The organism is Paenibacillus tritici (assembly GCF_018207515.1).
Taxonomy (GTDB): domain Bacteria; phylum Bacillota; class Bacilli; order Paenibacillales; family Paenibacillaceae; genus Paenibacillus_AQ; species Paenibacillus_AQ tritici.
Genome location: NZ_CP073365.1, coordinates 2,882,903 through 3,113,588 on the forward strand (window position 1 = coordinate 2,882,903; position 230,686 = coordinate 3,113,588).

The 230,686-nt window shown below is 53.2% G+C and carries 186 protein-coding genes and 1 other annotated feature (1 of these 187 only partly in view); of the genes, 136 read left to right on the forward strand and 50 right to left on the reverse strand.

Annotation, left to right across the window (positions count from 1 at the left end; translation table 11 throughout):
- Nucleotides 1-129: 129 nt before the first annotated feature.
- The 6 genes from KDC22_RS12035 (at nucleotide 130) to KDC22_RS12060 (ending at nucleotide 9,155) form a co-directional block, all read left to right on the forward strand.
- Nucleotides 130-1,662 carry a response regulator transcription factor gene (locus tag KDC22_RS12035; protein ID WP_211723185.1) on the forward strand — a complete coding sequence of 511 codons (1,533 nt, stop codon included), beginning with the start codon at nucleotides 130-132 and terminating at the stop codon, nucleotides 1,660-1,662.
- Nucleotides 1,663-1,684: 22 nt separating this feature from the next.
- On the forward strand, nucleotides 1,685-3,493 hold the full coding sequence (locus KDC22_RS12040; protein ID WP_211723186.1) for a sensor histidine kinase: 1,809 nt from the start codon (nucleotides 1,685-1,687) through the stop codon (nucleotides 3,491-3,493).
- Nucleotides 3,486-5,006: a response regulator gene (locus KDC22_RS12045; RefSeq protein WP_211723187.1), complete on the forward strand. Its 1,521-nt coding sequence runs from the start codon at nucleotides 3,486-3,488 to the stop codon at nucleotides 5,004-5,006. The genes KDC22_RS12040 and KDC22_RS12045 overlap by 8 nt, the downstream gene beginning before the upstream one ends.
- A gap of 116 nt (nucleotides 5,007-5,122) precedes the next feature.
- The gene (locus KDC22_RS12050; protein ID WP_211723188.1) at nucleotides 5,123-6,142 is read left to right on the forward strand and encodes an endo-1,4-beta-xylanase; all 1,020 of its coding nucleotides are present in this window, start codon (nucleotides 5,123-5,125) and stop codon (nucleotides 6,140-6,142) included.
- Between the two features lie 44 nt (nucleotides 6,143-6,186).
- Nucleotides 6,187-7,617, forward strand: coding sequence for a glycoside hydrolase family 43 protein (locus tag KDC22_RS12055; RefSeq protein ID WP_211723189.1), 1,431 nt, complete (start codon nucleotides 6,187-6,189; stop codon nucleotides 7,615-7,617).
- A gap of 23 nt (nucleotides 7,618-7,640) precedes the next feature.
- On the forward strand, nucleotides 7,641-9,155 hold the full coding sequence (locus tag KDC22_RS12060) for a glycoside hydrolase family 43 protein (protein ID WP_211723190.1): 1,515 nt from the start codon (nucleotides 7,641-7,643) through the stop codon (nucleotides 9,153-9,155).
- On the opposite strand, the gene KDC22_RS12065 is transcribed toward KDC22_RS12060, so the two are convergent.
- A complete protein-coding gene (locus KDC22_RS12065) occupies nucleotides 9,152-10,042 on the reverse strand; it encodes an AraC family transcriptional regulator (RefSeq protein ID WP_211723191.1) in 891 nt (296 codons plus the stop codon). The two genes, KDC22_RS12060 and KDC22_RS12065, sit on opposite strands and share 4 nt — an antisense overlap.
- 125 nt (nucleotides 10,043-10,167) lie before the next feature.
- On the opposite strand from KDC22_RS12065, the gene KDC22_RS12070 reads away from it, so the two are divergent.
- Nucleotides 10,168-12,150 (forward strand): glycoside hydrolase family 31 protein, encoded by a 1,983-nt coding sequence (locus KDC22_RS12070; protein ID WP_211723192.1) that lies wholly within the window; start codon nucleotides 10,168-10,170, stop codon nucleotides 12,148-12,150.
- Nucleotides 12,151-13,235: 1,085 nt separating this feature from the next.
- Here the strand turns inward: KDC22_RS12070 and KDC22_RS12075 are convergent.
- Entirely contained in the window at nucleotides 13,236-14,027 is a 792-nt protein-coding gene (locus tag KDC22_RS12075) for a helix-turn-helix transcriptional regulator (RefSeq protein WP_211723193.1), read from the reverse strand.
- 172 nt (nucleotides 14,028-14,199) lie between these two features.
- Here KDC22_RS12075 and KDC22_RS12080 point away from each other — a divergent pair, with 172 nt between their 5' ends.
- The 4 genes from KDC22_RS12080 to KDC22_RS12095 all read left to right on the forward strand — a co-directional run bounded on the left by KDC22_RS12080 (nucleotide 14,200) and on the right by KDC22_RS12095 (nucleotide 20,231).
- Complete coding sequence (locus tag KDC22_RS12080; RefSeq protein WP_211723194.1) at nucleotides 14,200-16,014, forward strand: family 43 glycosylhydrolase; 1,815 nt, start codon at nucleotides 14,200-14,202, stop codon at nucleotides 16,012-16,014.
- A gap of 194 nt (nucleotides 16,015-16,208) precedes the next feature.
- Nucleotides 16,209-18,233, forward strand: coding sequence for a right-handed parallel beta-helix repeat-containing protein (locus KDC22_RS12085; RefSeq protein WP_211723195.1), 2,025 nt, complete (start codon nucleotides 16,209-16,211; stop codon nucleotides 18,231-18,233).
- 163 nt (nucleotides 18,234-18,396) lie between these two features.
- Nucleotides 18,397-19,287, forward strand: a complete 891-nt coding sequence (locus KDC22_RS12090) for a GNAT family N-acetyltransferase (RefSeq protein WP_211723196.1) — start codon at nucleotides 18,397-18,399, stop codon at nucleotides 19,285-19,287.
- 182 nt (nucleotides 19,288-19,469) lie between these two features.
- Nucleotides 19,470-20,231 (forward strand): alpha/beta hydrolase, encoded by a 762-nt coding sequence (locus KDC22_RS12095; protein ID WP_343221981.1) that lies wholly within the window; start codon nucleotides 19,470-19,472, stop codon nucleotides 20,229-20,231.
- 582 nt (nucleotides 20,232-20,813) lie between these two features.
- Here the strand turns inward: KDC22_RS12095 and KDC22_RS12100 are convergent.
- The 4 genes from KDC22_RS12100 to KDC22_RS12115 form a co-directional block, all read right to left on the reverse strand.
- The gene (locus tag KDC22_RS12100) at nucleotides 20,814-22,610 is read right to left on the reverse strand and encodes a type 2 periplasmic-binding domain-containing protein (protein ID WP_211723197.1); all 1,797 of its coding nucleotides are present in this window, start codon (nucleotides 22,608-22,610) and stop codon (nucleotides 20,814-20,816) included.
- Nucleotides 22,611-22,655: 45 nt separating this feature from the next.
- Nucleotides 22,656-23,621, reverse strand: coding sequence for a carbohydrate ABC transporter permease (locus KDC22_RS12105; protein WP_211723198.1), 966 nt, complete (start codon nucleotides 23,619-23,621; stop codon nucleotides 22,656-22,658).
- Nucleotides 23,618-24,472 carry an ABC transporter permease subunit gene (locus tag KDC22_RS12110; protein ID WP_246553506.1) on the reverse strand — a complete coding sequence of 285 codons (855 nt, stop codon included), beginning with the start codon at nucleotides 24,470-24,472 and terminating at the stop codon, nucleotides 23,618-23,620. Before KDC22_RS12110 ends, KDC22_RS12105 begins: the two co-directional genes overlap by 4 nt.
- 264 nt (nucleotides 24,473-24,736) lie before the next feature.
- Complete coding sequence (locus KDC22_RS12115; protein WP_246553509.1) at nucleotides 24,737-25,513, reverse strand: helix-turn-helix transcriptional regulator; 777 nt, start codon at nucleotides 25,511-25,513, stop codon at nucleotides 24,737-24,739.
- A gap of 256 nt (nucleotides 25,514-25,769) precedes the next feature.
- Here KDC22_RS12115 and KDC22_RS12120 point away from each other — a divergent pair, with 256 nt between their 5' ends.
- The 16 genes from KDC22_RS12120 (at nucleotide 25,770) to KDC22_RS12195 (ending at nucleotide 49,035) form a co-directional block, all read left to right on the forward strand.
- Nucleotides 25,770-27,161, forward strand: a complete 1,392-nt coding sequence (locus KDC22_RS12120) for an ABC transporter substrate-binding protein (protein WP_211723199.1) — start codon at nucleotides 25,770-25,772, stop codon at nucleotides 27,159-27,161.
- Between the two features lie 96 nt (nucleotides 27,162-27,257).
- The gene (locus KDC22_RS12125; protein ID WP_211723200.1) at nucleotides 27,258-30,152 is read left to right on the forward strand and encodes an extracellular solute-binding protein; all 2,895 of its coding nucleotides are present in this window, start codon (nucleotides 27,258-27,260) and stop codon (nucleotides 30,150-30,152) included.
- A gap of 18 nt (nucleotides 30,153-30,170) precedes the next feature.
- Nucleotides 30,171-31,136 (forward strand): carbohydrate ABC transporter permease, encoded by a 966-nt coding sequence (locus KDC22_RS12130; protein WP_211723201.1) that lies wholly within the window; start codon nucleotides 30,171-30,173, stop codon nucleotides 31,134-31,136.
- On the forward strand, nucleotides 31,133-32,014 hold the full coding sequence (locus KDC22_RS12135) for a carbohydrate ABC transporter permease (protein ID WP_211723202.1): 882 nt from the start codon (nucleotides 31,133-31,135) through the stop codon (nucleotides 32,012-32,014). Before KDC22_RS12130 ends, KDC22_RS12135 begins: the two co-directional genes overlap by 4 nt.
- An 18-nt stretch (nucleotides 32,015-32,032) precedes the next feature.
- Nucleotides 32,033-33,493 carry a hypothetical protein gene (locus KDC22_RS12140; protein ID WP_211723203.1) on the forward strand — a complete coding sequence of 487 codons (1,461 nt, stop codon included), beginning with the start codon at nucleotides 32,033-32,035 and terminating at the stop codon, nucleotides 33,491-33,493.
- Nucleotides 33,490-34,116, forward strand: a complete 627-nt coding sequence (locus KDC22_RS12145) for a YIP1 family protein (protein ID WP_173137528.1) — start codon at nucleotides 33,490-33,492, stop codon at nucleotides 34,114-34,116. The genes KDC22_RS12140 and KDC22_RS12145 overlap by 4 nt, the downstream gene beginning before the upstream one ends.
- A gap of 14 nt (nucleotides 34,117-34,130) precedes the next feature.
- Nucleotides 34,131-36,692, forward strand: coding sequence for a DUF5696 domain-containing protein (locus tag KDC22_RS12150; protein ID WP_211723204.1), 2,562 nt, complete (start codon nucleotides 34,131-34,133; stop codon nucleotides 36,690-36,692).
- A complete protein-coding gene (locus tag KDC22_RS12155) occupies nucleotides 36,689-37,594 on the forward strand; it encodes a carbohydrate ABC transporter permease (protein WP_246553511.1) in 906 nt (301 codons plus the stop codon). Before KDC22_RS12150 ends, KDC22_RS12155 begins: the two co-directional genes overlap by 4 nt.
- A 7-nt stretch (nucleotides 37,595-37,601) precedes the next feature.
- Nucleotides 37,602-38,558 (forward strand): carbohydrate ABC transporter permease, encoded by a 957-nt coding sequence (locus KDC22_RS12160; RefSeq protein ID WP_425517030.1) that lies wholly within the window; start codon nucleotides 37,602-37,604, stop codon nucleotides 38,556-38,558.
- A 24-nt stretch (nucleotides 38,559-38,582) separates the two neighbouring features.
- Nucleotides 38,583-39,860, forward strand: coding sequence for a glycoside hydrolase family 10 protein (locus tag KDC22_RS12165; RefSeq protein ID WP_211723205.1), 1,278 nt, complete (start codon nucleotides 38,583-38,585; stop codon nucleotides 39,858-39,860).
- Between the two features lie 138 nt (nucleotides 39,861-39,998).
- Nucleotides 39,999-41,672 carry an extracellular solute-binding protein gene (locus tag KDC22_RS12170; protein WP_246553513.1) on the forward strand — a complete coding sequence of 558 codons (1,674 nt, stop codon included), beginning with the start codon at nucleotides 39,999-40,001 and terminating at the stop codon, nucleotides 41,670-41,672.
- A gap of 33 nt (nucleotides 41,673-41,705) precedes the next feature.
- On the forward strand, nucleotides 41,706-43,463 hold the full coding sequence (locus KDC22_RS12175) for a sensor histidine kinase (protein ID WP_211723206.1): 1,758 nt from the start codon (nucleotides 41,706-41,708) through the stop codon (nucleotides 43,461-43,463).
- Nucleotides 43,441-45,075: a response regulator gene (locus KDC22_RS12180; protein ID WP_211723207.1), complete on the forward strand. Its 1,635-nt coding sequence runs from the start codon at nucleotides 43,441-43,443 to the stop codon at nucleotides 45,073-45,075. The genes KDC22_RS12175 and KDC22_RS12180 overlap by 23 nt, the downstream gene beginning before the upstream one ends.
- A 127-nt stretch (nucleotides 45,076-45,202) precedes the next feature.
- Entirely contained in the window at nucleotides 45,203-46,909 is a 1,707-nt protein-coding gene (locus KDC22_RS12185; protein ID WP_246553515.1) for an RICIN domain-containing protein, read from the forward strand.
- A gap of 731 nt (nucleotides 46,910-47,640) precedes the next feature.
- Nucleotides 47,641-48,819, forward strand: a complete 1,179-nt coding sequence (locus KDC22_RS12190) for a glycoside hydrolase family 27 protein (RefSeq protein WP_211723208.1) — start codon at nucleotides 47,641-47,643, stop codon at nucleotides 48,817-48,819.
- Between the two features lie 18 nt (nucleotides 48,820-48,837).
- Entirely contained in the window at nucleotides 48,838-49,035 is a 198-nt protein-coding gene (locus KDC22_RS12195) for a hypothetical protein (protein ID WP_042135931.1), read from the forward strand.
- A 335-nt stretch (nucleotides 49,036-49,370) separates the two neighbouring features.
- Here the strand turns inward: KDC22_RS12195 and KDC22_RS12200 are convergent, their stop codons facing one another.
- The 3 genes from KDC22_RS12200 to KDC22_RS12210 all read right to left on the reverse strand — a co-directional run bounded on the left by KDC22_RS12200 (nucleotide 49,371) and on the right by KDC22_RS12210 (nucleotide 57,006).
- On the reverse strand, nucleotides 49,371-50,426 hold the full coding sequence (locus KDC22_RS12200) for an aldo/keto reductase (protein WP_211723209.1): 1,056 nt from the start codon (nucleotides 50,424-50,426) through the stop codon (nucleotides 49,371-49,373).
- Between the two features lie 111 nt (nucleotides 50,427-50,537).
- Complete coding sequence (locus tag KDC22_RS12205) at nucleotides 50,538-51,473, reverse strand: AraC family transcriptional regulator (RefSeq protein WP_211723210.1); 936 nt, start codon at nucleotides 51,471-51,473, stop codon at nucleotides 50,538-50,540.
- A gap of 346 nt (nucleotides 51,474-51,819) precedes the next feature.
- The gene (locus tag KDC22_RS12210) at nucleotides 51,820-57,006 is read right to left on the reverse strand and encodes an S-layer homology domain-containing protein (protein ID WP_211723211.1); all 5,187 of its coding nucleotides are present in this window, start codon (nucleotides 57,004-57,006) and stop codon (nucleotides 51,820-51,822) included.
- Between the two features lie 390 nt (nucleotides 57,007-57,396).
- On the opposite strand from KDC22_RS12210, the gene KDC22_RS12215 reads away from it, so the two are divergent.
- The 8 genes from KDC22_RS12215 to KDC22_RS12250 all read left to right on the forward strand — a co-directional run bounded on the left by KDC22_RS12215 (nucleotide 57,397) and on the right by KDC22_RS12250 (nucleotide 67,681).
- On the forward strand, nucleotides 57,397-59,211 hold the full coding sequence (locus KDC22_RS12215; protein WP_246553517.1) for a sensor histidine kinase: 1,815 nt from the start codon (nucleotides 57,397-57,399) through the stop codon (nucleotides 59,209-59,211).
- Between the two features lie 2 nt (nucleotides 59,212-59,213).
- On the forward strand, nucleotides 59,214-60,800 hold the full coding sequence (locus KDC22_RS12220; protein ID WP_211723212.1) for a response regulator: 1,587 nt from the start codon (nucleotides 59,214-59,216) through the stop codon (nucleotides 60,798-60,800).
- A 199-nt stretch (nucleotides 60,801-60,999) separates the two neighbouring features.
- A complete protein-coding gene (locus KDC22_RS12225) occupies nucleotides 61,000-62,310 on the forward strand; it encodes an ABC transporter substrate-binding protein (protein ID WP_211723213.1) in 1,311 nt (436 codons plus the stop codon).
- Between the two features lie 63 nt (nucleotides 62,311-62,373).
- Nucleotides 62,374-63,285 (forward strand): carbohydrate ABC transporter permease, encoded by a 912-nt coding sequence (locus KDC22_RS12230; RefSeq protein ID WP_173137504.1) that lies wholly within the window; start codon nucleotides 62,374-62,376, stop codon nucleotides 63,283-63,285.
- A gap of 12 nt (nucleotides 63,286-63,297) precedes the next feature.
- Nucleotides 63,298-64,128 carry a carbohydrate ABC transporter permease gene (locus KDC22_RS12235; protein ID WP_211723214.1) on the forward strand — a complete coding sequence of 277 codons (831 nt, stop codon included), beginning with the start codon at nucleotides 63,298-63,300 and terminating at the stop codon, nucleotides 64,126-64,128.
- 69 nt (nucleotides 64,129-64,197) lie between these two features.
- On the forward strand, nucleotides 64,198-65,505 hold the full coding sequence (locus tag KDC22_RS12240; protein ID WP_211723215.1) for an ABC transporter substrate-binding protein: 1,308 nt from the start codon (nucleotides 64,198-64,200) through the stop codon (nucleotides 65,503-65,505).
- A 79-nt stretch (nucleotides 65,506-65,584) separates the two neighbouring features.
- The gene (locus KDC22_RS12245; protein ID WP_211723216.1) at nucleotides 65,585-66,703 is read left to right on the forward strand and encodes a GNAT family N-acetyltransferase; all 1,119 of its coding nucleotides are present in this window, start codon (nucleotides 65,585-65,587) and stop codon (nucleotides 66,701-66,703) included.
- Between the two features lie 63 nt (nucleotides 66,704-66,766).
- On the forward strand, nucleotides 66,767-67,681 hold the full coding sequence (locus tag KDC22_RS12250) for a phosphotransferase (protein WP_211723217.1): 915 nt from the start codon (nucleotides 66,767-66,769) through the stop codon (nucleotides 67,679-67,681).
- Between the two features lie 809 nt (nucleotides 67,682-68,490).
- Here KDC22_RS12250 and KDC22_RS12255 read toward each other — a convergent pair.
- Nucleotides 68,491-70,098: a response regulator transcription factor gene (locus KDC22_RS12255; protein ID WP_211723218.1), complete on the reverse strand. Its 1,608-nt coding sequence runs from the start codon at nucleotides 70,096-70,098 to the stop codon at nucleotides 68,491-68,493.
- Entirely contained in the window at nucleotides 70,088-71,887 is a 1,800-nt protein-coding gene (locus tag KDC22_RS12260) for a sensor histidine kinase (protein WP_211723219.1), read from the reverse strand. The genes KDC22_RS12255 and KDC22_RS12260 overlap by 11 nt, the downstream gene beginning before the upstream one ends.
- A 192-nt stretch (nucleotides 71,888-72,079) precedes the next feature.
- On the opposite strand from KDC22_RS12260, the gene KDC22_RS12265 reads away from it, so the two are divergent.
- The 5 genes from KDC22_RS12265 (at nucleotide 72,080) to ltrA (ending at nucleotide 78,989) form a co-directional block, all read left to right on the forward strand.
- The gene (locus tag KDC22_RS12265; protein WP_246553518.1) at nucleotides 72,080-73,024 is read left to right on the forward strand and encodes a carbohydrate ABC transporter permease; all 945 of its coding nucleotides are present in this window, start codon (nucleotides 72,080-72,082) and stop codon (nucleotides 73,022-73,024) included.
- An 11-nt stretch (nucleotides 73,025-73,035) separates the two neighbouring features.
- Entirely contained in the window at nucleotides 73,036-73,866 is an 831-nt protein-coding gene (locus tag KDC22_RS12270; protein ID WP_211723220.1) for a carbohydrate ABC transporter permease, read from the forward strand.
- A gap of 27 nt (nucleotides 73,867-73,893) precedes the next feature.
- The gene (locus tag KDC22_RS12275; RefSeq protein ID WP_173137487.1) at nucleotides 73,894-75,237 is read left to right on the forward strand and encodes an ABC transporter substrate-binding protein; all 1,344 of its coding nucleotides are present in this window, start codon (nucleotides 73,894-73,896) and stop codon (nucleotides 75,235-75,237) included.
- Nucleotides 75,238-75,282: 45 nt separating this feature from the next.
- Entirely contained in the window at nucleotides 75,283-77,079 is a 1,797-nt protein-coding gene (uidA, locus tag KDC22_RS12280) for a beta-glucuronidase (protein WP_211723221.1), read from the forward strand.
- 617 nt (nucleotides 77,080-77,696) lie between these two features.
- Nucleotides 77,697-78,989, forward strand: a complete 1,293-nt coding sequence (gene ltrA / locus KDC22_RS12285) for a group II intron reverse transcriptase/maturase (RefSeq protein ID WP_211720874.1) — start codon at nucleotides 77,697-77,699, stop codon at nucleotides 78,987-78,989.
- Nucleotides 78,990-79,557: 568 nt separating this feature from the next.
- Here the strand turns inward: ltrA and KDC22_RS12290 are convergent.
- Nucleotides 79,558-80,400, reverse strand: a complete 843-nt coding sequence (locus KDC22_RS12290; RefSeq protein WP_211723222.1) for an AraC family transcriptional regulator — start codon at nucleotides 80,398-80,400, stop codon at nucleotides 79,558-79,560.
- A 145-nt stretch (nucleotides 80,401-80,545) separates the two neighbouring features.
- On the opposite strand from KDC22_RS12290, the gene KDC22_RS12295 reads away from it, so the two are divergent.
- Nucleotides 80,546-82,534, forward strand: coding sequence for a hypothetical protein (locus KDC22_RS12295; protein WP_246553520.1), 1,989 nt, complete (start codon nucleotides 80,546-80,548; stop codon nucleotides 82,532-82,534).
- 558 nt (nucleotides 82,535-83,092) lie between these two features.
- The gene (locus tag KDC22_RS12300) at nucleotides 83,093-84,496 is read left to right on the forward strand and encodes a DHA2 family efflux MFS transporter permease subunit (RefSeq protein ID WP_211724015.1); all 1,404 of its coding nucleotides are present in this window, start codon (nucleotides 83,093-83,095) and stop codon (nucleotides 84,494-84,496) included.
- A gap of 138 nt (nucleotides 84,497-84,634) precedes the next feature.
- Here KDC22_RS12300 and KDC22_RS12305 read toward each other — a convergent pair whose 3' ends face one another.
- Entirely contained in the window at nucleotides 84,635-85,492 is an 858-nt protein-coding gene (locus tag KDC22_RS12305; RefSeq protein ID WP_211723223.1) for an AraC family transcriptional regulator, read from the reverse strand.
- A 249-nt stretch (nucleotides 85,493-85,741) separates the two neighbouring features.
- On the opposite strand from KDC22_RS12305, the gene xynC reads away from it, so the two are divergent.
- From xynC to KDC22_RS12325, 4 genes are all read left to right on the forward strand, one after another.
- Nucleotides 85,742-87,100, forward strand: a complete 1,359-nt coding sequence (gene xynC, locus KDC22_RS12310) for a glucuronoarabinoxylan endo-1,4-beta-xylanase XynC (RefSeq protein ID WP_211723224.1) — start codon at nucleotides 85,742-85,744, stop codon at nucleotides 87,098-87,100.
- A 619-nt stretch (nucleotides 87,101-87,719) separates the two neighbouring features.
- Nucleotides 87,720-95,813 carry an endo-1,4-beta-xylanase gene (locus KDC22_RS12315; protein ID WP_211723225.1) on the forward strand — a complete coding sequence of 2,698 codons (8,094 nt, stop codon included), beginning with the start codon at nucleotides 87,720-87,722 and terminating at the stop codon, nucleotides 95,811-95,813.
- 387 nt (nucleotides 95,814-96,200) lie between these two features.
- A complete protein-coding gene (locus KDC22_RS12320) occupies nucleotides 96,201-96,566 on the forward strand; it encodes a hypothetical protein (RefSeq protein WP_211723226.1) in 366 nt (121 codons plus the stop codon).
- Nucleotides 96,563-97,537, forward strand: coding sequence for a hypothetical protein (locus KDC22_RS12325; RefSeq protein WP_211723227.1), 975 nt, complete (start codon nucleotides 96,563-96,565; stop codon nucleotides 97,535-97,537). The genes KDC22_RS12320 and KDC22_RS12325 overlap by 4 nt, the downstream gene beginning before the upstream one ends.
- Nucleotides 97,538-97,570: 33 nt before the next feature.
- On the opposite strand, the gene KDC22_RS12330 is transcribed toward KDC22_RS12325, so the two are convergent.
- The 3 genes from KDC22_RS12330 to KDC22_RS12340 are packed head-to-tail and all read right to left on the reverse strand — an operon-like array spanning nucleotide 97,571 to nucleotide 101,944.
- A complete protein-coding gene (locus tag KDC22_RS12330; RefSeq protein ID WP_211723228.1) occupies nucleotides 97,571-98,533 on the reverse strand; it encodes a sugar ABC transporter substrate-binding protein in 963 nt (320 codons plus the stop codon).
- The gene (locus tag KDC22_RS12335) at nucleotides 98,530-100,134 is read right to left on the reverse strand and encodes a response regulator (protein ID WP_211723229.1); all 1,605 of its coding nucleotides are present in this window, start codon (nucleotides 100,132-100,134) and stop codon (nucleotides 98,530-98,532) included. Before KDC22_RS12335 ends, KDC22_RS12330 begins: the two co-directional genes overlap by 4 nt.
- Entirely contained in the window at nucleotides 100,109-101,944 is a 1,836-nt protein-coding gene (locus KDC22_RS12340; RefSeq protein ID WP_246553521.1) for a cache domain-containing sensor histidine kinase, read from the reverse strand. The genes KDC22_RS12335 and KDC22_RS12340 overlap by 26 nt, the downstream gene beginning before the upstream one ends.
- Nucleotides 101,945-102,212: 268 nt before the next feature.
- Here KDC22_RS12340 and KDC22_RS12345 point away from each other — a divergent pair, with 268 nt between their 5' ends.
- From KDC22_RS12345 to KDC22_RS12380, 8 genes are all read left to right on the forward strand, one after another.
- Nucleotides 102,213-103,232, forward strand: coding sequence for an ABC transporter substrate-binding protein (locus KDC22_RS12345; RefSeq protein WP_211723230.1), 1,020 nt, complete (start codon nucleotides 102,213-102,215; stop codon nucleotides 103,230-103,232).
- Nucleotides 103,233-103,315: 83 nt separating this feature from the next.
- Complete coding sequence (locus tag KDC22_RS12350) at nucleotides 103,316-104,827, forward strand: sugar ABC transporter ATP-binding protein (RefSeq protein ID WP_211723231.1); 1,512 nt, start codon at nucleotides 103,316-103,318, stop codon at nucleotides 104,825-104,827.
- Nucleotides 104,828-104,833: 6 nt separating this feature from the next.
- Nucleotides 104,834-105,874, forward strand: coding sequence for an ABC transporter permease (locus KDC22_RS12355; protein ID WP_246553523.1), 1,041 nt, complete (start codon nucleotides 104,834-104,836; stop codon nucleotides 105,872-105,874).
- A complete protein-coding gene (yjfF, locus tag KDC22_RS12360; RefSeq protein WP_211723232.1) occupies nucleotides 105,864-106,832 on the forward strand; it encodes a galactofuranose ABC transporter, permease protein YjfF in 969 nt (322 codons plus the stop codon). The genes KDC22_RS12355 and yjfF overlap by 11 nt, the downstream gene beginning before the upstream one ends.
- Before the next feature lie 89 nt (nucleotides 106,833-106,921).
- Nucleotides 106,922-107,971 (forward strand): ABC transporter substrate-binding protein, encoded by a 1,050-nt coding sequence (locus tag KDC22_RS12365; protein WP_246553525.1) that lies wholly within the window; start codon nucleotides 106,922-106,924, stop codon nucleotides 107,969-107,971.
- A 427-nt stretch (nucleotides 107,972-108,398) separates the two neighbouring features.
- A complete protein-coding gene (locus KDC22_RS12370) occupies nucleotides 108,399-110,318 on the forward strand; it encodes a carbohydrate-binding protein (RefSeq protein ID WP_211723234.1) in 1,920 nt (639 codons plus the stop codon).
- A 29-nt stretch (nucleotides 110,319-110,347) separates the two neighbouring features.
- Nucleotides 110,348-112,393, forward strand: coding sequence for a beta-xylosidase family glycoside hydrolase (locus KDC22_RS12375; protein WP_211723235.1), 2,046 nt, complete (start codon nucleotides 110,348-110,350; stop codon nucleotides 112,391-112,393).
- Nucleotides 112,394-112,432: 39 nt separating this feature from the next.
- Nucleotides 112,433-113,515, forward strand: coding sequence for an endo-1,4-beta-xylanase (locus KDC22_RS12380; RefSeq protein WP_246553527.1), 1,083 nt, complete (start codon nucleotides 112,433-112,435; stop codon nucleotides 113,513-113,515).
- Between the two features lie 254 nt (nucleotides 113,516-113,769).
- Here KDC22_RS12380 and KDC22_RS12385 read toward each other — a convergent pair whose 3' ends face one another.
- Nucleotides 113,770-114,612, reverse strand: a complete 843-nt coding sequence (locus tag KDC22_RS12385; RefSeq protein WP_211723236.1) for a helix-turn-helix domain-containing protein — start codon at nucleotides 114,610-114,612, stop codon at nucleotides 113,770-113,772.
- A gap of 212 nt (nucleotides 114,613-114,824) precedes the next feature.
- Here KDC22_RS12385 and KDC22_RS12390 point away from each other — a divergent pair, with 212 nt between their 5' ends.
- From KDC22_RS12390 to KDC22_RS12440, 11 genes are all read left to right on the forward strand, one after another.
- Nucleotides 114,825-115,808 (forward strand): ABC transporter permease, encoded by a 984-nt coding sequence (locus KDC22_RS12390; RefSeq protein ID WP_173140123.1) that lies wholly within the window; start codon nucleotides 114,825-114,827, stop codon nucleotides 115,806-115,808.
- Between the two features lie 17 nt (nucleotides 115,809-115,825).
- The gene (locus tag KDC22_RS12395; protein WP_173140121.1) at nucleotides 115,826-116,707 is read left to right on the forward strand and encodes a carbohydrate ABC transporter permease; all 882 of its coding nucleotides are present in this window, start codon (nucleotides 115,826-115,828) and stop codon (nucleotides 116,705-116,707) included.
- A gap of 32 nt (nucleotides 116,708-116,739) precedes the next feature.
- Entirely contained in the window at nucleotides 116,740-118,311 is a 1,572-nt protein-coding gene (locus KDC22_RS12400) for an extracellular solute-binding protein (RefSeq protein WP_246553529.1), read from the forward strand.
- A gap of 97 nt (nucleotides 118,312-118,408) precedes the next feature.
- Nucleotides 118,409-120,175, forward strand: a complete 1,767-nt coding sequence (locus KDC22_RS12405) for a sensor histidine kinase (RefSeq protein ID WP_211723237.1) — start codon at nucleotides 118,409-118,411, stop codon at nucleotides 120,173-120,175.
- Nucleotides 120,150-120,857: a response regulator transcription factor gene (locus tag KDC22_RS12410; RefSeq protein WP_173140117.1), complete on the forward strand. Its 708-nt coding sequence runs from the start codon at nucleotides 120,150-120,152 to the stop codon at nucleotides 120,855-120,857. The genes KDC22_RS12405 and KDC22_RS12410 overlap by 26 nt, the downstream gene beginning before the upstream one ends.
- Nucleotides 120,858-120,974: 117 nt before the next feature.
- Nucleotides 120,975-121,283: a PadR family transcriptional regulator gene (locus KDC22_RS12415; RefSeq protein WP_281425115.1), complete on the forward strand. Its 309-nt coding sequence runs from the start codon at nucleotides 120,975-120,977 to the stop codon at nucleotides 121,281-121,283.
- Nucleotides 121,280-121,627 carry a DUF1048 domain-containing protein gene (locus KDC22_RS12420; RefSeq protein ID WP_173140113.1) on the forward strand — a complete coding sequence of 116 codons (348 nt, stop codon included), beginning with the start codon at nucleotides 121,280-121,282 and terminating at the stop codon, nucleotides 121,625-121,627. The genes KDC22_RS12415 and KDC22_RS12420 overlap by 4 nt, the downstream gene beginning before the upstream one ends.
- 12 nt (nucleotides 121,628-121,639) lie before the next feature.
- Entirely contained in the window at nucleotides 121,640-121,990 is a 351-nt protein-coding gene (locus tag KDC22_RS12425) for a DUF1048 domain-containing protein (protein WP_173140111.1), read from the forward strand.
- Nucleotides 121,991-122,004: 14 nt separating this feature from the next.
- Nucleotides 122,005-122,763, forward strand: a complete 759-nt coding sequence (locus KDC22_RS12430) for an ABC transporter ATP-binding protein (protein WP_173140109.1) — start codon at nucleotides 122,005-122,007, stop codon at nucleotides 122,761-122,763.
- A complete protein-coding gene (locus KDC22_RS12435; RefSeq protein WP_211723238.1) occupies nucleotides 122,764-123,534 on the forward strand; it encodes an ABC transporter permease in 771 nt (256 codons plus the stop codon).
- Nucleotides 123,535-123,955: 421 nt separating this feature from the next.
- The gene (locus tag KDC22_RS12440; RefSeq protein ID WP_211723239.1) at nucleotides 123,956-125,200 is read left to right on the forward strand and encodes an MFS transporter; all 1,245 of its coding nucleotides are present in this window, start codon (nucleotides 123,956-123,958) and stop codon (nucleotides 125,198-125,200) included.
- A gap of 386 nt (nucleotides 125,201-125,586) precedes the next feature.
- Here the strand turns inward: KDC22_RS12440 and KDC22_RS12445 are convergent, their stop codons facing one another.
- Together KDC22_RS12445 and KDC22_RS12450 are read right to left on the reverse strand one after the other, a co-directional pair.
- Complete coding sequence (locus KDC22_RS12445) at nucleotides 125,587-126,717, reverse strand: alpha/beta hydrolase (protein ID WP_211723240.1); 1,131 nt, start codon at nucleotides 126,715-126,717, stop codon at nucleotides 125,587-125,589.
- A 27-nt stretch (nucleotides 126,718-126,744) separates the two neighbouring features.
- The gene (locus KDC22_RS12450; RefSeq protein WP_173140101.1) at nucleotides 126,745-127,404 is read right to left on the reverse strand and encodes a TetR/AcrR family transcriptional regulator; all 660 of its coding nucleotides are present in this window, start codon (nucleotides 127,402-127,404) and stop codon (nucleotides 126,745-126,747) included.
- Nucleotides 127,405-127,624: 220 nt separating this feature from the next.
- Between KDC22_RS12450 and KDC22_RS12455 the strand changes: the two genes are divergently transcribed.
- Genes KDC22_RS12455 through KDC22_RS12465 form a run of 3 tightly spaced genes read left to right on the forward strand, consistent with a single transcriptional unit; the run spans nucleotide 127,625 to nucleotide 130,120 of the window.
- Entirely contained in the window at nucleotides 127,625-128,368 is a 744-nt protein-coding gene (locus KDC22_RS12455) for a metal ABC transporter ATP-binding protein (protein WP_211724021.1), read from the forward strand.
- Nucleotides 128,361-129,203 (forward strand): metal ABC transporter permease, encoded by an 843-nt coding sequence (locus tag KDC22_RS12460; RefSeq protein ID WP_173140097.1) that lies wholly within the window; start codon nucleotides 128,361-128,363, stop codon nucleotides 129,201-129,203. Before KDC22_RS12455 ends, KDC22_RS12460 begins: the two co-directional genes overlap by 8 nt.
- Nucleotides 129,200-130,120, forward strand: a complete 921-nt coding sequence (locus tag KDC22_RS12465; RefSeq protein WP_211723241.1) for a metal ABC transporter substrate-binding protein — start codon at nucleotides 129,200-129,202, stop codon at nucleotides 130,118-130,120. The genes KDC22_RS12460 and KDC22_RS12465 overlap by 4 nt, the downstream gene beginning before the upstream one ends.
- 84 nt (nucleotides 130,121-130,204) lie before the next feature.
- On the opposite strand, the gene KDC22_RS12470 is transcribed toward KDC22_RS12465, so the two are convergent.
- Nucleotides 130,205-130,876 carry an O-methyltransferase gene (locus KDC22_RS12470; RefSeq protein ID WP_211723242.1) on the reverse strand — a complete coding sequence of 224 codons (672 nt, stop codon included), beginning with the start codon at nucleotides 130,874-130,876 and terminating at the stop codon, nucleotides 130,205-130,207.
- A gap of 125 nt (nucleotides 130,877-131,001) precedes the next feature.
- On the opposite strand from KDC22_RS12470, the gene KDC22_RS12475 reads away from it, so the two are divergent.
- The 5 genes from KDC22_RS12475 (at nucleotide 131,002) to KDC22_RS12495 (ending at nucleotide 133,720) form a co-directional block, all read left to right on the forward strand.
- Nucleotides 131,002-131,898: a LysR family transcriptional regulator gene (locus tag KDC22_RS12475; RefSeq protein WP_211723243.1), complete on the forward strand. Its 897-nt coding sequence runs from the start codon at nucleotides 131,002-131,004 to the stop codon at nucleotides 131,896-131,898.
- 34 nt (nucleotides 131,899-131,932) lie between these two features.
- Complete coding sequence (locus KDC22_RS12480) at nucleotides 131,933-132,091, forward strand: type 2 periplasmic-binding domain-containing protein (protein WP_211723244.1); 159 nt, start codon at nucleotides 131,933-131,935, stop codon at nucleotides 132,089-132,091.
- 87 nt (nucleotides 132,092-132,178) lie between these two features.
- Nucleotides 132,179-132,667: a DUF2975 domain-containing protein gene (locus tag KDC22_RS12485; RefSeq protein ID WP_211723245.1), complete on the forward strand. Its 489-nt coding sequence runs from the start codon at nucleotides 132,179-132,181 to the stop codon at nucleotides 132,665-132,667.
- A 10-nt stretch (nucleotides 132,668-132,677) separates the two neighbouring features.
- Complete coding sequence (locus tag KDC22_RS12490; protein ID WP_173140086.1) at nucleotides 132,678-132,893, forward strand: helix-turn-helix domain-containing protein; 216 nt, start codon at nucleotides 132,678-132,680, stop codon at nucleotides 132,891-132,893.
- 29 nt (nucleotides 132,894-132,922) lie between these two features.
- Nucleotides 132,923-133,720 (forward strand): DUF817 domain-containing protein, encoded by a 798-nt coding sequence (locus tag KDC22_RS12495; protein ID WP_211724022.1) that lies wholly within the window; start codon nucleotides 132,923-132,925, stop codon nucleotides 133,718-133,720.
- On the opposite strand, the gene KDC22_RS12500 is transcribed toward KDC22_RS12495, so the two are convergent.
- On the reverse strand, nucleotides 133,668-134,795 hold the full coding sequence (locus KDC22_RS12500; RefSeq protein WP_246553532.1) for a saccharopine dehydrogenase family protein: 1,128 nt from the start codon (nucleotides 134,793-134,795) through the stop codon (nucleotides 133,668-133,670). The genes KDC22_RS12495 and KDC22_RS12500 overlap by 53 nt on opposite strands.
- 125 nt (nucleotides 134,796-134,920) lie before the next feature.
- Between KDC22_RS12500 and KDC22_RS12505 the strand changes: the two genes are divergently transcribed.
- Nucleotides 134,921-135,982, forward strand: coding sequence for a helix-turn-helix transcriptional regulator (locus KDC22_RS12505; protein WP_211723246.1), 1,062 nt, complete (start codon nucleotides 134,921-134,923; stop codon nucleotides 135,980-135,982).
- Between the two features lie 143 nt (nucleotides 135,983-136,125).
- Here the strand turns inward: KDC22_RS12505 and KDC22_RS12510 are convergent, their stop codons facing one another.
- Nucleotides 136,126-136,668: an NADPH-dependent FMN reductase gene (locus KDC22_RS12510; protein ID WP_211723247.1), complete on the reverse strand. Its 543-nt coding sequence runs from the start codon at nucleotides 136,666-136,668 to the stop codon at nucleotides 136,126-136,128.
- Nucleotides 136,669-137,035: 367 nt separating this feature from the next.
- Here KDC22_RS12510 and KDC22_RS12515 point away from each other — a divergent pair, with 367 nt between their 5' ends.
- Nucleotides 137,036-138,082 (forward strand): aromatic ring-hydroxylating oxygenase subunit alpha, encoded by a 1,047-nt coding sequence (locus KDC22_RS12515; protein WP_211723248.1) that lies wholly within the window; start codon nucleotides 137,036-137,038, stop codon nucleotides 138,080-138,082.
- A gap of 53 nt (nucleotides 138,083-138,135) precedes the next feature.
- On the opposite strand, the gene KDC22_RS12520 is transcribed toward KDC22_RS12515, so the two are convergent.
- Together KDC22_RS12520 and KDC22_RS12525 are read right to left on the reverse strand one after the other, a co-directional pair.
- The gene (locus KDC22_RS12520; RefSeq protein WP_211723249.1) at nucleotides 138,136-138,741 is read right to left on the reverse strand and encodes a histidine phosphatase family protein; all 606 of its coding nucleotides are present in this window, start codon (nucleotides 138,739-138,741) and stop codon (nucleotides 138,136-138,138) included.
- A 167-nt stretch (nucleotides 138,742-138,908) separates the two neighbouring features.
- The gene (locus tag KDC22_RS12525) at nucleotides 138,909-139,877 is read right to left on the reverse strand and encodes a quinone oxidoreductase family protein (protein WP_211723250.1); all 969 of its coding nucleotides are present in this window, start codon (nucleotides 139,875-139,877) and stop codon (nucleotides 138,909-138,911) included.
- A 164-nt stretch (nucleotides 139,878-140,041) separates the two neighbouring features.
- Between KDC22_RS12525 and KDC22_RS12530 the strand changes: the two genes are divergently transcribed.
- From KDC22_RS12530 to KDC22_RS12560, 7 genes are all read left to right on the forward strand, one after another.
- Entirely contained in the window at nucleotides 140,042-140,497 is a 456-nt protein-coding gene (locus KDC22_RS12530; protein ID WP_211723251.1) for a MarR family winged helix-turn-helix transcriptional regulator, read from the forward strand.
- An 853-nt stretch (nucleotides 140,498-141,350) separates the two neighbouring features.
- A complete protein-coding gene (locus KDC22_RS12535) occupies nucleotides 141,351-142,016 on the forward strand; it encodes a TetR/AcrR family transcriptional regulator (protein ID WP_211723252.1) in 666 nt (221 codons plus the stop codon).
- Nucleotides 142,009-143,307 carry an MFS transporter gene (locus KDC22_RS12540; protein WP_211723253.1) on the forward strand — a complete coding sequence of 433 codons (1,299 nt, stop codon included), beginning with the start codon at nucleotides 142,009-142,011 and terminating at the stop codon, nucleotides 143,305-143,307. The genes KDC22_RS12535 and KDC22_RS12540 overlap by 8 nt, the downstream gene beginning before the upstream one ends.
- Nucleotides 143,292-145,610, forward strand: coding sequence for an ABC transporter permease (locus KDC22_RS12545; RefSeq protein ID WP_211723254.1), 2,319 nt, complete (start codon nucleotides 143,292-143,294; stop codon nucleotides 145,608-145,610). Before KDC22_RS12540 ends, KDC22_RS12545 begins: the two co-directional genes overlap by 16 nt.
- 9 nt (nucleotides 145,611-145,619) lie before the next feature.
- On the forward strand, nucleotides 145,620-146,378 hold the full coding sequence (locus KDC22_RS12550) for an ABC transporter ATP-binding protein (RefSeq protein WP_211723255.1): 759 nt from the start codon (nucleotides 145,620-145,622) through the stop codon (nucleotides 146,376-146,378).
- Nucleotides 146,379-146,450: 72 nt separating this feature from the next.
- Complete coding sequence (locus KDC22_RS12555) at nucleotides 146,451-147,164, forward strand: ABC transporter ATP-binding protein (protein ID WP_211723256.1); 714 nt, start codon at nucleotides 146,451-146,453, stop codon at nucleotides 147,162-147,164.
- The gene (locus KDC22_RS12560) at nucleotides 147,157-148,755 is read left to right on the forward strand and encodes a hypothetical protein (protein ID WP_211723257.1); all 1,599 of its coding nucleotides are present in this window, start codon (nucleotides 147,157-147,159) and stop codon (nucleotides 148,753-148,755) included. The genes KDC22_RS12555 and KDC22_RS12560 overlap by 8 nt, the downstream gene beginning before the upstream one ends.
- 34 nt (nucleotides 148,756-148,789) lie before the next feature.
- Here KDC22_RS12560 and KDC22_RS12565 read toward each other — a convergent pair whose 3' ends face one another.
- Complete coding sequence (locus KDC22_RS12565) at nucleotides 148,790-149,791, reverse strand: tryptophan--tRNA ligase (protein WP_211723258.1); 1,002 nt, start codon at nucleotides 149,789-149,791, stop codon at nucleotides 148,790-148,792.
- 44 nt (nucleotides 149,792-149,835) lie between these two features.
- Nucleotides 149,836-150,091 (reverse strand) — a binding site (T-box leader).
- A gap of 142 nt (nucleotides 150,092-150,233) precedes the next feature.
- On the opposite strand from KDC22_RS12565, the gene KDC22_RS12570 reads away from it, so the two are divergent.
- From KDC22_RS12570 to KDC22_RS12580, 3 genes are all read left to right on the forward strand, one after another.
- Nucleotides 150,234-151,112, forward strand: a complete 879-nt coding sequence (locus tag KDC22_RS12570) for a MerR family transcriptional regulator (protein WP_211723259.1) — start codon at nucleotides 150,234-150,236, stop codon at nucleotides 151,110-151,112.
- 133 nt (nucleotides 151,113-151,245) lie between these two features.
- Nucleotides 151,246-151,731, forward strand: coding sequence for a GNAT family N-acetyltransferase (locus KDC22_RS12575; protein ID WP_211723260.1), 486 nt, complete (start codon nucleotides 151,246-151,248; stop codon nucleotides 151,729-151,731).
- A gap of 17 nt (nucleotides 151,732-151,748) precedes the next feature.
- Nucleotides 151,749-152,231 (forward strand): GNAT family N-acetyltransferase, encoded by a 483-nt coding sequence (locus tag KDC22_RS12580; RefSeq protein ID WP_211723261.1) that lies wholly within the window; start codon nucleotides 151,749-151,751, stop codon nucleotides 152,229-152,231.
- A 208-nt stretch (nucleotides 152,232-152,439) separates the two neighbouring features.
- Here KDC22_RS12580 and KDC22_RS12585 read toward each other — a convergent pair whose 3' ends face one another.
- From KDC22_RS12585 to KDC22_RS12595, 3 genes are all read right to left on the reverse strand, one after another.
- Complete coding sequence (locus KDC22_RS12585; RefSeq protein WP_211723262.1) at nucleotides 152,440-153,114, reverse strand: HAD family hydrolase; 675 nt, start codon at nucleotides 153,112-153,114, stop codon at nucleotides 152,440-152,442.
- A gap of 229 nt (nucleotides 153,115-153,343) precedes the next feature.
- On the reverse strand, nucleotides 153,344-153,808 hold the full coding sequence (locus KDC22_RS12590) for a hypothetical protein (protein WP_211723263.1): 465 nt from the start codon (nucleotides 153,806-153,808) through the stop codon (nucleotides 153,344-153,346).
- A gap of 4 nt (nucleotides 153,809-153,812) precedes the next feature.
- On the reverse strand, nucleotides 153,813-154,241 hold the full coding sequence (locus KDC22_RS12595) for a peptidase M56 BlaR1 (RefSeq protein ID WP_211723264.1): 429 nt from the start codon (nucleotides 154,239-154,241) through the stop codon (nucleotides 153,813-153,815).
- Between the two features lie 228 nt (nucleotides 154,242-154,469).
- Here KDC22_RS12595 and KDC22_RS12600 point away from each other — a divergent pair, with 228 nt between their 5' ends.
- From KDC22_RS12600 to KDC22_RS12610, 3 genes are all read left to right on the forward strand, one after another.
- Nucleotides 154,470-155,066 carry a flavin reductase family protein gene (locus KDC22_RS12600; RefSeq protein ID WP_211723265.1) on the forward strand — a complete coding sequence of 199 codons (597 nt, stop codon included), beginning with the start codon at nucleotides 154,470-154,472 and terminating at the stop codon, nucleotides 155,064-155,066.
- Between the two features lie 235 nt (nucleotides 155,067-155,301).
- Nucleotides 155,302-157,728, forward strand: coding sequence for an RNA polymerase recycling motor HelD (gene helD / locus KDC22_RS12605; RefSeq protein ID WP_211723266.1), 2,427 nt, complete (start codon nucleotides 155,302-155,304; stop codon nucleotides 157,726-157,728).
- Nucleotides 157,729-157,907: 179 nt separating this feature from the next.
- Nucleotides 157,908-158,897 (forward strand): aldo/keto reductase family protein, encoded by a 990-nt coding sequence (locus KDC22_RS12610; RefSeq protein WP_211723267.1) that lies wholly within the window; start codon nucleotides 157,908-157,910, stop codon nucleotides 158,895-158,897.
- A gap of 20 nt (nucleotides 158,898-158,917) precedes the next feature.
- Here KDC22_RS12610 and KDC22_RS12615 read toward each other — a convergent pair whose 3' ends face one another.
- Nucleotides 158,918-159,802: a LysR substrate-binding domain-containing protein gene (locus KDC22_RS12615; RefSeq protein ID WP_211723268.1), complete on the reverse strand. Its 885-nt coding sequence runs from the start codon at nucleotides 159,800-159,802 to the stop codon at nucleotides 158,918-158,920.
- A gap of 254 nt (nucleotides 159,803-160,056) precedes the next feature.
- Here KDC22_RS12615 and KDC22_RS12620 point away from each other — a divergent pair, with 254 nt between their 5' ends.
- From KDC22_RS12620 to KDC22_RS12630, 3 genes are read left to right on the forward strand one after another with little or no spacing between them, the layout of a single operon-like run.
- A complete protein-coding gene (locus KDC22_RS12620) occupies nucleotides 160,057-160,476 on the forward strand; it encodes a MerR family transcriptional regulator (RefSeq protein WP_211723269.1) in 420 nt (139 codons plus the stop codon).
- Nucleotides 160,473-161,003 (forward strand): hypothetical protein, encoded by a 531-nt coding sequence (locus tag KDC22_RS12625; RefSeq protein WP_211723270.1) that lies wholly within the window; start codon nucleotides 160,473-160,475, stop codon nucleotides 161,001-161,003. Before KDC22_RS12620 ends, KDC22_RS12625 begins: the two co-directional genes overlap by 4 nt.
- A gap of 50 nt (nucleotides 161,004-161,053) precedes the next feature.
- Complete coding sequence (locus KDC22_RS12630; RefSeq protein WP_246553534.1) at nucleotides 161,054-161,638, forward strand: P-loop nucleotide/nucleoside kinase family protein; 585 nt, start codon at nucleotides 161,054-161,056, stop codon at nucleotides 161,636-161,638.
- A gap of 713 nt (nucleotides 161,639-162,351) precedes the next feature.
- Here KDC22_RS12630 and KDC22_RS12635 read toward each other — a convergent pair.
- From KDC22_RS12635 to KDC22_RS12670, 8 genes are all read right to left on the reverse strand, one after another.
- The gene (locus KDC22_RS12635) at nucleotides 162,352-163,269 is read right to left on the reverse strand and encodes a hypothetical protein (protein WP_246553535.1); all 918 of its coding nucleotides are present in this window, start codon (nucleotides 163,267-163,269) and stop codon (nucleotides 162,352-162,354) included.
- Between the two features lie 44 nt (nucleotides 163,270-163,313).
- Nucleotides 163,314-163,808 (reverse strand): RNA polymerase sigma factor, encoded by a 495-nt coding sequence (locus tag KDC22_RS12640; protein WP_173140031.1) that lies wholly within the window; start codon nucleotides 163,806-163,808, stop codon nucleotides 163,314-163,316.
- 208 nt (nucleotides 163,809-164,016) lie between these two features.
- Nucleotides 164,017-166,668 (reverse strand): family 16 glycosylhydrolase, encoded by a 2,652-nt coding sequence (locus tag KDC22_RS12645; protein WP_211723272.1) that lies wholly within the window; start codon nucleotides 166,666-166,668, stop codon nucleotides 164,017-164,019.
- Between the two features lie 636 nt (nucleotides 166,669-167,304).
- A complete protein-coding gene (locus KDC22_RS12650; protein WP_211723273.1) occupies nucleotides 167,305-168,894 on the reverse strand; it encodes a response regulator in 1,590 nt (529 codons plus the stop codon).
- 2 nt (nucleotides 168,895-168,896) lie between these two features.
- Nucleotides 168,897-170,735 (reverse strand): sensor histidine kinase, encoded by a 1,839-nt coding sequence (locus KDC22_RS12655; RefSeq protein ID WP_211723274.1) that lies wholly within the window; start codon nucleotides 170,733-170,735, stop codon nucleotides 168,897-168,899.
- A gap of 159 nt (nucleotides 170,736-170,894) precedes the next feature.
- The gene (locus tag KDC22_RS12660) at nucleotides 170,895-172,565 is read right to left on the reverse strand and encodes an extracellular solute-binding protein (protein WP_211723275.1); all 1,671 of its coding nucleotides are present in this window, start codon (nucleotides 172,563-172,565) and stop codon (nucleotides 170,895-170,897) included.
- 44 nt (nucleotides 172,566-172,609) lie between these two features.
- Complete coding sequence (locus KDC22_RS12665; protein ID WP_211723276.1) at nucleotides 172,610-173,494, reverse strand: carbohydrate ABC transporter permease; 885 nt, start codon at nucleotides 173,492-173,494, stop codon at nucleotides 172,610-172,612.
- Nucleotides 173,495-173,551: 57 nt separating this feature from the next.
- A complete protein-coding gene (locus KDC22_RS12670) occupies nucleotides 173,552-174,472 on the reverse strand; it encodes an ABC transporter permease (protein ID WP_211723277.1) in 921 nt (306 codons plus the stop codon).
- Between the two features lie 149 nt (nucleotides 174,473-174,621).
- Between KDC22_RS12670 and KDC22_RS12675 the strand changes: the two genes are divergently transcribed.
- On the forward strand, nucleotides 174,622-175,368 hold the full coding sequence (locus KDC22_RS12675; protein ID WP_211723278.1) for a glycoside hydrolase family 16 protein: 747 nt from the start codon (nucleotides 174,622-174,624) through the stop codon (nucleotides 175,366-175,368).
- Nucleotides 175,369-175,374: 6 nt separating this feature from the next.
- On the opposite strand, the gene KDC22_RS12680 is transcribed toward KDC22_RS12675, so the two are convergent.
- Nucleotides 175,375-176,349 carry a phosphotransferase gene (locus KDC22_RS12680; RefSeq protein ID WP_211723279.1) on the reverse strand — a complete coding sequence of 325 codons (975 nt, stop codon included), beginning with the start codon at nucleotides 176,347-176,349 and terminating at the stop codon, nucleotides 175,375-175,377.
- Between the two features lie 518 nt (nucleotides 176,350-176,867).
- Entirely contained in the window at nucleotides 176,868-179,981 is a 3,114-nt protein-coding gene (gene lacZ, locus KDC22_RS12685) for a beta-galactosidase, LacZ type (protein WP_211723280.1), read from the reverse strand.
- A 159-nt stretch (nucleotides 179,982-180,140) separates the two neighbouring features.
- On the opposite strand from lacZ, the gene KDC22_RS12690 reads away from it, so the two are divergent.
- Together KDC22_RS12690 and KDC22_RS12695 are read left to right on the forward strand one after the other, a co-directional pair.
- Nucleotides 180,141-180,935 (forward strand): AraC family transcriptional regulator, encoded by a 795-nt coding sequence (locus KDC22_RS12690; protein WP_246553537.1) that lies wholly within the window; start codon nucleotides 180,141-180,143, stop codon nucleotides 180,933-180,935.
- 95 nt (nucleotides 180,936-181,030) lie between these two features.
- The gene (locus KDC22_RS12695) at nucleotides 181,031-181,936 is read left to right on the forward strand and encodes a hypothetical protein (protein ID WP_173140008.1); all 906 of its coding nucleotides are present in this window, start codon (nucleotides 181,031-181,033) and stop codon (nucleotides 181,934-181,936) included.
- 102 nt (nucleotides 181,937-182,038) lie between these two features.
- Here KDC22_RS12695 and thiD read toward each other — a convergent pair whose 3' ends face one another.
- Complete coding sequence (gene thiD / locus KDC22_RS12700) at nucleotides 182,039-182,851, reverse strand: bifunctional hydroxymethylpyrimidine kinase/phosphomethylpyrimidine kinase (protein WP_211723282.1); 813 nt, start codon at nucleotides 182,849-182,851, stop codon at nucleotides 182,039-182,041.
- Between the two features lie 183 nt (nucleotides 182,852-183,034).
- On the opposite strand from thiD, the gene KDC22_RS12705 reads away from it, so the two are divergent.
- Nucleotides 183,035-184,123 carry a glycosyltransferase gene (locus KDC22_RS12705; RefSeq protein WP_211723283.1) on the forward strand — a complete coding sequence of 363 codons (1,089 nt, stop codon included), beginning with the start codon at nucleotides 183,035-183,037 and terminating at the stop codon, nucleotides 184,121-184,123.
- Nucleotides 184,124-184,190: 67 nt separating this feature from the next.
- Here KDC22_RS12705 and KDC22_RS12710 read toward each other — a convergent pair whose 3' ends face one another.
- The gene (locus KDC22_RS12710; RefSeq protein ID WP_211723284.1) at nucleotides 184,191-184,955 is read right to left on the reverse strand and encodes an SGNH/GDSL hydrolase family protein; all 765 of its coding nucleotides are present in this window, start codon (nucleotides 184,953-184,955) and stop codon (nucleotides 184,191-184,193) included.
- Between the two features lie 182 nt (nucleotides 184,956-185,137).
- On the opposite strand from KDC22_RS12710, the gene KDC22_RS12715 reads away from it, so the two are divergent.
- The 4 genes from KDC22_RS12715 (at nucleotide 185,138) to KDC22_RS12730 (ending at nucleotide 187,687) form a co-directional block, all read left to right on the forward strand.
- Complete coding sequence (locus tag KDC22_RS12715; RefSeq protein ID WP_211723285.1) at nucleotides 185,138-185,542, forward strand: hypothetical protein; 405 nt, start codon at nucleotides 185,138-185,140, stop codon at nucleotides 185,540-185,542.
- Entirely contained in the window at nucleotides 185,543-185,947 is a 405-nt protein-coding gene (locus KDC22_RS12720; protein WP_211723286.1) for a hypothetical protein, read from the forward strand.
- A 119-nt stretch (nucleotides 185,948-186,066) separates the two neighbouring features.
- Nucleotides 186,067-186,438 carry a hypothetical protein gene (locus KDC22_RS12725; RefSeq protein WP_211723287.1) on the forward strand — a complete coding sequence of 124 codons (372 nt, stop codon included), beginning with the start codon at nucleotides 186,067-186,069 and terminating at the stop codon, nucleotides 186,436-186,438.
- 16 nt (nucleotides 186,439-186,454) lie between these two features.
- The gene (locus KDC22_RS12730; RefSeq protein ID WP_211723288.1) at nucleotides 186,455-187,687 is read left to right on the forward strand and encodes a beta propeller repeat protein; all 1,233 of its coding nucleotides are present in this window, start codon (nucleotides 186,455-186,457) and stop codon (nucleotides 187,685-187,687) included.
- Between the two features lie 95 nt (nucleotides 187,688-187,782).
- Here the strand turns inward: KDC22_RS12730 and KDC22_RS12735 are convergent, their stop codons facing one another.
- On the reverse strand, nucleotides 187,783-188,886 hold the full coding sequence (locus tag KDC22_RS12735) for a glycosyltransferase family 4 protein (RefSeq protein ID WP_211723289.1): 1,104 nt from the start codon (nucleotides 188,884-188,886) through the stop codon (nucleotides 187,783-187,785).
- A gap of 118 nt (nucleotides 188,887-189,004) precedes the next feature.
- Nucleotides 189,005-189,847: a sugar phosphate isomerase/epimerase family protein gene (locus tag KDC22_RS12740; protein ID WP_211723290.1), complete on the reverse strand. Its 843-nt coding sequence runs from the start codon at nucleotides 189,845-189,847 to the stop codon at nucleotides 189,005-189,007.
- Nucleotides 189,848-189,943: 96 nt separating this feature from the next.
- Here KDC22_RS12740 and KDC22_RS12745 point away from each other — a divergent pair, with 96 nt between their 5' ends.
- Together KDC22_RS12745 and KDC22_RS12750 are read left to right on the forward strand one after the other, a co-directional pair.
- Entirely contained in the window at nucleotides 189,944-190,909 is a 966-nt protein-coding gene (locus KDC22_RS12745) for an acetylxylan esterase (RefSeq protein ID WP_211723291.1), read from the forward strand.
- A 108-nt stretch (nucleotides 190,910-191,017) separates the two neighbouring features.
- Nucleotides 191,018-191,389: a YkvA family protein gene (locus tag KDC22_RS12750; protein ID WP_211723292.1), complete on the forward strand. Its 372-nt coding sequence runs from the start codon at nucleotides 191,018-191,020 to the stop codon at nucleotides 191,387-191,389.
- A gap of 62 nt (nucleotides 191,390-191,451) precedes the next feature.
- Here KDC22_RS12750 and KDC22_RS12755 read toward each other — a convergent pair whose 3' ends face one another.
- Nucleotides 191,452-191,838, reverse strand: coding sequence for a winged helix-turn-helix transcriptional regulator (locus KDC22_RS12755; protein WP_211724025.1), 387 nt, complete (start codon nucleotides 191,836-191,838; stop codon nucleotides 191,452-191,454).
- A 152-nt stretch (nucleotides 191,839-191,990) separates the two neighbouring features.
- Between KDC22_RS12755 and KDC22_RS12760 the strand changes: the two genes are divergently transcribed.
- From KDC22_RS12760 to KDC22_RS12770, 3 genes are all read left to right on the forward strand, one after another.
- Entirely contained in the window at nucleotides 191,991-192,677 is a 687-nt protein-coding gene (locus tag KDC22_RS12760) for an NAD(P)H-dependent oxidoreductase (protein ID WP_211723293.1), read from the forward strand.
- Between the two features lie 247 nt (nucleotides 192,678-192,924).
- Nucleotides 192,925-193,341: a CidA/LrgA family protein gene (locus KDC22_RS12765; protein ID WP_173139983.1), complete on the forward strand. Its 417-nt coding sequence runs from the start codon at nucleotides 192,925-192,927 to the stop codon at nucleotides 193,339-193,341.
- Nucleotides 193,338-194,027 (forward strand): LrgB family protein, encoded by a 690-nt coding sequence (locus tag KDC22_RS12770; protein ID WP_173139982.1) that lies wholly within the window; start codon nucleotides 193,338-193,340, stop codon nucleotides 194,025-194,027. Before KDC22_RS12765 ends, KDC22_RS12770 begins: the two co-directional genes overlap by 4 nt.
- Before the next feature lie 12 nt (nucleotides 194,028-194,039).
- Here KDC22_RS12770 and arfA read toward each other — a convergent pair whose 3' ends face one another.
- A complete protein-coding gene (gene arfA, locus KDC22_RS12775; RefSeq protein WP_211723294.1) occupies nucleotides 194,040-195,548 on the reverse strand; it encodes an arabinosylfuranosidase ArfA in 1,509 nt (502 codons plus the stop codon).
- 150 nt (nucleotides 195,549-195,698) lie between these two features.
- On the opposite strand from arfA, the gene KDC22_RS12780 reads away from it, so the two are divergent.
- From KDC22_RS12780 to KDC22_RS12805, 6 genes are all read left to right on the forward strand, one after another.
- Nucleotides 195,699-196,601: an ArsR/SmtB family transcription factor gene (locus KDC22_RS12780; RefSeq protein WP_173139978.1), complete on the forward strand. Its 903-nt coding sequence runs from the start codon at nucleotides 195,699-195,701 to the stop codon at nucleotides 196,599-196,601.
- A gap of 98 nt (nucleotides 196,602-196,699) precedes the next feature.
- Entirely contained in the window at nucleotides 196,700-196,873 is a 174-nt protein-coding gene (locus KDC22_RS12785) for a hypothetical protein (protein WP_173139976.1), read from the forward strand.
- Nucleotides 196,874-197,394: 521 nt separating this feature from the next.
- The gene (locus KDC22_RS12790; RefSeq protein WP_211723295.1) at nucleotides 197,395-197,979 is read left to right on the forward strand and encodes a putative ABC transporter permease; all 585 of its coding nucleotides are present in this window, start codon (nucleotides 197,395-197,397) and stop codon (nucleotides 197,977-197,979) included.
- Nucleotides 197,980-198,438: 459 nt separating this feature from the next.
- Nucleotides 198,439-198,921: an NUDIX domain-containing protein gene (locus tag KDC22_RS12795; protein WP_211723296.1), complete on the forward strand. Its 483-nt coding sequence runs from the start codon at nucleotides 198,439-198,441 to the stop codon at nucleotides 198,919-198,921.
- A gap of 23 nt (nucleotides 198,922-198,944) precedes the next feature.
- Nucleotides 198,945-199,349, forward strand: a complete 405-nt coding sequence (locus KDC22_RS12800) for a ribosomal maturation YjgA family protein (protein ID WP_246553541.1) — start codon at nucleotides 198,945-198,947, stop codon at nucleotides 199,347-199,349.
- A gap of 17 nt (nucleotides 199,350-199,366) precedes the next feature.
- Nucleotides 199,367-200,158, forward strand: a complete 792-nt coding sequence (locus tag KDC22_RS12805; RefSeq protein WP_211723297.1) for a lipid II flippase Amj family protein — start codon at nucleotides 199,367-199,369, stop codon at nucleotides 200,156-200,158.
- A gap of 13 nt (nucleotides 200,159-200,171) precedes the next feature.
- On the opposite strand, the gene KDC22_RS12810 is transcribed toward KDC22_RS12805, so the two are convergent.
- Nucleotides 200,172-200,912 (reverse strand): hypothetical protein, encoded by a 741-nt coding sequence (locus KDC22_RS12810; RefSeq protein WP_211723298.1) that lies wholly within the window; start codon nucleotides 200,910-200,912, stop codon nucleotides 200,172-200,174.
- 400 nt (nucleotides 200,913-201,312) lie between these two features.
- Between KDC22_RS12810 and KDC22_RS12815 the strand changes: the two genes are divergently transcribed.
- The 9 genes from KDC22_RS12815 to lepB all read left to right on the forward strand — a co-directional run bounded on the left by KDC22_RS12815 (nucleotide 201,313) and on the right by lepB (nucleotide 209,716).
- Nucleotides 201,313-202,314: a beta-ketoacyl-ACP synthase III gene (locus KDC22_RS12815; RefSeq protein ID WP_211723299.1), complete on the forward strand. Its 1,002-nt coding sequence runs from the start codon at nucleotides 201,313-201,315 to the stop codon at nucleotides 202,312-202,314.
- Complete coding sequence (locus KDC22_RS12820) at nucleotides 202,304-203,515, forward strand: ATP-grasp domain-containing protein (protein WP_211723300.1); 1,212 nt, start codon at nucleotides 202,304-202,306, stop codon at nucleotides 203,513-203,515. Before KDC22_RS12815 ends, KDC22_RS12820 begins: the two co-directional genes overlap by 11 nt.
- Nucleotides 203,512-204,501, forward strand: a complete 990-nt coding sequence (locus KDC22_RS12825) for an NAD-dependent epimerase/dehydratase family protein (RefSeq protein WP_211723301.1) — start codon at nucleotides 203,512-203,514, stop codon at nucleotides 204,499-204,501. Before KDC22_RS12820 ends, KDC22_RS12825 begins: the two co-directional genes overlap by 4 nt.
- Nucleotides 204,498-205,352, forward strand: coding sequence for an MBL fold metallo-hydrolase (locus tag KDC22_RS12830; protein ID WP_211723302.1), 855 nt, complete (start codon nucleotides 204,498-204,500; stop codon nucleotides 205,350-205,352). The genes KDC22_RS12825 and KDC22_RS12830 overlap by 4 nt, the downstream gene beginning before the upstream one ends.
- Before the next feature lie 5 nt (nucleotides 205,353-205,357).
- Nucleotides 205,358-206,665: a F390 synthetase-related protein gene (locus KDC22_RS12835; RefSeq protein WP_246553708.1), complete on the forward strand. Its 1,308-nt coding sequence runs from the start codon at nucleotides 205,358-205,360 to the stop codon at nucleotides 206,663-206,665.
- Between the two features lie 8 nt (nucleotides 206,666-206,673).
- On the forward strand, nucleotides 206,674-207,807 hold the full coding sequence (locus tag KDC22_RS12840; protein ID WP_246553543.1) for a GNAT family N-acetyltransferase: 1,134 nt from the start codon (nucleotides 206,674-206,676) through the stop codon (nucleotides 207,805-207,807).
- A gap of 35 nt (nucleotides 207,808-207,842) precedes the next feature.
- On the forward strand, nucleotides 207,843-208,715 hold the full coding sequence (locus tag KDC22_RS12845; RefSeq protein ID WP_173125896.1) for an SDR family oxidoreductase: 873 nt from the start codon (nucleotides 207,843-207,845) through the stop codon (nucleotides 208,713-208,715).
- Between the two features lie 75 nt (nucleotides 208,716-208,790).
- The gene (locus tag KDC22_RS12850) at nucleotides 208,791-209,192 is read left to right on the forward strand and encodes a DUF4265 domain-containing protein (protein ID WP_211723304.1); all 402 of its coding nucleotides are present in this window, start codon (nucleotides 208,791-208,793) and stop codon (nucleotides 209,190-209,192) included.
- 26 nt (nucleotides 209,193-209,218) lie between these two features.
- Nucleotides 209,219-209,716 (forward strand): signal peptidase I, encoded by a 498-nt coding sequence (gene lepB, locus KDC22_RS12855; RefSeq protein ID WP_211723305.1) that lies wholly within the window; start codon nucleotides 209,219-209,221, stop codon nucleotides 209,714-209,716.
- 16 nt (nucleotides 209,717-209,732) lie between these two features.
- On the opposite strand, the gene KDC22_RS12860 is transcribed toward lepB, so the two are convergent.
- Entirely contained in the window at nucleotides 209,733-210,038 is a 306-nt protein-coding gene (locus tag KDC22_RS12860; RefSeq protein WP_216857082.1) for a Dabb family protein, read from the reverse strand.
- Between the two features lie 298 nt (nucleotides 210,039-210,336).
- Between KDC22_RS12860 and KDC22_RS12865 the strand changes: the two genes are divergently transcribed.
- The 5 genes from KDC22_RS12865 to KDC22_RS12885 all read left to right on the forward strand — a co-directional run bounded on the left by KDC22_RS12865 (nucleotide 210,337) and on the right by KDC22_RS12885 (nucleotide 215,904).
- The gene (locus tag KDC22_RS12865; RefSeq protein WP_173125905.1) at nucleotides 210,337-211,371 is read left to right on the forward strand and encodes an HD-GYP domain-containing protein; all 1,035 of its coding nucleotides are present in this window, start codon (nucleotides 210,337-210,339) and stop codon (nucleotides 211,369-211,371) included.
- A gap of 219 nt (nucleotides 211,372-211,590) precedes the next feature.
- Entirely contained in the window at nucleotides 211,591-212,343 is a 753-nt protein-coding gene (locus KDC22_RS12870) for a GTP pyrophosphokinase (RefSeq protein WP_211723306.1), read from the forward strand.
- The gene (locus tag KDC22_RS12875) at nucleotides 212,340-213,965 is read left to right on the forward strand and encodes a glycoside hydrolase family 9 protein (protein ID WP_211723307.1); all 1,626 of its coding nucleotides are present in this window, start codon (nucleotides 212,340-212,342) and stop codon (nucleotides 213,963-213,965) included. The genes KDC22_RS12870 and KDC22_RS12875 overlap by 4 nt, the downstream gene beginning before the upstream one ends.
- A 55-nt stretch (nucleotides 213,966-214,020) precedes the next feature.
- Complete coding sequence (locus tag KDC22_RS12880) at nucleotides 214,021-214,572, forward strand: YfiT family bacillithiol transferase (protein WP_211723308.1); 552 nt, start codon at nucleotides 214,021-214,023, stop codon at nucleotides 214,570-214,572.
- A gap of 546 nt (nucleotides 214,573-215,118) precedes the next feature.
- Nucleotides 215,119-215,904 carry a cupin domain-containing protein gene (locus KDC22_RS12885; protein ID WP_246553545.1) on the forward strand — a complete coding sequence of 262 codons (786 nt, stop codon included), beginning with the start codon at nucleotides 215,119-215,121 and terminating at the stop codon, nucleotides 215,902-215,904.
- A 123-nt stretch (nucleotides 215,905-216,027) separates the two neighbouring features.
- On the opposite strand, the gene KDC22_RS12890 is transcribed toward KDC22_RS12885, so the two are convergent.
- The 3 genes from KDC22_RS12890 to KDC22_RS12900 all read right to left on the reverse strand — a co-directional run bounded on the left by KDC22_RS12890 (nucleotide 216,028) and on the right by KDC22_RS12900 (nucleotide 219,095).
- Nucleotides 216,028-216,426, reverse strand: a complete 399-nt coding sequence (locus KDC22_RS12890; RefSeq protein WP_211723310.1) for a MerR family transcriptional regulator — start codon at nucleotides 216,424-216,426, stop codon at nucleotides 216,028-216,030.
- 36 nt (nucleotides 216,427-216,462) lie between these two features.
- Entirely contained in the window at nucleotides 216,463-217,917 is a 1,455-nt protein-coding gene (locus KDC22_RS12895; RefSeq protein WP_211723311.1) for an alpha/beta hydrolase family protein, read from the reverse strand.
- A 185-nt stretch (nucleotides 217,918-218,102) separates the two neighbouring features.
- Entirely contained in the window at nucleotides 218,103-219,095 is a 993-nt protein-coding gene (locus KDC22_RS12900; RefSeq protein ID WP_211723312.1) for an acrylyl-CoA reductase family protein, read from the reverse strand.
- A 132-nt stretch (nucleotides 219,096-219,227) separates the two neighbouring features.
- Here KDC22_RS12900 and KDC22_RS12905 point away from each other — a divergent pair, with 132 nt between their 5' ends.
- From KDC22_RS12905 to KDC22_RS12960, 12 genes are all read left to right on the forward strand, one after another.
- A complete protein-coding gene (locus KDC22_RS12905) occupies nucleotides 219,228-219,707 on the forward strand; it encodes a hypothetical protein (protein WP_211723313.1) in 480 nt (159 codons plus the stop codon).
- Between the two features lie 79 nt (nucleotides 219,708-219,786).
- Nucleotides 219,787-221,193: an NAD-dependent malic enzyme gene (locus tag KDC22_RS12910; RefSeq protein WP_211723314.1), complete on the forward strand. Its 1,407-nt coding sequence runs from the start codon at nucleotides 219,787-219,789 to the stop codon at nucleotides 221,191-221,193.
- 440 nt (nucleotides 221,194-221,633) lie between these two features.
- The gene (locus KDC22_RS12915) at nucleotides 221,634-222,167 is read left to right on the forward strand and encodes an AAA family ATPase (RefSeq protein ID WP_211723315.1); all 534 of its coding nucleotides are present in this window, start codon (nucleotides 221,634-221,636) and stop codon (nucleotides 222,165-222,167) included.
- 35 nt (nucleotides 222,168-222,202) lie between these two features.
- Nucleotides 222,203-222,640, forward strand: a complete 438-nt coding sequence (locus tag KDC22_RS12920) for a hypothetical protein (protein ID WP_211723316.1) — start codon at nucleotides 222,203-222,205, stop codon at nucleotides 222,638-222,640.
- A gap of 54 nt (nucleotides 222,641-222,694) precedes the next feature.
- A complete protein-coding gene (locus KDC22_RS12925; protein WP_211723317.1) occupies nucleotides 222,695-223,138 on the forward strand; it encodes a GNAT family N-acetyltransferase in 444 nt (147 codons plus the stop codon).
- Nucleotides 223,139-223,280: 142 nt separating this feature from the next.
- Entirely contained in the window at nucleotides 223,281-224,855 is a 1,575-nt protein-coding gene (locus KDC22_RS12930; RefSeq protein ID WP_211723318.1) for a response regulator transcription factor, read from the forward strand.
- 5 nt (nucleotides 224,856-224,860) lie between these two features.
- Nucleotides 224,861-226,642 carry a cache domain-containing sensor histidine kinase gene (locus KDC22_RS12935; RefSeq protein WP_211723319.1) on the forward strand — a complete coding sequence of 594 codons (1,782 nt, stop codon included), beginning with the start codon at nucleotides 224,861-224,863 and terminating at the stop codon, nucleotides 226,640-226,642.
- A 184-nt stretch (nucleotides 226,643-226,826) separates the two neighbouring features.
- Nucleotides 226,827-228,161 carry an ABC transporter substrate-binding protein gene (locus KDC22_RS12940; RefSeq protein WP_211723320.1) on the forward strand — a complete coding sequence of 445 codons (1,335 nt, stop codon included), beginning with the start codon at nucleotides 226,827-226,829 and terminating at the stop codon, nucleotides 228,159-228,161.
- A 111-nt stretch (nucleotides 228,162-228,272) separates the two neighbouring features.
- On the forward strand, nucleotides 228,273-229,169 hold the full coding sequence (locus KDC22_RS12945; RefSeq protein ID WP_173125945.1) for a carbohydrate ABC transporter permease: 897 nt from the start codon (nucleotides 228,273-228,275) through the stop codon (nucleotides 229,167-229,169).
- Nucleotides 229,162-229,986 carry a carbohydrate ABC transporter permease gene (locus KDC22_RS12950; protein ID WP_173125948.1) on the forward strand — a complete coding sequence of 275 codons (825 nt, stop codon included), beginning with the start codon at nucleotides 229,162-229,164 and terminating at the stop codon, nucleotides 229,984-229,986. Before KDC22_RS12945 ends, KDC22_RS12950 begins: the two co-directional genes overlap by 8 nt.
- A gap of 108 nt (nucleotides 229,987-230,094) precedes the next feature.
- A complete protein-coding gene (locus tag KDC22_RS12955; RefSeq protein WP_211723321.1) occupies nucleotides 230,095-230,322 on the forward strand; it encodes a hypothetical protein in 228 nt (75 codons plus the stop codon).
- A gap of 112 nt (nucleotides 230,323-230,434) precedes the next feature.
- Nucleotides 230,435-230,686: the 5' end (the start) of a copper amine oxidase N-terminal domain-containing protein gene (locus KDC22_RS12960; protein ID WP_211723322.1), read on the forward strand. 585 nt of this gene lie beyond the right edge of the window; 252 of the gene's 837 nt are visible here — the first part of the coding sequence; it begins with the start codon at nucleotides 230,435-230,437; its stop codon lies beyond the right edge, outside the window.

Consider the following 230,686-nt stretch of genomic DNA (forward strand, 5'->3'; position numbering starts at 1 on the left):
TGTCATATAGAATTATATAAGGTAAATATGGATACTATAACCGTTTCGGGTGCAGCCGAAGCGGTTTCTCCTGTTCCATACTGGTGGGCGTTGCAGAACTCAAAATACTTAAACTAAGAGGGTGATCCAATGCTTAAGGTACTGTTTGCCGATGATGAGCCGCTTATGCTGGAAGGGCTGCGCTTCCTGGTAGACTGGGAGAAATTAAACTTTGAGGTGTGCGGGGAAGCTCTGGACGGGGAGGATGCGCTGGAGCTGATTCACAGCACCCGTCCTGATCTGGTGATAACCGATGTGCGTATGCCAGTCATCGACGGCCTTGAACTGATCAGGAGAGCTTCTGAAAGCGATTACCGGCCCAAGTTTATTATTTTCAGTGGCTATGCCGACTTTGAATATGCCAAGCGGGCGCTTAAATACGGAGTATCCAACTATTTGACCAAACCGCTGGATGAGCAGGAGCTGACGGAGGCGCTGCAGATGGTAACGGGCCAGATCCATATGGAGCGCAAGGTGTCTTCGCGGCGCGAAGCGCTGTCGGCGCTGATGCAGGCGGATCTCGTATCCCGGCTCCTGATGCGGGAGAACACGGATGAGGAGCGGGAGGAGGGGCTGAAGAGTCTTGGAATCTCCCCCGTCTCGCGGATATCCTGTATACTGGTCCATGGAGCAGCGCCGGACAGCCTTCACCTGCGTGAGCAGGTTACCGCCATGCACGGGAAGGAGCCGCTGCGCGGCCTGATGGTCTATCCGTTCACGGCTGGAAGCGGGAAGCATGGCTATTTGCTCGTATCCCCGCAGGCAGGACCGGCGCTTGACCCGGATATGCTCGCAAGCTGGATGGATGAGATACGGCCGTTGTACAGCACTCCCGTCTGCTTCACGGTAAGCCGTCAGCATCAAGGACCGGAAGCGCTGAACACGGCTTACCAGGAAGCGCTGGCTGCTGAATTATGCAGGCCGGAGACTTCCGGCGGCGAGACAACCGATGTCTCCGGGAGACAGGACAAGACTCAGCTGGCGCTGCTTCCGGCAGAGCTGAGAAGATCGCTGCTGCAATCCGTCACTGAAGGGAAGCTTGAGCACCTGAGTGAGCAGCTTGGCGGTGTGTTCAGGATTTTCTCGGCAGAGGCTGCTTCAAGCTCCTGGATTGATGCCTTTCTGGCCAATATCAAAGCAGAGCTGCTTCGTGAAATTACCGCCAGAGGGGGAGACTATGGCGAGTGGGTGAAGAAATGGTTCCCGTCCCGGTATACAGCGAGCTGTCTGCCCCTGCTGGAGCGGCAGACGGAGGAGGAGCTGAGCGAGGCTGCGCAGTGGTTCGCTGCTGCGGCTGAAGGCAGGCAGGAGGATCAGATGGTGTCCGCTGCGATAGAGTATGTCCGCGGACATTATCAGGAGAAGCTGAAGCTGCAGGATATTGCGAAGCATCTGCATGTGAATTCCGCTTACCTGGGACAACGGTTCAAGAAGCACTACGGCAGCTCTTTTAACGACTATCTCCATGAATTCCGCATTGAAGAAGCCAAGAAGCTGCTGCGCCGGACCGATATGGGGATTACCGATATTTCAAGCAGAGTGGGCTATTCGGACGCGGATGTGTTCGCTGCCAAGTTCAAGGCGCTTAACGGCGTTACGCCTTCCGTATACAAGAAGAGCTAAATCAGGGGAGGAGGGGACTTGCATGAAGCATACACGGAAGCCGTCTGCCTTCATCAATGATATTCCGCTCAAATACAAGTTTTTGTTTATCTACTTACTGTGTGTTCTCGTCCCCATACTTAGTATCAACGCCCTTTTTTATGTACAGATCAGCCGCAACGTGGAAGTACGGGAGCGGGAGAATCTGGGGATTTCGGTAGACCGGGTGGTCTATGATCTGATGCAGATCGTGAATGAATGTGTGGCGATCAGCAATACGGTGGCCGCCGACCGCCCCTATATGGAGATGATGGATTACGCCTACCCGGATAATGAGGCGTATTATGATGCCTATAACGATTTTCTCAAGGACAAGCTGCTGCAGTACAGCAATCTGCACTCCTATATTCACTGGATGGGCGTCTATACGTCCAATCCGACGATCCAGAATGGCAGCAGCTATTTCATTCTGTCGGATAAGGATAAGCAGAGTGAATGGTACCGCCGGATCGCCGGCAGCGCAGACAAGGTACTGCTGACCTCTTATCAGGGAACCAATCCGCTGAATCCGCCGCAGCAGGAGGTGTTCGTCAGCCTGATCCGCAAGCTGGATAACTTTACGGGCCAGCCCTATGATAAGTATTTGCGGATTGATCTGCGGCTGAACAGTGTGCAGGAGCTGTTCCAGAAGGAGCGTGATTATCTGGACTTCAAGCTGCTGGATGAGAAGAACCGGATCGTGCTGGCCTCGGGTCGTTCCTTCTACTCAATGGATGCCAATGCCCTGCTGAATGCTGACATGAGTCTGGATCAGCCATCCAAGCAGATTGTCCGTACGCTCAGCAGTGCAGCCTATACCAAGGGCTGGCGGCTGGTCGGCACGCCGGAAGGCCGTGAGCCCAATTCCGAGATGAGCCGGGCACTCCGGCTGTCGCTCATTCTTGCCCTTTTGACCATCATCCTCCCTACCCTGCTCATGATTGTAATTATAAGGTCCTATAATCTGCGGGTCAGACTGCTGTACAAGCACATGAAGCTGGTCAAATACGAACAGTTCGAGAGCATTGATATGTATGAGGGTAAGGATGAGATCGGCGGACTGATTCGCAGCTTCAATCTCATGACCGGGAAAATCCGCAATCTGATCAATGATGTCTATAAGCTGGAGATTCAGAAGAAGGATCTGGAGCTTGAACGGGTACGGGCGGAGCTGAAATATCTGGAGAGCCAGGTAGACCCTCATTTCCTCTTCAATACGCTGAATGCCATATTGGTCATTTGCAAGAAATATAAGTATGAGCAAGTGACGGATGTCATCCGCAATCTGGCGCTGATTATGCGCAGGCTGCTAAGCTGGAAGGATGACCTTATTACTGTCGAGGAAGAAGTCTCTTTTATCGAGATGTATCTGCAGATTGAGAAGTTCCGCTTCCAGAACAGGTTCTCTTATGTGCTGGATATTGAGCCGGAGGTGCTGAACTGCCGGATTCCCAAGATGAGTATACAGGCACTGGTGGAGAATTCCTGCAAGCATGGCCTGCAGTCGGTCAAATGGGCAAGGGAAATTCATGTGTCCGCTGCGAGGGATGATGCAGGTCTCGTGATCGTAGTGACGGACAATGGCAAGGGAATCGAGAAGGAGAAGCTGGAATGGATCAGGTCCCATCTGGAGACGGAGCAGGATTCCGGGCACAATGTCGGGCTTCGCAATGTGTATAAACGTTTGATGCTGTACTTTGACGGCAGAGCCGTGTTCAACATTGAGAGCACCGAATATGAACAGACGGTCATTACCATCCGGATTCCTGAGGACTTGAGCCTGGTTCCAATAGGGGAGGGATCTCATGTATAAAGTGGTGCTTGCCGATGATGAAACCATTGCATTAGAAGGATTACGGACGCAGACGGATTGGGAGGAGCTGGGCTTCGAAATCTGCGGAGCCTGTGAGAATGGGGAAGAAGCGCTGGCTGCGATTATTCACAACTCGCCGGATCTGGTTATTACGGATATCCGTATGCCCGAGATTGACGGGCTGGAGCTGATAGGGCGCGTGCGCAGCCTGCAGATGGAGCAGCCGATCTTCATCGTGCTCAGCGGCTACGGTGAATTTGAATATGCCAGAACGGCCATTCGTTACGGGGTAAGGCACTATCTGCTGAAGCCGGTCGTTGAGGCTGAGTGGGACAAAATACTTACAGACATTACGGATGAGCTGGAGCTGCGCGTTAAGCAGAGGATGCAGCAGAGTATGCTGGAGAGCCGGCTGCTGCCGCTGGCGATTGCGCGCATGCTTGAGGGTCACTGGGCCGAGCCTGAAGAGGAGGCGGCCGAGCAGATGGACCGTCTGGATGAGACCGTCACGGGCTGGACGTATCTGCATGTGGAGGGCCATAGCAGCACTATCGCAGAGCTGTGCCGGGAGCTGGCCGGACCGGCAGGTGCCCTGTTCATTGACCTGCCCGGCGACCAGGCCGGACTGGTGGTGGAGAGCTCGGCCGGGGCGGCCGGGCTGGCGGAGCAGCTATATGCCGGGCTGACCACCAGCGGTGTGAAGGGCTCCGTCAGCATCGGGCCAAGTGTGCGGTCCCTGCGCGAGCTGCCTGTCTCCTACAGGGAAGCGGCAGGAGCTGCGGCCCGCCATTATTTCTATTCGGGCGGCTACGGTCCGCTGGATGCGGCAATTGAAGGCGAGGGTCAGGTGAATTACAATCTCCCGGCCACGGAGTTGATTGAGGAAATGATCAGCGCTGTGGAACGGCTGAATGAGCAGAAGGTTCTGGAGAAGCTGAACGAGATGTTCAGCATGTTCAAGGAGAACCGGACAGATCCGGGAGTCGTGCAGATGACGAGCATGGATATCATGCTGAGAAGCATGGAGCTGCTGAAGGAATTCGGCGGAGCGGATGATCCGTGGATCGGCTCGCTGGATTTTTTTCGAACGGAGCCCAAATCGCTGGAAGCCCTGCAGGCCACCCTGCAGAGCGCACTTATAACCTGTATGAATTCTATCCGGCAGCACAAGGAACGTAATTCCGAGCATCCGCTTATCCGCGTAGAATGCTTCTTGAGGGATCATTATTCCAGGCATTTGACTGTCAAAGAGGTTGCCGAGCATTTCTATATCAATCCGGTGTACCTGGGTCAGGCCTTCATCAAAAAGCACGGGATCAGCATTCTGGAGTACATTCACAATCTGCGTATTGAAGCAGCCAAGAAGCGTTTAATTGAAACTCACGACACCGTCAGAAGTATTGTGGAGAGTGTGGGGTATGTGCACTATCATCATTTCCTGAGAGAGTTCGAGAAGCGGACGGCACTTAAGCCGGTGGCATTCCGGGAACAGGCCCAATCTGAACAAGGCTAGGGTATCCATTTATTTATTAGGGTCCAAGTCTTTACTATGGTGATGGTAAACGCATTCAAATACGTTATGATAGAGATAGCTGTCCAAAAATAGCTATTCAATGGAGGTTAGAAAAGATGAAGCAAGCCAGCAGCGAAATTCCTGCATTACATGAAATGTTCCGGGATGCCTTCAAGATAGGGGCTGCCGTCAGTACTGGCATTATATCTGCTCAGGGTTCATTCATTGCCAAGCATTACAACAGCATTACTGCCGAGAATGAAATGAAGCCGGTAGAGGTTCAGCCGGAGGAAGGGAGCTATACCTTCGATGCTGCGGACCGTATCTTTGAATTCGCAGAGGCACATGGAATCGGCGTCCGGGGACATACACTTCTATGGCATAATCAGACAGGGGACTGGATGTTCCGGAATGCAGAGGGCGGCCCTTGCAGCCGGGAGGAATTACTGGCCCGCCTGCAGACTCACATCAATACGGTAGTGGGACGTTACCGGGGACGGGCCTACGCCTGGGATGTGGTGAATGAAGCGATTGAGGATAAATCCGATCAATATCTGCGGGAGACCCGCTGGCTGGAGATGATCGGCGAGGATTATCTCCACCAGGCTTTTGAGATGGCACATCAGGCGGACCCTGACGCGCTTCTGTTCTACAACGACTATAATGAGACCGATCCTGTCAAAAGTGTCAAAATCCACAAGCTGGTCCGCAGCCTGCTCGATCAGAATACGCCGATTCACGGGATTGGAATGCAGGGACATTGGAATATCTACGGCCCTTCCATTGAGGAAATCCGCAATGCGCTTAAGCTGTATGCATCGCTCGGGCTGAAGATTCACATTACCGAGCTGGATCTCTCCGTGTTCCGTCATGACGACAAACGCACGGATTTGAAAGCGCCAACAGCTGAGATGCTGAAGCTCCAGGAGGAGCGTTATGCGGAGATCTTCGCCCTTCTGCTGGAATTCAAAGATTCTATTGATTCGGTGACCTTCTGGGGTGTGGCCGATGATTATACCTGGCTGGACGGCTTCCCGGTCCGCGGACGCAAGAACTGGCCGTTCCTGTTCGACGAGCAGAAGCAGCCCAAGGCTTCATTCACACGGCTGGCCGGTCTGACGGCAACGCAATCCTAATATTATTGTAAGCTGGACACCTTATTATATCTGGAGGGAATCAAATGACAACTCAATTGAAGCAGGCTACAGGCAAGGTACCGCCAAGCGGCAATCCGCTGGTAGCACACAGATACGGAGCCGACCCTTATGCCCTGGTCTTCGGGGACAGAGTCTACCTGTATATGACCAACGACGCGCTGGAGTATGATGAGAGCGGCGTGGTGAAAGAGAATTCTTACAGCAGCATCAATACTATTACCGTCATCTCCTCCGCCGACCTGGTCAACTGGACCGATCATGGCGCGATTGCCGTGGCTGGACCGGAAGGCGCCGCGAAGTGGGCTACCCAGTCCTGGGCACCGGCAGCGGTTCATAAGGTGATTGGCGGCAAGGACCAGTTCTTCCTGTACTTCGCCAATAATGCCAGCGGGATTGGGGTTCTCTCCAGTGACAGTCCGGTGGGGCCATGGGTTGACCCTATCGGGGAAGCGCTGATTCTGCGCTCCACGCCTGGGGTGGAGGATGTGACCTGGCTGTTCGACCCGGCCGTTCTGGTCGATGACGACGGCAAGGGCTATATTTACTTCGGAGGCGGTGTCCCGGAAGGGCAGTTCGCAGAGCCGGGCACCGCCCGGGTGATGAGGCTGGGTGAGGATATGACCAGCGTAGTGGGTACTGCTGAAGTAATTCCAGCCCCGTTCATGTTCGAGGATGCCGGGATTCATAAGTGGAACGGTGTCTACTACTATACCTACTGCTCGAACTTCTATGACGGGGAACGCCCGGAGGGCAGCCCTCCGGCGGGAGAGATCGCCTATATGACGAGCGACAGTCCCATGGGTCCCTGGACTTATCAGTGGACGATCCTGAAGAATCCGGGGCATTTCTTCGGAGTCTCCGGGAACAACCACCATGCGGTGTTTGAATTTCATGACAGCTGGTATATTGCTTACCACGCCCAGACCTTGTCCAAGGCCCAAGGGATTGCCAACGGCTACCGCTCCACGCATCTTAACCGGCTGACTCATCATGAGGACGGTTCCATTCAGGAGATTCACGCGGACTATGAGGGCGTGCAGCAGCTTGGCACACTGAACCCGTATGAACGTATTCCGGCGGCAACGATGGGCTGGAGCGCAGGGGTGAAGTCCACATTCCTCACTGCCGGAGGAGAGCAGATCGTAACGGATATAGAGAATGGCGGCTGGATCGGATTATCCGGAGTGGACTTCGGAAGCCGGGGAGCAGAGACGTTCCAGGCTTCGGTTCTGGGACTTGAAGCCGGCGGTGTACTGGAGCTGCATCTCGATGACCCGGCTGGCCCGCTTGCCGGCAAGCTGTCCGTGCCTGCCGCGAACGGGGCAGAATGGACAGAATTGAAGACGGAGGTTCATGGAGCCGTAGGAGTGCATACACTCTATCTGGTATTCACGGGCGCGGACGGCAAGGGCTTGTTCAAGCTGGCAGCTTGGCAATTCACAGCAGAAGCATAACCAACCTCAAGGAGGCCAAGGCATTGAATACCGCTATCATTACCAATCCTGTGATGTGGGCAGATGTCCCGGATGTGGATGTCATCCGGGTCGGCCCTGTGTTCTATATGGTCAGCACCAGCATGCATTCCATGCCGGGCTGTCCGATTATGAAGTCGGAGAATCTGTACGACTGGGAAATCGTGAATTATGTCTATGACACCTTCGAGGATCATGAGGCCCACCGGCTGGAAGACGGCCGGGGGATATACGGCAGCGGCTCCTGGGCGGCTTCGCTCCGCTATAAGGATGGAGTCTACTATGTATGCTTCTCCTCCAATGATATGGACCAGTTCTATATCTACCGGACCGGAGATATTGAGCATGGGCCATGGGAGCGTTCGGTTATTCCGGGACTCCACCATGACCCGGCTCTGCTGCTGGACGAAGATAACCGCAATTATGTGATCTATGGCAACGGGGACATCCGGATTAAGGAGCTGACAGCGGATCTGACGGCTGTGAAGCCCGGCGGAACGGATCAGCTGCTGCTGGAAGGCGAACGGGAAGACATCGGTCTGCGGATTGAAGGCTGTCATGCGCACAAGCGGAACGGCTATTATTATCTGTTCTTCATTGAATGGCCGAGAACCGGCAACCAGCGCAGACGCCAGCTATGCTACCGTTCCCGGGAGCTGCTGGGTCCTTACGAGTGGAAGGTGGTTCTGGATGATGATCTGGGCTACCAGAATAACGGAGTCGCGCAAGGCGGCATTGTTGATACACCGGACGGCGACTGGTACGCGGTGCTGTTCCAGGATCATGGGGCTGTCGGACGGATTCCCTGCGTTCTTCCCGTAAGCTGGGAGCAGGATTGGCCGGTAATCGGGGAGAACGGTGCAGCGCCTAAAAGGTTCCAGACGAAGCTTCCTGCGGGAGAGCCGAAGCCGCTGGTAATCAGCGATGAGTTCGATTCTCCCAGCGGCCGGCTGGCGCTGAACTGGCAGTGGAACCATAATCCCGACAACGGGCTATGGTCGCTCACCGAGCGGCCGGGTTATCTGCGGCTGCGCACCGGACGCACAGCAGACAGTATCCTGCGGGCGCGCAATACGCTGACCCAGCGGACGGAGGGTCCGGCGTGCAGCGCGGAGACCCTGCTGGATCTCTCAGGGATGCAGACCGGCGACAGGGCAGGGATGGTTGCCCTGCAGAACGGATATGGGACGGTCGAGGCTGCCGCTTTGGAACAGGGAGGGTTCAACCTGAGCATGTGCGTCAACAGCGGTGACGGCTGCCCGCAGACGGTGGAGAGTATTCCGTTCACTGGCAACAGGCTGTATCTCAGAATCGACTTCAATTTCGAGGATAGCGTGGACCAGGCCCATTTCTTCTATTCGGCAGACGGGGCGGTCTGGAAGCCTATTGGCGGGACGCTGCATATGAAATATACGCTGGATCATTTCATGGGCTACCGGATTGGCTTGTTCAATTATGCAACCGTCTCCTCCGGCGGTTATGCCGATTTCGATTATTTCCATTACCGCAGGCAGGGCTAAGCCCGGGTCTTGAACCGGGTAGCATACACGCTTGGAGTCATGGACGTATTCTGTTTGAATATTCGTCCGAAATACGTCAGGTTGGAGAATCCGACCCGGAAGGCCACCTCCTGTATCGGATACTGGCGAAGCTGAAGCAGCCGGCAGGCTTCGTGCACCCGCAGCATGTTCACATATTCAATCAGGGTTTTTCCGGTGTTTTTCTTGAATAGGTGACAGAAATAGTTGGGGGTCACGCAGCAGATCCGGGCGGCTTCCTCCACCGTCAGCGGTTCATGGAAATGGTTGCTGAGATGAATCAGCAAGGGCTGGATACCTGTCTCCTGACGGTCTTTTTTGGAAGGCGGTGCTTTGAACTCTGCCAGGGGATAAGCAAGACCCAGGGAAGAGAACAACCCGCCTTTGATACATAATTCATAACCGGGGCTTTTGTTCTGATAGCTGTACACGATCTGTTCTATACAGGCTCTGATCCGCCGGGTAACCGGCTGGTCCGCACCATAGAAGGCGGGCAGCCGGATCTCGCCGGAGAGCAGCGGCCGGATGTGCTGAAGCTCGGTAAGATCTCTCATCCCGTTCAGCAGAGCTTCGTTATAGACGACCGCATACAGCTCACTGCCCTCTTCTGTAGGATAGGCCGCATGGATCTGGGGCCGGCTGACGAAGGCCAGCTCCCCCTCCATCAGTTCTCTGGAGCTAGGGCCGACCTGCACCCGGAAGCTGCCCTTGGTGATGAGAATCCATTCGAGATGGTCATGCCAATGAGGCGGAATAATGCTGCGGTCCGGGAAGCAGATATGAAATACATTGATGGGAAACAGGCCCTCGGGAATCTCCGTGTGCTCTTTTTGCCATGGATAAGGCTTGTCCTCGAAAGCTCCACTCATCCTAATCCCTCCACAAAAACGTAATATCGTATGATAGATGCGTACTTTCATGCGTAGTATCGCGGGTTCGCACTCTTTATACTGTGGTTGCAACCTTATTATAGAACTGTTGGAGGGATCGCGCTATGTTTCGTGAAGAGAATGGCAGACTGATCAGAGAATATGACCATGAGAGAGTCTGGATAGAGCCTTGGGGAGAGCATTCGCTGCGTATCCGGGCCTCCTATTCAGAGATCACCGATGAGCAGTGGGCGCTTCTGCCGGCAGAGCAGACCTCAAGCAAGATCACCATTACCAAGGAACGTTCGACTATCGTGAACGGAAATATCCGGGCGGAGATGACAGGCAAGGGCCAGATCTTCTTCTACAACCAGCATGGCAAGCTGTTGCTTAACGAAACGGAAGATACGTACCAGTTAAAATATGGAGGCAGAGAGCTTGCGGCCGTTCCCGGCAGCAGCGATTTCTCGGTGAAGCTCCGGCTAGAAGCGGACCCGTCAGAGAAGCTGTACGGCATGGGCCAATACCAGCATTCCTTCTTGAATCTGAAGGGCTGCTCGCTGGAGCTGACTCACCGCAACAGCCAGATCAGTATTCCGTTTGTGCTGTCAAGTGCCGGTTACGGGTTCCTATGGCATAATCCGGCCATCGGGCAGGCGCATTTCAGTCTGAATGTTACAGAATGGACAGCCCCGTCGTCCAAACAACTGGATTATTGGATCACTGCCGGTGATACGCCTGCCGAGATCGAGGAGGCTTACGCCAAGGCAACAGGAAAAGTTCCGATGATGCCGGATTACGGCATGGGCTTCTGGCAATGCAAGCTCCGCTACCGCACACAGGAGGAATTGCTGGAGGTAGCCAGAGAGCATAAACGGCGGAATCTGCCGATTGACGTTATCGTCATTGATTTCTTCCACTGGACGAATCAGGGGGACTGGAGATTCGATCCCGACTATTGGCCTGATCCCGAGGCGATGGTGCAGGAGCTGCAGGAGATGGGCATTGAGCTGATGGTCTCGGTATGGCCGACAGTGCAGACCGAGAGCGAGAATTATCAGGAGATGCTGGAGAAAGGGTATTTGCTCCGTTCGGACCGCGGGGTACGGACGCAATTTCAGTTTTTGGGCCAGAATGCCATCTTTGATGCGACCCATCCGGAAGCCCGCCAATTCCTGTGGGGACTGATCAAGCAGAATTATTATGACAAAGGCATCAAGGTCTTCTGGCTGGATGAGGCGGAGCCGGAGCTGACTGTCTATGACCATGATATTTACCGTTATCATATCGGCTCCAGCAAGCAGATCGGCAATCTCTATCCGGTCAAATACAGCCAGACCTTCTATGACGGAATGGCCGCTGAGGGACAGGAGAATATCATCAATCTGGTGCGTACCGCCTGGGCAGGCAGCCAGCGCTACGGCGCGCTCGTATGGTCGGGAGATATCCACTCCAGCTTCAAGGTTCTGGCGATTCAGGTGAGGGCCGGTCTGAACATGGCCGTGGCCGGCATTCCCTGGTGGACCACGGACATCGGCGGCTTCCACGGCGGCAATCCGGCAGATGCTTCGTTCCGTGAGCTGATGGTCCGCTGGTTCCAGTATGGCGCGTTCTCTCCGGTCTTCCGGCTGCATGGGGACCGTCAGCCTTTTGTTCCGCCAACCGGAACGCGGGGCGGAGGCGTGTGCGGCAGCGGCTCGGATAATGAAGTATGGAGCTACGGGGAAGAGGCCTATGCCATCTTCAAGGAATTCATGCAGATGAGAGAGCGGCTGAAGCCTTATATCCGGGGGCTCATGGAAGCAGCCCATGAGAAGGGGACGCCGCCTATGCGTCCATTGTTCTATGATTTCCCTCAGGACCCGGCAGCCTGGGATGTCGAAGACCAGTATATGTTCGGTCCTGATCTGCTGGTTGCCCCGGTGCTGAGCGAGGGTGAACGAGCGCGCAAGGTGTACCTGCCGTCCGGCGCAAGCTGGACCCATGTCTACAGCGGGGAGACCTTTGCCGGGGGACAGGCCGTCATGACCGATGCGCCGCTGGAGCAGATTCCGCTGTTTGTGCGTGATGATGCAGCGCTGCCGGTGCTGGGTGCGGCTGGAGAGTAAGTAACTCTTCACAGGCTCAAACTGTATAATTTAAACAGAACAGCGATTCTCCTGGTATAGGAGGGTCGCTGCTCTGTTATGTGGGCTAAATGTAATCGAAAAACCGAACACAATTGGGCTGTGAGCGCCTCGTAGGCCGAATGTAATCGAAAAACCGAACACATTGGACGTTGCGAGTGCGTGTGGGCCGAATGTAGGCGAAAAACCGAACATATTGGGCGGCGCTAGAGTTTGTGGGCTGAATGTATGCGAAAAACTGAACACATTGGGCGGCGCGAGTGTGCGTGGGCCGGATGTAAGCGAAAAACCGAACACATTGGGCGTTGCGAGTGCGTGTGGGCCGGATGTAAGCGAAAAACCGAACACATTGGACGTTGCGAGTGCCGCGTAGGCCGTGCGTTTATCGCATTGCCGGACGTATTTCCACAGAAAACTGAACACAATCGCAATGGGCTGGTGCGAAGTAGAGAGTTATTTACCCGCAGGGTGATTTTGTTATGGAATAGGACACTATTGCGGCTAAAGAAGCAGGGTATAGCCTTGACATGGGTTTTGCCTGCGCCTTTGACGGAAATAGTTGGAAATTCTCCACTTGCTGAGGAACGGAGGAGCCTTTGCCGGATAGCAGATGGATAAACAGCACTTAATTTGCTATAAATCTGCCGGAGTTGAGAAATGCGTGAAATTAAATGACATTTATCCAATTAATTCCTCCAAATGCTGCGGAACATCCAAATTAGGATACGTTTATCCAATTAATAATGCTGGGTGGATACTCCCCAGGATGCTCCCCAGGATGTTCCCCGTGGATAGTCTGACAGCTAATGTATTCCGGGAACGGTGAACTAACCCAACTAACCCAATCTAATTATGGTATGAATTCGTCTAGAGTTAGAGTAACTTATGAATTTGCGTACAGTTGGAGTAACGGTCTGTCTGCTCAGCCTCCACCCATCTAGGGAGCAGCCTAGTTCTCCTCCCGGGCGAAACCCATTTCCCTCCCATGGAGCAACGCAGTTCTCCTGCGGTGGAGCAACCTAGATCCCTTCCCATGGAGCAACGCAGATCTCCTGCAGTGAAGAAACCTAGTCCTCCTCCCGGCTCAGCGGCTCTTTGGAAGCCAGCTTCTCGCGGTAGGCCCGGGGGGAGAAGCCGGTAAGCTGCCGGAACTGGCGGCAGAAGTGCTCGACATTCGCATAGCCGCAGAGTGCGGCGATCTCGGCGATTTTGTGCTGGCCATAGCCGAGCCGCTCCTTGGCAAGCCGAATCCGGCAATGAATGACATCCTCCATGCAGGAGATCCCGAAGGTGGATTTGTAGATGGTCTGCAGGTAGCCGGTGCTGATATGCAGATGCGCAGCCATAGAGGACACTGTCCAAGGGTGGCCGGGGTTGCTGTAGAGCGTCTTGCGCAGCTCCAGAAGATTATAGTATTGCGGAGTCAGCTTGTCCTGGGACGCCTCGGACAGCTTATTGAACAAGAGCCGGAACAGGTAGTCAATGGATAGCTCACGGTAATCGTTCTGGAAGGAGTTCTCCAGCGTCAGCAGTTGAAACAGCTGGTGGCAATAGCCGGGGTCCGGCAGCGAGAATGGAGTACCGATCGGTAAGACGGTCTCTGTAATATAAGATTCATCCGCATCGAAACGCACCCAGTCATTCACATAATTCCGGGAGCAGGCGCGGTAATAGATGTTGTGCTTAGGCGGGTACAGAACAGCAGAGTGAGCAGGATACTCCTTAAGTTCTCCATTCACTTCGAACAGCGCCGGAGTCTGTGTCAGGAGAAGAAGCCAGGCATCCAGCCCTTCCGGTATGCTGTACACGAAATCATGCTGATGTGCAGCGTCGTATTCAACGTAGTGTATAGAGGGCATTGGCCTCCCCTTTCTTCGGATAGATCAATTAATGGACAGTAAATATCATTGTTAGAATCCCGGAGAATCTCTATAATTTATAGTGTATATTACGGGTGTAACTGAATTAAGACGGTCAGTATTACATTTCTGGTTATTAGAAATTATCAATATGAAGGAAGGTTATTGATTAATGATACCACAACCAAACGAAGATCGGAAACAGATCCTTTGCTATACAAGGCTGCCGCAGGAGGATATAGTCTACTCCACGAAGCTTGCCTACAGTATGCACTTGGCCTACAGCGAGGATGGGCTGCATTATCAGGCATTGAATCATAATTCGGGTGTTCTGTTCGCCAAGGCAACAGAGAATGAAGATGGCACACTCCGGGCCAAAAGCCTGAAGAATCCGTATCTATTCCATTTGGCTGACGGGAATTACGGCGTAATTGCTGTTCGTACGGAGGCAGACGGCGAAGCCGACGAACAGAGCAAGGGGAAGGTGCTGCTATTTTCCTCTGCGGATCTGCTGCAATACAGCGAGGTTGGACTGCTTGAGCTTAAGTCGGATACCGTTGTAAGCGATGTCTCCTGCACCTATGACCCGCAGCGAAGCGGTTACCTGATCCAATGGATAGATGAACAGGGTAAGGGGTATGAGAATTTCATCGCTGATGTGATGAGTCTCCGGAATGTCTCGGCACCGCAGGAAGCAGAGCCGTTCACTCTGGATACCGTGGATGCTGATATCGAAGGGATGCTGCCGCGCAATGTGATCTCTGTCTCCGCAGAGACCGGCCGCAGACTATTCTGCAAGCTTATGGTACCGGTGAACATAGCTATCGTAGTACCAGACCGTGTGAATGCGGCATCGGTGGAGGAAGTGGAGGCAGTCCGGGCAACAGCCTTATACAGTGATGGTACGCAGGCTACCAAAAGAGTTCATTGGAATACGGATGCCATCAACTGGGACGAGGCCGGAACCTACAGCATCTCCGGGAAGATTCATCAGGATCACTTTCCATTCCCGATTGCACTTAACCGTGCGGACCCCTGCATTGTAGGGTGGAAGGGAAGATATTATTTCATTGCGACCAATGATGCGGATAAGGAACATACGTTGTATATGAGGGAAGCCGATACAATTCCCGGGCTGGTGACAGCCGAGGAAGCCCTGATCCTCGATTCCTCCACGTATGAAGAGATTGGCGGCCTGCTGTGGGCGCCCGAATTCCATATCATTGAAGACGAGTTGTATATTTTCCATGCCGCAACACCCGGCGAGTTCTTCCATGAGGAATCGCATGTGATGAAGCTGAGCCCGGGCGGGAATCCCATGAGTGCTGAGGACTGGTCCAAGCCCTGCCGGGTAGTGAAGAAGGACGGCAGTTATCTGTGCGAGGCGGGCAAAACGATTTCTCTGGATATGACGGTCATCCGCTGGAACGGCCAGCTCTATGCCGCATGGTCGGAGCGTCAATTCCTGCCGGTCGATCTGGGAGCCTGGGTCTATATTGCCACGATTGACCCGCAGGAGCCGTGGAAGCTGACCAGTGATCCGGTGCTGCTGACCCGGCCGGATTACGGCTGGGCCAATAACCATACGTTCGTGGATGAAGGTCCCTTCGCACTGTACACCGATGACAAGCTGTATGTAACTTTTGCCAGCGCGGCGGTGGATGCCACCTATGTAGTCGGTCTGCTGACTGCAGATAAGGGGGCGGATCTGCTGGATATCAAGAGCTGGACCAAAGGCAATTATCCGCTGCTGACCTCCAGAAGTGTACCGGGGGAATACGGGCCGGGCCATAATTCCTACGTGACGGACGAGGATGGAGTCATCTGGAATGCCTATCATGCCAGACCGGAAATCGACGGACCGCGAAGCTCCGGCCTGCGCCGGGTGCATTTTGACATTGATGGCGCTCCGGTTCTGGATCTCACAGAGGATAAGGACCTGAATCCTGAACTGAAGCAGGTATCCATGGAAGTAATCGTAGGCTAGACTGCAGGTCTGGCTAACCGTACAAACGTCTCCCTGTAACCCAGGAACCCTTGACTCTTCGCATAGGCCGGGGTTCCTTTGTTTCGGAGTTGCCGTTAACACGGAGCAGACAACGCTATCAATCTACTAAAGCCATTCCTATAAATGGTATAATGATTTGCAGATGACTTGTAGGGAAGAGGAGGATTTATGTAATGGAATATCATGTTGCTATTCAAGGGAGCGATCAGGCGCCGGGTACGGCAGAACAACCTTTCCGCTCCATTTCCCGCGCTGCGGCGCTTGCATTGCCGGGAGATATCATTACAGTACATGCGGGGATCTACAGGGAATGGGTCAGCCCCGCCAATGGAGGCACGGAGGAACAGCGGATTGTGTACCAATCGGCCGGAGACGGGGAAGTAGTGATTACCGGTGCTGAGCCGGTGGCCGACTGGCAAGATGAAGGAGAGGGTGTCTGGAGCACGAAGGTGCCTAATACCCTCTTTACTGTCCGCAACCCTTATAAGGTTAAATTATATGGAGACTGGCTGTTTGAAGGTGCGTTCGAGCCGCATTTGGGAGATGTATACCTTGACGGCAAATCCCTGTATGAATGTGATGGCGTGGACAAGCTGCGTAATCCCGAGGTATGGCCGCAGGCCAAATATGCGGAGGATTCTTTGCTGCAGTGGTATGCGGAAGCTGATGCTGCCTTCACCCGAATCTGGGCGAATTTCGGCGGCAGAGATCCCCGCAATGAGAACGTGGAAATTAATGTCCGCCCCTATTGCTTCTGGCCTGAGAAGACCGGCCGCAGCTACATAACGGTCAGGGGCTTTACGCTCCGGCAGGCCTCGCCGCAGTGGGCACCGCCAACGGCGTTGCAGGAAGGGCTTATAGGTCCTCATTGGAGCAAGGGCTGGATTATTGAAGATAACCATATCAGTGAGTCCAAATGCACAGGGATCAGTCTTGGCAAAGAAATATCGACCGGACATAACGAATGGTCGGATCGCCGCAGCAAAGGCGGAACGCAACGCGAGCAGGAGGTTATTTTCCGGGCGCTGCGTCAGGATTGGCATAAGGACAACATTGGAAGTCATATCGTCCGCAACAATGTCATTCACGATTGTGAGCAGGCTGGAATCGTTGGACATTTAGGCGCCGCTTTTAGCCGGATCTATCAGAACCGCATTTATAACATCCACCACAAACGTATATTCCACGGCGCAGAGGTGGGGGGAATCAAGCTTCATGCCGCGCTGGACACACAGATCTGTGAGAACGCCATTTATAGCTGCTACCGCGCGTTATGGCTGGATTGGCAGGCGCAAGGCACCCGTATCAGCCGGAATATTTTTTATGATAGTCTGTCCGAGGATTTCTTCATGGAGGTCTGCCATGGCCCTTATATGGTCGATCACAACCTGTTCCTGTCGCCGATGAACTTCCGTAATATGGCCCAAGGCGGGGCGTTTGTTCACAATTTGTTCGCCGGCAAGTTTGTGGTGCGTTCTGAGCTTACCCGCTATACTCCGTACCATATGCCCCATGAGACGGCGGTGGCCGGGTACAGTAACTTCACAGGCGGCGACGACAAGTATTACAACAATATCTTCCTGCGCGATGACGATCCGGGCAACGAGCCGCTGCCGATGACGTTCTTCGAGCATCTTCCGCTTGCCTCAAGAAAGAGCCTTAACGATAACGGTGAACGGGTGATGGACGGTATCCCGGATAATTCCCGCTGTTATCTCCATCCTGTCGGGCTGGGCGGGTACAACGATTATCCGGGTTCCCTGGACAAGCAGTGGTGGGAATACACCAAGGAAGAGATTAAGGCGATGGTTGAAGCCGGGAAGCCGTTCCATCCCGAACAGATGGCGCTGCCTGTAGCGATCCAGGGCAATCTGTATTTGAAAGATGCGGTACCGAGTACGCATGAGCCGAATGCCATGGTCTATGCCGATAAGGGACTTGAGATCGAGGTTGATCCGGCTTCGGGCAAGGTGCAGGTGCACATTGTGAATCCTGAGTTGCTGTGTGCAGCAGCGCCTACAGTAGTCACCACGAATCTGCTGGGCAGAACCCACCATGCCGAGATGTATTATGAGGAACCGGATGGCTCCCCTTACCGTTTCGACCGTGACTTCTTCGGTAAGCAGCGCCCGGATACCCGTGTGACTCCCGGACCGTTTGAATTATTGGATAATAGTCCGGTGAAGATTGTGCTGTAACAGAGATTACTGCAAGCTTGTCCCTGGGGACAGGCTTTTTGCTGTGTCCTATGCAGAATGCAATAGAACAAATTGTTATAACAAATCTATACCTATAAAAAGGAATTGCATCATATATAATAGAAACGAAGTAAAATTATGAGAGATGAATGGAGAAGAAGGAATGAATGAAAAGTATAGTGACACCACGGAAAGTTTCAACAATGTCCGTACCTTTTTAAGAAAAATGGTAACCTTGACAGGTAAGCTTCAAACTTGGGAATTTGTCAGATTTGAGTTCTGGAATCGGTACGAAGCTCCCAAAAGTGCAGACCCTAATTTCATGGAGCATAATGCACACCTATGGAAGAATGAATCCGGTGAGATAACAGGTCTGTTCATTTCCGAATCCGGGGGCAGTTTCTTTAGTTTAATCGTTCATCCGGATTACCCGCATCTGGCGGGTGAGATGGTTGCATGGACCCGGAATGTATGGGGCAAGGAGAAAAAGAAGCTCAACACCGATTGTTATCCCTATGGTCTGGAGGTTCAGGCATTATTAGACCATGGTTTTGTGCAGGATTCCCATATCGGGAATACAAGAAGATACGATCTTATGCATTCTGAGTACACATTGAACCTGGAAGAAGGATTCTACATCCGGTGCATGGCGGAGGGTGCAGACGAAGAATCAAAGGGCGATTTAATTGAACAGATATTCTCTCCGTCTGATTCCAGCCCAGTTAAAGTAGAGTATTGGAGAAAAAATCTACCGTCCTATCTTGCGGAGCTTGATTTCTCTGTGGTTGATGATATGGGCCGTCATATTGCCTTCTGTTTCGGGTTCGTGGATCATTCTAACCGGATCGCGATCATTGAGACCATTGGGACCCACCCCGATTACCGGCAACGTGGATTCGGCAAGGCGGTTGTTACTGCCTGCTTCTTGCGGCTGAAGGAGCAAGGTGTGACAACTGCTTTTATTACGGGTTTTTCTGCTGAGGCTAATGCTCTATATCAATCCCTGCAGCCGGTGGAGGCTACTCCTATTCATTCATATGTATACGAAGGTTAAATACAGTCGGAACTGTCCAACGTAGAAGGCCGTTTATCCTACATATATATTTCTCTTATATTTCTCTGCAACAGGTTCCTCAGCAGGATTCCACACTTTGTTTATCGAATAAACAAAGTGTGGGATATACATACATTCACAGAGAGGAATGAGGGCCATTGAACGGGAATAATCTGAAGTATTTGACACAAAAGCCAGGCTATGATCAGGAGAGGGAAGGAATCAAGCGTGGCGAGATCACGATGATAGAATATCCCTCTGCCACAGTAGGCAACACCCGGAAGGCCCGGGTATATACACCGCCCGGATATTCCAGCGCAGACAAATACAGCGTCCTATATCTGCTGCATGGGATCGGCGGGGATGAGGACGAATGGTATACTCACGGCAAACCGCAGATTATCCTGGACAATCTGTATGCCGATCAGCTGCTGAAGCCCATGATTGTTGTGCTGCCTAACGGCCGCGCGATGCTGAATGACCGGCCGGAAGGCGATATTTTTGCTCCTGACAAGGTGGCGGCCTTTGCAACATTTGAGTCCGATCTGCTGAACGATCTTATCCCTTATATAGAAGCGAATTATTCAGTCCTGACAGACCGGATGCATCGTGCCCTGGCCGGATTATCTATGGGTGGCGGGCAATCGCTCAACATGGGATTGAACAACCTGGACCGGTTCGCCTGGGTGGGAGCTTTCTCCCCGGCTCCCAATACGAAGGAGCCGGAGCTGCTGGTGCCCGATCCGCAGAAGGTGTCCGCAGCGCTTAGCCTGCTCTGGTTATCCTGCGGAGATCGGGACAGCCTCAAGTATGTCAGCGACCGCACCCATGCCTATTTCGCTGAGCATAACGTACCGCATATCTGGGTGGAAGAGCAGGGCGACCACGACTGGCCGGTCTGGAAGAACGGCCTGTATCAGTTCTCGCAGCTTATTTTCTCCTAATCCACTCACCTACGTCCACCGATCGCACAAGACTGCACGGTACGCGATCATGAGGACATTGTGAGGAAATAGCAGTTGGATTTTCTCCACTTGCTGGTGGACAAACTTGCCTTCCGGGAACAGTAGTTGGAAAAACAACACTTAATCCATCACAATTCAACCAAATTAGGAAAAACAATGAAATTAGATGCTGTTTTTCCACTTGCTTATCTGCAAACGACGGAAACCGCTAATTTAAGCTACCTTTTTCCACTTGCTTGCCGACGAGGGGGCTTAATTGGCCGGAGAAGGGTAGGCAGGTTGGTGGTGAGGGGGCGATTGGCTGGTTAGGAGCAGACAGTTTGCCGAAGAGGGCTTAATTGGCAGGATAGAAGCAGACAGCTTGCAACGAGGGAACTTAATTGCTTGGAGAAGGGTAGACAAGTTGCCGACGAGGAACTCAGTCGGCCGGAATTGGGCGGCACTAGCCGGAGAAGCTGCTTTACATACTTAAGCGCGAAAAAGGCAGACCCAAGCCATGTAGATGGCTCTGGGGCTGCCTCTTCTTTTACTTTTACAGCTTACGCAGTAACGCTCATTTGCTTACTTATTGGCAATGGCATCGGCACGCATTTTGACGATTTTGTCTGCTCTTTCTTTGTCTACCGCGAAGACATCGTTCCAGCCGAGGCCTTCGACGTCGCTCTTGAGCTTCGTCCAGAGCTGGTCGAATTCGGCCTGATCCTTGGCGAAGATCATTTTCCACGAGGTGTTCTTGACATAATCGGAGATCTGGCTGCGTTTGTTCTTGACCTCTGAAGAATCGGAGCCGAGACTTGTGTTGATGTTAGGTACGATATCAATCATGTTGTTCTTCTGATAGTATTCGGTCGGAGTGGCCGCGTCATAGGTCTTCTGCCAGTCTGTAGTCAGCGCTGTTTTGTTGGCTTCGATGGTGGAAGCCCAGTAGGTGCTGTTGTAGAATTCCTTGGTATCAGGATCGACTACGAAATCACTCATAATCATCGAGTTCACCTTGCTCTGGCCGTCCTGATAACCGCCGCCGCCGTACTCATCCGGGACAGGGGTATTTTCCTGGAATGCTGTTTGGCCGACTTCGGTCAGCTTGAATTTGCCGTCAGGTGTTTTTTCATAGTTGAAGCCTTCGAAGCCGTTGGTGTAGTAGCGCAGACCTTCAGGAGAAGACATCCAGTCCATCAGTTCCATGATTCTTTCCGGTTCTTTCGCTTTGGCGCCGATGGCGAACACTCTGCCGTTCCCGAAGTAAGCATCACTGTTCTGAATCAGGTGGGTGTCCGCAATTGGAACGGCTACGTTGCCGTCACCCTGGTTGCCGCGTTCAATCGTGTTGTAGAAACCTCTCTGCCAGGAGTACCACAGGAGCATTACCTGCTTGTTGGTCAGCTTCTCAGATACCTTGTTCCAGTCCTGGGAAGGAGAGTCCGGGTCGACGAGGCCCATCTTGTTGGCATCATAGTAGAATTGCAGAATTTTCTTGTACATACTGTTGTCGTCCACAATCGGAACGATATCGCCTTTGGCATTCAGTTGAATGGTTGTCGTTCCATTCGGCTGCTCGAAGCCATACCAGTTGCTCAGCCAGCGGACATTCTCCATACTCCCCCCGTCCCAGTCCTTCCACAGGGTAATCGGAACAATCGGCTTGCCGTCCGGGGTCTTCGGATATTTGGCCTGCATGTCCTTCAGGGCGGTCATCAGATCGTTCAGATTGTTCAGCTTAGGCGCGCCGATTCCCTTGTAATAGTCCCAAGGCAGAATCGGGCTGGAGTAGGGCAGCTCTTCTGAGAAGGTCGTTGGCGAAGTATCGGCGGTGAAGGCCGGCAGGGCATAGATTTTACCATCGGGATTCTGCTTCTCGAAGGCCACATTGAACGGCTTGAAGTGATTGTCTACATACTTGGACAGATGCTCCGTATTCTTGATCAGGTCCGTAAGATCCATAATCATCCCCGCCGGAATCAATTCCTCAAGCTGGCTGTTCTCAATAATCAGCAGGTCTCCGAGGTCTCCCGAGGCCGAACGGGTCTTGTACAACTGATCGCCGGCTACCTGTGGAGCCAGAATGTTCAGTGTGATATTGAACTTGTCTTTGAGCAGCTTGCCGTACCACCCGGTCTGTTCACCCTGATAGTTCGCTGCGTTGTCGAATACCGTAATGGTTAGTGGTTTGCTGTGATCAATGCCTGTACTTGTGCCCGGATCGGATGACTGCGCAGGTGTCCCTGGTTCGGCCGTCCCGGCAGCAGGTCCTGCATTGTTGGAATTCCCGCTACAGCCGCTTAGTGCCGTTGTTACCAGCAGGATGGTCGTCCCGAGCAACAGCGCGGACTTTCTTCCCAGCTTAAGGTGTGTTCTCATGAGTAGCCCCCCGAATGATTAATGTATCATAATGGCGCAGGCGTATCAGCCTTTGACTGCACCAATTATAATTCCTTTGACGAAAAATCTCTGGAAGATCGGATAGATCAGCAGAATGGGTGCGACTACGATAATGGTAACCGTCATGCGGATGGAGGTAGAGGTCTGCTTGGTCGCCAGTGTAGCCATCGCCGTAGATCCGGCATTCTGCAGATTGACCATGGTGGACAAGGAGCTCGCCTGATTGATGTAGTTATACAGAATGAACTGCAGGCTGTATAACTTGCTGTCTGTCACCAGGAGCAGCGTGTCCTGGAAGGAGTTCCACTGGTTGACCGCCGAGAAGATGGCAACGGTTGCAAGGATCGGCTTGCTGATCGGCAGAATGACCTTGTAGAATATTGTGAAAATCCCGGCACCGTCAATGCTGGCCGCCTGCTGGAGCTCCTTCGGTGTAGCTTCCACGAAGGTTTTGACCAGGATAATGAAGAAAGGAGCAACAACGGACGGAAGAATGTAAGCCAGGAAGTTGTCCGTCAGATGCAATGATCTCATGGTCAGATACCACGGGATGATCCCGGCATTGAAGAACATCGTGATGATGGTGAAGCGGTACCAGAATTTCTTGCCCCACATGTCCTCCTGGGCGAACATGAATCCGAGAAAGGCCGAAGCGCCGACCGTCAGCAGCGTACCGATCACCGTTCTTCCGAGGGAGATCATAAACGCATTGCCCAGACCCGGGATTTTGAAGACATCGACATAGTTCTGGAAATGAATCCCCTTCGGCCAGAAGATAATCTCACCCTTGGCACTGAGGTCGTTCGCGCTGATGGTATTGATAATGATCGAATAGAACGGATAAACGCAGATGAAGGCGAACAGTGAGAACAGGATATAGATAATAGTAGAGATGATTTTATCGGTAGCGCTGACTTGCATTTTGACCGTTTTTTTGGTGATGTCGATCTCCCGGGTGTTTGGCGTAAGACTGGTCTGGTTGTCACTCATACAATGCCCTCTCCTCTCAGCATTTTGGACAGCCCGTTCACCGAAAAGAGAAGCACCACGCTAATCACACTCTTCAGCATACTGATCGCAACGGAGACGGAATAGCTGCCGCCGCCCATGGCGAGGTTATACACATATAGATCAAGAACCTGAATAGTGTCCTTGTTAAACGCATTCTGGAACACGAAATATTGCTCCAGTCCATTGTTCAGGAAGCTGGCAATCTGGAGCATCAGCAGGACGAAGTAGGTTGGCATCATACTTGGCAATACGACATGCCGGATTACCTGCATCCGGGTGGCACCATCCACATAAGCCGCTTCATACAGCGACTCGTCAATGCCCATGATGGCGGCTATGTACAGGATTGCTGACCAGCCGAGTGTCTTCCAGGTCGCCCAGAACCACATGGTAAGCCAGACATGATCCGAGCTCTGCAGGAATAGCACAGGCTTATCCGACAGCCCCGTCATGTGTAGGAAGCCGTTGACCATACCTTCACTGGAGAACATGGAGAAGGCCAGGGAGTAGACGAGTACCCAACTGATGAAGTTAGGCAGCGTGGTTACGGTCTGAATGAATTTACGGAAGCGGACGGCCTTGATCTCGGTCAGGAAGATGGCGAAGATCATAGGCAGCCAGGAGAAAAGAATACCCAGTCCGCTGATGCCGAAGGTGTTCCAGATGACCTGCATCAGCTGATCAATCTTGACCTGATTCTCAACCAGAGAGTGAAACCATTTGAAGCCGACAAACGGTGATTGGGACAACGGAATAGGCGGGGTGTAGTCGAAGAAGGCGTATACCCATCCATAGAGCGGGTAATACGCAAATACTGCAAGTAGAATCATAAAGGGCGAAATGTAAAGAAATTTCCGGAAAGAATTGCTTCTTATGCTCTGACTGCGCATAGCATCGCTCCTTATCGAATTCTCTTTGTTCCTTGCCTTATTGGTAACGCTTTCATTATATGAGACCTATAATAAATTATCGTCAACCTTCTAACAATGACCGATCCTCACCATTTATTGATCTATTGTCAGGTAAAAGCTGGATACAGGGGGATAAGAGGAGCCGTGCCTGCTTGAAGTCAGCAGACACGGCTCCGGCCCGGGTCAGGCGGTGATGAAGCATTGCTTGCGGTATTCGTTGGCGCTTGCTCCGGTGTAGGCTCTGAATTTTTTGTAAAACCAGTCGATTTCGGTATATCCTACAGCGTCTGCAATCTCATAGATCTTCATGTCAGTCGTCTCCAGCAGCAGCTTCGCCTTCTCCATCCGCTGCCGCAGCAGATATTCGTTGAAGGACATATTCTCCTGCTGTTTGAATTTCTGTCCGAGATACGCGCAGTTGAAGTTCAGGGAGTCGGAGATCCGCTTGAGTGTAATATTATGATGGAGCTGCTCCTCCACGTACTGCTTGATCGTACTGACGATCGGACACGGAGAGGGCGGCTCTTTTTCATTTTGAATGGCGGGCTCCGCATAATCCCGCTGCGCAGCAGCCGGTCTGTCCGCCGGAGCAAAGCCCCGTCTAACCGTCTCCAGACTTCTGCCCAGCTCCGCCGGATCCACCGGGTCGGTCAGGTAATCGCTTACATTATAGAGCAGCGCCTGACGCGCCAGTTCGAAATCCCCGCTGCCCCCGAGAAGGATAATCGGAACGGAGGTGCCCTGCCTGATCTGTTCACAGAGTCTCATGCCCGGTGTATGGGTGCCCCGGATATTCAGAAGAACCAGTGAAATCCCCTCGCTGCGGATCAGCCGGAGAATATCGGAAGAATAATCAGCATGCGCATGTATGATGAAATTCTTAAGCCTGCTCCCTGCCATATAAGAAGCGATCTCCCGCACATGACGGTTACGCTCTACACACAAGATTCTGTACAACATGAAGACCCCGCTTTCTTAAGAGAAGTTAAGGCTGCCTCCATTCATTATGTGCAACAGAGCGAAGGGCTACAATGTGCAATTCTTGCACCAGGCTCCATTTGTTTACCTGATCGGAACTGCGTTGCCCGGTGTGTAAGGGCTTGCCGGCCGGACCTATAATTTGACAGGTGAACACCTGAAGTTAGACAGGTTGTTGCCTGAAAATGTAAGCGCTAAACTTTCGAGGTAAGTCATTCATATTTGGGGGGGGCACATCATGCGGACCAAAAAGGTAATGTCAGTACTCATTAGTATGTTGTTAGTGGCTGCAACGACGGCATGCGGCGGAGGATCAGGGAACGGCGGGAATGCCGGGGGCGGGGCGTCAGCGAAGCCGGCAGCTTCGGCGAATGCGCCGGCGGCAGAGGCAACGCCTGAAGCTTCAGCAACCGCAGAGCCGACCACTGCCACACCGGAGATGGATTTCGATATGGGCGGCAGAACGATCAAGATCGTCTCCTGGTGGGATATGACGATCCCGGAGGACAACCCGGACAATATCCAGCGCTCGAAGAATCTGAAGGAGCTCCAGAAGAAGCATAATTTCAAGGTTGAATATGTGGCGCTGGACTTCGGCGAATACCAGAAGAAGGTTGTAGCTTCACTGGTGGCCGGGGAACCGCTTGGAGATATTGTCCGGATGGGCAAGGCCTATATGATTCCGGCGCTGACCAAGCAGGATCTGTTCTGGCCGGTTGACGAGTATACGAAGAATGAGAATGCCTTCAACCAGCAAATGACGACGGAATTCTCACAATACAACGGCAAGGGCTATGGATTCTCGGAGAATGCGGGCAATCTGATCAGCGGTGTATTCTATAACCGGACCTTGATGAAGAAGCTGGGCATGAAGCCGCTGCAGGAATATGTTAACGAGGATAACTGGAACTGGGAGACCTTTACCCAAGTGGCCAAAGAGGCCAATAAAGATACGGATAACAACGGTAAACTTGATGTCTGGGGACTGGCCTCAGGCGGGTTCCTGGAAATGGCCCTGGCCTCCAACGAGACCGATCTGACGATAGACGACAAGCAGAATCTCGATGATCCCAAGGCGCTGGAGGTCTTCAAGTTCATCTCGAAGCTGGGTGCCGAGAAGGTAGCCAGACCGACAGAAGGCGGCGACTGGCAGGAACCGGCGCAGTTCTTCCGCCAGGGGAACACGCTGATGTACGCGGGGGCGGATTATGAGGCGAGCGGCTTCAAGACGGATATGAAGGATTATGATATCGGCTTTGTTCCTTTTCCCAAAGGCCCGAATGCGACCGAATATCACAGTGTAGAGTCCAATGTCCAGTTCCTGACGATCCCGAAGAAGGTCGAGAATCCGGAATGGCTGCTGTATATCTGGGAGAAGATCAACGACATCGAGTCCATCTACGATTATCCTAAGCAGGCTTCCCTGGAGAGTACCTATGACAACGAAGATGATATCAATAATGCCAAGATGGTAGAGGGCGGGATGCTGTTAACGAACCATAATACCTTCTCGACCATGCCGTACTATGAGCTGCTTGACGAACTGAAGAAGGGAACTTCAGCCTCCACGGTTATCCAGAAGTACAAGGCCAAGGTCCAGGCTTCTGTGGACGCCGTATACAAAAAATAACCGGATACCCGGATGGAACAACAGTCCCCGGCGGACTGTTGTTCCCATTTTCGCTGACATTAGACTTATGATCCAGCGCTTAAGGGGAGGAGAACGTTGAATATTCGAAATAGGAGCACAGCGATAATATTGGTTGTTGTCCTGCTGGCCGGGACGATCTGGATATTGAATTCCTCGGGGCAGCCTGTTCATTCCGATTCTCCGGCTGCGGGCAAGTTCACTGCCGTCCTGCAGGAAGCGGAGGAAGGCAGCTATGAAGCTTATCTGAAGCAATACGGGAACGCTGCACGGCCAGAGCGGGAGCTCCGCATTGAGGGGGAGGACTATTCCCGCAATCAGGGTGACCTCTATGAAGTCAAAACGCAATACGAGGGGCTTGACGGCACGGCGGTCATTACCCCGGAAGAGGGAACAATCTCCTGGGAGGTGCCGGTTCCAGAAGCCGGGCTGTATAACATCCGGGTTCATTATTACCCGGTGGAAGGCAAAAGCTCCTCCATTGAGCGTTCCTTCTCCATTAATCAGCAGATCCCGTTCAAGGGTGCGGATACATTATTGTTCGACCGGGTCTGGGGGAACCGTGAGGAGGTCATCAAGCAGGATGACCGCGGCAATGATCTCCGCCCCAGACAGGTGGAGCAGCCGGTGTGGCAGTCGACGGTGATTGCCGACAGTGAGGGCTTCTATGAGGAGCCGTATTCCTTCTATCTGGAGCAGGGGAAGCAGACCTTGTCGCTGAGCGCACTCCGCGAGCCGATGGCTATAGATTACATTGAGCTGTTCCAGGACCGGGAAGTAAGGTCTTATGCGGAGGCCAAACAGGAGTATGAGGCGCAAGGGTTGAAGCCGGTAACCGAGCCTGATATCGAGGTTCAGGCCGAAGCGGCGTCCGCCAAATCCTCGCCTACCTTATACCCGTTAACCGACCGCTCCAGTCCGGCGGTTGTACCTTATGATGTCTCCAATCTAAGGATCAATACGATTGGAGGGGTGAACTGGAAGCTGCCGGGACAATGGATTGAGTGGCAGATTGATGTCCCCGAAGACGGGCTGTACCGGATAGCGCTTAAGGAGAAGCAGAATCAGCTCCGGGGCGTCTACGCCAACCGCAGCTTGACGATTGACGGTGAATACCCGTTCACCGAGATGAAGCAAATCCGGTTCAATTACAGTCCCGGCTGGCAAATGAACGTACTCGGCGGGGAGGAGCCTTACCTGTTCCATCTTACCAAAGGAACACACCGGCTAAGGATGACCGTAACGCTGGGCGATATCGCGCCTCTGGTCCGTACCATTCAGTCCAGTGTCCTGACCCTGAATGAAATGTACCGCAATGTTCTGGCGATTACCTCTAATAATCCGGACAAATTCCGCGATTATCAGCTGGAGAAGCGGATACCGAATATGACCAAGGTATTCAAGGAGCAGGCTGCGATCATCCGCAGTGTCGGTGAATATCTGGAGCAGGCGACCGGAGAGCGCAGCGACAAAGTATCGGTCCTGTACTCGATGGTGACCCAGCTGGAGGATATGGCAGAGCATCCGGATACGGTAGCCAAACGGCTGGTCTCCTTCAAAACAAATGTCGGCGGACTGGGTACCTGGATACTTAGCGTACGGGAGCAGCCGCTGACGCTGGATTCCCTGGTGATCTCGGCACCCGGCAAGCCGCTGCCCCGTGCACAGGCTACCTTCTTCCAGAAGCTGAAGCATGAGCTTAGAGCGTATGGCGCGTCCTATACCGCTGATTATGACAGCATCGGTAACGTGGCGAAGAACCAGAAGTCGATCACGGTATGGATTTCGACCGGCCGGGATCAGGCTCAGGTAATGAAGAGCATGATTGACGACACGTTCACCCCGGATACGGGCATCTCCGTTGCGCTGAGACTGGTGCCTCCGAACATTCTGCTGCCCGCCACCCTGGCAGGGGAAGGGCCGGATGTAGCCATGCAGATCGGCGAGGACCTTCCGGTTAACTATGCCATGCGTAAGGCATCTGCGGATTTATCCCAATTCGCGGACTTCAAGGAGGTGGCCTCCCGATTCCGGGACAGCGCCCTCACGCCTTACCAGTATAACGGAAGCGTCTACGGGCTTCCCGAGCAGCAGATCTTCCCGATGCTGTTCTACCGGAAGGATATTCTGAAGGAGCTTGGCCTGGAGCCGCCAACCACCTGGGAGGAGGTCTACAACGTAGTTTCCGTGCTGCAGCGGCATAACCTGGAGTTCTATCTGCCGCTGGAGGATACGCTGAACAATGCTACACTGGTGCCGAATGCGGCCTTCACCATGCTGCTCTATCAGAACGGGGGGCAATTGTATACGGACGACCAGAAGCGAAGCGCATTGAACTCGGAGACCTCCATGAGTGAATTCAACAAATGGACCCAGTTCTATACCAATTACAAGTTCCCGGTGAAGGTGGACTTTCCGAACCGCTTCCGGACCGGGGAGATCCCGATCGGGATTGCCGATTATACCATTTATAACAGCCTGACCGTGATGGCGCCGGAGATCCGTAACCTGTGGGAATTCGCGGTGGTGCCCGGAACGGAGCAGGCGGACGGTACGGTGGACCATAGCGTAGCCAGTCATACGACCGGCGTAATGCTGCTGGAGAATGCCAAGGACAAGGATTCGTCCTGGGAGTTCATGAAGTGGTGGACGGATAAGGACACCCAGGTCCAGTACGGCCGGGAAATGGAAGGGCTGATGGGGGCGGCGGCACGTTATCCGACCGCCAATATCGAGGCGCTGGAGGAATTGCCGTGGCCGGTGAAGGATTATACCCAGCTGGAGAACCAGTGGCAATGGGTGAAGGGCAATCCGCAGGTTCCGGGCGGATACTTCACAGGCAGACATCTGGATAATGCGTTCCGCAAGGTGGTCAACGGGAACGTGAACCCGCGCGAAGCGCTGTCGGATTATCTGATCTATATTAACGATGAAATTCAGATCAAACGGAAGGAATTCAAACTTCCGTATTAGTTTGGAGGCTGTGAGCCGATGGTACAAATACACAATACCACTGAACCAGCCTTACATGGGCTGGCCGGCGGTCCCGTTAAGGTGTCCCGCCGGGCGCAATTATGGAAAGATATCAAGAAGAGCAAGCATTATTATTTCATGATGAGTCCCTATATGATCATCTTCTTCCTGTTCACAGTGATTCCGGTGGTCGTCTCCTTCGGGCTAAGCTTCTTCTACTTCAATATGCTGGAGACGCCGCGGTTCGTCGGATGGGAGAACTATTCAAGACTGCTTCTGGGCGACGATGTATTCATGATTGCGCTGAAGAACACCTTCCTGTTCGCAGTCATTACGGGTCCGTTAAGCTATATCGCCTGCTTCCTCTTCGCCTGGCTGATTAATGAATTATCGCCCTTCGTCCGGGCGCTGATGACGCTGGTATTCTATGCGCCATCCATCTCGGGCAATGTGTTCTTTATCTGGCTGATCGTTTTCTCGGGGGACAGCTACGGGTATCTCAACGGCTTCCTGATGAAGATCGGGGTGCTGCTGGAGCCGATCCAATGGCTGCAGAATGAGAAGTATATCCTCGCGATTGTCATTATCGTTCAGCTCTGGCTAAGCCTGGGCACCAGCTTCCTGGCATTCATCGCCGGTCTGCAGACCGTGGACCAAACGCTGTTCGAGGCGGGGGCCATGGACGGGATCAGGAACCGCTGGCAGGAGCTGTGGTTCATCACACTGCCGTCCATGCGGCCGCAGCTAATGTTCGGCGCGGTCATGCAGATTACCGCCTCCTTCGCGGTGGCCGAGGTCTCCATCGCGCTTGCGGGATTCCCGAGCGTCAACTATGCGGGACATACAGTGGTAACCCATCTAATGGATTACGGGACGCTCCGCTTTGAGATGGGCTATGCATCTGCCATCGCCACCATTCTCTTCGGCATTATGCTCGGAACCAATATGATGACCCAGAAACTGCTCAGAAAGGTGGGTGAATGACCCTGTATTCGAGAGTTATAGGGGCGTTTCGCCCTCAAAAAAGACTGAACCGGTCCTTTACTGTCAGCTTGATGCTGTTCGGCCTGCTGCTCGCCTTCGGCTCGTTCATGGTTCTCCCGCTGATCTATACCGTGAACAATGCCTTCAAGCCGCTGGATGAGCTGTTTATCTTCCCGCCGAGATTCCTGGTACGGAACCCGACGCTGGAGAACTTCACCGATCTGGTGGTGATCATGGGGAATTCCTGGGTGCCGTTCACCAGATATGTAGCGAATACCCTGCTGATTACACTGGTAGGAACCGCAGGCCATATCCTGCTCGCTTCGGCTGCGGCCTACCCTTTGGCCAAATTCAAGTTCCCCGGCTCCAATATGCTGTTCAGGATTGTCGTGCTGTCCCTGATGTTCTCGCCTCATGTGACGGCAATTCCCAATTACCTGGTTATGTCACAGCTCGGGTGGATTAATACACAGGCGGCGATTATCGTTCCTTCACTGGCCTTCTCGCTGGGGCTGTTCCTGATGAAGCAGTTCATGCAGCAGATCCCGGATGCGCTGATCGAAGCGGCCAAAATTGACGGTGCGAATGAATACCGCGTGTTCTGGCAGATCGTGATGCCCAATGTGAAGCCGGCCTGGCTGACGCTGATGATCCTGCAATTTCCGGCCCTGTGGGGCACGGATGGAGGCAGCTTCATCTACAGCGAGAACCTTAAGACGCTTCACTATGCGCTCAGCCAGGTGATCCAGGGCGGGATTGCCCGTGCCGGAGTTGGGGCGGCGGTGGCTCTGCTGCTGATGACCGTGCCGATCCTGTTGTTCATTATTTCACAGAGCAGTGTCATCCAGACGATGGCCACATCCGGTATGAAAGAGTAGAGAGGAGGAACGGTGACAATGGTCGCAAGGATAAAGAAACTGAGAACCGGCCTGCTGGCCTTGTGCTGCCTGGTCAGCCTGGGGCTTGGCGGAGAGCTTGCCTCGGCGGAGAGCGCAGCCCCTTCCTACAATTATTCATACTGGGGGTATAATGTGGCGGCTCCGTCCGCCTATCAGGCAAGCACATTAATCACGGGTGCAGGCTCCGGTGCGGGTGAGTTCAAGAATCCGCAGGATCTTCAGGTAACGGCCGACAAACAGATCTATGTGCTGGACAGCGGCAATAACCGGTTTGTGATTCTGGATCAGAACTACAAATCCATAAAGACGGTAGACGCCTTCCAGTTCAAAGGGAAGGCGGAGAAGTTCAATAATCCCCAGGGGATTTATGTGACGCAGCAGAAGGAGATCTATGTTGCGGATACAGGCAATAAGCGGATTGTTCATCTCGATAACGCCTTCAACGCGGTGGGTATTATTGAATCACCGAAGTCTGAATTGCTGCCGGCAAGCTTTGACTTTCAGCCTGTCCGTGTAGCTGTAGACAAGGCGGACCGGATCTATGTGATGTCAGCCGGCGTATTCGACGGGTTCATGGAATTCGGTGCAGACGGAGCCTTCAAGTCCTTCACTGGCGCGAACCGGGTACGTGTCGATGCTGTGGATTACTTCTGGAAATCCATATCGACCAAGGCGCAGCGTGAGCAGATGGTGATGTATACGCCAACCGAATTCACCAATCTGGATATCAATGATGAAGGCTTCCTCTACGCAACCAACGGGGATGAGTTCGGTGACCCGATCAAGAAGCTGAACGCGCAGGGGGCAGACATTCTGCGCAGAGAGGGCTATTACAAGCCGAGCGGCGATCTGCTCTACTCCACGCGCTCGGGCGGCGCTCCGCGCCTCGTGGATATTGATGTGAGCGACAGTGAGATCTATTCCGTGCTGGATGCTACCCGGGGCCGGGTGTTCACCTACAACGGGGACGGATATCTGATGCACATTATCGGCGGAATCGGGAACCGCCTGGGCGAATTCAACACCCCGGTTGCCATTGAGCACAGCGGTGACGATATCCTTGTGCTGGATCAGGCGCTGGGGGAGATTACGGTATTTCAGACTACAGAGTACGGAAGAATGCTGAACAGCGCAGTCAGAAGCTACTACAGCGGTGACGAGGAGATGGCCTATCAGCAGTTCAGCCAGGTTGTGAACCTGAATGCGAATATGGAATATGCTTATGCGGGCATAGGCAAGGCTTACCTGCGCAAGGGCGAGTACAAGGAGGCGACGGAGTATTTCAAGCGCAGCATGGACCGTCCCAACTATTCCAAAGCATTCCTGCTCTACCGCAAGGAAGTGCTCCGCGGACAATTCTCCACGATCATGACTGTTCTGATCACGCTGGCAGCCCTGTGGCTGGGCCTGAGAGTGTACCGGAAAATGAAGGCCAGAAAGAAGGTGGAGCTACATTGAACAGAGAAGCGCTGCAACATCCGCTGTACGTTATCGTTCATCCGTTCAACGGATACTGGGATCTCAAATATGAACGCAGTCAAAAAACGAGCCTGATGCTGTCCTTCGGCATTCTGTTTATGCTGATTCTGACCAATGTATTGGGCAGTCAATATAGCGGATTTCTGGTGAATCATAGTGATCCGAAGTATCTGAACAGTCTGATGGAAGCAGTTTATGTGCTGGTCCCCGTACTCTTCTGGTGTGTGGCGAACTGGTCGCTGACCACGCTGATGGACGGGGAAGGGAAGTTCGTGGAGATTTTTATTACCACCTGCTTCTCCCTGCTGCCGATGGTGCTGATTAACTTCCCGTGGATCTGGATCAGCAATTACATCTCGGCGCAGGAAAGCTCTTTTTATTATTTTTTCAAAAACTTTGCCGTCATCTGGTCGGGCCTGCTGCTGTTCGTGGGCATTATGACCGTGCATCAGTTCTCCCCGTCCAAAACGGTCGGAACGATTCTGCTCACGGTGCTCGCCATGGCGTTCATGGCATTCCTGACCCTGCTGTTCTTCAGTCTGGTTCAGCAGATGATTGTGTTTATCTCAACCATATACCAAGAGATTGTCTTGAGAGGATAGGAGGAGGACCGGGAATGAGGAAGCCGTTAATCATGCTGCTCTCGATTCTCTTCAGTATGAGTGTGCTGGCAGGCTGTACATCGTCAAGCTCAGGCAGTCAGGCCGGCGGGCATGAACCGAATCTTGAAATGTCCTTTGAAGGGGGCGGTCTGAAGTCCGCCTTTGGCGATACAGCTGTGAATGGCATGAAGGGCGTTCTGGAGAATAAGCAGCTCCGGCTGTTTATGGATGAAGCTACCGGGAGTATCGCCGTCAAGAACCAGGCAGACGGAAGCATCTGGTATAGCAATCCGCCTGATCGTGAAGCCGATGCCAAGGCCAGCGGAGACAATAAAGACCTGTTATCCGCGCAGCTCAAGCTGGATTTCTACAATAATCTGGGCCAGGTCAGCTCTGTCAATTCGTATACGGACAGCGTGGCCCACAAGCAAATGAAGCTGGAACAGACGCCGGAAGGCGTCAAGGTCTTCTACCAGTTCGGCACGACCGCCAAGACGGCGGAGGATCTGCCCATGATGGTGGGCAAGGAGCGGTTCGAGGAGAAGATTGTGAGCAAGATGGATAAGACCGGGCAGCGGACGATGAAGATCGCCTACACCTTCGATGAGGAGAAGGGCGTGTATAAGCGTAACGATGAAGCGCTGAAGGGGCTGCAGCTGGATCGTACCCTGAAGGGCTTCGAGGAAGCTGGGTACACCGAGGAGGATCTGCAGCAGGATATCACCGAGAACAACCTGAGCCAGACTAAGCCGGTGCCGCGTATCTTCCAGCTCGCGATTGAATACTCCCTTGACGGGGATCAATTGGTAGTCAAGGTTCCGGCAGCGGACATAAGGTATCCCGCCGATTATCCGGTGAATGATATCTCCGTCCTCAGCTTCCTGGGAGCCGGCGGGAGTAAGGACTCCGGTTCCATCCTGGTGCCGGACGGCTCCGGGGCGCTGATTCATTTCAACAACGGCAAAACCCGGTACCCCGCGTACAAGCAAGCTGTATACGGCAAGGACGGGTCCATGGAGCTCACGGACGCTTATGCTCAGCAGCAGGAGGTGAAGCTGCCGGTGTTCGGCTTGATCCGCGAGCAAGGCGCGATGCTGGGCATTATTGAGCAGGGCGCATCGCTGGCCACGATTAACGCCGATACCAGCGGCAGATTGAACGGCTACAACTACGTGTATCCGAGCTTCACTCTGATCGCCAAGGGGGAGGTCACCCTGACATCAGCCGAACAGAACCGTACCCTGCCAAGATTTCAGCAGGAGCCGCCCAAGACGGATTACGTCATCCGGTATGCGTTCCTGAGCGGAGACGAGGCGTCTTATCCCGGCATGGCGCAGTATTACCAGAACTATCTGACCCGGCACGGCGGACTGCCTGAGGCGCAGGCGGCGGGAACGCCGGAATCCCCTGTGAGTACGCCCTTTTATCTTGAACTGGTGGGCGGAATTACCAAGACGAAGCATGTGCTGGGCATTCCTTATCAATCGCTGGAGCCGTTGACCACCTTCGATGAGGCAGAGACTATTCTGAAGCAGATGCAGCAGCGCGGCATTGACAATATCCGGCTGAAATATGCCGGCTGGTTCAACCGGGGCCTCGATCACAAGGTGCCGGACCGGCTGTCCGTGGACAAGGCGCTCGGCGGCAGCAAGGGGCTGAACCAGCTGACAGCGTTCGCCAAGGAGCAAGGTATTCAGCTATTCCCTGACGTTGCGCTGCTCAGAGCGAACCAGACCTCCGGCTTCAGAGTGAACCAGAAGGCTTCCCGGATGCTCAGTGAAATTCCGGCAGCCGTCTATCCGTACAATATGGCCTTGAACCGGCGGGACCGGACCGTCAGCCCGGCCTATATTATATCACCGGCCAAGGTCGGCGGATATGTCGATGCCACGCTGAAGGGGATCGGGCCGTTTGATACCGGCGGCATCTCCCTGAGAGACATGGCCGATCAATTGAACAGCGATTTCCGCAAGAATCAGGAGATCGACCGGGCAGCGTCCGAGCAGATATCGGTCCAGTCGCTGGACCGGATCACCGGACAGTCGCTCCGTATTCTCGCGGACGGCGGGAATGCTTATGCGCTGCCGTATCTGACCGATATTACCAATGCACCGGTGTCCAGCAGCCAGTTCAAGCTGGAGGATGAGGAGATCCCGTTCTATCCGATGGTGGTGCGGGGGTATGTGAACTACACAGGCAAGCCGTATAATCTGTCCACCTTCACCAGCCCGAGACAATATGTGCTGAGAAGCCTGGAGTATGGGTCCGGCCTCTATTACGAGTGGATTCATGCGCCTAATTACAAGGTGAAGGATACAGACTTCGGCAACCTGTACGCGGTCAATTATGAACAATGGATCAATCAGGCCGCCGATATGTATCTGGAAGTCAACGCGGTGATGAAAAACGTGCAGAATCAGCGGCTCACCGGTCATGAGAAGCTGGCAGACGGTGTCTATAAAAGTACCTATGAGAACGGTCTGTCCGTCATCGTCAACTATAACCGGACGGCAGTCCTTGCCGAAGGACGCACGGTGGAAGCCGAAAGCTATATTACGGGTGGTGAGCAATCTTGAAATCCATACTGAGACTGAACCGCAGAACCTATAACGATCAAAAGGCATTAATGGGCTTCTTCTATGTGCTGCCCTGGCTGCTCGGCTTCATCTTCTTCTTCCTGATTCCGTTGTTGTCTTCGCTGCGCTACAGTCTAAGCTCGGTGCAGGCCAACTCCGACGGACTGATTATTCATTTCAGCGGCTTGCAGAATTATGTGGAGGCGCTGACGGTGAATACCGAATTCAACCGTTCGCTGGCCGATGCCATCCTGAATATGGTCATTAATGTGCCGCTCATCGTCATCTTCAGCCTGTTTCTGGCGGTGCTGCTGAATCAGAAGTTTATCGGCAGATCGCTGGCCCGGTCTATCTTCTTCCTGCCGGTTATTCTGGCCTCCGGGGTGATTCTGAGCCTGGAGAGCACCAGCCTGATTCAGGCCGTCAACGATCAGAATGCCGGGGCCGGTGCGATTCAGGGCCTGGGTACGTTCGAGCTGGAAGGAATGATGCTGGATGCGGGCTTAAGCGAATGGGTGGTTGATTATCTGACCAGCGCCGTGGGCCGAATATATGATATTGTCAGCCAGTCCGGTGTACAGATTCTGATCTTCCTGGCCGGCATCCAGACGATCTCGCCGCAGCTATACGAGGCTTCCAAGATGGAAGGGGCAACTGGATATGAAGCTTTTTGGAAAATCACCTTCCCCATGGTCAGCCCGCTTATTCTGGTGAATGCCATTTATACAATTATCGACTCCTTCTCCAATAACGCCATGACCGATTTGATCCGGGAGACCGGCTTCACCCAGTTCAACTTCGGACTAAGCTCGGCGATGGCCTGGCTGTATTTCGCAGCCGTTGCCTTGATCCTGGCTGTCAGCAGCTACCTGATTTCGAGGAAGGTCTTCTATTATGATTAAAAGGAGGATGGGAACATTGCATGCGAACCGTTTGCTGTCGCTGGAACGCTGGAAGAAATGGATATGGTCCTTCGTGCGGCTGACGCTCATTGCAGGCCTGGCGTTCGTGATCCTCTATCCGGTGCTTCAGAAGATTTCCACGGCCTTCAAGGATAAAAGTGATCTGTATTCGCCAATCGTCGTCTGGCTTCCCGAGCATTATACGCTCGACAATTTCATTAAGGCGATCGGCATCATGGATTACTGGCAGGCCCTGCTGAATACCTTCACCCTGTCGGCGCTGACTACGCTTCTGACCGCCATATCCTGCGCTCTTGCAGGGTACGGCTTCGCCCGGCTGAAGTTCAAGGGAAGCCAGCTTCTGTTCGCCGGGGTCATCCTGACGATCCTGGTTCCGCCGATTACGATTCTGATTCCGGTCTATCTGAATTTGAAGGATTTCAGCCTGATGGGGCTGATTCCGCTGCTGACCGGCAAATCGGTCAATCTGCTTAACACTTACTGGCCGTTTATCTTAACGTCAGCAACCGCGAACTCCTTGAAGGCGGGGCTGTACATTTTCATCTTCCGGCAGTTCTTCAGGGGGATTCCCAAAGAGGTCGAGGAAGCGGCTTATATCGACGGGGCAGGCGTGGGCAAGACCTTCTACAGAATTATGCTGCCCAACGCCATACCTTCCATTGTTACGGTGCTGCTCTTCTCGTTCGTGTGGCAGTGGAACGACAGCTTCTTCACTACGACCTATCTGACGTCCAGCAAGGTGATGGCTACCCAGCTCGGCTCGCTGCCTTATAATCTGGCGATTCTGCTGGAGGACGGGGCCAATTCCAAGGCAGACCCTTTCTATCTGAGCATGGTTCAGGATACCGGGATTCTGCTGGCGATTCTGCCGCTGATTATCATCTACCTGTTCGTGCAGCGGTATTTCGTGGAGAGTATTGAACGTACAGGAATTGTCGGTTAAACCGTGAATGACGAGAGGGAGAGGATGACTGTGACCAAAAACGGCAGACAGAAGCTCCCGGCCAGACTGGCCCGGAGCCTGGTCTTCGCCGCAGCGATCCTGTGGCTGTCCGGCTGCTCCGGCCCGGGCGGCAATGCCGCTCCGGCAACCTTGCCGCCGGAGCAGCAGGAGAGCGGAGGGGTATCCGCGACTGCGGCCCCGTCTCCGGCAGCGGCTTCCACTGCAGCCCCGGCCGCTACAGCTTCGCCCGAAACTGCAGCGGAGCCTGCGGTGCAGGCGGAGGTTCCCCAGCTTGCGGCGGCGTACGCCGATTACTTCCGCATAGGGGCTGCGGTTGAACCGGACCAGCTGGAGGGACCGGCAGCCGAACTGCTGAAGCGGCATGTGAACTGGCTCGTGGCCGAGAATGCCATGAAGCCGGATGCGATGGAGCCCGCAGAGGGCAGCTTCACCTGGGAACGGGCGGACCGCATTGTGGATTTCGCCAAGGAGAACGGCATGGAGCTGCGCTTCCATACGCTGGTCTGGCACAGCCAGACGCCGGATTGGTTCTTCCGGGATGAGGCGGGCGGAGCCATGGTGGATGAGACCGATCCATCGAGACGCGAAGCGAACAAGAAGCTGCTGCTGAAGCGGCTGGACAGCTTTGTCACCACGGTGGTCAGCAGGTATAAGCAGGATATTACCTCCTGGGACGTCGTGAATGAAGTCATCGAGCCGGGAGACCCGGACGGTATGCGGGCCAGCAACTGGTACAAGATTACCGGCACCGGATTCATCGAGACGGCCTTCCGGGCGGCCCGCAAGGCCGGGGGACCGGACATCAAGCTGTATATCAATGACTACAATACAGAGGATCCGGTGAAGCGGGACATATTGTACGGGCTGGTGAAGGACATGCTGGAGAAGGGGGTACCGATTGACGGGGTGGGACACCAGACCCATATTAATCTGGAATACCCCGCTACTGAGCGCATTATAGAATCGCTGGAGCTGTTCCACACTCTGGGACTCGACAATCAGATTACCGAGCTGGATATGAGCCTGTACGTCTATAACGATCTCAGCGATGTCGGCCCGGAGGTTCCGGGGGACATCCTGCAGCGGCAGGCTGAGCGGTACGGTGAACTATTCGCTGCGCTGAGGGCGCGCAAGGAGCTGCTAAGCGGAGTCATGTTCTGGGGAATCGCGGATGATCATACCTGGCTTAGCACCTTCCCGGTAGCCCGGACCGAGGCGCCGCTGCTGTTCGACAGGCAGCATCAGCCCAAACCGGCGTTCCAGGCGGTCACCGGCTTCTAAGTAGTAAAGATATGGTAAGCCGTGCAAGAATTGCACCTTACAATTCCTTTTGCTTTGCTTGGATAATATAATATTCCGGTATATATATATTCTTGCAAAGTGAGGTTGCAACTGGTGCCCAAAACAATCAGGAACAGAATGATCTGGACTGTCGCAGCATGTATGGCCGTAGGGATGTTGACCGCTTGTGAGAGGAACCATAGTCTTCCGGAGCGTTCTCCGGTCCCTCAGGGACAGACGGGGGGCGCTCCGCTATATCAGGAGCCGGGTCTAAGCAGGTATGATCCGCCCGTTGAGCTGTCTTTCGTGCGCGAGAACAACGATGCGCTTGAAGAGATCCTGAAGGAATTGCCGGGGGAGACGCTGGAGCATAACCGCTGGACCGATCTGTATGAAGAGGTGCTGGGCATTAAGGTCACCTATGACTGGACCGAGTGGAGCTCCATCTACTCCCGCAAGCTGGGGGTATCCCTGGCCTCCGGGGATATTCCCGATATTGTGCGGGTGAATGCCTCGCAGTTAAGAGTGCTCAGCAATGCGGGGCTGATCCAGGATCTGACGGAGGTCTACAGCAAGTATGCCACGCCGCTGACCCGGCAGGTGCTGAGCGAGGAAGGCTCCGGACCCTTCGATACCGCCACCATTGACGGCAGGCTTATGGCGATCCCGGAGACCAATTCGTCTATTGAGGGCGCAATGTTCCTGTGGATTCGCACGGACTGGCTGGAAGACCTGGGCCTGGAGCCGCCGCAGACGATGGAGGATGTGCTGGCAATCTCGAAAGCGTTTACCGAGCGGGACCCCGACCGGAACGGCAGGCAGGATACCTACGGGCTGGCAACGACCAAATACCTGTGGGACCCGGTAATGGGACTTACCGGGTTTATGGCCGGTTATGGCGCGTATCCTCGGATATGGACGCAGGACAAGACCGGCAAACTGGTCTATGGAGGCATCCAGCCGGAGGTCAAGAAGGCCCTGCTGGTGCTTCAGGACATGTACCGGACGGGGCAGATCGACAGGGAATTCGCCTTCAAGGACGGGGTCAAGGCCAGCGAATGGATCGAGAATGAACAGATCGGAATGCTGTACGGCGAGCAGTGGGGATCATTCCTGGTTCAGCTCAGCCGTACACATAATCCGCAGGCCCAGTGGCAAGCCTTCCCGCTTGTATCGGAATCCGGGGCCCCGCCGAAGGTTCCGCTTCCGTTCAGCACCAGCCATTTCCTGGCGGTCAGACAAGGGATAGCGCATCCTGAAGCGCTCATCAAGCTGATCAACCTGCATCTGGAGAAGAACTGGGGAGCGACCAGCGAGGTAGAGCGGTTCTATAACGCTCCGCAGGCGGTATGGAAGCTGTCGCCCGTGACGCCGTTTCCGGTCCGGAAGAATCTGGAGGCCTTCCGGCAATTGGAGACCTTCCGGCGGGACGGCGATGCCTCGGTGCTTAAGGATGAAGCGAAGACGATCCAGAAGCGGATTGCCGCCTATGAGGCCGGAGGCCCGGATAGCGAGACAGGCTGGGGCTGGGAGAAGACGTACGGGGTTTCGGGTGCTTTTTCCATCCTGGACAGGTATGAACGTAAATCTCAGCTGCTCTATGAGAGCTTCGTCGGTGCACCTACAGAGACGATGATCGAGAAGCAGAATATTCTATACAATCTTCAGATTGACTCCTTTCTGGATATCATTCAGGGAAGACCGATCAGCCAGTTCGATGATTTCGTGGCCCAGTGGAACAAGCTTGGCGGCGAGCAGATCACGGCTGAGGTCAATGAATGGTACGCGGAGAAGGGCGGGAACAGGAAATGATCTGGCCTGAAATAAGCATCGGAGGCGGTACACTTGCTTAAATTTCCTGCGGTGTCCATGCGCCACACTATTTTTATCCGGATGGTCGTTACTTATCTCGCTATTATTCTGCCGATTCTGCTGCTTGGCCTCTATCTGTACAACTGGAGTTACCGCAATGCAAGCCAGGATCTGTCCAGAGCCACGCTGTCGCAATTGACCTATTACCTGGAGGACCTGAACCGCGAGGTGGAATGGATGGAGATCCAGCAGTATGATCTTGCCCAGGATACCGAACTCAACAAGATTGCCGTAACCTGGAGCTACATGGACGATGTGGAGAAAAGAGAAAGCCTGAACTACGTTACGCAGCGGCTCACCTCCCTGAAGAACAGCAGCGCCTACATCGGGGATGTGTTCGTTCATATCCGTACGATCAACAAAACGCTGTCCGCGATGAACGGCATTGATGAGCTGGACAGCGGCAAGTTCAATTTCTTCCGGTCCGTTGATCTGAGAAAAGAAGGCCGGCTGATCAACTGGAACAACGCCCTGGAGCTGAGCGTGACCCAGTCCAGCGGCAGAATGGGCGAGCCGCCGCTGTTCATCGTGCAGATTGAGCTGGACAATATGAAGCTGAAGGATTCGCTGCGCGCCATTAACACTTATGAAGAGAGCGGCTCTCTGCTGGTCTCGAGGCAGACGGATTATGCGCTCGGAACCGAGAACAGCTCCCCGGAGCTGATTGAGAGCTATCACCAGGCCATTGATGAAGGGAACCTGTACAACTGGGAGCTGAACGGAACACGGTATCATATCGACAGCTTCACCTCCGACAAGCTGGGGATGGCTGTAGCCACCTATTTGCCGGAGCAGGCGGTCAAGCGGCCGCTGACCAAATTCGTGGTCTGGGCCTGGCTGTTCGCGGCGGCGTCCTTCCTGGCGGTGCTGATCTATTCCTATGCCACCTATAAGTTCGTACAGAAGCCGCTGCTTGTACTGATCCGCAGCTTCAAGCGGATGGAGAGCGGCTCGCTTGACATTCAGATTGACCATGCCCGCAAGGATGAATTCGGGTATCTGTATCTGCGCTTCAACCAGATGCTCAGCAGGCTGCGGATGCTGATTGATCAGGATTACACCCAGAAGCTGATGATGCAGCGGGCGGAGCTGAAGCAGCTTCAGTCGCAGATCAACCCGCATTTTCTGTACAACAGCTTCTTCATTCTCAGCTCGCTGGCCAAGCAGGGGGACAGTGCCCGGATCGAGGACTTCTCCGGTATGCTGGGTGAGTATTTCAGATTCATCACCCGTAACGGGGAGGATAATGTCCGGCTCGCGGAGGAGACAAGGCATTCCCGGATGTATACCGAGATCCAGAAGATGCGGTTCTCCAGACGCATTCAGGTCCGGTTCGACGAGCTGCCGGAAGCCATGGAGGAGCTGCGGGTTCCGCGCCTGATTCTTCAGCCCATTATCGAGAATGCCTATGAGCATTGTCTGGAGAAGCAGGCGGAGGAGGGGGAGCTGCGGGTTGCTTTTGAGCAGGGGGAGGAAGAGATCCGGATTATTGTCGAGGACAACGGAAGCGGACTGACGGATGAGGCCATCGAAGCCTTACGGCAGCGGTTGAATCAGAATGACGGAACGCAAGAAATCACCGGCATGGGCAATATTCACCGGCGCATCCAGCTCATCTACGGGGAAGGCAGCGGCTTGTTCCTGCATAGAAGCACGCTGAACGGCCTCAGGGTCGAGATCCGAATCAGACTGACAGGAGGTGAAGGGCTTGTACAGACTTTTGATCGTTGACGATGAAGAGATTATCACGGACGGCTTATACGAGGCCTTCAATCAGCTTATTCCCGATAAGCTCGATGTCTACAAGGTCTATTCAGCCAAAGCGGCACTGGAGTGGCTCTCCCGCACCCGGATCGATATTGTGCTGACAGATATTCGGATGCCCGGGATGAGCGGACTCGAAATGTCTGAGCAAATCCGTGAATTCTGGCCGCGGTCGAGGATTGTATTCCTGACCGGCTACAGCGAGTTCGACTATGCCTACAGGGCGCTGCAAATTCCCGGTGCCCGTTACCTGCTGAAGACGGAAGGCTTCGACAAGATTATTGAGACGGTGCAGGAGGTGCTGCTGGAGATTGAGCAGGGCAACCAGCTGAGCGAGCTTCTGGAGCAGTCCAGGGAGCAGCGTGATTCGATGGAAATAGCGGCGCAGGGCGATTATCTCCGTCATCTGCTTCAGGACAGCCAAGTCTTGTGTGCGGAGGTGCAGACGTTAAGCACGGATTTCCGCAAGCTGGGCATCAGCCTGGAGCCGGGGTCCCCGGTGATGCTGATTCTTGGGCGGCTCACGTACCCGGAGGGCACCTCCTACATGGACCGGAGCGAGATTCTGACCTCTTCCCGGCTGATCTGGAATTCCCATCTGGCGGAGATGACCCGGCATACCTGGCTGGTGGACAGACACGGGGATCTCTTGTGGCTGCTCCAGCCTCTGCATCATGCCGAGGCCGTATTTGGCGGGCATCTGTCGCGGTATCTGGAAGGGACGCTGGAGCTGATCCAGGATTCCTTCCGGCAGACACTTGGCCTGCCTGTTGCTTTTACGGTCAGCGGCTCGGCCTGCGCCTGGACGGAGATCAGCCGTCATTACGAACGGCTCCACCGGCTGCAGCAGGTGAAGATCGGCGACGGCATCTCCATGGTGCAGATTGACCGGAGCGGCCCGCCGGAGCCGGACGGAATCAGGGAGGCGGGAGTCCGGCTCCAGCAGCGGGTGGAGAATCTTGCGGCACATCTGGATGCCGGCCGGCGGGAGCGGTTCGCAGAGACACTTGAAGAGATCACGGAAGGCATCCATTCCAGCGTCTCTGTAGAAGAAGCTGCGGAGCTGTATTATACCGTTGCTGTTGTCCTGCTGTCCCATTTGAACCGTTCGGAGCACTATAGCCTTGTCCATGAATATGGCAAGCTGATGAGGCTTGATGAGCATTCGTCCCTGAAGGAGGGCTTCCATTATCTGGAGAAGCTGGCCTCCGATCTCTTTGAGCTTAGAAGCACGGCCGAGAAGGAACGCTCCTCAGAGGTGATTGAACGGATCTGCGAGTATATCCATAGCCATCTGGGCGAGGACCTGTCCCTGGTGCGGCTGGCGGAGCTGCACTATTTCAACCCGTCGTATCTGTCCCGGTTCTTCAAGCAGGAGCAGGGCATCAATCTGTCGGAGTACATTGACCATTGCCGGGCGGTGAAGGCGAAGGAGCTGCTGGGGAACGAGGCGCTCAAAATACGCGATGTGGCGCTGTATGTCGGCTATGAGGCCCCCCATTCCTTCACCCGGTTCTTCAAAAAAATGACGGGGATGACTCCCCAGGAATTCAGGGAGTCTCTGCCTGTAAATCTATAATCTGTCAGTCTATTAACTATAATCAGACAGGTTTCCCCCCATCTTCCTGGAGAGTACAATTCAATTGTATTCGCTTTCATTAGTACGGCATAAGCCGATTCCTGAAACAAGAAGGAGATGGGTATCTGTGAGAAAAAGGAAGTTGAACTGGTCCATCAAGCTGCTGGTTATGATGGCGTTGCTGCTGGTTCCTATGCAGACCGGCGGCGGTACCGCAAGTGCCTGGGAGGGAACTCCCGTGTCCAAGCTCCATGTCAGCGGCAACCAGCTGGTGAACGGCAGCGGACAGCCTGTACTCCTCAGCGGCTGGCATCAGCCTACAGGAGCCTACTGGACGTATCAGAACAGCAATTATTATCTGAACCGCAACGCAGGGAACCGCCATGCGGCCACCCTGGAGTACCTTAAGGAAATTACGGACACCTTCACCAGCACCTCTGGCAAATACGGCAACAGCCATGGCTGGTACTCGAACCAGGTCCGCTTGTTCATCGACCGGGAGGATATGGGGGATGTGGCGGCAGGGACCTATAACTTCGCAGGTCTTCAGGCTGCCACCCAGAATGTGATTATCCCTTATGTCCAATATGCCAAGACGAAAGGGCTGTATGTCACGCTGGGGCTTGATTTCACCCTGCTGGATAACAAGGCGACCACCCAGGCCAATCTGGACAAGTTCAATCAGATCTGGGGTTACCTGGCCTCCCAGCCGGCCCTCAAAAGCGCGGATAATGTCATGTTCGAGCTGGTTAACGAGCCAGTGCTGAGCGATGTGAACGGACAATGGGGCGGAAATCCCTCCCAGCCTAACTTCGCGGCCTTCTGGAATTCACTGAAGAACTTCCAGAACTCCATGATCTCCACGATCCGCAGCAAGGGCGCGGATAATGTGATCTGGGCTGCGGGACTCGGATGGGACCAGCATTATCAGCTGACCGCATCGAATCCGCTTACGGACCCTCTGAACAACTACGGCTATGCCGTACACTGGTATCCGGGCTACGGCGCGTATGACAATTTCAATTCGCTTCAGCAGATCTGGGATAGCAGCATCAAGCCAGCTGCCGATAAGTACCCGATCAATATTACCGAGACCACCTGGTTCAAGAGACAGCCGGGAGACTCCGACTATTGGGATCTGTTCAACGGTACGAACGCAGGCTTCGGCAAGAACACCAAAGCGATCTTCACCGCAGCCGGTAATGTCAGCATTGCCGTCCATATGAACGGCTTCCTGCTGGACCCCGGCCCCAAAAGCTCCTTCGCAGACCCGGACGGCGGACTGATGTATGACGGCAATGCCACCCGGGACGGAATGGCGCGGTTTATCTTCGAATGGTATTATGAGCGGGCGCAGTTCAATCCCTGGAACGGCGTATGGAACGGGGTAACCAACAATGCGAAGTATAAGCTGATCAACCGGGCGTCAGGCAAAGCCATTGACGTTCCGAACGGGCAGAATACGAACTCCCTTCAGCTTCAGCAATGGCCGGAGAACACTGCGGCTGCCCAGCAATGGACAGCTACCGATATGGGTACGTACAATAACGTGTACCGGCTGCGCAGTGTGAACTCTTCGGACAACAAAGTAATGGATGTGCGAAACGGAACGAAGAATAACGGCGAAGCCATCCAGCTTATGCAGGATTTGAACAACACGGCCCAGCAGTTCAGACTGATTAAGCTGAGTAACGGGTACTGGAGCATTCTGAACGTGAACAGCAACAGAGCTGTTGAAGTCACAGGAGCCTCCACAGCTGACGGTGCGAAGCTGCAGCAGAACCTGTACCGCGGCGATCTGCACCAGCAATGGAAGCTGGTTCAGGTGAATTAAAGGGTAAGCGCAAAACGCAGAGCTTCCTTCTCCTGCGGGGTCCGGGATCGTACCGGACTCCGCAGGGGGACGGGAGTTTTTTGCGGTGGTGCGGGGGGAAGAGGGCGGGCGTGGGAGCAATGTGTGCGAAAGGATGTAATGCGAATAGATGTGATGCGAAGGGATGTCATGCGAAGAGATGTAGTGCGAAGAGATGTAAAGAGATTAGGCGGATGCCGCAGTAGAATAGTTCGGGGTTCGGCTCTAATGGGGAGCACCCTCCCTGTGAAAGAAGTGGAAAAAGGACACTTAATATTCTCGAATTATTCAATCTAAGATCAGTAGGTGGAAAAAGTACAACTAAATAAGCGAATATCCTTATTTTTTGGATAAATAGGGTTATTAAGTGCTGTTTTTCCACTTGCTAAAGGGATGTAGAGTTACTTCATATAATTAGTTGTACAATTTCCACTTACGTCCCATGTTTTGTCACGAATCAGAAGCACTTATCGCCCCCCTGCTACTTAGAAGAACATACCTTACCGGGTACTGCCACAGACTCATATCAAGCGGCTCATTCCCCGGTCTGCCTGTTCTGCCATTCGTTGAGGTCCACGCAAAGCAACATACGTCGATATGAAAGCAACGTGAAGCTATAGATTACAAGGATTATATGTGTTTAAATACATAAATAATACAGCATTTGCTCTGGAACCTACATTTGGAGTGATGCGAAAGGATGAATACTGATCATGGACAAACAACTGGTGGACAAACAACAACAGCTCGGCTTAACGCCTCCGATGGGCTGGAACTCATGGAACACCTTCACCTGGGATATTAACGAGCAGTTGATCCGGGAAGCCGCCGACACCATGGTGGCAGACGGCTACAAGGCTGCGGGATATGATTACATTGTCATTGACGATTGCTGGAGCCTGAAAGAACGGGACAAGGACGGCAAGCTGGTCGCTGATCCGGTCAAATTCCCGAGCGGAATGAAGGCGCTTGCAGATTATATTCACTCCAAGGGACTGAAGTTCGGCATGTACTCTTGTGTAGGCACACATACCTGCGCCGGGTACCCGGGAAGCTTCGAGCATGAATTCCAGGATGCGGAATCCCTGGCGGAGTGGGGTGTGGATTTTCTTAAGTATGACTATTGCTTCAAGCCCAGACATATGTCGGGAGAGCTGCTGTACAAGCGCATGAGTCTCGCACTGAAGAACTGCGGCAGAGACATTCTGTTCTCCGCGTGTAACTGGGGCGAGGACAACGTCTATCAGTGGATTCGTGAATCCGGCGCGCATATGTACCGCTCTACCGGAGATATCCAGGACAGCTGGGAATCCATCAAGACCCTGGCTCTGTCGCAGCTGGATAAAGCCGCCTACACCGGAGCCTACTGCCATAACGATCTGGATATGCTGGTTGTCGGCATGTACGGAGGCAGCAACAGCGACTTCATCGGCAGTCAGATAGGCGGCTGCACGGATGTCGAGTACAAGACCCACTTCTCACTGTGGAGCCTGCTGGGTTCTCCACTGATGATCGGCAGCGATATCCGCAAGGCCAATGAGGCGACCAAGAATATTCTGCTGAACCCGGATCTGATTGCGATCAATCAGGATGTGGAGAGCCGCGGGGCTTACCGCATCAAGCCGGAACCCCAGTGGTTCCATGCAGACGATGTGTTCATGCTGGTCAAAGTATTGTCAGACGGAGACCTGGCGATCGGCTTCTTCAACCTGAGCGATGGACAAAGAGAAATGTCGCTGCAATTCTGGGATTTCGGACTCCCGTATGCCTCCGGCAAATCGCTGTCCCTTTACGACTGCTGGGAGCATAAAGAGCTTGGCGTATTCAGAGAAAGATACGCTCCTATCGTTGCAGCCCATGATTGTCTGATTGTGCGGGCTAAACTGGTGTAGAGAAGAGAGAGCGTGAACATGAATAGAACATGCAGACAATGCGGTGTTCCTCTGATGACGGATGATGTGGCGATTTACCTGAAGCTGGTCACGCGCAATGCCCAGGATTTCCTGTGTATTGACTGTCTTGGCGAGCAGCTCAAATGCGGGCGCGAGCCGATAGAGCGGCTGATCAAGTACTTCAGGGAGTCGGGGAAATGTGTGCTTTTCCGTTAATCGTACTACTGGCATTCCCCCTATTGGCAGGCGCCGGAAGACAGCAGCGGACAGGATGCTGCGGACGGCGGGCTTGCTGGTAGGGGTTTTTTCGCATATAGATCAGAATGACTGACCGCAGGAATATCGGGTTTAACAGCCCCCACAACAGTCTTTGACCGCCTAGGTAAGCGCCATGCGTGGTGCACCACAAAGAAGCTTGATTTCTCAAGCTTCAGCGGATTCTTGTATGGCGTACCCTATTTTATTTAATAGAACTCATCCGGTGAACCAACAGCGCGAGCTGCAGCTGCTTGTGTCTGCGTGCCAATCTGCATCTTATTTGTCCTCTCAAATCACTTAGAAGCAATAGGGACCGCAATGTTGTTTCCGACGGTTGCTGCCATTTTGACAATCGCTTCCGGATCGGAGTTTTTAACATTCACATCAATACGAGGGGTGTAAGCTTTCTCCAACCGGTCAACTTCTGAGTCTGTCAACTTGATTTCGAGCGCTTTAATTGCAGCATCAATGTGGCTGGTTTTGGTCGCTCCCACAATGGGTGCAGCCACAACCGGATTACGATACAACCAAGCAAGAGAGATTTCCGCACGGCTGACCCTACGTTCCTCTGCCACTTTACCGACCGCTTCCACAATATTCTGATCGGCTGCCGCAGTTGCCTCGAAGAATTTGGCAGCCCCGGATTCGGCTTCAGTGCGCACCGTGTTTGCGCCCCAAGGGCGAGCCAGGAGCCCGCGCTCAAGTGGGCTGTAGACAAGGGTTTGAATACCCTCGTCGGCGCAGAGTGGAATCATTTCGTTTTCTTCCTCACGGGCAACCAAATTGTAATTGTGTTGTATAGATATAAAACGTGTCCAACCATTCGCTTTCTGAATGTGAAGAGCTTTAGCGAACTGCCAAGTCCTCATCGTTGAGGCTCCCAAATAGCGCACTTTGCCCATCTTTACTAGATCATGAAGTGCTTCCAGAGTCTCTTCCCATGGAGTAAAGGGGTCAGCGCGATGAATTTGGTAAAGATCAATGTAATCCGTCCCAAGACGACGCAAGCTGTAATCAATTTCAGTCATAATTGATTTCCGCGAGAGACCGAACGAGTTAGGTCCAGAGCGCATGGGAGCACCAAGTTTTGTAGCTATGACGATATTTTCGCGTGTAGTGAAATCCTTGAGCGCCCTGCCGATGATCTCCTCGCTTGTCCCTTGAGAATACATATTAGCAGTATCAAAGAAGCTGATCCCGGCCTCAACGGCATATTTAATTACAGAGCGGCTCTCTTCCTCTCTGATTGACCAGGAAGGGTAGCCGACTGACGGGTCTCCAAAGCCCATGCAACCGATACAGATGGGTGAAACCTCAAGACCAGATTTACCAAGTTTAATATTTTGCATAATTACCTCCGGGAATAGTTTTAATTACTATCCAAATTATAAATTCATTGCTATAGCAGCCGGTAACGCAATCAAATCAAAAAACTGCCTAATCCTATCAATATTTGAAATTTATATATCTAATCCATGCTCATCCGCTTTTTTTAGGCGACGCATATCTTTTTTTGGAGAAATGCCAAACATCCGCGAATATTCACGGATGAATTGCGTTGGACTTTCGTAACCAACTTGGAATGCTGTATCTGCGATACTCAATGACTCCTCCATGATTAAAAGCTGCCGGGCCTCTTGAAGCCTCAGCTGCTTCTGAAACTGAATCGGACTCATCGCGGTAATTTGCTTAAAATGCCGGTGAAACGACGGCACACTCATCTTGGCGATATCCGCCAGGTCTTCAACTTGAAAAGACTCTTGAAAATGATTCAAAAGGTGTTGGATTGCGTTTTGTATATGAATAGCAGGAGTACCATCCGTGACAATTTGTCTAAGTGAGCTACCGTGCTCGCCGTGCAGCACTCTATATAGAATTTCTTTTGTAAACAACGGGGCAAGCACCGGGATGTCCGCCGGTTTATCCAGCAGACCAACCAGTCTCACGACAGCATCCAGCACAGATACATCTAATTCTGCCACGTTCAAACTGCGGCTTGACTTCCCCCTGTGACTTACCGTTAGCGCGTCATGGCTTAACAGCTCTAAAATGTTGCTACGTGTAAATTCAATTTTACAGGACAAATTAGGGAATTCAGCGGAAGCTTCAAGTACCTCGGCGATTATCGGTAAATCCATTGAGGCAACAAGGTAATTCGGAGGACCATACCTAAAACGCTCTTCACCAAATATGACATCCTTTACTCCTTGAACAATAATATAAATCGAAGGCTTGTCGATCTTGTAAGGAGGCTCTATTCGGTTGGAACGATAAGGAATAGAATGTCTGGAAAATACAAGATTAGAGATTTCGGTATAAAGATCCCCATCTCTGACGGTATAACGATCTACGAGCGCTGCAAGCTCTTTTTGCAAAGTCTTTAATTTATATGACATAAGATCCTCTCAAAATTAGTATTTTCTAAAATTGCATTATTGATTTTTCAGAATCACAGCATAAGGTATAATTTCACTACAGAAACAATCGGCTTGCTGCAAATATTTTATCACTTTAGTTGTCGAAAAACTTGCTTTAAAACGTATGCCAGAACAAGTATTGTATTTCACAAAAAACCTAGCCGCATTTAACCCGAAACAGCAGAGCAGCGATTCTCCAGGTAACGGAAGAATCGCTGCTCTTTATAATCTATAGGATGTTGGGCATGGACATCGTCTGTCCCAACTTGCCGGAGCTATAACTGTGGATCAGCCCCGGCAGGGGGGGGGATGATGCCGCATGTTTTTAATTCATTAATTCGGCTTGCATCAGCAATCGGAGAATGACGGTTGCCGCTTCCGCACGGGTAGCGGATTGCCCGGGCTGGAATTGACCGGCCGGTGTTCCGGTGATCAGGCCAGCCTGAACTGCCTTGGCTACATCCTGCTGCGCCCAGCCCGCAATCTTGCCTGCATCCTTGAAGGCTGCCGGCTGAAGCTCTGAAGCTGGGAGCGGCGAGCCTGCAAGGGCCATCGCCTTAACCAGAATAACGGTCATCTCCTGACGGGTAATGATGTCGTTCGGCCGGAAATTATTGTCCGTTCCGCCCCGCACCAGACCCAGCTCAGCGGCTGTTCCGACGCTTCCGGTATACCACGCGCCGGAGGGGATATCCTTGAACGAAACGTCTGCCGAACCGGAGGAGGAGTAGCCCAGTGCACGAACCATCATCGCAGCGAATTCTGCACGCGTTGTGGTAGCGTTCGGTGCAAACTTGCTGTCCGTTAAGCCGGTGAGGATGAGCTTTGAGGCCAGCTTTTCGACGGATGCCTGTGCCCAGTGCCCCTTGATATCCTCGAATGTCTTGTTGCTTGAAATTACCGCAAACGTGCCGTTGCTTGGACTGTAAAAGGTTACACCGGTGCCGTTGATGACAGCCGGAACGAAGGTGAAGCTTCCGTCCTTCTCAATCCGCACCACGGTGGTATTACGGCTGTCCGCCGGAGCATCGAGCTGCAAGGTGTGCCGGGAATAGCTGTCCTTGAACCCCGGGATCTCCACCGTACGTCCATTGGCTTCAGCCGTTACCTTGTATTCAATGGCAGGGCTGATTACTTTGCCCTTGGCTGCCAGGACAGCCTGAAGGATCTCTTGCTGCCGCTGTTCCGGCAGGACCGTTATACTGACCTTAAGCTTCCAGTCCTCGGTTCCCAATTGCTGTCCCCAAGCAGCGGTATCAACCGCTTTTACAGGGAAGTGGAAGGTGCCGAGCGGAGACGAGACGGTGATCTGTTCCGCCGCTTTTACCTTCTGGGCATCCAATGTGGCTGTTGCAGTAGCTCCTGTAACCTCTGCTTCGACGGTCACATGGCCGCTGCCGCTTGGTGCTTCCGGCTGAACCGGGGTGACCGAACCTACGGTAGTCCCACCGCCGTTGCCGCTATTGCCGCCGCCAGGATCACCGCCGCCGTTGTTGCCGCCGCCAGGATCGCCGCCGCTATTGCCGCCGCCAGGATCACCGCCGCCGTTGTTGCCGCCGCCAGGATCGCCGCCGCCGTTGTTGCCGCCGCCAGGATCGCCGCCGCCGTTGTTACCGCCGCCAGGATCACCGCCGCCGTTGTTGCCGCCGCCAGGATCGCCACCGCCGTTGTTGCCGCCGCCAGGATCGCCGCCGCCGTCAGTCACAAGCGTATGCCGCGGATAAATATCGAACCGGTCGAACGCAGGTGCGTATTGGTACGGGACCGCTGTGTAAGGAGTGAAGCCTTGTGCGCCGGTTCCTCCATAAGGATTGGAGCCGCCGTCATACGTATTGTTATTGGAGAAGCGGATGCTGTTGGTGCCGGCCTTCAGCTCAACATCAAAGGTCTGAGTGGCGAACTGCTGCCATGAGATAGTATTCTTGAAAAAGACGGTCTGCGGCTCGCCGCCGTTGACGCTTACTTGCGCATACCGTTCAACAACGTCATTGTTGTAGGCGTGCGTCCCGGCGCTTTCACCGTTTGCGTAGGTGACGACCAGCTTGTAAGTGCCTGCTTTGGACACGGTGATGTCCTTCAGCTCCAGATACCGCTCTGCTCCGTCGTAGGAGGTAATGCCGTTCACATATTTGCCGCCTGAGGCGTATTTGGCAAAGCCATCCTCCCGAACCAAGGGCAGCTCGGAGCCGGCCGGAGTACCTACGACCGTTGCTGCCTCTGCCTCAACGGAATATACAGAAGTCTGGCTGACGAAGGCTGCGTTAATATAATCCAGGCTAAGTGCAGCGCTGGAACGCACATCAACCAGGTTAATACCTGTGCGTAAGAAGGTTGGTACTGTAGCGGTCTTCCATTGTCCGCCGGTATCCGTAACAGGCAGATCCACGAGCGGCTTGCGGTCATGTTGAATTTGCATTTTGCCTGCGCCCGATGCTGCATAGCGGATCTGCAGATCATACATGCCGTCTTGCAGCACACTTACCACAAACCGGGTATTGGCGTCCTGGCTGCTGCCGTAACCGGTCACATATCCGGCGCCCTCGAACCCTTCAAGGCTGCTCTCTCTAGACAACCCCAGCGCAGGGTCGTAGTCGGCGAATTCCGCCTGTACACGGTAATTGGGGTGTGCGCCCGGTAAGCCGCTATACGTTAGTTCGATCGCATCAAGGGTGGATTCGCCCTGGCCTGCTTCTCCCGTATCCGGGTTGTATTTGCTGATGCTGATGGAATGCGTCCCTTGCGTCAGATCGGCAAAAATCGTATTGCCTCCCAGCAGCTGCATGTTGTAATCCGCACGCAGAACCACCTTCGTTGCCGGCTGATCGTCAATCTTGATGAACCATTCGGAATTGATGCGCTGATTCGCATCTCCGGTATTGGATTGATTGCGCAGGGTGGAGGTTGCGCCGCTGCCGCCAATCAGATCCAGACGGTAGCTCCCGTCTGCCGGAACTGTAACCTCGGTCCACTTCACCAGGCTGTCCGCAGCCTTGATGCCTTGGACGTACTGGCCGTTCGAGGCAGAGCGCCCGGTGCTCTTGCGCGGATAGTGATCCGTCAGGGTCACATTGGTCCGCACCTCTGCATTCTCAGCCTCGAAGCGCTGATAGAAAGTCTCCTTCGGGGCATGATCTACCGCCGGAGTAATGACTGCATAATACGCCGAGGTGTAATCGTTCAGGTTGACATCCAGAGTGACCGAGCCGTTCTTGACGGGATAATCGCGGTCCAGAATCTGGGTAGGCTCTACGAGAAAACCGGTCAAGCCTGTATATCCAGCGTGCCATACGGTGATATGCACGGCTTCTGCGTCTGTGAGGAAGGAGGGGCTGTTCCCGTTGCCGGTCACGTTGTTGAACACGATCTGGCCGTCTCCTTGTGTGCCTCCGAACGCGATACCGACCTGTTTTTTGTTGTCCTGAATGGAGCTTAGCCCGTACAAGCCGGGGCCGAAGGCGTCATTCTCATGTCTGGTGTTGATGACCTCAATCTTGGCCATGTCGCCGCCCATCATATCGGCATACCATTTGTAGAGCCACCATGCGCCGTTAGGCTCGTTCTGCCCGGCGAGCAGGGACCCGTAGGAGTTGGCCGTATTCCAATATGGCAGCATGCTGTTCATTTTCAACTCATCATAACGTGCGATGTAATGAATCAGCGAGCCGCCTACGGCAATCTCTGAGGTTGCGGCATACTCATTGATGTCTACCTTGATCGGGAAGGGAACCGTCCGGTCCGGGTACAGCTCTTTATAGCGCTGCACAGACCCCGCTTCCACCGTCCGGAAGGTGGCTACGTTCGAGGGAGCCTGGTTGAAGGCTTTGTCCCACAGCATATGCCAGCTGATAATGTCCGGCAGACAGTCGTTCTCTACACAGTAGGGAATGAAATCCTCGAATACCTTGGCTCCGTATTGGGTCAGATTCACTCCCGAAATGACTGCGCCGGGGTCAATCTCTTTGATCTTCTTCGTTACCGCCAGCCAGTCGCTGTTGAATACGGCTCTTGAATTCTTGCCCGTCTGGTTATCTGACAGGAGCTGGGGATAACGGGTATTGTTCTGCTCAGGCTCATTGAACGGGATATAGATGAATCTGGCATCCGCATCCCGCCCCGGATTCGCGGCCTCCCATTGCTCTTTATACGCTTTGACGGCCGTTGTAATCGGAATGACGGCTTCCTGAATATATTCATTAGCCGTTCTGGACGGATAGTACCAATGCTGATAATAATCCTGCATGACTATATTTACAGCTTCCCCGCCGGCCTCGAAGAAATAGTCCGACACCCGGAGCGCGTCGCCGGTCGGATGCTGAATACCATTCGGCGGTTTTTGGGAGATATGCGAGGGCTTGATCGGAATCAGTGTATTGATATCCGGCACATTCGGCTCGCTGATCGCATACAGTGCGCCGGAAGAGCCATGGAATACAGGTCCGAGCGAGCGGTCTGCCAGATCGACCGAGATTTTGGCCGGCTTGGCTGAAGTGTTCTCTTCATGCTTCGTCGCCGCATAGAGTGCGCTTACCTGATTGGCATCTAACTGGACATTGTAGACCCGCAGATCGTCGAATTTCCCCTTGATATCTCCATCCGAGGTATAGAGCGATCTGCCGAAATCATTGAATTTCAAGGCGTTCAGATAATCACGCGAGAAGAAATGCTCCAGAACAGAGGACATGGTTGCTCCGGATGAGCTTTTGCCCGGATCGAGACCTTTGATGCCGACGGGAACACCGTCCAGGTATACTTCGTAGGCCCCGCTGCTAGTCATCGTAATGACGACTTGCTGCCACTTGCCTCTGGCGGGATTACGGTTCCAGACGATATCACCCTTGTAGCTGGCAACTGCATTTGGATTGGTCCCGGTATATATACGGTTGCTGAACGTACCGTCCCCGGCAATCACAATGAACTCGGAATCCTGCCATCCGCTGACTCCCGCGTTTGTCAGTCCCTTCCCGGCAATAGTCGAGGAGAGCAGACGCGAATAGGCGCCTGAGGACGAGTCGATATTTGCCCAAAAGGCGATGGACAGCTCATCTTCGATTCCGCTGTAGAGCTGATCCGGCAGCTTCAGCCAGCCGGTGCCATTCCCGCCGCCAGGCAGGGAGAGGACCTCTCCGCGCTGGTCGTCGTATACAATCGACGCAACCCCTTTAAGCTCGGCACGTTCCGCACCGGCAGCAGGATAGACGCTGTTCACCACTGAGACACGGTCCACGACCTGCCCGGGGTGGAAGCTCCATTGGTACAGCGGAGCCGCCTCAGCGTTAACTTCCTTCTGTTGCACTTGATCTTGTTGCAACTGTTCCTGGTGCGGCTGCTCCAGCAGTATTTGTTCAGGAGCAGACTCCGGGACCGGCAGCGGATCAGACAACTGATCCGTGGAAGCGCTTGCTAATGTGGAGGGCAGAATAGTCAGGAATACCAGCATGGATATCAGTGAACGTTTAAGATGCAGCCTCAATAGAATCTCACCTCTTATGTTTTTATGGATACCTCTTGTCATTCTGATGCAGTAACAATCTGTAGTATGAATCGCACTGTCCATTCCGGGCTATTTCCGCATAGGCACCGCAACCTCCCTGTTCATTGCCGTATCTCTTCACCGAGAATGTTAAGGGAATGGACAGCACTATAAAATCAAGCTTTTTTACTGTTTTTGTTCCTTTCTTTACGATCTGGGTTATGGCGGGAAATCCGCAGCATACGATGCTGCGCGGGGGGATAGTGGAATCCTGCCAGCCGGATAGTCCTCCAGGCCCCCAGAGGTAAAAAAGAGAGCAAAAAGAGTAAAAAAAAGACATGCAGCGCAGGGTAGAAAGAAAGCCCCCGGGAGTCTATCATTAGAGGTATTCTATCAGTTACACCATCATCGCTGCCACTTGGAGGTTATCATTTGAAATATAACTTGGCCCAGACCCGCCGCTTTGTGAGTGTGAAGAACAAAATGATGTTCTTTTTTCTGCTGGCCATTCTGATCCCGGTCATTATCATGTCTGTGAACTCCTACATCTCTTCCCAGCAGATGCTGGAGCGCAAATATACGGATCTGCTGGCCGATATTACGAGGCAGTCGAACATCCGTATTGAAGAGTTCCTGGAGGATACGAAGCAGATTTCCCTCATCTCCAGCTACGGGATTAACAGCTATATTTCCGCCGTCTCGCAGGAGAATTACCCGGTCCAGAATTATCTGCATGACAGCTCCGTCCCCAACGAACTGCAAGCCACGCAATTGCTGATGAATTACATTACGATGAAGGACCGCGCGATCTCCATTTATGTATACAATTTGAATAAGGGCAGCGACCTCTATATCGCTCCGAACAAGCCTATTGATTACACCTATCATCCCAGGAATGAGGCATGGTTCAATGATTTCCTACGCTCCGACGATATTACGCGTGATTTGCCGACAAGGCTGGATATGCAGACCAAGGGAGACGACAACTGGGCCATTTATAATTTGCGCAAAATATTCGATATGGAGAATGGCAAGCTGCTCGGTGTCATGGCCGTGAGCGTGGATATTGACTTCATCAACCGGCTGAACAAACGGATGCAGGCCGGGAACCGCTCCGCCTTCACGGTCGCAGACGACAACGGCAGGATTATATTCAATAACAATTACAGCCTGATCGGACAGCCGTTCGGGTCACTGTTTCCGGTGCGTGAAGGGGTGCTTACCGCAGGCCTTGACCGGCAGATCGTCCGTGTATCGGGCAAGGATTATATTCTCATCCAGGCACCGTTCGAGGAGCATGATTGGAAGACATATATGTATATGCCGGTGGAGGAGCTGGCTGTCGAGAGCGATATCCTGAAGCGGAACCTGTGGACGATCATCGTTGTGCTTCTGTTATTCGCCCTGGTCAGCTCTGTGTATATGTCGAACCTGATTACCCGGCCGATCAAGCAGTTAATCCGCAATATGACGCTTGTGGAGCAGGGCAAATTCGACAACCTGCCTGTGGTCCGGTCCAATGACGAGATTGGGGTGATGGCCAGCCGCTTCGAGCAGATGTCAGCCGAATTGAAGCAGCTGGTGGAACGGATCTACGTGGAGCAGGAGCAGAAGGTCGAGGCTGAGATCCGGGCCTTGCAGGCGCAGATCAGCCCCCATTTTCTCTACAATACCTTGAATTCGGTCAAATGGATCGCCACCATGCAGCATTCGGACAAAATTGTAGAGATGACTGAGGCGCTGATTGCCATGCTCCGCTATACTGCCAAAACGGATAACAGGCTGGTTCCCATCCGTGAAGAGCTGGAACATATTGATCATTACATCGTGATCCAGAAGGTGCGCTATTTCAACCGTATCGAGTTCCACAGTGAAATCGAACCGGCGCTTGCGGAGCAGGAGATTCCCAAGCTCAGCATTCAGCCGCTGGTGGAGAACGCGATCTTTCACGGGATTGCCGATCAGGAGGACGGTCTGCTGTCCATCGAGGTCAGATACGCCGGGAATTCCGAGCTTGCCATTACGGTAAAAGACAACGGCGCGGGTATGAGCGGAGCGGCGGCGGACCAGCTCCAATCCAGGCTTGACGGCTCAGAAGGCAGCGGCGGCATCGGCATTATCAACGTACATCAGCGTATCCGCCGCGTATATGGCGAGCCTTACGGGGTATCCTTTCAGAGCAGTCCGGGGCAAGGCGCGGTATTCGTGATCAGAATTCCTATAAGGAGCAGGAAGGAGGCAGGATGAATATGCTGGGTGTTCTTATCGTGGATGATGAGTTGCTAATGCGTATTGGCCTGAAGTCGATTATTCAATGGGAAGAGGAAGGCTTTACGATTCTCGGTGAAGCGGCGAACGGCCGGGAGGCGCTGGAGCTGGCCGGGACGCACAAGCCCGACCTGATTATTACAGACATCAAGATGCCCGTGATGGATGGCCTTGAACTGATCCGCGAGGCGCGGCGGCTGGACCTGGACGGACAGTTCGTGATCCTAAGCTGCCTGGAGGAATTCCAATATGCGCAGGAGGCGCTCCGGCTTGGAGCAACAGACTATCTGATTAAAAGTGATATGAAGCCGTCGCAGCTGCTGCGTGTGCTTGATATTGTCAGGAAGCGGTCGGCCCGCATCCCCCGCGCAGGCTCCGGCGAAATGCCGCCAGGCTCCTATAAGGAGAGTATCGGGTATTTGAAGGAGACGCTCTTCAAGGAGCTGATCAGCGGCTTCAAGGCCGCCGGAGATGTGCAGGCTAACCGCGAATCCCTGCGTATCCGCCTGGCGGATGAGCCAATGGTGCTCCTGAAGCTGCGGATTAACCATTTCGAGCAGCATAGACGCAAGTATGTGGAGCAGGATGAGAAGCTGCTGCGTTATTCTGTCACCAATATTCTTGAAGAGATTCTTCCGCGTAAGCGGGCGAAGGAGATCATTGTGATGAACTCCGCGGAATATGTACTGCTGCTGGACCTCGGGCCGGAAGGGCGGATTGTCCGCGCCGAGATCGAACGCGCGGCCGCTAAGATTCAGGCGGCCATGAAGGATTTCCTGAAGCTGACGCTGTCCATCGGCGTCAGCGGCCCCGCGCCCGGCTTTGGCGGCTTGAAGAGGGCCTATCAGGAGGCGGATATGGCTCTGGACGAGCTGTTCTTCGCGGGCGGGAGCGGCCTGTCCTTCTATGATAAAGCCAGGAGCCGACAGAGAAGCGGGGAGCGGCTGTTCATCGACAGGTCTTCCATGCGGAAGTTCAGGCAGGATACCGAGAGCGGAAGTGAAGGGGCGCTTGCCTTCCTGAACAGCCTGAAGGATACCCTGCTGCTGGAGGGCTGCACGAAGCAGGCGGCGCGTTCGACCTACATCCGGATGCTTGGGGCGATTCTGTCCTGCTTTCCGGCGCTTCCCGAGCCGAACGAAGCCGGGCTTACGGTGTACGAGAGCATCCTCCATGAAGAGAGCCTGGAGGGGCTGCACCAGACCGTCGCCGGTTATCTGGAGCAGTGCAGGGCGCAGATGTCGGAAGGCGAATCCTCCCGGAGTTATGCGGAGCAGGCGAGTGAGCTGATCATGCAGCTGTATGCGGAGGAGATCTCCCTGCAATCCGTGGCGGACCGGATCAACGTGAACGCCTCGTATCTCAGCCGGGTATTCAAGCAGGAGACGGGCGAGAACTTCGTCAGCTTCCTGACCCGGCTGCGCATGGAGAAGGCTAAGCACATGCTTAAGGACAAGAATGTGAAGGTATATGAGGTGGCAGAACGCGTAGGATATCCGAATACCGCATACTTCAGCAAGCTGTTTAAGAAGCTGAGCGGGATGAGTCCCGAGGAATACCGGGGCTAGAACGGCAATTGTCAAAAAAAGAACAGACACTGTAAAAGAAGTGCATCCGCTGCGGATGCGCTTCTCTGTGCAGCTGACGAATGGTCAAAAAAAGGAAATGTTCCGTAAAAAACAGCCATTTCGATACCGGCCGCCTTCACCTACTATTGGAGATGCAGCAGATGCAGCACATCCTAAATGGAAGTTGGGGGTCATTCAATTGAAGAAAAAAAGCTTAGCGACGGTGTTGTCCATCTTACTTGCGGCGGTCACCTTGACGGCTTGCGGCAATGGTAATGGCAACGGCAATACATCAGCGTCACCATCGGCAGCGCCAACGGATGCCGCGGCAGCCACCCAGGCGGCAGGCGGCGAGAAGGCTGAGCTGACCTATGCGATCTGGGATTCCAACCAGGAGAAGGGAATCCGCACCATTGCCGATGAATTCGAGAGCCAGAACCCGGACATCAAGGTCAATATTGAGGTGACCGGCTGGTCCGATTATTGGACGATGCTGGAAGCGGGAGCCACCGGCGGCTCGCTGCCGGATGTATTCTGGATGCATTCCAATGAGATCTACCGCTACGCGAACAATGGCATGCTGCTTGATCTGACAGACCGCATCGGTAAGAGCGAAGACGTCAAGCTGGAGAATTACCCGGAAGGCCTGAACCAGATCTATAATCTGGGGGGCAAGCAATATGCGGTTCCGAAGGATTTCGATACCATCGGGCTGTGGTACAACAAGACACTGTTTGACCAGGCGGGCGTGAAATACCCGGATGAGAGCTGGACCTGGGATGATCTTCACAGCGCCGCCAAAGCGCTCACGAAGGACGGGGTGTACGGCTTCCTCGCACCGATGCACAACCAGGAAGGGTATTACAACTTCGTCTATCAGAACGGCGGCACCATTATTACAGCGGATAAGAAGTCAGGCTATGACGATCCGAAGACGATCGAGGCCCTTGATTACTACGTAAGCTTCGTACGTGACGGACTGTCCCCTGAGGTGTACGGGGATGCCGAGCGTGCCGATCTGCTGAAGAACGGCAAGGCGGCGATGGGCCTCTTCGGCTCGTGGAACCTGAGCGGGTTCACAGAGAATGAGTTCATGGCGAAGAATTTCGATGTAGCCGTGCTGCCCAAGAAGGCTGCGCAGGCCTCCATCTATAACGGCCTTGGCAATGCGGTTGACGCCAAGACGAAGCATCCCGAGGAAGCGTGGAAGTTCGTGGAATACTTAAGCTCCAAGACAGGCCAGGAGCGCCAGGCGGAGCTGGGCGTTGCCATCTCGGCGTACAAAGGTGCGGCTGACAAGTGGGTTGACTCGAACAAGACCTTCAATATCAAGGCATTCGTTGACATGGTCAGCTATGGGGTAATCCGTCCGTATTCCAATACAACGGCTGTCTGGGAAGATAAGGCGTATGAAGCGCTGAAGCCGGCGTTCTCCGGCAAAGTGTCCGTGGAGGAAACAGCCCGCAATGCAGCCAAGGTCATGAATGAGAGTCTGGCGGAAGAGAAATAAGCATGAGCCATATGCCTGCGGCAGCCTGGGGGCTGCCGCAAGTTTGATAGGAGAGGGAAGCAGATGAATCATACCGTCAAGAGGAAAATCGGTGCCAAAACCTGGAATGAATGGTCCTGGGGCTGGTTCCTGATCGCACCAACGATGATCGGCCTTATCGTCCTCAACTTCATCCCGATTATACAGACCGCCTACCTTAGCTTCTTCAAGAGCGGAGATTTCGGCAGAGGCAATATCTACATTGGATGGGAGAACTACCGCAAGCTGATTCATGATCCTCAGGTATGGCACGCTGTCGGCAATACACTGCTCTATACGCTGCTGGTCGTGCCTGTCAGCATTGCCATCGCCATGCTGGTGGCCGTCCTGCTGAACGGCAAGCTCGCGGGCCGCTCGCTGTACCGCACGATCTATTTCATCCCGATGGTCGCCGCTCCTGCGGCAGTGACCATGGTATGGCGCTGGATGTACAACCAGCACTACGGCCTCATTAATCACGGGCTATCCAAGCTGGGCCTTCCGGCCGTCAACTGGACGACGGACCCGCAGGTTGCGATGTTGTCCATCGCGGTGATCGGCATCTGGAGTGTCATCGGCTATAATATGGTGCTGCTGCTCGCCGGTCTTCAGGAGATTCCGAAGGACTTCTATGAAGCCTCGGATATCGACGGGGCCAGCCGGGTGCGCCAATTCTTCGTCATCACCCTGCCGCTTGTTTCGCCCACCCTGTTTTTTGTGGTGGTGACCACGATTATTCAGGCCATGCAGGTGTTCGATGTCATCTATATGATGATTGATGTGAGCAACCCGGCCTATGACCATACCGTATCGCTAGTCTATCTATTCTATAATAACTCGTTCAAGTACTCGAATAAGGGCTATGGCTCAGCGGTTGTAATGGTATTGCTCGCGCTGATCATGATCATCACCTTCTTCCAGATGCGGGCGCAAAAAAAATGGGTCAACTACATGTAGGAGGCGGCACTATTGGCCAAACATAAATACTTTAACCGGATCTTAGCCCACCTTGTGCTGCTCCTGGGAGCGGCCGCCATGATTCTTCCGTTCGTCTGGATGGTGCTGACCTCGTTCAAGTCGGTTACGGAGTCCACCTCGATGAACCCTTTTATCTTTTTCCCCAAGATCTGGCGGGCGGAGAACTATCTGGAGGTGTGGCGGCAGAATAACTTTCTGGTCCTGTACTGGAACACCTTTGCGATGATGGCGCTTCGGGTGCTGTGTGCCGTAATGTTCAGTGCGATGGCTGCTTATGCTTTTGCCAGGCTGAGGTTCCCGGGGCGCAATTTCTTCTTCAGTCTCGTATTGTTTCAGATGATGGTGCCGACGCAGATCTTCATCATCCCGCAATATCTGATGGTCGATGCGTTGGGGATGCGCAATACGATATTTGCCTTGCTGTTCCCGGGTCTGGTCAGCGCCTTCGGCACCTTCTTATTGAGACAATTCTTCATGGGACTGCCGAAGGAGCTGGAGGAGGCGGCCAAAATTGACGGCTGCAATATCGGGCAGACCTTTGCCAGAATCATGCTCCCGCTGGTCCGCTCCGGTCTGGTGGCCCTCGGGATATTCACGGCCCTGTTCTCCTTCAAGGACCTGATGTGGCCGATGATCGTCAACACAAGCTCGGACGCGGCAACTCTCTCCTCGGCTCTGGCGAAGATTCAAAGCGCCTTCGCCGTGGATTACCCGGAGCTGATGGCGGCTTCCGTGCTGGCGATCTGGCCGATGCTGCTCATCTACATCCTGTTCCAGAGACAATTCATCGAAGGGATTGCAACTTCGGGGGGCAAGCTCTGATTGTCCGTTGACGGAGGACGGCTGTACGCTCAGAATAGAAGAATGGAGAATGGGAAGGAGGGGGACGTCATGATTACGAGAACAATCGGGATTTGGGGCAGAGCTATGCTGCTGCTGCTCATGATTGCCGGGTGTGATGCCCGCAGCCGTACGGACGCCTCCCTTTTGTCCGGGTCCGGTGAAGCGCCGGGCGGGCGTGAACCCGTCACGCTGCGTTACTCCAGCTACCTGCTGGATACGGCGCAGGCGGGCAAGGTGTATTTCGATGCCATTGCTGAATTTGAGAAGCTTCATCCCCATATCCAGATCGAAGCAGACTTCATTCAGAATAATAATTATACGGCAGGGATCAAGATCCGGCTGCTGGGCGGCGAGCCGATGGATGTATTCGATACCTGGTCGCCCAGCCTGTTCGAGGAATTCCGTGCCTTGCGGAGCGATATGTATCTGGACTTAACCGGGGCCGAATTCCTTAAGGAATTCTATCCGAACTCGCTGCTGCCGGTTACGGTCGGCGGCCGGGTGTACGGTGCGCCGGAGGTCATGCACAGTGACGGGCTGCTCTACAACAAAACCTTGTTCGACTCTCTCGGGCTGGAGGTTCCGCGCACCTGGGACGAGTTCCTGGCGCTCTGCGTGAAGCTGAAGGGGGAAGGGCTTATTCCGGTGGCAATGGATGCTGAATGGTCGACGGCCCAGTTCTTCTGGGGGTCGATCATGTCAGATAACGGGGCCGATGCCGCCTGGACGAAGAAGCTGGAGAGCGGGGAGATCCGGACGCATGACCCGGTATTCGTGGATGCGATCCAGAAGCACCGGTCCATTATTGACCGGGGGTTCGTACCGCCGAACTGGAAGAGCCTGAAGCACGAGCAGGCCAAGGATCTGGTCGGCACAGGCCGGGCAGCCATGATTATTACCGGAACCTGGGACATCCCCAGCATCAAGGAGCGCAACCCTGCACAGGATATCCGGTTCATGATGGTGCCGGGCAGCGTGAAGACGGTGCCTAATATCAATGTCGGCACTTACCGGGTGATCAGCTCCCGGACAGAGCACCCGGAGGAGGCCAAGCAGTTCGTGGCGTTCATGAACGGCAGAACCACACAGGAGAAGCTCGCCGCAGGCGCGCTGGCCGTGCCTTCCGTCATCTCGGCGCCGACAGACCGGACCGATTCCGTATCCTCCATTGCAGCGGCGGTCACGCGGGAGGACGCCACGCTCTACTGGCCGCACACGGTATCCACCGAATCGCTACAGGTGAAGATTCAGGAGGGCGTGAACCAATATCTGGCCGGGCAGCCCCTGGAGGCAGCCCTGGCCGATATCCAGCAAGCGATAGATCAGGCCGCGGCAAGGCGGCGGGAATCAGAGTAGACTGCGGCAGGAGATGGCGGATGCCTCTAGAATATAGTCAGAGAGGCAGTTAAATATGCAGTCTGAAGGAGTCTAACCAATGGTTAACTACAGAACGGCAGCTCCGCACGAACGCGAGGAATACATAGACTTGGCCAACCATGCTTTCCACTTTGATTTTGAGGTCCTGATGCCCAAGGCTTATGACACGAGTATAGATTCTTCCGCCATGCATAAGGTGGCTGTGGATGAGCAGGGCAGGCTGCGCGCACTGGTGGCTGTGTTCCCTGAGGTTTTACGGGTAGGAGAGGATACGCTGCGGACCGGCTATCTGGGGACCGTATCGGTCCATCCGCGTGCGCGCGGTGAAGGGCATATGAAAGCGCTTATGCACCTGTGGCTTGAAGAGCTGCGGGGCACCTGTGATATGGTTGTATTATATGGACAACGGCAGAGATATGAGTATTTCGGCTTCACGCTTGGCGGTATCAAGCTCAAGTATACCGTGGCAGAGGCCAATGTGCGCCATGGCTTAAGAGGGGTGGATGACACCGGAATCTCCTTCAGCCCGCTGTTTGAGCTGGAAGGAGGAGCGGAATTTGCGCACAATCTGAACACCTCGCAGCTTGCTTATGTGGAGCGTAACTTAGAGCAATTACCGCTGATTTTCAGCACCCTCTGTCAAAAGACACTTGGCGTTCTGGATCAGGGCAAGCTGATCGGCTATCTGGTGGTCAACGAAGCGGGCGATGATATTGCTGAATTCGCAGTGGAGAATCCGGGCGATATACTGCGGACGCTTAAGGCATATATGGCCTACAGCAGAGCCGGGCGACTAACGATGTACGCGCCGGAATATGACATCCCGCTGAATAAGTCTCTTGGCAGCATAGCCGAAGACTTTGTGACCGAGAACTCAGATATGTATCATATTCTGGATTTCGCCAATGTGCTGAAGGCTTATCTGACGCTGAAGCTCAAGACCACAGGCATCGTCCCGGGAGAATTCTCCGCAGTGATGGACGGACAGCCGGTGACGGCGCGGGTGGACGAAGAGGGCGTGAGCGTTGAGCGGTCTGCCAAGCCGGGAGCTGTGGTCCTGGACAGGCTGGAAGCTCAGACGCTTCTGCTTACCCGGCATGGCCGTTATATGGCGGTGGATGCGCCCGCAGATTGGTTCCCGCTGCCGCTGTTCTGGTACAAGATTGATAAGTTCTGAGTAATTCTGTTCCGCGATAATCGAAAATAGGGCAATGAACAAGCGGGAGGAGGCAGACAATTCATGGGAGGAACGAATGTATGGGATGCGGAGTGGGAGGTTAACGAAGAGCAGGCGCGGACGCTGATCGGCAGACAATTCCCTCAGCTGTCATCGAAGCAAGTGAAGCGATTGGGCTGGGGCTGGGACAATACGGTTTTTCTCATCGGTGACGAGTACGTGTTCCGGTTTCCAAGAAGAACGTTTGCAGTTGGCGCGATTCGTATGGAAGGGAAGCTGCTGCCGAAGCTTGAGGCATATTTGACCATCCCCTATCCGAAACCGTTGTTTTATGGCGAAGCAAGTGACGAATACCCGGCACCATTTCTTGGCTATGCCCACGTGCCAGGAGATTTCCCCATCGGTTTGACGGAAGAACGCCGGGCACTATCGGCAGAGACGCTGGCGGAATTTTTGCGGAGATTGCATGAGTTTCCGGTGCAGGCGGCGCTGGAGTGCGGAGTTCAGCAAGATCATCGAAACTTGACGGACATAGCATCGCGCAAAGTGAAATTGGAGGGCTTTCTATCGAAGGTGGTTGAATACTTGTCGCCGGAGGAGTCCGGTGTGATCGAAGCGTATATTAGCAGGCTGCAAAAGGACCGTGTCGAGGCGGTGAATGCACTGCTACATGGCGATCTTCATTTCAAAAATATGCTTGTGAATGAGAACGGGATCGTTTCCGGCATCATTGATTGGGGCGATCTGAGCGTAGGCCATCCGGCTTGCGATTTGAGCGTTGCTTATAGCTTTTTACCACCTTACGCCCGCGGCGTGTTTTTCGAAACATACGGAGGAGCGGACGAGGAGACGAAGCTGCTGGCGCGGCTGATCGCGGTATACATCCCCATGCTGATCTTAATGCAAGCGGTCGATGACGGGAATGAAGCGATTGCGGCAGAGGCGAAATCCAACATCATGCGGGCACTGTCGGATTAGGCTCATTACTTCGTTGCCGCTATGGGGATATGGTGATCGGCACCATTTTGTCGTTTAAAGGCCGCGATAAGGTACGATCCGCCTTCTCTGATGCCGCTTTATGTTGAGGAACATTAGAATTTAACATAGCCAATGAAATAAACAAAAAGCAAAAGAAGCGGAGGGGGAAATTTGGAACTGTAGAAGCGGCAGCCACCGCCTGAAAGCTGTCCGCAGGAAAGCTAGCTTCGGAAGCATCAGCCGTCACCGGATTTGGGCCGCGAACAGCGGAATAATTGAAGAAATCTGTTGACGAACAGCGGCCGGAAGTCCAAATGTTCACCGCAGTGACGACGAAGCTTCAGGTTAAACTTAAGGGCGTCTTACAGCAGTTGGATTTTCTCCACTTGCTGAGGAACAAATGCCCCCTGTTAGAACAGCAGTTGGATAAATGACACTTAAATAATCGCATTTCACCCAAAGTAGCTGAAACCACCCGTAGTAGTTGGAGTTTTTCCACTTGCTTGCCCGTAATCTCCTGAAATTCACAAACTAAGATACGTTTATCCACTTGCTTGTTGCAGCAGTGTAGTCGGCGTTCCCGTCGTCCCCAGCGTCCTCGTCGTCCCCCAACGTCCCCAGCGTCCCCAGCGTCCTCGTCGTCCCCCAACGTCCCCAGCGTCCCCAGCGTCCTCGTCGTCCCCCAACGTCCCCAGCGTCCCCAGCGTCCCCAACATCCCCAACGTCCCCAGCGTTCCCCGTTTGGCCCTCATTCCATTCAGCTCATATATTTCCCGCAGTGACAGCTTCACCATCCTCATTCCCCCAGCCTAGAGGGATTTGCGGAACTCCGCCGGGGTCATCCCGGAGAAGTTACGGAAGAGCTTGATGAAATAGCTGACATTGTCATAGCCTAGCTGCTCCGCGATCTCCACTACAGTGAGGTTCGTCTGATTGAGCAGATCCCTGGCCCGTTCCATCTTCATCTTGGTCACATACTCAATGAAGGTCAGTCCGGTCTCGATGCGGAATAACCGGCTGAAATGGGTGGGATTCAGGCCCAGACGCCGGGCCATCTCATCCATACTGACCTTCTCGTGGGTATGATTCATGACATACCGCTTGGCTTCCGCCACCTCTTTTCGGACATTCTGCTTCCACATGGACCGCAGCATCAGAATTTTATCCTTCAGGAAGTCTTCCAGCCACTCCATCAGCTGATCGAGGGTCTCGAACTCCTGGATGGAGCGCTGATGCCGTTCACTGTTGAAGTTATTGACGAAGTTCTGCATCACCACATATTTCAGTTCCAGCTCCATCACCATTTTGAGCAGCCAGCTTTTTACACTTTCCACCGGGTATTGGTGGTCCCCGATCACCTTCTTGATCTCCGCAACCGTAGCGGTAACCTGTGAACCATCCTCATGCTGGATACAATCCCGTAATTGCTGCAGAATCTCCGAGTAGTGCACGAACAGGTCTTCGCCGGAAGTCTTCACAGGCGCAAGCTTCATAATCGCCCCCTCCGCCGTATAGAAACGCAGCGCCTGGGCATCGAGCAACGCCTGAAGCTGCTTCTTCAGTTCGATCAGGCTGGGCGTCACCTCGCCGTAAAAGAATGAAATCCCCATCCGCAGGTGCAGCTTCGACATCTTCTGCACGTACAGGAATTTGTTCCGGTACTCCTCATAGAGATTGCGGATCAGCATACGCGGAAAAGGGATGAACAAGATGAACTGCCGTTCGCTTAAGGCGAACTGAATGATTCCTTCGATCTCCAGAAATTCCTGCAGCACATTATCCATGACAAACTGCAGGTTCACGATTCCGCCGAACCGCCGTTCCAGCTCATAGGAGCGTTCCGGGACCGCCAGCACCGGCAGGTAAGGAAGCCCTGGCTGGAGCTGAATGCCCATCCCCTCGGCTTGTCCGAACCATTCTGCTTCATCCCAGACCGGCTGCTCGACGAACCGGCGGATGAACCTCGTGCGGATCGCGGAGTGATTCTGGCTGACGAGCTTCTGCATCTGGAGGTAGCTGTTGCGGGATTGCAGCTTCACTTCAAGACGGGAGACCGCCTCGGTCAATACAGCAATCACCTGATCAATCTGCATGCTCTCCTTCAATATATATTCGGCCACATTCAGCTTCACCGCCTTCTGCGCATATTCGAATTCCCCGTGGCAGGACAAGATAATCGTCTGAAGCTGGGGGTTCACCTCGCGTGCCTTCTGGATTAACTCCAGGCCATTCATCGCGGGCATCCCGATATCCGTCAGCAGAATATCGGGCTGATGCAATTGGCAGGCTTCCCAGGCCTGTTTGCCGTCCGAGCACGCAGCGGACAACTCAAGTCCAAGGGTGTCCCAGGGAATAGCGGCGCTTAAATACTCCAGTACCGGATAATGATCATCGGCCAAGACTACTTTATAGTTCATGTCCATCTGCTCCAATCCGCTTGAGCGGCAGCACTAACCTTACGGTTGTACGTTCCCCTTGAAGGCTCTCAATCTCCATCTCGAAGCGCTCCCCGTAGATGAGCTTAAGCCGCTGATAGACGTTGATCAATCCGATGCCGTGAGAGAGCTGGACTTCAGGGGGACCGGCCATGTTCAAGCGATCTAATTCTATATCCTTCTGTGTAATCTGCTTCAATAATAAGGCCAGCGTAGGCTCATCCATTCCGGTGCCGTTATCCTCGACGCTGATGTGAAGCCTGGACTTCAGGTTCTCAATGGAGATCGTAATCCGTCCCCCGCCTTGAATGAACCCGTGCTTATAAGCATTCTCAATAATGGGCTGCAGAATGAACCTTGGCAATGTTTCCAGCAGCAGCTCCTTGTTCACCCGGACTTCAGAGTCTGTGGGATACCTCATGGTGAATCTCATCAGCTCCATATACTGCTTCGCGGAATCCAGCTCATAGGCAACGGAGACGAATTCATCCTGGTTGGACAAGGTGGCCCGGAGCATGGAGGATAAGGAGCCTACGATAAAAGCGTTCTCCTCATCCTGCTTCATAAGCAGCTTCAGCCGGATCGAGCTTAACACGTTGAAGAGGAAGTGCGGATTAATCTGGGCCTGCAGCATGGCAATCTCCGCCTGGCGCTTCAGTTCCTGCTCCGTCTCCACCTGTCTGAGCATCAGCTGTACCCGGTCAAGCATGTTATCGAAGGACAGCCCCAGGCTGCCGATCTCGTCGGCTCCCCGAATGCCCGAGCGCACCGCCAGATCCCCGTCCTCCACTCTGCGGGCCACCTTGCCCAGCACCAGCACGGGCTTGGTGAACCTCCGCAGCAGATAGGTTAAGGCGAACAGGAAGCTGACCGCAAAAACAGCCTGGAACAACAGTCCTGTCCGGTTGATCCCGTTCAATCTTTCCGTGAGCTGCTCATAAGGAGCTACGCTGATTAACCTCCATTTGGCGTACTTGAGCGGCAGGGAGAGGAGGAGCTGATTCTCCTGCTTGAATTCTACGATTTCCGGGAAGACCAGCTCATCTATGGGCAGCAGTGTATTGAAATTGGAGCCGATGAGGGACGGATTCCGGTTGGAGAGAATCGTCTCCTTGTCGCTTAGCAGATAGACATCCTCTTCCAGTGAAGCAAACCGCTCACGGATGGAAGCCTCGCTGCGACTGACAATAAGGTAAGCATAGGGGGAAGACGCTGTTCCTTCTCTTAAGGCACGCGCGGTCATGAAGACGAACGGCTGCCCGGCCGCAAGAGACGTCAGGTAATTGTCCTCCGCGCCCATAAATAAAGTGTCATACGGCGGGAGCTGCTCCAGGGTGGAGAACCAGCGCTGCTTCAGGAATTGCCGCGGATCATAGTCGTAGAAGGAATAATCGGAATAGGCATGTCCTTCCTTATCCACCAGCGTAATCCGCAGATCAAGGGTCTCGCCGGCCACCTGCTCCAGACGGCTTGTCAGGGATCTCGCAGCCACCGGATTGGTCTTGGCATCCTCCAACAGGGTTTTGATCTCCGGGTCGAAATGGACGAAGTTCGAGACCGACACCATCTCTTCGAAGATCACATCAATCTGCGACTGGACAATGGTCAGGGACTGCGTAGCTTTTTCCAGGGAATGCTCCCGGATAATGAGCTTGGAGTAGACAATGGTGATATACAGCATCCCGATAGCCGGTATAACCAGGCAGGCGATAGAGGTAAGGATAAGCTTTTGCCGGAAGGATAACGGACTGAGCCTGTGTTTATCTTTCATTAGAGTTCCCCTCCAGTACTGGACCTTCACAAGCTTATGGTACTTGATTATGCCGTTCAGCTCATCCAACAATTTTTTCATTTTAGAAAAAATAATGCTATACAAACTTTTCATCATAGATAAATTCGTTGCATGTGCATGCAAAACAGCTCTTCTATAATGAAGCTACAAACATAAAACGAGGTGGAAACAGTGGAGGTTATTCCTGAAGAGGGGACAATTAAGCGGTACGGTAAGCCGGGAACAGGCAGAATGCGCAAGCAATCCTTTTACGACAATATTGCGGGGTATCTATTTATTTCACCCATGCTCATTCTTACCACTACGTTAGTGATTATTCCGATTCTCTTATCCGGCGTGATCAGCTTCTCGAACTGGAATTTTGTGTCCGGGCTGGAGGGGTTTCAACTGGTCGGGCTGGACAATTACACACGGCTGATGCAGGATGAATCCTTCCATCGCTCGCTGATCAACAACCTGATCATGATTGCCGTAGTTCCGGTAGCGATGTTCCTGGCTCTGGTGCTGGCAGCGTTAATCAACAAAGCAACGTATTTCAAAACCTTTTTCAAAGTGATCTATTTCATGCCCTTTATCTCAAGCTTCGTGGCCATCGCCTTATTGTGGAGAGTCCTGTATCACCCCAACAATGGTCCGATCAACGGATTCCTCAGATCTATAGGGGTCGAGAATCCGCCCCTGTGGCTGGCTGATCCCAAGTTTGCCCTGATCTCGGTCATGATTATTATGGTGTGGACCTCGCTCGGCTTCAATATGGTGATCTATCTGGCGGGCCTGCAGAATATTTCACGGGACTTGTATGAAGCCGCCGATGTGGACGGTGCATCACCGCTCAGACAATTCTTCAGAATTACCCTGCCTCTGTTATCTCCTACCTCGTTCTTCCTGCTGATTACCGGGATTGTCGGATCATTCAAGGTCTTCGATCTGATAATGGTCCTCACAGGCGGCGGCCCGGCAGGTTCAACCTCAGTCATTGTGTTCTATCTGTATGAGGTTGCGTTCATTAATCTGGAGTCGGGATATGCTTCCGCGATGGGGATTATTCTGCTGATGCTCATCCTGCTGGTGACCTTGATTCAATGGGTCGGACAAAAGAAATGGGTCAATTACTAGGAGGTTTACACATGCGTTCAATCAAGCTTAGCCGCGTTATCGTAACCCTCTTCATGGGGGTTGCCGGGATACTGTTTATTATGCCGTTCCTGTGGATGCTGTCCGCCTCCTTCAAGCCGGAGCTGGATGTTATGAAGTATCCGATTCAGTGGATTCCGGCGAAATGGAATATGGTAGAGAACTATAAGCAGGTATGGGCGGGCGCCGTGCCGTTCACCCTCTATTACTGGAACAGCACCAAGGTCACCCTGATGTCGACAGCGCTGTCCCTGACGATCTCTGCCATGGCAGCCTACGGGTTCTCCAAAATTGTCTTCAAAGGACGGGATTCGCTCTTCATCGTTGTCCTGGCCACCTTCATGATTCCGACCCAGGCCATCCTGGTTCCGCAGTTCATCATGTACCGCTGGCTTGGACTGTTCGACAGTCATATGGGACTGGTGCTGCTTGCGGCGTCAGGCGTGCTGGGAACCTTCCTGCTCCGGCAGTTCTTCCTGGGCATTCATGATGAGATTATTGAATCCGCAAGGATTGATGCGGCGGGCCACTGGACGATATTCAGCCGGATTGCCCTGCCGCTGGTGCAGCCAGCCCTTGCTACCTATATGATTCTCCGCTTTATCTGGACCTGGAATGATTACCAGAATCCGCTGATTTTCCTCCGGTCCGATTCCTTGTTCACCTTGCAGCTGGGCATCCGCAAATTCGCTGATTTCAGCGGCGAGTTCTACTCCTTAATGATGGCAGGTGCCGTATCAGCCATTCTACCTCTCTTGATCATCTTCATCATCGGCCAGAAGCAGGTGATTGAGGGAGTTGCTATGGGAAGCGTCAAAGGCTAGACTAATTACACTACAGGGGGTTATATCATGTTTAGAGCGAAACGGAAATTATTCATCATTGTACCGCTGTTAGCCTTGCTCGTATCCGGGTGCGGAGGGGCCAATTCGAAGGAGGATGCGGCTTCCGCTCCCGCTAAGGATGGGGATAAAGCTGTAACCATCAAGCTGAGCAACTGGTATGCCAAAAAAATGGACAACTGGGATGTCGTCATTGCCGAATTCGAGAAGCAGCATCCGAACATCAAGGTGGAGTTCGCCTCCGCTGAGGATAACAACTCCAATGAATTCTACAAGAAGCTCGATCTGGCCGTTGCCGGCGGCGATGATCTGGATATTATCATGTTCAGCAACATGACGTTTCTCTCCCAACGGGCGGGGCTGGGCATGATCGAGCCGCTGGATGATTATCTGGCTAAGGACGGAATTAAGTTCGCGGATGAATATACGGCGGATACGTCCATTGACGGCAAGGTCTACGGGCTGCCCGGCAAGTCCTCCCAGGGTCTCGTTATTATCAATGAGAACCATCTGAAGGAAGCCGGACTTGAGCTGCCCAAGGACTGGACCTGGGATCAGTATATGGAATACGCGAAGGCTATGACGAAAAAAGAAGGCGATAAAACCCGCTATGGTACCTATTTCCACAGCTGGATTCAATACGGATACCTGGTGCAGAATTTCGGCCAGCCGGTCAACGCGAACCTGACCACCGATGACGGTAAGAAGGCTAATATTGATAATCCATTCATGCGTAAGTCGCTGGAGCTGCGTCTTCAGGGCGAAGCAGAAGGCTCTGCCACACCGTATTCCGAGGTGGTCAGCCAGAAGCTGAATTACAGACCGCAATATTTCAACCAGGATACAAGCATGATTCTCACAGGCTCCTTCCTGATCCCGGAAACCGGGGGAACCGAGACCATTCCGGCCAGCTTCAAGACGGTGTTCGCTCCGACTCCCAAGCTGAAGGCGGAAGATCCGATTGCTGCGAATGTCAGCGGGGATGTACTGAGCATATACAGCAAATCCAAGCACAAAGACGAGGCGTACACCTTCATCCGCTGGTTCTCCACCGAAGGCATTGTGCTGCAAGGGAAGAATATCCCGTCCTGGAAAAAAGCCGATCTGAACGATGTGGTAGACCGCATCATCGCCGGCAGCAAGAATCCGGAGATGATAGATAAAGCGTCTCTGCTCTATGTACTGGAGAATACCAAATCCACTACTGCAGCTACGGCAGTCCCGTATCACGCTGAGCTGGAGAAGGTGCTCCTGGAGGAATTCGATAAAATGATGCTGTCGGGTCAAAGTATTGAGGATACCATTCAGCATGCACAAACCAAGATCCAGAAGATCATTGATTCCAAATCCTGAATCCTGAATACAAGAGAATAGAGAGCAGATAGGAGTGTGTTGTTCATGCTGTATCCAATAATGACGGAAACCCGCGGCCTGTATGATCTGGGCGGGGTATGGAATTTCAAGCTGGATCACGGCCCCGGATGGGACGAGAAATGGTATGCGTCCAGGCTGACAGATACGCTCCCGATGGCGGTACCCTCTGCCTATAATGATCTGGGTGTAAACCCGGAGATCCGGGGTCATGTCGGCTGGGTATGGTATGAGCGGGAGCTGTCCCTTCCGCGTAACGTCATGAATGAGCGTCTTGTCCTGAGGTTCGGGTCGGCGACACATAAGGCTAAGGTGTTCATCAATGGAGTGCTTGTGATGGAGCATTCCGGCGGATTCCTGCCTTTTGAAGCGGTGGTGAATGACTATATTCAAGCTGGCACGAACCGGTTGACGGTTGCCGTGAATAATGTGGTGGATTACACGACACTGCCTGTGGGGCTGTACAGTGAGACTGAGGGCCCGGACGGGAAGACCAGGGTGAAGAATCAGCCGAACTTCGATTTCTTCAATTTTGCAGGACTCCAGCGGCCGGTCAAAATCTACTCCACCCCGCACACCTTCGTTCAGGACGTTACTGTAGTAACCGATTATCAGGGTGAGCAGGGGATCGTCCGCTATAGTGTGGATGTTAGCGGAGAAGCGGATGTCCGGGTTACGGTGCTGGATGAAGAGGGGAATGCGGTCTGTTCAGGTACAGGGCGGTCCGGTGTGCTGGATATTCCTTCTGTCAGGCTATGGCAGCCGTTGAATGCCTATCTGTATACCCTGAAGATTGAGCTTCTGGAAGTGGAGCAGGTGGTTGATGTCTACGAGCTGCCGTTCGGTGTGCGGACGGTTGAAGTCAGAGCCGGACAGTTCCTGATCAACAACCAGCCGTTCTACTTCAAGGGCTATGGCAGACATGAGGATACCCCGTTTCATGGCCGGGGTCTGGATGAAGCGGCGAATATTCTGGATTTCAATCTGATGAAATGGTCGGGGGCGAACTCCTTCCGTACCGCGCATTATCCCTATGCCGAAGAAGTGATGCGGCTTGCCGACCGTGAAGGCTTCGTCGTCATTGACGAGACTCCGGCGGTAGGGCTGGATCTTAATTTCCTGGTCATGTTCTCAGGGGGAACGAAGAAGGAGACCTGGCAAGAGGTGCAGACCTTCGGGCATCACCAGCAGGTAATCCGGGAGCTGATTCAGCGGGATAAGAACCATGCCTGTGTAGTGATGTGGAATGTGGCTAATGAACCGGCTTCCTATGAGGAGGGCGCTTACGAATACTTCAAGCCGCTGATTGAACAGATGCGGGATGAAGATCCGCAGCATCGTCCGGTTACGCTGGTGACGCATATTGAAGCCTCCCCAGCGAATGATAGAATCTCCGAGCTGATTGATGTGCTGGCCTTCAACCGTTATTACGGCTGGTATGTGGACGGGGGCGACCTGGAATCGGCCAAGGACAAGCTGCGGCTGGAGCTGGAAGCCTGGACCCGGCGCTGCCCGGGCAAGCCGATGATGATGACCGAATACGGAACAGATACCGTAGCCGGGCTGCATGATGTGGAGCCGATAATGTTCACGGAGGAATATCAGGTGGCGTTCTACCGGGCCAACCATGAGGTGTTCGACGAGTTCACCGAATTCGTGGGCGAGCAGGTATGGAATTTCGCCGACTTCGCTACGAGCCAGGGAATCATCCGGGTCCAGGGCAACAAGAAGGGCATCTTCACCCGGGAACGCAAGCCCAAAGCCGCAGCCCACGAGCTGCGCCGGAGATGGACCGCGATACCGGATTTTGGTTATAAGAAGTGAAATGAGCTTATGGTGTAAGCGTAAGCTTGCAAGTCTGCTAGCTTCCCAACCTTCAAGCCTCCCATAACGGGAGGCCTTTTTTGATACGCGTGCCCAGAGGCACGCATTATCTAGTTGGTGAAAGTCCAACCAAAGGAGGGACCAAGCTACCTTTGTAGCTAGGATGCTTGCACATGGCGAAATCTGTGTGTAAAAGCGCATCGACAAAAGTACTGGTCAGAGACCGGGCGAGCAACAATTCAGGCCGCAACATCAAGTGAATCCTGCCGCGTCGTCAAAAAGGCCCTGCAAAGGGGAACAGAGGGAGCCGAGTCCCGCTATTATGGACGAAGGCCAAGGAAGCTGTGCAGAACTTGGAACAACAGTGAAGAACCCTCCGGCGTATAGGGAACGGCATGGATTGAAAGATAATGCAGTGAACTGGGGAGACCCTCCCCCACACGGAATTTTTTTTTAGGAACCCGTAAAGAGGCGCTCTATAAGTCCAGAAGACGAAGTGAACCGTCTGTGGGAAGGGAGTCCGAGGGGCTCGTAGTACCGAAGAACCTAAGGACAACATAACCTTAGGGAGGGAAGGAGCCCTGCTTTGTTTACGCTTTTGGAGGAGGTACGAGTGAGTGAATGCCAAACGGCTAACGACACCCAAGGAAAAAGTTCAAGAACTCCAAGAAAAGCTAGGTCATGCGGCCAAGGAGAACAACAAGCGTAAATTCCATGCCTTGTACGACAAAGTCTACCGGTGGGATGTGCTATGCGAAGCCTGGAAACGGGTGAAAGCGAATAAGGGAGCTGCGGGAGTGGATGCCGTAACGCTCGCTGAAATCGAGAAACAAGGAGTGACGAGATTTCTCAAAAGCTGTGAGCAAGAATTGAAAGAAGGCAGCTACCATCCGCAGCCGGTTCGGCGGCACTATATCCCGAAGAAAGATGGGAAGCCAAGACCGCTAGGCATCCCTACCGTACGGGACCGTGTCTTACAAATGGCAACCAAACTGGTGATTGAACCCATCTTTGAAGCCGATTTTAAAGAAGTCTCCTTCGGATTTCGTCCAAAACGAAGTGCCAAAGGAGCGCTGGAGCGAATCCGGAAAGCCTGCAACCGCAAAGGAAATTGGGTAGTCGACGTCGATATCCAAGGTTACTTCGACCATATCAATCAAGAGAAACTCATGAAATTGGTACAGATGCGTATCAATGACAGACGGATTCTGAAGCTCATACGGAAGTGGCTTCATGCGGGAATAATGGAAGAAGGAAAGGTACGGCGCTCCGATCTAGGGACACCCCAAGGTGGTGTCATCTCGCCACTGCTGGCGAATATCTATTTGAACTACTTTGACCGGTTATGGGAAAAACACGGAAGTGGACTGGGAGAACTGACGAGGTATGCAGACGACTTCGTCGTGGTCTGTAAAACCAAAAAGGATGCAGAACATGCGTATGAACTCATCCGCACCATTATGGAACGTCTAGAACTCACGCTGCATCCGACCAAAACCCGCATTGTAGGTCTGTGGACAGGAGACGAAGGCTTCGACTTCTTAGGAATGCACCACCGAAAAACGAAAGCAGAAACTTCTCAAGGGAAGGTGTACTATACCACCCAGCAGTGGCTAACGAAGAAGGCAGAGGAACGTATCCGAGGCGTGGTCAAAGACCGATTAGCACCGCCCGGCATGCGCTGGAAATCGTTCGTGGAACACGTGGAATGGCTCAATCCAAAGATACAGGGATGGAGAAATTATTACTACACGAACTACAGCCAAAAGAGATTAGCCAAGCTGGATTGGTATATCCTGCAGCGATTTACGCGGTGGTATGCGAAGAAGAGACAACGGAGGAGATGGATGAGTTCATTCCCGGAGGTCAAGTATATGGTCAATAAGTGTGGACTAAAAACGCTATTGTAATCTGCATGCCCATGAATGACAAACATCGGAAAGCCGTATGAGGGAAAACCTCACGTACGGTTTGATGAGGAGGGGCTGGGTTGTACCAGCCCTTTACTCTAGAACAACCCCCGGCTCGGCTGGGGGGCCTTATGCAATCGGTAGCGGGAGAGGAGGGGGACGTAGTTGGAAAAAAGGCACTTAATTTTGCCGTAATCGAGCGTTGGGGGCAAGCAGTTGGAAAAAGTACACTTAATTCCTGGAATCTGATGGATTTAGCAGAAGTCGGGCTGAGTAAGCTACGTTTTTCCAACTAATTAGTTTACGTACCGCTTTACCGCCAAATTAGATGTACAATTTCCACTTGCTTAAGTCCGCGCCGCTATAAATCCGCAGATGTAAGCCTGCTGCCAGGAGTCAGACGCTGTAAGTCCGCCGCCATGAGTTAAACGCTGTAAGCCCGCCGCGCCCTCAACTGTATGCAACACTCCTCGCAATCTGTAAATTCCCAGCCCTAATCATCCAGTCCCGCCTTCCGCATACACCGCGCCTTCCCGCTCCACTTCCCGCGAGACATTCTACAGTCTGCTTATTCCTGCCTGGCGTACCTTCCAGGGGATACTCCGGCGATCTTGGTGAAGCTGCGGATGAAGTTGGCGTAATCGCTGAAGCCGGATTGATAGCAGGCCTCGGTAAGGCTAAGCCCTTCGCGGAGGTAAGCCTTGGCTAACGAAATCCGGCGGTCCAATATATACGAACGGAGAGTTAAGCCCGTGTGTTGTTTGAATTGGCGGCTGATGTATGTGCTGTTCAAATGAAAGAGGCCGGCAAGCTGCTCCAGCGTGATGGTCTGCTCCAGATGGGCGTCAATGTACTCCATAGTCTTGCGGACCAGCTCCGGCATGATATCGGCAGGAACGATGTCTGTCTTATGAAACGCCGTGTTGGTCAGCACCAATAATTGTGCGAGCGTACTGTTGGCGATAATATCTGCTCCATAGTCCTCTGACGAGAGCGTCTTCTCCAGATCGCCGGTCAGGCGGAGAAACTGCTGCAGCCGGGCTTCCTCCAGATGGACGATGTTGCCCTTACCCTTGGGCCGATAGTCGAAGCACCAAGATAGAGGGGTTGCCGGTGTAGACAGGCGGTGCAAATATGACTTCTGGAGGTTAAGGGTAATACGTTCATATTCTGATTCATCCTGGCTGAAGGAACGGTGCATCTCTTCGGGATTGATCACAAGCAGATCGCCGCGTTCCAGATGATAACAGCTATTCTCGATATAGAAGTTGACATTGCCGCGCAGGAACAAGTACAGCTCGTAGGCTTCATGCCGGTGATAGAAGGTCCCCATATTATAGGTAGTCGTTCTGTGCAGGTAGAGATAATCTTGATGGATGGGATCATACCGCAGCTCAAAAGGGTCGTTCATCGGTAACCTCCAGGTCATTTGGCGCAATACATCGCACGGAATTCGCAAGGATTCTTCTCTGAAACTACTATAAAATGTCCTTATCCTAGCATGTCATTATATGATTTGCAAGCGTTGTATTGTACACCACAGAATGGAGGACCGGATGATGGAACTGATTGTAACGGCAAGAAGCAAGCACCAGGCAGATACCGGATATACCGGGTTGGACAGACATGGATTACAAGCATCCATCGGGATCACAGGCGGAGCAGGCAGTGCCATGCAGCCGTATCAGGCATGTGTAACGATTACGAATCTAAACCGTACGCCGTGGTCGGGAGTTATTCATGTGGAGCTGCCGTTTGCCAAGACTGCCCCGCGTTTTTTTCTGCCCGCTTTTATGTATGGACGCAACCGGGGGGAGGCTCCGCAGAATGTTCCGAACGAATTCCCGAGACTAAGAGAAGGCAATCCCGCGCGTCCTTCTTCTCCCTGGTGGATGGTCCGAAGCGACCGGCTATCGCATCCGGCGGCGCTTGTCTATGACAACGGCAAGGTATGGGGGCTGTGTGCCAGTCCTTATTTTGTAAGCCAAGCTGGAGTGAAGTCCCAATGGAAGCCCGGGGTCGAGGGAGAGTTCTGCCAGTATGGCGGCTTCACCTGCTCGCTTGCCAAGGGAACGGTCGGATATACGCTGGGGTATGAGAATGCTCCGCTTCTGTTCATCAAATCGCGCCTTGTCAAGGAGCGGGCTCCTCTGGAGGAGAACTGCTTTGAGCTGGCGGGCTCAGAGTCTGTAGCATTCACGCTGGATTTGTACGAGTACACGGCTGAATCTGAGCTGGGCATCAATCCTGCGCTGGAAGACATCTATTCCCGCTATCATCAGCCTCCAAGACCCGGCAGTGAGATCCGGCGTGCTGCGGCTGACCTGTCAGAGGCGATCTACCAATATGCGTGGCTGCCTGAAGACCGGAGCTACACAACCTTTGTGTATGAGGACAAGGAGACTGGCGGGTACCGTTATAATAAAATCATCTCCATCAGCTGGACAGACGGTCTGACTGTAGCCACCCCCATGCTGATGGCTGCGCTGCGGCTGGGAGATGAGCCGATGCGCGGGCAGGCGCTCTCCTGCATTGAGAATATCATCGGGAACTGCATGAACCCGGCTTCCGGTCTTCCTTATGAGGCCTATCAGGACGGGAAATGGAGTATTCACGGCTGGTGGTTCGATGGAATGCGCACTCCGGGACATTCCGCTTATCTATGCGGACAGGCCTTATTTTATATTATGAAGGCTTATGAATATGAGAAACGGCTCAAGCATGTTATCCACGAGGAGTGGGTGGACTTCGTGCGGAGGATTCTTCCTGTACTGGAACGAAGCCGGAATGCGGACGATGAATACCCTACGATTCTCTCTGAGAGAACCGGTGCGGGGCTTGAATATGATTCCTTCAGCGGAACCTGGATCCTGGCTGCAATCGCCTACTATAGCTGGCTAACCGGAAACCGGTCGCATCTGGACAGCCTGAAGCGCAGCGAGCGGCATTATTATGAGACCTATGTGAAGCGGATGGAATGTTATGGAGCGCCGCTTGATGCGGATAAGGCGGTAGACTCTGAAGGGATTCTGGCATACATCCGAGCGGTCAGATATCTGCACGCCCTTACAGGGGATGAGCTGTATCTGGATCATATGAGAGATGCGCTAGCTTACGAGTTCACCTTCAAATTTGCTTACAATTCACCCGTTAAGGTGCCGCCACTGAGCGTGGTCGGCTGGTCCAGCTGCGGGGGAAGTGTGACCTCAGTCGCCAATCCGCATATTCATCCGATGTCGGGCAGTGTAGTGGATGAGCTGTATTACTACGTGCAGCAGCGCGATGATCCCTACGTCCGGCAGCGGATGCTGGATACGATCGGCTGGGGCTGCCAGACCTACAACCGGTATGACCGGGAATTTGGCCACGGCCTGACAGGCTGGATGTCCGAACGGTTCTGCCATTCGGAAGGTCTGGTAACGGAGACTTACAGCGATGGTTCACCGGCCAGCACCTGGTTCTGTCTGATGCCTTGGGCCAGCGCCAGTATTATTGAAGGCCTGGTGGGTGATTACTGGGAGGCAGAGGCTAAGAATAGTCGCTAGCGCCCCATCTGATAACCTTGATCCACTGCGGCCCATTCTTTCACTTTGTGGTGCACATGCGGAGAAAAATTGTCCTGAAGCAACTTTGCGCAGGAAACGGCACCTGCTTTTTTAAATAGTCGATCTCCGCTCGCAAGCCAGCCGTTTCTTCTTCCATACTGGAAAACTTCGTTTCAGGTATTATTTTGAATATCCAAGCGTTTCGCGACTTCACGTATGCTCATATGTCTTCGTGACCAGCCGGGCCGCCTTCAATCTTAATCCTGAGAGTACCGCTATCGCGAGAGTCAACCCCCTTTTTTGTGAATCTAAAAAAAAGGGGGTTGACTTTCTCTTTGGTTCAGGGGGGGCCTTGACAGGCGTATGTTAAGATCAAAAAGTTGAAAGTTCTCCTACGGATTTTGAACGAGAATTAAATAACTTTTCAAAGGAGGTATTTTGTTCTACTTAATTTCTAACATGAATCAAAAATTAGAAAGACACTGAGGAGTGAGGGGTTTGCAATCAGGTACTATTTCTGAAAATCAAAAAGTTTCAAATGTTAAGGTTTTCCCAATTATGTTTGCATTGATGCTTGCAGGTATGATAGGTACTTTTAATGAAACGGCAATTAATATTGCTGTAAGTGATATAATTAATCAGTTTGCGATTACGGAAGCTACAGTTCAATGGTTAACAAGTGGTTATTTACTTACCCTGGGAGTTTTAGTTCCTCTTTCAGGACTATTGATACAATGGTTTTCAACACGTCAGCTTTTCCTGACATCAGTCAGTATGTCTATAATAGGATCTGCAATTGGTGCTATGGCGGGAAGTTTCGATATCTTGCTATTAGGAAGGATACTTCAAGCAGCTGGAGCAGGGTTATTATTCCCATTGATGCTTAATACGGCTCTTATTATATTCCCAGCCGAGAAACGCGGAAAAGCGATGGGACTAGTCAGTCTTGTGTTCACAGCAGGACCTGCTTTAGGCCCAGCCATCTCAGGTCTTTTAATTGATTATCTAAGCTGGCATTGGATATTCTGGGTATCGCTGATGACTCTGGTGCTTGCTTTGTTGGCAGGCGTAGCGTTTATGAAAAATGTAGCACCTATAACCAAACCACGTATCGATATATACTCTCTAGTCTTGTCGACAATTGGTTTTGGTGGACTTGTTTATGGTATTAGTAGTGCAGGAGAGGGAGATCATGGTTGGAGTAACCCTGTTGTTATTGTGCCCCTGGTTGCCGGGGTTATCGCATTAATCTTATTTGTCATTCGTCAACTGAACATGAAAGAACCTCTTATGAACTTAAGAACTCTAAAGAACCCTATGTTTGCTATGGGTACTTTGCTGGTATTCATATGTATGATGGTTTATCTATCCGCCATGTTCATTCTTCCCATGTTTATGATTCGTGTTCTTGAATTTAGCGCACTGACGACTGGATTTATTCTTCTGCCAGGCAGTGTGATTTCAGCTGTATTTTCTCCTGTTATAGGGGCACTATTTGACAAATTCGGACCTAAGTTTTTGGTCGTACCTGGACTTATCATAGTTTCAGCCACTCTATGGTTCTGTTCTAATATTACAGTTGCTTCGTCCATTGCTTTGATTGTGGTCTTGCACACCTGTCTGATTGTCGGAATTCTTTTGGTATGGATGCCTGCTCAGACAAATGGTCTGAATCAGCTACCTCCTGATATGTACCCCGATGGTGCGGCTATATTGAATACACTTCAACAAATCGCAGGAGCTATAGGTATTGCAATGGCAGTAAGTATCATGACAACCGGAACCGCAGACTTTATTAAGAGTGTGGCTGATCCTACAGAGCCGGCAAATGCAACATTGGCCTTAATGGCTGGTATGCAGAACGCATTATTCTTCACGATGTTTGTAGCCCTTGCCGGACTTGTTCTAGGTGTATTTGTAAGACGAGTGAAAGTCCAAAAGTGGTCTGGAGACTCGGAATGATCATAATCTAGTGCCCCATCAGACAACCTTGATCTTATTTTGCTCGCGTAGAATTATAGCCTTCGTATCCCTAATATGTTCGACTGAGATATGATAAATCCGGCTGAGTTAAGTCACGAACAAAAATAGTCATTCCGCTCAGGGCTGTTCACTGGCTTTGTATTTGCCGGGGGGCATGCCCACTATTTTTTTGAAGCTTCTGATGAAGTTGGCATAGTCGCTGAAGCCTGACAGCTCGCAGGCTTCGGCGACGCTTTTCCCGGCGGTAAGATGGCTCATGGACAGGGAGATGCGCTTGCCCACAATGTAGGAGCGGATGGTAAGTCCAGTGTGCTCCCTGAATAGCTGGCTTATATATTTGCCGCTGTAATGAAACTCCTGCTCTAGCTGTGCGGACGAGATAGACTCTAGCAGATGCTCCTCAATGTACGTCATGGTCTGCCTGACCAGCTCCGGCATGAGGTTGTCCGAGGGGGACGTAGAAGACTGATAGAGGGTGTTAATGAACACAAGCAGCCGGGTGGCGTAAGCCTCTGCCAGCAGATCCTGTCCATAAGCCTCAGAGTGGAGGGAAGCGATCAATTGGTCGGCCAGTCTGGAGTAGAAGGCACATTGGTCCCGGGAGAGCCGGGTCAGATTGTCCTGCCCGAAGGGATGCCCGTCGAAGCAGGATAGCAGATTAGAACGCGGGCTGGAGAGCCTTTGCAAGGTAGACCGCTTGATGTTCAGCCCGATCCGTTCGTACATTTGATTGTCGGTACAGACACACCGGTGCATTTCGCTGGGGCTGATGATGAACATGTCGCCGGGGGCCAGCTTGTAGCACGACTGCTCCAGATACATGTAGGCATTGCCTCTCAGGAACAGGTAGATTTCGTAGGCATCGTGGTGGTGATACGGCATGGCCGGGTTAAGAAGCTCGGTTGTGGTGGTTCTGTGGAAGCAGATCATTTCTTCCGGGATAGGGGTGAAAATATAGTTAGTGTTCTCATCCATAACAATCATTCCTTTTATTACACAATTTGGGATTATCGGTATCCGCGCAATATATGTTCGTGGATCTGCAAGGATTAACCAGTAAATATTTATTATAATACAGGAAAAGGAAGCGCTTGCAAGTGCTTCAAGAAGCATGGACAAGCAGGGTGCAAGATACCGCTGCCGCTTCAACCAGACAGGAGGTGACCGGAGCAGGGTTTCGCAGAACTGATCCGAGCAGAAATTATACGATGAGGAGATGAGTCCATGATATCCAAGTTTAAAAAATCACTATGTACTGTATTGGCATCTGTAACCCTACTATCGGCAATGTTGGTACCCGCACCGCCCAAAGTTGCAGCTGCCAGCGATGTGACTGTTAATCTGTCCGCCCAGAAGCAGGTCATTCGCGGGTTCGGAGGTATCAACCACCCGGTCTGGATCGGCGATCTGACGGCCGCGCAGCGGGAGACCGCCTTCGGCAACGGAGCGAACCAGCTGGGCTTATCCATTCTGAGAATCTCTGTGGACGATAACAAGAATAACTGGTCTAAGGAGCTGGACACGGCCAAGGCGGCCGTTGCCAAGGGAGCCATCGTCTTCGCTTCACCCTGGAATCCTCCTGCAAGTATGACAGAGACCTTCAACCACAACGGGAATACCTCAGCCAAGCGGCTCAGATATGACAAGTACGGCGCGTACGCCCAGCATCTGAATGATTTCGTGACATACATGAAGAATAATGGGGTTAACCTGTATGCGATCTCGATACAGAATGAACCGGACTATGCCGAGACCTGGACCTGGTGGACACCTGCCGAAGTCCTGAACTTTATGAAGAATTATGCCGGTTCCATCAATTGCCGGGTCATTGCTCCCGAGTCTTTTCAATATCTGAAAAATATGTCCGACCCGATTCTGAATGATTCCCAGGCGCTGGCCAATATGGACATTCTGGGGGCACATTTGTATGGAACCCAGGTGAACAACTTTGCCTATCCGCTCTTCAAGCAGAAGGGCGCAGGCAAAGAGCTGTGGATGACCGAGGTCTATTACCCGAACAGCAATAACAACTCGGCCAATCTGTGGCCGGAAGCGCTGGAAGTAGCGTACCATATGCACAATGCGCTGGTGGAAGGGGATTTCCAGGCTTATGTATGGTGGTATATCCGCCGTCAATACAGCCCGATGAATGAAGACGGCAGTATCAGCAAGCGCGGGGACAGCATGGCCCAGTTCTCCAAGTTCGTCCGCCCGGGTTATGTAAGAGTGGACGCAACGAAGAACCCGAATACCAATGTCTATGTCTCGGCTTACAAGGGCAGTAACAAGGCAGTGATTGTTGCTATTAATAAAAGCAATTCGGCGGTCAGCCAGAAGTTTGTCCTGCAGAATGGCGCAGCCTCCAGCTTTGCTTCGTGGATTACCGACGCCAACCGGAAGGTAGCCGCCGGCTCTAACATTAATGTGTCGAACGGTGCTTTCACCGCCCAACTGCCTGCGCTTAGTGTAACTACCTTCGTAGCTACACTCGGAAGCAGCAAGGCTACGGTAACGGATACTACTTATGAGGCCGACGCCGAAGTTGAAGCTGAAGCCGACACCACCCTGATCGTTGCAGAATAGAAGCCATTCACTCCAGTTTCCGTAAGTAATCTTATCCTGGCCTGTAAACAGCAGCTTGTATAGTGCGTTTACGGGCCGGGATTTTTTAGCGAATAAGGAGGGTTATCATGTTCAAAGTGTTGGAGGGCCTTGCAGCCGTCTGCACCTCGGTACAGCCCGGAGGCTGTGAGTGAGCGGAATTAGTTGGATTTTCTACACTTGCTGATGGGCGATGACCGCCTATGGTAACAGCAGTTGTATAAACAGCACTTAAATCTCCTGATTTTATCCCAAGTAGCGAAATTGGCTCATAATAGATGCTGTTTATCCACTTGCTTCCGTACTTCTCTTCGTAATGGACAAATTAAGATACGTTTATCCATCTGCTTGTTCCAGTAACGGGTATCCACTCATGATCCCCTTCAGCCAGCCCCCGGCATTCCCTCAGAACACAACGTTAAGCAGCGGCTTGCCTGGTACACCTTCCGCGTGAAGTTCCCGTTTCGTTAAAAATCAAAGGTTTTTAGTTTTATTTTAAAATGAATCGTGCATCAGTCTCATACAAATTTTAATTTTGAATTGTTAAGCTATAACCATGTAATTGGATGTAAGCGTATACAAAAAAGGAGGAACACGCGGAATGAGCAAAAAGATCTGGAGAAAGACACTTGCAGCAGCAATAAGCGGTACTCTGGTGTTGAGCATGATTACCCCGGGGCCGTTCTCCGCCCCGGTTCAGGCTGCTCCTGCAATTGCTGTCCCGGCGCAGGTAACCGCTGACTGGTACAAAACCTACCAGACGATGGATGGCGTAGGGGCCGCTTATGCTTATACAGATTCCGTCCATATGCTGCAGCTGGCTTCGGCCGGTCATCAAGATACCGTCAGGCATCTGCTGGATCTGACCTTCAGTGAATCCAAGGGTACAGGCCACGACATTGTCCGGGTCATCATCGGCGATAACGGCGGCCTGACCACTGCCAATGCCACCGCCGCCAGCCCGGGCTTCAATCCGCTGACCGGTCTGCTGGCAGATGTCAGCAAGCCCGGCTTCGATATCGAAGGCAATGCCATTCCCCTGCGCGGAACGGGCGGGCAATATGGATACAAAATAGAAGCGGAGAACCGCTATTACGATGGCAATACCGACAGTATCTGGCCTGTTGAACCGGAACACGCTCCAGGCACGCTGGTGCCCGTACAGGATTTCGTATGGGATTATCCTTCCTGGGATCAGCCGGCCGGCAATGACGATGGAGGCCCGACCAACCTCCTGAGCGCACCGGGGGAGCATCCTGTGGTGATTAAGAACTCGCCGCGTACCCGCAAAGAGCTGTTCGATGTGGATCAGGTCTGGACGATGCGCCAGGCGATGCAATACGGCGTCAAGCAGTTTTACGCTTGTACATGGACGGTGCCTTACTGGATGAGCCAGTCCTCGACAGGCTCCCCTAACAAGATTGTCCGCAGTGATACAGCCACGATTAATGGTAAAGTGGTGAAAATTTATTATCAGGCCTATGCGGATTATCTCGTGAATTATATCCGCGGAATGTGGGAGCAATATGGGATTCCGATCACCCACATTAACCCCTTCAATGAGGTTGACCTCGCGGGCGGGTCAGCCGCGTACGTCACCGAGCTGATTAACGGTTACATCGGTCCTGCCTTGAAGAAGTCGATGCAGCCGGGCGGTGACCTCTATGATATCCAGAATCCGGACGGCAAGCTCATTGACTTCATTCCTCAGCTTGCCGCCGTGGACGGCACCAATCTGAACGCTTCCTTAAGCAGAGGCGGTGAGGTGTTCAGTCAGACCGACCCTGACAATGCCCTGGACAAAAACCCGTACCTCGACGTATTTACCACCCATCTGTATGGTACGGTCGGGATCGGCACGGATGAGAATAAGCTGTACCATACCGGCGACTTTTCCCAGAATCCGCTGGATTACTCCAAGGATGGGAGCAAGTATCCCGAATACCTGACCAAATATAAGCTCTGGCAGGCCGAATTCATGAATCAGGATACCGGTGACGGTTCGGCCGGTGCCTATACTCAGCGGTACGGCAATCAGAACATCAATGACGCTGTGCGCTGGTCCAATCTGCTGACCAATATGTTCAGCAGCAACCCCGGATTTAACGGCTTTGTCTGGTGGAGTATGTGGGACAGCAACGGTGCGGACGGCTCCGACCTGATCCGCTTCGTTACGACCAACTCCCAGCAGGAGCCGGGACGGATCAGCACGCTGACGGGTGAATACCGGTTGTTCAAGCGTTTTTACGGCTATGGGCATTTCTCCCGGTTCATGAATCCGGGCGATGTCCGGTTTGATGTCACGCGGGTACCTGCGGCCGATATCAACGTGGTCGCCTTCAAGAACCCGAATACCAATGATTATTCAATCACGGCATCGAATGCCAAGAATGATGACAGTGTTCAGCCGCTTGAATTCAATCTGAAGGACTTCCCGGCAGGCACAACCAGTGTTACCGTGTTCCGTACTTCAGGCAGCGAGAACCAGAAGAAGCTTGGCACGATTCCGGTAACGGACGGGAAGTTCGTTGTTGACGTTCCGTCGGCCAGCATCGTAACGGTGGTTCCGTCCCAAGGCAAATTTGCCACCTACCAGGGGCTTGACGGAGAACGCGATATTTTCTCAACGCTGGAAGCAGAGGGCAATGACAATAGTATACCTGGCGACAGTGCAGGTAGTGCAGGACGCGCTGAAGAGGCCGTGACACTCGGTGTCGGCAAGTACCTCGCCTACAGAAATTTGAATTTTGCAGATGGCTCCGCGAACGGCGGTGTTGTGCGCAGACACTTGCTGTACCTGACTGCCCAGAGTAAATCAGCTCAAGGAGGCAAGCTTGCCGCTTATGTGCTTCCGGTGGGAAGCGCTGTGGGCAGCAGCGACGATATCCTGTCCCAAGGCACGCGTGTAGCAGAAATACCGGTACCGGCCAATGAGGTCTACGGTAAATTCCAGGACATGGTTGATACAGGCGATCTTAGCGCTTACGGCCATAAGGATCTGTATATTGTGGCCGAACCGAACGGACCTGCGGGTACCATCACCGTTGACCGCTTCCTGTTCGGAGCAGGCGATTCCGATTGGAGTACTGCCGCGAATAACTCTACAGTATCCATTCCGGGCAACCTGCTGCTCAATGGGGATTTTGATACGGCAACCGCATCCAATACAGACAACTGGTCTGCTGGCCGTTACAACAAGGGAACCTTTGAGCCTGTTGCCTCAGGACCCGTGTTAACAGCAGATACCATACAGAGCTATTCGGGTCTGTCACGTTACCTGAAGAACAGCTCCACCTCGAAGGTTGCCGGTTCCGGCAAGCTTGCTGGCCGCATCGACGCTGCGGAGCAGTATGACGGAATGTGGCAGGATGTTACCGGTAAGCTGAGCAAGGGAGAGAGCTATAACTTCAAGGGTTATTTCCTCTCCATGATGAGCCGGCCGGAGAGCTATGATCTCGCTGCGGAGCATCCGGGTGATGTGGAAGTCGCGCTGGTATACTACGACCAGAACGGGACCCAGCTCGGCGTGACGCCGATCAATGGCCGCGATATGCCGGAACCCTATGCAGCCCGGGAGGCGGGTGATCCAGCATACTGGACTGGCGGCAAATTTGTCGGACGTATCCTGGAGGGCGGGCCGCTCAGCTTAAGCTCCTTCCAGCCTGTAGATGTGAAGGTGGCGGACTGGCATGAGACGCCTAATGCTTCGTTTACCTATGATGAGCCGTCAGGTACGGCCAAGGTGGTGTTGGCGGTGTATGCGAAGGATGCCAACATCCTCTACGCCGATCAGCTGTCACTGACGCCGGAGGCCGTGGCTTCGCGCAATATTTTCGTGGATGGCGTTCAGCCGTCTAACTTCGATGTCTCCAATTACGAGTATAAGTATACGGTTTCGGGGAACGCCATACCGAAGGTAACGGCGGTAACGAGCGACCCGGCTGAAATCGTAAGCATCTCGCAAGCGGACAGTGCGCAAGGAACGGCAGTGGTCCGGTTCGTCAAAGGCGAACAGATCAGGACTTATAAAATCTTTTTCAGTACGAACGAAATTATCGGCTTTGCGGCTGGCCTTCCGGCGGGCTGGGAGGTTGTGAATCCGGCTGATCCGCAGACCGCACTTAGCTATAGTGCTGAGGGTGCGGCCATCCAGACCTTGAAGAGCGGCACGGAATATCCGGGCAGCCATAATATGCTGCAGATGCCTGGTTCGGCCGAAGGCAACTGGACGCTTACAGCGAAGCTTACGGTAGACAAACCGCTGAATGATTCGACTATGGGTGAGAATTCCCAAGCAGGACTTGGCATCAGCCGCACTTCAAGCGGGGAGTTCTACAGAATCAATGCCAGGAAGGTAAGCAACAATATCAAAGTGAATAATTCAGGGTTGATAGGTACTCAGCCTTTCACGAACAATACGAATCAGACTAATCTGAGCGGCACGAACTATTATCTGCGGATTGTAAAGGAAGGCAATGTGGTTCAAGGGTATTTCTCCACGAATAGCGGCTCTTCCTGGCTGGCGATGGGGAATCCTTCAACGTATACCCCGGACTTCTTCAAGGATGCAAAGGTGCAGTTGTACGGAACCAATACCAGCGCAGTAACGGATTTCAAAGTAACCTTTTCCAATGTGACTCTAGTCAAGACCCTGGGGGAGACGGGTGAACTGGGCCCGGATCAGCAGGCTGTGGAGGAAGCAGCGGCGCTTATCGGCAACCGGCTTACCGTTCCGAATGCAGTGGCTGGTGAAGATCACGCTAAGCTGATATCCAAAGCACAGGCCGTCCTGAATGAGAATGAGGAGCTGAGTCTGCTGGGAGTGACTACAGCCATTACCTTCCAGAACGGCGGATTTACGCTAAGGATTACGAAGGGAAGCGTCAGCGTATCGGTTAATCCTTTTACCCTTGTGGCTGGGATTCAACCGATAAGAGATTTCGAGGATCAGACGGTTCAGGGCTTCAAGCCGAAGGGCGGTGCAGGCGTAACGGTTGCACCTACCCAGGAAGCCAACCATACCCCGGGCGGAGCTTATGCCCTGAAGGTTACAGGCAGAGCAGCCAATTCGGATGGACCGTCCGTGAATGTGAAGGACCTTGTCACGATTGGCAATGAGTACAAAACAACAGTATGGGTGAAGCTGATCAGCCCGGCCAGCGCACAGCTGAAGCTGACTGCCCAGGTCAATGATACTACGCCGTATTATGTCAGTCTGTCCACCCAGACGGTCAATGCAGGCGGAGACTGGGTGAAGCTGGAGGGGACGTACCGTTATCTGCACGAGGATGTCACTTTGTATGTAGAGAGCCCGAACAGTGCTGTTGCAGCCTACTATATTGATGACTTCAGCTTCGAGGATACGGGGCTGCAGACGATTGCTTCGCTTAAGGATGCCTATAAGAACGACTTCCTGCTGGGCAATGTGCCGGGCAATAATGACATTAACCCGGGCAACGGACAGAATGCGTTCTTCAATTATCATTTCAACAGCCTGACCTTCGAAAATGAGATGAAGCCGGATGCACTGCAGAAGACCAAGGGGACCTACACATTCACAAGGTCTGACGACATGATTACCAAATCCCTGGCGATGGGAATGGAAGTGCACGGTCATGTACTGGTATGGCATAGCCAGACCCCGGCGTGGTTCACCCAGCAAGTGGACGCTTCGGGCAATGCACTGAAGGATCAGGCGGGTAATCCGCTCTATCTCAGCCGCAGTGAGGCGCTTGCGAATATGCGCACCCACATCAAGACCGTAATGGAACACTACGGGAATAAGGTGAGCTCATGGGATGTTGTCAATGAGGCCATGCAGGACGGACCTCCGGCAGTATCCGACTGGAAGGATGCGCTGCGGAAGTCGCCTTGGTATTATTCCGTAGGTCCAGACTTCGTCGAGCAGGCCTTCCTGGCCGCACGGGAAGTGGTGGACAGCAACCCGGATTTGAAAGGGATCAAGCTGTATTACAATGATTTCAATGATGAATTCCCGGAGAAGCGGGACGCTATCCACGACATGGTCAAAGAGATGAATGACCGTTATGCCGAGGCCCATCCGGGCAAGCTGCTGGTTGAGGGCATTGGGCTGCAGTCCCACTATGATATGAGAACCAAGCCCGCTAATGTAGAAGCGGCCATTGAGAAGTATGCTTCCCTGGGCGTGGAAATCTCTATCAGCGAACTGGATGTGCTGGCGGGAATGAATTCTTCCCTCTCCCCGGAGTGGGCGGAGAAGCAGGCTAGCCTGTATGCCCAATTGTTCCAGATCTATAAGAAGCATGCCGATAAAATCGCGCGTGTCACCCTCTGGGGTTACACGGACAGCTCAAGCTGGAGATCCAGCCAGAATCCGCTGCCATTCCTTAGTTCTCTGGCACCGAAGCCTGCCTATTACGCAATTATCGACCCGGAGAAGTATCTGGCAGAGCATCCGCTCTATATTACGCCCGAAACCAAGAGCTCTACGGCGCTCTACGGGACACCGGATATTGACGGAAGCATGGACGACATCTGGAAGAATGCACCTGAAATTCATATCGACAACCATCTGATGGCCACAGCAGAAACAGCCGGTACAGCCCGGACGCTGTGGGACGAGGAGAATCTGTATGTGCTGTTCCAGGTGAAGGATAAGCAGCTAAGCAAAAACAATACAGATAAGACAAAGCAGGATTCAGTAGAAGCCTACGTGGATGAAGACCGCGTCAACGCCTGGCCGTACCGTGAGGATGATGGACAATACCGGGTCAACTATGCCGGAGAACAGTCCTTCAAGTTCCTCAGTAATTCGACTCCGGCGACCTCCCCTGGCTTCGAATCAGCAGCGGTAACGGCCGGAACGGATTATATGGTGGAAATGAAGATTCCGTTCCGCACCATCACACCGGAGAATGGGACACAGATCCGGTTCGATGCGCAGGTGAATAACGCAAACGGAGCCAATCTGATCGGCGTAGCCACCTGGAACGATCTGATCGGCAGAGCGTCGAAATCGACAGAGGTATTCGGCAGCCTGACCCTCAGCGGCAAGGGAGATCAGACTCCGCCAACCTGGGCGGAGGGAAGCAAGCTTGAAGCCACGGATATCACCAGCACCGGAGTTACCTTATCGTGGCCGGCGGCAGCGGATAGTCTTGGAGTCACCAGCTACCGGCTCTACAACGGAGTGGATGCTGAACCGGTGATCATCACCGGCATTGAACCGGAAGAGACTGTAAGCGGAGCGGTATATCGCCATCAGGTGACCGGACTTATGCCCAATACGCAGTATACCTTCAAGGTGGAAGCCGGAGATGCTGCCGGGAACTGGAGCAAGGACGGACCTTCCGTCCCGGTAACTACACTACCGACTTCAGATACTACCCCACCGGTATGGGCAGAAGGAAGTAAGCTTGAAGCCTCTGGCATTACAAGCAAGGGATTGACTCTGACATGGTCGGCTACGGCATCGGACGAGAGCGGCATCGCCGGTTACCGGATTACGAATGGAACCGGTGACAAGCCGGTTACGGTTACGGATGCCGTGTATACGGAGACGGTGACCGGGGCTGTATACAGCCATCAGGTAACAGGACTGATGCCGGATACGCAGTATACGTTCACAGTGGAGGCAGTAGATACCGGCGGCAATTGGAGTGCCGGTGGACCTTCGGTTTCCGCGGCAACACTGCCCGCTGCGGATACGGCACCTCCGGCTTGGACAGCGGGAAGCAAGCTTGAAGCCTCACGGATCACGGCAACCGGCCTTACGTTAATCTGGACGGACGCTGCCGACGATACGGGAGTGACGGGCTACACGCTCTATAGAGGATCAGAGAAAATCGCGGAGTTGCCTGGAACAACGCACCGTTATGAGGTAACCGGACTCACGCCGGGCACAGGATATAACTTCTCGGTGCAGGCCGTGGATGCGGCAGGGAACTGGAGTACGGACGGTCCCGCTATCTCGGTAACTACGCTAAGCAATAACGGCGCAGAACCAACGCCGGTACCAACACCTGTGCCAACGCCAGTACCGACGCCGGTACCGACATCACTATCAACATCTGTGCCGGTATCGACGCCGACACCAACACGGACGCCGGGAACAACAGCAACACCGGCTCCGTCGCAGGCACCAGCGACAACGACACCAGTGCCAGCCAGCCCGTTCACAGATGTAGGTGCCAAATATAGCTGGGCTTCGGAGGCGGTTGATACGCTCCACAGTCTGGGCATTATCCAAGGAACCTCCGCGACCACCTTCAGCCCGGAGAAAAACATTACGAGAGCAGACTTTGTGCTGCTGGTAATAAGAGCATTGGGCCTCGAAGCAGAATCCGGTTCCAGCTTCGCAGATGTAAGCCCGGGAGCCTACTATGCTGAAGCCCTCAGCATGGCGAAGAAGCTGGGAATTATCAATGGAACGGATGGCAACCACTTCAATCCGAAGGGCGAAATCTCGCGGCAGGATATGATGGTGATTGCAGCCAGAGCCTTGAAGGCAGCGAACAAATTATCTGCCGACGGCACTGCCGGTGACCTGAGCGGCTACACAGATCGAATGAAGGTAGCGAAGTATGCTATCGAAAGTGTAGCGGCACTGGTCAAAGAGGGAATTGTCCGGGGAGACGGCAAATCCCTCCATCCCACCGGAACCGCTACGCGGGCGGAAGCCGCTGTCATGATCTTCCGGATGCTGGAGAAATAAGCATCCGCAAACGCAGGTACGAAGTAACAAAGTAACAGTGTGACAAATTGACAAAATGAAAAAATGACAGAGTAAAATTCCTCTTGGCAGTCAACGTCTATAGACATCGGAAGATGGCATAGACGTTGACCGCTGGAGGTTTTTTATTTATGTGGATAAGGCTGCATGTGAAGGGTAAAGGGATAAAACCCTCTAAATGCGCCAAAGCGGGCAGCGAGTGTAAATGAGGTGTAAAAGTGCGGCCGGCTCTGGGTCTTCCCGCCCAGCCGCTTCACTACATGTTAACCTTACAAATTACACCTGAAGAACTAATAATCACCGTTTATCTTCTTTTTTGCAAAAAAATAGTTTATCATTACTTCATTCCAAATGTTAGGAGGATTTATCATGCGGGGATTAGCAAGTAAAGTAGGCCGGTTGTGCGCAGGTCTTATACTGGTAGGTGTGGTAGGTTATGCGGGGGAACAGCAGGTGCTGGCTATGCCTGTCGGGAACGGGCAGATGGCCGCTGCGGCTCCGGATGTCAGCTTATCCGTAACGGTGCTGGGGAGCCCGTTCAAGAAAGCGCCTTATGCGCGCAACGTCTGGGATATGCAGCTTTTTGACGGGAAAATCTATCTGGGTCACGGCAACAGCAGCAATAATGCACCTTCGTCCAATGCAGGACCGGTTCCGATCTATTACTGGGACCTTGCCCAAACAAGTTTTCTGTTCAGGATGTTACGTATACCAACCCGTCCACGGGTAAGGTGACCACTAATGTCTATGTTATGGACGAGCAGATCGACACCTTTAAGGTGCTGAACGGAGAACTGTATATTCCCGGGCATGACTCCAGAGTTCCTGGCTGGGCCTATGGGAATTTTTATCGCCTGAACGGGGATCACTGGGACCAATATATGAACATTCCCGGCGGCATCCATGTCTATGATTTAGCCTACTATAAAGGCAAGCTGTACGCAGCACTCGGGGCTAACGAAGGCCCCCTGATCTATGTATCTTCTAATAATGGAAGTACCTGGACCCGATTTGGTGCCGTCTCCCAATATGGTATAATGCGTGCCTACAATCTGTTCGAGCTGGGCGATACCCTGTATGCGTCCTCAGCCACAGCAGGCAAAACACAGGGGATTCCCAATGAGAAAGGATACATGGCATCCATCAAGCAGAATAGCAGCGGGGCGATTCAGACCTCCAAGCTGACCTTTACCAGCAGCCAGTTATTCCCCGGACTCAGCTTTGTCGTGAAGCCGGGTGAAGTGAACGTTCCCGGTGTCAGCGGACAGCCCTGGCTGAAGCTCTTGCGCACGACGCAGGTTAACGGCCGGCTGCTCTATATTCCTGGCGTTATCTATAATGACCATCAGTCCATTCCACAAGGATTGTTCTCGGCCGGGGCCAATTTCCAGAATGTGCGCAAGGAGCAGCTGCCTAATTCTGCTGTAGTGCCTATTGATATTCTGGAGCGCGGCGAGACGGTGTATGTGCTGGGTTATATCAAAGAAGCCTCGGGCCAATATACAAATTACGTCTACCGCAAAAATACTGCTGGCTTCGCGGCCGGTGGGGAAGGCTGGAGTGAAGTCTTCCGCTTCGGCCGGGATACGTTCGCCCGTTCCTTCGAGGAGCAGAACGGTGATTTCTATTTTGGACTTGGCAGCTATACGGACATAATCCCGGCATCCACCGGCACGATTCTAAAGCTGAGCGCAGGAGCTTATTGAAGGTTATATTGGCAAACTCAGCGCTGCAAAAGCCTATTCCCCGATGATCGTAATTTCCGTGTTGATCCATTCCGCTGCATCCAGGCCCTGGGCTCTTAACAGCAGGGCGTTGATGATATCCTCGCCCCAGTTCTGCTCGTTCTGTGAAATGACCCGGGTAATCTGTCCGTTATCCACCGCCTGCTTCAAGGCCGGTGTGAGGCCCAGGGCGATGTTGTACCGCTTCAGCCCCTTGGCCTTCCAGACCAGGACAGAGCTTGAACTGGAGACGAAATCCAGGTTGACCAGCGCGCTGAAATGGGGATGGTCCGAGATCATCTGCTCCAGCTGCAAGGCAGCGAGCTCCTCGCTGCCGTCATTGTGGCGGATGTCCAGCACATCAATCTCCGTATGCTGAGTCAAGTATGCCTCCAGACCAAGCAGGCGTTCCCGGGTACTCTGCATACGCGACATCCCGGACTCCACCAGAATCATTCCTTTGCCGTCCAGCAGACGTTCAACTGTCTGTCCAATCACTGCGCCGGTCGCTCTATTATCAGCCCCGATATAAGCTTCTCGCTTGCTGCCGGGTGAATCTGACTCGAAGCACACCACGGGAATCCCCTGGGACACCGCTTTGTTAATCACACCGGCGAGCGCCTGTGAATCCACCGGAGCAATGGCGATTCCGTCTACCCCCCGCTTGATCATCATCTCCATAATCCGGATCTGCTGCTCCAGATTGGCCTCATCGGGCGCTTGAACCAGCAGTGATACGTTATGCTTGCTCGCGGCAGCTTCCGCTTTGGCGGTGATCATCTCGTAAGTGGCATTCACCATAGGGTAGATGATGCCGAAGGTCAGAGCGGGTTCCCCGCCCGGACTTGACGGGGAATCTCCGACTGCCCGTTGAGCGGAGTCCGCAGCTCCGGAGGATTGGAAGCAGCCGCTAAGCATCAAGCCTGCCGCCAGCAGCAGGAGGAAGATCATCCGCTCCCGAACCCTGGATACCGTCACATCTTCTCCGCCCCTCTGCGGATGGCTTGCAGCTGATCCTCCGAATTTCCCTGCTTGCGGAATTCCATAGGCGTCATCCCCGTTACTTTTTTGAACAGATTAGAGAAGTAATGCTGATCGTTGTAGCCGACCAGATAGGCAATCTCAAACGTTTTGTGTCCCGTTGATTTCAGCAGCTCTTTGGCTCTGTCCATTCGTGTGGCGGTCAGGAATTCCGTAATCGTCTGTCCGGTAGCTTGGCTGAAGGTTTTGCTTAGATGGCTGGGACTGACCCGGACCACTTTGGAGATATCGTTCAGGGAGAGCTGCTCTTTGTCATATTGCTCACGGATATACTGCTTCACTTTGTCAATCAGCTCCCGGTGTTTGTCCGCCCCTTCGGATCGCCACTCCCATAACCGCTCGTATAACCGTTTCAAATATTGCAGGCCTTCGTCTGTACTGGAAATGGGCTTCAGCCGGGTCTGCAATTCTTTGAGGATCTCCGCATGGTTGGCGGCTGCACGGAACCCATTCTTGGCTGTCTGTACCAGCTCCAGCGTGATGTCGTTCATCAGGTAGCAGGCGTACCCCGAATCCCAGTTCATCCCTTCCAGCGCAGCGGAGAGCTCAAGCAGAAATTCGGGCATCTGCGTGTGATCCCCCAGCTTCAGGAACTGGATCATCCGGCTCCGGTCGAGCAGAATACCCTGGGCAGACGGGTCAAAATAAGCATCCAGCATAGCTGCGGAATGCACCCTTGCCATTCTTTTGAACATCCGGTCATTCTCAGCTTCCAGATAGGAGAGATGAATGCCCTGAAGACGCTCGCAGACCTTGCCCCGGCTGACCGACAGCTCCAGGCCGCAGGCGGCTCTCAGCCGCTGCTTTGCACTCGCGCATAGCTCATCCAGGACACGGTTCATTTGGGCCGGGTCGCTGCCTTTGTAGATCAGAACTGTCTCAGTGCGGCTCCTCTTGTAGATGAAGCTATCGGCTACCTCCTTCAGGAGGCCCGCTAACAGCTCCTCTGAATTCTGCGTTGGATGAAGAGGTTCCGTGGATTCGGATTCCTCATGATCCTGGGGATTCAGAGTGAAGATAGCGGTGGCATAGTAAGGAGCCGTTAACAGCAGATCAAGCTGTGCCGCCGCCTCGATCGCCGCAGCGGTATGAATCAGGCCCCCGCACAGATCCGCGAACAGATTCTCGGGCGTATAGGCATACTTGTGTCTGATGCGCAGTTCTTCGTCAATTCTGGTGCTGACACTGCGGAGAAGCTGCAGCAGGTCGGCAGAGCTGAACGGCTTCAGGCAATAATCCTCCACGCCAAGCCGCAGCGCCTTCTGGGCATACTGGAAGTCATCGTGGCCGCTCAGAATGATGATTTTGATCTGCGGGAATTTTTGGCGGACGACCGAGGTTAACTCCAGCCCGTTCATGAAAGGCATCTTGATATCTGTAATCAGAATATCGGGAAGCTGCTCTTCGATAATGGGGAGCGCCAGCTCCCCGTCGGGGGCGTCTCCGCAATAGAGGAAACCTTCCTTCTCCCAATCCACGCATTCCCGGATATTCTCCCGGATCAGGATCTCATCATCTACCAGCATAATCTTCTTCATCCCTTAGACCCCCCCTGTTCTTGGGTATGCGAACCGTAATCTGAGTACCATAGCCTTCCGAGCTGTCCAGGCGGATGCCATATTGAGCGCCAAAATACAGCTGAAGCCGCTGATGCACATTTTGCAGGCCGAATCCGCCCTGGCTGGTGTCGTCTGTATCCTCTGACTGGATGGGACGCTCGATAGATTCCCTCAGGAACGCCAGCCGTTCCCCGGGAATGCCAATCCCGTTGTCCGATACCGTGAGCATAATGGCATTGGCATCCGTATAGCCGCCGATGCGGATAAGCCCTTTGCCTCTTTTGTTCTTGATTCCGTGATACAGGGCATTCTCTACGAGCGGCTGCAGCGTCATATTCAGAATCGGATACTCCTGCAGCTCCTCAGCCACCTCAACCTTGAACTCCAGAATGTCATGGTAGCGCATCTGCTGGATGATCAGGTAGCTCTGCACATGGGCAAGCTCGGAGCGGATCTGTATCCAGTCGCGCCCTTTGTTCAGACTAAGCCGGAAGAATCCGGATAACGCTTTCACCAGCCGGATCACGCCGTCGTGATTGCCCGCTTCCGCCATCCATACAATCGAATCGAGGGTGTTGTACAGAAAATGCGGGTTAATCTGCGCCTGCAGCGTCCGCAGCTCCGCCTTCTGCAGCTGCTGCTGCTTGCGGATACTCTGCTCCAGCAGCTCCTTGATCTGCTCGACCATGATATTGAAGCTGATTCCGAGATCGGCAATCTCATCGTTGCCGTCCGGCTTCACTTTGGCTTCCAGATAGCCACTTGCGGTCAGGCGCATCTTGTGCTGCAGCAGCTGGATCGGCCGGGTTAGCCGCCGGGTCAGCAGATAATGGAGCGTGATCGCAAAAATAATGCTTAACCCTACGCTGATGATAATCAGCTGCCTGATCCGGTTAGCCTCGGCAACGATCTCCTGCAGCGGGGCTATGCCGATAATCGTCCAGCCTGTCGACAGGCTGGAGGTGTGGACGATGAACCGGGGCGGGCCGGTGGTCTGAAGCACGAAGCTGCCGCTCCACTTCCGTTCCTGCTCGGGTATTTCAGTATCCTGAACCAGAGCCAGATCGCTCGCCTGGACGGGCGGCACATAGATGGGATTGTGCTGCTCGTCCAGCAGGTAGAAGAAGCCTGTGGTGCCTATGGTCACCTTGTCGCAGAACTCTTTAATGAAGGAATCGCTCAGATCCACAATGATAAATCCGATCACTTCATGGGTAATCCGCTGCTTGACCGCTGTCATGATCGAGATGACGCCCTGATCCCCGTAGGTGAACCCGTCCACCCGGTCAGTCCCGCTAATGAGCGGCGGGGGAATCCGGAGAATCAGCCCGGGATTCTGGGACAAGGTCTGGAAATGCGGATTACGCAGCGGATTGCTGCCCGATTGGAAGATGCCCCGGCGCTCGCTGATGCCTTTGCCGTACAGGTTAATCAGGCTGATATTCAGTACATTCTCGTATTTATAAGTGTCCCGGTAGAGAGTGAAGGTCTGCAGGATCTCCTTGGCCTCCTGATAGGTTTCCGACTGTGAGAAAAGAAAGTGAATCACCTGCGGGTTATTGCTAAGCTCCAGCAGCCGTTCGGTATCCTTGAACAGGTTATCCATGTTCGTGCCCAGCATATCGGCCTGAAGCATGCTTGAAGCTTTGCTGTGAGTGGAGATGGACTGATAGGATTTCTGGTATGAAATGAGGCCGACAGCAATCAGCGGTATCGTGGACAGCACTATGAACAAAGCCAGCAGTTTGGCTCTAAGACTGGAGGAGATCCAGCGTGTGATCCGCATCATCGGGTGTTCCCTTTCATAGATAGAGTAGATGTCGTTTCAATCTCTAGTTTATAACAAATACTGGAATGTCGAAACAAAAAAGAAAGCGCAAACAAAATCCGTACCTTTTGAATAAAAAATTACACCAAAACAATCCGCCCGGGGCGATAAACCCAAAATTAGAAAGCAAACGCGAAAGGCTGCCCGTATAATGCCATTTCCTTTGCGTTCTATAATGGGCACAACACCGGAACACAAGGTGATCACCAAGGGGGAGGAAAAACTACGTATGAAAACGTTCGGAAAAATGGGGGCTGTGCTTGCACTCACCCTGTCCATGGTCATGCTTGGAGCATGCGGCAACAGTAATGGCGGGAACACGGCGGCTACGAAAGCACCGGCGGAGAATGGCGGAACCAAGACGGAGGCCAAGGAGATTACGCTGGGATTCTCGCAGGTAGGTGCCGAGAGCGGCTGGCGCAGCGCGAATACGAAGTCCATTCAGGATTCGGCCAAGGAAGCGGGCTACACGCTGAAATTCTCGGATGCGCAGCAGAAGCAAGAGAATCAGATCAAGGCACTCCGTTCTTTTATCCAGCAAAAGGTTGATGTGATCTCCTTCTCTCCGGTGGTGGAATCGGGGTGGGATACGGTACTGAAAGAAGCGAAGGCTGCAGGCATCCCGGTCGTTCTGACGGACCGTGCCGTGGATTCGAAGGATACCTCGCTGTATGTCACCTTCCTGGGCTCCGACTTCGTGGAGGAAGGCCGCAAGGCGGGCGAGTGGCTGTCCGAGCAGTACAAAGACGCGTCGGAGGACGTTAACATTGTGGAGCTGCAGGGAACTACAGGCTCTGCTCCGGCTAATGACCGGATGTCAGGCTTCGCCGAAGTGATCAAGGGCAATCCGCATCTCAAGGTCATTGCTTCCCAGACCGGTGACTTCACCCGGGCCAAAGGCAAGGAAGTGATGCAGGCATTCCTGAAGGCCAATAAGGATATTGATGTGCTGTACGCCCATAACGACGATATGGCGCTGGGGGCGATTCAGGCGATTGAAGCAGCGGGTCTGAAGCCGGGCGAGGATATCAAGATTATCTCTGTCGATGCGGTGAAGGACGGAATGCAGGCGGCCAGTGAAGGCAAAATCAACTTCATCGTCGAGTGCAATCCGCTGCTTGGACCTCAGCTGATGCAGGTGGTACAGGATGTGGTAGACGGCAAGCCGGTTGAGGCGCGGATCGTGACTGAGGAATCAACGTTCACTTCCGAGCAGGCCAAGGAAGCTTTGCCTAGCCGCCAGTATTAATCAGCAAGCTTGTAGCATAGCTGCTCTGGTGGTGTTACAGCCGCCGGAGTAGTTGTCTATGGAGATAAGGAGTGGATGCAACCATGAGCACACAGATGCCCATACTGCAAATGACCGGGATTCATAAACGGTTTCCGGGTGTGAAAGCGTTGACGGATGTGAATCTCCGCCTGTATCCCGGCGAGGTCCATGCCCTGATGGGAGAGAATGGCGCCGGTAAGTCCACACTGATCAAAGTGTTGACCGGCGTCTATTCCATTGATGAAGGACTCGTGGAGATGGACGGTACGCCGGTCTCCATACGCAGCCCGCAGGATTCGCAGGCTGCGGGGATCAGCACCGTGTATCAGGAGGTGAATCTGTGCCCCAATCTGAGCGTGGCGGAGAATATCTTTATTGGAAGAGAGCCGCGGCGGTTCGGATGTATCCAGTGGAAGGAGATGAACCTGCGGGCCGCGGAGCTGCTTACGGAACGGATGAATCTGCATATTGACGTCACTCTTCCGCTGCATAGTTACTCTGTAGCGGTTCAGCAGCTGGTCGCCATTGCCAGGGCGCTGAATATATCGGCCAAGGTGCTGATTCTGGATGAACCGACCTCAAGTCTGGATCAGAATGAGGTGGATCAGCTGTTCCGCATTATGAGGAAGCTCCAGCAGGAGGGGCTGTCGATCCTGTTCGTCACGCATTTTCTGGACCAGATGTATGAAATCTCCGACCGGGTAACGATACTGCGAGGCGGTGAGCGGGTCGGTGAATACATGGCGAAGGAGTTAAGCCGTCTGGATCTGGTACTCAAAATGATCGGCAAGGAGCTTCATCTGCTGGAGGAGCTGCCGGTTCTGGCGGCAGAGGATCAGCACAGCTTGGGCGATGAACTGATCAGAGCCGAAGGGCTGGGCCGCAAAGGCGGAATCGAGCCGTTCGATCTGTCGATCCGCAAGGGAGAGGTCGTCGGGCTGGCGGGGCTGCTGGGTTCAGGGCGGACGGAGGCGGCCCGGCTGTTCTTCGGTGCCGACAAGCCGGACTTCGGACAAGTGACGCTGCCGGCATCCGGCGGCGGGGTCCATTCGCCCCGGGAAGCCATTGGACGGCGGATCGCCTTCTGCTCGGAGAACCGCAAGACAGAGGGGATTATTGGCGATCTGACAGTCAGAGAGAACATTATTCTGGCGCTCCAGGCCAAAGACGGGATGTTCAGGACGATCTCGCGCAAGCGGCAGGAGGAGCTGGCCGGGGAATATATCCGTATGCTGAATATCAACCCGCCAAGCCCGGACCAGCTCATCAAGAATTTGAGCGGCGGCAATCAGCAGAAGGTGCTGCTGGCACGCTGGCTGCTGACGGAGCCTCAGCTATTCATCCTGGATGAGCCGACGCGGGGCATCGACATTGGGGCGAAGGCAGAGATTCAGAAGCTGGTGCTGACGCTCTCCCGGCAGGGGATGTCGTTCCTGTTCATCTCCTCGGAGCTGGAGGAAGTGCTGCGGGTCAGCGACCGGATCGCTATTCTGCGGGACCGCCGCAAGGTGAAGGAAATTTCGGAGAAGGATATGAGCCAGCAGCAGATTATGCAGGCCATTGCGGGAGGCTGAACAATCATGAGCCCATTCATGAAACATCATTTATTCTGGCCGCTGTGTGTGCTGGCTGCACTGCTGCTGTTCAACCTGTGTTATTCGCCGGATTTCTTCTCCATTACCATCCATGACGGACACTTGTACGGAAGTCTGATTGATATTCTTAACTTCGGGGCACCGCTTATCCTGGTGGCTATCGGGATGACGCTGGTAGTGGCTACCAAGGGGATTGACCTGTCTGTGGGTTCCATTGTAGCGATCTCAGGAGCGATTGCCTGTCTGAGAATCAGCAGTGGAGCCGATCAGAACAGCATGGGGCTGATTCTGAGCTCCGTGCTGCTGGCTGTATTGCTGTCGCTTGTGCTGGGAGCCTGGAACGGACTGCTGGTCTCCGGGGCTGGGATTCAGCCGATTATCGCCACGCTGATCCTGATGGTTGCAGGAAGGGGAATTGCCCAGCTGATTACCGGCGGACAGATTATTACGGTAACCAGCAGCAACTATGCCTATATCGGGTCCGGTTCATTTGCCGCGCTGCCCTTTTCCATCTTCGTCGTAGCTCTGGTTCTGATTATCGCCTTGCTGCTTACCCGGCGAACCGCGCTCGGCCTGTTCATTGAATCGGTGGGCTGCAATCCGGCAGCCAGCTTGATGTCCGGTATCCGCGCTCACTGGGTCATCCTGTCGGTCTATGTATTCTGCGGCGTGTGCGCCGGCATCGCCGGGCTGCTGCTCAGCTCGAATGTCTCCAGCGCCGATGGCAATAATGCCGGTCTCTGGTATGAGCTGGATGCTATTCTGGCTGTAGTCATCGGAGGAACGTCGCTGAACGGCGGCCGCTTCTATCTGACCGGTACCGTGATCGGGGCGCTGATCATCCAGACGCTGACCACTACCATCTACATGATCGGTGTTCCGCCGGAAATCACACTGGTCGTCAAAGCTTTTGTCGTGCTGGCCGTCTGCCTGATCCAGTCGGATACCTTCCGGGCTGCTATTGCCGCCCGCTGGAAGTCGCGGCATTATCCCGCAGAGAAGGAGATGGGCCGTCATGTCTCTTAACCGTAAGTATATTCCGATTGTGGTCACGATTCTGTTGTTCATAGTCATGTTCACCGCCGGCTCCTTCCGGTATACCGGATTCTTCTCGCTTCAGGTGCTGATGAATCTGCTGATCGACAATGCTTTTCTGCTGATTACGGCGGTAGGCATGTCCTTTGTCATCCTGTCAGGCGGGATTGATCTGTCGGTCGGCTCGGTCATTGCCTTATCGACCATGGTCTCCGCGGGTCTGGTGCAGCAGCAGGGCTGGCCGCCCGCCGTGGTCATTCCGCTGGTGCTCCTGATGGGTGCCGTGTTCGGCACGCTCATGGGCGCGATGATTCATTATTTCGCCATCCAGCCGTTCATTGTCACCCTGGCCGGAATGTTCCTGGCCCGGGGCTTATGCTATGTCATCAGCATTGATACCATTACCATCGACCATCCCTTCTATACGGCGATGGCCCAGACGAGAATCCCGCTGCCGGGCGGCAGCTTTCTCTCCATCAGTGCCGTTATCGCTTTGCTGGCTGTAGCTGCCGCCATCTTCACCGCCCACTATACCCGGTTCGGGCGCAATGTGTACGCACTGGGAGGCAATGAACAATCATCGCTGCTGATGGGGCTGCCGGTGGCGAGAACCAAGGTACTGGTCTATACGCTTAGCGGATTTTGCTCGGCGCTTGCGGGTGTGGTCTTCACCTTTTATATGCTGTCGGGATACGGGCTTCATGCCGTCGGCTTCGAGCTGGATACCATCGCGGCTGTCGTCATAGGCGGCACACTGCTGACCGGAGGGGTCGGTTATGTGCTGGGCACCTTCTTCGGCGTCCTTATCCAAGGCGTGATTCAGACGATTATCAGCTTCGAGGGCACACTCAGCTCCTGGTGGACCAAAATTGTCATCGGCCTGCTGCTGTTCATCTTCATCCTGCTGCAGCGGGTGTTAAGCTCCAGGCGACTGACAGTAAAAGAATAAATCATAGGAACGGGGAGACAGATTATACTTGTCTCTCCATTTTTTTGCTATATAATTGTAATCGCTATCATATGAAGGAGGGATTCCGCTTGCGAACGGTAAAATGGTGCCTGATCCTGCTGCTCTTCTTCCTGCCGCTGCTGGGCGGCTGCTCCGGCAGCGGAGACCCCGGCGGGCAGCAGGCGTTGCCCGAGCCTCACACTTCTCCTGCGGCCAAGCCCGGCTTGCTGCCTTCCGCAGACATTGCCGCAGTCGAGCAGTTAGTGCTGGGGTTCTCCCAGCTTGGGTCGGAGAGCACCTGGCGGGAGGCCAATACCGCTTCGATCCGGGAAGCCGCCGGGGAGGCGGGGATTACGCTGCTGCTGAAGAATGCCGAGCAGGATCAGCAGCAGCAGTTCGATGCTATCCGCTCTTTTATCCGCAGCAATGTCGATGTTATAGCGATTGCCCCGGTGGTACAGACCGGCTGGGAGCCGATTCTCCTGGAGATCAAGCAGGCAGGGATTCCTGTGATTATTCTGGACCGCTCCGTTAATGTACAGGATAGTTCACTCTACGTTACCTTTATCGGTTCCGACTTCTATGAAGAAGGGGTGAAGGCGGCCAAATATGTGGTGGATAAGATGCGCCATCACAGTGAAGTGATCCGTATTGCTGAATTGCAGGGAACCGTTGGCTCCACGCCCTCCATCGACCGTGGACGCGGGTTCCGCAAGCTGATCGGGGACAAGCCGAACCTGCGGATTACTATGACCGCCCCGGCGGATTTCACCCAAAGCGGCGGTCATGCGGTGATGAAGACGTTTTTGCAGCAGCCGAAGGAGCAGTGGCCCCGGGTCCTCTATTCCCACAATGACGATATGGCCATCGGTGCGGTGGAGGCCATTAAGGAGGCGGGTCTGGTGCCGGGCGAAGATATTATTATAGTGTCGGTGGATGGTACGCGGCGGGCGTTCGAGCAGATGGTTGCGGGCAGCATCAATGCGGTGGTCGAATGTAATCCGCTGCTCGGGCCGCTGCTGATGCAGGCTGTGAAGGAGATCCTGGCAGGCCGGACCCTGCCCAAGCGGATGGTGACGCCGGAGGATATCTATACCCAAGAGCTGGCCGCTATGGAGATTGATAACCGCAAATATTAGATGAAGGGATCTTGTCCGGCGCTTTAGCTCCGGACTTTTTTTGTGCCATCCCCTGGAATGAAGAGCACTACTGCACCTCATTGGCCCGAGTGGGCCGTAATCCGGCGAATGGAGTGCACTACTGCACCTCCTTAGCCCGAGTGGGCCGTAATCCGGCGAATGAAGTGCACTACTGCACCTCCAACCATCCTCCTCCCGCATCTTTCTACACCCAGCGCTGATTTCGAGCAAAAAACAAAAAAATTTCAACTTTTCAAACAAAAATCTACATTGTTCATGGGTGCTAAGTATATTAAGATGAACTCGAATAACAAATATTAGTAGATTCATTCAAAGAATACAATAGGAGGGGAGGTTTGAGAGTTAACGGCATAAGTAACGCATCCGATTGAAAGGGTTTACAAATTTGGGATAGAGGAGAATGTCGATGTTCAAAAAGATCTCTGTGCTTGCCATGACCTTTGTTCTGCTGCTGGGCTGTCTGCCTATGCTGTCTGCACATGCGGCTAATAATGCCACGGCCAAACAGCCGGGGAATTCCAATCCGCTGATGGATCACAAGCTGGGTGCCGATCCCTTCGCACTGACGTACAACGGAAGAGTCTATATCTATATGTCGAGCGATGCCTACGTCTACAACAGCAACGGAACCGTGAAGGACAATGATTTCAGCGCGCTTAACAAAATCAACGTGATCTCCTCGGCGGATATGGTGAACTGGACGGATCACGGCGCAATCCCGGTGGCTGGAGCCAATAATGTGAACGGCAGCGCCGGTATTGCCAAGTGGGCCTCTCTCTCCTGGGCGCCTTCGGCCGCAGTCAAAAAAATCAACGGACAGGATAAATTCTTCCTGTACTTTGCCAATGGGGCTTCCGGGATCGGGGTATTAACGGCTAACTCACCGATTGGTCCCTGGTCGGACCCGCTGGGCAAAGCGCTGGTGACAGGCGGCACACCGGGAATGTCCGGCGTAACCTGGCTGTTCGACCCGGCTGTGCTGGTGGACGATGACGGCAGCGGATACCTGTATGCCGGAGGGGGAATCCCCAATACTTCCGACCCGGCGTCTATTGCTAATCCCCGGACAGCCCGTGTGCTGAGGCTGGGTGCGGATATGACGAGTATTGTTGGAAGCGCATCCACAATTGACGCTCCGTATATGTTCGAGGATTCGGGGATTCACAAATACGGCGGCAAATATTATTACTCGTATTGCTTCAATTTCTCCGGCACACACCCGGCTGCCTATCCGGCAGGTGAAATCGGGTATATGGTCAGCAATAGTCCGATGGGACCGTTTACGTATACCGGACATTTTCTGAAGAATCCTTATACCTTCTTCGGTGTAGGCGGCAACAACCACCATGCGGTATTTAACTTCAATAATCAGTGGTATGTAGTGTATCACGCCCAGACCGTGGCGAAGGCTGTACTCGGGGACGGCAAAGGCTACCGCTCTCCGCATATCAACAAGCTGGTCCATAATGCGAACGGAACCATTCAGGAGGTCCAAGGAAATCTGGCGGGCATTGCCCAGACGGCCAACCTCAATCCGTTCACCAGAGTCGAAGCCGAGACTATCGGCTGGAATGCAGGCATTGCCACGGAACGTACTCAGGCAGCGGGCGGTCCAGTAAGCAACATGAATGTGACCAACATTAACAATGGAGACTGGGTTGCCGTCGGCAATGCCGATTTCGGTTCCGGTGCTGCCAGCTTCAAGGCCAACGTAGCTTCTACCACCACAGGCGGCAAAATCGAACTCCGGCTCGACAGCGCAACTGGCCCATTGGTGGGTACGCTTAATGTCCCTTCTACAGGAGGAGCGCAAGCCTGGCAGGAGGTTACGACCACTGTCACCAATGCGACAGGCGTTCACAGACTCTATCTGGTATTCACCGGATCAGGCTCCGGCAACCTGTTCAATCTGGATTACTGGCAGTTCTCAACGGGTGGCGATGGCGGCACGACCCCTCCTCCGGTGAGCAAGGTGGAAGCGGAGGACATGACGCTCAGCGGGACCTATGCGGGCAAGATCACTTCCCCTTTTAACGGAGTGGTGCTTTACGGAAATGATGACGCGGCTGCGTTCAATCAGTATTATGCCTACGGCACGCATAACTTCTCCGTCCGGGGGGCTTCCAGCAATTCAGCTACGGCCAAAGTGGATCTGCTAATCGGCGGTGTGAACGTTGGCTCCTTCAATTTCAGCGGCACAACGCCCTCGGTACAGACGTTGACCAATGTGGCCCACGCCACCGGCAATCAGGAGGTCAAGCTGGTCGTAACCACGGACAATGGAACCTGGGATGTCCTTGTGGACTATATTGAATGGAGCCAATGACCGTACAAGCAGGCAGGAGGCCAAGTACTATGCTGACAAAAGCCGGGCTGTATTTAATGGCAATTCCGTTGCTCATCGGCCTGCTGTTCAATCCTTCAGCGGTGGCCGCATCGACTTTTACCAATCCGTTCATTTATGCCGATGCCCCGGACAATGATGTAATCAGGGTAGGCAATGTGTATTACATGACCAGCACCACCATGCACATGACCCCCGGCGTTCCCATCATGAAGTCCTATGATCTGGTGAACTGGGAGATTGTGAACTACGTCTACGACACATATGCTAACGGGGATGCTCAGAATCTGAATAACGGCCAGAGTGAGTACGGCAAGGGCTCCTGGGCCAGCAGCCTCAGATACCATAACGGTATCTACTATGTGTCCTTCGGGTCCAATTCTACCGGCAGAACCTATATCTATCAGACGGCGGATATTGAAAATGGTCCATGGACCTCATCTGTCCTCGGCAGCTATTATCATGACGCTTCGCTGCTGTTCGATAACGGCCGGGTGTTCCTGGTATACGGTGTCGATAACATCAGCATGATCGAGCTGACAGCGGACGCCAAAGCCATCAAGTCAGGAGGGATTAATCAGGTCATTATCCCCGGCTCCAGCAATATCGCCGGTTCAAGCTTCATTGTTAAGGCGGAAGGTGCGCATATCCAGAAGATCAACGGCTATTATTATGTCTTTCTGATCTGCTGGCCTTCGGGAAGCGGACGCACCCAATTGACCTACCGCTCCACCAGCTTAACCGGTGGCTATACCGGCCAGGTGTCCCTTAACGATTCAGGCATTGCCCAGGGCGGGATCGTGGACACGCCATCGGGCTCCTGGTATGCCATGCTCTTCAGGGACAGCGGAGCGGTTGGACGGATGCCATATCTGGTTCCGGTATCCTGGTCCGGCAACTGGCCGGTGTTCGGAAGCGGAGGCAAAGCGCCGCGGACACTGAATATGCCTGCTGAAGGTCATCCCGTGAAAAAGGTGTACGCATCTGACGAGTTCTCAGCGGCTTCCGCTTCTGCGGAGCTTATTGTGAACGGCGGTTTTGAAGAGGCAGGCATCAGCCCGTGGATGAATAATAATACGGCAGCGGTGGCCGTTACTTCTGCGGAACGTTATAGCGGTTCGAGCAGCGTGCTGGTCAGCGGAAGACAGCAGACGGGTGCAGGACTGAAGCAGGATCTCACCGGGAAGGTGAGCGCAGGCACAGTCTATACGTTCTTGGCCAAGGTTAAATACACCACAGGCCCGGCTACCAAGTCCTTTAACCTGGATATCCAGAACGGGCCAAGCTATACCGGTATTACGATTCTGGGGTCTGCCACCCTGACCCGGGGAGAGTGGGGCACCATTCAGGGAACCTATACACTTCCTGCCGGTGCCGATCTGTCCCAGAGCTTCATTTTTGTTGAAACCCCTTACAATGCTGCGCCGGATGCCGCCAACGACCTGATGAACTTTTATGTGGACGATGTGTCGTTCGCAGGCACAGCTTCGTCAGGAGGGGGGCTGGCCAAGGTATGGCAGTGGAACCACAATCCCGACAACACCAAGTGGTCCCTGGCCCAGCGTCCCGGCTTCATGCGGCTGACCACCGGTAAGGTAAGCACAAGTATTCTGGATGCCCGGAACACGCTGACCCAGCGGACGTTCGGACCGAAGAGCACAGGCGTGACAGCCCTGGAGACGGGCGGGATGAAGGACGGGGATTACGCCGGTCTCGCTGCATTCCAGGCCAAATACGGCTTCGTCGGCGTCAAAAAATCCGGCAATTCCAAGTCCATTGTGATGGTCAATGCCGGGTCCGGGTCCATGACGGAAGTGGCAAATGTGCCGCTCAGCCAGAACAGAGTCTATCTGAAGGTGGTCTGTGATTTCACCAACCAGACCGATAAAGCTTATTTCTACTACAGCCTTGACGGCAGCAGCTGGACGGCGGCAGGCAATACGCTGCAGATGTCTTATACGCTGCCTCACTTCATGGGTTACCGGTTTGCACTGTTCAATTATGCAACGAAGGCTGCGGGCGGTTATGCGGATTTTGATTATTTACGTCTGGAATAGCTGCATTTGAATCTAATAATCCAAAGGAGATGTATTCAATTGAAGAACAGCATCAAAAAGCTTGTAGGCGGGCTGGCTTTAGCCAGTGTCCTGCTCACCTCTGTCATGGCAGGCAATGCCAGCGCAGCAATTACCAATGGATCGAAGTTCCTGGGGAATATCATTGCAGGCAGTGCTCCCGGCAACTTCACCACCTATTGGAATCAGGTCACCCCTGAGAACGGCACCAAATGGGGATCGATTGAAGGCAACCGCAACCAGATGAACTGGGGCAATGCGGATATGATCTATAACTATGCGATTAGCAAGAACATCCCGTTCAAGTTCCATACCCTAGTGTGGGGAAGCCAGGAGCCTAACTGGGTTGCCGGCTTATCGGCAGCGGAGCAGAAGGCGGAGATCAGCTCATTCATTACTCAGGCAGGCCAGCGTTATTCCGCAAAATCAGCCTTCGTGGATGTCGTCAATGAACCGCTGCATGCCAAGCCTTCGTACCGCAATGCCATCGGCGGTGACGGAAGCACCGGCTGGGATTGGGTCATCTGGTCCTTCCAGCAAGCACGAGCAGCGTTCCCGAATTCCAAGCTGCTCATCAATGAATATGGCATTATCGGTGACCCCAGCTTGACGGATAAGTATGTGACCATTATCAATCACCTGAAGTCCAGAGGACTGATCGACGGGATCGGCATTCAGTGCCATCACTTCAATATGGATAATGTCAGTGTGAACACTATGAATACGGTGCTGAACAAGCTGGCGGCGACTGGTCTGCCAATCTATGTCTCTGAGCTGGACATCACCGGTGACGACAACACACAGCTTGCCAGATACCAAGCAAAATTCCCTGTTCTCTGGAACCATCCTTCGGTCAAAGGCGTAACCCTCTGGGGTTACATCCAGAATCAGACCTGGGCAGCGAACACCCATCTGGTGAATTCCAACGGCACAGAGCGCCCTGCATTGAGATGGCTGAAGCAATACCTGGGCGGCTCTTCAGCCCTTATGGAAACCACCGCCAGTCAGGATATCACGGATAGTGTGATCCAGCCGGACAGTGTGGCCGAGCCACAGCTTCAACTGGATCTCCAGCCAGTGCTGGAACCCGTTCCGGCTGAGTAAGCTGAAGCAGGCCTCCAGCATAAGGGCTGCTGCCAAAGTGTGAACAAGGCTGTTTCTGATGCGTGAACAAGGCTGTTTCTGATGCGTGAACAAGGCTGCTCCCCATGCGCGGTAAGGCGCGCCGGGAGCAGCCTTTTTTTGTGAGGTGGGCAGTGCGGAGGCGTGTGGGCCAAATGTATGCGAAAAATTGAGCACCCGCACCAACATCGCGCACCCGCACAGGTAAGTTATCCCCGCGCCCACCAAGGCATCCGTCAATCTCGCCCCCCACCCCCATCCGCCGGAGGAAGGGGTACATTTCCCTCCCTATACACCTTCCTGTACTGTGACGGCGTGTAAGAAGTAACCTTCTTGAAGATCTTAGAGAAATACAGCGGGTCGTGGTAGCCGACCGAATAAGCCAAGGATTTCACAGATAACCGGGACTCGACCAGCAGCTCGCAGGCCCGCCGAATCCGAAAGGCGGTGAGATAGCCTGAGATGGAGGTGCCCGTCTCTTTCTTGAACAGCCGGAACAAGTAGCTGCGCTCGATTTTGACATCATCTACAACATCCAGAACCGACAAGCCAGATTTCCAATAGTTCCTCTCCACATATGCCTTGGCTGAACCTACATAGTCCTTCTTGAGAGAAGCCTGTCCGCTTGGATAATACTCCATATAATAGCTTAGCAGCAGACGAAGTCCGGCATCCGACCGCTCCCGTTCATACGGCTCCAGTGCATTCGCCTCGACTCTGTCGAACAGAGGCTTGAGGTCCTGCGGAGCAGCCGCTGCAACAGGGTGATCCGGTGAAATATGAATCATGTCCAGTAACCGCAAGGCCTCCGCACCGCCACATTCAATCCAGCAATACGCCCACGGGTCCTGCGGATCAGGATAATAATACACCTCCGTATGCGGGAAAATGATGAAGCTGTCTCCGGCCCCCAGAGGATAAACCGCCTGGTTTGTCTTCAAATACCCCCTGCCGCTTACGATATAATGCAGGGCATAGACATCACGGACACCCGGTCCCCATCTGTGCAGATTGGGCGGTTTATACCCGTTCCCCTTCACCAGCGGTCCCTCGCTGAGCCCGTATTCTTTAGCGTTCATAGTCAGCACCCGTATCCTTTAACAGTATGATACTACTAGGGTATAGCAATCTGAGGAATAAAGATAGATCGCTTGAACAGGTACCGCAATTCAAATCGACAACCGTACCTTTTCCGTAACCGCATGTAAAAATGACAACGCTTTCTTAAGAATGTTGGCTTACGCCGTCCCCGGGCTTGAAGGTAAACTGAAGGTACGAGGGAGGAGCGAATATGGAATTGCAAACACAGGTTAGGAGTCCCGGAACCGGCGGAAGCCGGCAGTCATCTTTATGGAAGCGTTTCAAAAAACAGAAGATCCTGCATTTGTTCGTCGGGCTGGGCATGATCTATCTGCTGATCTTCGCGTATACGCCAATGTTTGGTATTCTGATGGCCTTCAAGGATTACAGCATCTCCGGCGGGATCAAAGGGATCTTCACCAGCGATTGGGTCGGGTTGAGGTATTTCGATGAATTCGTCCATGACTATCAATTCGGCAAGCTGGTCCGCAACACGCTGGTCCTTAGTCTGCTGAAGGTCATCTTCGCCTTCCCGGCGCCGATTCTGCTGGCGATTATGCTGAATGAAGTGAAGCACATGGCCTTCAAGCGGTTGGTGCAGACGATCAGCTATCTGCCGCATTTTATCTCCTGGGTAGTCGTGGTTGGTGTATCCTATGCCTTCCTGTCCGCTGATGTCGGTGTGGTCAATAAGGCGCTGATGGCGATGGGCTTCACGGATGAGCCGCTGGCCTTCCTGACCAGTCCGAATTACTTTTGGGGGCTGGCGGTAGGGAGTGCGGTGTGGAAGGAGATGGGCTGGTGGACGATTATTTTTCTGGCGGCGATATCGGGGATCAGTCCTTCCCTCTATGAGGCTGCTGAGATTGACGGTGCCGGAAGGCTGGCGCGTATCCGTTACATCACCCTGCCGGGGATGAAGGGAACCATCGTTGTTGTACTGGTACTGACCATCGGAAGTATCCTCGGCGGCGGACTGGTGGGCTCCAACTTCGAGCAGGCCTACCTGCTCGGCAACAGTATCAATAATCCAACCTCTGAGATTGTCCAGACCTACGCATTCAGGGTGGGGTTAAGCGACGGGCGGTTTTCCTATGCAGCGGCAATAGATTTAATACAATCGGTGATTTCGGTAGCGCTGATATTCTCCAGTAACTATATTGCCAAACGCGTGTCAGGCTCGAGTCTATTTTAGAGAGAGGAGGAAAGGCTGTGCTGAAGAGTCAGCGGCAGAAGGATTTTGTTTTTGACAGCGTGATCTATGTGGTATTGTTCATTATTATGCTCACGATGCTGTATCCGTTCTATTATGTGTTAATTGCTTCCTTCAATAAAGGCTCGGACTCGCTGCTGGGCGGTGTGTATCTGTGGCCGCGGAACTTTACCCTGGAGAATTACCGGGTGTTCATGGATGATCCCAAGTGGGTGAAGGCGTTCCTGGTCTCCGTACTGCGGACGGTTTCCGGCACCTTGCTCGGATTGCTGCTCACCAGCATCGTTGCTTACGGCCTGTCCCATCGTGATCTGTTATTCAGCAAGGTCTATTTCACAGTGATCGTATTCGCCATGTACTTCTCCGGCGGACTGATCCCTTATTATGTAGTCCTGCGTTCACTAGGCTTGCTGAATTCCTTTGCGGTGTACATTGTCCCGTCCATGCTCAGTACGTTCTTCCTGCTCATTGCGATCTCGTTCTTCCGCGAGATTCCTGCTGAGCTAAAAGAGTCTGCGCATATAGACGGTGCCGGTGAGCTTACGATATTCTTCCGCATCATCCTGCCGGTCTCAACGCCGGTGCTGGCGACCATGGCCTTGTTCATGGGGGTCGGGCAATGGAATTCCTGGCTGGATTCGGCTTATTTCGTCCAGTCCGAGGAGCTGCGTACGCTGGCCTTCCGCATGATGGAGGTCATCAACAAGAGCAACTCTCCGATGGATTCGCTGGCGGTAGCCAATAGTGTCTCGGCGGGTGTCACCAGCTTCTCCTTACAGGTCACTTCAATGGTGGTGTCCATTGTTCCCATTATCTGTGTGTACCCGTTCCTGCAGAAGTATTTCGTACATGGCATCATGCTGGGGTCGGTAAAAGGTTAGACCATTATTAATACAATCATGGAGGGATTAGCTTGAACAAAAGCAGAAGCTTCAAAATGGTTGCAGCCGCACTCTCAATTGCCGTATTATCCGCCTGCGGCAGCGGAGGAAATGCCGCCCAGGTCACTCCGTCCGCCAGTCCGGACGCCGCAGCAGGCGGGAATTCTCCGGCCAAACCTGCGGAAGTAAAGGAATTAAGCCTGTTCATTGATGCGTCGTGGTACCCGGTTACGGAATGGAAGGGCCCGGTCGCCGACATGATTACCGAGAAGACGGGAGTGAAGCTCAAGGTTACGGTCGCTACCGATGATAAGCAGCTTCCGCTGATGATTGCCTCCGGTGACCTGCCGGACCTGGTGTTCACCTCTTCCAATATAGACCGGTTATCCGACTCGAAGCTGTCCTATTCCTGGAATGAGCTGATTGAGAAATATGCGCCGGACTTCAAGATTGACAAGACCCGGATCGCCATCCATACCATGGATGACGGCAAGTTCTATACCGTGCGGAATTCCTTTGCGACCCAGGAGGAGATGAAGAATAGTAAATATTCGTTAGGCAGCGACGGCAACCCGGGCATCGCGGTACGGGAGGATATTCTGAAGGAACTGGGGAATCCGCCGATCAAGACCCTGGATGATTTCGTCAAGGTGCTGGGCATGGTCAAGGAGAAATATCCCGAGATGGTCCCGCTGATCATGGACAAGGACTGGATCGAACAGTATTTCCTGGCCCAGTTCGGTACGGAGACCCTGCTCGACGGCTGGTATGAGAAGGACGGCAAGGTAGAATATGCGATCAGACAGCCCAAGATGCTGGACTTCTTCAAGTTCATGAATAGCCTGTACCGTAATGGCTATATCCTGGCTGAGAATTTCGCACTGGCCAACGACCAGATTGATGATCAATATGCTACGGGCGGCAAAGCCTTCGCCCATAGCCATACCGTATCTACCGCAGATACCGATAACATCAAGATCAAGAGCAATCAGGGGAACTTCTCCTTCAAGATGCTCCCAAGCGTATTGTCGAAGGATGCCAAGGTAGTCAGCTCCGGACTCGGCTTCTCCGGAACCTTCATCACCAAGAAGAATAAGGACCCGGAGGCCTCCATCAAATTCATCCAGTATCTGGCCAGCGACGAGGGCAAGAAGCTGACGATGTTCGGAGTCGAAGGGGTACACTGGACCTGGAATGAAGAGGGTCACCCCGACTTCAAATATAATCCGTCCGATGCCGATTTCATTAACAGTAACGGAATTAAATGGTGGTACCTCTACAATGACGGGGTGACCGAAGGCATGTTGTCATACGTTCCTGAGCTGCAGAAGACGCAGGCTTTGATGGATCTGAAGTCCGTCAGAGTCTATAAGCCGGAGATCGGCCTGATCCAGACCCAGCCGGATTCACAGGAGAAGACCATCAAGACGAAGATTGACGAGATGGTCAAGAATGAGAAGGTCAAGATCTATCTGGCAGAATCGGAGGAGGCGGCAGTGGCAGCCTATGAGAATATGCTGAAGAATGCAGAGAATATAGGCCTGCAAAAGCTGACGGATTGGGCAAATGCTACGTATCAGAAGAAAAAGGACTTATTCAAGTAAGCGGCTTCCTACCGGTAGAGACCTGTCTCTACCGGGTTTTACACATTCATGGTAGGATAAGAAAAAAAGAAATCGGGCACCGGGGGGACAGGCTGCCGTGAGCATTGTACGCAAAATGATATTAGGATATATCCTGCTGATTTTTATACCGGTCGTTACCTTCGGCTATTATTATTACAGCAAGCTCTATGATAGTGTAAGCAGACAGTTTGTGGAGAGCCGTCAGAAGATACTGGAGCAGGCCTATTCCAATATGAAGGCGGATCTGGCCCGGATCGATTCCACCCAGCGGATGCTCCAGTACAACCCGTATGTCACTGACTATCTGGACGGCAGCTATGAGACAGACTCAGAGAGCATATATGCCTATAACCGTTATATCAATCCGGTGATTCTGCAATCGCTTAATATCAGTCCGGAGATCGACACGTTCAGAATCTATATCACCAAGCAGGGCGTGCTGCCCATTACTGACCGGCTGCTCGAACTATCGGCGCTGGATGAACAGGGTGCGGAGGCTACCCGTATGCTGCGGCCGGGACAGGGCAAATGGATACTCCCCGACTCCAAGCTGGAAGCTCCTCCGCTGGTGTTCTATCAAAATATATATAATCATGACTTCACCGAGATCGTCGGACTGCTGGAGCTGCGGGTCGGCAGTGAGCTGATCCGCAAATTCTACCGGGCGACGGGCGGAGGGGATTGGACCGCGCTGCTTCTGCCGCCGGAGGGGGAGCTGCCGGAGAGGGAAGGCATCCTCTCGGCGGTGGCTCCTTCAACCTGGGCAAGAATGGTATCGGGAGAGTCGCAGACGTATTTCATCAACCGTGAGGTTATCGTCAACCAGCTGTTCATTCAGGAGCTGGGTGTCCGGGTTGCCGTGATCGGCAAGGTATCTGAGGTATTCCGTTCGATCCGAAGCCAGGAGATCGTGATGATTACCACCTTCGCCGTTCTGCTGGCGTTATTGTCTTTTGCGTATTACACCCTGGCCTCGACGATTACCAAGCGCGTACTCCGGCTGGCCCGGCATATGCGTAACTTGAATGATGATAACCTGAAGCAGTCCATCAGCAAGGAAGATAAGCCGGGCCGTAAGGATGAGATCAGTTTCCTGACTGAAACGTATAATTCCATGCTCCTGCGTATGGATGAGCTGATCAACAATGTCCACCGGGCGGAGCTGCGCAATAAGGAAGCCGCCTACAAAGTCCTTCAGGCCCAGATCAAACCGCATTTCCTCTATAATACGCTGGAGACCATCCGGATGCTGGCGGAATCCAACAATGACAAGGAAGTGGCTGAAATCTCGTACTGGTTCGGCAAGCTGATGCGGTACAGCCTGTCCGCCCAAGAGGATCATACGGTCCTCTCCCAAGAGATCGAGACGGTGGTCTTCTACCTCAATATTCATAAAATGCGGCTGCAAAAGAGACTGACCTATGAGGTCGATATCGCTGTGGCTGCCGAGCAGATGAGCTGTCCAAGGTTCATCCTTCAGCCGCTGGTCGAGAATAGCATCATCCACGGAGCCTCCGTGACACTCCGGCCTGTCCATATCCGGATTCAGGCTGCCGAGACGGAGGACGAGATCAGGATCAGTGTATCGGACAGCGGCATAGGGATTCCTGAAGACCGGCTGCAGCAGATCCATGACCGGTTATCCCGGGGAGATGAGGTCAAGCCTCAGGAAGAGGAGGAAGGAGGCGTGGGGCTGTATAATGTCAGCGAGCGGATTAAATCGTTCTATGGCGGGGCTTCAAGGCTGGTTCTGGAGAGTGAGGAAGGCAAGGGGACCTGCTTGACCATTATCATAGAGAAAGGGGCGGCAAGCGATCATGCGAATCTTAATAGTAGACGATGAGCCGATCATCCTTGGAGGGCTGGTCAAGGTGATTGGCGCAGCCGCGCCGGTCGGAAGCGAAATCCGGGAGGCCGGCGATGCCTTCGAGGCTCTTGGGATCATGAAGGAATATATGCCGGATGTAACGGTCACCGATCTGCATATGCCGGAGAAAAACGGGTTTGAAATGATGGAGGAGGCCAAGGAGAACGGTTTATGTGAGCGCTTCATTATTCTTACGGGATATGATGATTTCGAATACGCCCGCCGGGCGCTCCGTTACGGTGTGGTAGACTACCTGCTGAAGCCGGTGGACAAGGAGGAGGTGTCCCGTCTGCTGAGTCAAGTGAACCGGGATCTTCCTTCCATGGACAGCACGGACTGTCCTCCCCATGCCAAGCGGATTCTTGCCTATACCCGGATGAATTATATGAACGATCTTTCCCTCGATCATCTGGCCGACCTGATGAAGCTTCATCCCAACTACATCAGCAACCTCTTCAAGAAGGTGACCGGCGATACCTTTGTGAATTATCTGAATGCCACCCGGATCAAAGAGGCGCAAAAGCTGCTTAGTGCCCACCGTGATCTGCCAGTGGGCGAGATCGGGCGCCGGGTCGGGTATGAGAATAAGCATTACTTCAATAAAGTATTCAAGAAATATACAGGCAGCACACCAGGGGCGTACCGGGAAGAACATTAATCCGGCGCCCCCCTTGACAATACACTACTACGTGTTACAATGTAGTGGTAGTAAGTAATACTGAATACCAGTCATACAGAGTAGTGAGGAGGAATTGTGCTGGATAATCTGACGGAAATGCTGAAGGGCGTGCTTGAAGGCTGTGTCCTTGAAATAATAAGCCGCCGGGAAACCTACGGTTACGAAATTACAAGGCAGCTGAATGCCCTCGGCTTCAGTGATGTGGTAGAGGGAACGGTGTACACCATTCTGATCCGGCTTGAGAAGAGCAAGCTGGTAGATACCTCTAAGAAACCCTCCGATATGGGCCCGCCGCGCAAGTTCTTTGCGCTTAATGATGCGGGGCGTGAGGAGCTGCAGAAGTTCTGGGGCAAGTGGGAGTTCGTATCCTCCAAAATGAACGAGTTAAAGGAGAGAAAACAATGAACTTTTGGGAAAAAATCACCGGCAGCGACATAACCAAAGAATTCAAAAGCTTCGAGCTGCGGGTCTCCAAGCTCCCGGCTGATTATCAGGCCGCCTGGAAACAAATTAAAGACGCGCTCTGGCCGCACTCCGATCTCACCGGCCGTAACCTGATGCCCATTCTTGACGGGGTGCTTGGCCTGCTGGAAGAAACGGCGGCAGACGGCCAGAGTGCAAGGGAAGTGCTGGGTGATGATATCAAAGGCTTCTGCTCCGCACTGGCCGGCGAAGAAGGGGCCAAGACTTACCGCGACAAGTGGCGCCGGGAGCTGAACGATACCATCGCCAGAAAATTAGGGAAATAGGAGGAGGAGACCATGAGAATACAGGACATTATTGAGGGCAGAAAAGAGTGGCGGGCGCATGTTGCGCGGGTCAAAGCACTCCCGCAGGATTACCAGATTGTCTACAAAGAGCTACAAAAGTATCTTTTCAAGGTTGGTCCGGTGGAGCTCACAGAGGGGACGGAGCTGCTCTCCGGAATTGTGGAGCTGTTTGAAGAGGGCGCTGCCCTGGGAAAAGGAGTGCTTGAAGTCACAGGCCGTGACGTAGCCGCTTTCTGCGACGATCTCATCAAAGATTCCAAAACCTACGCTGATCTCTATCAGGAGCCTGTGGACAAAGAAGTGGCTAAGGCAATGAAAAAGGCTATGGATAAAACCAAGTGAAAGGGGGTAGCACGATGGGAAATGCCATTGAAGTGAAGGGTCTGCGAAAGTCCTACAAGAATACAGCCGTGCTAAAGGGCGTTGATTTTGAAGTCAAGCAGGGTGATATCTTCGCTCTGCTCGGCGCAAACGGCGCGGGCAAGACGACGATTGTAAGAACACTCGCCACGCTGCTTAAGCTGGAGGAAGGTACCGCTATTGTAAACGGAGTGGATGTCGCGTCCCAGCCCGGCCATGTACGCCAGTCGATCAGCCTGACCGGACAGTTCGCTGCTGTGGATGAGATATTGACCGGGCGGGAGAACCTGATCATGATCGCCAGACTCCGTCACCTGGACCAGCCGGTTCAGGCCGCAGATGAATTATTAAGGCGATTCGGCCTGACCGAGGCCGGAAGCCGCAAGGTAGCAACTTATTCAGGCGGGATGCGCCGGAGGCTCGATATTGCTATGAGCCTTGTAGGGAACCCTAAGCTTATCTTCCTCGACGAACCGACGACCGGCCTTGACCCTGAAGGGCGGGGCGAGGTGTGGAAGACCGTCAAGGCGCTTGCTGCCCATGGCACCACGGTATTCCTGACCACGCAGTATCTGGAGGAAGCTGAACAGCTTGCCAACCAAATCGCTATCCTGCATGAAGGCCGGATTATCGCGCACGGCACCCTCTCCGAGCTGAAGAAGCTGTTTCCGCCTGACAAGGTGGAGTATGTGGAGAAGCAGCCCTCATTAGAAGAGATATTCCTGGCCATCACCGCTAAAAGGGAGGGAAAGTAAATGGAAATGACAGCGAAACACTTCATCAGTGATATGGGCGTCATGCTAGGACGATCCATGCGCCACATTATCCGCAGCCTGGATACCATCATCACAGTCACCATCACTCCGATCGCCATGCTGCTCCTGTTCGTGTATGTGCTCGGCGGAGCCATTCAGACCGGTACCGATAACTATGTGAATTACCTGCTGCCCGGCATCCTGCTGATCGCCATTGCGAGCGGGATCTCCTATACAGCTTACCGGCTGTTCGTGGATATGCAGAGCGGCATCTTCGAACGGTTCCACTCGATGCCGATTGCCCGTTCGGCGGCGCTATGGGGGCATGTGCTGACCTCACTTCTGTCCAATGCGATTTCGGTTGCCGTCATCATCCTTGTTGGACTCCTTATGGGCTTCCGCTCTCCGGCTGGAGTATTGGCATGGCTTGCCGTGGCCGGTATCCTGGCGCTGTTCACCCTGGCCCTGACCTGGATCGCGGTGATTGCCGGCCTGTCTGCCAAATCGGTAGACGGCGCAGGGGCCTTCTCCTACCCGCTGATCTTTCTTCCCTTCATCAGCTCTGCGTTTGTGCCGACTGAAACGATGCCGCGTGCTGTCCGCATGTTTGCCGAGAACCAGCCGGTAACTTCAATAGTGGAAGCCGTCCGCTCCCTGCTGGCGGGCCAGCCCGCCGGGAGTGATATCTGGACTGCCCTGGCCTGGTGCCTGGGGATCATGATAGTGGCCTATCTGTTTGCGATGCGCATCTATAAACGGAAGGCGGCGTGAGAGCTGCAAGGTTTCTGATATCAAAAGCATGGCGCCTTCCCGGACCTTCCGGGACAGGCGCCATTTCTGCGTGCGGCTCAGGTATTGTACCGGCATAGAATCCTGCACATAATACAACAATCCCCTTCTCCTATCGCAACAAATTCGGAATTGTTGTATGATTTGCAGGATTGTACCTTTTTCAAGATGGCTTAGCCGAATTATTCCTGCATATTATGCAACAATCCATCTGAACGCCTGCTATCAATGATTCCTAAGCTGCAAAAGGTGCAACTTTTTTCGACCTATCCTTTGGCAATTCAGGTTATAATGACCATGTACATCCCTATGAACGGAATTCTGCGATTTTACGCCCCCTTAACATGCTTCATATGTTCGCGTGATATAACTGAACCAATCGGTTATTGGAGGAGAAGATTAGATGAAGCTGAGTAAAGAGGAGAAATCATGGATTCTGTATGACTGCGGTAATTCTGCCTACTCAATGGCGGTGACTACGGCGCTTTTGCCCATTATCTTCGGCATGTTCACGACTGTGGGCAGCAGTATGGATTTGGGCTATTTCAATTCCATCGCCAGTATTCTGGTCGCCGTCCTCAGTCCGATCTTGGGGACAATTGCCGATTACAAGGACCGGAAGAAGCGCTTCTTCATCTTCTTCGCTGCGGTTGGCATACTTGCTACCGCCTCGCTGGCCTTCGTATCCCCGGACAGCGGGCAATGGCAGCTGCTGATTGCTTTTTACATTCTGTCAGCGATTGGGTTCGCCGGGGCCAATATCTTCTATGATTCCTTCCTGGTCGATATTACAGAGGATGAGCGGATGGATAAGGTATCGACCAGAGGGTTCGCCTTCGGTTATATCTTCAGCTGTATTCCGTTCGGCATCAGCCTGCTGCTGATCTTCATGCTGGGGATGGACAAGGCTATCGGCTACCAGATCGGATTCATCCTTACGGCGCTCTGGTGGGGGCTGCTCACGGTACCGATGATCCGGGATGTGAAGCAGAGATATTATATCGAGCCTGAACCGAAGCCTGTAGCCCAGAGCTTCAAGCGGTTGGCCGCCACCTTCAGGAATATCCGCCAGCACAGAATCGTCTTCATTTTCCTGGCTGCTTATTTCTTCTATATTGACGGGGTAGATACCATTATCAAAATGGTGGTGCCGTACGCGACCTCGGTGCTGGGCGGGGATTCCCTGGACACCTTCACCCTGCTGGGCATTCTGCTTATCATCCAGATCATTGCCTTTCCGTGTGCGATTCTCTACGGTAATCTGGCCAAAACCCACTCTGCCCGCAAGCTGATTATCTTCGGGATATTTACTTATATCATTTCCTGTATTGCCGCCTTCTTCATCACCTCGGTGTGGCATATCTTCATTCTCGGTGCGCTGATCGGCTCGGCACAGGGCGGCATCCAGGCGCTCAGCCGGTCCTATTTCGCCAAAATCATTCCGAAGGAGAATTCGAATGAATTCTTCGGCTTCTACAATATCTTCGGCAAGTTCGCGGCCATTCTCGGCCCGGCGCTGATGTCATTGACTACGACGCTAACGGGCGATGCCCGCTTTAGTATTTTAGCGATTATCCCGCTGTTTCTGATCGGCTTCTTCATCTTCATCACATTGCCTAAACAAACATCTGATCGTCATATCCTATGATGCGAAGGGGCTGTCCCAAAAACCATGAAATGGCTTGGGTTTTAAGTAGGATCACCGTGAGCGCCTCGGTGAACGCTGCGCGAACGGACCGTTGTTCCAATCGCTGTGGTCTCCAGATTTTTTTCATTCCCCTTAGCGGTGAAAATCCGGAGACCAAGGCGACCGCTGTCGCTTTTCCGCGGGTCGTTCCGTCCTCTCCGCTGTTTAAGCGGGAAAAGGTTCTTCAAATCTTTCTAAAATCACAAAAAGAAACCGTCCTTTAGAAAAATGGAGTTACCACACAACCATCGGCTACCTATTGGCCGTGCGCCGAAGCAGCAATGGACCAAAAACAGAAAGCAGCGATTCTCCAATAACGGGAATCACTGCTTTTTTCTGAGGTTATGTCACTTGCTCTGCGTCTTCCTGATTAGGTCCACGCCATCGTAAGTCAAACCTTCCACACTTGCAGCCTTCTGCAGGATATAATGATCACAAAAGTTCGCCGTATAGTCTGTAATAAGATTTCGCATCTCCATAGCATCCCGTTCGCCTCGGAGCTTCTCGTTCACGCTGGTAAACACGATGTCGCAGTAATCTAAATGCCCTACACGGTCAATGGAGAAATAATAGGTCTCCCTGCTATTGTTAGCGCCAATGATCGCATTCATATTATAGTTAGGTTCATTATACAGCAGCAGGAAGGGGGTCTTAAGGTCGCTGTCCTGAAGGCCGAAGGCCCCGCTATCCAAGCCAACCCCGCAGGCGAACCGCTCGTCGTCCCGGCATACCATCGCCGTCGTAAGCCCTCCATAAGAATGTCCGGCGATGCCCATGCCAATGTCAAGCAGCAATCTGTCCTTGAAGATAGAATTAATCTCTCCAGAGTCCAGTTGGTAGAGATAATCTGCGACATACCGTACATCTTCTGCCTGTAATTCACTATACTCTGTTAACTTGGCAAGTACCGGCAGCGCAAGTACGTTACGGCACATGGCAATGGCCGTCTCGTCGTCAGGACGCATCTCCATCTTACCCGCCAACGCCAGCATGTCCGGATCTTGAGAGAACTCTATAAGGACATCCGAAAACTCCTTGGATACATTAAAGAGGCACCCGTCTTTACGCTTATACATCGTGCTATTCGGATGGCCGATGCTTACCACGACATATCCCTTGCTTGCCAAATCTGTACACAGCACTGTACCCCATTCCGGAGAACCGCCCCCGCCGCACACATAGAATAACACTGGATAGCGCTTGTCCTTCCCCGAGAGAGCAAGGTTGTCGTAACACCGGGTCTTGAAGTCTATAGTGAAAATATCCTCAGTGACAAGCGGCTGATCCTTAAGCAGCCCGTAGACTTCTGGAAACATGTACGCTGAGGTAGTCTTACCTTCGCTGCTGTCAGCAGGATAGTATACGAACGCCGTCAGTTCTCTTGTGGAGTGATCGGATGCCGTGTACTCCAAATCCATCTGAGTCCGGCCGACAGTATATTCGCCTACAGGTTCTGGAAAAACGTCATAAGTTCTCATGTGCTTGTTCCCTCCAGTGAATGATTTCTACTCCTTGGCTGGCTTGAGCTTGCTGAGCATTTCAGCATATTGTTGATCTTCAAGCAGCCCATGACCCATGAAGTCAGCAAAGTACTTGTTAATCTTATGTTGCAGCGCAGCGTCCTTAATGGCGAATTCCCTATGAAACATAACTAAATTAAACTGCATCGACTCGAACATAAAAGCAATCAGGTCGTCGTCAATATCAGGCCGGAGGTATCCGTCAACCCTCATCCGGCGTAACATGTCCTTGATTAAGGGGAACGACTCGCCCTTCAGCACCTCCAGATATACTTTAAGCAAAATGTTCTCGGGAATGGTTAAAAAAGTTTCAGTGAGTCTGATTTCCAGCTCATTCAGCGGCTCGGTCAGGGTGCTATTCACGTTACCAAATAAGCCCGAAAGGAAAAACGGAAAAAGAGAATCTTCCGTATGGTTCTTAAAATACGCAGCTCTTTTCCGGGTCAAATTACGTATTAACTGACAATACAGGTCATCTTTGTCTTCAAAATACCGGTAAAAGGTTCCGGGGTGCATGGACAAACGATCCAGAACCATCTTCATCGTGATATCCTCGTAAAGATGATCAACAAAAAGCTGCATAGCACTATTAGATATCTCCTCGCGCCTGGCTTCATCTAAACGAAAGAAAGTATTTTTGGGCATAGCTTCCTCCTTTAATTGAAGTGTGAACTGATTCACACTATAACGGAAATTCATTCACATTTCAAGTTATGCTCCATTAAAATTTGAAATACCGTTGACAATTTGCCTATGCTCAAATATATTAGTAACAAGAATAAAAGTTTCCCACGGGAAACATATATGTAGAAGAGAAACATTAGGCGCATAAATAAGCCTGACGAGAAACGGGTGGTTAAATATGATTCAGATTAAGGGATTAAACGTTGATTATTTCGGCAATTCAGCGCTGGAGGGAGTAACCCTGGATATTCCCTTCGGGCACTCTGTAGGCATTATCGGACCCAATGGAGCCGGGAAATCCACCTTCATTAAGGCGCTGCTGGATGTGATTAAGAAGAGAAGCGGAACGGTTAAGGCCGACGGGAAGGACATCTCCCACTACAGACGCAAGATCGCCTACGTGCCGCAGAAGAACGACATTGACCTGACTTTTCCTATTACGGTCAAGGATACGGTGCTGACGGGAACCTATCCTAACCTGAAGCTGTTCCGGCGGCCGGGCAAGAAGGAGAGAGCGGTTGCGGAGCGCTGCATGGCGATGGTCGAGATCAGTGATCTTGCCGGTAAGCAGATCAGTAATTTGTCCGGCGGGCAGCTTCAGCGCGTATTTATTGCCCGGGCGCTTGCGCAGGAGGCCAGCGTATTTTTCCTGGATGAGCCGTTCGTCGGCATTGATATGGTCAGTGAGAGAATCATCGTTAACCTGTTCAAGCAGCTCCGCGGGGAAGGGAAGACCATCCTGGTGGTGCACCATGATCTGCATGAGGTCGAAGAATATTTCGACAAAATCATTCTGCTCAACAAACAGCTGATCGCCTTCGGAGATGTGCAGGATACGTTCACTACGGAGAATATCCGCAAAGCGTATGGTAATTCCTTGGGCAATGTAATGATTCAGGGCGCAGGAGGTGCCGGTCATGATTGATGCGATTTCAGATCTGCTGAACATCCCGGTCTATGCGATTAACGCCGGATTATCTGCCATCATCCTCGGGATCGTCTCGGGGGCGCTTGGAAGCTTCATTGTGCTGCGCAAGATGTCGCTGATGGGAGATGCCTTGTCTCACGCTGTACTTCCGGGTGTGGCCTTATCTTATATCCTCGGGATCAACATTCTGCTGGGAGCTTCATTGTTCGGCCTGTTAGCAGCCATTCTTATTCAGTTTATTACCAGCCGCAGCAATATTAAGAGCGATACCTCCATCGGCATCATTCTCAGCTCCTTCTTTGCCCTTGGTATTGTCCTGATTACCTTTGCCCGGAGCGGGCTGGATCTCACTCATATTCTGTTCGGCAATATCCTGGCCGTTCCGCAATCCGAGCTGCTGCAATCCTTCATCATTATGCTGGTTGTTATTGCAATCATAGCGCTGCTGTACAAAGAGCTGCTAATTAGCTCGTTCGATCCGGTGGTGGCGAAGGCCTACGGGCTTAAGACGGGTTTCTATCATTATCTGCTCATGATGCTGCTGTCTGTGGTGACCGTCTCGTCCTTGTCCCAGGTCGGGATTGTGCTGGTCATCGCCATGCTCGTTATTCCGGCAGCCACCTCGTATCTGTGGTCCAATTCCTTGCTGCACATGATCCTGTTAGCCTCTGCGGTCGGAGCGGTCTCGGGCATCATCGGCGTGTATGTGAGCTTCCGCTTCAATCTGCCGACAAGTGCCACAATTGTGCTGGTAGGAGTCACCATGTTCAGCATTTCATTCATCGTATCGCCCAAGAATAATTTTCTGCGGAAAGGATTGAAGCAAGCATGAAACTAGTCAAAATGCTGTCTGTATCCCTGGTAATTCTGCTACTCGCTGCCTGTTCCAATACCAGTAAAGGGGAGGCGGATAACGGCAAGCTGCAGATCGTGGCCACCTATTCCATCATCGCGGACATGACCAGGAATATTACCGGAGACAAGGCGGAGGTCTACAGCATGGTTCCCATCGGCACAGACCCGCATATGTATGACCCGCTGCCCGCAGATACAGGCAAGGTCTCGGGTGCAGATCTTATTCTCTATAACGGCTTGAATCTGGAGACGGGGAAGGGCTGGTTCCAGGATCTGCTCCAGGTGACGAAGAAGACAGAGGCCGCCTTTGCCGTCTCCGAAGAGGTAACACCGATGTACCTAACCGAGAAGGGGAAGGAATCCCAGGTTGACCCTCATGCCTGGCTGGACCTGCAGAATGCGATCAAGTATGTGGATGTGATCACTGCCCGTGTAGTCGAACAGGACCCGGAGAACAAGCAGTATTATCTCGATAACCAGACCGCCTACGTGAAAGAGCTGACGGAGCTGGATCAATATGCCAAGGAAGCCGTGAACAAGATACCGCAGGAGAAGCGGGTCCTTGTGACCAGTGAGGGAGCATTTAAATATTTCTCCAAGGCCTATGGCTTCGAGTCCGCCTTCATCTGGGAGATCAATACCGACAGCCAGGGGACGCCGGAGCAGATGAACCGGATTATCGGCATCATCAAGGATAAGCAGATTCCAGCATTATTCCTGGAGACGAGTGTGAATCCCAAGACGATGGAGACCATATCGCGCGAGACCGGAGTGCCGGTCCACTCCAAGATTTTCACCGATTCATTGGCCAAAGAAGGGGAAGACGGAGATACGTACCTTAAGATGATGAAGTGGAATATTGATAAGGTGATTGAGGGCCTGTCGAAGGGATAGGCGGATGCCTGTGCAAAAAAACCTGAAACCACAAATAACCCGCAGAGCAGGATAAGCATTGCTATCCTTGCCTGCGGGTTATTGTCATGCGGTGACAATGCCAAGGACGAATCCGTCATAGCCCTTGCTGCCTACCGTCTGAATTGCAGTGGCTTCTATCCGCGGCTCCGCAGCGAGCAGATCTATGAATTGACGGACGCCTTGGACACGGTCATCTGTACTGTCCGCCTGAATGACCTCGCCATCCCGTACGACGTTATCGGCTACAATCACCGCTCCCGGGCGGGCCAGCTTGAGCGCCCACTTCAGGTAATGAGGATTGTTCGGCTTGTCGGCATCAATGAAGATGAAGTCAAAAGGCTCATATCCCCGAGATTCCAGGGCCGCCAGCGAATCCAGTGCCGGGCCTTCAATCACTTCGGTCTTGTCTGTCAGTCCCGCCATTCTCAGGTTATCCTCAGCCACGACAACATGGTCGTGCTCGAATTCGAGGGAAACCAGGCGTCCAGTCTCCGGCAATGCCCTGGCCAGCCAGATTGTACTATAGCCCCCAAGCGTGCCGATCTCCAGGATACGGGCGGCTCTGCTCATCCTGGCCAGCAGATACAGCAGCTTCCCCTGATTCGGAGCGACATCAATCGCCGGCAGTCCGGCACCTGCATTCGCATCCAGCACGGCGTCCAGCACCGGATCTGCTGCCAGCAGCCTGTCATTGAAATACCCATCAACCTTGCTCCATTTGTTCTGTTCTTCCATGTGAATCCCTCCGTTTGTATATGAGTTGTATTGGAACTGCTTTAAATATAAAATATAATGATCCATAACACTAATATATGTTTTTGTAGTTTACATACATTTATATTATGAATGGAGGGACATTTATGAATATACATGCGCTGAGGCTGTTTTATTATGTGGCAGAGACAGGAAGCGTAACGAAGGCGGCCGCCCGGCTCAACATCAGCCAGCCGGCGGTTACCAGCCAGGTTAAGAGGCTGGAGAAGGACCTCGGCCTGCCGTTGTTCCATCCCAGCGGCCGGGGCATTTCGCTTACTCCCTTCGGGACGGAGCTGGCGAAGCAGGCGGGGAATTTGTTCACTTATGAAGCGCAGATTGAAGAATATGTAGAGGATTACCGCCAGGGGCGCAAGGGCAGGCTGCGGATCGCTGCTACGTATCTGCCGGCCAATTTCCTGATTCCCGGCTGGGCTGCCAGGTTCAAGGCCGGGCATCCCGGGATCGAGATTGAGATAACAACCACCAATTCCCAGCAGGCATTCGAGCAATTGCAACGGCATGAAGCTGACGTTGCCTTCTATGGGGGCAGAGCCAAGGAGAAGCCGGAGGATGTGGACTGGCTGGAGCTTTTGGAGGATGAGCTGTGGTTCGTGGTTGCTCCTTCCCATCCTTACGCGGGCCGTACGGTGTCCCTGACGGAGATGATGCGGGAGCCGTTCATCATGCGCGAAGAAGGAAGCTCCACACGGGAGCGTCTGGTCGCGTTATGTACGACCTATGGCCTGAAGCCGCCGCAGGTCACCCTGCAGTTCAGCGGGCTGGGCGAAGCCATCCGTTCGGTCATGGCAGGGTATGGGGCGAACTTTATCTCCTCGCTCGCCGTGCGGGAATATGTGGAGTGGAAGCAGCTGTCCCGCGTATATGTGGAAGGGATTCAGCTAAGCAACAAGATTGCAGTCTGCACGCGCAGGAACGAGACCCTTCCGGCGGCGCTTCAGCAGTTCATTGAGCTATGCCGCCAGTCCCTAAACAACAATTAAATATTATTATTCAATCTTTATCTCCTCGCTCGCCGTGCGGGAATATGTGGAGTGGAAGCAGCTGTCCCGCGTATATGTGGAAGGGATTCAGCTAAGCAACAAGATTGCAGTCTGCACGCGCAGGAACGAGACCCTTCCGGCGGCGCTTCAGCAGTTCATTGAGCTATGCCGCCAGTCCCTAAACAACAATTAAATATTATTATTCAATCTAAATATATTGATTAACGATAAATATTATGTTAAATTGAACTCACCATTAATGAGTGAGGTGCTTTTCTTGATGACACGTAAACCAGCTTCAACCACTTTTTTGAAGGCCGTGATCCTTCTGCTGGCTCTGGGTGCGCTGGCCTTGTGCATCTTTGTGGTCCCGGCAATCGCCGGCTTTGCCGCTGAGCTGTATCCCGGGCAGGCTTATCTGAAGGTGCTGGTCATGATTGATTTATATGGGGCGGCTGTACCTTTTTACATTGCGCTCTATCAGACCTTCAAGCTGTTAGGGTACATTGACCAGAATATGGCCTTCTCGGATGCTTCTGTGCGGGTGCTGAAGAATATCAAGCACTGTGCAGTCGCCATCAGCGGAATGTTCGCTCTGGGTATGCCGCTGTTCTATCTTATGGCAGAGAAGGATGATGCCCCGGGGATTATCGTCATTGGAATGATTTTTATTTTTGCCTCGATGGTAATCGCCGTATTCGCGGCTGTACTCCAGAAGCTTTTGAAGGATGCTATTGATTTGAAATCTGAGAATGATCTGACAGTCTGAGGTGATGACCATGGCGATAATAATTAATATTGATGTGATGCTGGCGAAACGGAAAATGAGCGTGACCGAGCTTACGGAGCGGGTGGGAATCACGATGGCGAACCTGTCCATCCTCAAGAACGGCAAGGCGAAGGCGATCCGCTTCTCAACGCTGGAGGCGATTTGCCGGGCGCTGGATTGCCAGCCGGGAGATATCTTGGAATACACACCGGATTCTGTTGAATAATGGGGGCCGGGAGCAGGAGGAGAAGCATGTTGACATCCCTTACACGGCTGCTGCACTTCGGGTATCATCAGGCGATGAGCTGCATTTTTCCTGTGGCGATCTTTGGAACGTTAACGCTGACCCGCACCATCGAACTGCCGTTCATCCACCGCTATGACCTGATTCTGCTGATCCTGCTTACTGCGCAGTACCTGATGTACCGGAGCGGGCTTGAGACTCTCGATGAGATTAAGGTCATCTGTGTGTTTCATGTGATCGGCCTGGTGCTTGAGATTTATAAAATAAGAATGGGCTCATGGGCCTACCCTGAACCCGGGTATACGAAGCTGCTGGGCGTTCCGCTGTACAGCGGATTCATGTACGCAAGCGTGGCAAGCTATATGTGCCAGATCTGGCGCAGACTGAAGATGGACATGACCGGCTGGCCGGGGCTTGCCGCTGCGGGACTGCTGGGCGGAGCGATCTACCTGAACTTCTTCACCCACCACTTCATTCCCGACTTCCGCTGGTGGCTGACGGCACTGGTAGTGGTTGTGTTCTGGCGGACCTGGATTATCTACCGGGTGCAGGGCAAGACGTACCGGATGCCGCTGATCCTGGCCTTTGCCATTGTAGGATTCTTCATCTGGCTGGCCGAGAATATCGCCACCTTCCTGGGGGCCTGGAAATATCCCGACCAGCATGAGGCTTGGAAGCTGGTCGGCTTCGGCAAGATCAGCTCCTGGTTCCTGCTGGTAATTATCAGCGTCATCATTGTAGCCCAGCTTAAGCATGTTAAGGCCGGGTTGACCGGGTCCAGTAAGCCGTCCCGTCCAGTGCGTAAGTGAACGGGGGCCCGCTGCCGTTAGCGTCTGCCTGAAGCAGCGATAAGGCTTCCCCTCCGGTGTGGAGAGTGAATAGCTGCTCGATATGATAGACCCCGGGCTCGGGAGCGGCCTCGTAGAGTCTTAGAACAACTCCGGCTGCTGTTGCAGCGGTAATGGTTGCTTCATGTACACCTGTAATCCCGTATTCAATGGCCGCAGGTTTGCCGTCTTTCGTTCCATGAACATCCACTTTGACAGCGAAGCGGTCTGAGCCGAACCGGAAGCGGCCGAAGGCCCGGACCGCGAGACTACGGAGTGTTCGGTTGCGCAGTAGAGTGGACAGACCGGAGCGGCGCAGCAGGGCTGCGGCTGTGGTGATGCTGCGGGAATCGAAGCAGAGACGGGTGGAGACCGAGGGGACGCCCAGTGTCAGAGGCAACGTCATCTGATCCGGGAATGGAAAGCGGTAAGCGGTATGCGTCCGCAGATCAAAGCCGAAATCAGCGGCTTTGCCGTCCGTGAAGCTCGAGACTCTGCGTGGTCTGCCTTGTTCGGTAACCTCAAAGGCTGCACCCAGATGGTCCACCGTCCATTCCAGCGCGGCTTGGCCGTGGCTGTCGCCGAGACCCAGCATGATGGAGATGTCGATCCTCTCGGTGTGGTCCAGCTCCTGTGCAGCCTTGGCGGCAAGCAGATTGGTTAAGCCGGGAGCCAGGCCGACACTCAGCAGGGCTGCGGCCTTGAAGCCATGCTTCACAGGGTCCAGCTTCTGCAGGCTGGTCAGGAACCCGCCGCCAGCCGAGACATCTACATAGTGAGTCCCGCTCTGCAGGCAGGCTTCCGCCAGCCGGGTGTCCTGCTGGTCCAGACACATTACGACCAGCTTCATATGCTCCAGCAGCTCCGGGTCCAGCGGCCCGTCTGCCGACAGCCGCAGCGGCTTCACCTGCCCGCCGGTACTGCGGGAGAATTCCCCGGCCCGGCTCAGATTCCGGCCAGCCGCATAGACCTTTCCGGGATACTTCGCTCCAAGAATCCGGCAAATTTGTGATCCGACATGCCCGTAACCGCCGATAACTACAATATCTGTTTTCATGATAGAATCCCGTCCTTACTGGTTGATTGCAGAAGCTGCGATTTCCTTAGAATTACGTATCATTATCCGGGTTATGCCTGCGATAGACTATCCCACATTTGTGGGATTATCGGAGAGGACAGAAGATGAACAAGATGATGAGAAGCATTCAGCAGCTTGATCCTGCACGGGGCGGACCGGTCCTGAATTCAGAGCAGTACCGGGAAGCGGTGATTGCAGCGCTCCGTTTCAGTATTCCGTTTGCCGCGGCTTGTTGCACCACTGTAGACCCGCATACGCTTTTGAGCACGGGGGCGGTAACGGAGCAGGGACTTGAAGCGGTTCATTCGGTGCTGTTTGAATATGAGTATCTGCATGAGGATTATATGAAATATGAGACATTGGCTGCGGCGGATATGCCGGTAGCCTCCTTAAGCCTGATTACCGGCGGACAGCCGGAGAAGAGTGAGCGTTACCGCAAGGTGCTGCAGCCTGCCGGATTCGGAGATGAACTGCGTGCCGCGCTGCGGGCAGGCGGGGTCTGCTGGGGATTCCTGACCTTATTCCGTCCGCTGGACCACCCTCCATTCCAGGAGCAGGAATGCGTCGTGATCGCTTCTGTCGTTCCGCTGATCGCTGAACGCCTGCGCGGATATGCGTCTGTCTTCCCGATGTCTGAAGCGGACAGGGGAGAGCCGGAGGATAACGGGATTCTCGTACTGAGTGACCGCCTGGTTCCCCAGAGTGCCAATGCAGCAGCTCATTATTGGCTGAAGCATATCTGGGGCCTGGAGCATCTGGAAGAGCGCACACTTCCAGGACCGGTGCGTGCCGTCTGCCTGCGGGTGCTCGCGGAGAGCCATCCTTCCGGGACTGCTCCCTCCGCGGCGCGGATATGCCTTCAGACCGGAGACGGGGCTTATCTGACCCTTACCGCCAGCCTGCTTGGCGGCCCGCAGAGGCTGCTGGCCGTTTCACTGGTGAGTGCCCGGTCTGCCGATGTATTCCGGCTGCTGGCAGACGCCTTCGCCTTAACCGCGCGGGAGAAGCAGCTTGCCGGGATGCTGGCGCTGGGGTTATCGACCAAGGAGCTGGCGGAATCGCTGTATATCTCTGCTTATACGGTACAGGATCACCTGAAATCTATCTTTGTCAAAACCGGTGTCTCCAGCCGCAGAGAACTGATCAGCAGGCTGTTGTCGCGATAGAGGAGAGGGGGGCCGTTCGCGCAGTGTCCACCCAAGTGTAAGTTGATCCTGCTACAAAACAAAGGGCTGACCCCAATGGGTCAGCCCTTATTTCTTACGTCAGCTTAAGATGAATGGCAGCTGGTAGTACTCTGCCGGGTTAATTACGAGCGCAACGTCTTCAGAGCGCCGCTCCAGGCCAGAACCTGATCGAGCATGGCGTTGACATTGGCAGTATGCAGGTCAGCCGGTTTGAAGACGGAACCGTTCTCGAAATCAGTGAACAGCGAGAGCAGCGGATGAACACGGACATCGGCGACCGACAGCTCGCCGAGAATGCCGCGCAGGTGTTCAGCGGCACGGACACCGCCGCCTGAACCATAACTTACGATGCCGGCTGCTTTGTTATGCCATTCATCGCGCGCTGAGTCCAGAGCGTTCTTAAGGACTCCGGTAAGACTGTGATTATATTCTTGTACGATGAAGACGAATCCGTCCAGGGTCGCCAGCTTGGCAGCCCAAGCCTGGGCTTCAGCATAGCTGTCACTTTCTCCGAAGAACGGCAGCTTGTAGTCGGCAATATCCACGATTTCATAATTAGCATCTCCGCGCGCTTCTGCAATACCCTTCACCCATTCGCCTACCTGCGGACTAACGCGGCCTTGACGTGTGCTTCCCAGAATAATTCCGATATTAAGAGTTGACATTATAATTCCTCCTCGTATTTGGTGTTCAGTGTTTTGCAATCAGTTATTATGTTTTTATTATAGCTTATAACTTTAATAAAGCAAGTGAATTTTAGATACTATTTATTTTGCGTGCTTCATATCCGTGTGATCAGCATAGATCAGTATAGATACAACCTAGGATGCTTCATCATAAGGTTTTAACTTATATGTCACTATGCATAACATTTATCGGCTGATTTCAGGATGAATTACAAAATAATCAGTTTTTGAATTGATTTTATATGGAGTATAAGCTTAAAATACATTCAACAAGTGAGTTTATCTAACATATAATTAGATTATCTACATCTTATGTACTTATAGCTAACAGAGAGGTGGGGCAGCCATGATTGAGGAAAAGAAACGGCAGGCAGAACTGGAGCTCCCGCGTCATTGCACCTTCTCGCCTGAAGACTGGCGGATTCTGGCCGGATATTGGTATCCGGTGGCGGCTGCGGATGAAATAAAGGATCAGCCGGTAGCGGTGAAGCTGCTGGATATGAAGCTTGTATGCTACCGTAGCGGAGATAAGGTGGTTATTGCCCGTGATCTGTGCTTTCACCGGGGAGCCCCGTTAAGCAAAGGCTGGGTGGAGAACGGGGAGATTGTCTGCCCGTATCACGGCTTCCGTTATAGCTGTGAGGGGAAATGTACCGCTGTCCCGGCGCATCCAAGCGCCAAAATCTCACCCAAATTGAAATTGATTGTCTATCCGGCGGTTGAACGTTATGGCCTGATCTGGACCTGTCTGGGAGGTGCGCCGGAGCAGATTCCATCCTTCCCCGCCTGGGAGGACCCGGACTATATCAACATTCTGATTCCGAGCTTTGATATTGCCGGTTCCTCCGGGCGGCAGATGGAGGGCTTCCTGGATGTGTCCCATTTCGCGTACGTGCATACGGCAACCTTCGGAGACCGTAATAATACAGAGGTTCCCCAGTACAAGGTATGGCGTGAAGGGGAGACGGAGCTGGTGGCTGAATATTGGAGTACGGTCAGCAATTACGGCAAGGGGCAGGACAATCCGGCACCGGAAGGCTTCCAGTGGCTGCGTGAGTTCCGGGTATTTGCGCCGTTTGCCGCATCGCTGACCGTCTATTTTCCGGATGAAGGCAGGCTGAAGATTCTGAATTGTGCTTCTCCGGTATCTGCCCGCTATACAAGGCTGTTCTGCCCGATCTCGCGTAACTTTGACAAAAGCGCTCCTGTAGAGGATACGATCAAGTTCAATCTTCAGGTGTTCCAGGAGGACGCGGAGATGGTAGAGTCGCAGACGCCGGAGGATCTGCCGCTGGACCTCCAGGCGGAAGCTCATATTCCGGCAGACCGGACGTCGATTGCTTATAGACAGCTGCTGAGCAGCCTGGGGCTGGGCCAGAATTATACCTCTTAATTCACATCACTTACGCAACTTATGATTCCGGGCGGCAAAATATGTTACTACAGCTACACTGTATAGTTCTCCAGTGTGAGCATCCACTTCCCGTTCTGAAGCTCGACTCTGTGCAGGCTGGTATAGGAAGCCGGGAATTTACTGCCGCGGTTGTTCCATTCTAATTCTCTGATCATGTGATAAATAATATTAATGACTCCGCCATGCGTAACAATGACCAGGTTATCTTCGGGAGAGCTGCCCGCTTCTTCTGCGCAGATCCGGGTGAATGCTTCCTGAATCCGGTTGAAGAATTCCAGCGGGCTCTCTCCGCCCGGGTAACGCTCGTCCATCCGCAAGCCTGAGAAATATAAGCCGGGATACCGTTCATTTACAATTTCGTTCGGCATACCGGCGATCACGCCGTTGTTCATTTCTCTCCAGTCCATACTGCGCTGCAGGGGTAACTCCAGTTCTCTTGCCAGCTCACCGGCTGTGTCCAGAGCCCGCTGCAGATCGCTGGTGATTATACGCTTTATGTTGAATAAGGGCTGGTTCTCTTTCAGATAACGGCCCAGCTTCTCGGCTTGTCTGTAACCCTGGGTCATTAGCCCCCGCTGACTCCATCCGCCGCGATATCCTTCGTCATCTTTGCCGTGTCTTACCAAATAGATCGCCAATTGCTCTTCGGCCTCCTGTCCTGTGAAACGTTAGTATGATTCCTTAAGCGGGATGCCCTGCTAAGTTTATCATTCGCTTTCCAGATTTAACAAGAAGAGAAGTTACAATCATGATGGCAAAGCTTGACAATAGCCGGACATAGCTTGCTTGGAGGAGTCCTCGGGGTTTACTTATTATGCGGCACGAAGACGATACGCTGCTGACTGTCGGCCGGAGTCTTCCATACTTCTTCAATCCGGGATAGCGGATAAACGACAGGGTTCGCAGTTAGCTGACCGTCTGCAACCGCCTGGATCAACGCCGGGAATTCTGCCAGATAACCGGCCGGAGTGACAGACCCCTGACCGCTGCCGATAATCTGGAAGTTGGCAGAGCGGAGGGCGGCGGAAGGAATTGGGGCGTCCGCACCGGCAACGGAACCGATCTGAATCCAGGTTAACAGCCGGCTGCGGTCGGACCGGCGGGTCAATATCGGGAGCATGGCGTGTGCGGCAGGTTCTCCCCACAGATAATCGAGCACAATATCGGCGTCGGCTGCAGCTTCTCCAAGGTTCCGGGCAACGGCTGCGGGATCTCCTGCAAGCGATAAGGTTACATCAGCACCAAGCTGGGGAAGTGAACGAAGGCGTTCCGGGTTCCGTCCGGCGGCGATAATCTGACTGGCTCCCATAAGCTTGGCGATCTGGACAGCCATCTGTCCGGAATTGCCGGTCGCTCCCAGAATAAGTACCTTGAACCCCGGCTTAGCCTGAACCCTGCGGCGCAGAGTCACCCAGGCTGACATGGCCGGATTCATCGCGGCGGCGATAAGCACAGGATCGGCATGTGCAGGCAGAGGTACAGCGCGGCGAAGATCAACGATAGTCTGGTCTGCAAACGTCCCTAGAGCCGTATCTGTTGCGACAAAATAGACCAGCTTGCCGTCCGGGAGCCGTCCCACTCCGTCAATACCGGGGATGAGCGGCAGTTCATCGGTACTGGTGTAGTGGGAGCCGTTGGCTTGTGCCCGTACCCGGAGATGTAACCCGGCAGCAAGCACATCCACCAGAGCTTCATGTTCTCCCGAGGGCACTGGGGATTCAACTTCTTCGTATTTCGGACCTGAATCGAATGATCGAACAACAGCAGCGTACATAAATAGGCCTCCAATTTGCCCGATTGGGCATTTTTTGTTTGTGGAACAAACTAAAAAGTTTGTAATACAAACAATATAGTTTGTTCCACGTACAAAGTCAATGGCTGCTGTGGTACAATAGTTGCAAACAGGTCTGAACTACAATAAAGTCCGGAGTGAAGCCAATGAGCAATTACGATGATTCTTTTGATAAACTGGAGGAACTGTCGATGGTCGACAGCCTTGTACAGCTTTCTTTTGTTATTCAGAACATCCTTGCCAGAATAGGAACGCAGCATGATCTGTCGATCATTCAAATCCGTCTGCTAGGGATACTGCGCGACCGCGAGCCGGGTATGCTGCAGCTGGCCAAGCATCTGGGCCTCGACAAATCCAGTATTACGGGACTCGTGGACCGGGCGCAGCGCCGCGGGCTGGTTGAACGTACCGTTTCACAGAGTGACCGGCGGGGGTTCAATGTGAGGGCGACCCCGGCAGGCTGGAAGATCATCCATGAGGTCGGCGAGCAGATTGAGCGTCAGATAACGCTGGTAACCGAAGGTCTTACCGGGGAGGAACGGGCGCAGCTTATTGCTCTTGCCAGCAAAATTCTGGTCACCGCCCCAGGGGTGAGCCGTTGATTGTATGGGGTGAATAGGGAGTGACCGTTTAATAGGGAACGAGCGTTAATCAACGGGACAGTTACAACAGTGAATGGAATTGATATTCCTTTATGCTGTTCATATGCTGCTACCAGGGAAAACGCATACGCAGTAACTTTAGAAGGTGGGCGCAGCGTGGCTACAGGTTGCTGCATCTGTGGCCGCACTGGCGAACTGCCCGCAGTGGCTGCTACTAGCTGCAAAGCTAGCACTGGCTTTACTGGCTGCACTAGCCGAACTGGCTGCGCATGTTGCATTGGTTGCACTAGCTGCAATGCTCGCACTGGCTGCACCTGTAGCCGGAAATAGTTGGATTTTCAGCACTTGTTTATGAGCAAAAGAGAGATTGAAAGGAAGCAGTTGGAAAAACAACACTTAATAAGCTGTAAAATAATCAGAGTAGTGGAAATGCAGGAAATTAAATGACGTTTATCCAACTAATCACCTCAGACGCTCAAAAACGTCCCCAATAAGATACGTTTATCCAACTGCTGATTGCGGAGTCAGAGCCCACTGCCGGTTCGCCCGCATTCCAGAAATAACAAGACAATTCCACACGATCATGATATGCTATTATCACTTACCGACAGACAGTCGGTCGGTAAATAAGTGCTTGATACAGGCGGAGTACTGCAGAACACCACAGATTGCACCAACGCACTACGTTCCGGCGCCAACGCCCTACGTTCCGGCGCCAACGCACTACGTCCCGGCACCAACGCACTAACGTTTCATCAACACACTCACTATGTTCCAGCAACGACTAACTACGTTTCAACACACACCAACTACGTTTCGACTAATTACAGCTACACTACAAGGAGAATGGACGATGAGAATTGTAAAAGAAGCGGAAGCCCGCAGAAATGAAATTCTGGATGCAGCTGAGGAGCTTTTCGGCCAGAAGGGCTTCGACGGGACCAGCACGGGCGATATTCTGGGCAAGGTGGGCATAGCCCGAGGAACGCTGTATTATCACTTCAAATCGAAGGAGGATATTATGGATGCGCTGATCGAACGGACGAATGTCAATATTCTCGGGGCGGCGCAGCATATCGCTAATGATCAGAGCATCCCCGTAATCGACAGGATTCTCCGGGTGGTCATGGCGCTGAATATAAACAGTGGAAGCGGCGGCGGCACGGAAATAATGGAGCATATTCACAAGCCGCAGAATGCGCTTATGCATCAGAAGATTCAAAAGGCGATCATCAGCGGCGTTCCGCCGATTCTGGCTCCTATCATCAGCGAGGGCATCCGGCAGGGATTGTTCAATACACAGTATCCGTATGAATGTATGGAGATGGTGGTGATTTATGCGAACACCATTTTTGACAATGATATGTTTGAGTTGACGGATGACCAGCGAATGTCGCGCATCCTGGCATTTATCGCCAACCTGGAAAGACTGCTCGGGGCCGAGAGCGGAAGTCTGATGAGTGTGATGCAGATATTCGGCAGCGCGGAGGGAGCGGAAGGGGGTTCAGGCGATGCGTAGAGCAGATACAGGATTCGGCAGATTTCTGTTTCTGTGGTCAGGTCAGCTAATCTCAGCGGTTGGCAGCGGGCTTACCTCGTTCGGGCTGGGCATTTATATCCTGCAGCAGACCGGGCAGGCATCGGCGATGGCTCTGGTTACGCTGCTGGCGTTCATGCCCTCGCTGCTGCTGAGTCCGGTCGCGGGCGTGCTAGCGGACCGCTATGACCGCAGGCTGCTGATGGTGCTGGGCGACAGTCTCTCTGCCACAGGACTGATCTATATTCTGGTCTGCCTGCTTAGCGGGGAAGCACAGCTCTGGCAGGTCTGCGTGGGAGTGACCGTTAGCTCGGTATTCTCCTCGCTGCTTGATCCGGCCTACAAGGCTACCGTTACTGATCTGCTCACCGAGGAGCAGTACACGAAGGCAAGCGGTTTCGTTCAGATCGCCGGGTCGGCCAAATATCTGATCTCACCCGTCATTGCCGGGCTGCTGCTCGCCGTGTCGGATGTGAAGCTGTTGCTGATCATCGACATCTGCACCTTTGCCATTACGGTTCCGACAACGCTTGCTGTACGCAGCGGACTGGCTTCCAAGAAGGCGGAGCAGGCGCAGGCTTTTATCCGTGAATTCAAAGAAGGCTGGAGAGCCGTTTCCGGTAAGCGGGGAGTGCTTGTCCTTGTGATTATGACCTCAGTCATGACCTTCTTCATCGGGTTCATTGAGACATTGTCGATGCCGATGATTCTGGCGTTCTCCAGCAGTACTGTCTTGGGGACGCTGGAGACCGTTATGGCTTCGGGGATGCTTGTGTCGAGTGTGATTATAGGGATGCTGCGGCTACAGAAGAATTTTGTCACCATGCTGTCGGTGTCGCTGTTTGCCTCAGGACTCAGTATTGCGGCGTTCGGACTGCGTGAGAATATTGTGCTGATTGGAGTTGCCGGATTCCTGTTCTTCGCCATGCTGCCCTTCACGAACACGGCCCTCGATTATCTGGTCCGCACCAATATTGACAATTCCGTGCAGGGCAGAGCCTGGTCACTGATTGGACTGCTCTCCCAGCTTGGATTTGTTGTGGCCTATATGCTGGCGGGAGTGCTGGCAGATTACGTATTTACGCCACTCCTGGTGACAGGCGGGTTGCTTGCGGACAGTGTCGGCAGAATAATCGGCACCGGCAGCGGCCGGGGAATGGGATTCCTCATTATCATCGCCGGGCTGCTGTTAAGCGCCGCTTCCGTAATAATCTATCAGCTTAAGTCTATAAGAAGCCTGGAGAGCAGAGGTGAAGTATGTACTACCGAATAATCCGGAACGATATCCGCAAAAGCAAAGCAACCACATTAACTACGATGTTATTCGTCGCTGCCGCAGCAATGCTTGTCTCGCTGTCGGCTATCCTGATCGTTAATCTGACGGGGGCAATTGATAATCTCATGACACAGGCCAAGACGCCGCATTTCCTGCAGATGCATTCAGGGCAGCTGGATAAGACGCGATTGTCAGCATTTGCGGAGCAGAACCGCAAGGTTGAAGAATTTCAGGTACTCGATTTCCTCAATGTGGAAAATGCGCAGATTGTTATCGACGGCCAATCGCTGGCAGACAGCGTTCAGGATAATGGCTTCAGCACGCAAAGCGGGGCCTTTGATTATCTGCTGGATCTGGACGGGAAGGTGATTACGGTACAGGACGGCGAGATTTATGTTCCGGTCACCTACATGAAGGATGGCTCCGCGAAGGCCGGAAGTTCCGTGAGGGTTGGGGACAAAAGCTTCAGCGTAGCGGGGTTCCTGCGGGATTCCCAGATGAATTCGCTGCTCGCCTCGTCGAAGAGATTCCTCATCAGCCCGGGGGATTATGCGGAGATTCAGCATTCCGGCAGCACAGAGTATCTGATTGAATTCAGACTCAAGGATTTATCCACGCTTGGAGCCTTCGAGACAGAATATACCGCAGCGGGGCTTGAAGGCAACGGCCCGGTGATCACCTATCCCTTGTTCAGGGTGCTGAATGCGATCTCTGACGGGCTGATGATTGCCGTTATCCTGATGGCGAGCGTGCTTGTCGTTATTATCGCCTTCCTGTGTATCCGGTTTACCCTTCTGGCGACCATGGAGAGCGATTACCGCGAGATTGGTGTCATGAAGGCGATCGGCTTACGTGTCTCTGATCTCAAAAGGTTATATCTGGCGAAATACGCAGCCGTTGCCGCTCTGGGAAGTATTCTCGGATTGGCGTTGTCGTTCGTCTTCAAGGGCCTGCTGCTTGACAATATCAGGCTATACATGGGCGAAAGCGGGAATCCAGCACTTGCCTTGGCCTGTGGAATCCTTGGCGTACTGCTCGTATTCCTTACGATTGTTGCTTATGTGAACCGGGTGCTGAAGCGTTTCCACTGGATCTCTGCGGTAGAGGCCATCCGCTTCGGCACAGCGCAGGAGAAGCCTGCGGGCTCCGGGAGGCTGACCCTGAGCGGCAACCGGCTGCTGAACACGAATGTCTATCTTGGCCTGAAGGACGTCTTATCCAGGAAGGGTCTATACGCAACGATGCTTGCTGTTCTCGTAATCTCTTCCTTCATTATGATTGTTCCCCAGAATCTCTACACTACGATATCCTCCCCGAGCTTCATTACCTATATGGGCATCGGAGACAGTGATCTGCGCCTGGATATCCAGCAGACCGGCAATATTGAGGAGAAGACGACAGCTATTGCGCGGGTGATGGAGAGCGATGTGATGATCTTCCGCCATGCGGTGCTTACCACCCGGGCGCTTAAGGTGAAGCTGGACGATGGAACCGAGGAGCGGCTGAAGGTGGAGTTCGGCGATCATTCTATTTTCCCGGTAGCCTATTCGGAAGGGCGGAGACCGGAAGCAGCGAATGAAATCGCGCTCTCCGCCGTGAATGCCAAGGAGCTGCGAACCAAGCCCGGTGACTCGCTTACACTTCTGGTTGACGGAGAACCCAGAGCGCTTGCCGTAAGCGGAATCTATTCGGATGTGACCAATGGCGGAAAAACGGCCAAGGCCGTATTCCCCGTGAATTCAGCGGAGGTGATGTGGTCCGTTATCTATGCCGAGCTGGCAGATTCATCGCTGGTCAGCAGCAAAGTAACCGAATATGCCGAACTGTTCAATTATGCCAAAGTATCAGGAATTGATGAATATGTGACGCAGACCTTCGGCTCTACCATAAGTTCAGTAGGCAAGGCTGCATGGGCGTCCATGGCGCTGATGCTGCTGATCAATGTGCTGATTACGCTGCTGTTTATGCGTATGCTGGTGGCCAAGGACCGGTATTCCATTGCCGTCATGAAATCCCTTGGCTTCCGGAATTCGGAGCTGACGGCGCAGTATTACGCGCGTTCGGTAGTCGTGCTCATCATCGGGGTTGTTCTGGGCACCCTGCTGGCGAATACCCTGGGGCAGCTTCTGGCAGGAGCAGTTATCTCTTCGTTCGGCGCTTCGTCGTTCAAGTTCGTGGTGGACCCGCTCTCAGCATATGTGCTGTGTCCGCTGATCATGACAGGCTCCGTATTCATTGCCACGATTATCGGCACATCGGGAATCGGACGAATCCAAATATCCGGGAACATTAAGGAGTAGATCATGCAGATGAAGAAGATCATTTCGGGTGAAAATATTATCAAACAATACGGCACCGGCGGGGAGCAGCGCAAGGTGCTGGACGGGGTATCCGTCGATATTCACGAAGGCGAATTCGTGTCGGTGATGGGACCTTCAGGCTCAGGGAAGTCCACACTGATGTTCGCCCTAAGCGGTATGGACCGGATAGATGAGGGCCTTGTTACTTTTGAGGGCAAGGATTTGGCATCACTGGAGGACGATGAGCTTGCCGATCTCCGCCGGACGGGAATGGGCTTCGTATTTCAGCAGCCGACGCTGATGAAGAATCTGAACATCCTGGATAATATCATTCTGCCGTCTATGCGCGGCAACCGGCGTAAGGCCGCAGAGATTACCGGGCAAGCCAGACAGCTTATGCAGAAGGTGGGGATCGCGGAGCTGGCGAATCGGGATATCACGCAGGCTTCGGGCGGGCAGCTTCAGCGGGCCGGTATCTGCCGGGCGCTGATGAGCAGCCCGCGGATTATTTTTGGGGATGAGCCGACCGGCGCACTGAACCTGAAGGCTGCCCAGGAGATCATGGAGCTGCTGGCTGAAATCAATGAAGAAGGTACAGCGGTCATGCTGGTCACCCATGATGCCGTCATTGCGGCGAAGACGGAGCGGATTATGTTCATGTGTGACGGCAGAATTGTCGATGAACTGCGTCTTCCGAGATTTAGCGGCCAAGACATAGAGGAGCGGATGAACAGAGTCATTGCAAAAATGCGGGAGATTGGGATTTAATTACAATGAACGATTGGCACGTGCTATTCGTAATATAGTTATTTGCTAACACCAAGGAAGAGGTGAGAGGGAATGCTAAGAATTCAACATTTTACGAAGAGCTATAAGGGCGGCCGCAAGGCAGTGGATGACCTCAGTCTGGTAGTCGAGCCGGGCGACATCTATGGCTTCATCGGGCATAACGGAGCGGGGAAAACCACGACCATCCGCGCTGTGGTAGGCGTACTCGATTTTGAAGAAGGGGAGATTGAAATTGACGGCATCTCTGTGAAGGCAGATCCGCTGGCTTGCAAGGCGAAGCTTGCTTATATTCCGGATAACCCCGATCTGTACGATCATCTTACGGGTATTCAATACCTGAATTTCATCGGTGATCTCTTTCACGTCTCCAAGGCGGACCGGGAGCGGCTCATCGGCAAATACAGTGATGATTTTCAGATTACGGCTAATCTGGGCGATATGATCTCCTCATATTCCCACGGCATGAAGCAGAAGCTCGCTATCATCTCTGCGCTCATTCATGAGCCGAAGCTTTTGGTGCTGGACGAACCCTTCGTGGGCCTTGATCCCAAAGCAGCACATACGCTGAAGACGCTCATGACGGACTTGTGCAGCAAGGGCAGCGCCATCTTCTTCTCCACGCATGTGCTGGATACCGCAGAGAAGCTCTGCAACAAGATCGCTATCATTAAGGACGGACGGCTGATTACCCACGGCAAAACCGAAGTGGTACGGGGCGAGCACAGCCTGGAGGACGTATTCATGGAGCTGATCGACAATGATTAATATCTGGAGGTTAACAAAGCTGCAGCTATTGTCCTCCTTCGGCCTCAATAAAGCGCTGCATACGAAAGACCCTGCGGAGAGACGGAAGGCGCTGCTGCTCAGTATCGCGATGATCGCCGGTATACTCATGATAGGATTCGTGTCTTACGGCTACAGCCGCATGATGGCGAAGACGTTTGAACAGCTCGGGCGGCTGGATCTGCTGCTGGCGGTGATGATGACGGTCACTTCGCTGGTCGGATTCTTCACTACGGTCTATAAGGCAAGCGGGGTATTGTTCAGCTATAAGGACTACGATATGATCATGTCGCTTCCCGTGAAGACCAGCCATGTGGTGGCGAGCCGTGTGCTTCAGCTCTATGTGATGAACCTGTTCTTCACGCTGCTGGTCATGCTTCCGGCGGGGGCTGTATATGCGCAGCTTGTGAAGCCGGGTGTACTGTTTTATCTGTTTTTTCTAATGACACTCTTATTCATCAGCTTACTGCCGATTATAGCGGCTACGATTGTGGGCTCCTTGATCAGCTGGGTCTCTTCCCGGTTCAGGGCGAGCCGGATGCTCAGCATCATCTTCACGTTTATCTTCATTATTGCCCTCATGCTGGGCTCATTTATGCTTAACGGAGAGGAGCAGCAGCTTACGGATGTTGGAGAGGGCTTGGGTAAAATGATCTTCAAGCTGTATCCGCTGGCGTCCGTCTATGTTGATGCAGTCTGTTCGTACCGGGTTCCTGCATTAATTCTCTTCATCGCTGTCTCTGTACTGGCCTTTGTACTCTTCTCCACCGTGCTGGCAACCCGGTACAAAGCCATTCATACGGGACTGATGACCAGCCGTGCAGGCCGCAAGTACACCATGAAGCCCTTGCAGGAGAGCTCTGTGTTCAAGGCCTTGTATCTCAAAGAGCTGCGCCGCTACTTCAGCTCCGCCAATTATGTGCTGAACACAGGCGTTGGTATGGTTCTGCTCTTATTAATGTCGGTTTCATTATTGTTCGTCAGCTCAGAGAAGCTCGGGACGATCCTTGCCATTCCGCAGTTGTCAGAATATTTGAATACGTTCAGCCCGCTTGTGGTGTCCTTGTTCGTCATACTGAGCTGCACCACATCAAGCTCAATTTCGCTGGAAGGGAATCATCTGTGGATATTGACAAGCTCCCCCGTCTCCAAGCAGGCGATCATCCTCAGCAAGGTTGCCGTGAATCTCACCATTACCTTGCCGGTGATAGCCGTAAGCTCGGTGCTGTTTGTTGTTACGCTGGAGACCGGATGGACCGAAAGTCTGCTCCTGCTTGTGATCCCTGTAATCTATGCCTGTTATTCAGCCATGCTGGGCGTGATTGTGAACCTGAAGCTGCCCAAGCTGGAATGGACCAGTGAAGTTGCAGTCATCAAGCAGAGCGCAGCGGTGCTGGTCTCCATGGTTATCGGAGTCCTCACGCTGGCCGTTCCCGTCATGCTATTCATGCTTATTGAACATCTGAACGGCGATCTTCTTATGCTGATATACGGTGTTATTATAGCAGCGGTATGCGCCGGCATGTACAGATATATACAGACCCGAGGGGAGCGGTTATTTGCGCGGCTGTAATCCTAACAGCCACTACTAGAGATAGAAGTCTGATCTATTTGTAACGTCCGATCTTTAATTTTACCTTCTTAAGCAAAGGTGCAGCTATGGCTCTTGCCTTCCGGGCACCCTCATTTAGGATGTCATCAATTTGCTCTGGCGCAACCATCAATTTATTATATTTTTTACGCGGCTCCTCCAGGTAAGCATTTACCACCTGGAACAGTTCTTGTTTGGCATCTCCCCAACTGATACCGTTTAAATATCTGTTCCTGAAATCCTGTACTTGGGCAGGAGTCGCAAACTCTTTGTACAGTAAGTAAATATTTGAGGTATCCGGGTTTTTTGGTGCTTGTGGAGGCGTTGAGTCTGTTTTAATTTTGTTAATGAGCTTCTTCAAGTGTTCTGCTGGTTCAAACAGCGGAATCGTATTATTATAGCTTTTGCTCATTTTTCTTCCGTCCAGACCCGGAATAACTGCTGTTTTCTCATCGACAATATAGTCAGGCAGCTTGAAGGTATCTCCATAAATCCGGTTAAAGCCTTCGGCGATATCTCTGGCGATCTCCACATGCTGTATCTGGTCTTTACCGACAGGGACCTTGTCTGATTGAAACAGAAGAATATCCGCAGCCATCAGAATCGGATAGGTGTAGAGGCCCATATTGACCCCGGTATCTGAATCCAAGCCTAATTGTTCATTTTTGTCATGAATGGATTTGTAGGCATGGGCGCGGTTCATTAGGCCTTTGGAGGTTAGGCATGACAAGATCCAGCTAAGCTCGAAGATTTCCGGCACATCGGATTGTCTATAAAAAATTACCCGGTCCGGGTCGAGTCCTAAAGCCAACCATGTAGCTGCAATGCTGTAAGACAAAGTATTGAACTCATCTCTATCCTGAATGAAGGTTAATCCATGGTAGTCTGCGATGAAGTAAAGAGAGGTGCAATCACTGGTCCCGGCAATTTGCAGCGCGGGTTTGATCGCTCCGATGTAGTTCCCCAGATGGACTTTGCCTGTAGGCTTAATTCCTGTTAACACAATTTCATTACTCATTTTATCCCTCCGTCTATGTAATCAAAAAGGGGTCCTCTCATCCTGAAAAGGACGAGAGAACCCCGTGGTACCACCTTAATTAGCCCGAAATTAAATCGGACCCGCTTAAACGTATCGAAATATCACTGGATATCTGAATACGCGTCTCTTGTAACGACGAGACTTTCGCCAAAGCCTACTTCCTAAGGTTCGGTTTGGATGCTCAGAAGTCCACTTCGGCATAGTCCCTACACTGATTCGCACCATCCATCAGCTCTCTGAAGTATTCGTTATGCGTACTCTCTTCGTCATTGCAAAGTTGTATAATATTGTATTACTGTATTTTTACAACACATTCGTGCGAAAGTCAATTTTATATTATATAGGTTTATGAGATTACCCCTTGAACTTGACGCGGCGTCAAGTGGTACGATAGCTATGAGATCGAAGAGAGGAGGTAGAAATGAACAGGACTGTTGTTACCATACAGCAATTGTCAGAGCAAATGGGGCTGACGAGCCGCACCTTGCGGCACTGGGAAGCAGAAGGACTATTTCATAGCGGCAGAGATTCATCGTCGGGTTGGCGCACATACGAGGAGGATGCGCTTCAATGTATCAGGATCACGGCTCTGCTGCGGAGAATGGATATTCCGATCAAAGAAATACAGCCTGTCGTGGAGAGAAAATCAGTATTTGAACTCATACGGGTCATTGAGAACAGGATAGCGGCTCTACAGGTGCACCAAAAAGGCTTGAAACGGGTTGAACAGCAATTACTTCAGACCCTTGAATACCTGAACATTACCAATAAGAGGACCTCTGTCCTGGAGGAACTGCTTAACGAAATGGAGAATGTATTTATGAGTAATGTAACCGAGCGGTCAACATTCAAAGTGATTACACTGCCTGCGATGAGGGTTGCCTATCATATCGTGGTAGACGTTTCTCCTGAAGACAAAGCGATGGGACCTTTAATGGACTGGCTGAAGTCTGCGACTCTCTTGGGTACGGCGCGGTTGTTCGGCGGGAATATGAAGCCCATGCCAAGTAGTACAGGTAAGCCCTATGGTTATGGAATGTGTGCGACAATTCCTGAGGGGGTCGTTGTACCGGAGCCATTCCAGGAGATGCTGCTGCCCGGCGGACTCTATGCCAAGCTTGACAGCGATGAAGACATTGGCGGCTCTTGGAACAACCTGATGAATCAATTATCACACAGTAAGAAATACACTTCGGACCCTACCCGGCTTTGCCTGGAAGAGCATATCCGCAATGATCATCCAGAGAACAGCGGCAATCTGTATGATTTGAACCTGCTGGAGCCAGTGAAGGCGAAATAAGTGGACAGGCGGGCTTCTGAGTTAGTGAAGTACCGCCTTTTTGCGTCCAAAACTTACATGCAATATGTCATGGTGGAATTGTGTGATTAAATATAATATTTGTAAGTGAAATCAAAGAAGATATGGAGGGCGCATGGATATTGAATTTAAGAAAGTAAGTAGCTTAGAGCGGGGAATACTGGTTGAGCTATTGAAAGATGCCTATTCCTTTGATACCAGGTATGAGCATAGCTGCATTACGGATTGGCAGGCGTTTGACAGCTTTTTCTTTGAGCATCTGCAAATTGCGGATAAGTATGGCTTTATAACAACGCTTAACGGTAAGGCCATTGGCTTTGTTTCGTGGGACCCGAGGAATATGCCCCGATATGTGGAAATTGGTCACAATTGCATTGCTTCAGCATACAAGGGCAAAGGTTACAGTACGATGCAGCTTCAAGAAGCGGTCAATAGAATCCTCGAGAATGATGTGCAGCAAATTATTGTTACCACGAATGATGATCTGATCCCTGCCCGACGGATGTATGAGAGCATCGGATTTACTCTATCGCATAGAAGACAGAATAATCATATTGCAGGACTTGCTGGTGAACACTTGGATTATGTATATTTTCGATGAATTTGGAGGTGCATACAATGGGGATTTCAACGGTTACGTTAAGTAAAGCGACAGTGGAGGATGCGGCGGTTATTCATGCCATGCAGCTTCAGGCCTTCCTGCCGCTCTTGGAGAAATATCAGGATTATGAAACAAGCCCGGCCAATGAGACTGTGGAGAGGGTGGTGGAACGGATCAATCAGCCTACTGTAGATTATTACATCATCCGGTATGCCGGTATCGCAGCAGGTAGTATTAGAGTCAAAAAGAAAGAAGAGCATGAATATTGGCTCGGGCAAATATTTATCCTGCCAGAACATCAAGGCCAAGGTATCGCCCAGCAGGTGTTCGCTCAGATTGAGCAAATCTATGCTGATGCTACAGTCTGGGGGCTGGCTACTATCATGCAAGAAGAGAGGAACTGCTACTTGTATGAGAAGCTGGGCTACAGGAGAACGGGTGAGATGCAAGTGATCAACGACAGGCTGACCTTGTGCTATTACGAGAAAAAGGTTATTTAAAGTTAACGCTGTAGATTATAGCAACGAAATACTGCATAAATTGCAACTCTGGTTCGGAGACACAGGCGTATTCAGGAGGATTGTTGTATGAAAAGCAGGATTTATCCTGCTCAGTGGCTTGGTGAAGGCGGAAAGCTGACTTTTGTACAACAATTGTTGATCTTGGACGTTACAATGAGGAGAATGTTGCAATATGTGCAGGATTGTTTCAGTCCCCGGCCGAAAATAGCTTCACCACGTTCACTAATTCCCCTAAATCATCAATTACAGCATCAGCTTCAGTAATAGCTTCCCGTGGATCATTTCGTTTCCAAATCGCCTTCATCCCAACGTTACGGCTTGCCCGTATATCGTTATCAGGATGATCTCCTACAAAGAGAGCATTCTCAGCAGAGACTCCAAGTTTAGTTAATGCACGCATGAAAATCGCGGGGTCAGGCTTCCGCAGCCCTTCCCATTCTGATATCAGCACCTCATCGAATAGATGCGCGATATGTAATGCCTTGAAATTATCATATTGAAATTGCCCGTAACCGTTGGAGACTAGTGCCAGCTTAATATCTTGTTTCTTCAAAGTGGTAAGCATATTCAGCAAATTCGGAAAACCTGTACAATGCTTGTGGAAATTGCTTATGTAATCCTCTAAAAGCGCCGTCCAGTCCAAATTTTGAATGGAGAACTCATGGATGAGCTGTTGATATACTTGATCCTTCCATACGGAACCATGATTATCGAGCTCAATGAACCGTTCAATAAACGCTTCTTCATTAACAATCTGCAACGGGGAGTAGCGATGGTATTGCTCTCTGGCAAACATTAATAGTGACGAGTCACGGTCTAGCAGTGTTCCATCCAGATCAAAAAGAACCGCTTGGATTATCATTTGAATCACTCCTCTTGAACTGAACCTTCGTCATACATAAACAGTATTCCTGCAAGGCAGGGGGCACAATATGCGTGGGGAGTAAATTGATTAGCATAATGAGCATAAAAAATCGACGAATGTGCCATCCCTTGTCCTAGGGGGAAAATGGCTTGTTCGTCGATAGAACTTCGTTCATTTCCCTCTACGGCCAGCAACGCGCTGAATTTTTACATCATCTGGTTCTAACTTAAAAGCCACCAGCCATGGCTGGAGTTTGATTGGTTATAAGAGAAGAATATCCATTTCCAGTATATGCATATACAATTCCTTTAGCTGAATAATTACCATATCCATAAGTATTAATTTCAGTTGCTACGTGTGCGTAGGTTGGGAAATCATTATAACTTGCAGTAGAACTGGCTACTAAAGCTCCATCTTTGTATAAAGCCGTTTGTGCACCAATATAACCTGCTGGAACTGCTTCCCATTCAACTTGGTTGTTGATGTACGTTTGACTTTTCATATTATTTGCGGCTGTTCTATCAATCTCACTCCAGGCAGTGTATCGGTAGTATTGCCCGTTTATCAGGTAGGGCCCTATAATTTTAGGAGGACTTACTAAAGGGACCGCCGATGCTATAGTAGCTGTAGAGCCAATCAGAAATCCCGCCATTAACACACCTGTAACTTGCTTGATTTTTTTCGAGAACATAGGATTATTCCTCCTTAGTATCTACGGGTTTAGTTTCGCCTGCCATAAAAGTTCCGATCACCGTTTTGCCGTCTTTTTCGTATAAGGGGATTTGCCTCGGGCCGTTCACTTGTTGCTTGTTCATCAATGCGGTTGCTTCTTCAGGTGTTTTTGGCATGTCGCCATCCAGATCTTTTTTACGGATATAACCTGTAACATCGTCTTCGCCGATCGCCTCAATTAAATCCGGTTTCTCTTCATTTGTACTTGCATGGAATGCCGAACCGTAGGTATCGCCGTTCTCATTTTTCGGATAGACAGTCACAGCTTTGGAGGACTTCTCGGTCAGAGCAATGGTTGATTCTGCTGCAATCGTTCCCAAGAGAATCCCCGCTGTCAAGATACCGCCGGCGATCAGAATCCGTCCTACGAGAATCGGAAAAGCCAGCTTCATTATTCCACCCCTTTCAAGTTAGATTGGCCGTAAATGAATAGCGGACTCGCGAACAACAAAATACATAAAAAGGATTTAATTACAAGTAAAATTTTACCATAAATATTGACAAAAACAAGAACAAATTTTATGGATCTCCACGATGATCAGGAGCAGCTTGAATGGCAGGCGTTTGTGCATGATAATGGGGATGGGATGACGCTTATCCAGAAAAGAGGAGGCACAATTATGATTTCGATTGACCCACAGCACAATACCGAGCGGGACAATTATAAGCTGCTGGTCGGGAGCATTATTCCGCGGCCGATTGCTTTTGTCACCACGCTGGGGGATGAGGAGGTATTGAATGGTGCGCCGTTCAGCTACTTCAATATCGTATCCTCCAACCCGCCGATGATCTCTGTCTCCATCCAACATGCAGCTTCGGGCCAGTCCAAGGATACAGCGCGGAATATTAAGCATACGAAGGAATTCGTGGTTCATATTGTGGATCAGCAGAATGTCGGACAGGTGAATATGACTGCTGCGCCGTTGCCGCCGGATCAGAGTGAGGTTTCTCTAGCCGGACTGACGCCTGTGGATAGCCTGCACATTGGCGTACCGGGGATTAAGGAAGCGAAGGTGCGGATGGAATGTGTGTTGGAGCATTGCCTGGAGCTGCCTAATAATGATCTGATTATCGGCAGGATCGTGCAGTTTCATATTGATGAAAAGATCTACGAACAGGGAAGAATTGATCCGGTACAATTAGGGGCGGTAAGCAGATTGGCCGGGAATCATTATGCGGGGATCGGGGAGATTTTTGAGATCGAGAGACCGGTATAATAGGACAGGTTATCATCTGAACAACAAAGCCCTGGCGCAAGCGCCAGGGCTAATTATGTACAAAAAATTATTGCATACAAAGAAATAATATGCTAATGTTAGAAGACTGTTGACTATTTTAACAAATTAGATCGGATGTAACGCATCTTATTTATATCTTAATTATAGCAAAGGGACATCCGGTTTGTCAACCCGCCTGTTTGGGACTATTTCAAGAAAGAGGAGTGATCCGGTGATGGAGAAGGTAAGCAGCTGGGAGCAGGAGTTGGAGTGGCTGGAGCAGGTCAAAGAGAAGCTGAAATCGGGGATCGAAAGCCTGGAGCCGGAGGTTGGCCAGCTGAAGGACCAGGCCACGGACATCCGCCGCAGATTCTGGGAAGAGGTTACGGTCAATACGAGTACGGAGGAGGATTTCGAAGAGAGCTTCTTCACGATTACCCAGCAGGACGCCGTCCTGTCTGAACGGGAACGCAGTCATGCGCGGAAGCTGCGGCAATGGAAGAATATGCAGCAGCTGCTGCCGTCGCCTTATTTTGGCCGGATTGATTTTCACGAGGAGGGTCAGAAGGCGGTGGAACAGGTCTATATCGGAGTGTCTTCCTTCATCGAAGAGGATGGTCTGAGCTTCGTGGTCTATGACTGGCGGACCCCCATTGCGAGCCTGTACTACGACTATCCGCCGGGAAAAGCAGCCTTCGACACACCGGGAGGACGGATTAGCGGAACGATGGAACTGAAGCGGCAGTACCAGATCCGTGACGGTCAGCTCCAGCATTTGTTTGATTCGAGCGTTACAATCGGAGATGAACTACTCCAGCAGGTGCTTGGCAAAGGCGCAGATTCACAAATGAAGAGCATTGTAGCTACGATTCAGGCGGAGCAGAACGCGATTATCCGTAACGATACCAGCCGGATGCTTATTGTGCAGGGGGCGGCGGGCAGCGGCAAAACCTCGGCAGCGCTCCAGCGCGTAGCCTATCTGCTGTACAAACACCGGGAGCGGCTTACGGCGGATCAGATTGTATTATTTTCCCCTAACCCGATGTTCAACAGCTATGTGTCTACCGTCCTTCCGGAGCTGGGTGAAGAGAATATGCAGCAGACGACCTTTCAGGAATATCTGGAAACGTGGCTGGGTCAGGATTACCGGATAGAGGATTCGTTCGATCAGATGGAATACGTGCTTACCGCGCAGCAGGAAGAGGGTTATGAAGCCCGTCTCAAGGGGGTCGAATATAAGGCGTCGGAAGCCTTCCTCCGGGCACTTCAGGGTTATGCGCAGTGGCTGAAGCTGGAGGGGATGCTGTTCAAGGACATCTGCTTCCGGGACCGCGTGTTAATCCCGGGGGAGCAGATCAAGAGCAAGCTATACAGCTATGATCGTTCGATTCGTCTGCCTAACCGGATTACGCTGGTGCAGAAATGGCTGCTCGAAGAGCTGACCAGACTGCAAAAGCAGGAGCAGGGAGCCGCCTGGGTAGAGGAAGAGATGAATTACCTTGACAATGACCAATACGCTGAAGTGCACGGTAAGCTCCACAGAGAGAAGGGCGTGTTCGACTTCGCGGAGAAATACCTTCGCCTACAGGAGCTGCTGGTGCATAAGCGGGAGCAGGATGAAGGGGACTTCGATTACGCCGAGCGGGAGGAGGCGCTGCTGGGAGAGATGATCGTGAAGGAGCAGTTCAAACCGCTGAGACGGGGGATCAGGAAGTTCACCTTTATCGACATGGCCGGGCTCTACCGTCAATTGTTCAGTGATGAAACGGCCTACAGGGAAATGACAGGTGAAGCGGAGGTGCCGGAGCTATGGCCGGAGATCTGCGGGCAGACGAAGGATAAGCTGAGCGGGCAGGAACTTTTTTATGAAGATGCGACCCCGTATTTGTATTTAAAAGAATTGATCGAGGGTGTGCGGACGAACACGCAGGTGCGGCATATTTTTGTGGACGAAGGCCAGGATTATTCCATGTTCCAGTATGAGTTCCTCAAAAAGCTGTTTCCGCGTGCCCGCATGACGGTGCTGGGAGACTTCGGCCAGGCGATCTTCACGCAGGCGACGAATCTGTATGGAAGCAGCTCACCGCTGCTACAGCTCTATGGAGAAGAAGAGACTAGCCAGTTCCTGCTGGTCCGCAGCTACCGCTCGACCTACGAGATTGTGGAGTTTACGAAGCGGCTGCTGCCCGGCGGTGAGGCAATTGTGGCTTTTGAGCGGAGGGGCCGGAAGCCGGTGTTGGCTAAGCTGGGCCATCATGAGTTGAAGGCGGGGCGCATCGTGAAAGATCTCGCGGAGCTTCAGGCTGAAGGTTACAGCTCCATCGCTGTGATTACAAAGACGGCTGAGGAGGGTAGAGAAGCTTATGAGATTTTGACTGCCGGAGGGGCTGCCGGGTTGCTTCATATTACCAAGGATACTCCTGCCTTTAAAAAGGGTGTACAGGTGATTCCAGCCTATCTCGCCAAAGGTGTCGAATTCGACGCCGTGTTGATCTACGACGCCTCCCCGCAGACGTACCACAGGGAGAGTGAGCGTAAGCTCTTTTATACGGCTTGTACACGGGCTATGCACCGGCTACAGCTGTATACGGCAGGGGAATGGACGCCGTTTGTGAATGGGGTAGACGGGGAGTTGTATGAGCAGACAGTAGCTACGCTATAGATCTAAGAAGGCCACTCCAATTTAATGGAGGGGTCTTTGCATGTTGAGCCTGGTTCAACTATGAGAACACAGTGAATGCTCTGTGATATTTTTTTCATATCAAAATACTCTTTAAAAGATATTTCACCTATTAATAGTGATTTGTTACGCTTAAATGGCTATTAAAAGGAGGTAAGAAAATGGAATATCGGAAATTGGGAGCAAGCGGCTTATCGGTTAGTGAGATTGCTTTTGGAAACTGGATTACGCATGGTGCGCAAGTGGATAATGACACCGCCAAAGCTTGTGTCCATGCTGCATTGGATGCGGGAATTACTACATTTGACACCGCAGATGTATATTCGGATACGAAGGCGGAGACGGTGCTGGGGCAAGTCTTAGCAGGAGTGCGGCGGGAAAGCATCGAGTTATGTACCAAGGTCTATCAGCCTACAGGAACAGGCCCCAATGACCGGGGGTTATCCCGGAAGCATATCATAGAAGGGTGTAACTCCTCGTTGAAAAGGTTGCAGACGGATTATATAGATGTTTATTATGCCCATAGATTTGACAAGAAGGTATCGCTGGAGGAGACCTTCCTGGCATTCTCAGATCTGGTGCGTCAAGGGAAGGTTCTGTATGTGGGGATCAGCGAATGGACGGCGGAACAGATCACACAAGCTGCGGTTTTGGCCCGGGAGCTGAAGGTACCCCTGGTCGCTAGCCAGCCGCAATATTCGATGTTATGGCGGGTGATCGAAGCGGAGGTTATTACGGCTTCCGAGCGGGAAGGGATCGGGCAGGTCGTCTGGTCACCGCTGGCCCAAGGCATTCTTTCCGGGAAATATCTGCCGAATCAACCTGTTCCGCAGGGGTCCCGTGCTTCGACTTCGGCGGGTTCTCCGTTTTTTGAACGATTGGCTGGGCAGTGGCTGCATACAGAGGTTCTTACGGCGGTATCCCGGCTGTCCTCACTTGCACACGAAGCGGGGCTGACGCTGCCGCAATTGGCCATCGCCTGGGTGCTGCAGAATCCGCAGGTGTCATCTGCAATCATTGGGGCATCCAGACCAGAGCAAGTACAAGAGAATGTTAAGGCTTCAGGGGTGCGTCTTGGACCTGATTTGCTGGGTGAGATCGACAGCGTACTGGAGGGACTGGTTGAACGTGATCCTGCGAAGACCGGCTGAATTACTCTGTTCGCGCACCTTCACCTGAAATTATGTTCTTGTAAAATATCTACAAATGCCGAGATGACGGCCTGATTCGTATCCGTTCTCCAAGCAGCATAGAAGGGGACAGGCGGCACCTTGTCTTCAAACGGTCTGAATACGACTCCGCTGCGCTGGAACACGGAAACCGAAGAAGGGACAATGGAAACCCCTAGGTTCGCTGCTACAAGGTTTACAATGGTATACATTTGTACGGCTTCCTGTACAATTTGAGGGTAAACATCATGCTCTGCGCAAAAGCCCATAATAAGATCATGAAAAGGAAGCCCGTGCTTACGTGGAAAGAAGATAAAAGGCTCGGCACGCAATGCGGAGACGGGCAATGCCGGCAATTCAGCCAATGGATGTTGATCAGGCAATACGGCAACCAGAGTTTCGTTGATCAAGCTGCAATGGTTAATATTCTTGGCCGGCTCAATGAAGCGCATGAATCCAATATGGATGGTACCATCGTGCAACGCCTGCCATTGCTGGGCAGAAGTCATCTCCAGCAGGTTCAGCTGTATTTGAGGGAACCGTTGCCGGAAGATTTTGAGCACATCGACCATGATTCCGCCCTCTGCTGAACCGATGAAAGCAATGTTCAAATGTCCAATGATGCCTTGGCTTGCCAGTCGTACAGTTTGAATAGACCGCTCCAGTTGAGCTAAGATCCGGGTGGCTTCCTCCCAAAAAACAGATCCCGCCGGTGTGAGGCGGACTTGACGTTTGTTCCGTTCAAATAACTTCACACCCAGCTCTTGTTCCAGAGCTTGAATCTGCTGGGTCAACGGTGGCTGTGTCATATTTAATTTCTCTGCGGCACGATGGAAATGAAGCTCTTCCGCAACCGCAATAAAGTATTGTAATTTTCGTATATCCATAGTTGTGGTCCTCATTCCCGGCGAATAAAGATTTGACGACTCGTGAAAGCTGCTGTTACATGAATTTTTATAAGCAGTTCCCCTATTCCTCTTGGCATTATAACATATAAAGGAGAGCTTGGAGGGCAGCAGCCGGGGAGCAGAAATCCCATAAAAATGTGAGCGGTGTCTTATTGACATTGCCATTAAGTTACACTAAACTGTAACCAATACAGTATAGTGTAACTTTTGTTTTTATAAGAAAGGTGAGTACTATGAATACGTACACGGCGAAGCAATTGGCTGAGATGCTGCAGAATGAAGATCCGCAGATGAATCTGCGGACGGTCAGGTATTATACGCAGATTGGAATACTTCCCCCTCTGGAGCTGGCCGGTAACAAGCGGGTCTACACGGATAATCATCTGCATGTTGTGCGCGCCATACTTGTTTTGTCCAAGAGTGGTGAGACGCTGGCCTCAGCGCAAGAGAAGTTGGCGGGCCTGCCGATGGAGGAAGTGGTTAAAATTGGGGAGAATCTGCGGATGTACCATTCGGATCAGCTGCTGCGGAACGAAACGCATGTTGTCAGTGAGGATGTGATTCTCTCGGTTAGTCCGCGCATCTCACCGGTGCTGAAAGAAAAGATGATTGAGACCGTCACCCGGTTACTTCAAGAGGAGGGACACATATGATCCAGGTCCGCTATGCCAAATCTGCCATGGAGAACGAAGAAGGGATGAATCATCTCTGGATTCAGATGGCTCCGCCGGGTCCTGTGCAGAATGCCCGCTTGCAACTCCTTCTTCCGCCAGGACTTCACCGGTCGCGTAATCTGAGTGGTGTAGATGAAGACAGCAGCGGGGTTATAAGCATGGGTAACACGCTGACTGTAACAGATGTATTCATTGAGATCTTCACGCTGGAGCCGGTCCCTTGCGGAGAGCATATCATTCTGGTTGAGCTGTCATACACAGATGCCGATGGAACGGTAACCCGTGTGAAGCAGGAAACCATGTTTAAGGTCGTATCCGAGGAAGAGTCGGCGGAGATTCGTACGGATGATGAAGTGGTGCGCAGAATCAAAGCGCTGCAAGGGGTATGCGGCAGCAGTGAGCAGAGACAGTACAACGAGTACACCCCCGCCAAGCTGATCAGGCTGGACTCCAGCCAGGTGTCGGAATGGGAGAAGAAATACCGCGTCGAAGGGGCCACCCGATAAGGCAAATGTTTCGTTCAAGCCATATTATTGATCCGCGGGCAGGGGAACCTATGAATTATGAGAACGCCGGGGATGTTTTGCCGGAGCGGGAGAGGATGATGGAAATGAAATTGCCATTGTTTATTATCACGGGAGCCAGCGGCGTAGGCAAGACAACGGTTATGCACGAGCTGAGGAAGCTACTGCCTGAATTTGTGCTGTTCAGCACGGATGATGATCATTTCGGAACGACAGGGAAGAAGCTGGAGTATCAGGACCGCTACAATCTGCTGCTGCATGCTGCCCATGCTGTTGCTTTGTCTGGACGAGGGACGGTGATCTGCGGGACTATGATGCCATGGGATGCGGAGAAATGTGATGTTTACGATGCGTTTAGCGAAGTTCACTTTATTAACCTGCATTGTGACGATGCCACCCGAAATGCCCGCCTGCGGGGCCGGGAGGATGCAGCGACCTGGACAGAGGATATGCTCAGGCAGCACGAGGAATTCGCGCAGTGGCTACTTGATCATGCGGAGACGGATTATGATCCGCCGATGCCTACCTTCGACTCGGCTTTTACGCCGCCAGCCCAGTTAGCGGAGCAACTCAAGGAGTACATTACGTTGAAATGGCAGGAGAGTGTCGGGAAGTAGCAGAAGGGTACGGTTGTATGAACGTGAAGCTGGAGAAATGAAGAGCAAGCGGATGAAGAGCTTACGGTTAATGAAGAGCCAACGGGCAAATGAAGAGCAAAGGGTAAATGAAGAGCAAACGGACTAATGAAGAGCAAACGGAAAAATGAAGAGCAAACGGGAAATGAAGAGCCAGCGGAAAAATGAAGAGCCAACGGACAAATACCCGTTGGCTCTTAAAGTAACCGCACCTTATCGCCCCCGATCGCCCCCGAACCTGATATCACACCTCGATGCGGTACCCCAGCCCGCCTTGCCAGTAGGAAATAAGATGATTGGAGTAATTGGATACGCTCAGGAGGAGGGGGAGCTGAATTAGCAGTTGGATTTCCTCCACTTGCTGATGGCCGATTAGGTAGCTGCTACAACAACAGTTGGAAAAATGGCACTTAAATCTGCCCAGTTCACCCACAGTAGCGAAAACTAACTTTATTAGATGCTGTTTTTCCACTTGCTTCCGTATATTCCGGAGAAAGGGGCAAATTAAGATACCTTTTTCCATTTGCTTGTTGCCGGGGTGGGGATGGGGACATGGTGGGGCAGGGAGAGCTGCTCGGGTTCTTCCCGGGTTCTCCCTGCCTGTAATTTGTGTCACCCGATTGGACCGTCACGGGGACCAAGAGATGTCAGTTTTCTGCTCTTAATCCTTCCACTGTTCGCTATCCGGCAGCCGCTTAAGGCTTCATGCTGTTCCACAGCGCCTGGAACGCGCCGGACTCAACCTCGAAGAATACGGGAGCCGTACCGTAACGCACGAGCCCCTGGCCGAATAAGGTCAGCTCCACCCGGGCCTTGTTATCGAGCTCCAAGTAGATAATCTTGCGGTCTTCGCTGTCATAGATGCCTTGCTCTGTCAGCGGTTCTGCTGCCAGCGGCTTCGCAGTCATGAGCGCTGCAAGGAAGCCGTCCCGTGCTGCCCCTTCCGGCAGCGCCAGATATTGCTGCTGGCCGTTATTCCAGCTGCTGAAGCTCTCCCACTTGGCAGAGGCGATGTGGCCTTCGAGATTCAGCTTGCCGAACAGATCGGCGCCGCTGTGAATCGTAATGCCATTCGTGTGTTCGTACAGCTCCGCGAACACCTGGCCGTCAGCCTCCGTATAGGACATTACCATGAACCCGGAATCATAACCCTTGACGGCATAGATATCTGTTTCACCGATGTTCGAGGCCAGCTCGGTATACGCATCCTTACCGCTCCATTCGTCGATTCCGCTGGTCGTCCGGCCCAGCTTCTCGCCGCGAAGTGCGGCGGCATCGGCCGCTTCGATACGGGTCGCGGCTTGCGTATAGATATTGCCTTTGTATACGACAAGGCCGACCATATCTACTGCAACGCCGGTACTCTTATCCGGCAGCTCGATCTTGGGAATGACTATCCCTGCGGAATTGCCCGCAGCAGGCGTGCCTGGATCTACCTGGGCCACCTGACCCGGGGCAGACGTTCCATTCAGCTTCTTCATAATGTCCGGGCCGGCCAGGCCGATTCCGGCAGCAACCAGCAAGCTTGCTGCGAGATAGGCCATTCTACGCGGACGGCGTTTCTGTTCCATTTTATTGACCAGTCCTTGCTTCATCGTTTCATTTGATTTCATAGTATCCACCGCTTTCTTGTATGTTGTCCGAAATTGTTCTTCCTTCACTCCGGTTCCGCTCCTTCCAGCTCCAGTTTTAACAGCTGCCGCCCACGCTGTAGTCTCATCTTCACGGCAGACTCGCTGATTTGCAGAATCCTGCTGATCTCCTGGATGGGGTAATCCTCGTAATAATACAGATGAATCACAGCCTTATACTTCACCGGCAGTGCCAGCACGAGCTGCAGAATAGCCAATTCCTCGGGGTTATCGGACGTTACCGGCTCCACGCCTTCGAGCTTGACCTCGCGCTTGCGCCAGCCTCTGCCCAGCAGATTCTTACAATGGTTGGTAATGACACGGATCAGCCATGCTTTCTGATGTTCGTCATCCTTGAATACTGGAGCTTTCTCCATCAGCTTGATGAAGGTATCCTGAGTAGCTTCTTCGGCATCCTGGCGGCTGCCCAGATGAACCAGGGCAATCCTGTACAGCATTTCAGCATAGACTTCGTAACTTTGTATCACATGATTGCCCGGCCGGGTCATGGGTTGCTGCATGAGGTTATGCCCTCCTTTATCTATAACACCCTTTAGGACGGCATTCGGTCACATTTTGTTTCCGGTAAATTGTAATTGCTGGATTCCTGTTGCCCGGTGCACAAAAAACAAGGGAGGAAGAAGTCCTGAGACTTCCTCCTCCCCTGTGACAGAGGTCATATGAAGCGACTGCACATCCGGTCACTTATCTGTTCAGGCCGTGCTGCGGTTATTCGGGGGTTCCCTGGGTCACCCCATGCACATAAGTCTTCCAAGGGGAATCCAGCGCCCCTTGCCCCGGATTATAGGTGAAGGAGTACTCCACGGTATCGCCTTGCTGTAGGTTATTTACCGCATAGGTATAATTACCGTTACCCGCAGAGGTCATAGCCACGTTCTGCTGACCGCCGTTGTTGATTTTGTAATGCAGGTCGGCGAAGGTAGCGCCGTTCACGTAGAAAAGCAGGTTATTTCCAGTTTTTTTGAGGCCGCGCACCTGATCGCCGATCACAATGACCGCCGGAGACGGTGCGGTCACGGTAATGGTGCTGCTGGCTGTTTTGTTACCGTCTGCTGTTGTAGCCGTTACGGTTGTTGTCCCTGCGGCCAGCCCGGTGACGAGACCGCTCTGGCTTACAGAGGCGGTATTACTGTTCGCAACGCTCCAGGTAACCTGCTTGTTGGTCGCACCGGACGGCGCCACATTGGCAGTCAGTTGGACGTTCTGTCCGGTCTGCACCTGGGCAGTAGCAGGAGTGACGGAGACGCCGCTGACGGAGACGTTGCCCGGATTACCCGGATTGCCGGGATTCCCGCCGCCGCTGCCTTCCTTGTACACCCGTACATAATCTACCAGCATCGTTGCCGGTATATCGGCTGGAGCAGGGGAGAGCCCGCCGTCGAAATGTCCGCCGACCGCCAGATTCATAATCAGGTAGAAAGGCTGGTCGAACGGGGCGTTCGGATTGTTCGGTGCAGCAACGGAATACCACTGCGCTCTGTTGACCTTGAAGAAGAATTTGCCGTCCACATACCACTTGACGTTGTCTGCTTCCCAGACCATGGAATACACATGATAGTCATTGGCAAAAGTCTGGCCCTGCGGGAAATGATATTCACCGGCAATATACTTATTCACAGGCCATTGTCCGCCGAAGTGTACGGCGCCGCTGGTCGTGCCGGGAAGCCGTCCCTTGGCTTCCATAATATCAATTTCACCGGAAGCCGCCCATGCCCCGTAAGCGGCATCTTTCGGCAGCATCCAGAGTGCGGGCCAGATCCCGTTGCCTGTCGGCAGCTTGGCACGGATATCTACTCTGCCGTACTGGAAGGACAGATGATCCTTGGTGTTGATTTTGCCGGAGGAATATTGTGCATACCGGCTGGGGTCCTGCGGGAAGGACTTCGGATCATTCTTGGCTCTAATGTTCAGTTGTCCGTTCTGGACAAATACATTCTCGGTACTATTCGTATAATGCTGCAACTCGTTATTCCCCCAGCCCCAGCTGTTAGGGTCATTCGTAATATAGTAGCCTTGTTCATAATTCCATTTGCCGGTATCGAGCGTGGTCCCGCTGAACTCATCCTGCCAGAGGAGGTTCATGCCGGCGACAGCCGGGTCTGACGGGGTTCCCAGCGTAATATCTTCCTGGTCGCTCTCATCCGGTCGAGGAGCATTCGGATTGCCGGTGAAGGTGTAATAGACATAATTGCTGCCGACATTTCCTCCTTGCTGCCCGTTCAGCGGATAGCCGATGCGGATCTCCATATTTACCTGGATCGGCTGGAACCACAGTCCGTAGACATGATCGGCCCAGTAGCCCCACTGGTTGGCGGCGGACATATTGTTGTAGCCGTTACCGGCGTAGACGAATCCGCTCTGGCCGGAGTTGCTCAGATCCACCCACTGGCCGCCGGTTTTGATCTGATAGACGAATTTGCCAAGCTCGGTGCCAATGGGTGCGCCCCCGTCAATCTTAGGCAGGGGGAAGCCGATGGAGCCGCTGTTATCTGCGGTGTAAGCCGTGCTGTCATAGGCTGTCAGGACATATGAATTACGGACCGGCTGATTGAAGGTGATGGTATAGACGAGACTGGCGGAGGAGGTCTTCGAGGCCAGCTTGACGTTGATGGATTCGGTAACAGTGAACCAGTACCCGCCGCCCCCGTCGGTGAACTGGCCGAAGTTGCTGTCATAGATCCAGCCGCTCGCTGCATTGTTGTCAATGTCAATCCAGGTGCTGCTGCCCACCGGTTTCACGAATACTTTGAGATCATCTGCCACGGCTTCATAAGTTAAGGCCGGATCATTGTTGAAGGTGGGGTAGGTGAAGCCTGCACCGCCCGTAAAGCCTGCTGTAATCTGCGGCCCTTGGGTAGGTGCCATTGCGGAGATCGTGGTTGTGTTCAAATTCTGAAAAGCAAGGGTGTAGTTCAGCGTAACTGCACTATTCGCTTTGGAGTAGAGCTGGATTTCGGTTGTCGCCGAGAGGGTGAACCAGTAGCCGTTCTTCCCGCCGTCGCTCCAGTGCCCCCAGTTCTGGTTGTAGACGTAACCGCCTGCGCTGTCGATGTCTACCCAGTTGCCATTTACTTTCACTTTGACGCCCACATCATCCGACACATCACTCCAGGTGGCCGAGCCACCGTTGAACACAGGCATAACGAAGCCATAGCTCGCTTGCCCGACGCCGGATTTGGAGATTACAGGACCGTCTGCCGCTGAGAAATACGCCATGGAGCTGACCGTTACACCTGCTGCTTCCGCCTTCTGAATTCTCGATGCAGGCAACAGGCCGGTGCCGGCCAGCATCACCATAACCAGGAACACACTGAGTACCTTCTGCATGAATCCGTGATCCCTAAGCTGAAGTCGTTTCATACTTGCCCTCCTTTAATTAAATGGTAGTGAAGGTAACCGCTTACATATGAGAGAACATCTTTATTCTATCGAATCTTATATACCGCTAAAAGGGACAATCCTTTTTGTTATGACCCAATTTTTTGTGTTCTACCGTTTGCTCTGCTGAAAACCCTAGCCTGCCAAGCAAGGAACATCTCTTCGCAATAGGCTGGTGCAAGGCGGATGGGCCGAAGGTATGCGAAAACAAACATGTCTTTCAAGGCACAACTCCAGCATGAAAATGAGCAGCGCGCCTAAAAACAGAACGTCTTCTGTTTATCTATTTAACAAATTTTAGCAGAAAACTGAACACAATTGGACTGGCAGCGCCACGTAGGCCGAATGTAATCGGAAAACCGAACACAATTGGACTGGGAGCGCCACGTAGGCTGAATGTAATCGAAAAACCGAACACAATTGGACTGTGAGCGCCATGTAGGCCGAATGTAATCGGAAAACCGAACACAATTGGACTGGACACGCCACGTAGGCTGAATGTAATCGAAAAACCGAACATAAGTGGCCAGCGCGAGGCGTATGGGCCGAATGTGCGCTCATGTTTTTGGAGAATGAACTGGGGATTCTGCTTAAACAGCGGAGCGTCCACCCAAGTGCTCACGTTGATCTTACCTCAAAATCGTGGTTGTCCCGGTAATCTTCTTCCCGTTCCAGCTTCCGGCGGGTCAGCAGACGGTATTCGGTGGGCTGCATATTCATGGCTTCGCGGAAGGCCCGGGTGAAGCTTTTGTAACTCTCATACCCGACCATGGAGGCAATCTCAAGAATTCTCTGGTCGGTCTCGGCCAGCAGGCGCCGGGCTTTGTCCAGCCGCACATCACGCAGGTATTCGGCGAACCCCTTGCCGATATTCTTCTTGAACTGGTTGGAGAAATAAGCATAATTCAGCGAGACATGGTTGGAGACCATCGCCAGATCCAGCGGCTTGTGGTAATTCTCGTGGATGAACCGGATGGCCTCGTTCAAGTCCTGGGAGCTGCGGTAGCTGCACTTGTAATCGTAGTAGAACTGGTTCAGCCGCAGGAGCTGCTGCTGCAACGCCTGAATGTAATCGCGGATGCCGGGATAATCGAACAGGTTGCGCAGGCACTGGAGATCGAGCGCTTCTTCGCCCATATATGGACGGATGACACGCTCATACTCCTCCATCATCTGAACGACGGCACGGCACAGCTGCTGGGTGTAGCGGATATGGTAACGCTGCAGCACATCCTTGTGGAAGAGACCGGAGATCCCCTGGGCAATGCTGCCGCTGTTCTTGGTGCCGGTCAACTGGAACAGGGCATACAGCTCCTCATAAGGAAGCTCCCATTGCTGCTCCAGCCGCTCAATATGCCGGGGGAGCAGGCAGCGCTTCTCCGGAAAAAGGAAGCTGTGGCGGTATAGCTCAACTCCCTGCGTATAGCTGCCCGGCAGGCTTCTTAATCCCTGCTGCGGGCCGGTCATGGCGGTAATAACTTCAACCTGCTCAGCGGCGAGCGCAGCCGGGAAAACATCAGGATCAACGGCTGCATCCACCGCCAGAATGAGATAAGGACGGTGCTGGAGACAGATACAGCCCTGTCTGCCATATACACGATAGGCAATGGATTCTATGCTATGGCTGCTGCTGGCCCCCGGCTGGTTAATCCACAGCTCCTCGCGCAGCAGGCAGAGGCGGTAGCTGCGCCACAGCTCCGTGTTCTGCTGCTCGGTCTCCGCAATCCAGGTCTCATCTCCCGCCGCACCCTGCATATACATGCGCAGCTCCTTGCGGTCCGCCTCCCGGGCCAGACGGGAGAGCTGTTCGAGGCTGCTGGAGAGCGACCTTCGCGTCTCTATCTCCTGCCAGACATGCTCTACCGAGGCTTGCAGATCCTCGCGCTTCACGGGCTTAAGCAGATAACCTTTGGCCCCCAGCCCGATGGCCTTCTGGGCATAGGCGAAATCGCTGTAGCCGCTAATAATCAGGTAATCCACTGTCAGTCGTTCCTGACTGGTCTGCGCCATAAGCTCCAGGCCATCCATGTCCGGCATACGGATATCGGTAATTACGAGCTGGATGTCGTGCTGGCGCAGCAGCTCCAGTGCTTCGATTCCATTGGCAGCGCTGTAGATATGGCCGGGCTGCAGCGGGAATTGGCGCAGCATCGCCTGCAGCCCGTCGCGAATATGCTTTTGATCGTCCACAATCAGAATGTTGATCATGTCTACCAACCTCCAAGATTCACATTTTCCCAGGGCAGCCGGATGGTTACAGAGGTATAGGCTCCTTGTATGCTGTCGATCCAAAGACCAGAGTCGCTGCCGTAGTGCAATTGCAGGCGCTTATGTACATTCTCCAGCCCTAGGCCGCTATTGCTGCTGATAATCGGTGTGTCCGAATGGCCGAGTAGTACAGACTGCAGACTGTCCAGCATCAGCGGATCTACTCCGGCACCGTTATCACGGATCTCGATCAGCAGCAGGCTGTCCTTCTCTACACGTACCGAAATGCCGATATGAACACTGCCGCCCGAGGGGGCCGCATGGTGTACGGCGTTCTCGACGATGGGCTGCATGCACATTTTGGGAATATTATAGCGCTGCACCTCAGGGGGAAGATCCGCCGCGAGTTCAATGTTTCCGCCCTCCATGAAGTTGATGAACCGGATGTAGCTCTGAATGTTGGCCAGCTCTTCGCCGAGGGTAACGGTGTCGCTGCGCCACATCATGCTGTAACGCAGCAGCGAACCCAGCGACACAAGGGCACCGGCAATCGCAGGCTGCCGCTCAACCTCCGCGCGCATTCTGATAGACTCCAGCGCGTTGTACAGGAAATGGGAATTGATCTGTGAGTGCAGGGAGTGGAGCTGGGCGTTCTTGGCGATTAGCTGCTTATCCACCACCTGCGTCATCAGGCGCTGGATTTCGTCCAGCATATTATTGTAGCTGACCGCCACGTAGTCGATCTCGTCACCGGTTTCGTTCTCCCGGAGTCCCGTATCAATCTTGGCATCGAGCTGGCCCCTGCGCACCTTGCGCATGGAGACCAGCACCTTCTCCAGCCGGCGGAAGATCCGCCGGGTCATCCGGGAGACGAGCAGCAGCATCAGCAGCAATACACAGGAGGTGACGGTGATCACGATCAGATACCAGTTCCGCGGGCCCTGCATCATCACCTGGCGGGAGGCGATATCGACCACATAGGCGTTCAGCGGAGCAATGTAACGGTACAGCGCATAGTAGGTCTGATCCCCGGAATGAATCTTAATCGGGGTCTTCTGCTCCAGCACCTCCAGTTGCTCATGAACCCCTGTCAGGATGTCGTCCAGCTTCTCCCCGGCCTTCTGCGGGAACTCATGCCCCGGGAGGTATACATTGCGGGAAGCATCCGAGCCGTCCATGATCACCGTGAAGAAATCCCGCCCGCTGTCCTCCAGCAGATCGCTGAAAAAAACACTATGCCTGGCGCGGATCTCCATAATGGTCGGGAGCTTCTGCTGCTGGCCCTGAAGCCGCACCAGCCTGTAGTAAGACAGCGTATCACTGCCATCCCTGAAGGAGAAAAGCCTGAAGGCAGCGCCGCCTTCATCGCGGAGCGTCATCCAGTAATCCTGCGGCCGGAACTTGGAATAATGATAGATTTCCGGCCAGATCTCATACACCTCGGGGTTATCGACATAGAAGCTCAGCGAGCTGACCATCTCATGGCTTTGAATAATATTGTGCATTTGCTCATACTGGTTCTGCTTGAATTTCACGAGCCGCAGACCCTCTCCGCGCATATTGGAGTGAATGAAATCCACAAATGCCTTTTGGGTCAGGGCAGTCGCGGAAGCGTTCTCAAGAATGTCCATCCGGCTGCGCAGCCGTTCGTTCAGCCGGGCGACATGATTGCTGCCTTCCGCCATGGCTTCCTTGTAGAGCTGGCTCTCCTGGGTGCGGATGAACAGGAAGGAGACCACAATGGCAGGGATAGCAATCATCAAGCTGAAGGCCAGGAAGAGCTTTTGCGAGATGCGGGAATTGCGGTATAGCCGCCTTGCGGTTGTCAGCGTAGCCTTCATCTGGAATCCCTCCCATCCCAGTAATATAGCACAGATTACCAATAGGCTGGTAGACCATAAGGCATTGCAGTCTGAGGCGGATTCCTCTCTAAGCAGGGAATACCGGCAGCCCTTCCGGCCGCCGGTACACAGTAGGTTATAGGGGGTATTCCTTTTTGCTTATTCCGCCATTTTGGCCTTGCGGGCATCCAGCTCCGTCTGGCGGAACTCCATGACCTGCGCGAAGCCGTAGCTGTCGCGGCGGGAGAGGAAGCTCTCGAAGATTTTGTCAAAAGCCGCTTCGTCCTTGGCCGTAATCAGCTCAGGCAGCACTTCCTCCCAGTTCTGGGAGATGCGTGACCAGGCAACCGCCACCTCGGAATCGCCCAGCGGGTCGAGCCCCTTGTAGATCCCGCTGTCGATATCGGCCTGTGCATTGGCGAAATCCTCCATCTGCTTGATCACAGGCGCTTTCTCCGGTCTCCACTGGTTGACGATGACCGGATTGCGCATCATCCAGTAGGTGTCCAGAATGCCGTATTCCTTCTCCAGCTTCTCGATATTGCTACCCAGCATGTCTGCGAATTCGGCCTTAAGCTGCGGCTTGCCGTCCACGTTATCCCAGGTTTCGCCTTCCTTGCCGAGGAACAGGTCACGCTGGCCTTCTTCACTGGCGAGGTAGGTCAGGAAGCGGATCGCCCGCTCCGGGTTCTCAGTGGACTTGCTGATCATCGTCACCATCCAGCCGTCCATGTTGCCGGGGAACAGCTTGGCGCTGTCGCCCTTACTGTTCTGAGGCCCGTCAACGGCGATGTAGTTAGAGTCCGGGTTAGCCCCCGCAGCCAGCATCGGATTGACCGCCGTCATGCCGGTCCATTCGCGGATCATCATGAAGTAGCGGGCGTTGTTTGTTTTCTCTTCCACCTGGGTATCGGAATCGACCAGGAAGTCCACGTTAATCAATCCGCGCTCGTAAGCGGTGCGGAAGGTCTTGAGCCAGGCGATATAATCGGGATCGGTCAGGCGGTCATAGACGCTGCCGTCCTTCTCATGCGGAACGGCCAGCAGATTCTGGAGATATTCCGTCATCCCGTAAGGGACATTCCCCTGGGCGAAAAAGGGGCTGATCGGCTGACCCTTATACTCGGCATATTTATCCTTCAGTAATTGCAGCGCCCCCAGGAAGCCGTCCGGAGTACTGAGATCCGGTCTGCCCATCTCCTCATACAGATCCTTTCGAACGAGAAAGGTCTGGTTGGCTGCGGTCATACCGGTCTCATGCATCAGATTGGGGCTGTAGGAATCATTCGGAACCCCGTAGGTGTTGCCGTTCTCCTGCCGGTACCACTTCAGCGTACCGTCACCGGCGACCTTGAAGAAGTAGGGATCGTACTGATCGGCCAGTTCGTTGAGGGCATAGACATGATCGCCTTCCCACAGCTTTTTGACGGCGGTCTCCCAGGAACCCATGGTGATGAGGTCCGGCAGCTTGCCCGAGGTCATCATCAGCGTGATTTGCTCATTCGCTTCACCGGAGGGAACCTCCAGCTTGACGTTGACGCCTGTTTTCTCCGTGACATATTTGGAGGCGAGGCTCTCGCCCCAGGTGTGGGCATACCAGTTCGCGCCAACGAACCAGGTTAGATCTACCGGGCTGGTATCGAGCTTCCAGGCAGGCTCATCACCGTTCAGCTTGGCTTCGGCCGACGGCGACGGCGAGGCTTCAGCCTGCGGTGCAGCCGTTGGCGTATTCTCCTTGCTTGCGGAATTGCTGTTACACGCAGCCAGCGTTAACGTGAGGGTTACGGCCAGCAGAGTGGCTAAGACGGGTCTTACAGGTTTGCTTTTCACGTAAGAATCATCCTTTCGGTATGGTGTAGAATGCTTCATTGCCGCTACCCCTTAATCGCGCCGATCATCACGCCCTTGACCAGATAACGCTGAATGAAGGGGTAAAAGATAAGGATCGGCAGCGTGGCTACCATCATCGAGGCGAATTTGATCGAATTGCCGGGCAGACGGGCACCGAATTGGGCCATTGCCTGCTGCTGCATGAAGGACATGGAGTTCTCGGCGATGATTTTGTACAGCATCGTCTGCAGCGGGAGCAGCTCCTGAGAATGAATGTAGATGACGCCCTGATAATAATCATTCCAGTGATAGACCGCAGAGAAGAGGGCGATGGTGGCAATGACCGCCATGCTGTTAGGCAGTACAATCCGGAACAGCACGCCGTAATCCGAGGCACCGTCGACCTTGGCGGATTCCTCCAGGCTGTCCGGAATAGTGCGGAAGAAGCTCATAAATATAACCATATTGAAGAAAGTATACATGGACGGGATGATGAACACCCAGAAGCTATCATACAGGCCCAGCTTCGTCATGAGAATGAAGGAGGGAATCAGCCCGCCTGAGAACAGCATCGTAATCAATGAGATTTTGAGATACAGCTTGCGGCCCATAAGACTCGATTTGCTCATTCCGTAAGCAATGATTGCAGTGAACAGCACATGCACTACCGTTCCGATTACCGTACGCAGGGTTGTGATGTAGAAGCCGTTCATCAAGGTTCTGTCGTTAAAGGCGACACTGTAGCTGGCGAGTGACAGCTCTTGGGGAAACCAGTTGACGGTACCCAGCGAAGCCTGCGCCGGTGAATTCAGCGAGTTGACGAGCACGAACCACATCGGGTACAGCGTCAGGAAGCAGACTGCCAGCATCAGCAGGGTGTTGATAAGCTCAAAAGCGCCAATCCGCCGCAAACCTCCGCGTCTTGCCATGAATCTGTTGTCTCCTTTCCAGGGGGAGTCGGCTTCGCCGCTCATAATCCGTTTCTTCTAAAAAATACTGTCCCCCGTCAGCTTCTTGGACGTCTGATTGGCTAACAGGAGCAGTCCCAGCGCGACAATCGAGCGGGCAAACAGGACGGCGGTGGAGAAGGAGTGACGCCCGGAGACCAGCCCCATGTTATAGATGTAGAGGTCCAGACTCTCCGCCATCTTCATGTTCATATTGTTCTTCAGCATGAAGATCTGCTCAAAGTTGCTGCCGAGTATTCCGCTGACGGCGAGGATGAACAGAATCGCAATCGTGGGGCGGATGCTCTGACCCGTGATATGCCACATCCGTTGCCAGCGGTTCGCTCCATCGAGTTCGGCTGCCTCATACAGCCCCGGATCAATGCCGGCTATGGCTGCTATGTAGATGATGGCACTCCAGCCGGTCTCCTTCAGTGTATCGGTGAAAAAGGTAATCCACCAGAAGTACTTAGGGTCGCTGTTAAACAGGATCTCCCGGTCCTGAAGCCCCAGAGCCATCATCAGCTGGTTGATTACACCGCCCTCGCCCAGCCAATTGAGTGCAATGCCGCCGAAGATCGTCCAGGCAATGAAATGGGGCAGGTAAGAGATGGTCTGCACCGTGCGCTTGAACCGGAGACTGCGGATCTCATTGAGCAGCAAAGCGAAGAAAATAGGGATGGGAAAACCCAGCACGAGCTTGATTGTACTCATCCCGAGGGTATTGCGGATCGAACGCCAAAACCGGTCATCTGTGACGAAATCCTGAAAATGCTTCAGACCGACAAATGGAGACTCCAGCATGGGCTTCGCGATGCTGAAGTCCATAAAGGCAATGATCAGCCACAGCATAGGGACGTAACAGAAGATGAACATCCAGAGGATGCCCGGGATCACCATGCTTTGCAGCTGCCATTGCCTGAGAAGCGCTTTCATTTGTTCCGTTCTCGTGTGGAACATATCTTGTGCCCCCTTCCTCTATCATCGTATGAGAAAAGGGCAGAGGAAAAAAGGCCATGATTATTGACCCTATCCCAATTTTTTGGATTCCGCCCACGGGGGGCCGGAAATTCATTATGCTGTGATTAAACGAAAGGAGTGTGCAGTGGATGAACAAGCTTGTATGGGAGCAGGATTTCACAAGTGAAGCGGCGGATTTGAAGCTCTGGAACATTCGCCTGGGTAACGACCTGCTGGACAATGACGGGAATCCCGTATTTCCGGGCTGGGGCAACGGGGAGCAACAATTCTATACAGGGCATCGGGGGAATCTATCTATCGGAGAGGAAGGATTGCAGCTATGTGCGCGCCGCGAAGTGACGGAGCAGGAGGGGCGGAGCTTCGCGTATACCTCGGCACGGCTGGATACGAAGGACCATTTCGCTTATTGCTACGGCAGGCTGGTCGTACGCGCCAAGCTGCCGGTAGGGCAGGGGCTCTGGCCTGCCATCTGGCTGCTTCCGCAGGATCAGGCTTACGGCCCTTGGCCTGCCTCCGGTGAGATCGACATCCTGGAGGCGAAGGGCCGCCTGCCCAGGCACATAGCGGGAACGCTGCACTATGGGCCGGATCTGGAGCATAAGGTCGTCGAAGAATTCACCCATGAGCTGGAGCGCGGAACGATTGATGAATTCCGGGAGTATGGGCTGGAATGGGACGAAGGCTCCATAAGATGGCTGGTAGACGGCCACTGCTTCGCGGAGCGGCGGCTGGAACCGGGTGTTATGCCGTTTGATCAGCCGTTCTATCTGCTGCTTAATCTTGCTGTTGGCGGGTGGTACGATCATGTGGAAGTGGACTTAGCGGTTTTTCCGGCCGTAATGACTGTGTCAAGTATCCGGCTGTACCAGAATTGAGCCCGCTCAAATTCCGGCGAGAAGATCCTCCAGGCGGTCCCAGTTGGCGGCGACCCAATGATTTTCGTGGCGGAACCTTATGAGCGGCGTGAATTCATCCGGCTCAGGAACCGCGATCCATTCAGCTTCTCTCCACCAGGTTAATTTAATGGAGCGGATCAATTTGCTGAGCGGTAAGGGACTATATTGGCGGTAGCCTGTCACAAAGGCCTGAACGCGGTCCAGCCGGAGCTGATTGTCTGACAAGGCGCAGGAGAGAAGGGGCCGGGAGATATCGAATTCAGGATAGATGAAATGCAGCCTGTCGAAGTCAATGAGGGCCGCTACCTCATCTGCATGGAATAGAATATTATCCACGAACAGATCCCGGTGTCCCCAGCCCCGCTCGCAGTCTGCGAAGATTCCGGTATCCATTCCATCAATGATCCGCCGCTGAAGCTCAAGTGCTGCAACCGTTTCTCCATTATGGAGGGCGGCGGCGTGAAGGTATCTTTTCTCCCAGTTGCTCACCATAGCTTCTTGGGTCCGTATATTCCAGTGGAGCGGCAATGGAGTCAGATCTGTGTTCAGCACCTTATGCATCCGGCCGACGACGCTCCCCAGTGTATACATTTGCTGCACCGTTGCCGAGCCGGGCGCAATACTGTGTCCGTCACATAGTTTCATCAGCACATACCGTTCCTGTGAAGGCGTTCTCAACACATAGTTGCCCTGATGGGAGAATAACTTCGGAACCGGGAGTCCTTGCAGGTGCAGCCGATCCTGATGGGTCAAGGAGACCTCAAGTCCGCGGGTAAGGTGCTCCGGGTAACGGACCTTGCTGTACTGCTTCACGAACAAAGGCCCGTGGTCGCTTGCGAGCTTCCATTTCAGATTCAGGAACCCCTGATCAATCTGCACAGCTTCAGTGACATGTACCCCGAAAAATTCAGTAATGGAGCCCAGGATTTCATCCCGGATTCTTGCGGCGGTGTCTGACATACCATATCTCCTCACCAGGGTAATATAGGGGCTGGATAAGCGAAGTGTTCACACTAGTGTAAGCTTTGTATTCTTGCGATATGACTTTATTTTCGCCGGAGTGAGGAGATAATTCAAGATAAATATTGGGCGGAAAACGATGGGGGGACGCGGCCGTTTCCGTCCGGTTAATCTATGTTCATAGATGAGTGAATGCAGCAAGCGGGTTCTTAAGATTCAGCCTGCATAAGCTCAAATGTTGTACTTATTGCAGCTTGGTTTCCTGGATAAATAGGTGTTGGGACAGATTGTTGCAGGAAATGCAGGAATTGTCCCGCTAAGCTGCTTGGAGAAGGGGAGAATGCTGCATTTCATGCAACAGTTGTGGATTACAGCCGAGAATATGAGGGGAATGTTGCAATATGAGCATGATTTGGTAATGAGCAAGCAAAAAAGGGGTGTCCCAAGCCGCAGTAACGGCTGCCGGGACACCCCTTTATTGAAATATAACTTATCCTTCTATTGCCCGCTGAGGCGGTTTATAGCAGGGACAGCTTGAACTTGAAGGCATAAGGACGGTTGGCCGGCAGGGTGAACTGCTCATGGGTTGGAGCACCCCAGCTGTCGTCGCCGCCGACGCCCATCTGCTTGTAATTTACACGCAGCACCGTTCTGCCGGACGCCGGAAGCTTATAGCCGTGGTCGCTGGCCTCAAGCTCGGCGGGAGTCCAAGGAAGCGCATTGACTTCGATAGGGACAGCGCTCTCCACGGACAATCCTTGTCCTTCACGGCCTGCGGTGACGGAAGCAAAGCGGACATCCGTCTTATTGCCGCACTCCTGAGGGCGGAGGTAATTCGTGAATTGCTCACTCACCTTGCCGGTATAGCGTCCCAGCTTAGCACCGGCTTGCCGGTCCCAGTAGTTCTCATGCGGCCCGCGGCCGTACCAGGAGACCGTGTCCAGGCTGCTGTCCAGCTCGAAGACCAGCCCGAATTCCGGGATCTCCGGCAGGCTGCCGCTGCCCGGGTTAAGCTCTTGTGCAATCTCGACAGAACCATCTGTACGAATCTCATAATGAACACGCAAGGTGGATGCCGGCAGTGTATCCAGCAGGTAGTCAACGGTTACGAAGCCGAGGTTGCCTTCAACCCGGCAGCTGAATCGGGCCAGCTGGCGCTGGTAAGAGGCTTCCTTCCAGATGGCGCAGCGCTCCGGATGCTTGTTGCCGAGATCGTTGTCCGTTACGGCTCTCCAGAAATTGGGTCTGACCGGTGCAAGCAGATATTCCTTCCCAGAGGACTTCAGAGAGGTCAGCGCACCGGTGGCAGTCTCGAAGGAGAGTGCAAAGCCATTGCCCTCGAAGGTCAGGAAGCCATCCTGCTCGTTCACCTGTAGCGTACTGCCTGAGCTATCCGGGTTGCCGGATGGAATGTACGGTGAGAGTACGAACTGTTCCCAGGCAATCTCATGCTCTGGAGCCGACCAGGAGGTTGCCCCGTCTTGAACCAACGACAGGGTAAGCACAGCTTCCTTGTCTGCCTCCAGCAGGCCCCAATCCAGCGGGATTGTGAAGCTTGCTGCTTCACCAGGTGCAGCGGTGAGCGGCAGCTGTCCTTCACGGGCAGTCTCCCCATTCAGAGCGAGAGTCCAGCTCAGCTTATAGTCTTCCAGGTCTGTGAACAGGAAGTTATTGCGGGCCTGGAAACGTCCGCTCTGGAGATCCAGCGCTGTGAAGGTGACGTTCTGGTAGCATTTTTTAACCTCGTAGAGCTTGGGAGTAACGGTCCGGTCCGCGAACAGCAGCCCGTTGCCGCTGAAGTTGCCGTCATGCGGCTTCTCCCCGAAATCCCCGCCGTAGGCCAGGTAAGAGATCCCTTCGGGAGTGGAAGTGCGGATCGCCTGATCCACCCAGTCCCAGATGAAGCCGCCCTGGATGCTGTCATATTTGTCGAACAGCTCTGTATAGAGATGCAGACCGCCGCAGGAGTTCCCCATAGCATGGCTGTATTCACACAGAATGTACGGCTTCTGCGGATTGCTGAGTGCGTACTTCACCACATCATCGGGCTTGATATACATGGTCGATTCGATATCACTGGCCGCTTCCGAAGGTCTGTAATGATAGATCCCTTCATAATGTACCGGACGGGTCGGATCGGCTTCCTTGAGATAGTCGTACATCGCCAGGAAGTTATCGCCGCCGAAGGATTCGTTGCCGAGCGACCAGATGATCACAGACGGGTGGTTCTTGTCCCGCTGCATCATGGAGTTACAACGGTCGATTACATTCGCACGCCATTCCGGGCGGCTGCCGGGAACATTGCCGTCGTGCAGCTCCTGCTGCCCGTATTGCCAGGAGCCGTGGGTCTCCAGGTTCGTCTCATCAATGACATAGAGACCGTATTCGTCGCAGAGCTCGTACCAGACGGATTGATTCGGATAGTGGGAAGTCCGCACGGCGTTGATATTATGCAGCTTCATGAGCTTGATGTCGGTGATCATGTCCTCTTTGGAGAGCGCGCGGCCGGTATCGCAGGAGAATTCATGGCGGTTGGTGCCCTTGAATACGATCCGTTTGCCGTTGATCTTCATCAGGCCGTCCCGGATCTCGAAGGTCCGGAAGCCCACTTTGCAGCTAAGCGCTTCCAGCAGTTGTCCCTGATCATCCTTCACCGTAATCAGCAGGGTGTAGAGGTTAGGCTTCTCCGCACTCCACTTCTCCGGATTACTCACCGCTGCGGACAGCTTCAATTCCTGAGTGCCATCCTGCTCAAAAGCAAATCCGGCTGACAACGGCGCTGTCCATACCGGCTGCTGCTTACTGTCGTACAGCTGCACCTCTACCGAATGCGCCCCGATGACACGGTTATCATAATTCTCCACCTTCAGGTCCAACTGGAGCTGCGCATCGGTGAAGCTCTTGTCCAGCTCTGTGCGGACGAAGAAGTCGGCAACCCGCACGGAAGGTGCGGTATACAGATAGACATCGCGGAAGATTCCGCTCAGCCGCCAGAAGTCCTGGTCTTCGAGCCAGCTCGCATCGCACCAGCGGTAGACTTCAACGGCAAGCTTGTTCTCGCCGGGAAGCAGGTAGGCGGTGATATCAAATTCTGACGGAGTGAAGGTATCCTCACAATATCCGGCCAGTTCACCGTTCACCCATACATAGAAAGCGGATTCCACACCCTGGAAGCTGAGGAACACAGGCTGTCCGTCCCAATCCTGCGGAACACTGAATGTACGGATATAAGAGCCTACCGGATTGTATACTGTTGGCGCATACGGAGGCTTCAGATCCGGCTCGGATACTTCCCAAGGGTAACGCACGTTAGTATATTGGGGATAATCATACCCCTGGAATTGCCAATGGGAAGGGACCGTAATCTCTGCCCAATCCGCTGAGTCATAGCCGGTGGTATAGAAGTCTTTGATCCGCGCATCTGCGGTCTCGGCGAAGGCGAATTTCCAGGTTCCATTCAGAGACTGGTAACGGGAAGAGGCTTCTTTGTTCCCCTGCAGGGCATCGGCCGCTGCCGGGAAGGACATCATGGAGGCGTGTGCATCTATACGGTTCAATTGAAAAATCTCGGGATTATTGTTCCATTCGGGATATCCGTTGGCAGGCTGCTGATACGAGAGTTTGTTGCGCAAGTTAACATCTCCTTATATTGTTATATTCATATTATAGAATGGGAAATGTTCTGGGTATATATAATGATTTTATTCGGATATAATAGAATATGAAACTAAGGGATGCCAGTTTGCATCCGGAGGGAGGCTGCTATGGACAGTAAGATGATCTTTTGCGAAATGGAAGATATGCTTCTGCTGCCCCTGTATGCCATGACCATCGGGTATTGGGAGCATCAGGGCGAGATGTCCCGGCCTGCGGGCTTCCCGGATTATCAGCTGCACCAGGTTCTTGGCGGCAAGGGTGAGGTGATTATTAAGGGAAAATCCTATATTGCCGAGGCGGGCGATATCTTCTGTCTCTACCCGGATGTGCCCCACTCCTATACGCCACTTACCCGCGAATGGGAGCTGGCCTGGATTTCCTTCAACGGAAGAGAAGCAGCCCAGATGCTGCTATATGCGGGAATACGGGAGTCCGGGGTGGGACGCCTCCGAACAGAATCCATCCTTGCTCCGCTTGAGGAGATGCTTACCCTCTCCTGCGGCAATGAGCTTCAGGACAATATGGAGCGTGCCAAGCTGCTGTACGCGCTGCTGCTCGATCTGAAGCGCAGCCTGCTTCCTGCCTCGAATGCAGACAATGAGCTGGAGCGGGTGAAGCCGGTGCTGCAATATATTGAGCTTCACCTGCACCGTCCGCTGCTGCTGAGGGAGCTGGCCGAAGTAGCGGAGGTCTCCCCGCAGTATCTGTGCCGGTTGTTTCAGCGGACGGTCCGTGAGCGGCCGGTGGCCTATATTAACAAGCAGCGGATCAACCGGAGCAAGCAGCTTATGTTCAGCAGCCGGGGGCAGCGGATCTATGAGATTGCCCAGCGGGCAGGGTTCGAGAATGTCAGCTATTTCTGTGCCGTGTTCAAGCGGGTCACCGGGATGCAGCCGGAAGAGTGGAGGGGGCTGCACGGCCTGGACTAGGCTGGCAAGCCCCTTTTATAGCGCGAGTGGAGAATACAGGGCGAAGTCTGTTAAAATAGAATTACTGTATCATACATATCAAAGGAGAACTGAATGTGAACGATAACCTGAAGCAAGCGTACGTGCGGTTAGACTTACCTGAAACCGTAACCAGAGAGGAACTGAACAAACGGTTCGATCTGCTCCTGAAGCGCAGACGCGCCCTTTCAACGGATGAAGAGATAGCAGCGTATGAGGCGGATTTCCGGGCGTACAAGCTGATTCTCGATACCTGGGATGAGCAGGAGATTCAGCAGGCCGAAGATGAGCGGCTGGCCAAATACGGGCGCTTCTCCGGTACGGCAAGCAAATGGGAAACCTTCATGCGGCTGTACAAAACCCATGTGATTCTCGGCATTATCGGTGTGCTTGTGCTGATCTTCGGCGGGAAGGCGCTCTACGATAACTACCAGCACCGGCAGTATCTCGCTTCTCTGCCTCCGGTGGATGCGACGATTATGTTCATTGGCAACTTCGGAGCCAAGGATACCAGCGGCAAAACAGATGAGCTGGAGAAGGCCATCGTCGCTGCTTATCCCGAATGGAAGCGGGTCGAGGCCAATATTGTGTATCTTCCCCGGACCGGGGAAGGCTCCGATACGCTGGATATGAACCACATGCAGAAGGCTGTAGTGGAGCTGGCCGCCAACCGGCCGGATATCCTCATTCTGGATGAGGCTACCGTCGATTGGATCGGCGGACAGACAGGATTCCAGAATCTGGAGCCGATTACGGCGGATGGCAAGCTTGCCGCTGACGATACGCGCATGAAGTGGGGAGTCAATGAGGAGACCGGCAAAAACGAACTGTTCGGTGTCGATATTCTCAAATCACCGTTCATCTCCGCCATGCCTATTGATTATAATGCAAAGTCCATTATTATCAGCGTGCTTGGCGAGAGCAATAAGGATAAGCTGATGGCCTTTGTCAAGCATATAGCGGAGGAACCCGCCGTTAAGTAGGACACGCAACAAGAAACAAAGAAACCTCTCTTCGAGGGCTGTTCACAGCCATTACGAAGAGAGGTTTTTGTGTACGGTTATTTAATTGTCAACAGTCCGGTCTTACTGCTCCAGGCGGTAGCCGCCATGGAATACAGGGCCGACATATTGATTGAACGCATAGCCGTTACGGATAGCGGCAGACACGAAATCCTTCGCTTTAACGACAGCTTCCTTCACTGACAAGCCGTTGGCCAATCCGCCGGTAATCGCGGCAGCAAAGGTACAGCCGGCTCCGTGGTTGTGGGCAGGCTCAATCTTCGCCGTCTCCAGGACAACATATTCGCTGCCGTCGAAGAAGATATCAATTGCTTTATCGCCGCCCAGCGCTTTGCCGCCCTTGACGACAACATTCTGTGTGCCGAGCTGATGAATCAGTCTGGCAGCTTCCTTCATCTCTTCAAGGGTAGTCAGCTTGCCCAGGCCGGAGAGAACACCGGCTTCGAACAGATTCGGTGTAGCTACAGTAGCCAGCGGAAGCAGCAGATCGCGGATTGCATTGGCGCTCTCCGGGTTCAGCACTTCATCTTCGCCTTTGCAGACCATTACCGGGTCGATCACGACATTGGTCTGGAGGTTGTTCTTCAGTGCCTGCTGTGTCACCTGAACAATCTCCACGCTGCCCAGCATACCGGTCTTCATGGCATCCACTGGACCGCCGGCGAAGATGGTCTTGAGCTGCTCGGCAACGATTGCGGCATCAATCGGATATACATTATGATGCCAGCCCCGGTCAGGGTCCATAGTCACAATGGTAGTCAAGGCACTGAAGCCATAGGTGCCGTATTCCTCAAAGGTTTTGAGGTCAGCCTGAATGCCTGCGCCTCCGCTGGAGTCACTGCCGGCAATAGTTAGCGTCTTAATTATTTTTGACAAAGCAAACGTCCCCTTTTGGTATATGGATAGTATGCTGCTTATTATAACAAAAATCACGGCCGGAGTCCGCAAAAAAAGTACAGCTCCCAAAACACCCGGAATCTCTGGGTTAGAACAAGGGGTCCCTGTTAGCTGCACTGCATATCATGATAGCACAATGGATCATTCATTGAGGAGGCTGCCATGATAGAGATCAGTTTGTGCATGATTGTCCGCAATGAGGAAAAAAGCCTGCCCCGCTGCCTGTCATCCGTGAAGGGACTTGTAGACGAGATCATCATTGTCGATACAGGATCGACCGACCGCACCAAGGAGATTGCCGCTTCCTTCGGGGCGGTGATTTATGATTTTGCCTGGATTGAGGATTTCTCGGCGGCACGCAATTTCGCCTTCAGCAAGGCAACCAGGGAGTACATCTTCTGGCTGGATGCGGATGACTATCTGCAGGAGAGAGATCAGGCGCTGTTCAGAGAGCTGAAGCCATGGCTGCCGGGAAATGTGGACAGTGTGAATATGCAGTACAATCTCGCTTTTGACGGGGAGGGCAAGGTGGTCACTTCCTTGCGGCGCAACCGGCTGGTCCGCCGGGCCTGCGGGTTCAGATGGATTGGTCCGGTGCATGAATATCTGGAGGTGTACGGTCCGTCGTTCAGCAGTGACGTCTGTGTTACCCATGACAAGGATAAAGAATACACTGACCGCAATCTGCGGATCTACCGCAAACGGGCGGCAGAGGGGGAGAGCTTCACTCCGCGCGATCAATATTATTATGCCAATGAGCTGCGTGATCATAGACTCCTGAAGGAAGCCTGCCATTACTATGAGTTGTTCCTGAATGGCGGGCAGGGCTGGATTGAAGACAATATTCAGGCCTGCCTGCGGCTGGCCGAATGCCGGGAGGGTCTGGGGGACAAGGAAGCCTCGTTCACGGCCATCGCCCGCACGCTGCAATATGATTCTCCGCGTGCCGAAGGCTGCTGCCGGCTGGGAGCCTGGCATCTGGAGAAGGGCCAGCTTCACCCGGCCGTCTACTGGTATGAGCTTGCACTTGTGCTGCCCGACCGGGCGGAATCCATGGGGGTGAGGAACGAAGCCTTCAGCACCTGGATTCCGAATCTGCAGCTCGCACTCTGTTATGACCGGCTGGGTCAGCATGAACGGGCGAATAGGTATAATGAAACTGCGCTGCTTCTATTTCCCGGCCATCCCAGCATGATTTACAACCGTACTTACTTCCAGCAGCTTCTGGGTGACAGGTATGTCTCGCTGTAGCCTTGAGCATATAGAAGCGCTCCTCCTGCCGAAGCTGGGGGAGCGCTTGAATGTTGAGTTGAGTTTATCATCCACGCCCCGGCATGGCCGCAGGGTCCAGCAGCAGCTGGGGTTCGCTGGTGCGGATGAAATCCAGAACCTTGTCATAGATAATCCGGTGCCCTTCCCGGTTGGGGTGGATGCCATCCCGGCAGATGAACTTGGTGTAATCCGGCTGCTGAAGGAAAGCGCCCCGGACATCAATAATCTTGGTCTTGGTACTCTCGGCAACCTTGATGATCGCGGAGTTGTAGCGTTCCTGCCACCAGTAAATCTTGGTGACGCTGCCGAGGAATTTCATAATGTTGACCTCGGAATCGGGATTATTGCCGCTGACCCACTTGAAGTAGTTGTCCGCATTCAGCGGGGGCAGACTCATCAGAATAGGGGTGATCCCCTGGTTCTTGAGGAAATCAATCATATCGAGCAGCATCCGCTCGAAGGCCGGAAAATCCGTTTTGGGACTATGCTCTGCTTCGGGGTTGCTAGCAATCTCTCCCCAGTGATAGTCACAGTCATTGCCGCCGTATTCAATCAGCACCACATCCGGCTTCTCCTTGAGTACATCCCGCTTCAGGTTGCCGAAGCCCTTCATCAGCGTATTGCCGAATCTGGCTGTATTGCGCATAGCCCCCTTGAGCTTGCCCTGGAGCATGGACACATAATTATCCTCCAGAATAACATAACGGCTTCGTGCCTCATCATAGACAACTCCCTTGGAGATAGAGTCTCCGCTCACCATGTATTTGAACTCAGGTCCTGTGGGTTCCTTGTATTCCTCATTCGTATTCATTGTCCCGCCTCCGATAACCCTAGTGTATATAAATTAAGTGTAAACCATACATACAGCCGTGCCTATGTACAGATGTCATGGTTTCCTACGGCTGGCTGTAACATCCTGTTGTTAGTCCAGTCAGCAGATTGAATTCTCCATAGAATAGAGAAGAGTGAATTTGTTACTGGGAGGTTACAGGGATGACTCAAATCATTGATTTCAGTAAAAGCGCAATCGCAAGCTTCAGCCAATCGATCTCCATACCCGTTCTCGCTTCGCCCTCCAGCAATACGCTTACCCAATTTGGCATGGCGACAGCTCTGGGCGGGAGTGTTCTGCTTAATGCTTCGGTAGGTGTGCAGACGGTGTTCGGCACTCCTGATCTGTTATTCACTATCCTCCGCGGAGCTGCGCCGGTGTTCACACTGCGGACCACGGTGCCTGGTGCCGGGCTATTTGATCTGATCAGCCTCTCCTATGTCGATACTGGTTTTGCCGCAGGATATTTCGCTTACACCTTAACGGTGTCACTAGTGAATTCCTCCGCTTCTAACGCTGCCAATCTGATAGGTCCCGTGGATTTCTCGGGACTCTCGCTGGTGTGATTGATGATGAACGTTATTGATTTCGGCAAAAGCGTCCCGTCGAGCTTCAGTCAATCCGCTTTACTTCCTGTAATAGCCCTGCCGGGCAGTACCATTCTGGGACAATTTGGAGTGTCTGCCGGACCGAACGGGCTGGTATTGCTTGAAGCAACGCTTGGCTTGCAGAACAGCCTGACTAATGCTTCGGATCTGATCATTACTATTGTTCGTAATGCGGTACAGATATTCACCGCACGGTCCAGTTCATTGACCGGGAACAGCTATGAAGCCATTCATCTGGCGTTCACCGACAGCGGTCTTCCCGCCGGTTACTATGGATATGCCCTCACTGCATCTGCAGTCAGCAGTGTGAATCCACCGACGATTATAGGACCGCTCGTGTTCTCGGGCCTATCCGTTTCTTAACATTACGCCGGGGAAGCTTCATTTCCCCGGTTTTTTGGTGCGTAAATACAGATTTTCTCATCGGACAAATCGAGGGATGCATATACATAGGCATTGAAACGGGAAGGAGTAATTGACTTATGCCCTATACAACGGGAGCGGTCTACAATCCGCCTGCCGGAACATCACATATCGACCGGATTCAAATTTCCTGCCTGAATGATTCAATTGTTGTAGCTATTAATATTAATCTGCAGATTTTTCATTTCCTCGGCAGCAATTTGACGCGGGTACCCGTAGGAGAAGCTTTATTTCAAGTGAACCCCCAGCAGTTGGTCGTACAGACGTATTCCGTAAATGCCGCGAACTATTATGAGGCCCAAATTAACTTGTATAGTGCGGTCAACACTATTGTGAATGTGTTTGCACTGGATGCCGCAGGGAATATTATCGAGCGGATCCTTCAGCATGAACTTACATACATTGACCGGTTGTCCATTATTAACACTTGAAACGGGGTGATGTCTATTGGCGAATGTCAATGTTACAGCAGGACTTCCGGGGAATCATATTGAGCCATCTATTGCGGTAAATGAACTGGACCCCAATATCCTGTGCGCGGTAGCGGTAGATTCCAGTACCGGCACAGCTTTGACCGGATTCTACCGGTCGGTTGACGGCGGAGCGACATGGTCCTCAACGATATTGCCGCAGGCCCCGGGATTTATGAGTGCGGAAGCGCCGACGATTGATTATACTTTTCCCGATACATTTATCATAGCAGTCCATTTTTTTAATGAATTCAATGACGGGACCATTGCAACGTACACCACCTTTGACAACGGGCTGACCTTCAATCCCCCTGTTATCGTCCAGCGGGGCTATGGCTTGTACGTCCATAATGACGAGCCTTTTCTGGCTGTAGACCGTTCTCCGTCCAGCCCCTACCGGGGCAATGCATATGTAGGCTATACCCCGCTATTCTATTTAGGGACCAACGCTGCGATCTTTTTCCAGCGTTCGCTGGATCAGGGACTGAGCTGGGAACGGCCGCAGCGTATTTCTGATCCCCGGGGGGATCTGGAACGGGCTGCACTTATTGTCGGACTGGCGGGAGAAGTCTATGTAGGATATATCCAGCTTGGACCAGGTCCGAAATATGCTTATATCCGTGTCTCCCAGGATGGGGGAGTCAGCTTTAATCCTCCGGTGACCCGGGGAGCGACTTTTCTGGCGGCTACTGTTCCTGTGCCCAGCCCGCTGCCGGTTCCGAATTATAACTTCCGCGTACAGACGAATTTAGCCCTTGGAGCAGATATTTCCAATGGTCCCTTTGCGGGTTTTGTCTATGCGGTGTGGAATGATTTCCGGCTGGGTTATGCCGATATTTTCTTCTCACGTTCCCCGGACGGCTTGCTGTGGTCCCAGCCATTGAGCATCACTGGGGCTCCGTCCGGGTCGCAGAATTTCTCGCCTGCGATCACAGTGTCCCCCTCAACGGGTACGGTGCGGGTGATCTATTATACCAACCGGCTGGACGGCTTCCTGCTGGATGTGTTTGTAGCCGAATCCATCAACAGCGGCTTGTCCTTCACGAACCGGAGGGTCTCAGATGTGTCTACCAATCCGAACGGCAATTCTCCGGTTCCCACTGAGCTGATTGGGGACTACATTACAGCGGCTACCATTTTTCCTGATACGCTGGCCGCAGTGTGGAATGATACCCGGCTGAACAAACAGGATGTTATTTTCGGCAATTGAGGTGCGATGAAGCGCAAGTAGATATGCAGAAGCAGGCCCAACCTCTGTCCATACAGGTTGGGCCTGTTGCTGTATATTCCCCGCTATACCGAAATTTACTGCTTGCGGCTTCTTGAGCTGACCATTCTCTGCAAAAGGGTGGACGAAGGCGGATGAGTAACGCCATTCCCGTGTAAAAAGGCTGCCGCCGTCTGTTCCATAATTCTCACACTGTTCTCCCAGGTCCAATCCTTGGAATCAGCTTCCCCGCGGGCGGCAATCCGCGTACGGAAGAAGGGGTCCTGTATAAGCCGGATTACATCCGCTGCAATCCGGTTCTCATGCCGGTAAGATAACAGGCAGTTCTCTTCATGGCGGGCATACTCCAGATTCCCTCCGGAATAGACGGATACTAACGCAGCTCCGCAGCGCATGGCTTCGAGTCCCGGCAAAGAACCGGTGTCGAAGATACTGGAGCTGACAAAAATATCAGCACCGTTATAGTGATAGCATAACTCCTCGTCATTAAGCGGGGTGAAAAACCGGTATTTCCCGCTGTCCTTCATGCTCTGCAGTGAAGCGGAGCTGTTGAACTCATCCGGCGGGCTGATGAAATTGATATTCACCCACGGAATGTTCTGCTTCACGATATCCAGCTGACTTACCAGATAATCCTGCTCCCGGTGCCAGGAGAAGCCATACTCCACCTTGCGGAGAATCGCCGTAATGTTCAGCGGTTCCTGAAGCTTGTGGCGGATATTCATGTTCTGGAAGGTGGAACTGATCCCTACGGGCACAATGCTTCCGCTGATCCCATGACCCAGCTCTATCAGTTCCTGCTGCCACCTGGAGAGCACAATCAGCTTATCGGTAGCATGATAAGAGGGGAAGGAGATTTCATTTTTTGGTAAAAACAGCGGTTCATAACACAGGGACAGGCGCACATGAATACCCTTCCCGTTCTGGCTTGCGGCTTGTGAGACCGGAACTGTAGTGTAGAAATTGGACACGATGATATCACTGACCGGGAAGTCGGACTCACGGAGCAGCGGATAGTCGGTAATCAGCAGAGTGGAATGAACGTCATATGAAACAGTCCCTCCCAGCGGCATAACGATCACAACCTGGTGGCCCCGGGCAGTAAGACCGTTCGTAAGCTCTACGAGCATGCGTTGTGCCCCGCCATGGCTTAGGGTAAGAATGGGGAAAGTGAACCGCATCTGTGATCCCTCCCTTTCTGAGCACGAATCGCTTGCAAATACGCGATATGTATACTATTTTATTCATTGAAAAGCGAAAAGTACCGCATAGCGGTACTCTTCGGGGAAATGGGCCGCCCTATGCTTCGTTACGCAATCTGCGCAGCTGAGTCAGGCTGTCCCTGATCTCCAGACCCGTGACATCTTCCAGTGAAATGTCGATCATCGGCTTATGAGCCTCCAGCTTGTCCAGGAACTCCCTGGTGTGGAACAGCCCGCGTCCGGGGGCACCATGGCGAATCCGGGAACCCTCCTGATAGATCCCCTTCAGATGGGCCAGGATGATCCGGTCGCCGAACAGGCTGAAGGAACTGTCCACGATCTCATCCTGCAGGTGAACCTCTTCACCGATCAGGTTGCACGGATCGAATACCACACCGATGGAGCTGGAGGGTACCTCATCGAGGATACGCCGCATTTTGGCCGGGGAAGACAGGGTGTGGGTGCTGACGCCTTCGAGTCCCAGGAACACGCCCCATTTCTCGGCCTCCTCTGCCAGCTCCTCCAAGGTTGCCTTAAGAGCCTCCCAGCCGAGCTCCTCATAACGGTAAGGGTCGAATTCCTGGAAGGTCGTCAATGCTCCGGTCTCGGTAGCGACCATGGGCGCTCCGAACAGGCGGGCGTAGCGCAGATGCTCCTTGAAGCGGTCAATCTCCATCCGGCGGACCGCAGGATCGGGATGAATCGGATTGATATAGCAGCCAAGCACGCCGATGCGGATGCCGGCCCTGTCGAATTGCTCGCCGATATAGGAGGCCAGTCCCGGACTCAGCTTGCCGGGGGACAGGTCGATGTCTTGTATGGCTTTGGACAGGGCGAGCTGAACGAAGTCAATATTGTAGGTCTGAAGAGCGGCGGTCAATTCCTTAAGCGGCAGGCAGCCCGCAGTGTGCGCCAGGGTTCCGTAACGAATAATGAACAACTCCTTTGGAATTCGATGGATTTATACTTATAATATTAATGACGCTTACATAGACATGCAAGGTTACAGAGTGCATGCAACACAGGAGGAATAGAGATGAACGCAATAGAACAACGCAAGCAGGAGCTTGAGCATTGCCGGCCGGAGCCGACACTGGACCCGGAGACGATTGATGAATTCTGGAATGATCTGCTGGCAGAGGATGAGGAGCAGCCGCTGGATATTACCATTATACCTGAAGCAACCCCTTATCCGGGAATGAAGGTCAGCAAGGTCAGCTATATGAGTTATGGTGAAACTACAATCCACGCCTGGTATCTCCAGCCTGCGGTTGACCCTGACGGCAGCGCAGAGCGGCCATGTATTGTAACCTTTCCGGGCTACACCGGAGACCGGGGTTATCCTGAACGTTATGCGCAATTCGTGCTGCTTGGATACGCTGTACTTGCGGTAGATGTGCGGGGTCAGCTTGGAGAGACCGGCAACCTGCTGCCGCAGGAGCACGGGATCGTCAGAGGCTGGATTACCCAAGGGCTGCTGGAGAAGGAGCAATCCTATTATCTGGCGTTAGCCATAGATACCGTCCGCGCCATAGAGACGGCAGCGCAGCTGCCGGGGGTTGATCCGGCGCGGATTGCGATTACAGGAGCCAGCCAGGGAGGGGGGATTGCTCTGCTGGCAGCGGCGCTTAGCCGCCGTGTAGCTGTGGTGGCCGCAGATATTCCTAACCTCTGCCGGCTGGATTTCGGGGTGCTGAATTCCACCAGCTCGCTCACGGAGATTGCGGATTACCTGAAGCGCTACCCGGAGCATCTGGAGCGTGTGCTGCAGAACCTGGCCTATTTTGACATTGTGAATCTGGCCCACCGGATTACCGTTCCTGTCCTGATGTCTGTAGGCTGGAAGGATACGGTGTGTATGCCGGAGACGGTCTATGCCGCCTATAATCGGATTGAGTCGCCCAAGGAGATGAAGGATTATCCGTTCTCCGGGCATGAGGTGAGCGAATTCCAGCGCAGACAGACGGCCCTGTTCTTCCAGGAGCATCTCGGTTCTAACTAAATCCGGCGAGCGTAAGTGATTAGCGGCAAGGGAATGGTGTGAAGTTATAGTGAGGGTTGGCGCAAGGCCGCGTGAAGGTATATTCTAATCACCGGGAGGGAACGACGGATGGACAAAGAGGCGGGTAAGCTGCCGGCAGGAGTAGTGGTGGAGAACTTTGAGTACGACAAGAAGAATGAGGAGCTGGTCAAGAAGAGCTTCTGGAGCAAAACCAAAAAAGTTGCCGGTAAAATTCCATTCACCAGAGAAGCGATAGCCATGTACTACTGTGCACTGGATGCCAAAACGCCATTATGGGCAAAAGGGATTGCTTTTGGCGCATTGGCTTATTTCATCTCCCCGATTGATGCCATTCCCGATGCGCTGATCGGACTCGGCTTCACGGATGATGCTGCCGTTATGGCAGCCGGTATCCGGGCCATTGCCGGACAGGTCAAGGAGGAGCACAGGCAGAAGGCGGAGGAGTTCTTCAAGAATTGATGAATACATGACCACAGAATAAGGATGCGGCGGTTTGCTGCATCCTTATTCTGCGTCTGCGGCTAACCCTCCACACCCAGGGAGTGGCTGCCTGGAGTCTGCTGCATCGCCTGGTACTCCAGCCCCCAATCTCTCATCAGCTTGATGATCGGAATCAGAGTCCGGCCGAATTCGGTCAGGGAATACTCGACTTTGGGCGGCACCTGGTGATACACCTCGCGGTGGACCACGCCGTCTTCCTCCAGCTCACGGAGCTGCAGGGTCAGCATACGCTGGGTGATGCCAGGGCAGATCCGGCGGAATTCATTGAACCTTTTGGCGGAATCCATCATGTGGTATAACAGAACGCCCTTCCATTTGCCGCCGATGACATCAAGCGTGAATTCTACAGGGCAGGCTGGCCCCTCGCCATCCTGGCAGGAGCCAAAACCGCCTTTGCGGTCGCGCATCATGGATCACGCTCCTTAGTATCATTTTGTATACTACATAACAAAAATGTGCGTACTTCTATAAATGCTGTTCATCCATTACTATAAGCATGAAAGCAGGATAACGTCAATTCCTGAATATGAAGGATAGATACGGAAAGGGAGTGCCTAATATGGATAACACAAGCACAATACCGGCATTGGACAAACAGCAAATCCTGGCCGCCTATAAGTACAGACATGCGACCAAAGTGTTCGACAGCAGCAGGAGGATCAGTGAAGAGGATTTCGGCTTCATCCTGGAAACGGGACGTCTGTCTCCAAGTTCATTTGGTTTCGAGCCATGGAAGTTCGTGGTGGTTCAGAATCCCGGTGTCCGTCAAAAGCTGCTTCCCTATGCCTGGGGCGCTCAGAAACAGCTTCCGACAGCAAGCCATTTCCTGCTGATTCTGGCAAGACAGCCCCGTGATATGGCCGCAGGCTCAGACTATATTCAAGGCATGATGCGTGAGGTACAGAAGCTGCCCCCTGAGATTGCCGAGGGGAAGAGCCGGGTCTATGATGGCTTCCTGAAATCCGATTTCGAACTGGAGGGTAATGAACGGGCGATGTTTGAATGGGGGGTGCGCCAGACTTACCTGCCTCTCGGCAATATGATGACCGCAGCGGCGCTGATTGGCATTGACTCCTGTCCGATTGAAGGCTTCGATAAGCAGAAGATCGAGCAGGTTCTGGCTGACGAGGGGATTATGGACCCTGAGCATTTCGGAATCGCCTGCATGGCTGCCTTCGGCTACCGGGCCGGGGAACCCCGTGCCAAAACCCGGCAAACCGCTGCGCAGGTGGTGGAGTGGGTCTAACGGCAATCACTTCCTATCCTATCGCCGTAGAGCATGATCTGAAGCTTAACAAAAACGGATGTTGTCCTTAGGGCATCATCCGTTTATGCTTGGAATATAAGAATTTTAAGTTTTACATGAAAGTACATAGAAGCGTCGAAAAAAGATTGAAAATTTACTGAAAATTCTGATACGCTTAAGGGGTCGGCTGTGACCTGTAAGAGGCTGCTTGTGACCGTCAACTCAAGATTGAAGGGATTCCTGCATTATGAAAATCATCCGTGTTATCGCTGAAGTCTGTTTGCTGTATGTGTTCTTCCTGGCCGGAGAATATCTGCAAAAGCTGCTGCATCTGCCCATTCCGGGCAGTATCGTAGGACTCTTGCTGCTCTTTGTGCTGCTGCTCGTGAAGATCGTTCCCGTCAAGCTTATAGAGAACGGCTCGTCTTTTATACTGGCCTATCTGCCCATGTTCTTCATCCCGGCAACCGCAGGCATTATGAACCATCTGGATATCTTCAGCGGAAGAGGGCTGCTCCTGATCGGCATTCTCGTGATCAGCAGTGTGCTGACCATGGTGGTGACGGCCCATTCCAGCGAGTGGATTGCCAGCCGCAGCGTCAAACGGCTAACACGCCGGACGAACCGGGCACGCAATCTTCAAGGGAAGGGGAAGGAAGCATGAGGGCTCTGCTGGCTATTGGTTTCGTACTCATGAACGTTCTGATCTATCTGCTCATGTCCATGCTGTACAAACGCTACCGTCTTCCTGTCCTGCTGCCTGCACTGACCGCAACGTTCACGGTTGTCGTGCTGCTTATGGGCTTCCAGATCTCGTATGAGACTTATATGATCGGCGGCGACTGGATTAACCGCCTGCTTGGACCGGCAGTGGTATCGCTGGCCTATCCTTTATACAAACAGCGGCATGTGCTGTGGAAGAATCTCCCTGCCATTCTTGGCGGAACGGTTACGGGTCTACTGGTCGGAATGTTCAGCGGACTGCTGATGGCCGCCGGTCTCGGCTTCTCCAAGCTGTATGTGCTGTCTATCCTGCCCAAGTCGATTACCACCGCTGTTGCGATCCAGATCTCCAGCGATCTCGGCGGAGACTCATCGCTGACCTCCGTGTTCGTGATGATTGCCGGATTCACCGGGGCGATCGGCGGCCCCTATATCATCAAGCTGTTCAGAATCCGCGGAGAGTCGGGAATCGGCATTGGTCTGGGAACGGCTTCCCATGCCCTCGGCACAGCCAAAGCCCTGGAATACGGCGAGGAATCCGTATCCATGAGTTCTGTAGCCATGACCGTGTGTGCCATTGTCGGCTCCATTGCCGGACCGCTCGTCGCCTGGATCATGTACCATTAGCCATGCCATATCTCAGCCGTTCACGCGCAGACGGATCACATTCCAGGACGCGGCCGGAAGCAGGGCGGCTACCCGTCCGCCGTCTGCGGCTGCCGTTCCGCGGTTATGCGGAAGCACATTCGCCGGATTAGAGCGGGTATTCGCCGCTTGAAGATCTTCATTCTCAAGGATGGTATGCTGAAGGACCTCTACGGCTCCGAAGCTCCGCAGATCGACAGCCAGGTCCAGGCCTTCGCTCAGATGGCGGTTGACGGCAAACACAGTAACCTCGTTCAATTCCTCATTATATACACTGACAGCTTCCAGATAAGGAACGTCGGTGAAATCCCTGGAATCATATTTCGGACTTGTGATCAGTGGGTGAAGCACGGTTCCCCGGCCATAGACAGAGGCGTGCATATAAGGATAATACGTGGTCTGAAGCCATAGCGGGCCGCCGTTCTCCGTCATAATCGGTGCAATGACATTGATCAGCTGGGCGATACAGGCCATTTTGACCCGGTCTGCATGCTTAAGCAGGCTGATCAGGCAGCAGCCGACCACCAGCGCATCCTCCAGCGTATAGACATCCTCGAATTCAGGCGGTGCAATCTGCCAATGCTGCTCCGCGCGGCTTGAGCCCTGTGATTTCCACACATTCCATTCATCCAGCGACAGATAAATCTTTTTCTTGCTTTTCTTCTTAGCCTTGATATAATCACATACTGCTGCTACGCTGTCGATGAACTGATCCATATCGAGAGATTGGGCCAGGAAATTCGCTGTATCTCCATTATTATTGTTGTAATAGGTATGCAGCGAGAGGAAATCGACATTCTCGTAAGTGAGATCCAGTACGGTGGCTTCCCATTCGGCAAAAGTGCTCATATTGCTGCCCGAGCTCCCGCAGGCCACAAGCTCCAGGGAAGGGTCGACCCAGCGCATGGCTTTGGCGGTTTCATTGGCTAGACGCCCATATTCAACGGCAGTTTTGGCTCCAATCTGCCACGGGCCGTCCATTTCATTGCCCAGACACCAGGTACGGAAGTTATGGGGAGCCTGATATCCATGGGAGATGCGCAGGTCACTCCAATAAGAACCGGAGGGGTGGTTGCAGTATTCGACCAGATTCCTTGCAGCGTCGATACCGCGTGTGCCCAGATTGACGGCCATCATCACTTCGGAACCGGCCAGCTTGGCCCAGTCGGCGAATTCATTCGTGCCTACCTGGTTAGTCTCAGTAACCCACCAGGCAAGTTCAAGAGAGCGCTTCCGTTCTTCCTTAGGCCCGACACCGTCTTCCCAGTTATAGCCGGATACGAAGTTGCCTCCAGGATAACGGATGATCGGCACATTCAGCGCCTTGATGGCCTGAAGCGTATCTCCGCGAAAGCCGTTAGCGTCTGCAGTTGGATGCCCCGGCTCATAAATTCCGCCGTACACGGCCCGGCCCAGATGTTCAATGAATGAACCATACAGCCTTGGGTCCACCTCGGCCAGCTTGAAGTCCTTGTCGATAATCATTTTGGATGGAATGCTCATAGAGGGAATCTCCTTTATGCTTGATTAATGTAATGGTTAATTGGTTAGGCTCGATTATGATTACATAATACGGATTACGGGACATACTAAGCAATAACTAATTTCAGGATTAATGAAATAACTAATTCAAAGAGCGCGGAGGGCAGCTTAATGTATTTAACAACGGATTCCGAATCGCTGAAGGTCTATGAAGCACTTGCCAGTGAAGTGCGGCTCAGGATTATCGACCTGCTCAGCGTCCAAGAGATGCATATTAAGGAGATTGCCGCCAGGCTGTATCTCAGCAGTGCCATTGTCAGCTCACATGTAGCCAAGCTTCAGAAGGCAGGCATTGTCAGCTCCCAGATGAAGCGGATTGATGGGGGAACCTATAAATTCTGCTCCCTTTCCGCTAATTTTCTGCAGATTAAATTATCCGGCGCCAAAGGGATTGCCCGCAAGGTAGTCGAGGTCTCTGTGCCTGTCGGACATTATACGGATCTGGAGGCTTCACCGACCTGCGGCATTGCCACAACCGAGAAGCTTATCGGGTATTATGACGACCCGCGTTATTTCCTGGACCCGGAACGGGTGGATGCCGGCATTCTCTGGTTCGCCAAAGGGTACGCTGAATACAAGGTTCCGAATTATCTGTTCCTGGATCAGACGGTGCAGGAGATTGAGATTTCGATGGAGATCGGCTCGGAAGCACCGAGTGTCAACGAGAAGTGGCCTTCGGATATTTCTTTTATGATGAACGGCATCCCGCTTGGCAAATGGACCAGTCCCGGCGATTTCGGCGTAATGAGAGGCCGGCTGACCCCGGCCTGGTGGAATTCGGATGTGAACCAGTATGGCCTGCTGAAGGTGCTGAGGATTAATGCAGGAGGAACTTATATAGACGGCCAGCAGATATCCGCAGTTACCATAGATGAAGTAGGATGGCAGCGCGATCAGTGGAGCTTCCGGTTCACGGCAGAAGACACCACCCGAAGGCGGGGCGGCTTAACCTTGTACGGGCGCGGCTTCGGGAATTACGAGCAGGATATTGTATTTCGTGTGTATTACGAATAATGGGCCCCTGTGAAATGTAATGTTTGCAAAAGAGGACTATGGGTAACTATAACTAAGTAGTCCCAAACCTTGCACAACTTGCATAAGGAGGAGTTCACATGTCAGATCATACTCAAAATGAAGCAGACCTCCGCAACAAAGAGAATAAAGACGGTGATTCTCTTGCGGAACGTAAAAAGATGGAGAATGGTGTGGATATTGAACCGGAAGCCGATGATTGGGTAGCCAAACCGGCGGAATCCGCCCATCCTGACCCGCTTCCGAAGAATTAGGGAGTAATAAGAAGGTTGGCCTGAGACGGAGACTGTTCCTATGGGGACAGTCTTTTTGTCTTTGTTCTTCGATCCATCCGGTGAAGTAACGGTCAGGACAATGCAGGTGAGATGAAGGTCGGGACAACGCAGAGGAGATAGAGGTGAGGACCATGCAGATGGGATAGAGGTGAGATAGACGGTGAGGACAAAGACAGATGGGATGAGGAGCGGTAGTAGGTGGACCGGTAGTAGGTGGATTTTGTCCACTTGCTAGGAAGCGAATGAAAGTTGTCAGGGAAGCAGTTGGAAAAACAGCACTTAAATACGCCCGTTTCACCCCCAGTAACGAAAACTAACCGAATTAGATGCTGTTTTTCCACTTGCTTCCTTTATTTCCGCCAATAGCGGCGAATTAAGCTGCATTTTTCCACTTGCTGGTTGCGTTCGGCCACCCGGGTATTGCCCTCATAATCTCTGGACCGCTGAGGCATACTAGCTCCAATTGGTAAATAAATGGGGCTGGAGGCGGGACGACTACGATGACACCGTTACTTTTGCACAATAGTTATAATGCCATGGCTGCCGCAAGCCCATATCTGTTCTATTTCACCGTATATTCGTTTCTGGGCTGGGTTCTTGAGGGCAGCTATAACCTGTACAGCACGGGAACCTTCCGCAAAGAAGGCTTCCTGAAGGGGCCATTCAAACCCATGTATGGCTGTGCGCCGCTATTGCTGCTTACGGCACAGGCTATCAGTCTTCCCTTTCCATTGCTTTTGCTGCTTGCACTAATTGTTCCGTCGGCGGTTGAGTTTGTCAGCGGCTGGCTGCTCAAAGGGATTTTTCGTAAGCAGTGGTGGGATTATTCGGGAATGCCGTACCAGCTGCAGGGACATATTTGCCTGAAATTCTCGCTCTATTGGTGGGGACTCTCAGTCGCTTGTATGTACGGCTTACAGCCCTTGGTCCACTTCCTGTATCTGCATGTCCAGCAGGCATGGATACCCGTGCTTCCCCTGGTCATTCTGCTATTCTCGGCAGATCTGCTGTGGACCTGCCGGACCCGGCGGCGCGGGCTGAAATCGCTGGAGCTGGTGGAGCCGCTGGAGCTTGGCGAAGGTTAAAGCATGTGAATACTGATACAGCGTAAATACTAAAAGTAAATAAGAAAAACCCGAAGACACCTCTGCCATTTAGGCTGGAGGTATTTTTGGGCGTTCAGTGCTGTCGTTCTGGATTTAAATATCAACAAGGAATACCATACAACGGTGTCAAATATAGAGCTATATAGAAGCATAAGCTGAAGTTGGACAGAAACAGAGAAAGGTTACATAGAATTAAGCAAGAAGCACTAAAGAAAGAAACAAAAAGCAAAAGAAGCGGAGGGGAAATTTGGAACTGTAGGAGCGGTAGCGACCGCCTTTGTCACCGGATTTCACCCGCGAAGAGCGGTATTAATCAAGAAATCTGGGGACAACAGCGGCCGAAAGTCCAAATGTTCACCGCAGTGACGACGAAGCTTCATGTTCAAATCTTAAGTGCGCCTTATATAAATCTTGAACCACAAGTTAGGAGGAAGCTTCATGCCAATGTCTGAATATTACCGTGAGCTGCGCGAAAAAACCGGCAACGGGTTGTTGATGATGCCGTCTGTTGCGGCTGTAGTGCGGGATGAACAGGACAGAATTCTGCTGATCCGCAAGAAGGATGAGACTCTATGGGGCTTGCCGGCAGGAGCCGTTGAACTGGGGGAGACCCCATCCAGAGCGCTGCGCAGAGAAGTGTTTGAAGAGACTGGCTTAATGGTTACGCCTGAGCAGATTATCGGCGTGTTTGGCGGCGGAAAATACAGATATGAGTATAGCAATGGTGATCAGGTTGAATACATGGCCATTGTGTTTGAGTGCATCATTGTGAAAGGCCAGCTTAGAAGTATGGACGGGGAAGCGGAAGAACTGAAGTTCTTCAAGGAAGATGAGCTGCCCGAGCTGACCATTCCGTATCCTCCGAAGCTGTTCGTACGGGAGGCTGCTGCTCCACGAAAGGTTATATTCGAGAATAATTAGCAACACATGAAGGAGTAATCTCATTGCGAAATCAGGTAATAAGATCCAAGCTGATCTACTGCAGTGCAGTACTGCTGGCTGTCATACTGGGCCTCGGGACAAGGGCATACGGTAACCATCTGCCGGGCTTTGTCAGCGAACATTTTGGTGATGCACTCTGGGCAGGGATGATTTATTTTGGTTCCCGTATGCTGCTCACCCGGCGCCCGCTGTGGATGTCACTTGTACTCAGCCTGGGCTTCAGCTTCGGAATAGAGTTCAGCCAGCTCTATCAGACGGAATGGGTTCTGGATGTGCGTGCTACAACCGCAGGCGGGTTGATTCTGGGCCAGGGCTTCCTGTTGATAGATCTGGTCCGGTATACAGCCGGAATTTTGTTCTGCTACTGGATTGACCGAATCTTATGTAACCGATTCCGGAAGATATAGGAGATGAGCAGCTGCAAATGACGAACAGTTTAATAGTGGTATGCCTGTTGACTCTGGTTATTCACACGGCAGAGACCTTGTCGTATTCGGTGCGGTTTGCCGGAGTGAAGCTGAACAAGATTGCCATCGCCTTATCTCTTACCGGAATTATCGTACTGGTATCCAGAACGGCAAATATGATCCAGGGCCCCTTAACGGCCAAGTTCGTAGACATAGCCAAAATAGACAACAGCTTCCCGTTACTCAACTATCTGCGGATTATTATGCTGGCTTCATCACTGGGCACCTTGATTGCCATCGCCTTGTTCCCCACCTTCGTCGGACTGTCCGGAAGGATTATCTCAAAGCTGGAGGTCGAAGGCTCGATCCCGAAGCTTCTGACCAGTGTAACGGTCGGCCAGCTCAAGAATACGCGCAAATATATCCGCAGGCCAAAGGTGAGACTGCGCAGCTTCCGCTATCTGGGCATTCCGAAGCGGTTCATTGTGATGAATATCTTCGTGACGGCCTTCTATACGGTAGGTGTATTATCCTCAATGTATGCAGCCAAGCTGTTGCCTGAATTCAGTACAACCGCTTCTCAGGCATCGGGCCTGATCAACGGAGTAGCGACCATCCTGCTGACGGTGTTCATTGATCCGCAGCTCGGGATTATTACCCACAAGGCGACGGAAAACGTGGAATACCGTGATCAGCTCGGCAAAATTTATGTTCTGCTGATGGGTTCACGCTTCCTGGGGTCTTTGCTGGGTCAAGCCCTGCTGGTACCAGGAGCCCATATCATCACCGGACTTGTGAAGCTGCTCTGAGCTTCAGGGTACGTTATTTCGGCAGCTTCAGCTCCGCAGCACGGAGAGCTGTGCTGATCTGCTGCTCCCAGCCGTACATCTGTCCAACCATTGTGCGGATCTCCTGCATCCTGGTATAAGAGAGCTTCATCGCAGCCGCGGCCCCGGTGGCATCTCCCGCCTTGACAGCGGCTTTGTAGCGTTTATCAGCCTCGCTTCTATCCGCTTGCGCAGGGGAGAACAGTTTGTTCTGGGCGGCGATTTGCTTCTTGAGCTTTGCGACTGGTGCAAGGGCGTCCTTAGCAGGCTTGTTACGGGCTGCTGTAAGTGCCTTGGCTTCTGCCAAGGCCGAGGTGGCGGTCTTCACTTCCGCCCGTGCTGCCACTGCGCCAGCCTTAAGCTTGTTGCGCTTGATCTCAAGTAGCGCCGCACTCTTCAGATTGTTGGCTTTGCGGGCAGCGGTAATTTGTTTGCCGAGAGAGGTGTATTGTTCCAGCAGCGGGGCGTGTTTCTTCCGCATCGCTTCCGCCGTAGTCCGCAGCCTGCCGAGCTGGAGCGCGTCTGTGGCTTGAAGCCGCTTGTTCACGGCGGCAAGCGCAGTATTGTTCTGCTTACGCAATTCCTGATTCCGCTGAATGTCGGACTTCAGTAATGTCTGCAACCCGGTGTAGTCTGTGTACAGATTATGGATCTCGTCCAGAGCGGAATCCCATTCGGAAGCGGCCGAGACACTGGACAAGGGACTGCTCCAGAGCAGCAACAGGATCAATACCACTGCGATTCTCCTTACAGACCCCCCAGAGCAACCTGTGAAACCTCGAAAGCCATGACAACCTTTCAACCTTGTGCAGCCTGTGAATTTTAACATTGCGTTCAGCTCCTATTATTGTTAATTTGGTAATAACCAGGCAATAAACACAAAGAAGCACCTCCAAGACAGGCATGAAATGCCGGTCCTGCGAGGTGCTTCTCCCGCTTAACGTGTGTTATTGTTCATTTACTATACCCTGTCAATTCTTCAGAGTCAATAGAATTAAGGAACATTAGTTCGCTTGCCTGGGATGAATCTCTTCTTTTTGGGTATGACTTGGCCAGAAAATCTAGTAGAATATATCTATAGTTTACAATTATATTAAGTCCGACATCTAGGTACTCACAGGAATAGGGGATGCACAATGCAGCTTAGACATGTGAAAATCAAAGGAACAGGTAAGTATTTACCGGAACGTGAGGTTAGTGATGCTGAGCTTGACCAGATCCTCGGCACAACTCCGGGCTGGGTTAATAAAATAACCGGCGTTGGCATCCGTCATTATGCCGGAGCAGACGAAACAGCCTCCATGATGGGCGCAAGAGCGGCAGAAGCGGCGCTCGCCGCTGCAGGCTTAAGCTTTGATGAGATTGATTGCCTGGTCTGCACAAGCGGAACCAAGGAGCAGCCGCTCCCGAGTACCGCAGTGTTCATTCAGCAAGCCATGGGACAGGCGGATTCCGGTGTTCCGGCTTTTGATATTGATGCCACCTGCCTCAGTTTTCTGGTGGGTCTTGATGTGATGTCCTACATGGTGGAAGCGGGAAGGTACAGGAATGTGCTGCTGGTCTCCGCTGAAATTGCCTCCGGGGGGCTGAACTGGCAGGATAAGGAGAGCTCGGCATTATTCGGCGACGGAGCGGCGGCGGTGGTTATTGGTCCTGCAGAGACCGGAGAATCCTCACGGATTATCCATGCTTCGCTCAAAACCTACAGCAGCGGTGCACGTTATTCAGAGATCGCCGGGGGCGGCACCAGGCTGCATCCCCAGAAATTCACCGCTGAGAATGCTGCACCTTATTTATTCCATATGGACGGACAGGCAATCTTCCGCAAGGCCTCCAAGCTGCTTCCGGATTTCATTAATGAAATGCTGACGGCTGCGGGGAATCAGATGGATGACTTCTCGCTGGTGATTCCTCATCAGGGCAGTGCAATGGCCATGCGGCTTCTGCGCAAAAAGCTGGGCATCGCCGAGGAACGCTTCCTCGACAATACCGCCGGTCACGGCAATACGATTGCAGCATCCATACCGATGGGGCTGCATGAAGCCATCCGGCAGGGCCGGATTACTCGCGGAGACCGGATCATGCTGATTGGTACAGCAGCCGGGCTGTCTCTGGGAGGCATGATTATTGATTACTGAGGCCCGGAATATTCTGATTACCGGCGGACGCGCCCCGGTGGCACTGGAGCTGGCAAGGCTGTTCAAGTCGGCAGGCCACCGGGTATATGTAGCGGAAAGCACCGAATATCATCTGTGCCGGGGTTCCTCTGCCGTCGAGGCCAGCTTCCGGGTACCTTCTCCCAGGCATCAGCCGCAGGCTTATGTCCGGCGGCTGGCTGCATTAACGGAAGAACTGGACATTCACTGCCTAATCCCGACCTGTGAAGAGATCTTCTATATTGCTGCCGGTCTTGAGCGCTTAACGGGGTGCCGGGTGCTTGCGGCAGACCGGAGCATTCTGGCCGGGCTGCATCATAAGGGGGAGTTCATTGACCGGGTCCGTTCCCTCGGATTCGCTGTCCCGGATACGGAGCTGATCAGCAGTGCTGCGGAGTGGCAGAGAGCCGCGGAGCAGGCGGCCGCAAACGGTGAGCAGCGGGTCTACAAGCCAGCATACTCCCGGTTTGCTTCCAAAGTGATTCTTCCCGCGAAGGAATCCGCCGCCTTCCCCAGCGTCAGCCAGGGAGGAATCAAGCCTCCGGCCGGTATTTCGGCAGATGCGCCTTGGGTGTCACAGCAGTACATCGAAGGCACTGCCATTTGTACGTACAGCATCGTTCATGAAGGTTCAGTGGTGGCACATGCCGCTTATGACAGCAGGTACAGGACGGGCCGGAGCGGTGCCAGTGTATATTTTGAGTCTCTTGAGCATCCGGCGTCCCTGGATTGGGTGCAGCGGTTCGCCCGGGCAACAGGCTTCAGCGGCCAGATCGGGTTCGATTTCATTGAACCTGAGAACGGTACCCTTTATCCGATTGAATGCAATCCGCGCGCGACAAGCGGTATTCACCTGTTCACTCCGGAGGACGGCCTGACGGAGGCTCTGCTGAATCCCGGTCCGCTGGTGAAGAGCGGGGCAGTCCTTGTTCCGCGTTCGGCCCGGAAGGCTATGCTGACGCTGCCCATGCTGGGCTGCGTACTGAAGCTGAGACCCGGGGAGTGGGGGAATTGGCGGCAGGCACTGCTTGCAGGAGAGGATGTGATCTGCCGCAAGGGCGATCACCGTCCTTTCCTTGAGCAGTTCCGTGTAGTATACGCTGCCTGCAAGACAGCGGTGCGGTGCCGTATCTCTATTACAGAGGCGCTGACTGAAGATATAGAATGGAATGGTGAAGCATGACAAAAGCACTGGTAACAGGCGCAACCGGATTTCTTGGCCGGCACACGGCCCGCAGGCTGGCCCGGATGGGCTGGGAGGTCTACGGGCAGGGACGCAACCTGGAGCTGGGGAAGCAGCTTGGGCAGGAGGGAGTGGAGTTCCTGGCCGGGGATCTGCGCGAGGCGGAGAGCGGGCGCTTTTGCCGGGGAATGGATGTTGTGTTCCATTGTGCAGCATTGTCATCACCCTGGGGGAAGTACAAGGATTTCTACACCTGCAATGTGGAGGCGACCAGACATATCGTAGAAGGGTGCAGGCGGCATGGCGTGGGCAGGCTGGTTCATATTTCGACGCCCAGTGTGTATTCCAGCCAGCAGCACCGCTTCGCCATCCGGGAGAGTGATCCGCTGCCCAAGCGGCCTGCCAACGGATACGCCGCAACGAAGCTTATCGCCGAGCAGGTAGTCGGGCAGGCTTCCAGAGAGGGGCTTCCATCCTTCATGCTCCGGCCCAGAGCCATATTCGGCCCTATGGACAATGCGTTATTCCCCCGGCTGCTGGCGGCGAATAAGAGCAAGGGTGTTCCGCTGATGAACGGCGGAAGGGCAAAGATTGATCTCACCTGTGTAGAGAATGTAGTCGATGCCATGCTGCTCTGCTGTGAAGCTCCGCTCTCAGCTTCGGGTAGAGCCTACAATATTACCAATGGTGAGCCGCTGATGTTCAGCGAGCTGATCACAAGATTGTTCTCACTGCTGGAGCTTCCGCTGCACACCAGGCGGCTGCCTTATCCCGTTGCTTATACCGCAGCGGCAATGATGGAGGGCATCCACAGGGTGCTGCCTGTTCTGGGTGAGCCGCTGCTTACCCGTTATTCTGCTGCCGCGCTCGGTATATCGCAGACACTGGATATCTCACTGGCACGGGAGCAATTGGGTTATCATCCGCGAATAACAACAGACGAGGGGCTTCATGCCTTCGCAGAATGGTGGAGGGAACAGCCATGATTACAGAAGTTCCAGTTGGATTATCCCTGTTGTCAGCGGGCTATTGCCTGCATCCCGAGCTGCTGACACTGCGGGGCGGCTCGCTTAAGCCGGTGGCCTTTCCGGCAGGGTACGCCCTGATCCGGCATCCGAAGTACGGGCCGATCCTGTTCGACACCGGCTATAGCGCGCGATTCTTCCGGGAGACGGCGAGTCTGCCTGCCTTGCTATACCGTAAGATCACTCCGGTAGTCTACCGGGACGAAGAGAGTGCAGCCCGCCGGTTAGAGGAAGGCGGGATCACACCGGGAGAGGTGCGTTATATAGTGCTGTCGCACTTCCATGCCGACCATATCGGCGGTGTACGGGATTTCCCGCAGGCGCAGTTTATTTATCTGCGGAAGTCTTACGATGCTGTAAGCAGACTGGGGCCGGTCCGGGCGACGAAGGCTGGATTCCTCCCGGGGCTGCTGCCGGATGACTTCAATCTGCGTTCATTGCCGCTGGATGAATATTCGGCGATGCGTCCGCTGCCGGAAGGGCTTCCGTTCACAGAGGCTTATGATCTGCTGGGAGACGGCAGCCTGCTGGCCGTAGAGCTGTCGGGCCATGCCGCAGGAATGATCGGCCTATTCGTATCGACCGCCGAGCATGATTATCTGCTCTGCGCAGATACGGTCTGGTCCAGCCGGGCTTTCCGGGAGAACCGCAAGCCGCACCCGGCGGCCGGATTGATTATGTCCAGCCGGGCGGAGTACAACCACAATTTCGAGCGGCTGCGCCGGATCCATGAACAGCTTCCGGCACTGCGGATTGTGCCCAGCCATTGCCGCGAGGCGCTCGCGCTCTGGGGAACAGGAAGTGTGAAATGAAGCGGATGAGACTGGTGATTACCCACTATATTCTTACCCGGTGGTGCAGACGCTGGAAGAACCGGACCGAGCTGGAACGCTGGCAGGAGGAGCGTATCCGGCGTCAAGTGGACAAGGTGCGGCTGCATTCCAAATTCTACAGGGAGCTATGGGCAGATATCTCTTCAGCAGAATGGCGCAGCTTCCCCATCATTGAGAAGTCCCGGATGATGGAGAATTTCGATGAACTCAATACGGCAGGCATTACGAAGGAGCAGGCCTTTGCCGAGGCCTATGAAGCCGAGAACAGCAGGGATTTCAAGCCTACACTGCAAGGCGTGACCGTCGGGTTGTCTTCGGGAACCTCCGGGAACCGGGGGATTTTTCTGGTCGGAGAAGAAGAACAGGCAGCCTGGACCGGTACCGTGCTGGCGAAGCTTCTGCCGGGAGGACTGTGGAAGCGGGCGAGGATTGCTTTTTTCCTGCGGGCGAACAGCAATCTGTATGAATCTGTGAAGCAGGGACGGCTGCAGTTCCGATATTTCGATCTGCTGGAGCCGCTTCCGCAGCTCTTGGCCCGTATGAAGGAATACCAGCCGGATATCTGGATTGCCCCGCCTTCCATGCTGCGTCTGCTGGCCGAGGCTCAGCAATCTGGCAGCTTGAATCTGATGCCGCGCAGAATGATTGCCGTTGCGGAAGTGCTCGACCCGCTGGACCGGCAGCATATTGAGCAGACCTTCGGGCAGAAGGTACATCAGGCCTATCAGTGCACCGAAGGGTTCCTGGGTTCAACCTGCAGTCACGGGACGCTGCATCTCAATGAAGACATTGTACATATTGACAAAGAAGTGCTGGACGGGGAATCCCGCCGCTTCGTGCCGGTCGTGACTGATTTCTCCAGAACCGTGCAGCCCATCATCCGCTACCGGCTGAATGATATTCTGACCGAGGCGGCGGAGCCGTGTCCCTGCGGATCGTTATATACGGCCATTGAGCGGATTGAGGGCCGCTGTGATGATATCCTGTATCTGCCGCATGTCTCTGACGGCCATCTGGTCACAGTGTTCCCGGATTTCATTACCCGGGCTGTGCTGGCGGCTTCGGCAGAGATTGAGCATTACAGGGCGATTCAGCACAGCCCGCAGGAGCTGGAGATTTCGTACCGCACGCGGCCCGGCAGCAATGAAGATACGGAGCGGCAGATTGCGGACGAACTGACACGCCTGTTCAACAGGCTGTCCTGTACTCCCCCGCTTCTGACGTTCAGCGCCTACAGCTTCGTGCCGGGCAGGCTGAAGCTGCGCCGGGTGGAGAGGGGCTGGAAGCTCTGAAGAGCAGAGTGATTCAATATGACAGTGATTCCGTTGCCCGGCTGGATTGGCCCGATACGGAGTACGGGCAATATGCCAGGGAGTATCTTACGCCGCTGATGGAACGGGGAGCGCAACCTTTTATTGCCAATGTGAGTACAACAGTTAAGGTGTTGACTGTCGATGGTCTGCCTGTTCCGATTACGGTGAACGAGACGGACTATACTAATTCCTATGTGTGCTCACCGTATACCCACTATGTCAGCTATGCGCGTGAGGAGCTGGCACTGCTCAATAACCGTATGCTCGAAGGCCTGCTGTCGTTCATGCTCACAGGGATCGGCCGGGTGCTGAGACAAGCCCGCTTCAACCGGGTGATTCAGGTGAACAACTGGCTGCTGTCCACCAATCTGTATCCTGCGTTAAGTGCAGAGCAGCTGACCGAAATCTTGGATTACCTGCGGCACACCTATCCGGGTTATACCTTAATGTACCGTTCTCTGAGCCGCGAGACTTCGGGAGAATTCATCGACAGACTGCAAGCGTATGGCTGCAAGCTGGTTCCCAGCCGGCAGATTTACCTGCTCCAGCCGGACACCTCCGGCTCCAAAGCCAGATGGCTGGTCAAACGCGACCGGAGTCTGCTGGCGAAACACGGTTACACCGAGGTATCCCCCGAGGAGATCACACCGGAAGACATTCCCCGGATCGTGGAGCTGTACAGGCTGCTGTACATTGATAAATATTCGGCCCACAATCCGCAGTTTACCGAAGCCTTCATCGCCCTGGCGCTGGAACGGCGGACACTGAAGGTCCACGGCCTGCGCAGAGAAGGACGGCTGGATGCGGTACTTGGCTTCTATGAGCGGGAGGGGGCGATGACAGCGCCTTTGTTCGGTTATGATACAGGTCTGCCCCAGTCTCTCGGACTCTACCGTATGCTGTCTGCCGTACTGATCGGGCTTGCCGCGAGCAGAGAATTATTGCTGCATGAGAGCTCCGGCGTGGGCCAGTTCAAGCGCAACCGGGGAGCGGCAGGAGCAACCGAATATTCTGCCGTGTACGACCGGGGGACCTCCTTGCTGAACCGCTGCGGCTGGTCGCTGCTGGAGCTGCTGCTCCGGAGGATCGGCATGCCGCTGATTCAGAAGCTTAAGTTATAATGAGGTCAAGTAGAATGAATTAAAGGAGGTGCAGCATGAACTCTAATTCAAGCCCGCCCGACGATCATGAGCCAGTCGCACTGATCACCGGGACTTCCAGCGGGTTCGGGCTGCTGACAGCCCTTACGCTGGCCCGCAGGGGCTACCGGGTAATTGCCACTATGCGGGATCTCGGCCGCCAGACTGAGCTGCTTCAGCAGGCTGAACAAGCCGGTGTTCTGGAACGCATTCATCTCATGACGCTGGATGTGACGGATGAAGCCTCGATTGCTTCCGCCCTTCAAGCGATTCTTGGGCGCTTCGGCAGAGTGGATGTGCTGGTGAACAACGCCGGCTTTGCCGTAGGCGGGTTTGTGGAGGAAGTGGGCATGGCGGAATGGCGGCGGCAGATGGAGACGAATTTTTTCGGGCTGATTGCCGTCACGAAGGCCGTGCTTCCCCTAATGCGGGAACAGCGCAGCGGTCTGATCATTAACGTGAGCAGTGTCAGCGGCCTGACCGGGTTCCCGGGATATGGCCCGTATGCCGCCTCCAAGTTTGCGGTGGAGGGCTTCAGCGAGAGCCTGCGCCAGGAGATGCTTTCTTTTGGCGTCCGTGTTGTGCTGGTTGAACCCGGCTCCTTCCGTACGCCCATCTGGGGCAAAGGCATTGCCGGAATCCATAGCAGGGAAGGCTCTCCCTATCAGACCCGGCTTGAAGAGGTGCTGCGTTACTCCCGGCGGGCGTCCGAGACGGCTCCCGATCCGCAGGAGGTAGCTGAGCTCATTGGACGGATTACAGCCAAGCGGGCGCCCAGATTACGTTATCCGGTCGGCAGAGGCTCGCGTGTGCTGATTCTAGGCAAAGCCCTGCTTCCCTGGAAGCTGCTGGAGGGGATCATCTCGAAGTCCCTGCGGGCGATGAAGTGAGCAGCGTCAACCGGGGATGTTTTAGCGGCATGGTTGTATTGTATAAGATGGCAGAACAGAACAGGGGTGTATGCATTGCCGGGAACGGTTGAATTACATATTTGCTTTGATGAGCAAGGCCGCGAGATTGAGGTCCTGGATGTGACTCCGGTTGCCAAGGATACGTACCGGATGGAGGAAACGCCGATTTTTAACCCGGGGATCGGGCTTGGTGACATTATCAGAGTGCGGGAACAGGAGGGCATTGCCTATTATGTTGAAACGGTGAAGAAATCGGGCCTTGTCAGGTATGCCTGGCTGCTCAGCAAAGAGGCGGCGGCTTCCAGGGAGATCCGGAGCTTCACCGAACGGGTTACGGAGCATGAGGGAAGATGGGAGCAGATCTTCGGCGGTTTGCTGGTCGTTCATCTGCCCAAACATGCTGCACTGGAGGCGGAACTGGAAATGTCACGGATTATTAAGCATTTTGAAGACTAATTATACGAATTCGAGGTGGAAGCACGATGAGAAAATTTCTGAAGCAATGGGTGCCGAGTATCGCGATCGGTATTATTCTATCCCTGTTTATCCGGACTTACGTGGCTGAAGCAATGAGAGTGCCCACAGGCTCCATGATTCCGACCATTGAGATTAACGACCGGCTGGTTGTGGACAAAATGCTCTGGAACTCCTCGCTCAAGCACGGCGATATTGTGGTGTTCCATCCGCCGGTTACGGGTGAGGAGCATACTAGATATGTGAAACGGCTGATCGGCCTGCCGGGAGATACCATTGAGATCAAAGAGGGCACCCTGTACCGCAACCATGAGGAAATTGCCGAGCCGTATCTCCAGGAAGCGATGACCTATACCTTCGGGCCGGTCACCGTTCCCGCAGACCACTATTTTTTCCTGGGCGATAACCGGAACGTCAGCTTTGACGGGCATTTGTGGGATACCCCGTTCGTAGGCAAGGATCAGCTGATTGGCAAAGTGCTGTTCGATGTGAATCAATTGTTCTAGCGTAAGCAGGTAGAGTCTACGGTAGAATCGGATAATCCACGACGACAACGTTCTCTATAATTCCTTCCAGCATGGACACAAAACGCTGATGGGCCGGATGCGGGCCGTATTGGCGCAGGGCTTCCTGATCCTCGAAGGTCACGCGGAGCCCCAGTGTATAGCCGTGGATATTCTCCGTCTCCTCTGTCACATTAACGCCTGCCGTGAGGTCTGCAATACCTGGGATTTGTCCCTTCAGCGCCCGCAGCGTGCTTAACAGGCCTTCTTCCCGACTTGGTTCATACTGATCATTGAATCTGAAGACAACCAGATGTTCATACATATAGATTCCTCCCTAAGGTGTGGTGTACTGATGTAAGCGATTATACTACAATGGTCCATTGGTAGGAATAGTACCCCGTGAAACGGCTAATTACCTGGACGAAAGACAACGAAGTTAGGCTGAAAGGCGAGAGATTTGTCAAATGGCCCCGAACAGAATATGGAAAGGCGTCTAAAGACAGGGATTCATTGGAACTAGATTGCGGGGAGTTTGTGACTTTCACCGGATTGTTACTTTGCCGTCTGTTGACTATGATCAAGTGGAGAATTACGGAATATTCCTAAAGGGGTGCTGAAACTTGAAAGTACATGTCACGGATCTGAAGCACGGTGATTGTCTCATGGCAGACACTTTCAACGGTGTAGGTCTTCATGTTCTCCCCAAGGGGACTCGTGTAGAACGCGAAGAAATTAGTATCCTGATCCGGCATAAAATTCACTATGTGGATATCGAGCCGCGCAGTGAGCTGCATCCGGACGCCGCACCAGAGCCCAGCCACGGGCTGCACGATGATTTTGATCTTGCCATTTTGAATTATGAGGGGATTTTTCTCGAAGCCCTGACTAAGGGCAGCTTCTCGCAGTCCGCAGTGGATGATACGCTGAAGCCGCTTCTGGAGACCTTGGCCGGGCAAAAGGATGTCGTCTCCCTGCTGCTCCTGCTGGACCGGGATGACATTGATACATATCACCACTCTTTACAGGTGGGCTTATTATCCTATTATATTGCCGCGTGGATGGGGTACTCCAAGGAGGAGCGTTACCTGATCAGCCGTGCGGGTTACCTGCATGATATCGGCAAAAGCCGGGTGCCCCTGTCGATTCTGAACAAGCAGGGTCCGCTGACGGAATCCGAGAAGGAGGAGCTGGCACGCCACACTTCCTATGGCTATGATCTGATCCGCGGCTCCCAAATGGACGAGGTTACCGCGCTGGTAGCCCTTCAGCATCATGAATATGAGGATGGTTCAGGGTATCCGAACCAGCTGGTCAAGCAAAAGATTCACCCCTATGCACAGATTGTCTCAGTAGCCAATATCTATATGTCGCTGACCACTTCTACTGCGAACCGGCCCAAGCAGGGGCTGGTTACCGTGCTGCGTAAGGTGCATGAGATGGGCTTCGGCAAGCTGAACGAGACGGTGGTGCAGGCGCTTACCGGACATTTGCTGCCCAGCTTCGTCGGCAAGAATGTCCAGCTCAGCAACGGGGAAGTCGGCATGATCGTGATGAATAACCCGCTGGACCTGTTCAAGCCGCTGGTTAAAGTGGGCGAAGGCTTCAGAGATTTGTCGCGTGAGCGCAGCTTGTCCATAGAAGAAGTCGTTAACTGATATACCGGATTGAGCGGTGCTCCCCAGCGCGGCCTCCGGCCCTTCGGAACGGCCATACTGTCCCTGCGGATGGTGTGGCTTTTTTGGTGTTCCTGAGATGATCCGGTGACCGGAGGAAGGTTTGTGTTCGCGTGATAGATTGGCTATGATTAATGAGAGATGGAAGACTTCCATAGAGATTCTAGTAATTCTGTGCAGCAGGATAAAGGAGAAATTAAGATGAATACCGACAACCAGCTAGAGAAATTGAAGCAGCTCAAATACGAGCTTACCCGCTTCATGATGATCTACAAATTCGCCCTCGCCGAAATGGAGACCAAGATTGATATCCTCAAAGAGGAATTCCAGCTGCTCCACGACTACAGTCCGATCGAGCATACCAAGTCCCGGCTCAAGTCCCCTGAGAGTATTATGAATAAAATGCTGCGCAAGAACAGCGAGCTGTCCCTGACGGAGATCAGATCCAGTATCAAGGATATCGCCGGGCTGCGGATTACCTGTTCGTTCATTTCGGATATCTATCAGGTCAGCGCCATGCTGCAGAAGCAGGATGATCTCAAGGTGCTTGCGGTCAAAGACTATATCAAGAATCCGAAGCCAAACGGGTATCAGAGTCTGCATCTGCTGATCGAGGTTCCCGTATTTATGTCGGACTGTCAGGAGCATGTCTGTGTAGAGGTGCAGATCCGTACCATTGCTATGGATTTCTGGGCCAGTCTGGAGCACAAAATTTTCTATAAATACAGCCAGGCGGTTCCTGAGCATCTGACCCGTGAACTGAAGAATGCGGCGGACAAAGCGAATGCACTTGATCTGCAGATGGAGCGGCTGCACCGTGAAATTAAGGAAATCAAGGACTCTCAGGAGGAGGACTCTCTGTCCGGGCTGCGGGAGATTATTCTCAACAACCAGCAGTTCAATCTGCCGGCCAACTTCATTAAGCTGTTAAGGGAAGGGAACGATTCCAGATGAGTGAACAGCACCTTGGTGCCATAACAGTGAACCAGGCGGGTTACCCAAGCAGAGGGGAGAAGCTTGCCAAGTTCACCGGGGAGACGTCCCGTTATCAGGTTATCGACGCAGCAACCGGGAATGTGGTATATACCGGACAGACGGGGACTTATGTTGAGGATAAGTCCAGCGGCTGCCGTGTGCATACCGGGGATTTCTCAGCGCTAACCTCACCCGGGAAGTACCGGATTGAAGGGGCTGCGGGTGAGCGGTCTGCTGCATTTGTAATTGCTGACAAGCCTTATTATGAGCTGCAGCAGGGGTTACTGAAGGCATTCTATTACTACCGCTGCGGCGCCCAGCTTGACGGGGAGTACGCCGGAGCCTGGGGGCATAAGGCCTGCCATCTGGCGGAAGGAACGGTAATCGGCCAGCCGGAGCTGAAGCGGGACAGCAGCGGTGGGTGGCATGACGCCGGCGATTACGGTAAATACTCCGGGCCGGGAGCGAAGGCTGTGGCGGATCTTCTTCTGGCCTGGGAGCTGTATCCTGCGGCGTTTGCCGGTGTACATACACTGCCGGAGAGTGACGGTGTGATGCCGGATATCCTGCTGGAATGCAGAGTGGAGCTGGACTGGCTGTTCAAAATGCAGGAGACCGGCAGCGGCGGGGTCTACCACAAGCTGACCACACAGCATTTCCCGGGGCTTGATGTTATGCCGGAGGAGGATACGGCGGAGCTGTATTTCTCGCCGGTCTCTGCTACAGCCACGGGGGACTTCGCCGGGGTGATGGCGATGGCGGCGCGGATCTACCAGCCGTTCGATGAGGCATACGCCGCACGGTGCTTGGAAGCCGCGCGGACTGCCTGGAGCTGGCTGACAGCGCACCCGCATGTGCCGGGCTTCACCAATCCGCCCGGAATTACGACGGGGGAATACGGCGATGAAGTGGACAGCGACGAGCGCTTCTGGGCAGCGGCGGAGCTATTCCGCACTACAGGAGATGAATCCTACCATAGTGCGGCCCGTGAACTTGCCAAGCTGTCCTTCCCCAAATACAGCCTCGGCTGGGGGGACATGGGCGGCTATGGCACACTGGCTTACCTCCTGCAAGGGGAAGCCGGAACGGACCCTTCCCTCTATGCGAAGCTGAGGGAAGGGTTGCTGGCCGAAGCCGCGCGGCTGCTGCGGCAGAGCCGTGAAGACGGCTACAGAATCTCGCTGCTGGAGGAGGATTACATCTGGGGCAGCAATATGCTGGTCATGAACAATGCAATGCTGCTGCTGATGGCGGAGCATGTCAGCGGGGAGCCGGAATATGCGGCTTGTGCCCTCGATCATCTGCATTACCTGCTCGGCCGCAATGTGCTGGGGATCAGCTATGTGAGCGGCTTCGGGGAGCATGCGGTCAGGCATCCGCATCACCGCCCGTCTGTGGGTGATCATGTTCTTGATCCTGTTCCGGGGCTGGTGGCAGGCGGCCCCGACCGGGGCCTGCATGATGAATACGTACGGGAGCATCTTCAAGGCAAACCGGCAGCCCAGTGTTATGCGGATCACGAAGACAGCTACTCCACGAATGAGGTGACGATCTACTGGAATTCACCGGCGGTGTTCGTGACGGCGAGATTCAATTGCTGATTAGACGGGAGCCGGGACAGGCAACACACTCTCACCATTGAAGGGGCGAAGCGAAATGAGTAACAGCCAGGCAGAGCAGGAGTTAGAGTTGTTAAAGTACCCGATAGGTAAATTTGCTGCGGTGGAGAACCGGACGGCCGAAGCACGGGAAGCGTCGATAGTGATCCTGAAGCAGCTGGCGGATGAATTGCGGGCTGCCGTAGAGCCGCTGACGGCTGAACAGCGGAATACGCCTTACCGGCCGGACGGCTGGACTGTGATCCAGGTTGTGCATCATCTGGCCGATACGGGCATGTATGCATACCTCCGCTTCAAGCGGGGGCTGACGGAGGAAGCGCCGCAGATTTCCAGCTACAGGCAGGACCTGTGGGCGGAGCAGAGTGATTATGCCGATGAACCGGCGGAATCCTCACTCCAGCTGGTGGAGCTGCTTAACCGGAGATACGCAACCCTGCTCACCTCGCTGAAGCCGGCTGATTTTGACCGGATCTTCGTGAGTGCCGGTCTGGGCACAATGACTTTGGATGCGGCACTGCAAAGATACATTTGGCATAGCCGCCACCATATTGCCCAGATTACAGCATTGATTCAGCGAAGCGGCTGGTAGAAGCGGCTGGTAATTCAGGCTTCTGCAATGGATGATAGTCTAACAGACGGACCAGGGGACTTCCTGCCGTCTGTTTTTTTGTATGCCAAGTATTCATCTGTTTCCCGCTGAAGCGGCTGCGCTATCTTCATGAGGATGGTATGCCCGTTTTTTCGGGCCAAATGAGCTAATGAGGAGCAATAGTGCACCTTAATTCAGCGGACGCGGGCTAGAGAACGAACGGGACGGGTCTGGAGTAGTAGGAGCCGGGAGTAGATGGATTTCCTCCACTTGCTGATGAATGAATGCACGCTGCGAGAACAGGAGGTGGATAAACAACACTTAAATGATCGGATTTCACCCAAAGCAGCTTAATCCACCACTAGTAGATGCTGTTTATCCACTTGCTTCCGTAGATTCGGCAGAAACGGGGAAATTAGGATACGTTTATCCACTTGCTCCAAATTTGCTCGGTTACGAATGCAAATAATCGTCACCTGGGCATGGGCGGATACATACTCTGTAGCAGAACGATAAAAAACGGCCCTGAGGAAAGGACGGATTTGCGTGACCTCTTATATGGATTATACGTCACCGAATACACAGTTTACGTTTGATATGAACTGCAGCACCTTATTCAAGAAGGATGATTGCAATTATATCAATGTGCTGGGGATCAAAAACTTGAATACACTGGAGAATACCTCGCTGCTCGATATTTTTCTCAGTCAATCCAATGTCGTCGAGCCGCATTATCATCAAAATGCCGCTGAGCTGGTGTATTGTATCTCTGGCGCGGCAGTGGTGTCCCTGATTAATCCGTTCACGAATGAGCTGCTGCATTTCCCGATCACTCCGGGCCAGGTCGCCAATGTGCCGCAGGGCTGGTGGCATTATGAAGTGGCAACGGTGGATTGTACTCATCTGCTCGCGATATTCGACGCCCCCACGCCGGAGGTCATTCTCGGCTCGGATATTCTGAGCAAGACCCCGGCCAATGTGCTGGCACATACTTATTGTCTGAATGAAGCACTGGTCAAGGAAGCGCTCGCTCCGGTTAAGCCCCAGACTCTCATTGGTCCGCCTGCGGATTGCTGCCCTCCTCCGCAGCACTTATCCGAGAACATGAAGGGGACCCATATCGCTCCCGCCAATATGTCACCCATGATGGCGAATGCGAACATGTCGCCGTATATGCACCAGCCGCAGGCATCGCAGTCCTTCGGCTATCAGCCAATGGCGGTACACGGTTATTATACTCAGCCGTATACCCATCCGTACGTCCAGCCCTACCGCCAGTTGCCCTATGTTCAGGGGAATCCGCAGAGTGCACATGAGGCTGGAATCGAATAGGGGAGCTGGCATGGACAACAAGACGGCTGTACATTCTGTGGATACAGAATATACGCCGTCTTTTTGCTAATATGAATTATATGTTTGCCGGGAAAGCTTACGCTGCCAAACGCAGATGTATCCTCAATTCTGTCTGTCCGCGATCTCGAACGATTTCAGGTAGTTCTGAATATCATCCTGAGGCGTCTGGAGCAGACTTGCCAGCATGCTCTGAATGGAGCGGAGTGCTGCAACCTTCTCGTCGATTTCGGTGATTTTGTCGCGGACGAGTTCCTTTAATGATTCCTCATCCATCCTGGAGCCGAGCAGGGCAAGCGCCGCCTGAATTTCATTCAGCGAATACCCCAGCGATTTGGCATCCTTGATGAACTTCAGCTTCACCAGGTAATCCGCAGAGTAGATCCGGTATCCCTTCGCCGTCCGCTCCGGGACGGGCAGGATACCGCTGTCTTCATAGTAACGGATGGTTGCTGCGCTTACCCCGGCCTGCCGGGCCAGCTTGCCGCGGGTCATTCCCTCCATCGGGCACCTCCTCCTTTATTCGATATTTATCTACGGCTATTGTCTCTTTTGCGTATAGGTCTGGTCAAAGTTCACTTCCGGATATTCAGCCGAAGGACCGTTCAATAGAGCCTGCGGCTCGCCTTTCAGATATTGATCGAAGAATGACCGTACATAAGATCTGGTAATATCTACAGTATGCACCGGATCGAGACCATTTGCGAATAAGGAAGGCGACAGCAATGCAATCTCGGTGAAGCTCTGATGGATGAAATGATTGATGGTCAGATAATAGGTATCCCCGGAGCTGCGGGTCATCACAGACTCCAGATCGGGAGCGAATTCCTCATAAAAGACCTTGTCCTTCTTCGTTGCAGCCGGATCAAGACTCTGAGCGGTACCACCTGTCATCATATACATAAACGGCTGCTTAAGCCCGGCATGCGCAACCTTCCCCCAGAAGCCGCCTTCCAGACTGATGCCTGCCTTGAACCGCTTATCCTGGGCAAGTGACTCAGCAGTGGTTGCCCCGCCATAGGAATGACCGAAGATCCCAGCACGGCTGAGATCCAGCTTACCCTGGAACAGTCCGTTTGGGTCCTGATTGTTCCATTCCGTCAATGTATCCAGCACAAAGCTGGCATCTGCTGCACGGATTGCGATCCCGTTCACATTGTGATTGTAGAGCTCTGCAGAAGTATCGAATTCGGGATCAGGCACGTAATAGACTGAATCTCCGTCTGGGTAAGTGACTTTGGCTGAGGTATAAGGATGGTCCATCCCGACTACGATATACCCTTGGCTGACCAACTCTTCAATCACTGACATACTTTGAAACCGGGTGGAGCGGATTCCCGGCGAGAACAGCAGTACCGGATAGCTCGCTTCTTCAGCAGACAGCTGTACTCCATCGACGACATGGGTAGGGATATCGGTGACATGACTGAACAACAGCTTCGGCAATCCGAATACAAGGCTCACCGCTTCTCCTAAGGCCGAAGGATAATGGCCTTTTGGCTTACCCTCAGCGAGTTCCGGAGCGACCGGGTACCAGACATTGATCATCAGCTTCCGCTTGTCGCCTTCCTGCGGGCTTAGTGTCTCGTCACGGCTCTCATCCGTAAGCTCTCTTGCTATCGTTCCGATGGCATAGTGTCCTGTTGGTTCGGGTAACGTGAACATGGGCAGCAGCCGGCTCGCATATATGGATACACCTGCCAGAAGGAGGATAACGATCAGCAGCAGGCTTTTCCATAGCTTCGTTGATCTCTTCGGCCGGTCCCGTGAGTCTTGCTTCAAGAGCCTGAAGCTCAGTATGATCAGCAGCCCTAGTGCTGCGGCGTAGGCCGGAGCCATCTGGATACGGTAATTCTCTATCACTCCATGCAGTCCCATGGCTGTAATTACAGCCAGCAGCATTCCGGTATCCAGCCGCCGGTCCTTCTTCCTAAATAAAATCCCCGCTGTGGCAGCCAGAATCACAACAATAATTACAATCTCTAATCCTCTCATTTGCAGTACCTCCACCTGTAATTGTCTGTTACAGGGATAGCATAAAGGTTGAAGTATACTTCAAGGTCAAGGCTTAATTAGCCGGTATAAGTGACAGTCAACGGAGAGCCCTGAGATGGAAAGCAAAAAAACGGCAGTATGTTCTGTGAATTCAGAACGAACGCCGTCTTTGTTATAATATAAAGCTAGGATAAACGGACAAGCACGCGCCCCCGGGTGTGCGAACGGAGAATATCCCCGAGCGCCGCAGGCAGCTCATTCAGGGAAATCTCACGGTCCACAAGCGTATCCAGCACCGCAGGCTTCATGTCGCCTGCCATGCGCTGCCAGAGCTTGGTCCGTGTTCCGATAGGACAGGAGACGGAGTCGATACCCAGCAGGCTGACTCCGCGCAGGATAAACGGCAGGACTGTCGTTGGAACCGCAGTGCCTGCGGTTAAGCCGCTTGCAGCCACGGCGCCGCCGTAAGCGATTTGGCTCAGCACGGCAGCAAGCGGGGCACCTCCGACAGAATCTACAGCCGCCTGCCATTGCTGCTTATCGAGCGGCTTAAGCGCACTTCCGGCCACCTCTGCACGGGAGATGACCTCCGCGGCGCCAAGCGCCTGCAGATAACCGGCTTCATCCGTTCTGCCGGTACTGGCGGTAACCTGGTAGCCCAGCTTCGCCAGTATGGCGGTTGCCGCACCTCCGACACCGCCGGTGGCACCGGTGACGAGTACTTTTCCCTGACCGGGAGTCATTCCTTGTGCTTCCAGCGCCTGCACAGACAGCGCCGCCGTGAATCCGGCTGTGCCATAGATCATAGCTTCCCGCAGGGTTAAGCCCTCCGGCAGGTCCACTACCCAGTCCGCAGGAATGCGGGCGTACTCGCTGAAGCCTCCGAAGTGGGAGACTCCGATCCCGTAGCTGGTGGCAATGACAGACTGGCCTTCGCGGAAACGCTTGTCCGTAGAAGAGACTACCGTCCCGGACAGGTCAATTCCCGGAATGAACGGATAATTTCGCACAATATTACCATTCGGGATACTTGCCAGTCCGTCTTTATAGTTTACACTGGAATAAGCTACCTTAATTAAGACTTCACCGGCGGGCAGGTCCTCCACCGACAACGATTTGACCTCTACAGAGAATGGTTCTGTCTTGTCCACTACCAAGGCTTGAAAAGGGTTAGTCATATTTGCTCGCTCCTTAAAATCGGTTATATACTATTTATTCTGACCGGTTAACTTGTTAAACACAATGATATCTTACACAAAATTGCCTGATTTGCGAATGAAGAGGAGAGGTGAACTCTGGTGGGAGTTAACATGCGAAAGGTCATTCTTACAGCAGCCATCTGCCTCGTTCTGGGCGGGGGCACATGGTACGGTTATACGAAGGCTGATTCCAGCTCTTCTATACACAGGCTGCGGCTGAGTGATGAAGAGCCTGCACGGTATCTGCAGGGAGCAGAAGTATTGTCTCTGGATCAGATAGAGCTGTCGCTTGGCGATCAGAGCCGTCCGGGGGATTATATCAGTATTCCTAACCATACCGAGGTGTTGTGGAGGAAGGCGGTTCCTACTCCGGCAGGAGGCGGGGAGCTGATCAAGTTCGTACAGGGGGGAAGCGCTGTGTTCCCTGCTCCAGAGGTTACCTATTATTGGCTGTGCTATCAGCGCCCCGGGAAGAGTGCCGACGTTAATACTGTAACCTACTATATTGAGGCCAAAGTACTGGGAGAAGATGAAGCTGCTGCGGAGAAGGAGCTGCTGAAGCTGGCTGAGCAGTGGGAGATCCCGGGTTGACCAGGAAAAGTTATGTACATCGTGTGAACTGTAGTATATTGTAGATAGCATTCATCCGTCTGATGAGGGAGGCAACTCTATGTCCATTGCAACAACGATGATTATCCGGCTTGAGATCCGTAAGTCCGAAGCTTCTTTTGGAGATGTGGCGTCCAAGCTGGCGTCTGCCGGCGGTGATATTGTAGCGATTGATGTGATCCGCGGAGGTAAGGATGTGACGACCCGCGACCTTACGGTTAATGTGCAGGATGCGGCGAATGAAGAGATTATCAGAGTACTGAAGAATATGCCGGGTATCAAAGTCATCAATGTCTCCGACCGGACCTTCCTGGCTCATCTCGGCGGCAAAATCGAGGTTACCCCGAAGATGCCGATCAAGAACCGGGAGGATCTGTCCCTGGTCTATACCCCCGGCGTAGCCCGTGTCTGTACGGCGATTGCCGAAGATCCGTCGAAGGCTTATTCCCTGACGATGAAAAGAAATACGGTAGCTGTCGTCACTGACGGTACCGCAGTGCTGGGGCTTGGCGATATCGGTCCGGAGGCGGCGATGCCGGTGATGGAAGGCAAGGCGATGCTGTTCAAGCAGCTGGCGGATATCGACGCTTTTCCGTTATGTCTGGACACCAAGGACCCGGAAGAGATTATTCAAATCGTGAAAGCGGTTGCTCCGGGCTTCGGGGGAATCAATCTGGAGGATATCAGCTCTCCGCGCTGCTTCGAGATTGAGCGGAGGCTGTCCGCTGAGCTGGACATTCCGGTCTTCCATGACGATCAGCACGGCACGGCGGTTGTTGCGCTGGCGGGTCTGCTGAATGCGCTCCAGGTTGTAGACAAGACAATCGAGGATTCCAGAATCGTAGTCGTCGGCATTGGTGCGGCAGGGGTGTCGATTTGCCGTCTGCTCCTGGCAGCGGGGGCGAAGCAGATCTATGCGGTAGACCGGGCAGGGATACTGCACCGGGATGAAGCCTACTCGAACCCCGAGTGGAGCTGGCTGGCCGAAGCTACCAACCCTGAGAATCTGAGCGGAGGATTAGACGCTGCCATGCGCGGGGCGGATATATTCATCGGGGTCTCCGGGCCAGGCATCCTCAAGGTGGAGCATCTGAAGACGATGGCCCCGGACAGTATCGTGTTCGCCATGGCTAACCCAACCCCGGAGATTGAACCTGAGCTGGCTGAGCCTTATGTCAAGGTACTGGCTACCGGAAGAAGCGATTATCCGAACCAGATTAACAATGTGCTCTGTTTCCCCGGGATTTTCCGCGGCGCGCTGGACTGCCGGGCGAAGACCGTGAATCTGGAGATGAAGCTGGCAGCGGCGCAGGCCATTGCAGCCGTGGTTCACCCGGATGAGCGGAATGAGCAGTACATCATTCCTAGTATTTTCAATGAGAAGGTTGTGGAGCAGGTCCGTCTTGCTGTGATTCGCGCAGCTATAGCGACTGGCATCGCCCGGCGTGTGCCGCCGGATATCAGTTGAGGGAACGGCTTACCGGGAGAGTCCGGTGACGCTGAATACAGGGAAGGTGAACAAGCTGTGGCCCATGGGCTGCGGCTTTGTTTGCATAGGAGCCTACAGCTGGCCCGGTGGACAAGTCTTGTGCAGATGCGACGGGGGGAATAGGTGGATTTTGTACACTTGCTGGTAGACGTTGGGGCGTTGGCGGGACAGCAGTTGTATAAACAACACTTAATTCAGCAATATTCAGGCAAAGCGATAAAATCCAACATAGCAGATGCCCTTTTTCCACTTGTTTCGTGAGAATCCTCTGATTCCGAGAAATTAAGATACGTTTGTCCACTTGCTTGCCGCTGGGGAGGCCGAGGGGACCTTCGGGATAAGGCTGATTGGTTTAAATATGAGGGACAGCATGGTAAAATATACAAATGGATACAATGATTTTTCATTCAGGAGGGCCTATGTACCGCAGAATTCATATTATGGGAGCTTCCGGAGCAGGCACGAGTACACTCGGCCAGGCGCTCGCGGCAAGGCTTCCCCATGTGCATCTGGACAGTGACGATTATTTCTGGGAGCAGAAGTACAGTAAGCAAAGTGTTGTAGCAGAACGTCTTAGCAGATTGCGGACCGACCTGGAGCAGCAAGAGCCATGGATTCTATCCGGTGCAGTCTGCGGCTGGGGAGATCCGCTCCGCGATATGTTTGATCTGGTAATTTTCCTGTGGATTCCTGAGCAGGTTCGTCTGGAGCGGTTGCGGGCAAGGGAATATGAACGTTACGGGGATGAGAGTCTGCCGGGCGGGGATAAATATGAGGAGGTGCAGCAATTCATGGCTTGGGCGGCACAGTACGATTCAGCCGGACCGGAGGTCCGCAGCCGGACGCTGCATGAGGAATGGATAGCGGGCTTGAACTGTAATCTTGTGCGGCTGGAAGGGGATCTTACGGTGGAGGAACGGGTGAATGCTGTGCTGCAATATATGTCCGGTTAACTTCTCCTAATCATCTATAGAAAAGAGGACTGACCATGAAGAAGATGATACGTGCGCTGCTGCTTCCCGGACTCTTGCTTCTGCTGCTTACGTCCTGCAATACGGAGACCACTCATTTCAACTATACATTCAAAGGTGAGGCCGAAACCTGGTCGGCGGTATATAAGCAGGAGGCCAGCCAGAAGCTGATTACCCGACGAGATAAAGTAACCAGTGAAAGCTCCAAGCAATATACATTCAATCTGCATTACAAAGGTGAGCCGTCCGATCTCGAAACGATTAAACAGATGAAATATACTTATAAAGGCCGGGGAAGCGGCGGCAGCCAGAATATTGAAGGCCCTGTTCCTATAGGAATGCTGAAAATGGGCGGTTCTGGAAGTGGGACGATAGAGAGAGAGGACTCCGTCATTAAAGTAACGGTGGAGTGGGACGGGAAGAGTGAGGAGTTTGAGCTGAAGAATGAGAAGTAGAGGGCGGCTGGTAACGGCGGTCCAACAACAATAGGAAAGCGGGGTATACCTATCATGATAACAATCGAAGAAATCGGAATAGAATCGCTGGAGGCACTGAACACACTCTATCATGAGTTAATTGGCGGGCCTACGGACCCGGTGAAGCTGGAGACCGCTTTTCGGACCATCCGGGGGGATGAGCGGTATGTGCTGCTGGGTGCTTTTGTAGACGGGGAATTGTTAGGCTCGCTGATGGGGATCGTCTGCCAGGACCTTGTGGGGGATTGCCGTCCGTTCATGGTGATTGAGAATGTCGTAGTCTCCTCCCGCGCACGGCGGCAAGGTCTCGGCAAAAAGCTGATGACCGCTATTGAAGCGATTGCCCACGAACGGGACTGTTATTACATCATATTCGTGTCGGGGGAGAAGCGGAAGGAAGCGCATATTTTCTATGAGGCCATGGGGTATAGAGAGGAGCAGGTGGAGGGATACCGGAAGCATTTGAGCTCGCATTAGGGTATATACAAGTTGCACCAACAAGAGCAGGGAACTTCTCCCTACTCTTATTTTTAGTTTGACCATCCTGATGATAGCGCTTTATAATCCGTTCATGAGTGGCTGGACCGGCGGTCATAACTACAGAAGGCGGGGGACAACTGTGAATCAAATATGCAAGGTACTGATTGTGGACGACGAAATTCTGGTCCGGCAAGGGATTAAATATGTGCTGGACTGGGAACACGAAGGGTTTCAGATTGTAGGTGAGGCGGCGAACGGACGGGAAGCGCTGAATCTGCTGCCGGCCCTGCGGCCGCATATCATCATTACCGATATAGTGATGCCGGTAATGGACGGCGAGGAATTAACACGCCTGGTGAAGCGGGATTATCCGGCGACTGAGGTGATTGTGCTGAGCAGCTTCAGCGAGTTCCATTATGTGCGCTCCACGTTCCAGAACGGGGTGGCGGATTATATTCTGAAGCCGAAGCTGGAAGCCGGGGCACTCTTGCAGGTGCTCCACACAACCCGGGACCGCATCCCGGAACTCAGCGCGGCGGGAACGCAGGCGGAGACGGCACCGCAGCCGCTGGATGCCCTGCTCGGCCGGATGATCTCCGGTTACCGGCTGCAGCCGGAGAGCGAAGAGTACGTGAAGCAGCAGTTTCCGCATGGCTCCTTCGCGCTCCTCGGCTGGGAGACTGTGCTGATGGCGGAGGACGGCAATCCCAACGCCTCCCCGGGCACCACTCTCACCACAGCTATAACCGGGGAACTGGAACGCAGTGTTCCGGGACTGGTGCAGTGTGCGATCCCAGGCACAGAGCCGGGCGCAATGCTCATGCTAGTCAATCTGCAGGAGGCCTGTCGGCCGGAGCTGCTGGAGGCGGTACACCGGTTGGCCGATACTCTCGCCGGACAAGAACCGGAGCTGCGTCTGACCCTTAGCCGGATGTTCGGTTCGCTCAGCGAGCTGGCGGCTGTTCGGCAGGAGAGTGTGCAGAGGCTACAGCAGTACCGCTTTTTCAAGCCGGACCAGGTCCTGCTGGTACATGGGGAGCTGCCGGAGCGTGAAGCTGACCTGCTGCCGAAGTTCAATCTGACCCACTTCACCGAGCAGCTGAAGCGTCAGCAACTGGAGGAAGCCTTCGGTGACCTGCGACAGTACGTGGAGGCACTTAGCGGGCAGAACGACGGAGATGTGTTCCAGTTCAAGTCCTTCCTGGGCAACATCGTCTTCAATGTTACGAATCAGTTCAGCCATCTGCGGGAGCTGGAGGAGGGGAAATACAGTCTGTTCCGGGCCATAGACGAGGCGGGTTCTGCAGATCAGGCGGTACGGATTCTGGATGATTATCTGGCCCGCATTATGGAGCTGACTTCATCGGCAGCGGCTGCGACGGGCAGCAATGCCAGTATGACTAAGCTGCTTCAGTACATAGAGGAGCATTATGCCGAGCCGCTAACCCTTACGGAGCTGGCCCGTCATTTTCATTTCAACCCTTCGTACCTGTCGAGTCTGTTCACGGCCTACAATCAGGAGGGCTTCAAGGAGCATCTCAACACGATCCGCACGGGCAAGGCGGCAGAGCTGCTGCGGGCAGGCGAAGCACCGATATCAGAGATTAGCAGCATGGTCGGGTATGGGGATCACAGCTATTTTTGCAAAGTGTTCAAGAAGTATACCGGCTTGTCCCCGAGCGGCTACCGGCGTCAGCATTACGGGCAGGTGTAGAGGCGATGCGCAGCGTGTGGGAACGTTTCAAATTTCACAGCCTGTTCATCAAAATCTTCATCGTCATGCTGATCAGCATCATCGCTGTAGCGATCGCTTCCTCCTGGACCACCGTCCGCATGTCGGAGAGGCTGTTCATGAATACCTTCAGTATTACGAATTCCAAGGTGATCAGCCAGATCAAGGCGAGCTTTGAAGCTTTTCACTATTCGGTCGTTACGGCGACTAACAATACCCAGCTCAGCGGCACGATCAAGACCTTCCTGACTGAAAAGGACTCGAACTCCCTGGGGATGCTGCGGACCTATTACAACATGACCTCACAGATGAAGAAGATTCAGTCTACCCTCGATGCCTACCAGGTCGGGGTCAAGATTATGGGCAAAAACGGCCGCAGCTACTCCACCAATACGAACAATCTGCTGATGAGCGACCCGGAGCTTCAGCAGCATGAGCTGACACGCAATACGCTCGCCGAACCCAAACGGCTGATGTATCAATACTATGAGGAGACTGTGCCGGATTCGCCGCTGAAGGAAGCGGTCATTGTTGGCAGCAAGGCGCTAATGGAGCGGACAACGGGCGATATTTACGGGACGCTCTATTTTACGATTCATGAACAAGATTTCCGGTCCTTCTATGGGAGCTTTGTCAGTACCGGGAACGATGTGGTGATCCTGAATAAGCAGGGGATGATTGTGTCCAGTAACCGCAGTGACCTGATGGGCCAGCAGGCGGCGGACGTATTGCAGGTGGCGAAGGAGATTGAGGAGCAGCAGCTTGCTTATCAGAATATTGATTTTCGCGGGACAGATTCCATTCTGATTGCGGATTACCTGCCGTCTTATGATTTCTATATTGTAAACCTGATTGACAAGCAAACCGCCCTCGGCCAGATGGTCAACGGTAAAATGGTGGTGCTGTTCTGCTCCGTTATCGTTATCGTGGCCCTGATCGTGGTCTTTCTGATCTTCAGAAGGCTGACCCGGTCGCTAACGCTGCTAACCCGGCAGATGTCCAAGATCACCCAGCGTAACTTCCACAACTACATCACGGTGACGGGGAGCTTTGAATTTCAGGAGCTGGGACATGCCTATAACTATATGCTGGACGAGCTGAATGAGTATGTGGAGAAGCTGGTGGAGACGCAGAAGGAGCAGCGGAATGCGGAGCTTGCGGCCCTGCAGCATCAGATTAACCCGCATTTTCTGTACAATACGCTGGCCTCGGTGAACTTCCTGGTGCAGCAGGGCAGTCAGGAGAAGGCGGTCCATACGATCCATGCCCTGATCTCGATGCTGCAGAATGCGCTGAGCAATGTCAATGAGACCATTACCGTGGCCCAGGAGCTGGAGAATCTGAAGTCCTATGTGTTCATCAACCATGTGCGCTACGGCGAGCGGATCAGGGTGAATTTCTTCATCGCCCCGGACTGTATGGAATTCCATCTGCCGAAGCTGATTATTCAGCCGTTTATTGAGAATGCCTTCTTCCATGCGTTTACGCACAAAAGCGGAGGATATATCCATATCCTCATCTCCCAGGATGCCGGATCTCTGCTCTGCGAGGTGGTCGATAACGGGGACGGAATGGACACCGGAGAAGCGGAGCTGAAGGTATCCGGGCCTGCGGGCAAACGCCAGCTTTTTACCGGAATCGGCATCAAAAACGTGCATGACCGGCTGGTGCTGATGTACGGCGAAGAGTATGGGATCACGATTAAGAGTACGCCGGGCGAGGGAACGGCCATTCGAATCCGGCTGCCGCTGATCACGGGACAAAATTAATACCATTATCCAAAAAAAGAACAAACGGCCAATAGGCAGCGCTTACAATCAGGCGATAAAATGACCAATCCCCATAAAGTAAGTTCTAACGGGTCCCCGGAGGCGGGTGATAAGATTACTTATGTTAATAAGCGCTTACATGACAGCGGAACACATAAAAGCGCATCAAAGGGGAGGATTACAAATGAAAAAAGGCTTTGCGTTAATCCTGATTTGTATACTTTTGCTCACGGCTTGCAGCTCGAACTCCGGTTCCAAGAATTCCGGCAGCCCAGCGGATACAGGGAAGACAGAGAAGACTGAGAATACAGCAGCTACGGAGCCTGCACAGGCGAAGGAAATTACGATCTGGGCATGGGACCCGGCCTTCAATATTGCGGCGCTGGAAGTGGCCAAGGCAGAATATGCCAAGACCAACCCGGATGTGAAAATTAACATTGTAGAGTATGCACAGGCTGATATTATCCAGAAGCTGAACACGGGGCTGAACTCCGGAACGACCAAAGGTCTGCCGAATATCGTGCTGATCGAAGATTACCGTTCCCAGAGCTTCCTGCAATCGTACAAGGATTCCTTCTACGATCTGAGCAGCAGCATCAAAGGCACGGACTTCGCGGATTACAAAAGCGGGCCGACCAGCCTGGACGGCAAGCAGTACGGAATTCCTTTTGACTCCGGCGTAACCGGCTTGTATGTCAGAACGGACTATCTGGAGCAGGCAGGCTACAAGCCCGCTGATCTGCAGGATATCGACTGGAAGAAATATATTGAAATCGGCAAGGCCGTGAAGGACAAAACCGGCAAAGCGCTGATTACGCTGGACCCGAACGACCTCGGACTGATCCGGGTCATGATTCAATCCGCAGGCGAATGGTATCTGAAGGAAGATGGCAAGACGCCGAATATTGCCGGGAATGCCCCGCTTAAGGAAGCTTTTGAAACCTACAAAGAGCTGACCGATTCAAATGTAGCCAAGGTTCATGCGGACTGGAGCCAATTCGTTGCAGCGCTGAACAGCGGCGATGTGGCCTCCGTACCGACAGGCAACTGGATTACCCCTTCGATTACGGCTGAAGCGTCCCAATCCGGCAAGTGGGCGATCGCCCCGCTTCCGAAGCTTACCGTGAATAAATCGGTTCATGCCTCGAATCTCGGCGGAAGCTCCTGGTATGTGATGAATGTGGACGGCAAGGAGACGGCAGCGGACTTCATGGCTAAGACCTTCGGCTCAAATGTGGAGATGTATCAGAAGCTGCTCACAGACATCGGTGTTATCGGCACCTTCAAAGCGGCTGCGGGCGGAGAGGCTTACAGCCAGGCCAATGAATTCTTCAGCGGCCAGAAGATCGTATCGGATTTCGCTGCCTGGACGGAGCAGATTCCAAGCGTCAATTACGGAATCAACACCTATGCCATTGAAGACATCCTGATTGTAGAGATGCAGAATTACCTCAACGGCAAGGATATTGACAGTGTGCTGAGCGATGCCCAGACCCAGGCCGAATCACAGATTAAATAACTGAGCAATGCACACAGGTAGACCTCGGGTGTGGCCTGCAGCTTCCGGGAGTTCAGGAGGCCGGCGGCGCCCGGGGTTTATTTTAAATGATAAGGAAAGGACTGGGCAGCTGTGCATCAAACAAATTCCAAACTTAGATTCCGCACTAAAAGCGTGTTGACCGGATGGTCCTTCGTCCTGCTGGCGGTCATTCTGATCTTCGTCTTCTATTTCTATCCGATGCTTCAAGCGCTGATTCTATCGTTCCAGACGGGAACGGGCAGCAATCTCACGTTCACCGGCTTCGACAACTACACACGGCTTCTGTCCGACCAGACGTTCATCACCTCGGTCAAGAACACCTTCATCTATCTGCTCGTTCAGGTGCCGCTGATGATCATACTGGCACTGTTTATCTCGGTGCTGCTGAATGACAGCAAGCTGAGATTCAAGGGGTTTTTCCGGACGGCGATCTTCCTGCCCTGTGTAACTTCACTGGTTGCGTATTCAGTGGTATTCAAGTATTTATTCGCCGGCAATGGCCTGGTCAATACCATGCTGCTGAAGCTGCATCTGGTCAGTGCCCCGATTGAATGGATCACCGATCCGTTCTGGGCCAAAATCACCATTATCATTGCGATCACGTGGCGCTGGACGGGCTACAACATGATTTTTTACCTGTCCGCCCTGCAAAATATCGACCATTCCATCTACGAGGCCGCCAGAATTGATGGGGCTTCGGCATCACGCCAGTTCTTCGGAATTACGGTCCCGCTGCTGAAGCCGATCATCCTGTTTACCTCGATTACGTCAACCATCGGTACGCTGCAGCTGTTCGATGAGGTCATGAATATTACGAAGGGCGGCCCGGGCAATGCGACCCAGACGATCTCCCAGTACATTTATAATTTGTCGTTCAAATATTCAGCGGACTTCGGCTATGCAGCCACCGTATCATACTCGATCGTGATTATGATCGCGCTGCTGTCGGTCATCCAGTTCAAAGTGGCAGGTGATAAAAATGGCTAAAAGCAAACGTTTCTTCATGTACCTGTTCCTTAGCATCGCGGCCATTGTCTCAATCTTTCCATTCCTGTGGATGGTGGTCAGCTCCACGAATAAGTCGGTGGATGTCACCCGCGGGCGGCTGCTGCCGGGTACCCATCTGCTGGAGAATCTGCGCAAGCTGCTGGACACCACAGACCTGCAGTTATCCCTGATCAATTCGGCCAAAATCTCGGTGACCACCACGCTGCTGGCCCTGCTGATCGCCTCGCTGGCCGGCTACGGCTTCGAGGTCTTCCGCAGCCGCTCGAAGGACATCGTATTCAACATTCTGCTGCTGTCGATGATGATCCCGTTCGCCGCGCTGATGATTCCGCTCTACCGGATGTTCGGGCAAATCTCCAATGTGTTCCCGTGGATGGGCATTGATACGATGACTTCGGTTATTCTGCCAACAGTGACTACGGCGTTCCTGATCTTCTTCTTCCGGCAGAGCACGAAGATGTTCCCGAAGGAGCTGCTGGAGGCCGGACGGATGGATGGGCTAAGTGAGCTGGGGATCTTCCTGCGGATCTATCTGCCGACCATGAAAACCACTTACGCCGCCGGAGCGATCATCACCTTCATGTCCAGCTGGAACAATTATCTCTGGCCGCTGATTGTCCTGCAGACACCGCAGACGAAGACGATGCCGCTGCTGATCTCCACACTCGGCTCGGGCTACGCCCCGGACTACGGCATGATCATGATTGCGATTGTGATCGGCACGATCCCGACGGCGTTAGTGTTCTTTGTGATGCAGAAGCAGTTTGTGGCTGGGATGATTGGGTCGGTGAAGTGAATTGAACGGGAGTTGCTTGGATTTTGGGAATAGTCGTGGCTACAGAGATCGTTTGGATTTTCGGCCGCTGTTGTCTCCAGATTTCTTGATTTATGCCGCTATTAGCGGGTGAAATCCGGAGACAAAGGCGGACGCTATCGCTCCTACAGTTCCAAACATCTCTTCCGCCACTCCTCCCAAAAAGGGAAGGACTCAAGTTCAATTCATGTGGGGGTGTGGGCAGGAGGAGAAGCAAAAGAAAAGGCGAAAGAGCAAAGAGCAAAAAGCAAAAACAAAAGCAAAAACAAAAGCAAAAGCAAAAGCAAAAGTGATGGAAAGGGCAAGCAGCGGATTTGACGCTGCTTGCCTCTTTGAGTTGTTAGATTTTAGGAGTAAGGCGCAACTCATCCTTGGGATTGGAGTAATAAGAAAGGGGAGAGATTTATATCTAGTTAAGGAATAGAGAGGAATGAGTGGTATGAAACGCAGTAAAAGAGTGTTAGTGGCGCTGTTAGCAGCGGGGATGAGCTTGGCGATGTTTACAGGCGGGAATCCGGGGAAGGTGCAGGCCGCACCTAAGGAAAATCCGGTTTTGCTGAAAATCAACGATTATTATGTGCTCTACACGGCACCAAAAGCGCCATACGTGGATGCCAACTACCGGACGATGATACCGCTGCGTTCGATCAGTGAGCTGATGGGTGCGAAGGTCGGCTACGAT

Excerpts from the sequence above, each read along its gene's own strand:
- KDC22_RS12035 (WP_211723185.1), top strand. The coding sequence starts at position 130 with ATGCTTAAGGTACTGTTTGCCGATGATGAGCCGCTTATGCTGGAAGGG.
- KDC22_RS12040 (WP_211723186.1), top strand. The coding sequence starts at position 1,685 with ATGAAGCATACACGGAAGCCGTCTGCCTTCATCAATGATATTCCGCTC.
- KDC22_RS12045 (WP_211723187.1), top strand. The coding sequence starts at position 3,486 with ATGTATAAAGTGGTGCTTGCCGATGATGAAACCATTGCATTAGAAGGA.
- KDC22_RS12050 (WP_211723188.1), top strand. The coding sequence starts at position 5,123 with ATGAAGCAAGCCAGCAGCGAAATTCCTGCATTACATGAAATGTTCCGG.
- KDC22_RS12055 (WP_211723189.1), top strand. The coding sequence starts at position 6,187 with ATGACAACTCAATTGAAGCAGGCTACAGGCAAGGTACCGCCAAGCGGC.
- KDC22_RS12065 (WP_211723191.1), bottom strand. The coding sequence starts at position 10,042 with ATGAGTGGAGCTTTCGAGGACAAGCCTTATCCATGGCAAAAAGAGCAC.
- KDC22_RS12070 (WP_211723192.1), top strand. The coding sequence starts at position 10,168 with ATGTTTCGTGAAGAGAATGGCAGACTGATCAGAGAATATGACCATGAG.
- KDC22_RS12075 (WP_211723193.1), bottom strand. The coding sequence starts at position 14,027 with ATGCCCTCTATACACTACGTTGAATACGACGCTGCACATCAGCATGAT.
- KDC22_RS12080 (WP_211723194.1), top strand. The coding sequence starts at position 14,200 with ATGATACCACAACCAAACGAAGATCGGAAACAGATCCTTTGCTATACA.
- KDC22_RS12085 (WP_211723195.1), top strand. The coding sequence starts at position 16,209 with ATGGAATATCATGTTGCTATTCAAGGGAGCGATCAGGCGCCGGGTACG.
- KDC22_RS12090 (WP_211723196.1), top strand. The coding sequence starts at position 18,397 with ATGAATGAAAAGTATAGTGACACCACGGAAAGTTTCAACAATGTCCGT.
- KDC22_RS12100 (WP_211723197.1), bottom strand. The coding sequence starts at position 22,610 with ATGAGAACACACCTTAAGCTGGGAAGAAAGTCCGCGCTGTTGCTCGGG.
- KDC22_RS12105 (WP_211723198.1), bottom strand. The coding sequence starts at position 23,621 with ATGAGTGACAACCAGACCAGTCTTACGCCAAACACCCGGGAGATCGAC.
- KDC22_RS12110 (WP_246553506.1), bottom strand. The coding sequence starts at position 24,472 with ATGATTCTACTTGCAGTATTTGCGTATTACCCGCTCTATGGATGGGTA.
- KDC22_RS12115 (WP_246553509.1), bottom strand. The coding sequence starts at position 25,513 with ATGTTGTACAGAATCTTGTGTGTAGAGCGTAACCGTCATGTGCGGGAG.
- KDC22_RS12120 (WP_211723199.1), top strand. The coding sequence starts at position 25,770 with ATGCGGACCAAAAAGGTAATGTCAGTACTCATTAGTATGTTGTTAGTG.
- KDC22_RS12130 (WP_211723201.1), top strand. The coding sequence starts at position 30,171 with ATGGTACAAATACACAATACCACTGAACCAGCCTTACATGGGCTGGCC.
- KDC22_RS12135 (WP_211723202.1), top strand. The coding sequence starts at position 31,133 with ATGACCCTGTATTCGAGAGTTATAGGGGCGTTTCGCCCTCAAAAAAGA.
- KDC22_RS12140 (WP_211723203.1), top strand. The coding sequence starts at position 32,033 with ATGGTCGCAAGGATAAAGAAACTGAGAACCGGCCTGCTGGCCTTGTGC.
- KDC22_RS12150 (WP_211723204.1), top strand. The coding sequence starts at position 34,131 with ATGAGGAAGCCGTTAATCATGCTGCTCTCGATTCTCTTCAGTATGAGT.
- KDC22_RS12160 (WP_425517030.1), top strand. The coding sequence starts at position 37,602 with ATGGGAACATTGCATGCGAACCGTTTGCTGTCGCTGGAACGCTGGAAG.
- KDC22_RS12165 (WP_211723205.1), top strand. The coding sequence starts at position 38,583 with ATGACTGTGACCAAAAACGGCAGACAGAAGCTCCCGGCCAGACTGGCC.
- KDC22_RS12170 (WP_246553513.1), top strand. The coding sequence starts at position 39,999 with ATGATCTGGACTGTCGCAGCATGTATGGCCGTAGGGATGTTGACCGCT.
- KDC22_RS12190 (WP_211723208.1), top strand. The coding sequence starts at position 47,641 with ATGGACAAACAACTGGTGGACAAACAACAACAGCTCGGCTTAACGCCT.
- KDC22_RS12195 (WP_042135931.1), top strand. The coding sequence starts at position 48,838 with ATGAATAGAACATGCAGACAATGCGGTGTTCCTCTGATGACGGATGAT.
- KDC22_RS12200 (WP_211723209.1), bottom strand. The coding sequence starts at position 50,426 with ATGCAAAATATTAAACTTGGTAAATCTGGTCTTGAGGTTTCACCCATC.
- KDC22_RS12205 (WP_211723210.1), bottom strand. The coding sequence starts at position 51,473 with ATGTCATATAAATTAAAGACTTTGCAAAAAGAGCTTGCAGCGCTCGTA.
- KDC22_RS12210 (WP_211723211.1), bottom strand. The coding sequence starts at position 57,006 with ATGACAAGAGGTATCCATAAAAACATAAGAGGTGAGATTCTATTGAGG.
- KDC22_RS12220 (WP_211723212.1), top strand. The coding sequence starts at position 59,214 with ATGCTGGGTGTTCTTATCGTGGATGATGAGTTGCTAATGCGTATTGGC.
- KDC22_RS12230 (WP_173137504.1), top strand. The coding sequence starts at position 62,374 with ATGAATCATACCGTCAAGAGGAAAATCGGTGCCAAAACCTGGAATGAA.
- KDC22_RS12240 (WP_211723215.1), top strand. The coding sequence starts at position 64,198 with ATGATTACGAGAACAATCGGGATTTGGGGCAGAGCTATGCTGCTGCTG.
- KDC22_RS12245 (WP_211723216.1), top strand. The coding sequence starts at position 65,585 with ATGGTTAACTACAGAACGGCAGCTCCGCACGAACGCGAGGAATACATA.
- KDC22_RS12250 (WP_211723217.1), top strand. The coding sequence starts at position 66,767 with ATGGGAGGAACGAATGTATGGGATGCGGAGTGGGAGGTTAACGAAGAG.
- KDC22_RS12255 (WP_211723218.1), bottom strand. The coding sequence starts at position 70,098 with ATGAACTATAAAGTAGTCTTGGCCGATGATCATTATCCGGTACTGGAG.
- KDC22_RS12260 (WP_211723219.1), bottom strand. The coding sequence starts at position 71,887 with ATGAAAGATAAACACAGGCTCAGTCCGTTATCCTTCCGGCAAAAGCTT.
- KDC22_RS12270 (WP_211723220.1), top strand. The coding sequence starts at position 73,036 with ATGCGTTCAATCAAGCTTAGCCGCGTTATCGTAACCCTCTTCATGGGG.
- KDC22_RS12275 (WP_173137487.1), top strand. The coding sequence starts at position 73,894 with ATGTTTAGAGCGAAACGGAAATTATTCATCATTGTACCGCTGTTAGCC.
- uidA (WP_211723221.1), top strand. The coding sequence starts at position 75,283 with ATGCTGTATCCAATAATGACGGAAACCCGCGGCCTGTATGATCTGGGC.
- KDC22_RS12290 (WP_211723222.1), bottom strand. The coding sequence starts at position 80,400 with ATGAACGACCCTTTTGAGCTGCGGTATGATCCCATCCATCAAGATTAT.
- KDC22_RS12295 (WP_246553520.1), top strand. The coding sequence starts at position 80,546 with ATGATGGAACTGATTGTAACGGCAAGAAGCAAGCACCAGGCAGATACC.
- KDC22_RS12300 (WP_211724015.1), top strand. The coding sequence starts at position 83,093 with ATGTTTGCATTGATGCTTGCAGGTATGATAGGTACTTTTAATGAAACG.
- KDC22_RS12305 (WP_211723223.1), bottom strand. The coding sequence starts at position 85,492 with ATGGATGAGAACACTAACTATATTTTCACCCCTATCCCGGAAGAAATG.
- xynC (WP_211723224.1), top strand. The coding sequence starts at position 85,742 with ATGATATCCAAGTTTAAAAAATCACTATGTACTGTATTGGCATCTGTA.
- KDC22_RS12315 (WP_211723225.1), top strand. The coding sequence starts at position 87,720 with ATGAGCAAAAAGATCTGGAGAAAGACACTTGCAGCAGCAATAAGCGGT.
- KDC22_RS12320 (WP_211723226.1), top strand. The coding sequence starts at position 96,201 with ATGCGGGGATTAGCAAGTAAAGTAGGCCGGTTGTGCGCAGGTCTTATA.
- KDC22_RS12335 (WP_211723229.1), bottom strand. The coding sequence starts at position 100,134 with ATGAAGAAGATTATGCTGGTAGATGATGAGATCCTGATCCGGGAGAAT.
- KDC22_RS12340 (WP_246553521.1), bottom strand. The coding sequence starts at position 101,944 with ATGATGCGGATCACACGCTGGATCTCCTCCAGTCTTAGAGCCAAACTG.
- KDC22_RS12345 (WP_211723230.1), top strand. The coding sequence starts at position 102,213 with ATGAAAACGTTCGGAAAAATGGGGGCTGTGCTTGCACTCACCCTGTCC.
- KDC22_RS12350 (WP_211723231.1), top strand. The coding sequence starts at position 103,316 with ATGAGCACACAGATGCCCATACTGCAAATGACCGGGATTCATAAACGG.
- KDC22_RS12355 (WP_246553523.1), top strand. The coding sequence starts at position 104,834 with ATGAGCCCATTCATGAAACATCATTTATTCTGGCCGCTGTGTGTGCTG.
- yjfF (WP_211723232.1), top strand. The coding sequence starts at position 105,864 with ATGTCTCTTAACCGTAAGTATATTCCGATTGTGGTCACGATTCTGTTG.
- KDC22_RS12370 (WP_211723234.1), top strand. The coding sequence starts at position 108,399 with ATGTTCAAAAAGATCTCTGTGCTTGCCATGACCTTTGTTCTGCTGCTG.
- KDC22_RS12375 (WP_211723235.1), top strand. The coding sequence starts at position 110,348 with ATGCTGACAAAAGCCGGGCTGTATTTAATGGCAATTCCGTTGCTCATC.
- KDC22_RS12385 (WP_211723236.1), bottom strand. The coding sequence starts at position 114,612 with ATGAACGCTAAAGAATACGGGCTCAGCGAGGGACCGCTGGTGAAGGGG.
- KDC22_RS12390 (WP_173140123.1), top strand. The coding sequence starts at position 114,825 with ATGGAATTGCAAACACAGGTTAGGAGTCCCGGAACCGGCGGAAGCCGG.
- KDC22_RS12410 (WP_173140117.1), top strand. The coding sequence starts at position 120,150 with ATGCGAATCTTAATAGTAGACGATGAGCCGATCATCCTTGGAGGGCTG.
- KDC22_RS12415 (WP_281425115.1), top strand. The coding sequence starts at position 120,975 with ATGCTGAAGGGCGTGCTTGAAGGCTGTGTCCTTGAAATAATAAGCCGC.
- KDC22_RS12420 (WP_173140113.1), top strand. The coding sequence starts at position 121,280 with ATGAACTTTTGGGAAAAAATCACCGGCAGCGACATAACCAAAGAATTC.
- KDC22_RS12425 (WP_173140111.1), top strand. The coding sequence starts at position 121,640 with ATGAGAATACAGGACATTATTGAGGGCAGAAAAGAGTGGCGGGCGCAT.
- KDC22_RS12430 (WP_173140109.1), top strand. The coding sequence starts at position 122,005 with ATGGGAAATGCCATTGAAGTGAAGGGTCTGCGAAAGTCCTACAAGAAT.
- KDC22_RS12435 (WP_211723238.1), top strand. The coding sequence starts at position 122,764 with ATGGAAATGACAGCGAAACACTTCATCAGTGATATGGGCGTCATGCTA.
- KDC22_RS12440 (WP_211723239.1), top strand. The coding sequence starts at position 123,956 with ATGAAGCTGAGTAAAGAGGAGAAATCATGGATTCTGTATGACTGCGGT.
- KDC22_RS12445 (WP_211723240.1), bottom strand. The coding sequence starts at position 126,717 with ATGAGAACTTATGACGTTTTTCCAGAACCTGTAGGCGAATATACTGTC.
- KDC22_RS12450 (WP_173140101.1), bottom strand. The coding sequence starts at position 127,404 with ATGCCCAAAAATACTTTCTTTCGTTTAGATGAAGCCAGGCGCGAGGAG.
- KDC22_RS12460 (WP_173140097.1), top strand. The coding sequence starts at position 128,361 with ATGATTGATGCGATTTCAGATCTGCTGAACATCCCGGTCTATGCGATT.
- KDC22_RS12465 (WP_211723241.1), top strand. The coding sequence starts at position 129,200 with ATGAAACTAGTCAAAATGCTGTCTGTATCCCTGGTAATTCTGCTACTC.
- KDC22_RS12470 (WP_211723242.1), bottom strand. The coding sequence starts at position 130,876 with ATGGAAGAACAGAACAAATGGAGCAAGGTTGATGGGTATTTCAATGAC.
- KDC22_RS12475 (WP_211723243.1), top strand. The coding sequence starts at position 131,002 with ATGAATATACATGCGCTGAGGCTGTTTTATTATGTGGCAGAGACAGGA.
- KDC22_RS12485 (WP_211723245.1), top strand. The coding sequence starts at position 132,179 with ATGACACGTAAACCAGCTTCAACCACTTTTTTGAAGGCCGTGATCCTT.
- KDC22_RS12490 (WP_173140086.1), top strand. The coding sequence starts at position 132,678 with ATGGCGATAATAATTAATATTGATGTGATGCTGGCGAAACGGAAAATG.
- KDC22_RS12500 (WP_246553532.1), bottom strand. The coding sequence starts at position 134,795 with ATGAAAACAGATATTGTAGTTATCGGCGGTTACGGGCATGTCGGATCA.
- KDC22_RS12505 (WP_211723246.1), top strand. The coding sequence starts at position 134,921 with ATGAACAAGATGATGAGAAGCATTCAGCAGCTTGATCCTGCACGGGGC.
- KDC22_RS12510 (WP_211723247.1), bottom strand. The coding sequence starts at position 136,668 with ATGTCAACTCTTAATATCGGAATTATTCTGGGAAGCACACGTCAAGGC.
- KDC22_RS12515 (WP_211723248.1), top strand. The coding sequence starts at position 137,036 with ATGATTGAGGAAAAGAAACGGCAGGCAGAACTGGAGCTCCCGCGTCAT.
- KDC22_RS12525 (WP_211723250.1), bottom strand. The coding sequence starts at position 139,877 with ATGTACGCTGCTGTTGTTCGATCATTCGATTCAGGTCCGAAATACGAA.
- KDC22_RS12530 (WP_211723251.1), top strand. The coding sequence starts at position 140,042 with ATGAGCAATTACGATGATTCTTTTGATAAACTGGAGGAACTGTCGATG.
- KDC22_RS12535 (WP_211723252.1), top strand. The coding sequence starts at position 141,351 with ATGAGAATTGTAAAAGAAGCGGAAGCCCGCAGAAATGAAATTCTGGAT.
- KDC22_RS12540 (WP_211723253.1), top strand. The coding sequence starts at position 142,009 with ATGCGTAGAGCAGATACAGGATTCGGCAGATTTCTGTTTCTGTGGTCA.
- KDC22_RS12545 (WP_211723254.1), top strand. The coding sequence starts at position 143,292 with ATGTACTACCGAATAATCCGGAACGATATCCGCAAAAGCAAAGCAACC.
- KDC22_RS12550 (WP_211723255.1), top strand. The coding sequence starts at position 145,620 with ATGAAGAAGATCATTTCGGGTGAAAATATTATCAAACAATACGGCACC.
- KDC22_RS12555 (WP_211723256.1), top strand. The coding sequence starts at position 146,451 with ATGCTAAGAATTCAACATTTTACGAAGAGCTATAAGGGCGGCCGCAAG.
- KDC22_RS12560 (WP_211723257.1), top strand. The coding sequence starts at position 147,157 with ATGATTAATATCTGGAGGTTAACAAAGCTGCAGCTATTGTCCTCCTTC.
- KDC22_RS12565 (WP_211723258.1), bottom strand. The coding sequence starts at position 149,791 with ATGAGTAATGAAATTGTGTTAACAGGAATTAAGCCTACAGGCAAAGTC.
- KDC22_RS12570 (WP_211723259.1), top strand. The coding sequence starts at position 150,234 with ATGAACAGGACTGTTGTTACCATACAGCAATTGTCAGAGCAAATGGGG.
- KDC22_RS12575 (WP_211723260.1), top strand. The coding sequence starts at position 151,246 with ATGGATATTGAATTTAAGAAAGTAAGTAGCTTAGAGCGGGGAATACTG.
- KDC22_RS12580 (WP_211723261.1), top strand. The coding sequence starts at position 151,749 with ATGGGGATTTCAACGGTTACGTTAAGTAAAGCGACAGTGGAGGATGCG.
- KDC22_RS12585 (WP_211723262.1), bottom strand. The coding sequence starts at position 153,114 with ATGATAATCCAAGCGGTTCTTTTTGATCTGGATGGAACACTGCTAGAC.
- KDC22_RS12590 (WP_211723263.1), bottom strand. The coding sequence starts at position 153,808 with ATGTTCTCGAAAAAAATCAAGCAAGTTACAGGTGTGTTAATGGCGGGA.
- KDC22_RS12595 (WP_211723264.1), bottom strand. The coding sequence starts at position 154,241 with ATGAAGCTGGCTTTTCCGATTCTCGTAGGACGGATTCTGATCGCCGGC.
- KDC22_RS12600 (WP_211723265.1), top strand. The coding sequence starts at position 154,470 with ATGATTTCGATTGACCCACAGCACAATACCGAGCGGGACAATTATAAG.
- helD (WP_211723266.1), top strand. The coding sequence starts at position 155,302 with ATGGAGAAGGTAAGCAGCTGGGAGCAGGAGTTGGAGTGGCTGGAGCAG.
- KDC22_RS12610 (WP_211723267.1), top strand. The coding sequence starts at position 157,908 with ATGGAATATCGGAAATTGGGAGCAAGCGGCTTATCGGTTAGTGAGATT.
- KDC22_RS12615 (WP_211723268.1), bottom strand. The coding sequence starts at position 159,802 with ATGGATATACGAAAATTACAATACTTTATTGCGGTTGCGGAAGAGCTT.
- KDC22_RS12620 (WP_211723269.1), top strand. The coding sequence starts at position 160,057 with ATGAATACGTACACGGCGAAGCAATTGGCTGAGATGCTGCAGAATGAA.
- KDC22_RS12625 (WP_211723270.1), top strand. The coding sequence starts at position 160,473 with ATGATCCAGGTCCGCTATGCCAAATCTGCCATGGAGAACGAAGAAGGG.
- KDC22_RS12630 (WP_246553534.1), top strand. The coding sequence starts at position 161,054 with ATGAATTATGAGAACGCCGGGGATGTTTTGCCGGAGCGGGAGAGGATG.
- KDC22_RS12635 (WP_246553535.1), bottom strand. The coding sequence starts at position 163,269 with ATGAAATCAAATGAAACGATGAAGCAAGGACTGGTCAATAAAATGGAA.
- KDC22_RS12640 (WP_173140031.1), bottom strand. The coding sequence starts at position 163,808 with ATGCAGCAACCCATGACCCGGCCGGGCAATCATGTGATACAAAGTTAC.
- KDC22_RS12645 (WP_211723272.1), bottom strand. The coding sequence starts at position 166,668 with ATGAAACGACTTCAGCTTAGGGATCACGGATTCATGCAGAAGGTACTC.
- KDC22_RS12650 (WP_211723273.1), bottom strand. The coding sequence starts at position 168,894 with ATGATCAACATTCTGATTGTGGACGATCAAAAGCATATTCGCGACGGG.
- KDC22_RS12655 (WP_211723274.1), bottom strand. The coding sequence starts at position 170,735 with ATGAAGGCTACGCTGACAACCGCAAGGCGGCTATACCGCAATTCCCGC.
- KDC22_RS12665 (WP_211723276.1), bottom strand. The coding sequence starts at position 173,494 with ATGGCAAGACGCGGAGGTTTGCGGCGGATTGGCGCTTTTGAGCTTATC.
- KDC22_RS12670 (WP_211723277.1), bottom strand. The coding sequence starts at position 174,472 with ATGTTCCACACGAGAACGGAACAAATGAAAGCGCTTCTCAGGCAATGG.
- KDC22_RS12675 (WP_211723278.1), top strand. The coding sequence starts at position 174,622 with ATGAACAAGCTTGTATGGGAGCAGGATTTCACAAGTGAAGCGGCGGAT.
- KDC22_RS12680 (WP_211723279.1), bottom strand. The coding sequence starts at position 176,349 with ATGTCAGACACCGCCGCAAGAATCCGGGATGAAATCCTGGGCTCCATT.
- KDC22_RS12690 (WP_246553537.1), top strand. The coding sequence starts at position 180,141 with ATGGAAGATATGCTTCTGCTGCCCCTGTATGCCATGACCATCGGGTAT.
- KDC22_RS12705 (WP_211723283.1), top strand. The coding sequence starts at position 183,035 with ATGATAGAGATCAGTTTGTGCATGATTGTCCGCAATGAGGAAAAAAGC.
- KDC22_RS12710 (WP_211723284.1), bottom strand. The coding sequence starts at position 184,955 with ATGAATACGAATGAGGAATACAAGGAACCCACAGGACCTGAGTTCAAA.
- KDC22_RS12715 (WP_211723285.1), top strand. The coding sequence starts at position 185,138 with ATGACTCAAATCATTGATTTCAGTAAAAGCGCAATCGCAAGCTTCAGC.
- KDC22_RS12725 (WP_211723287.1), top strand. The coding sequence starts at position 186,067 with ATGCCCTATACAACGGGAGCGGTCTACAATCCGCCTGCCGGAACATCA.
- KDC22_RS12735 (WP_211723289.1), bottom strand. The coding sequence starts at position 188,886 with ATGCGGTTCACTTTCCCCATTCTTACCCTAAGCCATGGCGGGGCACAA.
- KDC22_RS12745 (WP_211723291.1), top strand. The coding sequence starts at position 189,944 with ATGAACGCAATAGAACAACGCAAGCAGGAGCTTGAGCATTGCCGGCCG.
- KDC22_RS12750 (WP_211723292.1), top strand. The coding sequence starts at position 191,018 with ATGGACAAAGAGGCGGGTAAGCTGCCGGCAGGAGTAGTGGTGGAGAAC.
- KDC22_RS12755 (WP_211724025.1), bottom strand. The coding sequence starts at position 191,838 with ATGCGCGACCGCAAAGGCGGTTTTGGCTCCTGCCAGGATGGCGAGGGG.
- KDC22_RS12760 (WP_211723293.1), top strand. The coding sequence starts at position 191,991 with ATGGATAACACAAGCACAATACCGGCATTGGACAAACAGCAAATCCTG.
- KDC22_RS12765 (WP_173139983.1), top strand. The coding sequence starts at position 192,925 with ATGAAAATCATCCGTGTTATCGCTGAAGTCTGTTTGCTGTATGTGTTC.
- KDC22_RS12770 (WP_173139982.1), top strand. The coding sequence starts at position 193,338 with ATGAGGGCTCTGCTGGCTATTGGTTTCGTACTCATGAACGTTCTGATC.
- arfA (WP_211723294.1), bottom strand. The coding sequence starts at position 195,548 with ATGAGCATTCCATCCAAAATGATTATCGACAAGGACTTCAAGCTGGCC.
- KDC22_RS12780 (WP_173139978.1), top strand. The coding sequence starts at position 195,699 with ATGTATTTAACAACGGATTCCGAATCGCTGAAGGTCTATGAAGCACTT.
- KDC22_RS12785 (WP_173139976.1), top strand. The coding sequence starts at position 196,700 with ATGTCAGATCATACTCAAAATGAAGCAGACCTCCGCAACAAAGAGAAT.
- KDC22_RS12790 (WP_211723295.1), top strand. The coding sequence starts at position 197,395 with ATGACACCGTTACTTTTGCACAATAGTTATAATGCCATGGCTGCCGCA.
- KDC22_RS12795 (WP_211723296.1), top strand. The coding sequence starts at position 198,439 with ATGCCAATGTCTGAATATTACCGTGAGCTGCGCGAAAAAACCGGCAAC.
- KDC22_RS12805 (WP_211723297.1), top strand. The coding sequence starts at position 199,367 with ATGACGAACAGTTTAATAGTGGTATGCCTGTTGACTCTGGTTATTCAC.
- KDC22_RS12815 (WP_211723299.1), top strand. The coding sequence starts at position 201,313 with ATGCAGCTTAGACATGTGAAAATCAAAGGAACAGGTAAGTATTTACCG.
- KDC22_RS12825 (WP_211723301.1), top strand. The coding sequence starts at position 203,512 with ATGACAAAAGCACTGGTAACAGGCGCAACCGGATTTCTTGGCCGGCAC.
- KDC22_RS12830 (WP_211723302.1), top strand. The coding sequence starts at position 204,498 with ATGATTACAGAAGTTCCAGTTGGATTATCCCTGTTGTCAGCGGGCTAT.
- KDC22_RS12835 (WP_246553708.1), top strand. The coding sequence starts at position 205,358 with ATGAGACTGGTGATTACCCACTATATTCTTACCCGGTGGTGCAGACGC.
- KDC22_RS12845 (WP_173125896.1), top strand. The coding sequence starts at position 207,843 with ATGAACTCTAATTCAAGCCCGCCCGACGATCATGAGCCAGTCGCACTG.
- lepB (WP_211723305.1), top strand. The coding sequence starts at position 209,219 with ATGAGAAAATTTCTGAAGCAATGGGTGCCGAGTATCGCGATCGGTATT.
- KDC22_RS12860 (WP_216857082.1), bottom strand. The coding sequence starts at position 210,038 with ATGTATGAACATCTGGTTGTCTTCAGATTCAATGATCAGTATGAACCA.
- KDC22_RS12870 (WP_211723306.1), top strand. The coding sequence starts at position 211,591 with ATGAATACCGACAACCAGCTAGAGAAATTGAAGCAGCTCAAATACGAG.
- KDC22_RS12875 (WP_211723307.1), top strand. The coding sequence starts at position 212,340 with ATGAGTGAACAGCACCTTGGTGCCATAACAGTGAACCAGGCGGGTTAC.
- KDC22_RS12880 (WP_211723308.1), top strand. The coding sequence starts at position 214,021 with ATGAGTAACAGCCAGGCAGAGCAGGAGTTAGAGTTGTTAAAGTACCCG.
- KDC22_RS12890 (WP_211723310.1), bottom strand. The coding sequence starts at position 216,426 with ATGGAGGGAATGACCCGCGGCAAGCTGGCCCGGCAGGCCGGGGTAAGC.
- KDC22_RS12895 (WP_211723311.1), bottom strand. The coding sequence starts at position 217,917 with ATGAGAGGATTAGAGATTGTAATTATTGTTGTGATTCTGGCTGCCACA.
- KDC22_RS12900 (WP_211723312.1), bottom strand. The coding sequence starts at position 219,095 with ATGACTAACCCTTTTCAAGCCTTGGTAGTGGACAAGACAGAACCATTC.
- KDC22_RS12905 (WP_211723313.1), top strand. The coding sequence starts at position 219,228 with ATGCGAAAGGTCATTCTTACAGCAGCCATCTGCCTCGTTCTGGGCGGG.
- KDC22_RS12910 (WP_211723314.1), top strand. The coding sequence starts at position 219,787 with ATGTCCATTGCAACAACGATGATTATCCGGCTTGAGATCCGTAAGTCC.
- KDC22_RS12915 (WP_211723315.1), top strand. The coding sequence starts at position 221,634 with ATGTACCGCAGAATTCATATTATGGGAGCTTCCGGAGCAGGCACGAGT.
- KDC22_RS12920 (WP_211723316.1), top strand. The coding sequence starts at position 222,203 with ATGAAGAAGATGATACGTGCGCTGCTGCTTCCCGGACTCTTGCTTCTG.
- KDC22_RS12925 (WP_211723317.1), top strand. The coding sequence starts at position 222,695 with ATGATAACAATCGAAGAAATCGGAATAGAATCGCTGGAGGCACTGAAC.
- KDC22_RS12935 (WP_211723319.1), top strand. The coding sequence starts at position 224,861 with ATGCGCAGCGTGTGGGAACGTTTCAAATTTCACAGCCTGTTCATCAAA.
- KDC22_RS12940 (WP_211723320.1), top strand. The coding sequence starts at position 226,827 with ATGAAAAAAGGCTTTGCGTTAATCCTGATTTGTATACTTTTGCTCACG.
- KDC22_RS12950 (WP_173125948.1), top strand. The coding sequence starts at position 229,162 with ATGGCTAAAAGCAAACGTTTCTTCATGTACCTGTTCCTTAGCATCGCG.